Source organism: Mycolicibacterium diernhoferi (genome assembly GCF_019456655.1).
Lineage (GTDB): Bacteria > Actinomycetota > Actinomycetes > Mycobacteriales > Mycobacteriaceae > Mycobacterium > Mycobacterium diernhoferi.
Map to the genome: position 1 here is coordinate 2,403,123 of NZ_CP080332.1, position 225,346 is coordinate 2,628,468.

Annotated in this window: 240 protein-coding genes (2 of these 240 only partly in view); 149 read left to right on the forward strand and 91 right to left on the reverse strand. The window is 68.7% G+C overall.

Annotated elements, in window-relative coordinates; all coding sequences use genetic code 11:
- The 4 genes in view from K0O62_RS11285 to K0O62_RS11300 are tightly spaced (at most 22 nt apart) and all read left to right on the forward strand, a layout consistent with a single transcriptional unit that may run on beyond the window.
- A protein-coding gene (locus K0O62_RS11285) for a mycofactocin-coupled SDR family oxidoreductase (RefSeq protein ID WP_073856073.1) crosses the window boundary here: on the forward strand, positions 1-32 show its end. 823 nt of this gene lie to the left of the window's left edge; 32 of the gene's 855 nt are visible here — the last part of the coding sequence; the start codon falls outside the window, past its left edge; the stop codon is at positions 30-32.
- Between the two features lie 7 nt (positions 33-39).
- Positions 40-1,044 (forward strand): LLM class flavin-dependent oxidoreductase, encoded by a 1,005-nt coding sequence (locus tag K0O62_RS11290; protein ID WP_073856074.1) that lies wholly within the window; start codon positions 40-42, stop codon positions 1,042-1,044.
- Positions 1,041-2,066, forward strand: coding sequence for a spirocyclase AveC family protein (locus K0O62_RS11295; RefSeq protein WP_165636973.1), 1,026 nt, complete (start codon positions 1,041-1,043; stop codon positions 2,064-2,066). The genes K0O62_RS11290 and K0O62_RS11295 overlap by 4 nt, the downstream gene beginning before the upstream one ends.
- 22 nt (positions 2,067-2,088) lie before the next feature.
- Positions 2,089-3,279 carry a M23 family metallopeptidase gene (locus K0O62_RS11300; protein ID WP_079244729.1) on the forward strand — a complete coding sequence of 397 codons (1,191 nt, stop codon included), beginning with the start codon at positions 2,089-2,091 and terminating at the stop codon, positions 3,277-3,279.
- A 35-nt stretch (positions 3,280-3,314) separates the two neighbouring features.
- Here K0O62_RS11300 and K0O62_RS11305 read toward each other — a convergent pair whose 3' ends face one another.
- The 6 genes from K0O62_RS11305 to K0O62_RS11330 all read right to left on the reverse strand — a co-directional run bounded on the left by K0O62_RS11305 (position 3,315) and on the right by K0O62_RS11330 (position 8,821).
- Positions 3,315-4,370 (reverse strand): ABC transporter ATP-binding protein, encoded by a 1,056-nt coding sequence (locus K0O62_RS11305; RefSeq protein ID WP_073856076.1) that lies wholly within the window; start codon positions 4,368-4,370, stop codon positions 3,315-3,317.
- Entirely contained in the window at positions 4,367-5,932 is a 1,566-nt protein-coding gene (locus K0O62_RS11310; protein ID WP_073856077.1) for an ABC transporter permease, read from the reverse strand. The genes K0O62_RS11305 and K0O62_RS11310 overlap by 4 nt, the downstream gene beginning before the upstream one ends.
- Positions 5,933-6,946: an iron ABC transporter substrate-binding protein gene (locus K0O62_RS11315; protein WP_073856078.1), complete on the reverse strand. Its 1,014-nt coding sequence runs from the start codon at positions 6,944-6,946 to the stop codon at positions 5,933-5,935. It lies immediately after the preceding gene.
- A gap of 51 nt (positions 6,947-6,997) precedes the next feature.
- Positions 6,998-7,588, reverse strand: coding sequence for a hypothetical protein (locus K0O62_RS11320; RefSeq protein WP_073856079.1), 591 nt, complete (start codon positions 7,586-7,588; stop codon positions 6,998-7,000).
- 148 nt (positions 7,589-7,736) lie between these two features.
- On the reverse strand, positions 7,737-8,336 hold the full coding sequence (locus K0O62_RS11325) for a TetR/AcrR family transcriptional regulator (protein WP_073856215.1): 600 nt from the start codon (positions 8,334-8,336) through the stop codon (positions 7,737-7,739).
- An 8-nt stretch (positions 8,337-8,344) separates the two neighbouring features.
- On the reverse strand, positions 8,345-8,821 hold the full coding sequence (locus tag K0O62_RS11330) for a hypothetical protein (protein WP_131817392.1): 477 nt from the start codon (positions 8,819-8,821) through the stop codon (positions 8,345-8,347).
- A gap of 203 nt (positions 8,822-9,024) precedes the next feature.
- Here K0O62_RS11330 and K0O62_RS11335 point away from each other — a divergent pair, with 203 nt between their 5' ends.
- Genes K0O62_RS11335 through K0O62_RS11355 form a run of 5 tightly spaced genes read left to right on the forward strand, consistent with a single transcriptional unit; the run spans position 9,025 to position 13,115 of the window.
- The gene (locus K0O62_RS11335) at positions 9,025-10,395 is read left to right on the forward strand and encodes an aromatic ring-hydroxylating oxygenase subunit alpha (protein WP_372512830.1); all 1,371 of its coding nucleotides are present in this window, start codon (positions 9,025-9,027) and stop codon (positions 10,393-10,395) included.
- A complete protein-coding gene (locus K0O62_RS11340; protein WP_073856082.1) occupies positions 10,392-10,856 on the forward strand; it encodes a hypothetical protein in 465 nt (154 codons plus the stop codon). The genes K0O62_RS11335 and K0O62_RS11340 overlap by 4 nt, the downstream gene beginning before the upstream one ends.
- A complete protein-coding gene (locus K0O62_RS11345; protein WP_073856083.1) occupies positions 10,853-12,142 on the forward strand; it encodes a cytochrome P450 in 1,290 nt (429 codons plus the stop codon). The genes K0O62_RS11340 and K0O62_RS11345 overlap by 4 nt, the downstream gene beginning before the upstream one ends.
- A gap of 8 nt (positions 12,143-12,150) precedes the next feature.
- Entirely contained in the window at positions 12,151-12,336 is a 186-nt protein-coding gene (locus K0O62_RS11350; RefSeq protein ID WP_308214416.1) for an SDR family oxidoreductase, read from the forward strand.
- Entirely contained in the window at positions 12,333-13,115 is a 783-nt protein-coding gene (locus K0O62_RS11355) for an SDR family NAD(P)-dependent oxidoreductase (RefSeq protein WP_079244583.1), read from the forward strand. Before K0O62_RS11350 ends, K0O62_RS11355 begins: the two co-directional genes overlap by 4 nt.
- A 3-nt stretch (positions 13,116-13,118) precedes the next feature.
- Here K0O62_RS11355 and K0O62_RS11360 read toward each other — a convergent pair whose 3' ends face one another.
- Positions 13,119-13,937, reverse strand: a complete 819-nt coding sequence (locus K0O62_RS11360) for a DUF1206 domain-containing protein (protein WP_073856084.1) — start codon at positions 13,935-13,937, stop codon at positions 13,119-13,121.
- 116 nt (positions 13,938-14,053) lie between these two features.
- On the opposite strand from K0O62_RS11360, the gene K0O62_RS11365 reads away from it, so the two are divergent.
- From K0O62_RS11365 to K0O62_RS11415, 11 genes are all read left to right on the forward strand, one after another.
- The gene (locus tag K0O62_RS11365; protein WP_073856085.1) at positions 14,054-14,548 is read left to right on the forward strand and encodes a GAF domain-containing protein; all 495 of its coding nucleotides are present in this window, start codon (positions 14,054-14,056) and stop codon (positions 14,546-14,548) included.
- A 93-nt stretch (positions 14,549-14,641) separates the two neighbouring features.
- Positions 14,642-15,022, forward strand: coding sequence for a YraN family protein (locus K0O62_RS11370; protein ID WP_073856086.1), 381 nt, complete (start codon positions 14,642-14,644; stop codon positions 15,020-15,022).
- Entirely contained in the window at positions 15,022-16,533 is a 1,512-nt protein-coding gene (locus K0O62_RS11375) for a YifB family Mg chelatase-like AAA ATPase (protein ID WP_073856087.1), read from the forward strand. Before K0O62_RS11370 ends, K0O62_RS11375 begins: the two co-directional genes overlap by 1 nt.
- Positions 16,530-17,660, forward strand: coding sequence for a DNA-processing protein DprA (gene dprA / locus K0O62_RS11380; protein WP_073856088.1), 1,131 nt, complete (start codon positions 16,530-16,532; stop codon positions 17,658-17,660). Before K0O62_RS11375 ends, dprA begins: the two co-directional genes overlap by 4 nt.
- A gap of 86 nt (positions 17,661-17,746) precedes the next feature.
- Complete coding sequence (locus K0O62_RS11385) at positions 17,747-18,598, forward strand: siderophore-interacting protein (protein ID WP_073856089.1); 852 nt, start codon at positions 17,747-17,749, stop codon at positions 18,596-18,598.
- 4 nt (positions 18,599-18,602) lie between these two features.
- Entirely contained in the window at positions 18,603-19,763 is a 1,161-nt protein-coding gene (locus K0O62_RS11390; protein ID WP_073856090.1) for a lactate 2-monooxygenase, read from the forward strand.
- A gap of 31 nt (positions 19,764-19,794) precedes the next feature.
- Positions 19,795-20,682 (forward strand): tyrosine recombinase XerC, encoded by an 888-nt coding sequence (locus K0O62_RS11395; RefSeq protein ID WP_073856091.1) that lies wholly within the window; start codon positions 19,795-19,797, stop codon positions 20,680-20,682.
- 1 nt (position 20,683) lies between these two features.
- On the forward strand, positions 20,684-21,583 hold the full coding sequence (locus K0O62_RS11400) for an alpha/beta fold hydrolase (protein WP_073856092.1): 900 nt from the start codon (positions 20,684-20,686) through the stop codon (positions 21,581-21,583).
- A 96-nt stretch (positions 21,584-21,679) separates the two neighbouring features.
- Entirely contained in the window at positions 21,680-22,609 is a 930-nt protein-coding gene (locus K0O62_RS11405; RefSeq protein ID WP_073856093.1) for a metal ABC transporter substrate-binding protein, read from the forward strand.
- The gene (locus K0O62_RS11410; RefSeq protein ID WP_073856094.1) at positions 22,606-23,352 is read left to right on the forward strand and encodes a metal ABC transporter ATP-binding protein; all 747 of its coding nucleotides are present in this window, start codon (positions 22,606-22,608) and stop codon (positions 23,350-23,352) included. Before K0O62_RS11405 ends, K0O62_RS11410 begins: the two co-directional genes overlap by 4 nt.
- Entirely contained in the window at positions 23,349-24,230 is an 882-nt protein-coding gene (locus K0O62_RS11415; protein WP_073856095.1) for a metal ABC transporter permease, read from the forward strand. The genes K0O62_RS11410 and K0O62_RS11415 overlap by 4 nt, the downstream gene beginning before the upstream one ends.
- On the opposite strand, the gene K0O62_RS11420 is transcribed toward K0O62_RS11415, so the two are convergent.
- Complete coding sequence (locus tag K0O62_RS11420) at positions 24,190-24,702, reverse strand: M23 family metallopeptidase (protein ID WP_073856096.1); 513 nt, start codon at positions 24,700-24,702, stop codon at positions 24,190-24,192. The two genes, K0O62_RS11415 and K0O62_RS11420, sit on opposite strands and share 41 nt — an antisense overlap.
- A gap of 302 nt (positions 24,703-25,004) precedes the next feature.
- Between K0O62_RS11420 and rpsB the strand changes: the two genes are divergently transcribed.
- From rpsB to K0O62_RS11435, 3 genes are all read left to right on the forward strand, one after another.
- Complete coding sequence (rpsB, locus tag K0O62_RS11425) at positions 25,005-25,826, forward strand: 30S ribosomal protein S2 (protein ID WP_073856217.1); 822 nt, start codon at positions 25,005-25,007, stop codon at positions 25,824-25,826.
- Between the two features lie 19 nt (positions 25,827-25,845).
- Positions 25,846-26,661, forward strand: coding sequence for a translation elongation factor Ts (tsf, locus tag K0O62_RS11430; protein ID WP_073856097.1), 816 nt, complete (start codon positions 25,846-25,848; stop codon positions 26,659-26,661).
- Between the two features lie 90 nt (positions 26,662-26,751).
- Positions 26,752-28,146 carry an amidase gene (locus K0O62_RS11435; protein ID WP_073856098.1) on the forward strand — a complete coding sequence of 465 codons (1,395 nt, stop codon included), beginning with the start codon at positions 26,752-26,754 and terminating at the stop codon, positions 28,144-28,146.
- On the opposite strand, the gene K0O62_RS11440 is transcribed toward K0O62_RS11435, so the two are convergent.
- On the reverse strand, positions 28,143-29,666 hold the full coding sequence (locus K0O62_RS11440; protein WP_079244138.1) for an alpha/beta fold hydrolase: 1,524 nt from the start codon (positions 29,664-29,666) through the stop codon (positions 28,143-28,145). The two genes, K0O62_RS11435 and K0O62_RS11440, sit on opposite strands and share 4 nt — an antisense overlap.
- Before the next feature lie 170 nt (positions 29,667-29,836).
- Between K0O62_RS11440 and K0O62_RS11445 the strand changes: the two genes are divergently transcribed.
- The 8 genes from K0O62_RS11445 to K0O62_RS11480 all read left to right on the forward strand — a co-directional run bounded on the left by K0O62_RS11445 (position 29,837) and on the right by K0O62_RS11480 (position 38,176).
- Entirely contained in the window at positions 29,837-31,000 is a 1,164-nt protein-coding gene (locus K0O62_RS11445; RefSeq protein ID WP_073856099.1) for an FtsX-like permease family protein, read from the forward strand.
- Between the two features lie 28 nt (positions 31,001-31,028).
- Positions 31,029-31,595, forward strand: coding sequence for an ABC transporter permease (locus K0O62_RS11450; RefSeq protein ID WP_073856219.1), 567 nt, complete (start codon positions 31,029-31,031; stop codon positions 31,593-31,595).
- A 2-nt stretch (positions 31,596-31,597) separates the two neighbouring features.
- Positions 31,598-32,317: an ABC transporter ATP-binding protein gene (locus K0O62_RS11455; RefSeq protein WP_073856100.1), complete on the forward strand. Its 720-nt coding sequence runs from the start codon at positions 31,598-31,600 to the stop codon at positions 32,315-32,317.
- Positions 32,314-33,834 carry an APC family permease gene (locus K0O62_RS11460; protein ID WP_073856101.1) on the forward strand — a complete coding sequence of 507 codons (1,521 nt, stop codon included), beginning with the start codon at positions 32,314-32,316 and terminating at the stop codon, positions 33,832-33,834. Before K0O62_RS11455 ends, K0O62_RS11460 begins: the two co-directional genes overlap by 4 nt.
- Complete coding sequence (locus K0O62_RS11465; RefSeq protein ID WP_073856102.1) at positions 33,831-35,807, forward strand: primary-amine oxidase; 1,977 nt, start codon at positions 33,831-33,833, stop codon at positions 35,805-35,807. Before K0O62_RS11460 ends, K0O62_RS11465 begins: the two co-directional genes overlap by 4 nt.
- 173 nt (positions 35,808-35,980) lie before the next feature.
- The gene (gene pyrH, locus K0O62_RS11470) at positions 35,981-36,724 is read left to right on the forward strand and encodes a UMP kinase (RefSeq protein ID WP_073856103.1); all 744 of its coding nucleotides are present in this window, start codon (positions 35,981-35,983) and stop codon (positions 36,722-36,724) included.
- 25 nt (positions 36,725-36,749) lie between these two features.
- Positions 36,750-37,307, forward strand: coding sequence for a ribosome recycling factor (frr, locus tag K0O62_RS11475; protein ID WP_073856104.1), 558 nt, complete (start codon positions 36,750-36,752; stop codon positions 37,305-37,307).
- On the forward strand, positions 37,307-38,176 hold the full coding sequence (locus K0O62_RS11480; RefSeq protein WP_073856105.1) for a phosphatidate cytidylyltransferase: 870 nt from the start codon (positions 37,307-37,309) through the stop codon (positions 38,174-38,176). The genes frr and K0O62_RS11480 overlap by 1 nt, the downstream gene beginning before the upstream one ends.
- A gap of 27 nt (positions 38,177-38,203) precedes the next feature.
- On the opposite strand, the gene K0O62_RS11485 is transcribed toward K0O62_RS11480, so the two are convergent.
- Complete coding sequence (locus tag K0O62_RS11485; protein WP_073856106.1) at positions 38,204-38,914, reverse strand: SDR family oxidoreductase; 711 nt, start codon at positions 38,912-38,914, stop codon at positions 38,204-38,206.
- A gap of 147 nt (positions 38,915-39,061) precedes the next feature.
- On the opposite strand from K0O62_RS11485, the gene rlmN reads away from it, so the two are divergent.
- Positions 39,062-40,153, forward strand: coding sequence for a dual-specificity RNA methyltransferase RlmN (gene rlmN, locus K0O62_RS11490; RefSeq protein WP_073856107.1), 1,092 nt, complete (start codon positions 39,062-39,064; stop codon positions 40,151-40,153).
- A gap of 4 nt (positions 40,154-40,157) precedes the next feature.
- Here the strand turns inward: rlmN and K0O62_RS11495 are convergent, their stop codons facing one another.
- The 5 genes from K0O62_RS11495 to K0O62_RS11515 form a co-directional block, all read right to left on the reverse strand.
- A complete protein-coding gene (locus tag K0O62_RS11495) occupies positions 40,158-40,571 on the reverse strand; it encodes a nuclear transport factor 2 family protein (RefSeq protein ID WP_073856108.1) in 414 nt (137 codons plus the stop codon).
- The gene (locus K0O62_RS11500; protein WP_109789061.1) at positions 40,568-40,819 is read right to left on the reverse strand and encodes a nuclear transport factor 2 family protein; all 252 of its coding nucleotides are present in this window, start codon (positions 40,817-40,819) and stop codon (positions 40,568-40,570) included. The genes K0O62_RS11495 and K0O62_RS11500 overlap by 4 nt, the downstream gene beginning before the upstream one ends.
- 25 nt (positions 40,820-40,844) lie before the next feature.
- Positions 40,845-42,329, reverse strand: a complete 1,485-nt coding sequence (locus tag K0O62_RS11505) for an aldehyde dehydrogenase family protein (protein ID WP_073856110.1) — start codon at positions 42,327-42,329, stop codon at positions 40,845-40,847.
- A 67-nt stretch (positions 42,330-42,396) separates the two neighbouring features.
- A complete protein-coding gene (locus tag K0O62_RS11510) occupies positions 42,397-44,538 on the reverse strand; it encodes a hydantoinase B/oxoprolinase family protein (RefSeq protein ID WP_073856111.1) in 2,142 nt (713 codons plus the stop codon).
- Positions 44,539-44,541: 3 nt separating this feature from the next.
- Entirely contained in the window at positions 44,542-46,662 is a 2,121-nt protein-coding gene (locus K0O62_RS11515) for a hydantoinase/oxoprolinase family protein (RefSeq protein ID WP_073856112.1), read from the reverse strand.
- Between the two features lie 140 nt (positions 46,663-46,802).
- On the opposite strand from K0O62_RS11515, the gene K0O62_RS11520 reads away from it, so the two are divergent.
- On the forward strand, positions 46,803-47,393 hold the full coding sequence (locus K0O62_RS11520) for a TetR/AcrR family transcriptional regulator (RefSeq protein ID WP_073856113.1): 591 nt from the start codon (positions 46,803-46,805) through the stop codon (positions 47,391-47,393).
- On the opposite strand, the gene K0O62_RS11525 is transcribed toward K0O62_RS11520, so the two are convergent.
- Positions 47,376-48,623 (reverse strand): multidrug effflux MFS transporter, encoded by a 1,248-nt coding sequence (locus tag K0O62_RS11525; RefSeq protein WP_073856114.1) that lies wholly within the window; start codon positions 48,621-48,623, stop codon positions 47,376-47,378. The two genes, K0O62_RS11520 and K0O62_RS11525, sit on opposite strands and share 18 nt — an antisense overlap.
- 108 nt (positions 48,624-48,731) lie before the next feature.
- On the opposite strand from K0O62_RS11525, the gene K0O62_RS11530 reads away from it, so the two are divergent.
- Positions 48,732-49,190 carry a MarR family winged helix-turn-helix transcriptional regulator gene (locus K0O62_RS11530; protein WP_165636974.1) on the forward strand — a complete coding sequence of 153 codons (459 nt, stop codon included), beginning with the start codon at positions 48,732-48,734 and terminating at the stop codon, positions 49,188-49,190.
- Here the strand turns inward: K0O62_RS11530 and K0O62_RS11535 are convergent.
- Together K0O62_RS11535 and K0O62_RS11540 are read right to left on the reverse strand one after the other, a co-directional pair.
- Entirely contained in the window at positions 49,187-49,732 is a 546-nt protein-coding gene (locus K0O62_RS11535) for a TetR/AcrR family transcriptional regulator (RefSeq protein ID WP_073856116.1), read from the reverse strand. The two genes, K0O62_RS11530 and K0O62_RS11535, sit on opposite strands and share 4 nt — an antisense overlap.
- 25 nt (positions 49,733-49,757) lie before the next feature.
- Complete coding sequence (locus K0O62_RS11540; protein ID WP_073856117.1) at positions 49,758-50,882, reverse strand: phosphotransferase; 1,125 nt, start codon at positions 50,880-50,882, stop codon at positions 49,758-49,760.
- Between the two features lie 54 nt (positions 50,883-50,936).
- Between K0O62_RS11540 and K0O62_RS11545 the strand changes: the two genes are divergently transcribed.
- Complete coding sequence (locus tag K0O62_RS11545) at positions 50,937-52,112, forward strand: CaiB/BaiF CoA transferase family protein (RefSeq protein ID WP_073856220.1); 1,176 nt, start codon at positions 50,937-50,939, stop codon at positions 52,110-52,112.
- Here the strand turns inward: K0O62_RS11545 and K0O62_RS11550 are convergent.
- Positions 52,100-54,313 (reverse strand): glycoside hydrolase family 3 C-terminal domain-containing protein, encoded by a 2,214-nt coding sequence (locus K0O62_RS11550; protein ID WP_073856118.1) that lies wholly within the window; start codon positions 54,311-54,313, stop codon positions 52,100-52,102. The two genes, K0O62_RS11545 and K0O62_RS11550, sit on opposite strands and share 13 nt — an antisense overlap.
- Positions 54,297-54,839 (reverse strand): TetR/AcrR family transcriptional regulator, encoded by a 543-nt coding sequence (locus K0O62_RS11555; protein ID WP_097933412.1) that lies wholly within the window; start codon positions 54,837-54,839, stop codon positions 54,297-54,299. Before K0O62_RS11555 ends, K0O62_RS11550 begins: the two co-directional genes overlap by 17 nt.
- Positions 54,840-54,923: 84 nt before the next feature.
- On the opposite strand from K0O62_RS11555, the gene K0O62_RS11560 reads away from it, so the two are divergent.
- Complete coding sequence (locus tag K0O62_RS11560; RefSeq protein WP_073856120.1) at positions 54,924-56,180, forward strand: cytochrome P450; 1,257 nt, start codon at positions 54,924-54,926, stop codon at positions 56,178-56,180.
- Positions 56,181-56,184: 4 nt separating this feature from the next.
- Here the strand turns inward: K0O62_RS11560 and K0O62_RS11565 are convergent, their stop codons facing one another.
- Positions 56,185-56,793 (reverse strand): TetR/AcrR family transcriptional regulator, encoded by a 609-nt coding sequence (locus tag K0O62_RS11565; RefSeq protein WP_073856121.1) that lies wholly within the window; start codon positions 56,791-56,793, stop codon positions 56,185-56,187.
- 86 nt (positions 56,794-56,879) lie between these two features.
- Between K0O62_RS11565 and K0O62_RS11570 the strand changes: the two genes are divergently transcribed.
- A complete protein-coding gene (locus tag K0O62_RS11570; protein ID WP_073856122.1) occupies positions 56,880-58,811 on the forward strand; it encodes a flavin-containing monooxygenase in 1,932 nt (643 codons plus the stop codon).
- Positions 58,812-59,021: 210 nt separating this feature from the next.
- Positions 59,022-60,323 (forward strand): HNH endonuclease, encoded by a 1,302-nt coding sequence (locus K0O62_RS11575; protein ID WP_073856123.1) that lies wholly within the window; start codon positions 59,022-59,024, stop codon positions 60,321-60,323.
- Positions 60,324-60,384: 61 nt separating this feature from the next.
- On the opposite strand, the gene K0O62_RS11580 is transcribed toward K0O62_RS11575, so the two are convergent.
- The gene (locus K0O62_RS11580) at positions 60,385-61,200 is read right to left on the reverse strand and encodes a thioesterase family protein (RefSeq protein WP_073856124.1); all 816 of its coding nucleotides are present in this window, start codon (positions 61,198-61,200) and stop codon (positions 60,385-60,387) included.
- A gap of 11 nt (positions 61,201-61,211) precedes the next feature.
- The gene (locus K0O62_RS11585; RefSeq protein WP_073856125.1) at positions 61,212-62,027 is read right to left on the reverse strand and encodes an SMP-30/gluconolactonase/LRE family protein; all 816 of its coding nucleotides are present in this window, start codon (positions 62,025-62,027) and stop codon (positions 61,212-61,214) included.
- 67 nt (positions 62,028-62,094) lie between these two features.
- Here K0O62_RS11585 and K0O62_RS11590 point away from each other — a divergent pair, with 67 nt between their 5' ends.
- From K0O62_RS11590 to K0O62_RS11615, 6 genes are read left to right on the forward strand one after another with little or no spacing between them, the layout of a single operon-like run.
- Positions 62,095-62,799: an NIPSNAP family protein gene (locus tag K0O62_RS11590; protein ID WP_073856126.1), complete on the forward strand. Its 705-nt coding sequence runs from the start codon at positions 62,095-62,097 to the stop codon at positions 62,797-62,799.
- A 5-nt stretch (positions 62,800-62,804) separates the two neighbouring features.
- Positions 62,805-64,034 carry a cytochrome P450 gene (locus K0O62_RS11595; protein WP_073856127.1) on the forward strand — a complete coding sequence of 410 codons (1,230 nt, stop codon included), beginning with the start codon at positions 62,805-62,807 and terminating at the stop codon, positions 64,032-64,034.
- A gap of 1 nt (position 64,035) precedes the next feature.
- Positions 64,036-65,007 (forward strand): zinc-binding dehydrogenase, encoded by a 972-nt coding sequence (locus K0O62_RS11600; protein ID WP_073856128.1) that lies wholly within the window; start codon positions 64,036-64,038, stop codon positions 65,005-65,007.
- The gene (locus K0O62_RS11605) at positions 65,004-65,786 is read left to right on the forward strand and encodes an HpcH/HpaI aldolase family protein (RefSeq protein ID WP_073856129.1); all 783 of its coding nucleotides are present in this window, start codon (positions 65,004-65,006) and stop codon (positions 65,784-65,786) included. Before K0O62_RS11600 ends, K0O62_RS11605 begins: the two co-directional genes overlap by 4 nt.
- On the forward strand, positions 65,783-66,511 hold the full coding sequence (locus K0O62_RS11610) for an SDR family NAD(P)-dependent oxidoreductase (RefSeq protein WP_073856130.1): 729 nt from the start codon (positions 65,783-65,785) through the stop codon (positions 66,509-66,511). The genes K0O62_RS11605 and K0O62_RS11610 overlap by 4 nt, the downstream gene beginning before the upstream one ends.
- A 5-nt stretch (positions 66,512-66,516) precedes the next feature.
- Complete coding sequence (locus K0O62_RS11615; RefSeq protein ID WP_073856131.1) at positions 66,517-67,434, forward strand: alpha/beta hydrolase; 918 nt, start codon at positions 66,517-66,519, stop codon at positions 67,432-67,434.
- Here K0O62_RS11615 and K0O62_RS11620 read toward each other — a convergent pair.
- Both K0O62_RS11620 and K0O62_RS11625 read right to left on the reverse strand, forming a co-directional pair.
- Positions 67,427-67,903, reverse strand: a complete 477-nt coding sequence (locus K0O62_RS11620; RefSeq protein WP_073856221.1) for a polyketide cyclase — start codon at positions 67,901-67,903, stop codon at positions 67,427-67,429. The genes K0O62_RS11615 and K0O62_RS11620 overlap by 8 nt on opposite strands.
- 29 nt (positions 67,904-67,932) lie before the next feature.
- Complete coding sequence (locus tag K0O62_RS11625; RefSeq protein ID WP_073856132.1) at positions 67,933-68,631, reverse strand: DUF427 domain-containing protein; 699 nt, start codon at positions 68,629-68,631, stop codon at positions 67,933-67,935.
- 92 nt (positions 68,632-68,723) lie between these two features.
- Between K0O62_RS11625 and K0O62_RS11630 the strand changes: the two genes are divergently transcribed.
- The gene (locus K0O62_RS11630) at positions 68,724-69,308 is read left to right on the forward strand and encodes a hypothetical protein (RefSeq protein ID WP_131817393.1); all 585 of its coding nucleotides are present in this window, start codon (positions 68,724-68,726) and stop codon (positions 69,306-69,308) included.
- A 69-nt stretch (positions 69,309-69,377) separates the two neighbouring features.
- Here the strand turns inward: K0O62_RS11630 and K0O62_RS11635 are convergent, their stop codons facing one another.
- On the reverse strand, positions 69,378-69,632 hold the full coding sequence (locus tag K0O62_RS11635; RefSeq protein ID WP_073856133.1) for a DUF2631 domain-containing protein: 255 nt from the start codon (positions 69,630-69,632) through the stop codon (positions 69,378-69,380).
- A 96-nt stretch (positions 69,633-69,728) separates the two neighbouring features.
- Between K0O62_RS11635 and K0O62_RS11640 the strand changes: the two genes are divergently transcribed.
- Entirely contained in the window at positions 69,729-71,216 is a 1,488-nt protein-coding gene (locus tag K0O62_RS11640) for an amino acid permease (RefSeq protein ID WP_097933416.1), read from the forward strand.
- Positions 71,217-72,062 carry a TIGR03619 family F420-dependent LLM class oxidoreductase gene (locus K0O62_RS11645; RefSeq protein ID WP_073856135.1) on the forward strand — a complete coding sequence of 282 codons (846 nt, stop codon included), beginning with the start codon at positions 71,217-71,219 and terminating at the stop codon, positions 72,060-72,062.
- Positions 72,063-72,075: 13 nt separating this feature from the next.
- On the opposite strand, the gene K0O62_RS11650 is transcribed toward K0O62_RS11645, so the two are convergent.
- Together K0O62_RS11650 and K0O62_RS11655 are read right to left on the reverse strand one after the other, a co-directional pair.
- Positions 72,076-72,669, reverse strand: a complete 594-nt coding sequence (locus K0O62_RS11650; RefSeq protein WP_234800055.1) for a fasciclin domain-containing protein — start codon at positions 72,667-72,669, stop codon at positions 72,076-72,078.
- Between the two features lie 127 nt (positions 72,670-72,796).
- Entirely contained in the window at positions 72,797-73,474 is a 678-nt protein-coding gene (locus K0O62_RS11655; RefSeq protein ID WP_073856136.1) for a fasciclin domain-containing protein, read from the reverse strand.
- 81 nt (positions 73,475-73,555) lie between these two features.
- Between K0O62_RS11655 and dxr the strand changes: the two genes are divergently transcribed.
- The 6 genes from dxr (at position 73,556) to K0O62_RS11685 (ending at position 80,696) form a co-directional block, all read left to right on the forward strand.
- Positions 73,556-74,755 carry a 1-deoxy-D-xylulose-5-phosphate reductoisomerase gene (gene dxr, locus K0O62_RS11660; protein ID WP_073856137.1) on the forward strand — a complete coding sequence of 400 codons (1,200 nt, stop codon included), beginning with the start codon at positions 73,556-73,558 and terminating at the stop codon, positions 74,753-74,755.
- Positions 74,755-75,990 (forward strand): M50 family metallopeptidase, encoded by a 1,236-nt coding sequence (locus tag K0O62_RS11665; protein WP_073856138.1) that lies wholly within the window; start codon positions 74,755-74,757, stop codon positions 75,988-75,990. The genes dxr and K0O62_RS11665 overlap by 1 nt, the downstream gene beginning before the upstream one ends.
- A 10-nt stretch (positions 75,991-76,000) precedes the next feature.
- On the forward strand, positions 76,001-77,170 hold the full coding sequence (gene ispG, locus K0O62_RS11670) for a flavodoxin-dependent (E)-4-hydroxy-3-methylbut-2-enyl-diphosphate synthase (RefSeq protein WP_073856139.1): 1,170 nt from the start codon (positions 76,001-76,003) through the stop codon (positions 77,168-77,170).
- Positions 77,171-77,224: 54 nt separating this feature from the next.
- Positions 77,225-78,079: a GNAT family N-acetyltransferase gene (locus tag K0O62_RS11675; RefSeq protein WP_073856140.1), complete on the forward strand. Its 855-nt coding sequence runs from the start codon at positions 77,225-77,227 to the stop codon at positions 78,077-78,079.
- Positions 78,080-78,165: 86 nt separating this feature from the next.
- Complete coding sequence (locus tag K0O62_RS11680) at positions 78,166-80,010, forward strand: penicillin-binding transpeptidase domain-containing protein (protein WP_073856141.1); 1,845 nt, start codon at positions 78,166-78,168, stop codon at positions 80,008-80,010.
- Between the two features lie 125 nt (positions 80,011-80,135).
- Positions 80,136-80,696: a DUF1707 SHOCT-like domain-containing protein gene (locus tag K0O62_RS11685; RefSeq protein WP_073856224.1), complete on the forward strand. Its 561-nt coding sequence runs from the start codon at positions 80,136-80,138 to the stop codon at positions 80,694-80,696.
- 9 nt (positions 80,697-80,705) lie between these two features.
- Here the strand turns inward: K0O62_RS11685 and K0O62_RS11690 are convergent, their stop codons facing one another.
- Complete coding sequence (locus K0O62_RS11690; RefSeq protein ID WP_073856142.1) at positions 80,706-81,083, reverse strand: PaaI family thioesterase; 378 nt, start codon at positions 81,081-81,083, stop codon at positions 80,706-80,708.
- A gap of 79 nt (positions 81,084-81,162) precedes the next feature.
- Between K0O62_RS11690 and map the strand changes: the two genes are divergently transcribed.
- From map to K0O62_RS11765, 15 genes are all read left to right on the forward strand, one after another.
- A complete protein-coding gene (map, locus tag K0O62_RS11695) occupies positions 81,163-82,020 on the forward strand; it encodes a type I methionyl aminopeptidase (RefSeq protein ID WP_073856143.1) in 858 nt (285 codons plus the stop codon).
- A complete protein-coding gene (locus K0O62_RS11700) occupies positions 82,017-83,507 on the forward strand; it encodes a cobyric acid synthase (RefSeq protein ID WP_264002234.1) in 1,491 nt (496 codons plus the stop codon). Before map ends, K0O62_RS11700 begins: the two co-directional genes overlap by 4 nt.
- Entirely contained in the window at positions 83,504-84,163 is a 660-nt protein-coding gene (locus K0O62_RS11705; RefSeq protein ID WP_073856144.1) for a hypothetical protein, read from the forward strand. The genes K0O62_RS11700 and K0O62_RS11705 overlap by 4 nt, the downstream gene beginning before the upstream one ends.
- 63 nt (positions 84,164-84,226) lie before the next feature.
- Positions 84,227-84,790, forward strand: coding sequence for an alpha/beta fold hydrolase (locus K0O62_RS11710; protein WP_073856226.1), 564 nt, complete (start codon positions 84,227-84,229; stop codon positions 84,788-84,790).
- Positions 84,791-84,872: 82 nt separating this feature from the next.
- Entirely contained in the window at positions 84,873-86,237 is a 1,365-nt protein-coding gene (locus K0O62_RS11715) for a glutamine synthetase family protein (RefSeq protein ID WP_073856145.1), read from the forward strand.
- A complete protein-coding gene (locus K0O62_RS11720) occupies positions 86,224-86,994 on the forward strand; it encodes a gamma-glutamyl-gamma-aminobutyrate hydrolase family protein (protein WP_073856146.1) in 771 nt (256 codons plus the stop codon). The genes K0O62_RS11715 and K0O62_RS11720 overlap by 14 nt, the downstream gene beginning before the upstream one ends.
- Complete coding sequence (locus K0O62_RS11725; protein WP_073856147.1) at positions 86,991-88,358, forward strand: aldehyde dehydrogenase family protein; 1,368 nt, start codon at positions 86,991-86,993, stop codon at positions 88,356-88,358. The genes K0O62_RS11720 and K0O62_RS11725 overlap by 4 nt, the downstream gene beginning before the upstream one ends.
- Before the next feature lie 26 nt (positions 88,359-88,384).
- Positions 88,385-89,158: a 3-oxoacyl-ACP reductase gene (locus K0O62_RS11730; protein WP_073856148.1), complete on the forward strand. Its 774-nt coding sequence runs from the start codon at positions 88,385-88,387 to the stop codon at positions 89,156-89,158.
- Positions 89,159-89,165: 7 nt separating this feature from the next.
- The gene (locus tag K0O62_RS11735; RefSeq protein WP_073856149.1) at positions 89,166-89,888 is read left to right on the forward strand and encodes a FadR/GntR family transcriptional regulator; all 723 of its coding nucleotides are present in this window, start codon (positions 89,166-89,168) and stop codon (positions 89,886-89,888) included.
- Positions 89,889-89,904: 16 nt separating this feature from the next.
- Entirely contained in the window at positions 89,905-90,225 is a 321-nt protein-coding gene (locus tag K0O62_RS11740) for an ArsR/SmtB family transcription factor (RefSeq protein ID WP_073856150.1), read from the forward strand.
- A 56-nt stretch (positions 90,226-90,281) separates the two neighbouring features.
- Positions 90,282-91,115, forward strand: coding sequence for a class I SAM-dependent methyltransferase (locus tag K0O62_RS11745; protein ID WP_073856151.1), 834 nt, complete (start codon positions 90,282-90,284; stop codon positions 91,113-91,115).
- A 52-nt stretch (positions 91,116-91,167) separates the two neighbouring features.
- Positions 91,168-91,842, forward strand: a complete 675-nt coding sequence (locus tag K0O62_RS11750; RefSeq protein WP_073856152.1) for an energy-coupling factor ABC transporter permease — start codon at positions 91,168-91,170, stop codon at positions 91,840-91,842.
- Positions 91,839-92,165 carry a PDGLE domain-containing protein gene (locus tag K0O62_RS11755; RefSeq protein ID WP_073856153.1) on the forward strand — a complete coding sequence of 109 codons (327 nt, stop codon included), beginning with the start codon at positions 91,839-91,841 and terminating at the stop codon, positions 92,163-92,165. The genes K0O62_RS11750 and K0O62_RS11755 overlap by 4 nt, the downstream gene beginning before the upstream one ends.
- A 12-nt stretch (positions 92,166-92,177) precedes the next feature.
- Complete coding sequence (cbiQ, locus tag K0O62_RS11760) at positions 92,178-92,948, forward strand: cobalt ECF transporter T component CbiQ (protein ID WP_073856154.1); 771 nt, start codon at positions 92,178-92,180, stop codon at positions 92,946-92,948.
- A complete protein-coding gene (locus K0O62_RS11765) occupies positions 92,945-93,682 on the forward strand; it encodes an energy-coupling factor ABC transporter ATP-binding protein (protein ID WP_073856155.1) in 738 nt (245 codons plus the stop codon). The genes cbiQ and K0O62_RS11765 overlap by 4 nt, the downstream gene beginning before the upstream one ends.
- On the opposite strand, the gene mtr is transcribed toward K0O62_RS11765, so the two are convergent.
- Positions 93,666-95,066 carry a mycothione reductase gene (mtr, locus tag K0O62_RS11770; protein WP_073856156.1) on the reverse strand — a complete coding sequence of 467 codons (1,401 nt, stop codon included), beginning with the start codon at positions 95,064-95,066 and terminating at the stop codon, positions 93,666-93,668. The genes K0O62_RS11765 and mtr overlap by 17 nt on opposite strands.
- A gap of 11 nt (positions 95,067-95,077) precedes the next feature.
- Complete coding sequence (locus K0O62_RS11775) at positions 95,078-96,088, reverse strand: alpha/beta hydrolase (protein WP_073856227.1); 1,011 nt, start codon at positions 96,086-96,088, stop codon at positions 95,078-95,080.
- A 121-nt stretch (positions 96,089-96,209) separates the two neighbouring features.
- On the opposite strand from K0O62_RS11775, the gene mqo reads away from it, so the two are divergent.
- From mqo to K0O62_RS11815, 8 genes are all read left to right on the forward strand, one after another.
- Positions 96,210-97,649, forward strand: a complete 1,440-nt coding sequence (mqo, locus tag K0O62_RS11780; protein ID WP_234800072.1) for a malate dehydrogenase (quinone) — start codon at positions 96,210-96,212, stop codon at positions 97,647-97,649.
- A 13-nt stretch (positions 97,650-97,662) separates the two neighbouring features.
- Entirely contained in the window at positions 97,663-98,124 is a 462-nt protein-coding gene (locus K0O62_RS11785) for a GNAT family N-acetyltransferase (protein ID WP_073856158.1), read from the forward strand.
- On the forward strand, positions 98,121-99,977 hold the full coding sequence (locus tag K0O62_RS11790; protein WP_073856159.1) for a magnesium chelatase subunit D family protein: 1,857 nt from the start codon (positions 98,121-98,123) through the stop codon (positions 99,975-99,977). The genes K0O62_RS11785 and K0O62_RS11790 overlap by 4 nt, the downstream gene beginning before the upstream one ends.
- 9 nt (positions 99,978-99,986) lie before the next feature.
- Positions 99,987-100,601, forward strand: a complete 615-nt coding sequence (cobO, locus tag K0O62_RS11795) for a cob(I)yrinic acid a,c-diamide adenosyltransferase (protein ID WP_073856160.1) — start codon at positions 99,987-99,989, stop codon at positions 100,599-100,601.
- Positions 100,595-101,962, forward strand: a complete 1,368-nt coding sequence (locus K0O62_RS11800) for a cobyrinic acid a,c-diamide synthase CobB (protein WP_073856161.1) — start codon at positions 100,595-100,597, stop codon at positions 101,960-101,962. Before cobO ends, K0O62_RS11800 begins: the two co-directional genes overlap by 7 nt.
- Positions 101,959-103,161, forward strand: coding sequence for a uroporphyrinogen-III C-methyltransferase (gene cobA, locus K0O62_RS11805; RefSeq protein ID WP_073856162.1), 1,203 nt, complete (start codon positions 101,959-101,961; stop codon positions 103,159-103,161). Before K0O62_RS11800 ends, cobA begins: the two co-directional genes overlap by 4 nt.
- Positions 103,162-103,290: 129 nt before the next feature.
- Entirely contained in the window at positions 103,291-104,781 is a 1,491-nt protein-coding gene (locus K0O62_RS11810; protein ID WP_234800057.1) for an MFS transporter, read from the forward strand.
- Between the two features lie 260 nt (positions 104,782-105,041).
- On the forward strand, positions 105,042-106,799 hold the full coding sequence (locus tag K0O62_RS11815; RefSeq protein ID WP_073856164.1) for a proline--tRNA ligase: 1,758 nt from the start codon (positions 105,042-105,044) through the stop codon (positions 106,797-106,799).
- Here the strand turns inward: K0O62_RS11815 and K0O62_RS11820 are convergent.
- Both K0O62_RS11820 and K0O62_RS11825 read right to left on the reverse strand, forming a co-directional pair.
- Positions 106,796-107,278 (reverse strand): ferritin-like domain-containing protein, encoded by a 483-nt coding sequence (locus tag K0O62_RS11820; protein WP_073856165.1) that lies wholly within the window; start codon positions 107,276-107,278, stop codon positions 106,796-106,798. The genes K0O62_RS11815 and K0O62_RS11820 overlap by 4 nt on opposite strands.
- A complete protein-coding gene (locus K0O62_RS11825) occupies positions 107,275-107,808 on the reverse strand; it encodes a hypothetical protein (protein ID WP_205870718.1) in 534 nt (177 codons plus the stop codon). The genes K0O62_RS11820 and K0O62_RS11825 overlap by 4 nt, the downstream gene beginning before the upstream one ends.
- 155 nt (positions 107,809-107,963) lie before the next feature.
- On the opposite strand from K0O62_RS11825, the gene rimP reads away from it, so the two are divergent.
- From rimP to K0O62_RS11860, 7 genes are all read left to right on the forward strand, one after another.
- Positions 107,964-108,506, forward strand: a complete 543-nt coding sequence (rimP, locus tag K0O62_RS11830) for a ribosome maturation factor RimP (protein ID WP_073856229.1) — start codon at positions 107,964-107,966, stop codon at positions 108,504-108,506.
- The gene (nusA, locus tag K0O62_RS11835; protein WP_073856166.1) at positions 108,503-109,507 is read left to right on the forward strand and encodes a transcription termination factor NusA; all 1,005 of its coding nucleotides are present in this window, start codon (positions 108,503-108,505) and stop codon (positions 109,505-109,507) included. The genes rimP and nusA overlap by 4 nt, the downstream gene beginning before the upstream one ends.
- 166 nt (positions 109,508-109,673) lie before the next feature.
- Positions 109,674-109,937, forward strand: a complete 264-nt coding sequence (locus tag K0O62_RS11840) for a YlxR family protein (protein ID WP_308214417.1) — start codon at positions 109,674-109,676, stop codon at positions 109,935-109,937.
- A 78-nt stretch (positions 109,938-110,015) separates the two neighbouring features.
- Complete coding sequence (gene infB, locus K0O62_RS11845; RefSeq protein WP_220045502.1) at positions 110,016-112,838, forward strand: translation initiation factor IF-2; 2,823 nt, start codon at positions 110,016-110,018, stop codon at positions 112,836-112,838.
- 2 nt (positions 112,839-112,840) lie between these two features.
- Entirely contained in the window at positions 112,841-113,326 is a 486-nt protein-coding gene (rbfA, locus tag K0O62_RS11850) for a 30S ribosome-binding factor RbfA (protein ID WP_073857390.1), read from the forward strand.
- A 192-nt stretch (positions 113,327-113,518) separates the two neighbouring features.
- Positions 113,519-114,517 (forward strand): DHH family phosphoesterase, encoded by a 999-nt coding sequence (locus K0O62_RS11855; protein WP_073857391.1) that lies wholly within the window; start codon positions 113,519-113,521, stop codon positions 114,515-114,517.
- Positions 114,480-115,823: an MATE family efflux transporter gene (locus K0O62_RS11860; protein WP_073857392.1), complete on the forward strand. Its 1,344-nt coding sequence runs from the start codon at positions 114,480-114,482 to the stop codon at positions 115,821-115,823. The genes K0O62_RS11855 and K0O62_RS11860 overlap by 38 nt, the downstream gene beginning before the upstream one ends.
- On the opposite strand, the gene K0O62_RS11865 is transcribed toward K0O62_RS11860, so the two are convergent.
- The gene (locus K0O62_RS11865; protein WP_073857393.1) at positions 115,820-116,779 is read right to left on the reverse strand and encodes an alpha/beta hydrolase; all 960 of its coding nucleotides are present in this window, start codon (positions 116,777-116,779) and stop codon (positions 115,820-115,822) included. The genes K0O62_RS11860 and K0O62_RS11865 overlap by 4 nt on opposite strands.
- A gap of 203 nt (positions 116,780-116,982) precedes the next feature.
- A complete protein-coding gene (locus K0O62_RS11870) occupies positions 116,983-117,735 on the reverse strand; it encodes an enoyl-CoA hydratase (RefSeq protein WP_073857394.1) in 753 nt (250 codons plus the stop codon).
- A 45-nt stretch (positions 117,736-117,780) separates the two neighbouring features.
- Between K0O62_RS11870 and K0O62_RS11875 the strand changes: the two genes are divergently transcribed.
- Together K0O62_RS11875 and K0O62_RS11880 are read left to right on the forward strand one after the other, a co-directional pair.
- On the forward strand, positions 117,781-118,044 hold the full coding sequence (locus K0O62_RS11875) for a DUF2277 domain-containing protein (RefSeq protein WP_073857395.1): 264 nt from the start codon (positions 117,781-117,783) through the stop codon (positions 118,042-118,044).
- Positions 118,041-118,598, forward strand: coding sequence for a DUF1802 family protein (locus tag K0O62_RS11880; RefSeq protein WP_073857396.1), 558 nt, complete (start codon positions 118,041-118,043; stop codon positions 118,596-118,598). The genes K0O62_RS11875 and K0O62_RS11880 overlap by 4 nt, the downstream gene beginning before the upstream one ends.
- Here K0O62_RS11880 and K0O62_RS11885 read toward each other — a convergent pair.
- Both K0O62_RS11885 and K0O62_RS11890 read right to left on the reverse strand, forming a co-directional pair.
- Positions 118,587-120,221: a CocE/NonD family hydrolase gene (locus tag K0O62_RS11885; protein ID WP_073857397.1), complete on the reverse strand. Its 1,635-nt coding sequence runs from the start codon at positions 120,219-120,221 to the stop codon at positions 118,587-118,589. The genes K0O62_RS11880 and K0O62_RS11885 overlap by 12 nt on opposite strands.
- Positions 120,222-120,230: 9 nt before the next feature.
- Complete coding sequence (locus K0O62_RS11890; RefSeq protein WP_073857398.1) at positions 120,231-120,803, reverse strand: DUF3558 domain-containing protein; 573 nt, start codon at positions 120,801-120,803, stop codon at positions 120,231-120,233.
- 123 nt (positions 120,804-120,926) lie between these two features.
- On the opposite strand from K0O62_RS11890, the gene pptH reads away from it, so the two are divergent.
- The 4 genes from pptH to K0O62_RS11910 all read left to right on the forward strand — a co-directional run bounded on the left by pptH (position 120,927) and on the right by K0O62_RS11910 (position 124,239).
- Positions 120,927-121,892, forward strand: a complete 966-nt coding sequence (gene pptH / locus K0O62_RS11895; protein WP_097934134.1) for an ACP phosphodiesterase PptH — start codon at positions 120,927-120,929, stop codon at positions 121,890-121,892.
- The gene (pptT, locus tag K0O62_RS11900) at positions 121,892-122,557 is read left to right on the forward strand and encodes a 4'-phosphopantetheinyl transferase PptT (protein WP_073857399.1); all 666 of its coding nucleotides are present in this window, start codon (positions 121,892-121,894) and stop codon (positions 122,555-122,557) included. The genes pptH and pptT overlap by 1 nt, the downstream gene beginning before the upstream one ends.
- A gap of 5 nt (positions 122,558-122,562) precedes the next feature.
- A complete protein-coding gene (gene truB, locus K0O62_RS11905; RefSeq protein WP_165637007.1) occupies positions 122,563-123,459 on the forward strand; it encodes a tRNA pseudouridine(55) synthase TruB in 897 nt (298 codons plus the stop codon).
- A gap of 153 nt (positions 123,460-123,612) precedes the next feature.
- Positions 123,613-124,239: an SRPBCC family protein gene (locus K0O62_RS11910; RefSeq protein ID WP_073857401.1), complete on the forward strand. Its 627-nt coding sequence runs from the start codon at positions 123,613-123,615 to the stop codon at positions 124,237-124,239.
- Here the strand turns inward: K0O62_RS11910 and mntR are convergent.
- Positions 124,236-124,940 carry a manganese-binding transcriptional regulator MntR gene (gene mntR / locus K0O62_RS11915; RefSeq protein WP_073857402.1) on the reverse strand — a complete coding sequence of 235 codons (705 nt, stop codon included), beginning with the start codon at positions 124,938-124,940 and terminating at the stop codon, positions 124,236-124,238. The genes K0O62_RS11910 and mntR overlap by 4 nt on opposite strands.
- Positions 124,941-125,021: 81 nt before the next feature.
- Between mntR and K0O62_RS11920 the strand changes: the two genes are divergently transcribed.
- The 8 genes from K0O62_RS11920 (at position 125,022) to K0O62_RS11955 (ending at position 134,278) form a co-directional block, all read left to right on the forward strand.
- Positions 125,022-125,993, forward strand: a complete 972-nt coding sequence (locus K0O62_RS11920) for a bifunctional riboflavin kinase/FAD synthetase (RefSeq protein WP_073857403.1) — start codon at positions 125,022-125,024, stop codon at positions 125,991-125,993.
- A 100-nt stretch (positions 125,994-126,093) separates the two neighbouring features.
- Entirely contained in the window at positions 126,094-126,363 is a 270-nt protein-coding gene (rpsO, locus tag K0O62_RS11925) for a 30S ribosomal protein S15 (protein WP_073857404.1), read from the forward strand.
- The gene (lppU, locus tag K0O62_RS11930; RefSeq protein WP_276035535.1) at positions 126,360-126,851 is read left to right on the forward strand and encodes an LppU family putative lipoprotein; all 492 of its coding nucleotides are present in this window, start codon (positions 126,360-126,362) and stop codon (positions 126,849-126,851) included. The genes rpsO and lppU overlap by 4 nt, the downstream gene beginning before the upstream one ends.
- 247 nt (positions 126,852-127,098) lie before the next feature.
- Positions 127,099-129,342, forward strand: coding sequence for a polyribonucleotide nucleotidyltransferase (locus K0O62_RS11935; RefSeq protein WP_073857406.1), 2,244 nt, complete (start codon positions 127,099-127,101; stop codon positions 129,340-129,342).
- Positions 129,343-129,495: 153 nt separating this feature from the next.
- Complete coding sequence (locus tag K0O62_RS11940) at positions 129,496-131,136, forward strand: glutamate synthase-related protein (RefSeq protein WP_073857407.1); 1,641 nt, start codon at positions 129,496-129,498, stop codon at positions 131,134-131,136.
- A gap of 49 nt (positions 131,137-131,185) precedes the next feature.
- Positions 131,186-132,499 (forward strand): M16 family metallopeptidase, encoded by a 1,314-nt coding sequence (locus tag K0O62_RS11945; RefSeq protein WP_207550994.1) that lies wholly within the window; start codon positions 131,186-131,188, stop codon positions 132,497-132,499.
- 18 nt (positions 132,500-132,517) lie between these two features.
- Positions 132,518-133,417: a class A beta-lactamase gene (gene bla, locus K0O62_RS11950; RefSeq protein WP_073857409.1), complete on the forward strand. Its 900-nt coding sequence runs from the start codon at positions 132,518-132,520 to the stop codon at positions 133,415-133,417.
- 60 nt (positions 133,418-133,477) lie between these two features.
- A complete protein-coding gene (locus K0O62_RS11955; RefSeq protein ID WP_073857410.1) occupies positions 133,478-134,278 on the forward strand; it encodes a VOC family protein in 801 nt (266 codons plus the stop codon).
- A gap of 12 nt (positions 134,279-134,290) precedes the next feature.
- Here the strand turns inward: K0O62_RS11955 and ald are convergent, their stop codons facing one another.
- Positions 134,291-135,418, reverse strand: coding sequence for an alanine dehydrogenase (gene ald / locus K0O62_RS11960; protein WP_073857411.1), 1,128 nt, complete (start codon positions 135,416-135,418; stop codon positions 134,291-134,293).
- A 92-nt stretch (positions 135,419-135,510) separates the two neighbouring features.
- Here ald and aldR point away from each other — a divergent pair, with 92 nt between their 5' ends.
- Both aldR and K0O62_RS11970 read left to right on the forward strand, forming a co-directional pair.
- Entirely contained in the window at positions 135,511-136,026 is a 516-nt protein-coding gene (aldR, locus tag K0O62_RS11965; protein ID WP_073857412.1) for an HTH-type transcriptional regulator AldR, read from the forward strand.
- Positions 136,023-136,877, forward strand: a complete 855-nt coding sequence (locus K0O62_RS11970; protein WP_073857413.1) for a hypothetical protein — start codon at positions 136,023-136,025, stop codon at positions 136,875-136,877. The genes aldR and K0O62_RS11970 overlap by 4 nt, the downstream gene beginning before the upstream one ends.
- On the opposite strand, the gene K0O62_RS11975 is transcribed toward K0O62_RS11970, so the two are convergent.
- Positions 136,874-137,632, reverse strand: coding sequence for an META domain-containing protein (locus K0O62_RS11975; RefSeq protein WP_073857414.1), 759 nt, complete (start codon positions 137,630-137,632; stop codon positions 136,874-136,876). The two genes, K0O62_RS11970 and K0O62_RS11975, sit on opposite strands and share 4 nt — an antisense overlap.
- A 33-nt stretch (positions 137,633-137,665) precedes the next feature.
- Between K0O62_RS11975 and dapB the strand changes: the two genes are divergently transcribed.
- The 4 genes from dapB to K0O62_RS11995 are packed head-to-tail and all read left to right on the forward strand — an operon-like array spanning position 137,666 to position 139,780.
- Positions 137,666-138,403: a 4-hydroxy-tetrahydrodipicolinate reductase gene (gene dapB / locus K0O62_RS11980; RefSeq protein WP_073857415.1), complete on the forward strand. Its 738-nt coding sequence runs from the start codon at positions 137,666-137,668 to the stop codon at positions 138,401-138,403.
- Entirely contained in the window at positions 138,400-138,870 is a 471-nt protein-coding gene (locus K0O62_RS11985) for a hypothetical protein (protein WP_073857416.1), read from the forward strand. The genes dapB and K0O62_RS11985 overlap by 4 nt, the downstream gene beginning before the upstream one ends.
- Complete coding sequence (locus tag K0O62_RS11990; protein WP_073857417.1) at positions 138,867-139,316, forward strand: flavodoxin family protein; 450 nt, start codon at positions 138,867-138,869, stop codon at positions 139,314-139,316. Before K0O62_RS11985 ends, K0O62_RS11990 begins: the two co-directional genes overlap by 4 nt.
- Positions 139,317-139,324: 8 nt before the next feature.
- Positions 139,325-139,780 carry a hypothetical protein gene (locus tag K0O62_RS11995; protein ID WP_073857418.1) on the forward strand — a complete coding sequence of 152 codons (456 nt, stop codon included), beginning with the start codon at positions 139,325-139,327 and terminating at the stop codon, positions 139,778-139,780.
- Between the two features lies 1 nt (position 139,781).
- On the opposite strand, the gene K0O62_RS12000 is transcribed toward K0O62_RS11995, so the two are convergent.
- Positions 139,782-140,519, reverse strand: a complete 738-nt coding sequence (locus K0O62_RS12000; protein ID WP_073857419.1) for a dienelactone hydrolase family protein — start codon at positions 140,517-140,519, stop codon at positions 139,782-139,784.
- Positions 140,520-140,561: 42 nt separating this feature from the next.
- Between K0O62_RS12000 and K0O62_RS12005 the strand changes: the two genes are divergently transcribed.
- Genes K0O62_RS12005 through K0O62_RS12015 form a run of 3 tightly spaced genes read left to right on the forward strand, consistent with a single transcriptional unit; the run spans position 140,562 to position 143,057 of the window.
- Positions 140,562-141,362 carry a thymidylate synthase gene (locus K0O62_RS12005; RefSeq protein WP_073857420.1) on the forward strand — a complete coding sequence of 267 codons (801 nt, stop codon included), beginning with the start codon at positions 140,562-140,564 and terminating at the stop codon, positions 141,360-141,362.
- Between the two features lie 2 nt (positions 141,363-141,364).
- Positions 141,365-141,832, forward strand: coding sequence for a dihydrofolate reductase (locus K0O62_RS12010; RefSeq protein ID WP_079244495.1), 468 nt, complete (start codon positions 141,365-141,367; stop codon positions 141,830-141,832).
- Positions 141,833-141,839: 7 nt separating this feature from the next.
- On the forward strand, positions 141,840-143,057 hold the full coding sequence (locus K0O62_RS12015; RefSeq protein WP_073857422.1) for a winged helix-turn-helix domain-containing protein: 1,218 nt from the start codon (positions 141,840-141,842) through the stop codon (positions 143,055-143,057).
- A 3-nt stretch (positions 143,058-143,060) separates the two neighbouring features.
- Here the strand turns inward: K0O62_RS12015 and K0O62_RS28875 are convergent, their stop codons facing one another.
- Entirely contained in the window at positions 143,061-143,183 is a 123-nt protein-coding gene (locus K0O62_RS28875; protein ID WP_264002193.1) for a hypothetical protein, read from the reverse strand.
- A 150-nt stretch (positions 143,184-143,333) separates the two neighbouring features.
- Here K0O62_RS28875 and K0O62_RS12020 point away from each other — a divergent pair, with 150 nt between their 5' ends.
- Positions 143,334-144,434, forward strand: a complete 1,101-nt coding sequence (locus tag K0O62_RS12020) for a GGDEF domain-containing protein (protein ID WP_073857569.1) — start codon at positions 143,334-143,336, stop codon at positions 144,432-144,434.
- A gap of 69 nt (positions 144,435-144,503) precedes the next feature.
- The gene (locus tag K0O62_RS12025; RefSeq protein ID WP_073857423.1) at positions 144,504-145,226 is read left to right on the forward strand and encodes an SDR family oxidoreductase; all 723 of its coding nucleotides are present in this window, start codon (positions 144,504-144,506) and stop codon (positions 145,224-145,226) included.
- Here the strand turns inward: K0O62_RS12025 and K0O62_RS12030 are convergent.
- Positions 145,167-146,465, reverse strand: coding sequence for an MFS transporter (locus K0O62_RS12030; RefSeq protein ID WP_073857424.1), 1,299 nt, complete (start codon positions 146,463-146,465; stop codon positions 145,167-145,169). The genes K0O62_RS12025 and K0O62_RS12030 overlap by 60 nt on opposite strands.
- A gap of 242 nt (positions 146,466-146,707) precedes the next feature.
- Between K0O62_RS12030 and dapA the strand changes: the two genes are divergently transcribed.
- Positions 146,708-147,610 carry a 4-hydroxy-tetrahydrodipicolinate synthase gene (dapA, locus tag K0O62_RS12035; RefSeq protein WP_073857425.1) on the forward strand — a complete coding sequence of 301 codons (903 nt, stop codon included), beginning with the start codon at positions 146,708-146,710 and terminating at the stop codon, positions 147,608-147,610.
- A 56-nt stretch (positions 147,611-147,666) separates the two neighbouring features.
- Entirely contained in the window at positions 147,667-149,343 is a 1,677-nt protein-coding gene (locus K0O62_RS12040) for a ribonuclease J (RefSeq protein ID WP_073857426.1), read from the forward strand.
- A gap of 6 nt (positions 149,344-149,349) precedes the next feature.
- Here K0O62_RS12040 and K0O62_RS12045 read toward each other — a convergent pair whose 3' ends face one another.
- The 3 genes from K0O62_RS12045 to K0O62_RS12055 are packed head-to-tail and all read right to left on the reverse strand — an operon-like array spanning position 149,350 to position 150,914.
- A complete protein-coding gene (locus K0O62_RS12045; RefSeq protein ID WP_073857427.1) occupies positions 149,350-150,168 on the reverse strand; it encodes a mycofactocin-coupled SDR family oxidoreductase in 819 nt (272 codons plus the stop codon).
- Between the two features lie 8 nt (positions 150,169-150,176).
- Positions 150,177-150,491, reverse strand: coding sequence for a putative quinol monooxygenase (locus tag K0O62_RS12050; protein ID WP_073857428.1), 315 nt, complete (start codon positions 150,489-150,491; stop codon positions 150,177-150,179).
- A gap of 60 nt (positions 150,492-150,551) precedes the next feature.
- Positions 150,552-150,914, reverse strand: coding sequence for a DUF2834 domain-containing protein (locus tag K0O62_RS12055; protein WP_079244941.1), 363 nt, complete (start codon positions 150,912-150,914; stop codon positions 150,552-150,554).
- 95 nt (positions 150,915-151,009) lie between these two features.
- Between K0O62_RS12055 and K0O62_RS12060 the strand changes: the two genes are divergently transcribed.
- Positions 151,010-153,607, forward strand: coding sequence for an FtsK/SpoIIIE family DNA translocase (locus K0O62_RS12060; RefSeq protein WP_207550995.1), 2,598 nt, complete (start codon positions 151,010-151,012; stop codon positions 153,605-153,607).
- Here the strand turns inward: K0O62_RS12060 and K0O62_RS12065 are convergent.
- Complete coding sequence (locus K0O62_RS12065; RefSeq protein WP_234800170.1) at positions 153,604-154,113, reverse strand: amino-acid N-acetyltransferase; 510 nt, start codon at positions 154,111-154,113, stop codon at positions 153,604-153,606. The two genes, K0O62_RS12060 and K0O62_RS12065, sit on opposite strands and share 4 nt — an antisense overlap.
- Before the next feature lie 42 nt (positions 154,114-154,155).
- Between K0O62_RS12065 and pgsA the strand changes: the two genes are divergently transcribed.
- The 4 genes from pgsA to pspM all read left to right on the forward strand — a co-directional run bounded on the left by pgsA (position 154,156) and on the right by pspM (position 156,838).
- Positions 154,156-154,758, forward strand: a complete 603-nt coding sequence (pgsA, locus tag K0O62_RS12070; protein WP_073857431.1) for a CDP-diacylglycerol--glycerol-3-phosphate 3-phosphatidyltransferase — start codon at positions 154,156-154,158, stop codon at positions 154,756-154,758.
- A 43-nt stretch (positions 154,759-154,801) separates the two neighbouring features.
- Positions 154,802-155,110 (forward strand): transcriptional regulator ClgR, encoded by a 309-nt coding sequence (gene clgR, locus K0O62_RS12075; RefSeq protein ID WP_073857432.1) that lies wholly within the window; start codon positions 154,802-154,804, stop codon positions 155,108-155,110.
- A gap of 82 nt (positions 155,111-155,192) precedes the next feature.
- Positions 155,193-156,002, forward strand: coding sequence for a phage shock protein PspA (gene pspA / locus K0O62_RS12080; protein WP_073857433.1), 810 nt, complete (start codon positions 155,193-155,195; stop codon positions 156,000-156,002).
- 11 nt (positions 156,003-156,013) lie between these two features.
- A complete protein-coding gene (gene pspM / locus K0O62_RS12085) occupies positions 156,014-156,838 on the forward strand; it encodes a phage shock envelope stress response protein PspM (RefSeq protein WP_073857434.1) in 825 nt (274 codons plus the stop codon).
- Positions 156,839-156,873: 35 nt separating this feature from the next.
- Here pspM and K0O62_RS12090 read toward each other — a convergent pair whose 3' ends face one another.
- Both K0O62_RS12090 and K0O62_RS12095 read right to left on the reverse strand, forming a co-directional pair.
- Positions 156,874-157,284, reverse strand: coding sequence for a DUF5313 domain-containing protein (locus K0O62_RS12090; protein WP_073857435.1), 411 nt, complete (start codon positions 157,282-157,284; stop codon positions 156,874-156,876).
- A 5-nt stretch (positions 157,285-157,289) separates the two neighbouring features.
- Positions 157,290-157,733, reverse strand: a complete 444-nt coding sequence (locus K0O62_RS12095) for a limonene-1,2-epoxide hydrolase family protein (protein WP_073857436.1) — start codon at positions 157,731-157,733, stop codon at positions 157,290-157,292.
- Between the two features lie 42 nt (positions 157,734-157,775).
- On the opposite strand from K0O62_RS12095, the gene K0O62_RS12100 reads away from it, so the two are divergent.
- The 3 genes from K0O62_RS12100 to K0O62_RS12110 are packed head-to-tail and all read left to right on the forward strand — an operon-like array spanning position 157,776 to position 159,401.
- On the forward strand, positions 157,776-158,948 hold the full coding sequence (locus K0O62_RS12100; protein WP_073857437.1) for a glycosyltransferase: 1,173 nt from the start codon (positions 157,776-157,778) through the stop codon (positions 158,946-158,948).
- 9 nt (positions 158,949-158,957) lie between these two features.
- Positions 158,958-159,152, forward strand: a complete 195-nt coding sequence (locus K0O62_RS12105; protein ID WP_073857438.1) for a DUF3046 domain-containing protein — start codon at positions 158,958-158,960, stop codon at positions 159,150-159,152.
- Between the two features lie 45 nt (positions 159,153-159,197).
- Positions 159,198-159,401 carry a hypothetical protein gene (locus K0O62_RS12110; RefSeq protein WP_073857439.1) on the forward strand — a complete coding sequence of 68 codons (204 nt, stop codon included), beginning with the start codon at positions 159,198-159,200 and terminating at the stop codon, positions 159,399-159,401.
- On the opposite strand, the gene K0O62_RS12115 is transcribed toward K0O62_RS12110, so the two are convergent.
- The 16 genes from K0O62_RS12115 to K0O62_RS12185 form a co-directional block, all read right to left on the reverse strand.
- A complete protein-coding gene (locus tag K0O62_RS12115) occupies positions 159,355-160,107 on the reverse strand; it encodes a DUF6390 family protein (RefSeq protein ID WP_073857440.1) in 753 nt (250 codons plus the stop codon). The genes K0O62_RS12110 and K0O62_RS12115 overlap by 47 nt on opposite strands.
- Positions 160,108-161,172, reverse strand: a complete 1,065-nt coding sequence (gene hypE / locus K0O62_RS12120) for a hydrogenase expression/formation protein HypE (RefSeq protein WP_073857441.1) — start codon at positions 161,170-161,172, stop codon at positions 160,108-160,110.
- Positions 161,165-162,265 carry a hydrogenase formation protein HypD gene (hypD, locus tag K0O62_RS12125; RefSeq protein WP_073857442.1) on the reverse strand — a complete coding sequence of 367 codons (1,101 nt, stop codon included), beginning with the start codon at positions 162,263-162,265 and terminating at the stop codon, positions 161,165-161,167. Before hypD ends, hypE begins: the two co-directional genes overlap by 8 nt.
- On the reverse strand, positions 162,262-162,528 hold the full coding sequence (locus K0O62_RS12130) for a HypC/HybG/HupF family hydrogenase formation chaperone (RefSeq protein WP_073857443.1): 267 nt from the start codon (positions 162,526-162,528) through the stop codon (positions 162,262-162,264). Before K0O62_RS12130 ends, hypD begins: the two co-directional genes overlap by 4 nt.
- A gap of 16 nt (positions 162,529-162,544) precedes the next feature.
- Complete coding sequence (gene hypF / locus K0O62_RS12135) at positions 162,545-164,827, reverse strand: carbamoyltransferase HypF (protein WP_234800171.1); 2,283 nt, start codon at positions 164,825-164,827, stop codon at positions 162,545-162,547.
- Positions 164,824-165,060, reverse strand: coding sequence for a HypC/HybG/HupF family hydrogenase formation chaperone (locus K0O62_RS12140; RefSeq protein WP_073857444.1), 237 nt, complete (start codon positions 165,058-165,060; stop codon positions 164,824-164,826). Before K0O62_RS12140 ends, hypF begins: the two co-directional genes overlap by 4 nt.
- A gap of 4 nt (positions 165,061-165,064) precedes the next feature.
- Entirely contained in the window at positions 165,065-165,547 is a 483-nt protein-coding gene (locus tag K0O62_RS12145) for a hydrogenase maturation protease (RefSeq protein WP_073857445.1), read from the reverse strand.
- Between the two features lie 15 nt (positions 165,548-165,562).
- Entirely contained in the window at positions 165,563-165,682 is a 120-nt protein-coding gene (locus K0O62_RS29090; RefSeq protein ID WP_097934227.1) for a DUF6893 family small protein, read from the reverse strand.
- Positions 165,673-167,001, reverse strand: coding sequence for a hypothetical protein (locus tag K0O62_RS12150; RefSeq protein ID WP_073857446.1), 1,329 nt, complete (start codon positions 166,999-167,001; stop codon positions 165,673-165,675). Before K0O62_RS12150 ends, K0O62_RS29090 begins: the two co-directional genes overlap by 10 nt.
- The gene (locus tag K0O62_RS12155; protein WP_073857447.1) at positions 166,998-167,636 is read right to left on the reverse strand and encodes a DUF6084 family protein; all 639 of its coding nucleotides are present in this window, start codon (positions 167,634-167,636) and stop codon (positions 166,998-167,000) included. Before K0O62_RS12155 ends, K0O62_RS12150 begins: the two co-directional genes overlap by 4 nt.
- On the reverse strand, positions 167,633-168,265 hold the full coding sequence (locus K0O62_RS12160; protein ID WP_073857448.1) for a DUF5947 family protein: 633 nt from the start codon (positions 168,263-168,265) through the stop codon (positions 167,633-167,635). Before K0O62_RS12160 ends, K0O62_RS12155 begins: the two co-directional genes overlap by 4 nt.
- Positions 168,265-169,152: a NifU-related iron-sulfur-binding protein gene (locus tag K0O62_RS12165; protein ID WP_073857449.1), complete on the reverse strand. Its 888-nt coding sequence runs from the start codon at positions 169,150-169,152 to the stop codon at positions 168,265-168,267. Before K0O62_RS12165 ends, K0O62_RS12160 begins: the two co-directional genes overlap by 1 nt.
- Positions 169,153-169,155: 3 nt before the next feature.
- Positions 169,156-170,952, reverse strand: a complete 1,797-nt coding sequence (locus K0O62_RS12170) for a nickel-dependent hydrogenase large subunit (protein ID WP_073857450.1) — start codon at positions 170,950-170,952, stop codon at positions 169,156-169,158.
- Between the two features lie 84 nt (positions 170,953-171,036).
- Positions 171,037-172,092, reverse strand: coding sequence for an NADH-quinone oxidoreductase subunit B family protein (locus K0O62_RS12175; protein ID WP_073857451.1), 1,056 nt, complete (start codon positions 172,090-172,092; stop codon positions 171,037-171,039).
- 166 nt (positions 172,093-172,258) lie between these two features.
- A complete protein-coding gene (gene hypB / locus K0O62_RS12180) occupies positions 172,259-173,026 on the reverse strand; it encodes a hydrogenase nickel incorporation protein HypB (RefSeq protein WP_073857452.1) in 768 nt (255 codons plus the stop codon).
- 1 nt (position 173,027) lies between these two features.
- Entirely contained in the window at positions 173,028-173,357 is a 330-nt protein-coding gene (locus K0O62_RS12185) for a hydrogenase maturation nickel metallochaperone HypA/HybF (protein WP_073857453.1), read from the reverse strand.
- Between the two features lie 199 nt (positions 173,358-173,556).
- Between K0O62_RS12185 and recA the strand changes: the two genes are divergently transcribed.
- Positions 173,557-174,600: a recombinase RecA gene (gene recA, locus K0O62_RS12190; RefSeq protein ID WP_073857454.1), complete on the forward strand. Its 1,044-nt coding sequence runs from the start codon at positions 173,557-173,559 to the stop codon at positions 174,598-174,600.
- Complete coding sequence (gene recX / locus K0O62_RS12195; RefSeq protein ID WP_073857455.1) at positions 174,569-175,087, forward strand: recombination regulator RecX; 519 nt, start codon at positions 174,569-174,571, stop codon at positions 175,085-175,087. The genes recA and recX overlap by 32 nt, the downstream gene beginning before the upstream one ends.
- A gap of 2 nt (positions 175,088-175,089) precedes the next feature.
- On the opposite strand, the gene K0O62_RS12200 is transcribed toward recX, so the two are convergent.
- The 5 genes from K0O62_RS12200 to K0O62_RS12220 all read right to left on the reverse strand — a co-directional run bounded on the left by K0O62_RS12200 (position 175,090) and on the right by K0O62_RS12220 (position 179,129).
- Entirely contained in the window at positions 175,090-175,848 is a 759-nt protein-coding gene (locus tag K0O62_RS12200; RefSeq protein WP_073857456.1) for a 3-oxoacyl-ACP reductase family protein, read from the reverse strand.
- A 68-nt stretch (positions 175,849-175,916) separates the two neighbouring features.
- On the reverse strand, positions 175,917-176,783 hold the full coding sequence (locus tag K0O62_RS12205; protein WP_073857457.1) for an amino acid ABC transporter permease: 867 nt from the start codon (positions 176,781-176,783) through the stop codon (positions 175,917-175,919).
- Positions 176,784-176,878: 95 nt separating this feature from the next.
- The gene (locus K0O62_RS12210; RefSeq protein ID WP_073857458.1) at positions 176,879-177,559 is read right to left on the reverse strand and encodes an amino acid ABC transporter permease; all 681 of its coding nucleotides are present in this window, start codon (positions 177,557-177,559) and stop codon (positions 176,879-176,881) included.
- A 15-nt stretch (positions 177,560-177,574) separates the two neighbouring features.
- Positions 177,575-178,384, reverse strand: coding sequence for a glutamate ABC transporter substrate-binding protein (locus K0O62_RS12215; RefSeq protein ID WP_073857459.1), 810 nt, complete (start codon positions 178,382-178,384; stop codon positions 177,575-177,577).
- Positions 178,385-178,400: 16 nt separating this feature from the next.
- Positions 178,401-179,129 carry an amino acid ABC transporter ATP-binding protein gene (locus tag K0O62_RS12220; protein WP_073857572.1) on the reverse strand — a complete coding sequence of 243 codons (729 nt, stop codon included), beginning with the start codon at positions 179,127-179,129 and terminating at the stop codon, positions 178,401-178,403.
- A gap of 81 nt (positions 179,130-179,210) precedes the next feature.
- Here K0O62_RS12220 and miaB point away from each other — a divergent pair, with 81 nt between their 5' ends.
- Together miaB and K0O62_RS12230 are read left to right on the forward strand one after the other, a co-directional pair.
- Positions 179,211-180,755 (forward strand): tRNA (N6-isopentenyl adenosine(37)-C2)-methylthiotransferase MiaB, encoded by a 1,545-nt coding sequence (gene miaB / locus K0O62_RS12225; protein ID WP_079244277.1) that lies wholly within the window; start codon positions 179,211-179,213, stop codon positions 180,753-180,755.
- Positions 180,743-181,348, forward strand: coding sequence for an Rv2732c family membrane protein (locus K0O62_RS12230; RefSeq protein ID WP_205870636.1), 606 nt, complete (start codon positions 180,743-180,745; stop codon positions 181,346-181,348). Before miaB ends, K0O62_RS12230 begins: the two co-directional genes overlap by 13 nt.
- Here K0O62_RS12230 and K0O62_RS12235 read toward each other — a convergent pair.
- Positions 181,345-182,721 carry a DUF349 domain-containing protein gene (locus K0O62_RS12235; RefSeq protein ID WP_073857461.1) on the reverse strand — a complete coding sequence of 459 codons (1,377 nt, stop codon included), beginning with the start codon at positions 182,719-182,721 and terminating at the stop codon, positions 181,345-181,347. The genes K0O62_RS12230 and K0O62_RS12235 overlap by 4 nt on opposite strands.
- A gap of 205 nt (positions 182,722-182,926) precedes the next feature.
- Between K0O62_RS12235 and K0O62_RS12240 the strand changes: the two genes are divergently transcribed.
- Genes K0O62_RS12240 through hflX form a run of 5 tightly spaced genes read left to right on the forward strand, consistent with a single transcriptional unit; the run spans position 182,927 to position 187,725 of the window.
- A complete protein-coding gene (locus K0O62_RS12240) occupies positions 182,927-183,814 on the forward strand; it encodes a DMT family transporter (RefSeq protein ID WP_073857574.1) in 888 nt (295 codons plus the stop codon).
- Positions 183,815-183,818: 4 nt separating this feature from the next.
- On the forward strand, positions 183,819-184,499 hold the full coding sequence (locus K0O62_RS12245) for a class III extradiol ring-cleavage dioxygenase family protein (protein WP_073857462.1): 681 nt from the start codon (positions 183,819-183,821) through the stop codon (positions 184,497-184,499).
- 8 nt (positions 184,500-184,507) lie between these two features.
- A complete protein-coding gene (gene miaA, locus K0O62_RS12250; protein WP_073857576.1) occupies positions 184,508-185,413 on the forward strand; it encodes a tRNA (adenosine(37)-N6)-dimethylallyltransferase MiaA in 906 nt (301 codons plus the stop codon).
- Positions 185,414-185,421: 8 nt separating this feature from the next.
- The gene (gene dapF, locus K0O62_RS12255; protein ID WP_073857578.1) at positions 185,422-186,291 is read left to right on the forward strand and encodes a diaminopimelate epimerase; all 870 of its coding nucleotides are present in this window, start codon (positions 185,422-185,424) and stop codon (positions 186,289-186,291) included.
- A 33-nt stretch (positions 186,292-186,324) separates the two neighbouring features.
- Positions 186,325-187,725 carry a GTPase HflX gene (hflX, locus tag K0O62_RS12260; RefSeq protein WP_073857463.1) on the forward strand — a complete coding sequence of 467 codons (1,401 nt, stop codon included), beginning with the start codon at positions 186,325-186,327 and terminating at the stop codon, positions 187,723-187,725.
- A 70-nt stretch (positions 187,726-187,795) separates the two neighbouring features.
- On the opposite strand, the gene K0O62_RS12265 is transcribed toward hflX, so the two are convergent.
- On the reverse strand, positions 187,796-189,301 hold the full coding sequence (locus tag K0O62_RS12265; protein WP_073857464.1) for a PE-PPE domain-containing protein: 1,506 nt from the start codon (positions 189,299-189,301) through the stop codon (positions 187,796-187,798).
- Between the two features lie 145 nt (positions 189,302-189,446).
- On the opposite strand from K0O62_RS12265, the gene K0O62_RS12270 reads away from it, so the two are divergent.
- Genes K0O62_RS12270 through K0O62_RS12285 form a run of 4 tightly spaced genes read left to right on the forward strand, consistent with a single transcriptional unit; the run spans position 189,447 to position 193,862 of the window.
- Positions 189,447-190,652, forward strand: coding sequence for a thiolase family protein (locus K0O62_RS12270; protein ID WP_073857465.1), 1,206 nt, complete (start codon positions 189,447-189,449; stop codon positions 190,650-190,652).
- Positions 190,652-191,050 carry a Zn-ribbon domain-containing OB-fold protein gene (locus K0O62_RS12275; protein ID WP_073857466.1) on the forward strand — a complete coding sequence of 133 codons (399 nt, stop codon included), beginning with the start codon at positions 190,652-190,654 and terminating at the stop codon, positions 191,048-191,050. Before K0O62_RS12270 ends, K0O62_RS12275 begins: the two co-directional genes overlap by 1 nt.
- Positions 191,051-191,062: 12 nt before the next feature.
- Complete coding sequence (locus tag K0O62_RS12280; protein ID WP_073857467.1) at positions 191,063-193,276, forward strand: acyl-CoA dehydrogenase family protein; 2,214 nt, start codon at positions 191,063-191,065, stop codon at positions 193,274-193,276.
- Positions 193,277-193,283: 7 nt separating this feature from the next.
- Positions 193,284-193,862, forward strand: a complete 579-nt coding sequence (locus K0O62_RS12285) for a TetR family transcriptional regulator (RefSeq protein ID WP_073857468.1) — start codon at positions 193,284-193,286, stop codon at positions 193,860-193,862.
- On the opposite strand, the gene K0O62_RS12290 is transcribed toward K0O62_RS12285, so the two are convergent.
- Positions 193,859-196,135 carry a molybdopterin guanine dinucleotide-containing S/N-oxide reductase gene (locus K0O62_RS12290; RefSeq protein ID WP_073857469.1) on the reverse strand — a complete coding sequence of 759 codons (2,277 nt, stop codon included), beginning with the start codon at positions 196,133-196,135 and terminating at the stop codon, positions 193,859-193,861. The two genes, K0O62_RS12285 and K0O62_RS12290, sit on opposite strands and share 4 nt — an antisense overlap.
- A 175-nt stretch (positions 196,136-196,310) precedes the next feature.
- On the opposite strand from K0O62_RS12290, the gene K0O62_RS12295 reads away from it, so the two are divergent.
- Entirely contained in the window at positions 196,311-198,329 is a 2,019-nt protein-coding gene (locus tag K0O62_RS12295) for a sunset domain-containing protein (RefSeq protein WP_073857470.1), read from the forward strand.
- 19 nt (positions 198,330-198,348) lie between these two features.
- On the opposite strand, the gene lexA is transcribed toward K0O62_RS12295, so the two are convergent.
- Together lexA and K0O62_RS12305 are read right to left on the reverse strand one after the other, a co-directional pair.
- Positions 198,349-199,038, reverse strand: a complete 690-nt coding sequence (lexA, locus tag K0O62_RS12300) for a transcriptional repressor LexA (RefSeq protein WP_073857471.1) — start codon at positions 199,036-199,038, stop codon at positions 198,349-198,351.
- Positions 199,039-199,070: 32 nt separating this feature from the next.
- Complete coding sequence (locus K0O62_RS12305; protein WP_073857472.1) at positions 199,071-200,027, reverse strand: oxygenase MpaB family protein; 957 nt, start codon at positions 200,025-200,027, stop codon at positions 199,071-199,073.
- A 144-nt stretch (positions 200,028-200,171) separates the two neighbouring features.
- Here K0O62_RS12305 and K0O62_RS12310 point away from each other — a divergent pair, with 144 nt between their 5' ends.
- The 3 genes from K0O62_RS12310 (at position 200,172) to nrdR (ending at position 201,898) form a co-directional block, all read left to right on the forward strand.
- On the forward strand, positions 200,172-200,738 hold the full coding sequence (locus K0O62_RS12310) for a TetR/AcrR family transcriptional regulator (RefSeq protein ID WP_073857473.1): 567 nt from the start codon (positions 200,172-200,174) through the stop codon (positions 200,736-200,738).
- A gap of 150 nt (positions 200,739-200,888) precedes the next feature.
- Positions 200,889-201,374, forward strand: a complete 486-nt coding sequence (locus K0O62_RS12315) for a LysM peptidoglycan-binding domain-containing protein (protein WP_073857474.1) — start codon at positions 200,889-200,891, stop codon at positions 201,372-201,374.
- A gap of 62 nt (positions 201,375-201,436) precedes the next feature.
- A complete protein-coding gene (gene nrdR / locus K0O62_RS12320) occupies positions 201,437-201,898 on the forward strand; it encodes a transcriptional regulator NrdR (RefSeq protein WP_073857475.1) in 462 nt (153 codons plus the stop codon).
- Here the strand turns inward: nrdR and K0O62_RS12325 are convergent.
- Genes K0O62_RS12325 through K0O62_RS12335 form a run of 3 tightly spaced genes read right to left on the reverse strand, consistent with a single transcriptional unit; the run spans position 201,895 to position 204,676 of the window.
- The gene (locus K0O62_RS12325) at positions 201,895-202,593 is read right to left on the reverse strand and encodes a PhzF family protein (RefSeq protein WP_073857476.1); all 699 of its coding nucleotides are present in this window, start codon (positions 202,591-202,593) and stop codon (positions 201,895-201,897) included. The two genes, nrdR and K0O62_RS12325, sit on opposite strands and share 4 nt — an antisense overlap.
- Before the next feature lie 25 nt (positions 202,594-202,618).
- The gene (locus K0O62_RS12330) at positions 202,619-203,641 is read right to left on the reverse strand and encodes an alpha/beta fold hydrolase (RefSeq protein WP_073857477.1); all 1,023 of its coding nucleotides are present in this window, start codon (positions 203,639-203,641) and stop codon (positions 202,619-202,621) included.
- Between the two features lie 42 nt (positions 203,642-203,683).
- On the reverse strand, positions 203,684-204,676 hold the full coding sequence (locus K0O62_RS12335; protein ID WP_073857478.1) for a proteasome assembly chaperone family protein: 993 nt from the start codon (positions 204,674-204,676) through the stop codon (positions 203,684-203,686).
- Between the two features lie 233 nt (positions 204,677-204,909).
- On the opposite strand from K0O62_RS12335, the gene K0O62_RS12340 reads away from it, so the two are divergent.
- Entirely contained in the window at positions 204,910-205,962 is a 1,053-nt protein-coding gene (locus tag K0O62_RS12340) for a DUF4192 domain-containing protein (protein ID WP_073857580.1), read from the forward strand.
- Between the two features lie 4 nt (positions 205,963-205,966).
- On the opposite strand, the gene K0O62_RS12345 is transcribed toward K0O62_RS12340, so the two are convergent.
- From K0O62_RS12345 to K0O62_RS12355, 3 genes are all read right to left on the reverse strand, one after another.
- The gene (locus tag K0O62_RS12345; protein ID WP_073857479.1) at positions 205,967-206,671 is read right to left on the reverse strand and encodes an iron-dependent transcriptional repressor DtxR; all 705 of its coding nucleotides are present in this window, start codon (positions 206,669-206,671) and stop codon (positions 205,967-205,969) included.
- Between the two features lie 145 nt (positions 206,672-206,816).
- Entirely contained in the window at positions 206,817-207,776 is a 960-nt protein-coding gene (locus K0O62_RS12350) for a sigma-70 family RNA polymerase sigma factor (RefSeq protein ID WP_073857480.1), read from the reverse strand.
- A 147-nt stretch (positions 207,777-207,923) separates the two neighbouring features.
- The gene (locus tag K0O62_RS12355; RefSeq protein ID WP_234800172.1) at positions 207,924-208,322 is read right to left on the reverse strand and encodes a DUF3099 domain-containing protein; all 399 of its coding nucleotides are present in this window, start codon (positions 208,320-208,322) and stop codon (positions 207,924-207,926) included.
- Positions 208,323-208,397: 75 nt separating this feature from the next.
- Here K0O62_RS12355 and K0O62_RS12360 point away from each other — a divergent pair, with 75 nt between their 5' ends.
- Entirely contained in the window at positions 208,398-208,634 is a 237-nt protein-coding gene (locus K0O62_RS12360; protein ID WP_073857481.1) for a DUF3039 domain-containing protein, read from the forward strand.
- On the opposite strand, the gene K0O62_RS12365 is transcribed toward K0O62_RS12360, so the two are convergent.
- Together K0O62_RS12365 and K0O62_RS12370 are read right to left on the reverse strand one after the other, a co-directional pair.
- Entirely contained in the window at positions 208,624-209,562 is a 939-nt protein-coding gene (locus K0O62_RS12365; RefSeq protein ID WP_073857482.1) for a YihY/virulence factor BrkB family protein, read from the reverse strand. The genes K0O62_RS12360 and K0O62_RS12365 overlap by 11 nt on opposite strands.
- A 61-nt stretch (positions 209,563-209,623) precedes the next feature.
- Positions 209,624-209,815 (reverse strand): DUF7455 domain-containing protein, encoded by a 192-nt coding sequence (locus K0O62_RS12370; RefSeq protein WP_073857483.1) that lies wholly within the window; start codon positions 209,813-209,815, stop codon positions 209,624-209,626.
- 135 nt (positions 209,816-209,950) lie between these two features.
- On the opposite strand from K0O62_RS12370, the gene K0O62_RS12375 reads away from it, so the two are divergent.
- The 4 genes from K0O62_RS12375 to K0O62_RS12390 all read left to right on the forward strand — a co-directional run bounded on the left by K0O62_RS12375 (position 209,951) and on the right by K0O62_RS12390 (position 212,602).
- The gene (locus tag K0O62_RS12375) at positions 209,951-210,355 is read left to right on the forward strand and encodes a DUF952 domain-containing protein (RefSeq protein WP_073857484.1); all 405 of its coding nucleotides are present in this window, start codon (positions 209,951-209,953) and stop codon (positions 210,353-210,355) included.
- Between the two features lie 28 nt (positions 210,356-210,383).
- Positions 210,384-211,232, forward strand: coding sequence for an SDR family NAD(P)-dependent oxidoreductase (locus K0O62_RS12380; RefSeq protein ID WP_372512892.1), 849 nt, complete (start codon positions 210,384-210,386; stop codon positions 211,230-211,232).
- A 59-nt stretch (positions 211,233-211,291) separates the two neighbouring features.
- Entirely contained in the window at positions 211,292-212,086 is a 795-nt protein-coding gene (locus K0O62_RS12385; protein ID WP_073857486.1) for a hypothetical protein, read from the forward strand.
- A 123-nt stretch (positions 212,087-212,209) separates the two neighbouring features.
- Entirely contained in the window at positions 212,210-212,602 is a 393-nt protein-coding gene (locus K0O62_RS12390; RefSeq protein ID WP_073857487.1) for a nuclear transport factor 2 family protein, read from the forward strand.
- Between the two features lie 64 nt (positions 212,603-212,666).
- On the opposite strand, the gene K0O62_RS12395 is transcribed toward K0O62_RS12390, so the two are convergent.
- Together K0O62_RS12395 and ppgK are read right to left on the reverse strand one after the other, a co-directional pair.
- On the reverse strand, positions 212,667-214,085 hold the full coding sequence (locus K0O62_RS12395; protein ID WP_073857488.1) for an RNA polymerase sigma factor: 1,419 nt from the start codon (positions 214,083-214,085) through the stop codon (positions 212,667-212,669).
- 137 nt (positions 214,086-214,222) lie between these two features.
- A complete protein-coding gene (gene ppgK / locus K0O62_RS12400; RefSeq protein WP_073857489.1) occupies positions 214,223-214,984 on the reverse strand; it encodes a polyphosphate--glucose phosphotransferase in 762 nt (253 codons plus the stop codon).
- Between the two features lie 72 nt (positions 214,985-215,056).
- Between ppgK and K0O62_RS12405 the strand changes: the two genes are divergently transcribed.
- Positions 215,057-215,878, forward strand: a complete 822-nt coding sequence (locus K0O62_RS12405; RefSeq protein ID WP_073857490.1) for an inositol monophosphatase family protein — start codon at positions 215,057-215,059, stop codon at positions 215,876-215,878.
- Between the two features lies 1 nt (position 215,879).
- On the opposite strand, the gene cei is transcribed toward K0O62_RS12405, so the two are convergent.
- A complete protein-coding gene (cei, locus tag K0O62_RS12410) occupies positions 215,880-216,539 on the reverse strand; it encodes an envelope integrity protein Cei (protein WP_073857491.1) in 660 nt (219 codons plus the stop codon).
- A gap of 174 nt (positions 216,540-216,713) precedes the next feature.
- Between cei and K0O62_RS12415 the strand changes: the two genes are divergently transcribed.
- On the forward strand, positions 216,714-217,016 hold the full coding sequence (locus K0O62_RS12415) for a DUF4193 domain-containing protein (RefSeq protein ID WP_073857492.1): 303 nt from the start codon (positions 216,714-216,716) through the stop codon (positions 217,014-217,016).
- A gap of 9 nt (positions 217,017-217,025) precedes the next feature.
- Here the strand turns inward: K0O62_RS12415 and K0O62_RS12420 are convergent, their stop codons facing one another.
- Positions 217,026-217,520 carry a DUF3093 domain-containing protein gene (locus K0O62_RS12420; RefSeq protein ID WP_073857493.1) on the reverse strand — a complete coding sequence of 165 codons (495 nt, stop codon included), beginning with the start codon at positions 217,518-217,520 and terminating at the stop codon, positions 217,026-217,028.
- A gap of 25 nt (positions 217,521-217,545) precedes the next feature.
- On the opposite strand from K0O62_RS12420, the gene dut reads away from it, so the two are divergent.
- Positions 217,546-218,010, forward strand: coding sequence for a dUTP diphosphatase (gene dut / locus K0O62_RS12425; protein ID WP_073857494.1), 465 nt, complete (start codon positions 217,546-217,548; stop codon positions 218,008-218,010).
- A 15-nt stretch (positions 218,011-218,025) separates the two neighbouring features.
- A complete protein-coding gene (locus K0O62_RS12430) occupies positions 218,026-218,730 on the forward strand; it encodes a DUF3710 domain-containing protein (RefSeq protein WP_308214479.1) in 705 nt (234 codons plus the stop codon).
- Here K0O62_RS12430 and K0O62_RS12435 read toward each other — a convergent pair.
- Complete coding sequence (locus K0O62_RS12435) at positions 218,727-219,428, reverse strand: hypothetical protein (protein WP_073857496.1); 702 nt, start codon at positions 219,426-219,428, stop codon at positions 218,727-218,729. The genes K0O62_RS12430 and K0O62_RS12435 overlap by 4 nt on opposite strands.
- Positions 219,429-219,548: 120 nt before the next feature.
- Here K0O62_RS12435 and K0O62_RS12440 point away from each other — a divergent pair, with 120 nt between their 5' ends.
- Both K0O62_RS12440 and K0O62_RS12445 read left to right on the forward strand, forming a co-directional pair.
- Positions 219,549-219,920: an OB-fold nucleic acid binding domain-containing protein gene (locus tag K0O62_RS12440; RefSeq protein WP_073857497.1), complete on the forward strand. Its 372-nt coding sequence runs from the start codon at positions 219,549-219,551 to the stop codon at positions 219,918-219,920.
- Positions 219,917-220,573: a DUF3159 domain-containing protein gene (locus K0O62_RS12445; protein ID WP_073857498.1), complete on the forward strand. Its 657-nt coding sequence runs from the start codon at positions 219,917-219,919 to the stop codon at positions 220,571-220,573. Before K0O62_RS12440 ends, K0O62_RS12445 begins: the two co-directional genes overlap by 4 nt.
- On the opposite strand, the gene K0O62_RS12450 is transcribed toward K0O62_RS12445, so the two are convergent.
- Both K0O62_RS12450 and K0O62_RS12455 read right to left on the reverse strand, forming a co-directional pair.
- Entirely contained in the window at positions 220,570-221,235 is a 666-nt protein-coding gene (locus K0O62_RS12450; RefSeq protein WP_073857499.1) for a potassium channel family protein, read from the reverse strand. The genes K0O62_RS12445 and K0O62_RS12450 overlap by 4 nt on opposite strands.
- Complete coding sequence (locus K0O62_RS12455; protein ID WP_097933653.1) at positions 221,235-221,906, reverse strand: potassium channel family protein; 672 nt, start codon at positions 221,904-221,906, stop codon at positions 221,235-221,237. The genes K0O62_RS12450 and K0O62_RS12455 overlap by 1 nt, the downstream gene beginning before the upstream one ends.
- Positions 221,907-222,006: 100 nt before the next feature.
- On the opposite strand from K0O62_RS12455, the gene K0O62_RS12460 reads away from it, so the two are divergent.
- The gene (locus K0O62_RS12460; RefSeq protein WP_207550998.1) at positions 222,007-224,016 is read left to right on the forward strand and encodes an APC family permease; all 2,010 of its coding nucleotides are present in this window, start codon (positions 222,007-222,009) and stop codon (positions 224,014-224,016) included.
- Positions 224,013-225,197, forward strand: coding sequence for a class I SAM-dependent RNA methyltransferase (locus K0O62_RS12465; RefSeq protein ID WP_073857501.1), 1,185 nt, complete (start codon positions 224,013-224,015; stop codon positions 225,195-225,197). Before K0O62_RS12460 ends, K0O62_RS12465 begins: the two co-directional genes overlap by 4 nt.
- On the opposite strand, the gene K0O62_RS12470 is transcribed toward K0O62_RS12465, so the two are convergent.
- Positions 225,198-225,346: the 3' portion of an HNH endonuclease gene (locus K0O62_RS12470; RefSeq protein ID WP_073857502.1), read on the reverse strand. The gene runs 1,114 nt beyond the window's last position; 149 of the gene's 1,263 nt are visible here — the last part of the coding sequence; its start codon lies beyond the right edge, outside the window; the stop codon is at positions 225,198-225,200. It lies immediately after the preceding gene.

Here is a 225,346-nt window from a genome sequence, read left to right on the forward strand (position 1 = left end):
AGGTCGATGCCGGCGCGAGCCTGAAGTTTTGAGCCGCCCGTGAAGTGGGGAATGCCCTGGCCGGGAGCCGAACTCGCGCAGCGCTGCGAGCAGGCCGGCGCGCAGGCGTTCTGCGCCGGTGAGTTCGCCGACGCCAGTGCCTATGTCACGGCGACCGAGATGGCGCAGGGCACCGAGCGGGCCGTCACCGGGCCCGGCATCGCCTACGCCTTCGCCCGGTCCCCCTTCATCCACGCGGCCGCGGTGCGGCACCTGAACAAGATCGCCCCGGGGCGGATCTTCCTCGGGCTGGGGGCCGGTACCGGTCGGATGAACCGGGACTGGTTCGGGGTGGACTCCTCGCACCCGGCCCCGCGGATGGCCGAACTGGTCGGCTGCATCCGGGCCTTCCTGCAGGCCGAGAACGATCAGAAGATCACCTTCGCCGGGGACTACTACTCGATCGACACGCACATCCGGGCGCCCGTGATGGGTCCGATCGAGGTGCCGATCCTGTTGGGCGCATTCAACGTCCACATGTTGCGCACCGCCGGACGGGTGGCCGACGGGGTGCTCGGGCACGGCCTGTTCACCGACCGGTGGTGGTCCGAGGTGGTCGATCCGCAGTTGCGGGCCGGCGCCGATCGGGCCGGCCGCGACGCCGGCGGATTGCTCAGGTGGGGGTGGGTGATCACCGCGATCGACGACGAAGACCCGGCGCGCGCCGTCGAGGATGCCCGCCGGCAGATCGCGTTCTACCTGACCGTGAAGACCTACGACTCCCTGGTGGCCCTGCACGGATGGCAGGACGAGGTCGCCGCCATCCGAGCCGAATTCGCCGGGGGAGACCCACGCAAGATCGGCAGCCACGTCACCGAGGACATGTTGTGGTCGATGGCCGTCTGCGGTGACACCGCCCAGGCCACCGAGATGCTGGCCGGTCGCAAGAACCTGCCCGATCTCGGATTCCTCGCCCCGCCCGGGTTTCTGGTGAGCCCGCGGCGCCGCAAGCACTACGGCAACAGCACGGTCGAGAGTTTCCATCAGATTGGAGTGTCACAGTGACCGCAGATCCGACCACCAGGCCGGAATCGGCGAACTTCGACCGGCTCTGGACCGGGGCGAAGGACTCGCCACCGATCATCTGGTTGGCTCGACTGGGCGCGGTGTTCGTCGTCTTCCAGACCTACGTGTACCTGCGCTGGATCTTCTCCGACAGCTTCGCGCCCTCGCCCAACGGGCCCGACGAGATCCCGGGCGCCACGATGGCCTGGATTCGGTTCTGGGAGATCGGCTGCCTCGTGCTCGGGGTGGGACTGTTCTGGTTCATCATCGCCAAGATGCGCCGGGAACGGCAGTTCCCCACGCTCGGGGTGTTCGTCCTGGCCTGGCTGCTGGCGGCCTGGCAGGACGTCGGCGTCAATGCGGTGCGGCCGGTGTTCGGCTACAACGGCGGCTTCGTCAACATGGGCACCTGGGGCGAGTTCATACCCGGCTGGGTGGAGAAGGGCGCGGAGAACCCACAGCCGATCATCTACTTCCTGGCCAGCTACATCGTGCTGACCCCGCTGGCCATCATGGGCATCGACAAGCTCATCGAGACGGTCCGCAAGCGGTTCCCGCGGATCAACCGGGCGGGTGTGATCGTGTTCATGATCGCGCTGTTCACCTTCCTGTGCATCACGCTGGAGCAGTTCTTCCACCGCATCGGCGCCTGGCACTACCTGCGGGTCAACGGGGACTGGTCGATCTTTCCCGGCACCCTGCACCAATTCCCGCTGTATGAGGGCATCTTCTTCGGTGGGGTGGTGACCGTGCTGTCCATCGGCATCTACTGCTTCCGGGACAACGACGGCCTGATGATCACCGACCGGGGCATCGAGCAGTTGCGCCCCACCAAATGGGTGCCGGTGATCCGGATCCTGGCGCTGACGGCCGTGTTCAACCTGATCATGATGGTGTTCATGCTGGCCTTCAATTTCGTCAACATGCACGCCGACGTCCAACCCGCCGAACCGGTGCCCAGCTACGTGCACCACGGCATGTGCGGCATCGATCCGAATCCGCCGTGCCCACCCCTGCCCTGAGAAAAGCTGGTTGGATCACCGCATGAGGATGCTGCGTTCGGTGATCTTGGCGTGCGCGGTGGCCCTCACCGGATGTGGCGGGCCGGCGGCCGGTGGGCAGTCGGCCCCGGTGACGGACCCGACCACGACGCTGACCACCACGCCGCTGATGGTGTCCGCGGTGAACGCCCCGAGGCGGCTGTCCGGTAGCGACGGCAAGGTGCACCTCGATTACGACCTGATATTCCAGAGCGTGTTCGACGCGCCGGTGACGATCACCTCCATCGAGGTACTCGATCCGGACGGGAATGCGCTGCTGGCCCTGCGCGGCGATGGGGTCGCCGAGGCCACGATGCCGGTGTTCCCGGGGCCGAGCACCGCGGTGGTGCCGCCGGGCGGGGCGCTGGGCACGGTACTCGACGTCGTGCTGCCCTCCGAGGAGGTACCGGCTCGACTCGGTCACCGGATCCGGTACACCACCGGGGATTCCCCGGCCCGCTCGGCGATGGGCGGTTCGGAGATCCTGGGGCCGGAACTCGACGTCGACCCCACCGCGCCGGCGGTGATCAAACCACCGGTGCGCGGCGCGGACTGGGTGAACGGCAACGCCTGCTGCGCCCCCGAGGCGCCGCATCGGCACACCCGGTTCGCGGTGGGCGGCACCACCGTGAAGAACGTCGAAGAGTTCGCGGTGGATCTGATGCGGATGCCCGGCGGTCGTGCACTCGACGGTGCGGGCACCCGGGTCGAGGACTTCCGCACCTACGGCGCCGAAGTCCTCGCGGTGGCCGACGGCGAGGTCACCGCCGTCGTCGACGACATGCCCGACCAGCGTCCGGACGGGCCGCGAGTGGGTATCGAGACGCCGGCGGACTACGCCGGAAACCGGGTATCGCTGCAGATTTCGCCGGGGGTATGGGCGATCTACGGACATCTGCAGCCGGGCAGTGTCACCGTCGAACCCGGCGACCAGGTTCGTGCGGGGCAGGTGATCGGCCGACTGGGCAACAGCGGCAACTCTTCTGCGCCGCACCTGCACTTCCAGCTCTCCGACGGTCCGGACATCATGAACTCCAACAGCCTGCCGTTCTCGCTGGACTCCTACCGGCTCGTCGGGTCCATCGATCCCGCGCAGTTGAACGGCGATGTCCCGGTGATCACGATCAGCGGGCCCGGCGGCGAGCAGACGAACAGCTATCCGCTCGCCTACACGGTGTCGGATTTCGGGCAATAGCGGAAGGTTCACTTCCGCTGCGCCGGGCAGCGCGGTCACCGCAGCACCAGGCCGCCGCCGAGCACCGAGATATCGACCTTGGTGTGCACGTCGGGCGGGTCGATGCTGTGCTGGCGCACCGTGATCGGCGCGGTATCGCCACCGATGTCGATGGTGAGCAGCACGTCGTGGCCGAGGAACTCGGTGCCCAGCACGGTCCCGATGCCCGGTTCGGGTCCGCTCGCCGCGTCGGTGCTCTCGGTGGCGACCAGCTGCTCGGGGCGCAGCATCAGCGTGCCGGGTCCGTCCGCGGCGGGGGCGGTCAGCCCGATCCGGCCGAGAGCGGTCTCGGCGGTCCCGGATTGCACGGTGCACGCCAAGAACACGCAGTCGCCGAGGAATTCGGCGGTGAACCGGTCCGCGGGCCGGCGGTACACCTGATGCGGGGTGCCCACACAGGTGAACCGGCCGGCGCGCATGACGGCGACCTGATCGGCGACCGACAACGCCTCGCCCTGATCATGGGTCACCAGCAGCGTCGTCACCCCGGCGTCGGTGAGCACCTTGGTCACCGCCTTGCGGGTGGCCGCCCGCAGCCCGGTGTCGAGCGCGGAGAAGGGCTCATCGAGCAACATCAGTGTGGGTTGGCGGGCCATCGCCCGGGCCAGCGCGACCCGCTGCTGCTGTCCACCGGACAGTTCGTGCGGGCGGCGGTCCGCGAAAGACGGTTCCAGGGAAACGGTTTCGAGCAGTTCGGCGACCCGGGACCGGACCGCGGCGCTGCGCGCCCGGCCGGGCAACCCATAGGCGATGTTGGCGCCGACACTCAGGTGCGGGAACAGCGCACCGTCCTGGGCGACATACCCGACGGAGCGGCGGTGCGGGGCCACACAGGTGTCGGCGGAGGCCACCCGGCGGCCGTCGATGTCGACGGTGCCGGAATCCGGGGCCTCGAAACCGGCGACCAGCCGCAGCAGGGTGGTCTTGCCGCATCCGGAGGCGCCGACCACGGCGGTGATGCTGCCGGGTGCCAGGGCCAGGTCCACCCCGTCGAGCACCGGGTGGTCGGTGAAGGTCTTGGTCAGCCCGCGGACCGTGAGGGTGTCGGTCACGACGCGCCCCCTCGGGTCACTTCGCGGAACAGCGCCAACGTCACCGGGATCGACAGCGCGACCAGCATCAGTGCGTACGGCGCCGCGGCGGCGTAATCCAGTTCGCTCGACAGCGACCAGAACCGCATCGCCAGCGTCCGGGTGCCGGTCGGAGCGAGCAGCAGGGTCGCGGTCAGTTCGGTGGCCACCGCGACGAACACCAGGGCCGCGCCGGCACCGGCGGCGGGGGCGGTCAACCGCAGAGTCACCCGCACGAAGCTACGCGCCGGGGACAGACCCAGTGACCGGGAGGCCTCTTCCAGACCGGGGGGCACCTGGGCCAGCCCCGCGCGCAGGCTGACCAGCGCGCGGGGCAGAAACATCAGCACGTAGGCGCACAGCACCAGGGCCGCGGTCTGATACAGCGGGGGGACGAACCGGATCGCGAAGGTGACCAGGGCCAGCGCGGTCACGATGCCGGGCATGGAACTGGTGACGAAGTTGACGCCCTCGACGGTGCGGGCGAAGGCACCGCTGTAGCGGACCGCCAACCAGGCGAACGGGAACGCGGCCACGGTGGTGAGGGCGGCGGCCCCCGCGGCCAGTACCGCGGTCTGCCCGATCGCCTCACCGAGGTCGGCGAACTCCCAGACCTGCCCGCCGCCGATCCACAGCCAACGCAGCAGGGTCCACACCGGGACACCGAGGGCGAGCACGGTGAGCGCGGCGAGACCGGCCGCGGCCGGAAAGTTCGCGGCGCGCAGCCGAATCGGGGTGGCCGCCCGCGGCGCACCGGACCCGATCCGGGCGAACCGGGCGTTGCCGCGCAGCAGCGCCTCGCCCAGCAACAGCACCAGGCACAGCAGCACCAGCACTGCGGCCAGGGTGGCGCCCGCAGCCCCGTCGAAGGTGGCCTGGAACTGTTCGAAGATCGCGGTGGTGAAGGTGGAGAACCGCAGCATCGCGAACGCGCCGTACTCGGCGAGCAGATGCACGCCGATGAGCAGCCCGCCGCCCAGGACGGCCAGCCGCAGCTGCGGCAACACCACCCGGAAGAAGACGCCGGCGGTGCCCGAGCCGAGCGCGCGCGCCGATTCCTCGATGGCCGGGTCGAGCCGGCGCAAGGTGGCCGCGGCGGGCAGGAACACGAACGGGAAGTACGACAGTGTGGTGACCAGCACGCCGGCCCAGAAGCCGTGCAGGGTCGGCCACACGCTGACCCAGGCGTAACTGTTGATGAAGGCGGGCACGGCCAGCGGGGCGACCAGCAACGGGCGCCACACCGTGGCACCGAGCACGTCGGTGCGTTCCACCAGCCAGGCGGCGCCGACGCCGAGGGCCACGCACAACGGCACGGTCACCACCACCAGACCGACGGTGTTGAGCAGCAGTTCGCCGACCCGCGGACGTACCACCAGGTCGTAGATGCGGGCCGGTCCGGTACTGACGACGGCCCACGCCACGTAGCCGAGCGGCACGAAGGTCAGCGCGAGCAACAGGCCGATGCCCGTGCTGAGCAGCGGACCGGGCCGGGCGGGCGGTCGCGGTCCGGTGGTGGGTCGGTCGGTCTGGGTGGAGACCACCTAGAGCAGGCCGGCCTTGGTCATCAGGTCGGTGACCTTGCCGGCGTCGAGGGTGGATGGATCCACCTTCGGTGCCTGCAAGGTGTCCAGCGGGGGCAGGGCCGGGTTGGCGGGCACCCCACTGGCGACCGGGTATTCGAACGAGCTGCCCTTCTCGAGCACCTCCTGGCCGGTCTTGCCGGTGATGAACTTCAGGAACTGCTGTGCCTGATCCTTCTTCTTGCTGGACTCCAGCACGCCGCCACCGGAGATGCTGATGAAGGCACCCGGATCCTGGTTACGGAAGTAGTGCAGCGCGGTGTTGGCGCTGATCTCCTTGGTCTTCGCCTGATCGCGGAACCAGTAGTAGTGGTAGATGATCCCGCCGTCGATCTCGCCGTCGTTGACCGCGCGCAGCGTGGCGATGTTGTCCTGCAGCAGGGTGGCGTTGGTCTTCATGCCGGTCAGCCACGCCTCGGTGGCCTGTTCACCGGTCAGCTGCAGGATCGCCGCGACGATGGCCTGGAAATCGGCCTTCGCCGGGGGTGCGCCCCAGCGGCCCTTCCATTCGGGCTTCTCCAGATCCATGATCGACCGCGGCAGTTCGCCGAGTTGCAGCTTGTCGGTGTTGTAGACGAACACCGTGGTCCGCGCGGCGACACCGGTCCACTTGTTGGTCGACGGGCGGTACTCGGCGGGCACCTGCCCGACGGTGGCGGCGTCCACGTCGGCGAACAGCCCGGCGTCCTCGACCGCCGCCATGGCCGGCGAGTTCTCGGTCAGGAACACATCGGCGGGCGATGAACCGCCCTCCGCGATGAGCTGGTTACCCAGTTCGGTGTCCCCGCCCTGCCGGTAGCTGACCTTGATACCCGTCTCCTGGGTGAAGGCGTCGATCCACTCCTTGGTCAGGGATTCATGCTGGGCGTTGTAGATCAGCAGTTCGTCGGATTCGCCGGACGAACATGCCGTGGCCGAAGCGGTCACCGTGGCGACGGCCAGCACCGCGGCGAGACGGCTCCACCGGATTCTCATTCGGCAATCCTGTCACCCTCAAGGTAGGTAAGGGTTGCCTTTGCAGGATATTCACAGGCAGCGCAGGACGGGACGTTGGTCGTCGACCTCGGTGCCGTGCAGGAAGTAGCGTCCGGTCCCGTCGGACCATTCGACGGCCGGTCGGCCGTCGTCGCAGTGCAGGATCTGGGTGCGGTTGTCGGCGTAGCGGGTGACCGGCATCGGTACCAGCAGCACCTGCCGCTGCACCGGCAGGATCCAGCCCAGGCCGAGCTGCTGTGCCGCTGCCATTGCGGGGGAGAACCGCGCCCAGCGGCTCACCGAAACCACCGTGTTCGGCGGCAACCAGTCCGCGTCGGGCAGGCCGGCGACGAAGCGGTTGTACAGCTTGTCGCGTTCGTCGGCGAGCAGGATCGTCTCCGGTAGACCGTCGACCTCGTTGTTGCCCGACCAGCGGGCCATCCGCCGCCAGCGGCGGTCCGGGCCGATCGTGGCAGTGATGCGCAGCGCCCTGTCCAGTTGCGGCACCACCGAATACGAGGTGTGCCGGCCGACGTCGTGGGCGGCACAGAATTCGGAGACCAGCGCGATGGCCTCCTCGTCGTCAAAAGTCCCGGTGGGAGCCGGGAAATCGATGCGGCCGGCGAGCGTGGGAATCGACATGGCATGAGGGTAAGGACGGGCACCGACAAGTTCCGGTGTCATTCACCGAACGACGAGATCATGCGGGGGTGGCGGGGTTTCCCTCAGGATCGGGGGATGAACCGATTGCCGGCCGCGCTCATCGACACGCTGAGCTGATCACCGCCGCTCACTGCGGCGGCGTGATGCTGGAGATGACCAGCTGCATGTAGGGGCGGTAGAGATTCTGGCCGTCGATGTGACTGTCCAGGGTGATGCCGTTGTTGGCGGCCAGGATCACCCGGGCCAGGGTCTCGGCCTCGATGGTGAGCGTCCCGCCGATGCGCGCGACGTTCTTGCTGATGAATTCGCCGAGCGCACGGACCGTTTCGGCTCGTTGGGTGGCCACGCGTTCGCGCGCTTCGGGATTGCGCAACAGGAACAGGGTGAGCTCGCAGCCCAGCGCGGCCCGGTCGGTGCCACTGCTGAGCTGGTCCCATCGATCGGCGAGTTCATCGAGGTTGACGTCGTCGAGGCGGTGGAAGGACTTCATCACCTCGGCGAAACCGTCCAGGAACCTGTCGCGTTGCCGGTCCACCACGGCGAGGAACAGCGTCTCTTTCGCACCGAACTGTGAGTAGATGGCGCCGCGGGTGAAACCGGCGGCCTCGGCGATCTCCTCCAGGGCGGCGCCGCTCAATCCCTTCCGGGCGAAGACCTCCTCGGCGGCGTCGAGCAACACCTCGCGGATGTGCTCGGCTCGGCGCTCCTTGGTCCAACGTTCAGCCACGACGGCCATCATCTCACCACGGTGGTCGACAGGTGGCACCCCGCGAAGGGGTAGCCGCCGTCCGGGATGGCGTCCGTCCAGAAGGTCTCGCACCCGTCGACGTCCGGGGTCCGCCCGACACAGAGCAGTGCCTGTGCCTTGAACGTCTGCGCCGCGGCGGACAGCCGGAACTCCACAGGGTGCCCCGCGGCGGTCGCTTCCGTTGTGGCCCAATGCAGATACAGCTCGTGCGGTGCAGCCGGTGTGGCTCCCCGGATCGGCAGGGCCGAGGTCCGCAGCACCCGATCCGGGGCCGGCGGGGCCGGGTCACTGGATTCGGGAGCGAGGGGACAGGTCCCCAGAATTCGTAGCGCCCGATCATGCTCCGCGTCGTCGGTCAGCACCCGGACGCGCCACCCCGCACGTCCGAGGTCGAACATCAGGCCGCCGACGTGGGCGATCGCGTCCGCGACGTCGTCGGTCACAACGTCCAACAGATAACTCATGACCGGCTCCCTTGCCTCGTTCACCTGGCATTGTCGCAATTCCGATTCACCCTTGTATCGGCGATACGCCAGTGTATCGTGAGTTCCGTCACGCCCGGGGTCGATATGTCGGCCCGGTTACACATTGGTGGCACGGGCAGCCCGCGAACCCACCCGGTTCGAGAACCCGGCCCCGCGATCGTCGACGAGGAGAACCGAAGGTGATATCAACGCCGCGGCCCGGAGAGTGGGCCGAACTGGATTCCGGGACGGGGCTGGGCCTCGAGGATGTCGCGCCGGGAACGTTCAACATGACGATCCAGACCGACCGCTACACCTGCAGGGAGTACGCGCAGCGCGAGCGGGAGGCCATCTGGATGCGGGTGTGGCAGGTCGTCGGCCGCGCCGAGGATCTGCCGAATACCGGCGACTGGAAGAAACACGACATCGGGGACCAGTCGTTCATCATCGTCCGCGGCAAGGACGGTGTGCTGCGAGGCTTCGTCAACGCGTGCCGGCATCGCGGAAATGCGCTGTGTATCACCGAAACCGGCAACGCCAAACGTGGCTTCCTGTGCCAGTACCACCTGTGGTCCTACAACCTGGAGGGCAAGCTGCGCGGCGTGCTCCGCGAGGAACTGGCCGGGCAGATCGACAAGGCCGACAACTCACTGCTCGAAGTGCCCGTCGACACCTTCGCCGGGTTCATCTTCCTCAACCCCGACCCGCAGGCCGTGCCGCTGCGTGAGTACCTGGGCGAGGAGGTCTACCGCCTGCTCGAGCCGTACAACATCGACCAGTTCACCACGGTGATGGACGTCAAGGAGGCCATCGACTGCAACTGGAAGGTGGTCATGGACGCCTTCGAGGAGGGCTACCACATCAACGGTATCCACCCTCAACTGCTGGCGGTGCTGAACATCAATCCGAAGACGGCGCGCTACCAGTTCTTCGAGAACCACAGTGTCGCCGTGGCCCCCTTCGAGGTTCAGGGTGCCGGTCCGCAGAAGCAGGTCGAAGGAATCCTGGCGCTGCCGGAGACCTTCCCCGGCACCGTGGCGGTGATCCCGCGTTTCCAGGAGTTGATCGCCCCCTATCAGGCCGAGAACGGGGACGTCGACTTCCCGGACGGTGTCACCGCGCGGGCGTTGCTGCAGGAGGCCACCCGCGATGTCTTGACCGGGATGGGCCTGGACGTGAGCGGATTGACCGACAACCAGATGAGCGACAACCAGGGCTGGGTGCTGTTTCCCAACTACTTCATGACGGTGCGCGCCGGCGAGTGCCACGTCGTGATGTCCGCACCACACCCCGACGGCGATCCCCACCACTGCATCTGGCACGTGGCCAGCTACATGTACCTGCCCGAGGAGTTCCGCGACGCCGTGCGCGCCGAACCGATCGTCGTGGAAGAGCCCGGTAGTTACAAGTATTTCGAAGCGCTGCACCAGGATTACGTCCAGATGCCGCGTCAGCAGAAGGGGCTGCGCAACGACCGCCTCGACCATATGTCGCTGGTCAAGGAGGAGGTCGTCATCGCGCACTTCCACTCTGTGATCGACCGCTACATGAACAAGGCCCAGGTGAACCTATGACCACGCTCGACGACGTCCTGACAACCGCCACCGGTAGGCGGCGAGCCGTGCTGGAGTACAGCCGGATCACCAAGAACCTGGTGGATGCCGCCAAGGCACCCGGATTCACCGCGGACAGCTGGGCACCACTGGCCGAGTTGGTCGCCGGCGACGGGTTCGTGCGCATCGGACCGTTCAAGGAGGTGATGAACTGGGAGCAGTATGCCGAGTTCCTGACCAACTGGGCGATGTCCTCGGAGTGGGACTGCACGTTCCAACGATTGACCGAGGCCGGTGACGTGGCGTTCCTGGAGTTGGAGGAACGCAGCCGGATCGGCGATTTCAGCAGTGTGGTGAACACCGTGTCGGTTTATGAGTTCAACGCCGAGAACAAGATTCGCCGTATCTCGGTGTACCTGCAGATGGAATACCCGGCAGCGACCTCGATCCCCGACTACACCGAGGGCGGAGCAGCCGAGTGACGCACGCGCGTTTCAGCGGGGACATCGACGATGTCGACTTCTTCAGCGATAAGGCGGTGCTGCGCGATCCGTACCCCTATCTGACGGCGCTGCGGGACGAGAGCCCGCTGCGCCGGGAGAAGCACCACGACGTCGTTATGGTGACCGGGTACGACGAGGGCGTGTCGATCTACAACGACACCAAGCGGTTCTCGTCGTGCATCTCGGTCACCGGTCCGTTCCCCGGATTCCCGGTCTCCTTGCAGGGCAGGGGATCCGAGGACATCACCGAGCTGATCGCCGAGCACCGCGACGATGTGCCGTTCAGTGACCAGCTGCCGACGTTCGACCCTCCGATACACACGGCGCATCGTGCGCTGCTGTCGCGGATGATCACGCCCAAGCGCCTGCAGGAGAACGAGGACTTCATGTGGCGGCTGGCCGACCGGCAGTTCGACGAGGCGCTGGCCGGTGACCGGTGCGAGTTCATCGCCGACTTCGCCTCGCCGTTCGCGATGCTCGTCATCGCCGATCTGCTCGGTGTTCCGGAGTCCGACCACGACGAGTTCCGGGACGCCCTGCTGTCCGAGGCCGGGACCATCGGCAGCAGCGATGGTGAGCAGATGCACCATTCGCCGCTGGAGTACCTCTACGGCAAGTTCAGCCGCTACATCGAGGACCGGCGGGCGCAGCCCCGGGCCGATGTCCTCAACGGGATCGCGGCCGCCACCTTCCCGGATGGCAGCGTTCCGGAGGTCATCGACGCCGTGCGGGTGGCGGCCAATCTGTTCGCCGCCGGTCAGGAGACCACGGTCCGGCTGCTCAGTGCCGCGGTCATGCTGATCGCCGAAGATGCTGAGCTGCAAGCGAAGTTGCGTGCCGACCGCGGCCTGATCCCCAACTTCATCGAGGAGGCGCTGCGCTTCGAAAGTCCGGTCCGCGGGGATTTCCGGCTGGCCAAGTGCCCGGTCACCGTCGGCGGTGTGGACTTGCCCGCGGGCACCACCGTGATGTTGCTCAACGCCGGGATCAACCGGGACCCGCGCCGGTTCCCGGACCCGGACACCTTCGACATCTCCCGCAGCAATGCCCGCAATCATGTGGCGTTCGGGCGCGGGCCGCACGCCTGCCCGGGCGCCCCGTTGGCCCGCGCCGAGGCGCGGATCAGCCTGGAGCGACTGTTCGACCGCACCACCGACATCCGCATCGACGCGGAGAAGCACGGGCCGCCCGGGGACCGGCGGTACTCGTATCTGCCGACCTTCATCCTGCGTGGGCTCACCCGCCTGCACATCGAGTTCTGCTGAGGACGCCGATGCTGGAAAAGGCGATCGAGGAAGGCCGGTTCACCGCGTCGTTGGAGCACTTCGCCAAGATCACCCCGGTGCGCCGGGCCGGCCGGCCCGAAGACATCGCCAACGCGGCGATCTTCCTGTGCCAGGACGAATCCTCCTACATCACCGGCCAGGTCATCCCGGTCAACGGTGGGCGGCGGACGTGACGACCGGGGCACACGGCATCGACGGCCTGTTCGGCCTGGACGGGAAAGTGGCGGTGGTGACGGGGGCGGCCGGAGGAATCGGCCTGGGCATCGCGCAGGTGCTCGCGCTGGCCGGTGCCACCGTGGTCTTTGCAGACCGCAATCATGCTGAGGCGCAACGCCGGGCCGATGCGCTGGCTACGGATGGGCGCCATGTCATCTGCGTGCCCGTCGATCTCGCCGAGGAGGCATCGATCGTGCAGGCGGTCGGTCAGATCGTGGAAACCGTCGGCACACCCTGGCTTCTGGTGAACAACGCGGCCGTCCAGGACCGCGAGCCGTTGCTGGAGGCCACGGCCTCGGAGTGGGACCGCATCCATGAGGTCAATGCACGCGGGGCTTTCCTGATGACTCGCGAGGTCGCCAGGGCGATGGTGGCCAATCAGCAGGGCGGCCGGATCGTGAACGTCGCGTCCAATGCACTGCGTGGCGGATTGATCACCGGGCTGGCGTCGTACGCGTCGTCGAAAGGTGCTCTCGCCGCGCTGAGCTCGGCCTCCGCCTTCGAACTGGCCGAACACGGGATCACGGTGAACACCGTGCTGCCGGCGGCGGTCATCACACCCGGGGCCAGGAATGCGGCCGGGCCGAGCAGCAAAGGCCCGGCGACCCGGGCGGTGCCCTTCGGGCTCCAGCAGCCCGAGGAGATCGGCGCCGCGGTGCTGTTCTTCGCGTCCCCGGCGGCGCGTCCGATCACCAATCAGATCCTGGCGGTGGACGGCGGCTTCTCGATCAGCTGACGCTCACAAGCGGCCGTAGCGGCTGCGCACGAAGCTGTAGGCGCCGAACGCGGCGATGCCCAGGCCGGCGAGCACCAGCAGGAACTTGCCGAACGGCGCCTCGCCGAGCGTCTTGACCGCGGCGTCCAGTCCGGACGCCTTGGCCGGGTCGGCCTGCAGGGTGGCCACCACGACGAGGATGCCCGCGCCGGCGAGCACCAGGCCCTTGGCGGTGTAACCGGCGACACCGACCACGGTGACGGCGGTGCCGCCGGAGACCCGGAGGTCCTTGAAGAACCGCTTCGAGACGCCCTTGTACACGTGGTAGCCGCCGACGCCGAGGACGGCGAGCCCGATGACGATGAGCAGCGCCTTGCCCCAGCCCGACTGCATCAGTTGGGCCGACAGTCCCGCGTTCTGCTGGCCGCTGGACTGGCCGGATCCCGTCGCAAACCGCAACGCGGAGAACGCGATCGCGATATTGGCGATCGCCAGACCGATGGACTTGGCGCGCTTCCAGGCCGGGGAGTCGTCGTTGCCGGAGCGCTCACTGGGCTTGGAGCCGAGGATGGCTTCGGCCACGTGCCACAGCCCGAGGGCGAACAACCCCAGCGCGGCGACCCACAACATGATCTGGCCGCCGGTCTGCGCGGCCAGGGCGGCCAGGGCCCCGGACTGGTCGGCGTTGCCACCGGTGCCGAAGGCGAGCCGCACGACGATGTAACCCAACAGAAGGTGGAGTACGCCGCTGGCGGCGAACCCGGCGCGGGCGGCGTACTGGAAGGCATCACTGTCGGTCGCGCGGTCGACGGCACCGTGGACGGGGCTGGCGCTCTTGCTCATCTCATCTCCTCGACACGCGGACAGATGGCTGCGGGTACCCGGTTTTTGACGCGGGTGAAACATCGGGCTGCGGGTAAAGCTTGTGCACCCCGGTTCGGGTGGTGATAATCCCGGCCATGACCCCAGCTGAGCCCTTCGCCACCGATTCCACGCCCGCCCTGTCGGCACTGACCCCGCAACTCGAGGACCTGGCCGCCCGGCTGGGCGTCAAGTCGGTGCTGGTGATGCGCTCGGACCCGGACGCGATGGTGGTGGCCGCCACCGCGGGTGAGGCGACCCGGCACTACACCGTCGGTGCGGCGGGGGAGAAGGCCGGCGACAGTGACCGGATCCCGCTCTACTGCGAACGGGTGGTCAACACCGACGCACCTCTCTACGTGCAGGATTCGCGGGTGGACGGAACCTTCGCCGGCAACGAGGACGAGACGGAATTCGGCTTGTTCAACTACCTGGGCGTGGCCGTGCACGACGAGTCGGGTCGGGCAGTGGGGACCGTCTGCGTGCTGGATGACTCCGCGCGGGAGTACTCCGAACAGGAGCGCGCCGAACTGGACCGGGTGCGCGCTGAGGTGGAGAAGATCGTCGCCGAGGACCCCGACGCCCTGGGCTGACATGGTTGTGGATGAATCCGTGACTGTGGATGACTGACTCTCCGCGGGCTCGGCGACCCGGGCCGTGTCGGGGTGCCGCGCCACGGTGGGTGCATGGAAGCCCACAAGGAAACCTGGAGCCGAGCCGAGATCGGTGCGCTCGGTGAGCAGTTGGCGGTGCAGCATCTGGAATCGCTGGGTTTGACGGTGCTGGAACGTAATTGGCGGTGCCGCTACGGCGAGCTCGATGTGATCGCTTGGGACCCGGCCGGGCGCACCGTGGTGTTCGTCGAGGTGAAGGCGCGCACCACCGACCGGTTCGGCGGTGTCGCGTATGCGGTGACTCCGGACAAGGTGCGCCGGTTGCGCCGGCTGGCCGGGCTGTGGCTGGCCGCGCACGCGGGCAGCTGGTCGGCGGTACGTCTCGATGTCATCGGGGTGCGGTTCGGTCGCACGAAGACCCCGGAGCTGAGCCATGTGCAGGCGGTCGGCTGATGGCGCTCGGGCGGGCGTACGCGGTGGCGATCCGCGGGCTGGACGGCATCACGGTGGAGATCGAGGCCGACATCACCGGGGGGCTGCCCGGGGTGCACCTGGTCGGTCTCCCCGATACCGCGCTGCAGGAATCCCGGAACCGGGTGCGCGCGGCGATCACCAACTGCGGCAACAGTTGGCCGGACACCCGGCTCACCTTGGCGCTGTCTCCGGCGACGCTGCCCAAGGTCGGTTCGATGTACGACGTCGCTCTGGCTTCGGCGGTGCTCTCGGCGCATCTGAAGAAGGCGTGGCCGCGGCTGGAGAAGACGGTGCTGCTCGGGGAACTGGCCCTCGACGGCCGGGTGCGGCCGGTCAACGGGGTGCTGCCCGCGGTGCTGGCAGCCAAACGGGACGGCTGGCCGACGGTCGTGGTGCCGTGCGGGAATCTGGCCGAGGCCAGCCTCGTCGACGGGATCGAGGTGTGGGGTGTGCAGAGCCTGGACCAGTTACAGCGCTGGTTCACCGGCCAGGCGCGGTTGGCCGCGCGTATCGAGGACGCCGGTGCCGGCGCTGCCCCGCACTGCCTGGACTTGGCCGACCTGATCGGGCAGACCGAAGCGCGGGTGGCGGTCGAGATCGCCGCCGCGGGAGCGCATCACCTGCTGTTGACCGGGCCGCCGGGCATCGGGAAGACCATGCTGGCGCAACGGTTACCCGGCCTGCTCCCGGAGCTGACCGAGGAAGAGGCCATCGAGGTCACCGCCATCCATTCCATCGCAGGCACCCTGGCCCCCGAGACCCCGCTGATCACCCGGCCGACCTTCATCGCCCCGCATCACTCCTCGACGGTGGCCGCGATGGTGGGCGGCGGTACCGGGATGGCCCGCCCGGGTGCGGTCAGCCGGGCCCATCGTGGGGTGCTGTTCCTCGACGAATGCGCCGAGATCGGTACCCATGTGCTGGAGGCGCTGCGAACCCCGTTGGAGGACGGCGAGATCCGGCTCGCCCGCCGCGACGGGGTGGCCCGGTATCCGGCCAGGTTCCAGTTGGTGATGGCGGCGAACCCGTGCCCGTGCGCGCCCACCGACCCGAAGGACTGTCTGTGCAACGCCGGGGCCAAGCGGCGCTACCAGGGCAAGCTGTCGGGCCCGCTGATGGATCGCGTCGATCTCAAGGTCGAGATGCATCCCATCCGGGCCGGTGCGTTCACCCATGAGGTAGGGGAGCCGACGGCCGCGGTGCGAGCCCGAGTTGCCGCGGCCCGCGAGGCCGCCGCTACGAGGTGGCGAGGGTTGGGGGTGCGGACGAACGCCGAGGTGCCGGGCCCCGCGCTGCGTCACGAGTTCCGGCCCGGCGAGGCCACCATGGCGTTGCTGCGCACCGCGGTCGACCGCGGAAAGCTCAACCTGCGCGGCGCCGACCGCACGCTGCGAATCGCGTGGTCGATTGCCGATCTGGCCGGGGCGAACTCGCCGACCCCGGATCATGTTGCCACCGCGCTGAGCTTCCGGCAGGGCGGTGCACGATGAGTGACGAACTGCGACGGCGGGCGTGGGCATATCTGTCCCGGGTGGCGGAATCGCCGAGCCCGGAACTTGCGGCCTTCGTGGCGAAGTACGGCCCGGTCGAGGCGGCGTGCAGGATCAAGGGTGGGCTGGCGCCGCCCGAGCTGAAGGGGCGAGTGGAAGCACGTCATGAAGTCGACACCGCCGCGGACGATCTCGACCTGCTGGACCGCCGTGGCGGGCGGCTGATCACCCCCGACGATGCGGAGTGGCCGCAGCTGGCGTTCACAGTGTTCGGCTCGGCGAAGGTACAGGAGAAGGAATCCGGGCGGGCACCGCTGGTGCTCTGGGCGATCGGTCCGGCCCGGCTGGACCGGGTCGCCGCACGCGCGGCGGCGATCGTCGGGACCCGCGCGGCCACCGCCTACGGCGAACACGTCGCCGCGGATCTGGCAGCCGGCCTGGCCGAGCGGAATGTGGCGGTGGTGTCCGGAGCCGCCTACGGCATCGATGGTGCCGCGCACCGGGCAGCCCTCGGTGTGGACGGGGTCACCGTCGCGGTGCTGGCCTGTGGCATCGATGTTCCTTATCCCGCAGGGCATTCCGCGCTGCTACACCGGATCGGCGGCAGCGGGGTGGTGGTCACCGAGTATCCGCCCGGGGTGCGGCCGGCGCGGCACCGCTTCCTGACCCGCAACCGGTTGGTGGCCGCACTGAGCGGGGCGACGGTGGTGGTGGAGGCGGGACTGCGCAGCGGCGCCGCGAACACCGCGGCCTGGGCCGAGGTGATGGGCCGGGTGGTGTGCGCGGTGCCCGGCCCGGTGACCTCGGCGGCCTCTGCCGGTTGTCACGCTCTGCTGCGCCGCGACGACGTGCACCTGATCAGCCGCCCCGAGGAGGTGGTCGAGATCGTCGGGCGCATCGGTGAGCTGGCCGAGGACCCCGAGCATCCGCAGACCCCGCTGGACGGGCTGTCCCGAGAGGAAGCGCTGGTGTACGAGGCGCTGCCCGGGCGCGGCACCCGCAGCGTCGAGGAGATCGCCGTGGCCGCCGGCATACCGGCTGAACAGGTGCTCGGCCCGTTGGCGTTACTGGAGATCGCCGGGCGGGTACAGCGACGAGAGGGTCGGTGGCGCATCGCGCGGGGATGAACGGTGCCCGCCGCGTAGCCGACCACCCGGGTACACCGGCTCGTAGAGTGGTCCGGGAGATGCTGAAACGATTGCGAAGGAAGATTGTGGCGGGACGTCCGATTCACACATTCGAGGTGATCAGCACCGAGCAGCTGGCACCGCACATGATCCGGCTGGTTCTCGGCGGGGTCGGGTTCGACACCTTCACTCCGGGTAAGTTCACCGACTCCTACGTCAAGATCGTCATCGTCGAACCGGATGTCGACGTGGTCGCGCTGCCGCACCCGCTCACCCTGGACAGCTTCAACGACCTTCCGGAGCACAAGCGGCCCACCGTGCGCACCTACACCGTGCGTTCGGTCGACGACTCACTGCGCCAGATCGCCATCGACTTCGTCGTGCACGGCGAGCTGGGCGTAGCCGGGCCGTGGGCCGCGGCGGCCAAGCCCGGCGACCCCGTCTATCTGATGGGCCCGAACGGCGCCTACGCCCCCAACCCGGACGCGGACTGGTACCTGTTCGCCGGTGACGAGGCCGGCCTGCCCGCCATCAGCGCGAGCCTGGAGGCGTTGCCGCCCAACGCGATCGGCAAGGCCTTCATCGAGGTGAGCGGCCCGGACGACGTGATCCCGCTCAAGGCGCCCGACGGCGTCGATGTGCACTGGATCTACCGCGGTGGGCGCGCGGATCTGGTCAGCGACAGCGTCGCCGGGGACAACGCACCGTTGATCGCCGCGGTCAAGGAGACACAGTGGCTGCCCGGGCAGGTGCAGGTGTTCGTGCACGGCGAAGCCCAGGCCGTGATGCACAATCTGCGGCCCTATCTGCGCAAGGAACGTGGGGTGGACGCCAAGTGGGCGTCCATCTCCGGCTATTGGCGACGCGGCCGCACCGAGGAGACGTTCCGGCAATGGAAGGCGGAACTGGCCAAGGCGGAGGCCGGCCAGCAAGACTGACCCCATGGCATTCGGCGACTATCAGCTCGAGATCTATCTGCAGGGCCTGGCCGGGGTGGTGCCATCGCTGCCGATGGCCTTCGCCGAACTGGAGGCCCGGGCCCAGGCGGCGATGTCGCCGTCGGTGTGGTCCTATGTCGCCGGCGGGGCCGGTGACGAACGGACCCAGCAGGTCAATGTCAGCGCCTTCGAGAACTGGGGGCTGATGCCGCGGATGGGGGTCGGCGCCACCGAACGCGACCTGACCGTCGATCTGTTCGGGATGACGCTGCCCTCCCCGGTATTCATGGCGCCGATCGGCGTCACCGGGATCTGCAGCCGCGACGGGCACGGCGACCTGGCCGTCGCCCGCGCCGCCGCCCGCACCGGGGTGCCGATGACCGTGTCCACCCTGACCGCCGACCCGCTCGAAGACGTGGCGGCCGAATTCGGTGATACCCCAGGGCTTTTCCAGCTCTACACGCCCAAGGATCGCGACCTGGCGGCCAGCTTCGTCGCGCGCGCGGAGGCCGCCGGCTACCAGGCGATCGTGGTCACCCTGGACACCTGGGTGCCCGGCTGGCGTCCCCGCGACCTGAGCACCTCGAACTTCCCGCAGCTGCGCGGGCACTGCCTGTCCAACTACACCAGCGACCCGGTGTTCCGGGCCGCGCTGGCCCAGCCGCCCGAACAGAACCCGCAGGGCGCGGTGCTGCAGTGGGTGTCCACCTTCGGCCAGCCGGTCACCTGGGACGACCTGGCCTGGCTGCGCACCTTGACGAAGCTGCCGCTGCTGGCCAAGGGCATCTGTCATCCCGACGATGTGCGCCGGGCCCGCGACGCCGGCGTCGACGGCATCTACTGCTCCAACCACGGCGGCCGCCAGGCCAACGGGGGCATCCCGGCCATCGACTGCCTGCCCGACGTGGTGGCCGCCGCCGACGGCATGCCGGTGCTCTTCGACTCCGGGGTGCGCAGCGGCGCCGACATCGTCAAGGCGCTGGCACTGGGCGCCACCGCGGTCGGCGTCGGGCGACCCTACGTCTACGGGCTGGCCCTGGGCGGCACCGACGGCGTGGTGCACGTGCTGCGCTCGCTGCTGGCCGAGACCGATCTGATCATGGCCATCGACGGCTACCCGGCCCTGTCGGATCTCACCCCGGACACGCTGCGGCGCGTCCACTAGACAGTCCGCTGAGTTCTGCGACGGTAGGGGAGTGCAAGCCCTTCTCGAGGAGTTCGACGAGTACCTGGCGTTGCAGCGTGACCGCTCGGCGCACACCCGGCGGGCCTACCTCGGTGACCTGCGCTCGTTGTTCGAGTTCACCGGCGGCGGGCTGGAGACGCTGACACTGCCGCGGCTGCGGTCCTGGCTGGCCGCCCAGGCCGGGGCGGGCGCGGCGCGCACCACGCTGGCCCGGCGCACCTCGGCGATCAAGACGTTCACCGCCTGGGCGCTGCACCGCGGGCTGCTCACCTCCGATCCGGCGGCCCGGCTGCAGACCCCCAAGGCGCATCGCACGCTGCCCTCGGTGCTGCGCCAGGACCAGGCCCTCGACGCGATGGACGCCCTCAATTCCGGTGCGCAGCAAGGGGACCCGATCGCGCTGCGGGACCGGCTGATCGTGGAACTGTTGTACGCCACCGGGATCCGGGTCAGCGAGCTCTGTGGTCTGGACATCGACGACGTGGACCGCTCCCGGCGGGTGTTACAGGTGCTGGGTAAGGGCAACAAGCAGCGCACCGTCCCGTACGGCGAGCCCGCCGAGGACGCGTTGACGGCCTGGCTGGACATCGGCCGGCCCGCGCTGGCCATCCCGGCGTCGGGACCGGCGCTGCTGCTGGGCGCCCGCGGCGCCCGGCTCGATCAGCGCCAAGCACGCACCGTGGTGCACCAGACCATGTCCGCCGTCGACGGCGCCCCCGACATCGGCCCGCACGGCCTGCGGCACAGTGCGGCCACCCACCTGCTGGAGGGTGGCGCGGACCTGCGCGTGGTCCAGGAGCTGCTCGGGCATTCGACGCTGGCGACCACCCAGCTCTACACCCATGTCACGGTGGCCCGGTTGCGCGCCGTGCACGACCAGGCGCACCCGCGCGCCTGACATGGTCGACGCCGGCCGCGCCACCATCGATCTCCAGACGGGGCCCGTCTCCTATCTGACCTGGGCCCCCGCCCGGCCGGTCCCCGCGTCGACGGTGCTGTTGCTGCACGGCGGCGGGGTGGACAGCGCCTCGTTGTCGTGGGGGTCGATCGGCCCGCGGCTCGCCGATGCGGGGTACCGCGTCCTCGCGCCGGATCACCCCGGCTACGGGCACAGCCCACCCGCGCCCCAGCCGGTGACCCAGGAGCGACTGGTCGGCTACGTCGGGGAACTCACCGATGCGCTCGGCCTCGGCCGCTATGCGATCGGCGGGTTGTCGCTCGGTGGCGGCATGACCATCGGGCACCTGCTGGACCGTCCGGACCGGGTGACCGGCGCGATGCTGCTGGGCTGCTACGGCATCATGCCCCGGCTGTCCGACGGCCCGCTGTCGCTGCCCCGGCAGACCCTGACCTGGGCGATGCTGCGCACCGGCCTGCTGGGCGCGATGACCCGGTCGGTCGGCACGAACCGGGCTGCGATGGTCGCGAGCCTGCGCCAGTTGATCAGGAACCCGGCCCAGCTGTCCGACGACCTGATCGACGAGGTCCTGGCCGCCGCCGCCCGTCCGGGCGGGTTCACCGCGTTCTCACAGTGGCAGCGCGATCAGGTCCGGTGGAACCGGTTGCGCACCGACTACACACCGCAACTGCCGTCGATCACGGTGCCGGTGCTGTTCGTGCACGGAGACCGGGACACCGGTGTGCCGATCGCCCGTGCCAGGGCCGCGGCGCGGGCGATGCCGGGTGCCCGGCTCACGGCCGTCCCCGGCGCCGGGCACTGGGTGCAGCGCGACGCCCCCGACGTGGTGCTCGACGCGATGGTCGCCTTCCTGGGCGGGCCCGCTCACCCGACGGCCTGACCTGACCCGCCACCTTGATGTCACCCGCGGCGCGGCTCTATAGTTTCGGGCACCCGAAACTTTGAGATCGAATTAGCGAAATATCGAGGAGGAGTCGTGCGCCGACACGGCCGCAGGCTGGCGGCACGAGCGACGGCCCTGGCAGGCTTGGTCGCGCTGGTGGCCGGTTGCGCACCCGGAGGAACCGAGGCGGCCGCGGATCGTCCGGTGGTGCTCACCACATTCACGGTGCTGGCCGATATCGCCGCCCATGTGGCCGGCGACCATCTCACGGTCGAGTCGATCACCAAGCCCGGGGCCGAGATTCACGGCTACGAGCCGACTCCCGGGGATATCAGGAAAGCCGTCGGTGCCGACCTGATCCTCGACAACGGACTGAACCTCGAGGCCTGGTTCGGTCGATTCGTGGCGGGTGTCGACGTCCCCCACGTGGTGGTGAGCGACGGTGTCCAGGTCATCGACATCGCCGAGGACGCTTACACCGGACAGTCCAATCCGCACGCCTGGATGTCACCGCTGAACGTGCAGATCTACGTCGACAACATGGCCGCGGCCTTTGCGGAACTCGACCCGGAACACGCCGCGGATTACCGCGCCAACGCCGAGAACTACCGCACGCAACTCCAGCAGGTGCACGACGACCTCGTCGAGCGGCTCGACGTACTGCCGGTCAACCAGCGTGCACTGGTCACCTGCGAAGGAGCGTTCTCCTATCTGGCCCGCGACGCCGGGCTGACCGAGAAGTACATCTGGGCGGTCAATGCCGAACAGCAGGCGACCCCACAACAAATCGCCTCGACGATCGACTTCGTGAACACGTTTGAGGTCCCGGCGGTGTTCTGCGAGTCGACCGTCTCCGATGCGCCCATGCAGCGGGTGGTCGAAGCCACCGGTGCCGATTTCGGTGGGGTGCTGTACGTGGACTCGCTGTCCGGGCCCGATGGTCCCGTACCCACGTATCTGGACCTGATCCGTCACGACGTGAAGACCATTGCCGCGGCACTCACCGCAGACCGGGTCTCGTGACAACCCCTGCGCTGGAAACCGATTCGGTCACCGTTCGTTACGGGACGGTGACGGCCCTGAAGGACGTCACGTTGGCTGTCCAACCCGGCCGGGTCTGCGGTCTGATCGGGCTGAACGGCTCGGGTAAATCCACGCTGTTCAAGACGATCATGGGATTGGTCCGACCCGAGACCGGCACGGTGCGCATCCATGGCTGCGGCCCGGCGCAGGCACGCAAGGCTGGCCTGGTGGGGTACATGCCGCAGAGCGAGGACATCGACTGGTCTTTCCCGCTCTCGGTGCGCGACGTCGTGCTGACCGGGCGGTACGGGTTCATGGGCCCGTCGCGCCGGGCCCGGCCCGCCGATCATTCCGCGGTGGACGAGGCGTTGCAGCGGGTGGACCTCACCGAGTACCGACACCGTCAGATCGGGCAATTGTCCGGGGGCCAACGTAAGCGGGCGTTCCTCGCCCGCTGCATCGCCCAGGGCGGCGCGTTACTGCTCCTCGATGAACCGTTCGCGGGCGTCGACAAACGCAGCGAAGCCACCATCAGCGCCCTGCTCCGCGAACTCGCCCAGAACGGAACGACGATCGTGGTGTCCACCCATGACCTGCATGCGTTGCCCGGGCTCGCCGATGAAGCAATCCTGCTGATGCGCACGGTACTTGCGCATGACCTGCCCAGCGTGGTGCTGCAGCCCGAACACCTGGCCCGCGCCTTCGGTCTCGACGTCCTCGACGAGGATCGGGGCGACCGGTGACCATCCTCGACTTCCTCATCGACCCGCTGCGGCTGGAGTTCATGGTCCGCGCCACCGCCACCACGCTGATCGCCTCGGTCGTTTGTGCGACCTTGTCGTGCTGGCTGGTGCTGATCGGCTGGTCGCTGATGGGCGATGCGGTCTCACATGCCGTACTGCCCGGCGTCGTCCTCGCCTACATCGTCGGGGCGCCGTTCGCGTTGGGCGCCATCGTGTTCGGCTTCATCGCGGTGGCCCTCATCGGCCTGGTCCGCGACACCAGCCGGACCAAGGAGGACGCGGCCATCGGCGTGGTGTTCACCACCCTGTTCGCCCTCGGCCTGGTCCTCGTCTCGGTCACCCCCAGCCAGGTCGACCTCAACCACATCATCTTCGGCAACCTGCTCGGGGTGTCACGCGCAGACCTGGTGCAGGTCGCGGTCCTCGGTGCCATCGTGCTCGTCGTGCTGCTCTACAAGCGCCGCGACCTCACCCTCTATGCGTTCGACCCGAGCTACGCACACGCCATCGGTCTGCGTCCCCGCCTGCTCGGCGCCACACTGCTCGGTCTGCTCGCCCTGACCGCAGTGGTGGCGCTGCAGGCTGTCGGGGTGGTGCTCGTCGTCGCTCTGCTCATCACCCCCGGCGCGACCGCTTACCTGCTCACCGACCGATTCGGCCGCATGCTGATCATCGCGCCGGCCCTGGCCGCGTGCTGTGCCCTGATCGGCCTCTACGCCAGCTACTACCTGGACACCACCTCCGGTCCGATGGTCGTGCTGGCGAACGGGGTGGCCTTCGCGTTGGCCTACCTGGGCAGTCCGCGGCACGGACTGCTCACGGCCCGGCGCCGCAGGCTCAACCCGGAAGGCCATGACCACTCCCACCCAGCGGTTTGAGCACCATCGGTATCTCGGCCAGCAGGCCCAGCGGATCCACATAGTCCGCCCGCGCGGCCGGGCCCCACATCGCGCCCCAGTGCAGGCACGCCTCGACCGGGCAGCCGGCATGCCCGGCCAGCAGCGCTCCGAGCGCGGATCCGGCGCGCACCGCCTGCCCGGGCCGCACCGCCGCGCGCACCGGTTCATAGCTGGTGCGCAGCCCGCTCGGATGCTGCACCGAGACCAGCGGCCGACCGGCCAGCTCGCCGGCGAACACCACCGTGCCGGCCGCACCCGCGTATACCGGCTGACCTGCGACGCCGGCGAGATCCACGCCGCGATGCCCGCGCGTCCAGTCCGGCCGGGGTGCGTCGAACGCCCGGGTCACCGCGGGATCGGGCTGCAGCGGCCAGTGCAGCCGTCCGGCCTCGGCCACCGCCGGGGCGGCAACGGCCAGCATCGCCGCCGCGAGCGCCGCGATAAGCTTCATCAGCCCAGTTCAGCGCATCCCCGCCGACGTGGGTACCCACCGCGGCCCGCGCTGTGGACAAACCGGGGACTGTGTACCTCTCGGGTGGCAAAAGCACAGGTTCCGACGGTGTAAACTTTTCCCCGCAGCTCACATCCGTGGGCTGACTTCGCGCGTCTGCAGGCAATCGCGTTTTACGGGTTGCCACCAGCATGCCGGGCGGTCCTGACCGGTTCACCGGGCAGGTCCGGCAGCAGCAGGCGCCAGGGTTCGACACCACCCCGGTGCCGAACGACAACCGACAACAAGAGGACAAGGCACCCATGCCTGTTGTAACAATGCGGCAGCTGCTCGACAGCGGCGCTCATTTCGGACACCAGACCCGACGCTGGAACCCCAAGATGAAGCGGTTCATCTTCACCGACCGCAACGGCATCTACATCATCGACCTGCAGCAGACGCTGACCTACATCGACTCGGCCTACGAGTTCGTCAAGGAAACCGTCGCGCACGGCGGCAGCATCATGTTCGTCGGCACCAAGAAGCAGGCGCAGGAATCGATCGCCGAAGAGGCGACCCGCGTCGGCATGCCGTACGTGAACCAGCGCTGGCTCGGCGGCATGCTCACCAACTTCCAGACCGTGCACAAGCGCCTTCAGCGGATGAAGGAGCTGGAGGCCATGGAGCAGACCGGTGGCTTCGAGGGTCGCACCAAGAAGGAAATCCTCATGCTCACGCGTGAGAAGAACAAGCTGGAGCGGTCGCTCGGCGGTATCCGGGACATGGCCAAGGTTCCTTCGGCCGTCTGGGTCGTCGACACCAACAAGGAGCACCTCGCGGTTGCCGAGGCTCGCAAGCTGAACATCCCGGTCATCGCGATCCTGGACACCAACTGCGATCCCGACGTCGTCGACTACCCGATCCCGGGCAACGACGACGCGATCCGTTCGGCTGCACTGCTGACCAAGGTGATCGCCTCCGCGGTTGCCGAGGGCCTGCAGGCACGTTCGGGTGGCAAGGCCGAGGCCGGCCAGGATGCCCCGGCCGAGCCGCTCGCCGAGTGGGAGCAGGAGCTGCTGGCCGGTGCGACCACCAGCCCCGCCGAAGGCGCTGCTGCCGCCGAAACCCCCACCGACGCTTCTTAATCTCCAGGAGAGAGCTGTTATGGCGAACTACACCGCAGCCGACGTCAAGCGACTTCGGGAGCTGACCGGCGCAGGAATGATGGACTGCAAGAACGCGCTGGCCGAGAGCGACGGCGATTACGACAAGGCCGTCGAGGTGCTGCGCATCAAGGGTGCCAAGGACGTCGGCAAGCGCGCTGAGCGTGCGACCGCCGAGGGCCTGGTGGCAGCCAAGGACGGCGCACTCATCGAGCTGAACTCGGAGACCGACTTCGTCGCGAAGAACGCCGAGTTCCAGGCGCTGGCCGAGAAGGTCGTCACCGCCGCCGCGGCCGCCAAGGCCGCCGACGTGGACGCCCTCAAGGCCGTCGAGGTCGACGGCACCACGGTCGAGCAGCTGATCGCCGACCTGTCGGCCAAGATCGGCGAGAAGCTCGAGCTGCGCCGGGTGGCGTACTTCGACGGCCAGGTCGAGACCTACCTGCACAAGCGCGCGGCCGACCTGCCGCCCGCCGTGGGTGTGCTCGTCGAGTTCACCGGCGATTCGCAGGACGCCGCGCACGCGGTCGCCCTGCAGATCGCCGCGCTGAAGGCCAAGTACCTCACCCGTGAGGACGTGCCCGAGGACATCGTCGCCAACGAGCGTCGTATCGCCGAGGAGACCGCCAAGGAGGAGGGCAAGCCCGAGCAGGCTCTGCCCAAGATCGTGGAAGGTCGCGTGACCGGCTTCTACAAGGACGTCGTGCTGCTGGACCAGCCGTCGGTGTCCGACAACAAGAAGTCCGTCAAGGCGCTGCTCGACGAGGCCGGCGTGACCGTGTCGCGGTTCGTCCGCTTCGAGGTCGGCCAGGCCTGATCCAGCCCAGAAGAACCCCGCGTCACCTCGGTGGCGCGGGGTTCTCTGCATTTGCGGCCACCGTCTGGTACGTGCTGGTACCGTCGGGTCATGGTTCGCATCCACGCAGTCGGCGATGACGCTCTCGGCGATCTGGACGCGGTGGGGCTGGTCGCCGCCCTGCGCGACGGCTCGGTGTCCCGGGAAGAACTGATCGACGCCGCCATCGCCCGCGCCGAGGCCGTCAACCCGGCGCTCAACGGGCTGGCCTACCGGGCGTTCGATTCCGCGCGCGCGGCCGCCCCGCACGGCGGCTTCCTGTCCGGGGTGCCGACCTTCGTCAAGGACAACGCCGATGTGGCGGGCATGCCGACCATGGAGGGCACCGACGCCTGGACGCCGCGACCGGCCGCCACGGACGGCGACTGGGCCCGCACCTACCTGGGTACCGGACTGGTGCCACTGGGCAAGACGCAGCTGTCGGAATTCGGTTTCAGCGCCTCGGCCGAGCATCCCCGCCTCGGCGCCGTCCGCAACCCGTGGAACACCGACTACACCGCCGGGGCGTCCTCGTCGGGGTCCGGGGCCTTCGTCGCCGCCGGGGTGGTGCCCATCGCGCACGCCAACGACGGCGGCGGGTCGATCCGGATCCCGGCGGCCTGCAACGGGCTGGTGGGCCTCAAACCCTCCCGCGGACGGCTGCCGCTGGACAAGCAGATGCGCCAGATGCCGATCCGCATCGTCGCCAACGGCGTGCTGACCCGCTCGGTGCGCGACACCGCGGCCTTCTACCGGGAGGCCGAACTGCTCTGGCGCAATCCGAAGCTCCCGCCGATCGGCGATGTGACCGCCCCCGGACGGCAACGGCTGAACATTGCCGTGTGCACGGAATCGATTGTGCGCCAAGCTGGCCCGGAGGTCCGTGAGATCGCCGAGAAGACCGCGGCACTGTTGGAAGGGCTCGGGCACCGGGTGACCCAGATCGGCAACCCGGCGCCGGTCAGCTTCAAGGAGGACTTCCTGCTCTACTGGGCGCTGCTGTCCTACGCGCTGGTGCGCGGCGGCAAGCGGACGTTCGGACCGAGTTTCGACCGCACCCGACTCGACAATCTCACCCTCGGGCTGGAGGATCACGCGGCCCGCAATCTGCGCAAGCTGCCGCTGACGATGGCCCGCCTGGCCCGGACCCGGCGGGCCACCGCCCGGGTCACCGGACGATACGACGTGGTGCTCACCCCGACGCTGGCCGATGTGACGCCGCGGATCGGGCATCTGGACCCCACCGCCGACTACCACCAGATCATCGACCGGCTCGTGGACTGGGTGGCGTTCACGCCGCTGCAGAACGTCACCGGCGAGCCGGCGATCTCGCTGCCGCTCGGGCGGTCCGAGTCCGGGCTGCCGGTCGGGATGATGTTCGGCGCCCCGCTGGGCCAGGACCGGCGGCTGCTGGAACTGGCCTACGAGATCGAGGAAGCCGCCCCGTTCCGATCCATCCAGGACTAGTCGAACGCGGGCACCTGCACTGCCGCAGCGCATCCCGCATCGTAATCGGTTGGCGCATCGAGGAAGTCGATGGTGATCTGCTGCGCGCACGGCGATTGGCTCAGCACGTCGTGGCCCGATCCCGGGATGCGAACCACCCGCCCGTTGGGCAGCCCCTCGGCAGCGAGTTCGGCCTGACTCGGAGGCGTGACCGCGTCCAGGGTGCCGGTCAGCAACAGGGTGGGGATGTCGCTGCGAACCGGGGCGAGGACGGCGGGATCGGCGCGGCCGACATTCCAGACGCCGCATTCCTCGATGATCCGGGGTATCTGCGGCACCAGCGACAGGACCTCGGCGGGTAGGCCGGGAAGCGCGGGCTGCGCCAGCGCCAGGACGGTCGGCGTATCGGTCGAAGCCGCGCCTTCACGGCAGAACACCCCGTAGGTCAGGCCGGCGCCGACCAGGCTCGCACCGGTGGCGACGGGGGCGAGCATACCGTCGAGCAGGGTGGGCACATCGTTGGTGGCGAACGCGTGAATGGCCTTGGGCAGACCGGGAATCGCGCTGGTGTTCAGCGTCGCGGAGATCACCATGTTGGCCAACTGGTAGCCGTCGACGATGACGCGCCTGGGCGGGATGTCCCCGGCGCCGGGCACGTTGACGACCATCGGCTCGGCGGCCAGCCGCCGCACGGTGGCGCTGAACTGGCCGGCGAGATCGGGATAGGCGCGATCGCAGGACGGTTGGGCCGCGCACGCGTCGAACAGCGCTGCCAGCCCCTCCGCCGCGCTGGGCCACATCTGCTCGACCAGATTGACCTGCGGGGGCACCAGAGAATCGAGCACCACGCTGCGGATCCCGTCGGGGCGGTCCCGCACCAACTGCAACGCGATATCGCTGCCGTAGGACACGCCGTAGACGTTCCACTCCGCGATGCCGAGCGCGGTGCGTAGATCGGCGATGTCGGCGACGTTCTCGGGGGTGTTGAACGCCGACAGGTCGATGCCGTCGCCGGTCAGCCGGTCGTGGCAGGCCCGCAGGGCGTTCAGACCTCGTTCGCCGGTGGCCGGATCCTGGGTCGACATGCTCAGCGCGGCGGCGTTGAACTCGTCCAACTCCGGGCAGAACAGCGCGGGTTCGGCGTGCAGGGTGCCGCGCTGGTCGACGAGGATGAGATCGCGGTCCCGGTTGAGGCCCATGCCGACCAGGCTGTTGCCGAGCGCCAGTCCGGAGCCGCCGGGCCCGCCGGTGAGGTAGACCAGCGGATCGGGTCTGGGCTGCGGTGATTGCGCGGCGGCGCGGGCCACCGCGACCTTGATGGTGCGTCCGTCGGGGATGCTGCGGTTCTCCGGGACGGTCAGGAAGCCGCAGGAGAATTCGGGCCCGAGGTCGGCCGCGGGGACACCGGGCACGTTGGGTTGGGGGCACGGCGCCGCCTCGAATATCGCGGAGGTCGGGGTGGATTCGGAGCCGGACGGTCCCGCGCATCCGCCGGTGAGCACGGCGAGGAGCATGACGAGCACAGCGCCGTGGTTTCGCACACGACGACTCTAGGCCGGATCGGACCGCATCCGACGCCGATTCGTCGCAGCCGGACAACGAAATCCGTTGCGCCTGCGGATACGCGCCCGTAATCGTGACCCGATGCCGTTAACGAGACGGACACCGCAGGGCTCGGTCGACGAAACACGACGCGCTCACCATCTGATCCGTGGAGCCCTTCGCACCCACAATCGTTCGGTCACCGGAGATCGCCACCGCATCGGGAAACACCTTCGGGTGTCTGGTCCGATTCGCGGTCGCGAACATCCGGCGGCGCCCGGAACGCTTTGTGCTCGCTGTCCTCGGCATCGCCCTGGCGATCGCCTGCGTCACCGTCGTGCGCACCATCTCGGCGAGTTTCGCCATGACCGGTGCCGATTCGGTCGCCGATGTGCTTGGTGCAGAGCAGCTTTGGGTGGTTCCGGCCGGCGGGGTGCACTACGACGTGAGCGCCCAGGCGCTGATCGCCGACGGAGCCGCGCCGGCCCTCGTCACCGTGCCCGGCTGGGCCGCGACCCGCACGCTGTCGGGCACCACCACCGTCGACGGCGCCACCGTGTCCCTGCGTGGGTCCGATTCGGTTGCCGGCGGGCAGGCATGGGTGGGTGCGGGCCTGGCAGACAGGCTCGGCGTCGCACCCGGAGCCACCGTGCCGATCGCCGGGAAGCCCGTGATCGTCGAGGTTGTCGGGACCGGCCAATCCATCACCGTGTCAACAGAGCTGGCCCGCAGCGTCGTCGGGGAGAACGGTTGGTGGACGGTCGCCGCACCGGCAGGGGAGGAACACCGCCGCGATCTGGCCAAGGTGTTCGGCGCCGCCACCGGGCTGCCGTCGACGGCCGATCCGTCGGTGCGTCCCGAACCCGGCGGGCCCGGCCTGATCTACGACGCCGTGGGGGGTTCGGGGCCGTTGACCTTCGAGCAGAAGTTCTCCGCCCTGTTCTCCGGCAAGGTCACCAGTTCCACCCTCGGGGTCATCTCCACGATCGGCCTGGTCCTGGGCTTCGTCATCGCGGTGTCCTCCTTCCTGGCTGCAGTGTCCGAGCGCAAGCGCGAGTTCGGCATCATGTCCAGCATCGGGCTCGCAGACGAGGTGCTGTACTTCTTCCTGGTCGAATCCGGCATCGTCTTCCTGACCGCCTACCTGGTCGGCGTCGTGGGCGCCGGAGTCGCTGTCGCCCTGGTCATCCCGCAGATCACGACGCTGGCCGCATGGGCCCAGGCCGCGGGCATGGTGGCGGCCTTCATCCCGGCCATGGCCATTGTCGGCGCGCTGGTTCCCGTGCACCGGCTGCTGCAGCAGCGGCCCGTCGATCTCCTGGGGGATCGCTGATGAGCGCTTGCGCGAAGAGGAGACGGCGCTGATGAGACACGGGCTGAGCTACGGCTGGCTGTCGGCGCGGCGACGGCTGCGCGAGATGATCCTGCCCGCGGTCACCACCGCGACCGGCGCGTTCCTGGTCGTCATCGTGTTCGGGATGTCGGCAGGTATCAGTGCTCAAGCGGCCTCGCTCGGCAACGCCGATGAGATCGCCGCGGCGGTGGTGCTGATCGCGGTCACCGTGTTGCTCGTCGGCGTCGTGGAGGTCGCGGTGGCGACCACCCGCACCGTGGCCAACCGCACCCGCGAACTCGGTGTGCTCGGGGCCAACGGGATCCGGCGGCTGCCGGTCGTGACGGCGCTGCTGGTCGAGCCGGTGCTGGCGGCGGTGGCGGGGGCCGCCGGCGGTGCGGCCCTGGCCGCGATCACCGGAATCGTGCTGGCGCTCAGCGGGTTCGCACCCGGTGGCGTCGAGGCCACCGGTCTGGCCCTGGGGGCGGGGATTGCGGTGGCCCTCAGCGTCGTCGCGGCCCTGGCCACCAGCGTCGTCCCCACCTGGAATGCCGCGTCGCGGCCACCGATCCGATCACTGAGCAGCGGAGGGTAGACATGACCGCCATCGATGAGACCGCCGTGCAGGTGGTCGCCGATACCGAGCCCACCCCGGTGGTCGACGTCACCGATGTCTGGAAACTCCACAAGCTCGGCGATGAGGTGGTCAAGGCCCTCATCGCCGTTGAACTCAAAGTCATGCCAGGTGAATTCGTCTGCCTGATGGGACCGAGCGGCAGCGGAAAATCCACCCTGCTGAACATCATCGGTGGCCTGGACCGGCCCACCAAGGGCACGGTGTCGATCACCGGCCGCGACACCGCGACGCTGACCGAGAGCCAGTTCGCCGCGCTGCGGCACGACACCGTCGGGTTCATCTTCCAGAGCTATAACCTGATCCCGTTCCTCTCCGCGGTCGAAAACGTGGAACTGCCACTGATGTTCCAGCCGTATGACCGCAAGGCCCTGCGCAAGCGTGCCGTCGAGTTGCTGGAGATCGTCGGGCTCGGGCACCGCATACATCACCAGCCGACCAAGATGTCCGGCGGCGAACAGCAGCGGACCGCCATCGCGCGGTCGCTGATCAGCAATCCCACCCTCGTGTTGGCCGACGAACCGACGGCCAACCTGGACCACCGTACGGGGGAGACGGTGGTCCGCATGCTGCGCGACCTGTGCTCGACGCTGGGCGTCACGGTCGTCGCCAGCACCCATGACCCCACGGTGGCCGACGAAGCGAGCCGTGTCGTACGGATGAAGGACGGACAGATCGTATGACAGCAGAACTCGACGCGGCGCCGACCGGCCCCGCCGACCGGGACAAGCTCATGACCACCGAGCTTGTCCCCGAACAGATCCTGCCCAAGGTGATGACCACGTTCGGCCTGACCGCCGCCTACGTGTTCATCATCTGCTGGATCACCGGGTCCTCGGTGATGGCCGGTGGCGGCTGGACCGCGATCCCGATGTGGGTGCTCGGCATCCTGACCTTCCTGGTGCCGGCCGGCATGGCCGTCGTCGAACTCGGCAACCTGTGGCCGGGCCAAGGCGGCGTGTACATCTGGGCCACCCGCACCATGGGGGAGACCTGGGGCTTCATCGGCGGGTACCTGTCCTGGGTGCCGGTGATCCTCAACGCCGCGTCCTCGCCGGCGATCGTGCTGCAACTGCTGCTGCTGGCCTTCCACGCCGAAATCGGGCTCACCGCAAGCATCATCCTGCAGCTGGTCATCCTGTGGACCGTGATCGGGCTGGCGCTGGCCAAACTCGCTGCCAACCAGAAGATCATGAACATCGTGTTCGTCGTCTACGGCGTGCTCACTCTCACCATCTTCGTCTCCGGGCTGCTGTTCGCGGTCAACAACGGTTCGGCGACACCGTTCAGCTGGGCCGAGGCCACCATCCCGAACTTCGCGGTGGCCGGATTCCTGTACGGCACCGTGCTGCTGTACCTGCTCGGGGTGGAGACGCCATACAACATGGGTGCGGAGTTCCTGTCGGTGCGCAAGAGCGGGCCGAAGATGATCCTGTGGGGTTCGGCCGCGCTGGTGGCGATCTATCTGCTGACCACCCTCGGCACCATGATGGCGCTGCCGGGCGATCAGATCGACCCGGTGACCGGGGTGATCAGCATGCTCGACGTCGCGGGCTTCCCGGGCCTGATGGAGATCGGCGCCGTGGTGCTGGCCTTCATCGTGATCGTGGCCCTGATGACCTATCAGGTGGCCTACTCGCGGCTGATCTTCGTCTCCGGCCTGGAGCGGCATCTGCCGCGCATCTTCACCCACCTGAATCCACGCACCCGTAACCCGGTGAGCGCCATCCTGATCCAGGGAGTCATCTCCTCGCTGATCCTGGTCGGGCTCTACTCGCAGAGCAGCATGGCCAATGTCACCGTGTACCTGCAGGGCGGCTTGAGTACGGTGTGGCTGCTGTCCGGGTTCTTCTTCCTCGTTCCGGTCATCGTGGCGCGCAAGCGGTATGCGGACCGCTACGCCAACGAGGAGTTCTGGCGGATTCCCGGCGGCATGGCCGGAGTGTGGATCACCGTCATCGTCGGTTCGCTGGCCACCGTTGCCGGCATCTACTACTCGTTCGTCACACCGTGGATCGATGTCCCGCAGGCGACCTGGATGACCTGGGTGGGCTGCATCAGCCTCGGCATGTTCGCGCTCGGCCTCACTGTGTACGTCTTCGGCCGCCGGTCGGCGCGCAAGGTGTCCCAGGACGACGCGCTGGCCCATCTGGCCGTATTCGACCTCACCAAAACAGAAGCGGAGGAACCAACCACATGACGATGGACAGCACCGTGCTGGGCACCGAACTCACCGAGGGTGCCACCCGGTACCCGCTCGACCCGCTGACGGGGGCCGAGATCGAGGCGGCCGCCGCCGTCATCACCGGGTCGGACTACGCCACCCCGACGCTGAAGTTCGTGATGATCCAGCTGGCCGAGCCGGCAAAGACCGCTGACCTGACGTTCAAGGGGTGCCAGGATGTTCCGCGGCAGGCGTTCGTGACGATGTACGACGCGGCGGCCAAGCTGATCTACGAGGCCATCGTCGACATCGAGGCCCGGGTCATCGACTCCTGGACGCCGATTCCGGGACGGTTCCCGTCCTACCTCGTCGAGCACATGACCGGCGTGGAGGAGAAGGTGCGTGAGGACCCGCGCTGGCAGGAGGCGGTGCGCAAGCGGGGCGTCACCGACTTCAGCCTGGCCATGATCGATCCCTGGCCCGCCGGGTATTACGGCGCCCAGGACGACCATGACAACTCGCCGCTGATCTGCCGCCCGCTGACCTTCATCCGGGCCGCAGCATCGGAGAACGGGTACGCCCGCCCGGTCGAGGGACTGATCGTCACCTTCGATCTGGACACGATGACCGTGCTCGACATCGAGGATCACGGCGTGGTGGCACTACCGGGCAAGGGCGGCAACTACACCGAGCAGTTCATGTTCAGCCCCGACAACCGTCCGGCATTCAGCGGATTCCGCGAGGATGTGAAGACCATCGAGATCACCCAGCCCGACGGGCCCAGCTTCACCGTCGACGGCTGGAACGTCAAGTGGCAGAAGTGGTCCCTGCGGGTCGGCTTCAACCCGCGGGAGGGCTTGGTGCTGCACGAGATCACCTACGACGACCGCGGCACCGTGCGGCCCATCATGTACCGGGCCGCGTTGTCGGAGATGGTGGTGCCCTATGGGGATTCCTCGCCGACGCATTGGAACAAGAACGTCTTCGACATGGGCGAGGTGGGCATGGGCTTCTCGGCCAACCCGCTCACCCTGGGCTGCGACTGTCTGGGCGAGATCTTCTACTTCGACGGCACCGTCAACGACTCCGACGGCAACGCCGTCACCATCCCCAACGCCATCTGCATGCACGAGGAGGACTACGGGATCTCCTGGAAGCACACCGATTTCCGCACCGGCGAGGTCGAGGTGCGGCGCTCCCGGCGACTGGTGATCTCGATGATCTGCACCGTCGGCAACTACGAGTACGGCTTCTTCTGGTACCTGTACAACGACGCCTCCATCGAGATGGAGGTCAAGCTGACCGGCGTGCTGACCACCGGTGCGGTGCCCGAGGGGGAGACGCCGCGCTGGGGCAAGATGGTGGCCCCGGGGATGTACGGCCCGAATCATCAGCACTTCTTCAACTTCCGGATGGACATGAGCGTCGATGGTCCGGGAAACAGTGTCTACGAGGTCGATTCGATCCCGGAGCCGGATCCGGCGCTCAACCCGCACCACAATGCGTGGATCACCCGGGACACCTTGGTGGGCTCGGAGGCCGAGGGCGCCCGCGATTGGGACCACGCCACCGGGCGCTACTGGAAGGTGGTCAACCCGTCCAAGCTCAACGAGTTCGGCGCACCGGTGGGCTACAAACTGATGCCCAAGGACATCGTGCCGGTGATGGTGCAGGAGGGCTCGGTGATCTATGACCGGGCGCGGTTCGTGCAGCACAACCTCTGGGTGACGAAGTACGACCCCAAAGAGCTCTACGCCGCCGGGGACTACATGTACCAGTGTGCCGAGGCGCAGGGCCTGCCCCAGTTCGTGGCCGACGACGCGCCGCTGGAGGACACCGATGTGGTGCTCTGGTACACCGTCGGCGCGCACCACGTCGTCTGCCCCGAAGACTGGCCGGTGATGCCGTGCCACTACACCGGATTCAAACTCAAGCCGGTGGGGTTCTTCGACGGCAATCCGGCGCTGGACCTGCCGCCGTCACCCCCGAAGGCCTGTCACGCCAAGTAGGCGTTCGCCGAGGGCGGCCATAGCCGGCACCTGACCCTTACCAACCACCCATTCGGCGCGTCCCGGCCACCCCGACGTGGCCGGGACGCCGTCATGAGGCAGGATTGCAAGAGCCGTCCGCGCGGGAATCGCCCTGGATGGCGATTCGGTGTGTCGGGACAGCTAGGAGTCTGATGACGGAACCAGACAACGCCGGCCCGGGAGTCATCCGGCCTGCGTACAGACGGGTATTGCTGAAGCTCGGTGGCGAGATGTTCGGCGGCGGTCAGGTCGGCCTGGATCCCGACGTGGTGGCCCTGGTCGCCCGTCAGATCGCCGACGTCGTCCGCGCCGGCGCGCAGGTCGCCGTGGTCATCGGTGGTGGCAACTTCTTCCGCGGCGCCCAGCTGCAACAGCGCGGCATGGAACGCACCCGCAGCGATTACATGGGCATGCTCGGCACCGTGATGAACAGCCTTGCCTTGCAGGACTTCCTGCAGAAGGAAGGCATCGACACCCGCGTGCAGACTGCCATCACCATGGGGCAGGTCGCCGAACCGTACATCCCGCTGCGGGCGCGGCGGCACCTGGAGAAGGGGCGCGTCGTCATCTTCGGCGCCGGTATGGGCCTGCCGTACTTCTCCACCGACACCACCGCCGCGCAGCGCGCCCTGGAGATCGGCGCCGAGGTGGTGCTGATGGCCAAGGCCGTCGACGGTGTCTTCACCGACGACCCGCGTAAGAACCCGGACGCCGAACTGCTGACCACCATCACCCACCGTGAGGTCATCGACCGCGGATTGCAGGTGGCCGATTCCACCGCCTTCAGTCTCTGCATGGACAACGGCATGCCGATCCTGGTGTTCAATCTCCTCACCGACGGAAATATCGCGCGAGCGGTCGCAGGTGAGAAGATCGGAACACTGGTCACCACCTGAGCAGCTGCGCACCTAAGGAGAACCCGTGATCGACGAGACCCTCTTCGACGCCGAAGAGAAGATGGAGAAAGCCGTAGCGGTGGCCCGCGACGATCTGGCGTCGATCCGCACCGGCCGCGCCAACCCCGGCATGTTCTCCCGGCTGAACATCGACTACTACGGTTCTCCGACCCCGGTCACGCAGCTGTCCAGCATCAACGTGCCCGAGGCGCGCCTCGTGGTCATCAAGCCCTACGAGGCCAGCCAGCTCAAGCCCATCGAGGACGCCATCCGCAACTCGGACCTGGGCGTCAACCCGTCCAACGACGGCAACGTCATCCGCATCTCGATCCCGCAGCTCACCGAGGAACGGCGCCGCGAACTGGTCAAGCAGGCGAAGGCCAAGGGTGAGGACGCCAAGGTGTCGGTGCGCAACATCCGCCGCAAGGCCATGGACGAGCTGGCCCGGATCAAGAAGGACGGCGAGGCCGGGGAGGACGAGGTGGGTCGCGCCGAGAAGGATCTGGACAAGACCACCGGGACCTACGTCGCGCAGATCGATGAGCTGGTGAAACACAAAGAAGGCGAGCTGTTGGAGGTCTGATGACCTTTCAGCAGGGCATGCCCGTGGTAGACGCCGAACCACCCAAGAAAACATCGCGCGCAGGTCGTGACCTGCCGGCCGCCATCGCCGTCGGCGCCGTCCTCGGCGCCATGGCGATCGGCACGCTGCTGTTCGCGCCGCTGTGGTGGCTGCCGTTGCTGGCCGTGGCCATCGCGATCGCCACCCACGAAGTCATCCGCCGGCTGCGGGAGCACGGGTACGCGCTGCCCACCGTGGCGCTGCTGCTCGGCGGACAGGCGATGATCTGGCTGACCTGGCCGTTCGGTGCCGCCGGCCTGCTCGGCGCCTACGGCGGCACCATCGTCGTCTGCATGGTGTGGCGCCTCATAGGTCAGGGTCTGCACCAGCAGCCGGTCAACTACCTGCGGGACATCGCGGCCACCGTGCTGCTGGCCACCTGGGTGCCGATGTTCGCCGCGTTCACCGCGCTGATGATCTTCGCCGAGGACGGCGGCGCGCGGGTGTTCACCGTGATCGCGACCGTCGTGTTCGCGGACATCGGCGGTTACGTCGCCGGCGTGTTGTTCGGCAAGCACCTGATGGCGCCGGCGATCAGCCCGAAGAAGTCCTGGGAGGGCCTGGGCGGATCGGTGGTGTTCGGCACCGCCGCCGCCGTGCTGTCGGTGACCTTCCTGATGGACAAGCCGGCCTGGGTCGGTGTGCCGCTCGGCGTGCTGCTGGTCATCACCGGTGTGCTCGGGGACCTGGTCGAATCCCAGGTCAAGCGCGATCTGGCGATCAAGGACATGGGCACGCTGCTGCCCGGCCACGGCGGGATCATGGACCGCATCGACGCCATGCTGCCCTCGGCGGTCGTCGGCTGGATCGTGCTGACGCTGTTGGTGTAGCCGCCCTGGGCCGCCGAGCGGTCCGGATCAGGCCGCCACGCTGCCGCCGCCGTCGGCCCGGATGACCTGGCCGGTGATGTACCCGGCGTCCGCGTCGAGCAGCGCACAGATCGCATGCGCGATCTCGCGTGGCGTCCCGACCCGGCCCAACGGGATGTCGGCCAACAGGCGTGCTTCGCGTTCCGATCCGATCGGGCTGCGCTGCCGGTACAACTCGGTTTCGGTGGGGCCGGGCGCGACCGCGTTGACCGTGATGCCGGTCGACGCCAGCTCCTTGGCCCAGATCCGGGTACAGGCCTCCAACGCCGCCTTCGCTGCCGCGTAGGGGGTGCGTTCGGGGGTTCCCAGCGCGGTCAGACTGGTGACGTTGACGATCCGGCCGGACCCGGCCGCCAGCATGCCCGGCAGCGCCGCCTGCACCACCTGCACCGCGGTCCGCACGTTCAGGTCGTAGGCCTGCACCAGCGAATCCAGCTCGATCGACCCGATCCGCGCGAAGTGGGCGAACCCGAAGTTGTTGACCACCGCGTCGACGGTCCCACCGGCGACGACGCGCCCCAGCACCGCGGCGGTGGCCTCCCGGTCGGCGAAGTCGACCTCGTGGAACTCGCCCGGGAAGTCCGGCGGCGTGGTCCGCGCCAGACCGATCGGCAGATCGCCCGCGGCGGCCACCTTCTCGGCGACGGCCCGGCCGATGCCTTTCGAGGCACCGGTGATGAGCACCCGTTGTGCGGACATGACGCCTCCTGCGTGTGTCGAGGTTCGTTCGTCGTCGAGCGTTGTCGTTGAGCGCCGTCGATCACGACGTCGATCACAACGCAGCGGCGGTCACCGATCATCCGCCGACTAGGTCTATCAATGCCGAGCGTTGATACTGGAAGGGTCATGAAACAAGAACTGATCTTCGAAGCGCCGCGCCGTGGGATGCCGCCGCGGCATCTGGCCGACCTCGATGAGGCGGGGCGCGCCGAAGCCGTGGCCGAACTCGGGCTACCGAAATTCCGCGCCAAACAGCTGGCCAACCAGTATTACGGGCGCCTGATAGCCGACCCGCACCAGATGACCGACCTGCCCGCCGCGGTGCGCGACCAGGTGTCCGAGGCGCTGTTCCCGGCGCTGATCAAACCGGCCCGCCAGATCCAGTGCGACGCGGGGGAGACCCGAAAAACGTTGTGGCGCGCGGTCGACGGCACCACCTTCGAGTCGGTGCTGATGCGCTATCCGCAGCGCAACACCGTGTGTATCTCGTCACAGGCCGGCTGCGGGATGGCCTGCCCGTTCTGCGCGACCGGGCAGGGCGGGTTGCAGCGCAACCTGTCCACCGCCGAGATCCTGGAACAGGTGCGCGCCGCATCCTCGGCGATGCGCGATGAGCATGACGGCCGGCTGTCCAACATCGTGTTCATGGGCATGGGGGAGCCGCTGGCCAACTACAACCGGGTGGTTTCCGCCGTCAAGCGCATCATCGCCCCACCGCCGGAAGGGTTCGGTATCAGCGCCCGCTCGGTGACGGTGTCCACCGTCGGCCTGGCGCCCGCCATCCGCAAGCTGGCCGACGAGAAGCTCGGGGTGACCCTGGCGCTGTCGCTGCACACCCCCGACGATGAGCTGCGCGACACCCTGGTGCCGGTGAACAACCGGTGGAAGGTCGACGAGGTGCTCGACGCCGCGCGCTACTACGCCGATGTGACCGGGCGCCGGGTCTCGGTGGAGTACGCGCTGATCCGGGACGTGAACGATCAGCCCTGGCGCGCGGACCTGCTCGGGAAGAAGCTGCACAGCAAGTTGGGGCCGTTGGTGCACGTCAACCTCATCCCGCTGAACCCGACCCCGGGCAGCGAGTGGGACGCCAGTCCCAAGCCCGTGGAGCGCGAGTTCGTGAAGCGCGTCCTGGCCAAGGGTGTTTCCTGCACGGTGCGCGACACCCGCGGCCGCGAGATCGCCGCGGCCTGCGGGCAGCTCGCCGCCGAGGGCTGAGCCCTCACCCGGGTGGGTTGCTGAACCAGACGTTCTCCTCGCGCAGGCTGCGGCTGCGCCAGCCGTCGCCGGTGCGCACCAACTCGTGGTGGTAGTAGCCGCCGCACGCGCTCTGGGTGTCCATGCCCGGTAGCAGCATCGGGTTGTAGAACATCGCCCGCACAGTGGCGGTATCGCCGTCGATGTCCGCCTCGACGTTGGTGATGTAGTGCATGCTCCACGGGATCACCCCGAAATTGGCGGCGAACCAGTCGACGACTTCGTCGCGGCCGCCGACGATGGCGCCGGCCGAGGAGTAGTCGATGTGGGCGTCCTCGGTGAACACCGAACGGTAGGTCTCCCAGTCCTTGGTGTCCACGCCGCGCGCATACCGGGCCAACAGCGCCCGGATCTCCAGCTGATCCTCGACCTCGCTCAACCCAGCACCTCCAATGTCAGATTGCGGATGCGCCAGCCGGTTTCGGTGCGCACCAGATCGTCGTGCCAGCGGCCGAAGAAGAACCGGACGTCCTCGGAGCCCACCCGCGCATCGTCGGTGAGCATCGAGCGGTAGGTCGGCCGGTCCCTGGCGTCCACGGCCCGGCAGTACCGGGTGAGCAGGTTCTCGATCGCCAGGGCGTCCGCCGCCGAGATTGACGTTCTGGCGGATTCTTCTCGCACTTTCACGCCCGTTTGTTCGTTTGGGCGGTAATCAGTCGGGCATGCCGATGGTCTTGGCGTCCAGGTACTCCTTGTAACCTTCTTCGCCGTTGCGGTAGCCCAGGCCGCTCTGCTTGGTGCCGCCGAACGGGCTGTTGATGCCGAAGTGGCTCTTGCCGTTGATGGTGACGTTCCCGGTGCGCATCCGGGTGGCCACCGCGAAGGCCCGGTCGACGTCGGCGCTGCTGACCTCACCGGACAGGCCGTAGATGGAGTTGTTGGCGATGGCGACCGCCTCGTCGTCGGTGTCATACGGGGTGACGGTCAGCACCGGGCCGAAGATCTCCTCCTGGGCCACCTGCGAGTCGGGATCCACATCGGCGAGCAGGGTGGGCTGGGTGTAGTAGCCGACCGGGAGGTTCTCCGGGATGCCGCCGCCGGTGATCAGGCGGGCCCCGGAATCGATGCCGCTGCGGATCAGGCCGAGCACCTTGTCGCGCTGGCCGGCGCTGATCTGCGGGCCCTGCATGTTGCCCGGGGTCCACGGGTCTCCGACCGGGAAGCCCTCCATCATGGTTTTGAGGATCTCCAGGCCCTCGTCATAGCGGCTGCGGGGCAACAGGATCCGGGACGGCAGGATGCAGGACTGCCCGCTCATCACGCACGCCATCATGGCGGCCAGCGGCAACGACGAGGACAGATCGGCGTCGTCGAGCACGATGTGTGCCGACTTGCCGCCGAGTTCGAGCAGCGTCTTCTTCACGGTCGGGGCGCCGGCGGCCAGGATCGCCCGCCCGGTCGCCGTCGAACCGGTGAAGGTGATCATGTCCACCCGCGGGTCCGCGGACAAGGCGGCGCCGACCTCGTTGGCGTTGGACGCCACCACGTTGAACACCCCGGCCGGGATGTCGGTCTCCTCGGCGACGATGCGGCCGTACTCGGTCCCCGACCAGGGCGTGAGCTGGGCCGGCTTGAGCACGACGGTGTTACCGGCCATCAGGGCCGGCACGGTCTCGGCGATGTTGAGGTAGAACGGCACGTTCCAGGGGGTGATCGCGCCGACCACCCCGACCGCCTCGTAGTGGATCTTGCGCCGCGCCGGGCCCAACGGCGTCTCGTGCACACCGTTGTCGACCAGATACTGGAAGTTCTTGCCGTGCTCGGCCCAGTGCCTGACCTCTTCGATGGGGCTCTCGATCTGGCTGCCGCTGACGGTGACCGGGCAGCCCACCTCGGTGATCAGGATCCGGCGCAGCCGCTCCTTGTTGCGTTCGAGTGCCTCGTGCAACTGGATCATGCAGTGGTAGCGGAAATCGAGGTCGCGGCTCCAGTCGGTCTCGTCGAAGGCGCGCCGGGCCGCGCCGACGGCGCGCCCCATATCCTCGACGGTCCCGTCGGTGGCCTGGCCGGCGACCTGCTCGCTGGCGGGGTGGACGACGTCGAAGCTCGCCCCGCTGCCGGTGAACTGCAGCTCCCCGTCGATCAGCATCCGTTGTTCGCCGGCCAGCACGCCGCTTTCAGTCTGCACCTCGGTCATGCCCCACAGCTTTACAAATCTCAGCCGAAATGTCAGCAGGATGGCAACAATTCCCGACCCCGATTCTCTACGCCCGTAGAGTGCAGTCCCGCGGCGTGACGAGCTCGAGGTCGCGCAACGGCTGTTCGTCCTCGGCGCGCACCTCGACCGCGAGCAGCGTGCCGCAGCCCGGGCAGGCGTAACCGTCGGCGCGCAGCCCGGGGTGTAGCCGGATCTTGCGGCCGAGGTCCTCGGCCGCCAACCGGGCGTGCGCCGCGTAGCCCTTCCAGTTCTCCTCGGCGGGGGCCAGCACGTGCCCGCAATCGCAGGCGTACACCGGTGAGCCCTCGTCCCGCGCGATGACCAGGTGGTCGCCGATCCTGCGCACACCGTCGGCCGGGTCGACCCGCCGCGCACCGTGCGACTTGTCCTGTTTCCACAGTCGCCGCTGCGCCCGCGCCCGGTCGCGCTTGGCCGCGGTCGCCGCGACGTCCACCGCACCGTCGACCAACACCACCGCGTAACTTCGCTCGGCGCTCTCCGTGGAGATCCGCCCGGCCGAGACGTCGTGGGCCACCGCCTCCGGGTCGGCGTCCAGCGCATCGCCCCAGCCGCCGCCGCCGTGGAAGCTCCAGTCCACGACATCGCCTGCCGTCAGGTGTAATTCGCCCGGGGAGCCGGTGTAGACGACGGGCTCACCACCGCGCAGGATCGTGACCTGGTGCGTGGATCCGGGCATGCCGCCGTGAATGCCCTGGGAGTTGGGCATCGACATGCTGTGCCCGGCCATCACGCCGTGCATGAAGCCGGTGTCGTGCAGGGTGAACGACGAACTGACCGACACCCCGCCGTGGTTACGGCCTGCGCCGCCGCCGTCGGTGTTCGCCGACCGGTACAGGTAGAGAAGCGGGAAGACAGACTCCTCGCCCTCGACATTGTTGAACTGCCCGGTGAGGATCTCGTTGGGTCCGCGGTAGTCCACGCCGTTGCCGGCGACCGTAGCGCCGGCGCCGCCGGCCAGCACCTCGGTCATCGCCCCGCCGAACGGTTCACCGTACTGGTTACGGCCGGCGATGTGGAAGATCATCAACCCGCCGGTGGTGACCGCCTTTGCCTCCCCGCGCAATTCGTCGTGGGCGCTGACCAGCGTGGAGATCGCGGTGCTCGCGGTGCTCTGCACGACGCTGGCCGCGCCGGTGGTGGCCGCACCGCACGGTGCGGGATGGCGGGCGTTGACGATGCTGCCCTCCGGCGCGGTGACCTCGATGGCGCGCATGACGCCGCTGTTCCACGGGATGTCGTGGGCGATCACCGGCAGGATGGCGGCGAACACGCCGCCGCGCAGCCCGGACATGGTGCAGTTGAAGAAGCCGGGCAGCTGCTCGGCGGTGTTGCCGTAGTCGAATACCAGCCGGTCGCCGTCCTTGCGCAGCTCCACCTCGACCCGGGCCAGCGTCGCCTCGTGCCCGTTGTGGTCGAAATAGGTTCGGGCCCGGCTGATTCCGTCCGGCAGGGTGAGCAATCGCTCGCGCACCTGCTGCTCGGAACGGTCGAGCATGGTGGACATGACGGTGGTGACCACATCGGCGCCGTAGCGCTCGACGAGGCGCAGCAGGCCCTCCTTGGCGTGGTTGTTCGCCGCGATCATCGCCTTGAGGTCCAGGCCCAGATTGGCGGGCAACCGGGAGGCGGCCAGGATCAGGTTCCACACGTCCCGGCGGATCCGGCCGCCCTCGATGAGCTTGGTGGGCGGCAGGATCAGGCCCTCCTGGTACACCTCGCGGGCATCCGGGGACCAGCTCGACGGGGTCATGCCACCGATATCGAGCACGTGGGCGCAGCTGCCCACCCAACCGATGCGCACACCGTCGTGAAAGACCGGCTCGATCATCGTGACGTCGGGCATGTGCAGCGCGCCCTTGTACGGGTCGTTGGTGATGAACACATCACCCGCCCGGGCGCCCTCGACGATTCCGTCGGTGTCGGTGCAGTCGGCGATGATGTGGTTCACCACCGTCTCCATCGATCCGGAGTGAAAGAGGTTGTGCGGCCCCATCGCAACCACCTCACCGCTCGCGAGATACACGCCGGTGTTGCAGTCGTTGGCCTCGGTGACCAGCGGTGATCCGGAGACGTTCTTGAGCACCGCGGATTGCTGGGCGACGATGGCGGTGAGTCGGTTCCGGACGACCTCGTAGGTGATGACGTCGACGTCGGTGCGGGTTGTCATGGGTCAGGCGTCCTTCTGGCTGGTGCGGATGACCGTGTTCTCGAGTTCGTCGATGACGGCGGTCTGGTCGGGCCCCACGAAGATGGTGGTGCCGGGGTGTTCGATCACGGCGGGTCCCTGGATGCGGTCACCGGGGCGCAGGTCGGTACCCCGCGCGACGTCCGCGGTCACGAACCCGTAGGTGGGCCCCAGGTATACCGGCCGCGAGGTCGGCATGTGGCATGCACCGGCATCGGCGCTGACGACGTGCTGGACCCGCGGTTTGTCCAGCTTGCCCTTGGCCTGCACACGCAGCGACACGATCTCGACGCCGGCGCCGAGGAACAGTGCCTCGCTGCCGTACAGCTCGACGAACTGATTCGCGAAGGTGTCCATGATGCGGATGATCGACGCGGTGTCCAGCGCGCCGGCCTCGACCGGAATCGACAGGCTCTTGCTCTGCATCCGGAACCGGACATCGGCGAAGCGCTGCAGGGTGATTCGCTCGGTGAGTGCGCCGCCTTCCAGGAGTTCCTCGGTGGCCTCGGCTTCCAGCGATGCGAAATTGCGGGTCAGCCGGGCGGGGTCGAATGCATCCAAGGCGGCGTCCCAGGTGGCCGAATGCATGGGATCGGACAGCTCGGCGGTGATGTGCAGGTCACTCATCGCCGCACCGAACGCCGAGTGCACGGTCGCGGTGGCCGGGACCAGGATGGACTGGGCGCCGAGTTCCGCGCCGAACTGGTGGCAGTGCGCGCCGCCGGCACCACCGTAGGCGTACACCACGAAGTCACGCGGGTCGTGCCCGTGACCCACGGTGAGGGTGTCGAGCAGATCCGCCATCCGGTGGTCGGCGATGGACTTGATGCCGTGGGCGGCCTCGGACACCGTCATCCCGAGCGGTTTGGCGATCATGTCGTGCATGGCGCGCTCGGCGCCTTCCCTGTCCAGCGCGAAGCTGCCGCCCAGGAAGTAGGACGGATCGATGATGCCCAGCACCACGTCGGCGTCGGTGACGGTGGGTTGGGTGCCGCCGCGTCCGTAGCAGACCGGGCCGGGAACCGAACCCGCGCTGGTGGGACCGACGACGAGTTGTCCACCGACCACCCGCGCGATCGAACCGCCGCCGGCGCCGATCGCGGTGATCTGAACCGCCGGCTTGAGCACGCGGTACCCGTTGACCTGCTGCACCGGCGTGACGACGGGCTGATAGTCGGTGATCATGCCGACGTCGAAGGACGTACCACCCATATCGGTGGTCAGTACGTTCGGCGTGCCGAGGCGCCGGGCGAGCTGGGCGCTGGCGAGCACTCCGCCGGCCGGACCCGAAGTCAGGATGGAAACGGCTGTCTCGCCGCACCTTTCGGGTGTGATGACGCCGCCCCCGGAGTCCAGGATGCGCAGCGAGCCCTTGAGGCCGCGGTCCCGCAGCGACCCGTTGAGGTTGGTCATGTAGCCGCGCACGGCCGGGCCCAGGTAGGCGTTCAGTGCGGTGGTCGCGGTGCGCTCGTACTCGCCGAGTACCGGCGCCAGATCGCTGGACACGCTCAGGTACACGTCGGGGGCCATCTCCCGGATGATCGCCGCGACCCGCTGCTCGTGGCAGGGCTCGCGGAAGGACCACAGCAGGCAGACCGCGATGGCCTCGACGCCGTCATCCAGCAGTGCCTGAACCTGGGTGCGCACCTCGGCTTCGTCCAGGGGCGTGACGATGGCGCCCTTGTAGTCGATGCGCTCGGTGACCTCGCGGATCAGCGGCCGGCCGACGACCGGCTCGGCCTGTCGGCGTGCGGAGTCGCGCATGACCTCATGCAGTTCGCGGCCGGCCCAGTGCCCGGTGGCCCGCTGCATCAGGATGGCGTCGCGGAAGCCCTTGGTGGTGATGATCCCGGTCTTGACGCCCTTGCGTTCGATCAGCGCGTTGGTGGCGACGGTGGTGCCCAGGCCGAAGTAGTCGACGTCCTTGAGGATCGCCCCGGCTTCCAGGCCGAGTTCCTGCTCGGCGAGTGCCAGTGCGTTGTTCACGCCCTCGGACGGGTCATTCAGCGTGGTCGGCGTCTTGAGTAGGCGCGCGGTGCCGGACTCGTCGAGCAGCACGGTGTCGGTGAAGGTGCCACCGATGTCGATGCCTACGGAATATGCCATGGAACGCCTCTTCCCGATTCGCGCACAATTTGTCGATCTGTAATGTCACTTTACGTGCTGTAAAGCGAAAATTTCTAACGCATGGGGTCGTGCGTTGGCTCACATCCCGGTCGGCGCGGGCGGCCCGCTAGTCTGGCCCGATGGCCACCCTGCGCGACGTCCAGAAGCGGCAGACCCACGCGTTGTTGCTGGCCAAGGGGTTGGAGCTGTTCGGGTCGAAGGGTTATGCGGCCACGACCATCGACGACATCGCCGCCGCCGCCGGCGCCACCCGGCCGACCTTCTACGCCCACTTCGGATCCAAGGCCGCGCTGATGATGGAACTCATCGCCGAGGTCGACGGGATCCTGACCACCGCCGACGATCCACCCCTGACGACGGTGGTCGAACTCGGCCGGCAGGAGTTGATCCGTGCATGGCTGGACCGCAAGTTCGATCAGTGGCCGGTGATCCGGCCCTACATGCTGGTCGCGCACCAGGCCGAACCGAGTGAGCCGGAGGTGGCCGCGACGCTGGACCGTTGGCACGACGGGACGATCGAGTGGATGTGCGCGGGCCTGGACAAGGCCGACCGGTTCGATCCGGCGAGCCGTCGGGCTCGGTGTGTGCTGGCCTTCGGAGAGTTCGAATACCTGTCGCGGCAATGGTTTCGGCGTGGCTGGCTGATCGATCGCCCGACCTGCCTGCAGACCCTGACCGACTCCTGGTGCGCGCTACTGGGTGGCGAGTGACCCGGCCAGAGCCTCCTCGGCTTCGTCGGCGGGCACGTGCCCACGGGTGAGCAGCAACAGTGCCACCGCCGCGGCCAGCGCGGCGCCGAACATCGTCAGCCCCATCGGCACGGCACTGTGCTGACCGGCCAGGCCGACCAGTGGAGCGGCCAGCGCGCCGGTGCCGTACTGCAGGAAGCCCAGCACCGCGGATCCGGTGCCGGCGGCGTGCCGAACCTCGGTCGTCGCGAGCATCGCCGCGTTGGAGTAGATGAAGCCCATGCAGCCCATGAAGCAGGCCATCAGCGCGACCGTGGGCCAGTGTGGGACACCGCCGATGGTGACGGTCACCAGCAGCAGCGCGCTGACCACGACCATGGCGGCGACGCCGGCCATCAGCACCCGGCGCGGCGAGTGGGACTTCACCAGTCGGGCCGCCACCGCGGTGCCCGCCCCGACGGTCAGCGAACAGGCGCCGAAGGTCAGCGAATAGTGGCCGGGGGACAGGCCCATGATGTTCTGCAGCACGAACGGTGAGGCGGAGATGTAGCCGAACATCGCCGCCGAGGTGAAGGCCATGGTCAACGTGTAACCGATATAGAAACGGTTGGTCAGCACGCTGTGGGTGCTCGACGCCAGCGCCTTGAGGCCGCCCGGCCGGCGGAGTTCGACCGGTAGGGACTCCTTGACCACGAACAGCACGCCCAGCAGCATCAGCAGGCACAACAGCGCCAGTGCGCCGAAGACCGCGCGCCAGCCCAGGCTCGTCACGATGGCGCCGCCGATGATGGGCGCGGTGAGCGGGGCGAGCACGCCGATCAACATCATCACCGCGAACAGTCGGGCGGCCTGCGATCCGCGGGCGCGATCGGCGATGACGGCGCGGGCGATGACGACCCCCGCCGCCCCGCCGACACCCTGGATGAAGCGCAGGCCGACGAGGATCTCGATCGTCGGGGCAAAGGCGCACAGGATGCTCGCGGCCAGGCAGGCGATGGTGCCGATGATCAGCGGTTTCCGGCGCCCGTACCGGTCCGAGAGTGACCCGATCACCAGTTGCCCGGTGGCCAGGCCGGCCAGGAACGTGGTCAGCGTCAACTGGATGGAGGTGGCGGGGGTGCCGAGGTCGGTGGCCATCTGCGGAAAGGCCGACAGGTACATGTCGATCGCGAACGGGGTGACCGCGTTGAGCAGTGCCAGGACCGCGATCAGGGCCATCGAGGGCGCGCTGGACTCCTTGGCAGAACTCATGAACACCTTCCGGTCATCGATCCCCGGCTCGGACGGCGCCCAGCCAGATACATATATAAGAATATGTATTTCTAGAAACGTATGTCAAAATAGGTTATGGCCGAAGTGATGGACGACACCACGCGCATCCGGGACCTGGCGGTGACGCTGCACGATCTGTCCTGGCGGATCTCACGATTCGCGCCGGCCCAGGTCGGGCTCGACCCGCTGCCGGCCTCAGAACTGCTGGTCTTACGTGCGGTGATGGACGATCCGGGCCGCAGCGTGTCGGAAGTGGCGACCGCGGTGGCGATGCAGCCGAGCAACGTCAGCGCCGCGGTCCGCGGACTGTGCGGCCGAGGGCTGCTGGAGAAACGCGTGGATCCCGCCGACCGGCGGGTGTCGTTGCTGCACCCCACCGCGCGGGCGTCCGGTGACCGCACTGCGATCGAGGACGTCGTGGTCCAGACCGTGACCGCCGCATTGGCCGAGTTGCCCCGCGAGGCGATCGAGTTGCTGCTGACCGCGACCCCGACGCTGCGGGAGCTGGCTGTCCAGGTGGCCGCGACCCGGGTCTCGGCGATCTAGCTCTGCTTGAGCCCCACCGCGTGCCGCAGCTGAGCCAGGAACTGGCCCTCGTCGTCGCTACGGACGATGTAGTGCGACACCGCAACCCGGATCGCGGTGGACGCCTTCACCTGTGCATTGGAACCGCTCAGGAGTTTGAGCAGGCGGGCCCGCATCACCGGTAACACGTGACTCAGCTGGGCGATGACCACCTCGGGCTCGATGTCGATGATCCGCACCCCGGAATAGGACTGCTGGTACTCGACGATGAATCGCAATGCCGCATCGAGCTTTTCGGTGCCACGCAGACCTGCGGTCGCGGTGCTGATGCCGGTGTCGAACATCTCGCGCTCGTAGTCGCCGAAGGCCCCCAGCAGTTCCTCCTTGGAGGCGAACCACCGGTACAGCGTCGGCCGGGACACGCCGGCCTGCAACGCCACCTCCGACAGGCTCAACTTGGTCTGCCCGTTGCGTCCGAGCACCTCGGCCGTCGCGGCAAGAATCCGGCGTCGCGTCGAGGTGTCCTCGGCAACGTCGGAGTGCGCGGACGGCGGCTTGTTCACGGTACCGATGGTAAAGGGTGCGCCATCACATCGAAGCCTTCAGTGCATAAACCGTGTCGAGATCTTCCAGCGCGGCCACCGACCGGGCGAGCCCCTCCAACGCGATGTTCTCGTCCTGCATGCCGCCCATCCCGGCGGTGATCAGAGCCGCGATGTAGGCGTACAGCGCCCCCTGGCGGAACCGTTGCCAGAGCTGCTCCCGGTCGATCGCGGGACCCCCGGCGGCCCGCAGCTCGGCGCGGTAGAGGTCGAGCAGATCGTGTTGGGTCTGCACCCGCTCGGCGGTGGTCATGCCGGTGATCAGTGTGTAGGACAGCTCGCGGGACGGGTGGCCTCGGCGCACCGCCTGCCAGTCCAGCAGTCCCGCTCTTCCGTTGCGGAAGTACACATTTCCCGGATGTGCGTCACCGTGCATGACGGTGTGCGCGCCGCGGTCGATCACGGCGGCGACCGCGCGGTAGTTGTCGATGATGAACTGGCCCGCGCGCACCGGAATATCGGTTCTGCCCTCCAGCCGGCGGGCCGCGGCGTTGGCCAGCGCGCCGGTCAACAGCGAGGTCGCGTCCGCGGACGCGGAGTACACCCAGGGGTAGGGGTCCAGTCGCTGCCAGAAGGTCGCGTGCACCCGGGCCAGCAGCTCCACGATCAGCGCCGCGCGGTCGGCGTCGAGCGGATGCAGAGTGTCGGGGAATTCACATGAGCCCCCGGCCGCCAGGTCTTCGAGCACGAGCACGAACCGTCCCGTCACCGGATCGAAGGTGGCACCGTGGCAGGCCGGCACATCACCCAACTGGCCGGACAGTTCCCGGTAGAACCGCACCTCGGTGTCGGCCAGGCGGCCCAGTTCCCCCATCAGCCGGGTGGCCACCGTCTCGGCCGGCATCTTGACGAACACCGATGCGGGCACGTCGTCTCCGGTCAGAGCCATGCGGGCGCGTGTGGAGGTGCCGGCGTCCCCGTCGAGCAACGTGACCGAGGTGACCGTGCGCCCGAGCAGGCCGGACAGATACTCCGGGTCCAGATCGGCGATGTGGCGGGGGACGGCGCGGGTCCGCCCGAAGATGGCGTCGGTTGCGATACGTTGCAAACCGCGCCCGAGATGCGCGGCCAGACCGAACACCGGGGCGACGCTGCTGACCTGCGGAGGCATCGTGCAAGCTTACAAATCAAAACGAACTTGTAAAGCGCTGTGATGGGATTTCCGATGACTGGTCCGATGGACGGCTTCCGAGTGGTCGAACTCGGGGTCTGGGTGGCGGCGCCGGCGGCGGGGGCGATCCTGGCCGACTGGGGCGCCGACGTCGTCAAGATCGAACCACCCGGTGGTGACCCGGCCCGCTCCTTCGGCCGGATGATGGGCCTCGACGCGGACCTCGGCAGCGCCTCGAACCCGCCGTTCCAGATGGACAACCGGTCCAAGCGCAGTATCGTGCTCGATCTGGCCGGCCCGGAGGGGCGGGCGACCGCCGTCGAATTGATCGCCGGCGCAGACGTTTTCCTGACCAACGTCCGCCCGCCCGCGCTGGCCCGGCTGGAGCTGGATTTCGAGACGGTGGCCACCCGCAACCCGCGATTGGTGTACGGGCTGATCACCGGATACGGCACGGACGGCCCGGACGCCGGGCGCGCCGCCTACGACGTGGCCGCGTTCTGGGCCCGCGCCGGCATCGCCGACCTGCTGACCCGGCCCGGTGACACCCCGCCGTTTCAACGCGGCGGGATGGGCGACCACTCTGCCGGGATGACGCTGGCGGCCGCGGTGTGCGCGGCGCTGCTCGCCCGGACCCGCACCGGCGCAGGGCAATTGGTCACCACCTCGCTCTACCGCCAGGGCGCCTACACGGTGAGCTTCGACCTCAATACGCTGCTGATGTCCGGTCAGCAGGTGGCCATCGGGCAACGCGAAACCATGGCGAATCCGTGCATGAACAACTACACCGCGGCCGACGGTAAGAGGTTCTGGATCGTCGGGCTCGATGTCGCGCGGCACTGGCCGCCGCTGTGCCGGGCGGTGGGTCGCACCGAGTGGCTGACCCGCTACCCGATGCCACGAGACCGGTTCACCCATGCCCGGGAGATCATCGCCGAACTCGACACCGTCTTCGCCACCAGGACGCTGGACGAATGGGAACAGGTGTTCGCCGGCGAACCGGACTTCTTCTGGTCGCCAATCAACTCTCTCGATGACGTGGTGGCCGATGAACAGTTCCACGCCGCCGGTGGCATCGTCTATGTGCCGGAAGGGGATTCGAGCACACCGATGGTTGCCAGCCCCGCCGACTTCTCGGCCACACCGTGGCAACCGCGCGGCCCGGCCCCGGAACTCGGCGAGCACACCGAACAGATCCTCGCCGAACTGAACGGAACTCAGGAGCGCTGACGGTTCACGGTCTCCAGCATTCCGGCGAGCTGCTCCCGGCTGAACGCGCCGCCGCTGAAGGACACCAGCCGGCCGATCGGAATCGAGCCGAGCAGCCGCATCATGTCGGCGCCCGCCGCAGTTGAAAGGCCGGCAGTGGGCGCCTGCTGACCGGCCGCGGCCAGCATGTCGGCCACGATCGGCCCGGCCACCGGGTCCCCGAGCAATTCGGCCAGGGTGGAGTCCGGGGTGAACGCGAGCACCGGGACAGCGTCGCCGTCCACCGCGACGACGGTGTGCAGCCGAAGATCCCGGCTCGACGCCCCGACCGTCACGCTGTAGTCACCCGACTCGACCAGTCGCCGCCCGGACCGCACATCCCAGTAGCCGAGCTCCTCGCGTGCGACGGGGATCTGCACTTCCCGCAGTTCCCCGGGATCCAGCGTCACACCGGTGAATCCGGCCAGCCAGCGGGGCGGGCGAGCCACCCGGGACACCGGCAACCCGGCGTACACCTGCACCACCTCGCGGCCGGCCCGGGCGCCGGTGTTGACCACCGACACCCGCACGGTGAGCCCGTCGGCGTGCACGTCCACCGACAGATCGGTGTATTCGAAGGTGGTGTAGGACAGCCCGTGCCCGAAGGGGAACGTCACCGCCGCATCGCGGGCGTCGTACCACCGGTATCCCACGAATACCCTTTCCCCGTACAGGATGTGGCCGTCCTCGGCGGGAAAGTTGATGTACGCCGGCGAATCCTGCAGTCGCACCGGCACCGTCTCGGCGAGCCGTCCGGACGGGTTGACGGCCCCGAACAGCACATCGGCGATGCCGCTGCCGCCACCCTGACCCAGCAGTGCACCGTCCAGGATCGCCGGAGCCAGGTCGGCCACCTCGTCGAGTCGCAGCACCCCACCGTGGGACAGCACCACGACCGTACGCGGTTGCACCTGCACCACCGCGGACAACAGGTGCAGTTGCTCGACGGGCAGATCGATGTGGGTGCGGTCGAAACCCTCGGATTCCTCCTCGGCGGCCAGGCCCAGGAACACCACCGCGGTATCCGCATCGGCCGCGGTGGCCAGCGTTTGAGCGGTCAGCTCCTCGGCGTAACTCACCGGGTACTCGCCGGCGCGGTGGCGAATCTCATCCAGCGGCACATCCACCCGGGTCGGATTCACGTGCGAACTGCCGCCACCCTGGAACCGCGGTGACACCGCGAACCCACCGATGACCGCGATCGACGACGGGGTCAGCGGCAGCAGGTCATCGTCGTTCTTCAACAACACGATCGACCGTGCGGCGGCTTCGCGGGCCAGCTGATGATGGCCCTCGTCGTCGAACGTGGCTGTGCCGGAGATATTTTCGGTGACCCGGGCGGCCAGGGCGGCGACCCGGCCGGCGGACCGGGCCACCGCGGCGGCATCGAGAACCCCCGATTCGACGGCGGCGACGACATCGGCGTCGGTGACACCGTTGCTGGACGGCATCTCCAGGTCCAGCCCGGCGGCCACCGCGGCCACCCGGTCGCGGACCGCGCCCCAGTCGCTGATCACCGCGCCGTCGAAACCCCACTCGTCGCGCAGCACATCGGTCAGCAACCAGCGGTTCTCGGCGGCGTACACCCCGTTGATCCGGTTGTAGGAGCACATCACCGTGGCGGGCCGGGCCTGTTTGACGACGTGTTCGAAGGCCCGCAGATACAGTTCGCGCAGCGTGCGCTCGTCGACATCCGAACTGACGCGCATCCGGTCGTCCTCGGCATTGTTGACCGCGAAATGCTTCAGCGATGCGCCCACGCCGTGCCCCTGCACCCCGCGCACCCATGCCGCGCCGAGCACACCGGCCAGCAGCGGATCTTCGGAGAAGTACTCGAAGTTGCGCCCGCAGCGCGGGTCCCGCTTGATGTTGATCCCGGGCCCGAGCAGCACCTGGACACCCAGGGCCCGGCTCTCGGCACCCAGGGCGGCGCCGACCCGTTCCACGAGCTCGGGATCCCAGGTCTGGCTCAGGCCGACGGCGGGCGGGAAGCAGGTCGCCGGTTCGCTGCGGGCCAGGCCGAGGTGGTCGGTGGCGCTGCCGGCCTGCCTGCGCACCCCGTGCGGACCGTCGGTCAGCAGGATCGCCGGGACATCGCCGACCTCCTTGGTGGTCCAGAACGTCGCGCCACTGCCCAGGGCGGCCTGCTCGGCGAGAGTGAGGTGCTCAGTCACCGTTCCTATTCTTCACCCTCGCGGCGTGCCGCAACTGCTCCAAGAACTCGTCACCGTCATCGCTGCGGACCAGATAGTGCGAGATGGCCACCCGGATGGCGGTGGCCGCGGCCACCGCGGCGTCATCGCCGGGGGTGAGACGCTCCAGCCGTTCCCGCATCATCGGGATGAACTGGGCCAGCCGGGCGATGACGTGCGCGGGTTCGATGTCGACCATCCGCAGCCCGGGGTAGGAGCGCTGGTAGTCCACGATGATCTGCAGGGTGGCGTCGAGGCGTTCATCGGGGCGCAGCTCGGCGGGTACCCGGGCCACCGCGCGGTCGTAGTGTTTGCGCTCCCAGACCACGAAGGCGTCGAGCAACTCGTCCTTGGAAGCGAACCAGCGGTAGAGCGTCGGGCGGGACACCCCGGCCTGGGCGGCGACCTCGGACAGGCTGAGTTTGGTCATCCCGTGGTTGCCCAGCACCTGTGCGGTGGCGGCCAGAATCCGCTCGCTGGTGCTGTTCTCCGCATCCGCGGGGGTGGCTTCCGGCATCGCTATACCTTTACAAATATTCGCCGTACTGTCACGCTAATTGCTCGCAACGCCGTCGTTGCACGCCCGTAGGAGGGAACCGCCGTGACAGTTGCCAGCGCACCGCAGGCACGCGACTACAGCCCGTTCGACATCACGTCCCACGACTTCTGGAGCCGGCCGTTCGACGTCCGCGACCAGACCTTCGCGCAGCTGCGGGCGCAGGAGGGGGTCAGTTGGCACCGGCCGCTGCCGACCCTGTTCGACATCGAGGAACCCGGTTTCTGGGCGCTCACCCGCCGCGCGGACATCCAGTTCGCCAGCCAGAATCCCGGGCTGTTCACCTCCACCCTCGGTGTGGCGCTGGATCCGATGCCTGCCGAGGTGCAGAAGTTCGCGACCTTCTTCCTGGGCATGGACCCGCCCGAGCACACCACCTACCGGCGACTAATCAGCTCGGCGTTCACCCCGCGCAATGTGCGCCGCATCGAGGAACAGATCCACGCCAACGCCGTCGCCATCGTCGACGATCTGATCGGCGCCGGTGACATCGATTTCGTCGAGGCCTGTTCGGCGCAGCTGCCGATGCGAACCATCTCGGACATGCTCGGTGTGCCTCCCGCCGATCAGCCCGCGCTGGCCAAGGCGGCCGAGAAGCTGTTCAGCATGAGCGATGACGAGTACTCCTCGCTGGAAGAGCGGGCGATGGACACCATCAACGAGATCATGCTGATCTCGGGTACCGGGGTGGAGCTGGCCAAGTTCCGCCGGGCCAACCCGGGCGATGACCTGATGACCGCCATCGTCAACGCCGAGGTGGACGGGCACCGGCTCACCGACGAGGAGATCGGTGCCTTTCTGATCCTGCTGGCCTCGGCGGGCAACGACACCACCAAGCAGACGACCACGCATGCGATGCTGGCGCTGGCCGCCAATCCGGACCAAAGGGATTGGCTGATGGAGGATTTCGAGGGCCGGATCGGGATGGCCACCGAGGAGTTCGTGCGCTGGTCCACCCCGGTACTGCAGTTCGCCCGGTTCGCCACCCAGGACGTCGAGGTCGCCGGGCAGCAGATCAGCGCCGGGGACAAGGTGGGCCTGTTCTACTGTTCGGCAAACCGGGACGAGAGTGTGTTCAGCGACCCGCAGCGGTTCGACCTGACCCGTTCACCGAACCCACAGGTCGGTTTCGGCGGGGGAGGCCCGCACTTCTGTCTGGGCAATCAGCTGGCCAAGAGCGAACTGCGGAACATCTTCCGCGAGTTGCTGACCCGGCTCAAGACCATCGAGCTCGGCGAGCCGGATCTGTTGTACAGCAGCTTCGTGCACGGCATCAAGAGGCTGCCCGCATACGTGCAGTGACCGCTCAGGCCGTCAGTTCGGCGGCCAGTGCCGCGCTGATCGCACGGTAGGCGAGATCGGCTGCGGCCTGCCAGTCATGAGCGGCGTCGACGACCAAGGCCGCGGTGAAATGTGGGCTCAGATGCGCCGCCACGGTGGTTACCAGGGCGACCGGTGGTGGACCGACACCACCCGCGGTGCGCCACACGGTGGCCGCGATGTCGGCCATTGCGCCCCGGAAGTCACTGCGGCGCCGACGTTCTGCGGAAGCGAGATCGGCGGGCAGGTTCCGCCGCGATGCGAGCTCGAAGAAGCCCGGGCCGATGGTGGAGTTCATCCGGTGCGCGGTGTCGCAGGTGTTCCGCAGCCAGTCGTCGGGATCGCCGGCCGTATAGGTGGGCAGCCCGCGCAGGTAGCCGGTCATGCCCGCCTCGAATGCGGCGCCGAGGAGTTTCTCGCGGGTTTCGAAGAGCCGGAACAGCGTCCGCCGGCTCACCCCGGTGACCTCGGCCAGCTGATCCATGGTGAGGTCCAGGCCGTTCTGCAGCACCGATCGCCGGGCCAGCGTCAGAATGTGGTCGACCGTGGCCTGGCGCTTGGCGCCGGCCACCGTGCCGGAGGCGGTCTTGGACACACCTCGGAGTCTAACCCGGCCCGCCGCACCGTTGACACTCATGAGTGCCATAAGTGACACTTGATCGTGCCGATACGGAGGTTCTCATGACCGCGCGTCACCTGGCCACGCACTCCATCGTCGACGTCGACGACGCCACCATCGCCTCGGCACTCGAACAGCTGTCGGTGTCCGCGTTGATCGCCTCGGTCGTCCAGATCACCGGGGATCCCACGTTCATCCGCGGCTCGATCCGCCCGGTTCAGTTCGTGCAGAACGAATTTCAGGGCATGCTCGACGAGGACAGCAAGGCTCGGTTACGACGTCTGGCGCTCCGTGAGATCTGTGCCTGGCGCGACGCCGGGTGCCCGGACACTCCGCCGCTGAGCACCGAGCTCATCCGGGAAGTGATGGACTGGATCGCCTGCGAACCGGTGCCCGACGACAACGCCGCGCTCTACCTGGAGGAGATGGACCTCCACGGCCACAATCCGCGCGCCGTCGCCGGACCGGAAGGACTCGATCCGCCGCCGGGGTTCTCGGTGCTCATCATCGGTCTCGGTGCGTCGGGTCTGCTCGCTGCGATCCGGCTCAAGGAGGCCGGCATCCCGTTCGAGGTCGTCGAGAAGAACCCCGATGTCGGCGGCACCTGGTTCGAGAACAGCTATCCGGGTTGCCGGGTCGACGTGGCCAGCCACTTCTACTCGTACTCGTTCGAGCACGTCGGCGACTTCAGCGCCTACTACACCCGCCAGCCCGAACTCTACGACTACTTCCGTTCGGTCATGACCCACCATGACATCGGCGCCCACGTGAGCTGGGGCCGCGAGGCGGTGCGTGCGCAGTGGGACGACGAGGCGGGGCGGTGGTCGGTGACGCTGCGCCGCACCGACGGCGGCGCCGAACACCGGACCGCCTCGGCCGTCATCTCTGGCGTCGGTTTCCTGAATCGGCCGATGATCCCGGATCTGCCCGGGCTGCAACGGTTTCAGGGTCCTGCCTTCCATTCGGCCCGGTGGGACCACGCGGTGGACCTGCAGGGTAAGCGGGTCGCCCTGATCGGCGCCGGCGCCAGCGGCTTCCAGATCGGTCCCGCCATCGTCGACGAGGTCGAGGAATTGGTGGTGTTCCAGCGCACGCCGCAGTGGATGGCGCCCAACCCGCGCTACCACGCCGGCGTCACCGACGGTGAACGCTGGGCGATGCGGCACCTGCCCGGCTACTCCCGCTGGTACCGCTTCATGCTGATGTGGCAGTCCAGCGACAAGATGCTGGAACTGGTTCGCGCGGACCCGGATTGGCACGACTTCCCGCGCACCGCGAACGAGGCCAGCGCCGCGCGGCGCGAGATCTTCGCCAACTGGATCAACGATCAGGTCGGCGACATCCCGGAACTCGCCGAGAAGGTCACCCCGCAGTATCCGCCGATGGCCAAGCGGATGCTGCAGGACAACGGCAGCTGGCTGCGCTGCCTGCGACGTGAACACGTGCGCTACGTCAACGAACCGATCACCGGTATCGACGAGTCGTCCATCAGCACCGCCGCCGATGAGTTCGAGGTCGACGTCATCGTGCTGGCCACCGGTTTCCGTGCCTCCGAGGTGCTCTGCCCGATGGAGGTGATCGGGCGCGGCGGAGTCCCGATATCGCAGGTATGGGACGGCAAACCCGAAGCCTTCAACGGCATCTCGGTACCCGGCTTCCCGAACTTCTTCATGATGGCGGGCCCGGGCACCGCGCTGGCCCACGCCGGCAGTGTGATCTTCATGCTGGAATGCCAGATGCGCTACATCGGTGCGGCGCTGCGGACCGTGATCGAAAAAGGCGGGCGCAGCATCGAACCCACCGCCGAGGCGTATGCGCGCTACAACCGGGAACTGCAGGACGAGGTTGCCACCCTGATGTGGGGGCACCCGTCCATCGAGCACTCCTGGTACAAGTCACCCGACGGTGGCGTCTACGTGCTCAGCCCGTTCGGGTCGGTGGAGTACTGGAAACGCACCCGTGCCCTGGCCGACGAGGACCACGTACTGGGCTAGTGGGACTGCCCTGGGAAATCGCCCTTGCGGAGGGCTCTGGGCGCCGGTATTGTCGAACATAAGTTCGAATGCGACGTTGCTCCCATCGCTCCACGGTGAGCTTCAGACCGCGACTCCGGTCGCCGAGAGGTTCTTCAGTCCCGCGGGACTGGTCGAACCGCCTTGCCTGATCGTGCCTTTGTGCACCTTCTGTGAAAGTCGGTATCCGTCATGGACGCCACCCATCTCGACACGTTCGTCGCTGCGTTGATCGATGATCTCGTTGAGGTTCCGACCTCGGACGACGATGCTGAGCGAACGCTGTTCCATCTACTCGACAGTCCCCGGCGGATCGTCGATGAAGCACCGCTGCTCGCGGTGCTGGTGGCTGCCGTGAACGCCCGTAACCTGCTCGACCACGTGATCGCGTCGGCGTCCGCGGCCGCGGAGCGGCTCGGGATCCCGGCGCGGCGTCACCTGCGCTCGGGGGCCGATCTGCTCACGAGCATCGGGGTGGCCCCGGGTGCGGCGCTGCGGGCTGCGCGGGTGGGCCGGGCGGCGCCCACGTTGGCGGCCTTGACCCGGCAGCAGCGTCTCGGTGGGATCGGTATCGAGTTCGCCGACGCGGTCGGAAGAGGAGTCGCCCACATCAACGCCCGGGTTGAGTTGACCGAGGACGACCGGGCCGGGGTCGTGACGAAACTGATGATCCAGACCACCCCCGCCGAGGTGGGCAAGAAAGCCCGCGAGATCGCCATCGACAAAGCCGCCACACAACCGGAGGCAGCGGGGACGGTGCCGGTCGCCGAGAACACTGACCTCAACGAGATGACCCTGGTGCAGACCGACGAAGGCCGGGTCGCCGCCACCCTGGATCTCGATGTGCTCACCGGAGAGGAACTGTTCGCGGCGTTGGATCCGTTGTGTCGGCCCGTTCCACTCCCTGACGGGACGCCGGACCCGCGGCCGGCTGGGCGGCGTCGGGCGGACGCGTTCGGTCAGCTGCTGCGCACCTACCTGTCGAACTCGCAGCGCCCGACCTCCGGTGGGGTGCTCCCGCACGTCACCCTGATCCGGCCGGAATCCGTGGACACTCTCGGGTTCGGCGGGCCGATCAGCGCCGTCACCGCCGACCTGATCTCCTGTGACAGCACCCTGACTTCGGTGATCGTCGACCACACCGGTGTACCACTGGATATCGGGCGCAGCGAACGGCTGTTTCCGCCCGCGCTGCGAAAAGCTTTGGGGGTGCGTGACGGTGGGTGCGCGTTCCCCGGTTGCGGAAGACCGGTGTCCTGGTGCGACGCCCACCACATCCAGCCCTGGAGCGAAGGGGGCGCAACGAGTCTGGACAACGGGGTGCTGTTCTGCCGATGCCACCACACCCTGGTCCACCACGGTGGCTGGCAGGTCTACCTCGGCCCCGACCGGCACCCCTGGTTCATCCCGCCCCACGACCCGGCCGGCCCCGAACCCGCACACCTACGCTCCCACGCACGACGCACCATGACCGATCTGCCGGCCGCTGCATAACCCAGACCTCAAGCGCACCTTGACAACTACACAGTGAACCGGGGACTGCGGAGCCGGACCGCTAACGCTTCTCTCGCCGGCGCACCAGCACCGACTGCTGGATTGCGCCGACCGGGCCCTGCTCGTCGAACAGGGTGCCCAGCGTGGTGCCGATCCCGTCGGGGCCGTAGTTGGTCTCGGCGCGGATGCCGATCCACTCGCCCTCGGGCACCCGGTGGATGTGCACGACCAGGTCGGTGTTCATGAACGTCCACTGCCGGATATCCAGCTTGGTGCCGATCCCATTGGCGTCATCGGCGACCGCGAACAACCGTTGCAGTGGTGTCATCGACTCGCCCTTGACCACGTCCACGGTCGGGCTGAGCCAGGATTCACCCGGACCGTCTGCCAATGGTGTTGTCAACCAACGCCAGTCGATGCTGTGCACATAGTTGCGGTCCCAATCCTTGGCCATGTCACGGCTGCGGGCCTGGGCCAGTGGGGGCAACGGCGCCGCGGCGGCGTGCAGCACCGCGCTGGTGTCCTGCTGCTGCAACCGCCAGCCGCTGGCCCGGGCCACCGGCCGCGGGGTGCCGTCCGGGCCGGGGGCCAGCATCTCGGCGGTCACCAACTCGATCTGCTTGCCGGAGCGTTCCCGCCGCGCCCGCACCCACAGATCGCCCTCGGCCGGTACCGGACCCAGAAGGTCGATCAGTACCCGGCTGAGCCGGGTGTCCTCGCGCTGCTCGCAGCGTTCCAGGGCGCGGGCCAGCAGCGCCGACACCGGTGCGCCGTGCTGGATGGACGCCGACCAGGTGCTGCGCACCAGATCGGTGGCTGCGAACTTCTCGCCGACCGGGTCGTCGGCATCGACGAGTTCGTAATAGGAATCCGACATGGGGGCTTCTTTCAGGGTGCGGGAACGTCGACGCTGACCGCGTCGAGGGTGGACAACCTGGTGCCGATCAACCGCTCGGGGTAGGCGTCCGTGCTGGACAGCAGGAACAGGGTGCGGCCCTCGGGGCCGCCCAGTGCGCACGCGATCGCGGTACGCCCGGCCATGTCGATCCGGTCCGTGACGAGGGCTGTCGTCCCCCCGCCGGTGATGCGTTCGAACTGGTGGGCCAGGGTCATCGCCGCCCACACCCCGCCCTCGGCGTCCACCGCCAGCCCGTCCGGCGGGCCGTCCAGGCCGTCGGCGAACACCCGCCGGTCGTGCAGGGCGCCGGAGTCGGCGACGGTGAACGCGGTCAGCCGTCGTGCGGTGGACTCGGCGACGATGAACGTGCCGTCGGGGGAGATGACCATGCCGTTGGGAAAGCTGAGGTCTTCGGCCATCACCGTCGCCCGGCCGTCCGGATCGAGCGCGACGATCACCCCACCCTCGCGCGCCTGCGAACCGATGTAGGCACGCCCATGCGCGTCGACGACCATATCGCCGAGGTCGGCCGGCACCAGATCGGTGAGATCGGCCAGTGCCGAGACGGTTTCACCGTCATAGGCCAGGATCTGGCGCGTCTTGGTGGAGGCGATCAACAGAGTGCCGTCGGGTCGGAAACCCAGGCCCGACGGTGCGTGGCCGGGTAGCGCCAGGGTGGACATCTCACCCTGCAGCGTGACGGTGTGCACCGCTTCGCCGAGCATGTCGGAGAACCACACCAGCCCCTCGAACCAGCGCGCGCCCTCGCCGAAGCAGAACCCGTTGGCCAGCGGCTGGACTGTCATGCGGCCACGATAACCGACACGGTGCCCATACCTTTACAAAACACGCCTCGAATGTCACGCTCCCTGGGTGCGTAAATATCACCGCCACACGTTGTTGTATCTGCACGAGACGATCGAACTGGGTCGCGGCAACAGCGATGAGTTCACCGAGCGGTTCGACGGGATCTACCACCCCATGATGGAGCAGCTCGGGGCCCGGTTGTTCGCGCTCTGGGAGAGCACGCCCTACAACGGAAACTGGCCGCAGGTCACCGTCATCTGGGAGATCGACGCATTCGCCGACTACGCCCGGATCGGCAAGGCCCAGGCTCGCGGCGGTAGCCATGCGACCGCGGCGGCGCAGTGGGCGGCCTACCTGTCCGGTATCGGCGCTCACGGTGAGGGCCGGATCATGTACGCCGCCCCGCAGAACCGGAACCTGGAGCAACTGCGGGACGAAGGATTCAAGGCCGAGCTGGTGATCCAGGAGATCATGCAGACCAAACCGGGCAAGCAGGACGACTACATCCGCGAACTGGAGCGGCTCTATGTGCCGTGGTCGGAGAGCACCGGTAAGCGTTGGCTCGGGTCCTTCACCACCACCTTCCGGTTCAATGAGGTCATCCACTACTGGGCGCTCGACGGCGGCTGGGATTGCTTCGAGAACCACTACCCGTCCTGGAAGGACTCGCCCCCCGCCGAGATTGTCACCTGGATGTCGGTCGCTCCCGCGCTGCGCGACGGCTGGGAGGACTCCATCCTCGCCGCGTTGCCGCCGTCCCCGCTGCAGTAGGCATCATGGAAAAGACAGTCGCGCAGGACTTCTCATACGACCCATTCGATCCGGCGGTGATGGCCGACCCGCTGCCGTTCTACCGGGTGCTGCGTGATGAGCATCCGGTGTACTACCTGCCGAAGTGGGACACCTACGCACTGTCCCGGTTCGCCGACATCTGGGAGGCGCTGCGCCTGACCGACGGCACCTTCGTGGCATCCGAGGGCACCCTGCCGTCCGCGGCGGTGCTGGAACACCACAACAGCGGGCCGGTCGCCGATCCGCCGCTGCACCCCATGCCGTTTCACGCCAACTTCGACTCACCGATCTATGAGAACGTGCGCCGCTGCACCTCGGCGCAGTTCCGGCCGCGTTCGGCGGCCACCCTGGCCGACCGCATCCGCACGGTGGCCAACGAACGCCTCGACGAGCTGCTGCCGCGCGGCACCTTCGATCTGACCCAGGACTACGGCGGACACGTCGCGGCCACCATGGTGTGCGAATTCGTGGGCCTGCCGGTCGAACTGGCGCCCGAGGTGCTGGCGACGGTCAACGCCGGCAGCCTCGCACAGCCCGGGGAGGGCGTCGAGGTCGCCAATTCGCGGCCCGGCTTCCTGTCGTACCTGACCCCGATCATCGAACGCCGCCGCGCCGAAGGGGCGGACGGCAGTGTGCCGATCGCCGACAGTCTGATCAACTTCGTGTTGCCCGACGGGTCCGGCTTCAGCGATACCGAGGCCGCCACCCAGATGCTCGGGGTGTTCATCGGCGGTACCGAGACCGTCCCGAAGATCACCGCGGCCGGGCTGTGGCAACTCGCCGAACACCCCGATCAGCTCGCCGCGGTGCGCGCCGACCCGGACGCCAATGTGCCGATCGCGCGCGAGGAGATCCTGCGCTACACCGCACCGGCCCAGTGGTTCGCCCGAACGGTGCGCCGCCCGTACACGATCCACGGCACCACCATCAACCCGGGCCAGCGCATCATCACCCTGCTGGCCTCGGCGGCCCGCGACGAACGCGAGTACCCGGACCCGGACGCCTTCATCTGGAACCGCCCCATCGAGCGGTTGCTGTCCTTCGGGCACGGCCAGCACTTCTGCCTGGGCGTGCACGTCGCCCGCCTGGAGGTGACCATCATGATGCAGGAGTGGTTCAAGCGGGTGGGCGACTACCGGATCATCACCGAGGCCGCCGCCCGGCCCCCGTCGAGTTTCCAGTGGGGCTGGAACAACGTCCCGGTGGAGGTCTGACATGTGGGGATACCGACTGATCGCGCCGTTCACCTTCGAACGCACCGACCGCCCCGTTCCCGATCCGGACACCCTGGCCCCGGGCCAGGTGCTGCTGGGATTCCTGGCCGCCGGCATCTGCGGTAGCGACCTGCCCGGCTTCCGCGGCACCCAGGGCCGGCTGCCCGGCGACACCGGCTGCTGCGCCGCCGAGATGGACGGATTCCCGATCCACGAGATCGCCGGGGAAGTCCTGGCCAGCGCCCACGCCGACCATGCGGTGGGGGACCGGGTGGTCGGCTGGGCATCCGGTTTCGACGGACTGCAGGCCCAGGTGGTCGCCGACGGTGACGGATTGCTCTGTTATGCACCGGATCTGAGCCCGGCCCACGCCATCGGTCTGCAACCGCTGGCCTGTGTGCTCTACGCCGTGGAACAACTCGGTGACGTGACCGGCAAACGCGTCGCGGTGATCGGACAGGGCTCCATCGGCCTGTTGTTCACCTATGTGCTCAAGGCCGCCGGCGCCGCCCACGTCACCGGGGTGGATCCCGTCGACCGGGCCGCCCTGGGGCCGGTCTTCGGGGTCGACGAGGTGGTGCGCGCGACCAGCGACCGGTGGGTGCGGCACCTGACAGAAACGTTCGACATCGTGGTGGAGACCGTCGGACATCAGGTGGCCACCTTGAACCACGCGCTGGAGGCCGCCGCCTTCGGGGCCACGGTGTTCTACTTCGGGGTCCCCGACGACGACAGCTACCCGATCAGCATGCGCACCATGCTGCGTAACAATCTGACCCTGAAATCCGGTGTGACGCTGGAACGCCGGCGGGTGCTGGCCGCCGCCGACGCGTTCGCCCACGCGCATCCCGACCTGCTTCCCGCCTACCTCACCCACACCTTCGGAGCCGATCAGGCGCAGTCGGCGTTCGAACAGGCCTGTACGCCCGACCCGACCCGCGTCAAGATAGCGATCGTGGGGGACCCCGCATGAGCCGCCTGCAGGACGCCCTGGCCGCCAGCGACCAGATCTGGGGCGGCTGGGTGGTCGGACCCACCATCATCGGCCCCGAGGAATTCGCCCAGGCCGGTTACGACTACGTCGGATTCGACGTCCAACACGGCTATCTCGACGACGCCGATGTCGCGCTGCTGCTGCGTCGCCTCGAGCACGTACCGATCGCCACCGCGGTGCGACTGCCCTCGGCCGATCCCGCCCCGATCGGCCGGGTACTCGACGCCGGCGCCGACGCCGTCATCATCGCCATGGTGGAATCCGCGGAGCAGGCCGCCGCCGCGGTCGCCGCCACCCGCTACGCCCCGGCCGGGGTACGCAGCTTCGGACCGCTGCGGGCGTCGCTGGGCCACGACACCGTGGCGCTGGAGGCCGAGGCCAGCGTCTACGTGATGATCGAAACCGCCCGTGGGCTGGCCGCGCTCGATGAGATCTGTGCCGTACCCGGCCTCACCGGCATCTATCTCGGGCCCGCCGACCTGGCGATCTCGATGGGACATCGGCTCTCCGATGCCTGGACCCACCCCGACGTCCGCGCGGCGATGGCCGAGATCCAGGACACCGCCGCCGCCGCCGGACTGGTCACCGGAATCCATGCCGGGACCGGACAGATCGGAAAGACCTTGGCCGACATGGGGTTCCGGATGATCACCCTGGCGTCGGAATCCCAGGCGCTGCGCCGCGGGGCCGCGGCGCACCTGAGCGAGGCAACCGCCGGCACCACCGACCCGGCCGGACAGGACGGATACCTGCAGTGACGACACAACCGGTGGCGCTGGTGACCGGCGCGGCGCGCGGACAGGGTGCGGCGATCGTCGCGCGACTGCACACCGACGGCTTCCGGGTCGCGGCCTGCGACCTGCTCCTCGATGAATTACACGACAGCACAGCCGGATACGGCGACGACGTCCTCGCCCTCGAACTCGACGTCACCTCCGAGGCGCAGTGGCACGCCGCGGTCGCCGCGACCGTCGAGCGGTTCGGGTCCCTGCGCACCCTGGTGAACAACGCCGGCGTGCTGCACCGGGCCGGGATCGCCGACGAGACCGCGGCCGGATTCGAGGGCAGCTGGCGGGTGAACTGTCTGGGCCCGTTCCTGGGCATCCAGGCGGCGCTGGAGCACCTGAAGGCCGCCGAGGGCGCCTCGGTCGTGAACACCTGCAGCACCAGCGCCATCCGGCCATTCCCGAACCACTCGGCCTACGGCTCGTCCAAATGGGCGCTGCGCGGCCTCACCCAGGCCGTCGCCGCGGAACTGGCCCCGACCGGCATCCGGGTCAACGCGGTCTTCCCGGGCCCGATCGCCACCCCGATGCTCGACGAACGCACCCAGACCCGGCTGGCGCAGACCTCCACCGCCGGGCGGCTGGGCAGCCCGGTCGAGGTGGCCGACGCGGTGGCCTTCCTGGTGTCGGCCAACGCCTCCTTCATCACCGGTTCGGAACTGGTGGTCGACGGCGGCCAGATGCTGCAGATCGGATAGCGCGCATGAGTGAGGAGATCGCCGACCGGCTCGATCCCGCCCTGCGTCACCTGGCGGCGGCACGCACCGACCTGAGCGCCGAGGCGCTGCCGGCGGTGCGCGCATTTCTGGACCAGCGCCGCGCCGACGGGGCGACCCGCATCGACACCACCGGTGTCACCGTGGAGGACGCGGTGGCCGGCGGGGACGTCCCGGTCCGCATCTACCGGGGCGGCACCGCGGGCGCCGTCCTGTACTGCCACAGCGGGGCGTTCGTGCTGGGCAACCTGGACACCGATCACCTGCAGTGCGTCGAACTGGCCCGCCGGGCCGGCGTCATCGTGGTGTCGGTGGACTACCGACTGGCCCCGGAACACGCCTACCCGGCCGGTCTCGACGATGCCCTGGCCGTCCTGCACTGGACGGCGCAGCACGCGGGAACGTGGGGGATCGCAGCGGACCGGCTGGCGGTCGCGGGCAGCAGCGCCGGTGGCGCACTGGCGGCCCGGCTGGCCCAGTGCGCCGCCGACGGGGCCGCGCCGCAGATCCGATTCCAGCTCCTGCATCAGCCGGTGCTCGACGACGGGCTCACCCCGTCCAAGCAGGAATTCCACGACACCCCCGGATTCGACGGTCCCGCAGCGGAACTGATGTGGCGCCACTACCTGGCCGGCGCCGAGCCGGCGGCGGGCGCGGTGCCCGCCCGGGCCGCCGACCTGAGCGGTCTGGCGCCGGCGTTCATCAGCTGCTCGGAACTCGACCCGCTGCGCGACGAGGCCGTCGACTACGCGCTGCGGCTCATGTGGGCGGGTGTGCCGACCGATCTGCACGTGTTCGCCGGCACCTGCCACGGGTTCGATTCGCTGGTGCCGGACTGGGAGATCAGCACGCAGCTGTTCGAACTGCAGGGCACGGCGGTGCGCCGAGCCCTGGCGCTCAGCTGAGCGCGTCGAGTTCGCGGGCGACCGCGGCGTGATAGGCGTCGATGTGGGATGGGTTGACGATCCGGAAGAACCCGTCACCCATCGGCGCGTCCCGGTAGGCCTCGATGGTCATGGTGCGCTTGAACAGCGTGACACCGGGATCGGGCCGGCTGAAGTGGTATTCGATGGTCATCCGGCCCTCGAAGCCGCCGTTGCCCTCATAGTCGGTGCCGAGGCGGCCGACCGAACTGAACACCCACATGCGCGGTCGGGTGGCGATCGCCAGCTGCCAGGTGAACACCCGGTCCTCGGTGGGATGGGCCTCCTGCCAGGTGTCACCCACCCGCAGCGGCAGGGTGTCCCGCACGCCGGTGATCCGCGGCCCGCCCGGATAGGTCTTGGCCCAGTTGACCGGATTGGTGACGAAATCGTAGATTTTCTCCGCGGTTTGGGTGAACGCGGTCTCGGAGCTGGTGGTGACGATGCCCAACGGGGTGCCTTCCTGCACAGGGGTGGATGTCAGCAACCGCAGTCGCCGGTGCCGCCGCCGGGCAGCTCGGCGATCATATCCACGCGGGTGTCATCAAAACTCAGGAATCCTTTGATGGCAGCAGATTCCGGAAGCGTATCGGCGTAACTCCACGCCACATCGGCCACCACCGCGCCGTCGATCACTGCCGACCAGTACGTCGCATGGCCCTTGTAATTGCAGTAGCTGGTGGTCTCGCTGCGGCGCAGCAGATCGGTGCGCACCGCCGCCGGGTCGACGTACAGCCTTGGCGCCAAGGAGGTCTCGTAGACGATCACGGTGTCGACGGTGTCCACCAGCACGGTGTCGCCGATACCGACCCGCAACCCCCGGCTGGTCGGCAGACAGTCCACCCGGTGATACGGATTCGGCGGATAGTGGACCAGCAGGCGTCCCTCCTCGAACCAACTGTCGACCGCGTCCCACGGCACCCGCACATAGCCGGGCTTCTGTGGGACGGGCTCGCTGGGCAGGCCGCCGACCTCGGCGACGGGGAACGCGTAGCTCAGCGGGTGATCGCGCCGGTGCACCATCAACGCAGATTCGGTGTCGATCACGTTGCGGCCGTTGCGGACCGCCCGGATGCGCCGCGGGTGGGGTTCGATGAACACCAGGTCATCGGGGACGGCCGGGAAGAACTCGCCGGCCGGATCCCGGCTCAGCGGGCCGCGTCCGGCATACAGAGTCATGCGGAGAGCTTTACAGATTGTCGAATAAATGTCACGCTGGGGAAGCGGCCATGCCGCCTCCGTCCAGATGGATCGTGAAGGAGACAGCCAGCGTGAAACCCACCCCGATCAGACCCGATGAGCGTCACCCGTTCGGCGAGCGAAGAGGGGTGGGCGTGCGCGCCTCGGCGAGCGCGCTGCTGTCCTATGACCTCACAGTGGTGGCCGCCGATGTCCGGGACGTGGTCGGCGGCGCCGGGGGCTGGCTCTACGACCGGGTTCGTGCCGGATGGAAGGTCACCGTCGTGGTCCCGGCCTCCAGTGACGGGCGACCGTTGGAGATCCTCGGCGTCCGCGCCGTCGCCGCGGGTGCACAGGCCCGGTCGTTGGCGGCCGACCCCGCGGCGCTAGCGGTGCCCGCGAACCTGCTCGGCGCGGATCCGACCGTCCGTCGCCATGTCATCGACGCGCTCAGACGCGGCACCGCGGAGGTGACCATCTGGGGTGACTGCGGGAGCCTGGATGTCGGCTTCTCCGTGGGCCCCGCGCAGTACCGGCTCAGCCCGGCCGCGCGTGTGTTCAAGACCCACGCCCTGGCCGCCGCGGGGCTGGGCAGGGCGGCCGCCCCCGTCGAGCACTTCCACAGCCGCGCCCTCTGGTACCCGGCCGACGGGCCGGATCTGACCGCAATCCGCTGACGCACACACGAAAACGCCCCGGGCCGGCCGTTTCTGGGGATGGCTCCGGGGCGTTGTCGTCGAGTGCGGTTAGCGGTACCAGCCGCGGCTGCGGGCGATCCAGTCGCGCGCGACGATCCCGAGGATCAACACGGCGAAGATGATGAGGAACAGGTCCTCGACATGACCGACGTGGTTGCCGTGGGTCATCAGCAGGAGCAACACCGCCGAGAAGATGCCGATGAAGTGCAGGACGCGCGGGTTCTCTGCCGACCAGCCCCACTTGGCCGACGGCACTTCTACTTCGTCGACGCCGGTGTAGCGCTCGACCTCGGTCTTGCCCACGGATACTCCTCACGCGTATGCCTGGATTACTGCGGCCATTCTGGCATACCACGGGGATATCACCCGATGGGGCATCACTATCGGTACGTTGCGTACGTGACAGAGCGCTGGCGCAGGAAATCGGTCGAGCAGTCCCTCGCCGACACCGACGAACCCGACACCCGGCTCCGTAAGGATCTGACGTGGTGGGACCTCACCGTGTTCGGGGTGTCGGTCGTCGTCGGCGCCGGCATTTTCACGGTGACCGCCTCAACCGCGGCCAACATCACCGGCCCGGCGATTTCGCTGTCCTTCATCCTGGCCGCCGTCACCTGCGGGTTGGCGGCGCTGTGCTACGCGGAGTTCGCCTCCACGGTGCCGGTGGCCGGTAGCGCCTACACGTTCTCCTACGCCACCTTCGGTGAGTTCGTCGCCTGGATCATCGGCTGGGACCTGATCCTGGAGTTCTCCATCGGCGCCGCCGTGGTCGCCAAGGGCTGGTCCAGTTATCTGGGCACGGTGTTCGGATTCTCCGGCGGTGTCGTCGCGATCGGTCCGCTGGACCTCGACTGGGGCGCCCTGCTGATCGTCGGCGTGGTGGCCGTCCTGCTGGCGATGGGCACCAAGTTGTCCTCGCACTTCAGTCTGGTCATCACCGCCATCAAGGTCGCGGTCGTGCTGCTGGTGGTGATCGTCGGCGCCTTCTACATCAAGGTCGCCAACTACGACCCGTTCATCCCGCCCGCCGAGACCGGCGCCGACGCCGGCGGTTCGGGCCTGGACCAGTCGCTGTTCTCCCTGCTGACCGGCGCGGCGAGTAGCCACTACGGCGTCTACGGCCTGCTGGCCGGTGCGTCGATCGTGTTCTTCGCCTTCATCGGCTTCGACGTGGTGGCGACCACCGCCGAGGAGACCAAGAACCCGCAGCGCGATGTCGCCAAGGGCATCCTGGCGTCACTGGCCATCGTCACCGTGCTCTACGTGGCGGTCGCGGTGGTGCTGGCGGGCATGGCGCCCTATCTGGAACTCAGGGAGGCCGGCGCGGGTCACCCGAACCTGGCCACCGCATTCGAACTCAACGGGGTGGGCTGGGCCGCGAAGGTGATTTCCATCGGCGCGCTGGCCGGGCTGACCACCGTGGTGATGGTGTTGATGCTGGGGCTCTCGCGGGTGCTGTTCGCGATGTCGCGGGACGGTCTGCTGCCGCGGTCGATGGCGCGCACCGGGTCGCACGGCACCCCGGTGCGTATCACCGTGCTGGTCGCGGTGCTGATCGCCATCGCGGCGTCGCTGTTCCCGGTGGGCAAGCTCGAAGAGATGGTCAACGTCGGCACCCTGTTCGCGTTCATCCTCGTCTCGGCCGGCGTCATCGTGCTGCGCCGTACCCGCCCGGACCTCAAGCGCGGCTTCCGGGTGCCCCTGGTGCCGTGGCTGCCGATCGCCTCGATCATCGCCTGCCTGTGGCTGATGCTGAACCTGACCGGGCTGACCTGGGTCCGGTTCGCCGTCTGGATGGCCATCGGTGTGGCGGTCTACCTGCTCTACGGACGGCGGCATTCGCTGCTGGGCAAGCGTCAGGCCGGGCTGGCCCCGGAGGTCCACTGAATGCAGTTCTGGAGCGGGACGCCGTTCATGCCCACCAGAGCGGCGCTGGAGATCGCCCAGATCCTCGACGAGGCCGGGTTCGACGGTGTCATCTGCGCCGACCACATGATCTACCCGAAGGAACTGCGGTCGCGGTATCCCTCGGAGAGCGGGAAACCGGGTTGGGCGCCGGACACGGCCTGGCCGGACTCCTGGGTGATGATCGGCGCGATGGCGGCGCTGACCACCAACCTGCGGTTCTCCAATGCGGTGTACGTCGCCCCGTCCCGGCCGCTGCTGGAGGTCGCCAAGATGGTGGCCACGGCCGCCGAGGTCTCCGAGGGACGGGTGTCACTCGGCGTCGGCGTGGGCTGGATGCGCGAGGAATACGAGCTGATGGGCCAGGACTTCGCGACCCGCGGGAAACGGCTCGACGAGATGATCCCCGCGCTGCGCGCGCTGTGGCAGGGCGGCTGGGTGTCCTGGAGCGGGGAGTACTACGAGGTGCCCGAACTCATGCTCGAGCCGCACCCGCCGGCACCGGTACCGATCCTGTGCGGCGGTGAGTCCGAGGTGGCGTTGCGCCGGGCCGCCCGGCTGTGCGACGGCTGGGTCGGCACCGCCTATGTGCTCGAGGAGGCGGTGCGCTACGTGGACCGGCTGCGAGAACTGCGCCGCGAATACGGCCGGGCCGACGAGCCGTTCGAGGTGCTGCTCGCGCTGCTGGACCGGCCCTCGGTCGAGCTGTATCAGCGGGCCGAGGAGGCCGGGATCACCGCGGTGCTCTGCGCCCCGTGGGCGGTGGCCGAGGATCAGCGCGGCGCGACCTTGCGGTTCGCGGAGAAGATCATCAGCCGGTTCCGGTGATCCCGGCCCACCATCACATCGGCGGCATCAGCACCGAATCGATCAGGTAGACGGTCGCATTCGCGGTCTGCACGCCTCCACACACCACGTTCGCGTCGTTGACCTTGAGCTCACCGGGCGCACCCGAAGTCACGGTCACATCCCCGCCCTGCAGCGTGGTGTGGGTGCCCGCGACCTGCGCGGGCCCGGCCTGTCCCTGGACCACGTGATAGGTCAGGATGCTGGTCAGCAGCGCCGAATCGGTCTTCAACCGCTCGATGGTCGCCGGGTCGATCTTTGCGAACGCCTCATCGGTGGGCGCGAAGACCGTCAGCGCGGGTGCGCTGTCGAGCGTCTCGACGAGGTTGACCTGTGGGTTCAACTTGCCGGACAGCGCGGAGGTGAGCGTGGTCAGCAACGGGTTGTTCGACGCCGCGACGGCGACCGGATCGTGCGCCATCCCGGAGACCGATGCCGGGCCCTCCGGGTGCTGCGCGGCGTAGGCGGCGCAGCCGGGACCGACCAGTTCGGCGTTCGCCACGCCGGTCGAGGTGAGCAGGAGGCCGGCCGCCGCCGCCGCGGCACACGCGGCACCGGTGATCTTCTGGCTGTTCATCGAGAGCTTCATGAGTATTCCTTCGTTGTGGCGTCTGGTTGCGGATGTCGTCTGGTTGTGGATGAGGTGTGCGAAGTCGGGGCGAGGCAGCCCGCTCGGGGGGAAAGACTGCCTCGCCGGTCTCAATGGGCGCGCCGAGCTAGTTGGCCGGCGGCATCAACACGGTGTCGATCATGTAGACGGTGGCGTTGGCGGTCTTCACCCCGCCGCACACCAAGCCGGCGTCGTTGATCAACAGGTCGTCGCCGGAACCGGTCACGGTGACCGTTTCGCCCTGCACTGTGGTGTGGTCCCCGGCCACCTGATCGGGGGAAACCTGGCCGGGCACAACGTGATACGTCAGGATCGAGGTGAGCAGGTCGGAATCCGTCTTGAGTGTCTCCAGGGTGGCGGGGTCGATCTTGGCGAAGGCGTCGTCGGTGGGAGCGAAGACGGTGAACTCACCGCCGTCGAGGGTGGCGACGAGGTTCACGTCCGGGTTCAGCTGCCCCGACAGGGCCTGCGTCAGCGTCGTGAGCATCGGGTTGTGCGATGCGGCCACGGTGACCGGGTCCGCGGCCATGCCCTCGACCGAACCGGGTCCGGTCGGCACCTGCTCGGCGTACGCGGCGCAACCCTTGCCGACCAGCGCGCCCGCCGGCGCCGCCATCGTGGTCGAAGGCTCCGGTGCCATCGAGGAGGTCATCGACTCCGTCATGGAGGACACCGAAGAACTGGCGTCACTGCTGTCGGTGGACGACCCCGAACATGCAGACAACCCCAGCGCCGCCACCGCCGCGACTCCGGCGAATGCGATCCGATGGTGAGTGAGTTTCATCAGGCTCAACTTCCTTGTTGGCGGGCCGGCCGGTGCCGCACCCGTGTGCACCTACATCCGCTATTCGGTACCGCGTGCCGGATGGATGGGTTCGGATCGAAGTCGGGGCACAATGGGTGCGTGACGACTCCCGCCTCCCGCTGCCGCGTCCTGATCCTGGGCAGCACCGGATCGATCGGTACCCAGGCGCTGGAGGTCATCGCCGCCAACCCGGACCGTTTCGAACTGGTCGGGCTGGCCGCCGGCGGCGGCAACCCGGACCTGCTGGCCGCTCAGGCCGCCGAGACCGGGGTGACCAATGTCGCGGTCGCCGATCCGGACGCCGGCGTCGAGGCCCGTTACCGCGGCCCGGACGCGGCCACCCGCATCGTCGAGGAGACCGGGGCCGACGTGGTGCTCAACGCCCTCGTCGGGGCGCTCGGTCTCAAACCGACCCTGGCCGCCCTGCACAGCGGCGCCCGGCTCGCGCTGGCCAACAAGGAATCCCTGGTGGCCGGCGGTCCGCTGGTCCTCAAGGCGGCCGCGCCCGGCCAGATCGTGCCGGTGGACTCCGAGCATTCGGCGCTGGCGCAGTGCCTGCGCTCGGGCAGCCCCGACGAGGTGGCCCGGCTGGTGCTGACCGCCTCCGGCGGCCCGTTCCGCGGCTGGGCGGCCGCCGACCTGGAGTCGGTCACCCCGGAGCAGGCCGGCGCCCATCCCACCTGGTCGATGGGGCCGATGAACACCCTGAACTCGGCATCCCTGGTGAACAAGGGCCTGGAGCTCATCGAGACGCATCTGCTGTTCGGCATCGACTACGACCGCATCGACGTGGTGGTGCACCCGCAGTCCATCGTGCATTCGATGGTGACCTTCACCGATGGTTCCACCATCGCCCAGGCCAGCCCGCCCGATATGAAGCTGCCGATCGCACTGGCGCTGGGGTGGCCGGCGCGGGTGCCCGGGGCCGCGGCGGCGTGCGACTGGACGACGGCGTCGACCTGGACGTTCGAACCGCTCGACGATGCGGTCTTCCCGGCGGTGCAGCTGGCCCGGGCGGCCGGGCAGCGCGGGGGCAGCCTGACCGCGGTGTACAACGCCGCCAACGAGGAGGCCGCGGAGGCGTTCCTGCAGGGACGGATCCCCTTCCCTGCGATCGTGCGGACGGTGGCCGATGTGCTGCACGCCGCAGATCAGTGGGCCGCCGAACCCGCTAACGTGGAAGAGATACTCGAAGCGCAGGACTGGGCCCGTGACCGGGCCCGCAGCGCAGTCAGCCAGGAGGTAGCAGCAAGCCGATGATGTTGTACGTATTGGGCATCGCGGCGATGGCGCTGGGCATCCTGCTGTCGGTGGCGTGGCATGAGTGCGGTCACATGTGGGTGGCCCGCGCCACCGGTATGAAAGTGCGCCGTTACTTCGTGGGCTTCGGGCCCACGTTGTGGTCGACCAAGAAGGCCAACAAACTCGGGTACACCGAGTACGGCGTCAAGGCCATCCCGTTGGGCGGCTTCTGCGATATCGCGGGCATGACCACCCACGACGAGATCGCCCCCGAGGACGAGAAGTACGCGATGTACCGGCAGAAGGTGTGGAAGCGCGTCGCCGTGCTGTTCGCCGGGCCCGGGATGAACTTCGTGCTCGGGCTGGTCATCATCTACGGCATCGCCAACATCTGGGGCCTGCCCGATCTGAACCCCCCGACCACCGCGATCGTCGGTGAAACCTCTTGTGTCGCACCGCAGGTCGCCAAGAGCGGGGAGAACCCCTACGGCCCCTGCCCGCAGCCGGGTCCGGGTCCGGCCGCGTTGGCCGGAATCCAGAGCGGGGACACCATCGTCAAGGTCGGCGACACCGACGTGGCGACGTTCGCCGATATGGCCGCCGCCATCCGGGCGCTCGACGGCCCGGTCCAGGTGGTCTACGAACGCGACGGGCAGCGGCTGTCCACGGTGGTCGACGTCGCGCAGACCCAGCGCTTCACCTCCAAGGACGCCGAGACCCCCGAGACCGTCGGGGCGATCGGCGTCAGCGCCGCACTGCCGCCCGGCCCGACGCAGTACAACCCGCTGTCGGCGGTCCCGGCCACCGTCGCCTTCACCGGCGAGCTCTCGGTCAAGCTGGGGGAGGCGCTGCTCAAGATCCCGACCAAGGTCGGTGCGCTGGTGGAGTCGATCAGCGGCGGTGAACGCGATCCGGAGACGCCCATGAGCGTCGTCGGTGCGAGCCGGTTGGGCGGCGAGGCGATCGAGAACGACCTCTGGGTGCTGTTCTGGTTCCTGCTGGCGCAGTTGAACTTCGTGCTCGGCGCGATCAACCTGCTGCCCCTGCTGCCGTTCGACGGTGGGCACATCGCGGTCGCCACCTACGAGAAGCTCCGCAACATGTTCCGCAAGGCACGTGGGCTGCTGCCCGGTGCCCCGGTGGACTACATGAAGTTGATGCCCGCCACCTACGTCGTTCTCGCCGTGGTCGGCGTCTATATGTTGTTGACCGTCACCGCCGACGTGGTCAACCCCATCAGCCTTTTCCAATAGGAGACAAGCAATGACGAACATCGGGTTGGGCATTCCGGCACCGCCGCCGCCGGTCCTCGCGCCGCGCCGCAAGACCCGTCAGCTCAAGGTCGGCAATGTCGGGGTGGGCAGCGAATCGCCGATCTCGGTGCAATCGATGTGCACCACCAAGACGCACGACATCAATGCGACGCTGCAGCAGATCGCCGAGCTGACCGCGTCGGGCTGCGACATCGTGCGGGTGGCCTGCCCGCGCCAGGAGGACGCCGACGCGCTGCCGATCATCGCCAAGAAGGCCAATATCCCGGTCATCGCCGACATCCACTTCCAGCCCAAGTACATCTTCGCCGCCATCGATGCCGGTTGCGCGGCCGTGCGGGTGAACCCGGGCAACATCAAGGAGTTCGACGGCCGGGTCGAGGAGGTCGCGAAAGCGGCTGCGGCGGCGAACATCCCCATCCGGATCGGGGTCAACGCCGGCTCGCTGGACAAGCGGATGCTGGAGAAGTACGGCAAGGCCACCCCGGAGGCGCTGGTCGAGTCGGCGCTGTGGGAGGCCTCGCTGTTCGAGGAACACGGCTTCGGCGACATCAAGATCAGCGTGAAGCACAACGACCCGGTGGTGATGGTCGAGGCCTACGAGCAGCTGGCCGCGCAGTGCGATTACCCCCTGCACCTCGGCGTCACCGAGGCAGGGCCGGCCTTCCAGGGCACCATCAAGTCGGCGGTGGCGTTCGGCGCGCTGCTGAGCCGCGGCATCGGCGACACCATCCGGGTGTCGCTGTCCGCCCCGCCGGCCGAGGAGATCAAGGTCGGCAACCAGATCCTGGAATCGCTGAACCTGCGCCCGCGCGGCCTGGAGATCGTGTCCTGCCCGTCCTGCGGGCGCGCCCAGGTCGACGTGTACACGCTGGCCAACGAGGTGTCCGCAGGCCTGGAAGGGATGGACATCCCGTTGCGCGTGGCGGTGATGGGCTGCGTGGTGAACGGGCCCGGCGAGGCACGTGAGGCCGACCTGGGTGTGGCATCCGGTAACGGCAAGGGGCAGATCTTCGTCAAGGGCGAGGTCGTCAAGACGGTGCCCGAGGCGATGATCGTCGAGACGCTGATCGAGGAAGCGATGCGCATCGCGGCCGAATCCGAGGGCGCCGCCGGCGCCGGTGGAACTCCCTCCGGTCCGCCGGTTGTCACCGTAAGCTGAAACCTGGCCCTGTGAGCGGGCTCACCAGATCAGGTTTGCCAGAAAGAGTCCCGAATGTCGGCTCCACCACTGTCACGTGTCACCGGCGACCGACAGGTCTCGGTGGTCCGTGACCTCGGTCAGGTGCGGGCCGTCCTGGAAGCGGATGCGGTCGCGTCCTGCATGGTGGCCTGCCGGGTGCTGGAGTTCGGGGTCGACCCGAGCGCCATCGGCGGCGAGTTGTGGACACGGGGGACACCGGCGGACTCGCTGTGTTACGCCGGGGCCAATCTGATCCCCTTGCGCGGCACCGACGCCGACCTGATGGCGTTCGCCGACAAGGCGCTGCGCGCGCCGCGGCGGTGTTCCTCCCTGGTCGGCCGCGCCGAACTGGTGTTGCCGCTGTGGCAGCGGCTGGAATCGGGTTGGGGTGTGGCCCGTGACGTGCGGGCCGATCAGCCGTTGATGGCGTTGCACGCCCCCTCGCTCTGTACGGCCGACCCCGCGGTCCGGCCGGTGCGGATGGAGGAGCTCGACGCCTACCTGGTGGCGGCGATCGACATGTTCATCGGCGAGGTGGGCATCGACCCCCGGCTCGGCGACGGCGGCCGCAGCTACCGGCGCCGGGTGGCCGGTCTGATCGCGGCGGGCCGGGCGTGGGCGCGGTTCGAGCGCGGCGAGGTGGTCTTCAAGGCCGAGGTCGGATCGCAGTCGCCGACGGTCGGCCAGATCCAGGGCGTGTGGGTGCACCCGGCCTGGCGGGGCCGCGGCCTCGGGGCGGCCGGCACCGCCACGGTGTCGAATGCCGTGCTGCGCGGGGGCCGTATCGCCAGCCTCTATGTCAACGGATTCAACGAGGTGGCCCGCGCCACCTACACGAAGATCGGCTTCACCCAGGTGGGCACGTTTGCCACCGTCCTGTTGGACTGAGCCACTTCGCCATCTCGGCGGGATCACGGTTGCGTCTCGGTGCGCCTCCGACGCAACCCGCCGTCACACTCTTAACATCAGCCACAATGACATCGCTGGCATCGTTAACCTCAACAGCATCACGGACGTCGCGCACGCTGAGCGCGGCCGCGGTCTTCGCTGTCGTCGTGACCGTCGGTTCCCTCACCGCCTGTACCCCCAAGCCGGACGGGCCCGAACCCGTTGCCGCGCAGTTCTTCGAAGCGCTGGTGGACGGCGACACCGCCGCCGCCGCGCAGCTGTCCGACAAACCGGCCGAGGCGCAGGCGGCGCTCAACGAGGCCTGGGCCGGACTGCAGGCCGAACGGCTGGACACCCAGATCACCGGCTCCAAGTACACGCTGGACACCGGCACCGTGAAGTTCCGCTACACCTGGCACCTCCCGAAGGCCCGCACCTGGGCGTATGACGGCGAGCTGAACATGGTGCGCAACGAAGGCCAGTGGCAGGTGCGCTGGAGTGCCACCGGACTGCACCCGGGCCTGGGCACGAACCAGACCCTGGCCCTGCGCGCCGATCCGCCGGGGCGGGCCTCGGTCAACGAGCGCGGTGGCAGCAATGTGCTGGTGCCCGGCTACCGGTACCACTTCGCGCTGGACGCCAAGGCCGCCGGCGCGGAGCTGATGCCGACGGCGCGCGCGGTCGTCGACGCGCTGCGGCCCTTCGACGACACCCTCGATCCCCAGCGCCTGGCCGAGGAAACCAGCTCGCGGACCGGGCCGCGGAGCCTGATCACCCTGCGTAAGTCCGACTACGACAAGGTCTTTCCGGCGATCGGCACCCGGCCGGGCGTGGTGATCACCCCGCAGCCCGACATGCTGCCCACCGACGAGAAGTTCGCGCCGGCGATCGTGGCCGAGGTCAAGAAGACCGTCACCGAGGACCTGGTCGGCGAGCCCGGCTGGCGCATCGTCAGCGTCAACCAGAACGGCGTCGACGTCGCCGTGCTGAACGAAGAGCCGGGTACCCCCGCGCCCTCGGTGACCATCAGCCTGGACCGCGCCGTGCAGAACGCCGCGCAGGACGCGGTCGACATGGTCGGCAAGAAGGCGATGATCGTGGCGATCAAACCGTCGACCGGCGAGATCCTGGCCGTCGCGCAGAACGCCGCCGCCGACGCCGACGGGCCGACCGCCACCATGGGCCTCTACCCGCCGGGGTCGACGTTCAAGATCGTCACCGCCGCCGCGGCCCTGGAACGCGATCTGGCCACCCCCAACACGCTGCTGGGCTGCCCGGGCACGCTGGATATCGGGCACCGGACGGTGACCAACTACAACGCGTTCGACCTCGGCACGGTGCCGCTGTCGCGGGCCTTCGCGAACTCCTGCAACACCACTTTCGCCCAACTCGCGTCCACCATGCCGCCCCGCGGGTTGACCACCGCGGCGGCCCGCTACGGCCTCGGCCCGGACTTCATGGTCGACGGGATCCCGACGGTGACCGGCTCGGTGCCCCCCACGGTGGATCTGACCGAGCGCATCGAGGACGGTTTCGGTCAGGGCAAGGTGCTGGCCAGCCCGTTCGGGATGGCGCTGGTGGCCGCGACGGTGGCCGCCGGTAGGACCCCGGTGCCGCATCTGATCGAGGGCCGCCAGACCGAGGTGGACGGTGAGACCGGTGAGCCGCTGAGCCCGGAGATCATCGACGGCCTGCGTCCGATGATGCGGCTGGTGGTCACCAACGGCACCGCCAAGGAGCTCAACGGTCTCGGCGACGTCCGTGGGAAGACCGGCGAGGCCGAGTTCAACGGCGGTTCGCACGCCTGGTTCACCGGCTACCGCGGCGACATGGCCTTTGCGGCGCTCATCGTCGGCGGTGGCAGTTCGGAGTACGCGGTGCGGATGTGCCGCGACATGCTCAACGGGCTGCCCCCGGACTATCTGGCCTGACGGCCTGGTCCGATGGTGTGCCGTGCCACCTCGTAGCCTTATCGGTGGGAGGGCGACACATGAACGAGGATCCGGGAACCTGGCGTCTCGCCGATTCGGCGATTCCGCGCATCCCCGAGACGGGGATGCGGGTCTCCGACGCCGACCGCAACGGCACCCTGCGCCGGCTGCACAACGCGGTGGCCATGGGGCTGATCGACATCGGCGAGTTCGAGGAGCGCTCCGCCCTGGTGGGACAGGCGCGCCTGCATTCGGATCTCAACGCACTCGTCGACGATCTGCCCGGGCCGGGCGCGATCGTCACCTCGGCCGCCGACCGGGTCGAGCTGCGCGGTGTGCTGGGCTCGCTCAGACGTCAGGGGGAGTGGCTGGTGCCCACCCGGCTGGCCCTGACCCGGCGGATGGGGTCGGTGGATCTGGACCTGACCCGCGCCCGGTTCGCGGGTTCGATGGTGGTGGTGGAACTCGACCTGAAGTTCGGCGGCCTGGAACTGCGCCTGCCCGCCGGGGCGAGCGCGTCCATCGACGATGTCGAAGTGGTGGTCGGCAGTGCCCGTGACCATCGCGGCGATGCGCCCGCCGAGGGCAACCCGCACATCATCCTCACCGGCAAGGTGGTGTGCGGATCGGTGGATATCCGTGGGCCGCGCCGCAACTGGAAGCCGACGCTGCGCCGGTCGTCGTAGTTCGCGGGCTCAGCGCGGCTCGAGCACCGCGAAGGTGAGCGTCGACTTGGCGGCGAGCCGTCCGCGATCCACATCGAAGACGTCGACCTCGGTGACGATGAGCCGTTTGCCGGCCCGCACGACGGACGCCTCGGCGCGGGCCTTGCCCATGATCGGCGCCAGGAAGTGGATGTTCAGGTCGGCGGTGGTGACGTCATACCCGGCGCCGGTCGCCCGGCCGGCCAGCATCCCGGCCGCGATGTCGATCAGCGTGGCGACCAGGCCGCCCTGCAGCGCACCGCGGACGTTGGCGAGATCGGGCCGGTTCTCCATCTCCAGCACCAGCCGGTCGTCGGCCGACTCGACCTCCCGGTAGTCCAGCCGCGTCAGGATGTGCGTTTCACTCACCGCCGTACGGTAACACCATTACCGCATGTGGAGAGTTTCACTCTCGGACCGTCTCGACGTGACGATTAGGCTGTCCGGTATGCCTGTTCGCGCCCCACTTCGTTCCGGTGAGCTGTCCCCGACGCTGCCGGTGCCCAAGTCCATCCCGCGCCCGGAATACGCGTGGAAGCCGACCGCGGTCGAAGGCCACGAACCGTGGGTGCAGACCCCCGAGGTGATCGAGAAGATGCGGGTCGCGGGGCGGATCGCCGCCGGCGCGCTCGCCGAGGCCGGCAAGGCGGTCGCCCCCGGCGTGACCACCGACCACCTGGACCGGGTTGCCCACGAGTACATGCTCGACCACGGCGCCTACCCGTCCACCCTGGGCTACAAGGGCTTTCCCAAGTCCTGCTGCACCTCGCTGAACGAGGTGATCTGCCACGGTATCCCGGACTCCACGGTCATCGAGGACGGTGACATCGTCAACATCGACGTCACCGCCTACAAGGACGGTGTGCACGGCGACACCAATGCCACCTTCCTGGCCGGCGACGTCTCCGAGGAGCACCGGCTGCTGGTGGAGCGCACCCATGAGGCCACCATGCGGGCGATCAAGGCCGTCAAGCCCGGTCGGCAGCTCTCGATCGTGGGCCGGGTCATCGAGGCGTACGCGAACCGCTTCGGCTACAACGTGGTCCGGGATTTCACCGGCCACGGCATCGGCGAGACCTTCCACAACGGCCTGGTGGTGCTGCACTACGACCAGCCGGCGGTGCAGACCGTGCTGGAGCCGGGCATGACGTTCACCATCGAGCCGATGATCAACCTCGGTTCGCTGGACTACGAGATCTGGGACGACGGCTGGACGGTGGCCACCAAGGACCTCAAATGGACCGCCCAGTTCGAGCACACCCTGGTGGTGACCGAGGACGGTGCCGACATTCTGACGCTGGTGTGAGCGCACTGCTGATCGCCGGCACCACCTCCGATGCCGGCAAGTCCATGGTGGTCGCGGGGCTGTGCCGGCTCTTGGCGCGCAAGGGGATTCGGGTCGCGCCGTTCAAGGCGCAGAACATGAGCAACAACTCCGCGGTCACCGTCGAGGGCGGCGAGATCGGCCGGGCCCAGGCCATGCAGGCCCGGGCCGCCGGGCTGGCGCCCAGCGTGCGTTTCAACCCGGTGCTGCTCAAACCGGGCAGCGACCGGACCTCGCAACTCGTGGTGCGCGGGCAGGTCGCCGGCACCATGGCCGCCGGGGACTACCTGACCCGGCGTCGCCGGCTCGCCGAGGTCGTCAACGCCGACCTGGAGTCTCTGCGTGCCGAGTTCGACGTCGTCATCTGCGAGGGCGCCGGCTCGCCCGCGGAGATCAATCTGCGGGCCACCGACCTGGCCAATATGGGGCTGGCCCGCGCCGGTGGCCTGCCGGTCGTGGTCGTCGGTGACATCGACCGCGGCGGACTGCTGGCCCACCTGTTCGGGACCGTCGCCGTGCTCGAGCCGCAGGACCAGAAACTCATCAGCGGATTCCTGGTCAACAAGTTCCGCGGGGACCCGGCGCTGCTGGAGCCCGGACTGCGCCAACTGCAGGAGCTGTCCGGCCGGCCCACCTACGGCGTCATCCCGTACCTGGACGGTCTGTGGCTGGACACCGAGGACTCGCTGTCGGTGCAGGCCGGGCAGGCACTGGGGCGGCCGATCGAACCGCGCGGGGCGGATTGGCTGACGGTCGCCGCGGTGCGGTTGCCCCGCATCTCGAACTCCACCGACGTGGAGGCGCTGGCCTGCGAACCCGGGGTGGCGGTGCGCTGGGTCGCCGACGCGGCCGAGATCGCCGAGGCCGACGTGGTGGTGGTGCCCGGCAGCAAGGCGACGGTGTCCGACCTGGGCTGGCTGCGTGAACGCGGGCTGGCCGACGTGGTGCGCGCGCATGCCGCGGCGGGCCGGCCGGTGCTGGGCGTGTGCGGCGGATTCCAGATGCTGTGCCGGTCCATCGAGGACGTCGTCGAGTCGGGCTCCGGCCGGGTCGAGGGGCTCGGCCTGCTCGACGCCGACATCGTCTTCGAGCGGGAGAAGACGTTGCGGCACTGGGATACTCCGCTGCACGGCTATGAGATCCACCACGGTCAGGTGACCCGCAGCGCCGAGACCGACTGGCTCGGCGTGGGCCTCCGCCGGGGTGCGGTCTACGGCACGCACTGGCACGGTCTGCTCGACAACGACGAGGTCCGCCGCGGTTGGCTCACCGAGGCGGCCGCGGCGGCCGGCCGGTCCGGCTTCGAGGTGGCCGGCGACATCAGCGTCACCGCCCGCCGGGACGGCCAACTTGACCTGATGGCCGATGCGCTCACCGACCATGTCGACCTCGACGCGCTGCTCGGCCTGCTCGACGGGGTTCCGGCCCGCCCGGTGATCGGCACCTCGCTGGGTAGCGTGGGGACATGATGCGGACTCTGCCGGTGCTGCTCACCGCGCTGGTGGCGCTGACCGGCTGCACGAGTGTGGTCGAGGGCGCCGCGACCTGGCCGGGAGAACGCCTGGAGCGGGTCCTGCTGACCGCGGCGGACTTCCCGGCCGGGGTGCAGTTCGACCGCATCGTCGAGAATCCCGGCCGGCCCGACGGCGACGGCGCGCCGCCGGCCATGCTCTCCGACCCGCCGGGTTGCAGTGAGGGATTCACCAAGGTGATCACCGCGACGGCGGAGCGCGGACCGGGCAGTGCCGCCAAGTACACCGTCGGCTACGACGGTGCCCGGATGCTGATCACCGTGCTGAGCTGGCCGCTGGACACCGAGGCGCTGGAAGCCACCGCCCAGCGCTGCGCAAGCTTCTCGACCTTCTTCGATCGCGGTTCACCGGCCATCCCGATGACCACCACCCGACTGGACACCGAGCGCCCCGGCGCCCTGGTCTTCGAGCAGACCATGGAGCTGTCCGGCTCCCGCAGCAGCGTCTACTTCTCCTTCGAGAATGTGAACTCGATGGCGGTGTTCGCCGTCGCCTTTCCCACCCCGAACCCGGCGATCGGTGTCAAAGCCACGCTGCCGCAGACGTTTCTGGAGGCGACCGGTAAACAGGCGCAGCGTCTGGAGGCACCGTGACGACCGGTGCGCAAGACCGGGAAACGGCTGCGCCGAACCCGAGGATGTCCTAGCGTGACCCAGATGCCAGCCACCACCGTCACCGTGGACGGTTCCCCCTTCGCGGTCGAGGTCGCAGGCCCGGAGAACGCCGGCGTGGTGGTGCTGCTCGGCTCGGTCAAACAGGCACCCGCCGCCTACGACGCGGTGTGTCACCGACTGCACACCGCGACGCTGCGCACCATCGTCATCCCGCCGTCGCCAGAACTGGCGGCGCGTTCGGTGATCGGCATCATGGACGCCCTCGGCGTGCGCTGGGGAACCCTGGTCGGTGACCGGGTCGGGGCCGAACTCGCCTGGGAACTCGCGGCCAGCAGGCTGGACCGGTTCACCGGGCTGGTGGTGGTCGACCGCGGGCATCCGCGGGTCCCCGATGAGGCCGGGGCCATCCGCAATGAGACCTGCCCGCCGGTGGAGGTGGCCACCACCGCGCTGGTGAGCACCGCCTCGGCGGCGAAAGTCGTTCGCGCCAGCCAGCAATACGTCTTCGGAGACTTCCGGGTCGTGGAGTTGCTCGGCCGGCGCAACCCCGGTGAGTCCACGGCGCAGCTGGCCGCCGAGATCGTGATGCGCACCAGCACCTGGTGACTCCATTGGTCTGATGGCCTACCTTTAGAGGTGGCGCCGGTCACCGTCGACCCGCGTCGAGCCGACGAGGGGAACACGCCCGATGGTTGCAACCGGAATGCTGTCGCAGGCCACTCTGGAACAGCTCGTCGCGGCCCACGAGGTCGACACCGTCATCGTCGCGTTCCCCGACATGCAGGGCCGGCTCACCGGGAAGCGGGTCTCGGCGCGGCTGTTCGTCGAGGAGGTGGCCGCGCACGGCGCCGAATGCTGCAACTACCTGCTGGCCGTCGACGTCGACATGAACACCGTCGACGGCTACGCCATGTCGAGCTGGGAGACCGGCTATGGCGACATGGTGATGACCCCGGACTTCGGTACGCTGCGCCGGTTGCCGTGGCTGCCGGGTACCGCGCTGGTGATGGCCGACCTGTCCTTCACCGACGGCCGACCGGTGGCCGTCGCCCCGCGCAGCATCCTGCGCGCCCAGCTGGACCGGCTGGCGCAGCGCGGACTGACGGCGTTCGTCGGCACCGAGCTGGAATTCATGGTGTTCGACGACACCTACCGCGACGCGTGGCACGCCGGATACCGGGACCTGACACCGGCCAGCGATTACAACATCGACTACGCAATGCTGGCCTCCACCCGGATGGAGCCGCTGCTGCGCGACATCCGCCTCGGGATGGAAGGCGCCGGGATGTACTGCGAGGGCGTGAAGGGGGAATGCAACCTCGGGCAGCAGGAGATCGCGTTCCGCTACGACGAGGCCCTGACCACCTGCGACAACCACACCATCTACAAGAACGGCGCCAAGGAGATCGCCGATCAGCACGGCAAGTCGATCACCTTCATGGCGAAATTCGACGAGCACGAGGGCAACAGCTGCCACATCCACATATCGCTCCGTCATACGGACGGTTCGGCTGTCTTTGCCGATGACTCCGGCCCCGACGGCATGTCGGCGATGTTCCGCAGCTTCGTGGCGGGGCAACTCGCCACCCTGCGCGAGATGACGCTGTTCTACGCGCCGAACATCAACTCCTACAAGCGCTTCGCCGACGGGAGCTTCGCGCCGACCGCGGTGGCCTGGGGGATGGACAACCGGACCTGCGCGCTGCGGGTGGTCGGTCACGGCCACGGGATGCGGATGGAGTGCCGAGCGCCCGGCGGTGACGTGAACCAGTACCTGGCCGTCTCGGCGCTGATCGCCGGCGGGCTGCACGGCATCGACGCGGGCTTGGCGCTGGAGGACGCGTGCACCGGCAACGCGTACGCCGGCGGCGCGCAACGGTTACCGAACACCCTGGCCGATGCGGCCGCACTGTTCGAGGGCTCCGAGGTCGCCCGCGCCGCCTTCGGCGAGGAGATCGTCGCGCACTACCTGAACAATGCGCGGGTCGAACTGACCGCGTTCAACGCCGCGGTCACCGACTGGGAGAGGGTGCGCGGCTTTGAACGCCTCTGAGCCGGGAGACAGCCCGCCGGTCCTGGGGCTGACCACCTACCTGCAGCGCGCCCAGAGCGGCGTCTGGGATGTCGACGCCTCCTTCCTGCCCGCCATCTACATCGAGGGCGTCAACCGCGGCGGAGCCGTCGCCACGCTGTTGCCCCCGCAGCCCGGCGGCACCGAAGTGGCCGAGCGCGTGCTGGACGGAATCGACGGCCTGATCATCACCGGTGGACGCGACGTCAATCCGGAAAGCTATGGCCGGCTTCGACACCCGACCACCGACGAGCCGATGGGTGAACGAGACGCCTGGGAGTTCGCACTCCTGCGCGCCGCGCTGCGGCGCAGCATGCCGGTGCTGGGCATCTGCCGGGGAGCGCAGGTGCTCAACGTCGCCCTCGGCGGCACCCTGCACCAGCACCTGCCCGATGTGCTCGGCCACACCCGGCATCAGCGGGGCAACGCGGTCTTCTCCACCTCGTCGGTGCGCACCGTGGCGGGCACCCGGCTGGCCGCGCTGATCGGCGACTCCTCGGACGCACAGTGCTACCACCATCAGGCTATCGACCGGCTCGGCGACGGACTGATCGTCAGCGCCCGCGACACCGTCGACGGGGTCATCGAAGCGGTCGAACTCGGAGCTGCCGGACCGGGGCGTGCGCCCTTCGTGCTCGCCGTCCAGTGGCATCCCGAGGAACGGCTCGACGATGTGCGGCTGTTCACCGCGGTCGCCGAGGCCGCCGCCGACTACGCGAAAGGCAAGGTCGCCACATGAGCACCTGCACGGTGATCAACCCGGCCACCGAGGAAGCGCTGTGCGAGGTCGACCTGCTCGACGTCGCCGCGGTCGACGACGCGGTGGCGCGCGCCAAATCCGCTCAGCGCCGCTGGGCGCGGCTGGCGCCGGCGGACCGGGCCGGCGCGCTGCGGGCCTTCGCGGCCGTCGTGGACGCCCACATCGACGAGCTCGCAGCCCTGGAAGTGGCGAACTCCGGACACCCGATCGGGCAGGCAGAAGGGGAGGCCGGGCACGTCCGCGACGTGCTGAACTACTACGCCGCGAGCCCTGAACGCCTTGTCGGCCAGCAGATCCCGGTGGCCGGGGGGCTCGATGTCACCTTCAACGAACCGCTCGGCGTGGTCGGGGTGATCACCCCGTGGAACTTCCCGATGACCATCGCCTCGTGGGGTTTCGCCCCGGCGCTGGCCGCCGGGAACGCGGTCGTGCTCAAACCCGCCGAGTGGACTCCGCTGACCACCATGCGGCTGGCGGAACTGGCGGTGGCCTCGGGGCTGGACCCGGACCTGTTCCAGGTGCTGCCCGGCGCCGGGACGGTGGTCGGTGAACGCTTCGTCACCCACCCGGATGTGCGCAAGATCGTGTTCACCGGATCGACCGCGGTCGGTACCCGGGTGATGGCCGGCGCCGCCGCACAGGTCAAGCGGGTCACCCTCGAACTCGGCGGCAAGAGCGCCAACATCGTGTTCGACGACTGCGACCTGGAACGCGCGGCCGCCACCGCACCCTACGGTGTCTTCGACAACGCCGGACAGGACTGCTGCGCGCGCAGCCGGATCCTGGTGCAGCGCACCGTATACGACCGCTTCATGGAACTGCTCGAGCCGGCCGTCGCCGGGGTGGTGGTCGGCGACCCGGCCTCCCGGGACACCGAGATGGGGCCGCTGGTATCGCGGCCGCACTGGGAGTCGGTGCGCGGCTACGTCCCCGACGACGCGCCGGTGGCGTTCCGGGGCTCCGCCCCGGAAGGGCCAGGATTCTGGTTCCCGCCAACGGTATTGACCCCGCAGCGCAGCGATCCAACCGTCACCGAGGAGATCTTCGGCCCGGTGGTGACGGTGCTGGCGTTCGACGACGAGGCCGACGCGGTGACACTGGCCAACGACACCAGATACGGGCTGTCCGGGTCGATCTGGACCGACAACGTATCGCGCGCACTGCGGGTCAGCCGGGCCGTCGAGGCCGGCAACCTGAGCGTCAACTCGCACTCCTCGGTGCGGTACGCCACCCCGTTCGGTGGCTTCAAGCAGTCGGGTCTGGGCCGGGAACTGGGACCGCAGGCCCCGTTGTCGTTCACCGAGACCAAGAACGTCTTCATCGCCATCGCCGATGAGCAGTAGACGACGAGCAGTAAGGAGTCACCACCATGGATCTGACCCAGCGACTCAAGGACAAGGTCGCCGTCATCACCGGCGGCGCCAGCGGCATCGGCCTGGCGGCCGCCAAACGGATGCAGGCCGAAGGCGCGGTCGTCGTCCTCGGTGATCTCGACGAGACCGCCGGGCGTTCGGTCGCCAATGACCTGAACGTCACCTTCGTGCCCGTCGACGTCTCCGATCAGGCGGCGGTGGACAACCTGTTCGACACGGCCTTCGACGTCCACGGGGGCGTGGACATCGCGTTCAACAACGCCGGTATCAGCCCGCCCGAGGACGATCTGATCGAGAACACCGGCATCGACGCGTGGCAGCGGGTGCAGGACATCAACCTCAAATCGGTGTTCTTCTGCTGCAAGGCGGCGCTGCGGCACATGGTTCCGGCGCAGAAGGGGTCGATCGTCAACACCGCATCGTTCGTCGCGGTGATGGGGTCGGCGACCTCGCAGATCTCCTACACCGCCTCCAAGGGCGGCGTGCTGGCCATGTCGCGCGAGCTCGGTGTCCAGTACGCGCGCCAGGGCATCCGGGTCAACGCGCTGTGCCCGGGGCCGGTGAACACCCCGCTGCTGCAGGAACTGTTCGCCAAGGATCCCGAGCGGGCGGCGCGCCGGCTGGTGCACGTCCCGGTCGGCCGGTTCGCCGAACCCGAGGAACTGGCCGCCGCCGTTGCGTTCCTGGCCAGCGACGACGCCTCCTTCATCACCGCCTCCAGTTTTCTCGTCGACGGTGGCATCAGCGGCCACTACGTCACGCCGCTGTGAGCCGATGATGGATTCTGAACCCGACCCCGCACCGACCGCCGAGACCCTGCTGCGTCCGGTCCGGCTGGGCAACGCCTTCGAGGACACCGTGGCCCGGCTGCTGGAGACGATTCGGCTGGGCGTGCTGGCCCCGGGGGAGTCGTTGCCGCCGGAACGCGAACTGGCGGTCCGGCTGGGGGTCAGCCGCGACACGGTGCGCGAGGCGATCAAATCGCTGGCCGACGCCGGTTATCTGCAGTCCCGCCGCGGGCGCTACGGCGGCACCTTCCTGGCCGAGCAGCTACCCACGCCGCGCGCCGCCGGGGTCCGGCTCGATCGCGCCGACATCGACGATGCGCTGCGGCTGCGGGAGATCCTGGAGGTCGGTGCCGCGCGGATGGCCGCCGGCCGCAGCCTCGGCGAGGTCGAGGCCGCGACGCTGCGCAACCGGCTCGCCGACGTCCGCGCGGCCACATCCGAGGATTACCGCCGGCTGGACTCGCGGCTGCACCTGGCGATCGCCGAGGCGGCCGGGTCGCCGTCGCTGGTGCCGCTGGTGGCCGAGAACCGGATGCGGGTCAACGCCCTGCTGGATCAGATCCCGTTGCTGCAGCGCAATATCGCGCACTCCGATGAGCAGCATCAGGCCATCGTGGAGGCGATCCTGGCCGGCGATGAGCAGGCCGCCGCCGACGCGATGTGCGCCCACCTGGCGGGTTCGGCGGCGCTGCTGCACGGATTCCTGGACTGAGGTTAGATTTGCAGCCATGACCGATCCCTCGGTGGTGGCGCGGGCCTCGTCCGCGCTGGCCGACGTCGATACCGCCGGCTGGGCGCAGCGGTTCGACCTGCTCTCCGATCCGCACCGCCTCGAGATCCTGCTCAGCCTGCACCGGGCACCGGGCATCTGCGTCGGCGACCTGGCGGCGGCGCTGGGCCGGTCCGAGAACGCGGTGTCCCAGGCCCTGCGCATCCTGCGTCAGCAGGGCTGGGTGAGCAGTGTCCGGGTCGGCCGCTCGGTCAGCTATCGACTCGAGGACGAGATCGTGCATGACCTGCTGCACTGGATCGGCGCCGGGCACAGCTGAGGCGGCAATTCGGTCAATCCGGCATGTGCGCCGCCGGTGGGGATCACCATCGATGCATGGGCGCCGAAGTCGATCCGAACCCCGCCGATGCCGATCGCGCGGTGAAGGCCAAACACCGCGCGCTCTGGGCCTCCGGCGACTACGCCGCGGTGGCAGGCGAACTCATCCCCGAACTCGGGCCCGAACTGGTGCGCGCATGCCGTGTCCGGCCCGGTGACCGGGTGCTCGACGTCGCGGCGGGGGCGGGCAACGCCGCGATTCCGGCGGCACTGGCCGGAGCATCGGTCACCGCGGGCGATCTCACCCCGGAACTGTTCGAGGCGGGCCGCGCACATGCGGCGCAGCACGGTGTGGAGTTGGAGTGGGTGGAGGCCGATGCCGAGGCGATGCCGTTCGCGGACAACGCCTTCGACATCGTCATGTCGTGTGTCGGGGTGATGTTCGCGCCGCGGCATCAGGCGGCCGCCGACGAACTGCTGCGGGTCTGCCGGCCCGGCGGCACCATCGGCCTGATCAACTGGACACCAACGGGTTTCATCGGTCGACTGTTCGCCACCATGAAGCCCTACGCGCCGCCACCCCCGCCCGGGGCCGGCCCGGCGCCGCTGTGGGGCGACGAGGCCCATGTGCGCGAGTTGTTCGGCGATCGCCTCACCGATGTCACCTTCCGGCACCAGACCGTGGCATTCGATCACTGCACCGACCCGCTGGAATTCCGCGAGTACTGGAAGCGCAATTACGGGCCCACCATCGCGGTGTACACGTTCAATGCCGGCCGGCCCGAACGGGTCGCGGCACTGGACGAGGCCTTCCTGGACTTCCTGACCGAGACGCAGCGCGACGGCCACTGGGACGCCGAGTACCTGCTGGTGACCGGGACGGCCGCATAGCTGATCGTCTGTTCATCTGGACAGATATCGGCACGGGTCTTAGGCTCGATGAATGACTCAGCAGCTCGTCGCCATGCATATGAGCGACGGCATCATCAACGCGCCTGTCTCGCTGATGTTCGCAGCCATTGCCGTTGCCGCCCTTGGCTTCTGCGGCTGGCGTGCGCAACGCGAACTCGATGAGCGCACCGTCCCGCTGGCCGGCCTGGTCGCCGCTTTCATCTTCGCCGTGCAGATGGTGAACTTCCCGATCCTGCCGGGGGTCAGCGGTCACCTGCTCGGTGGGGCGCTGGCGGCCATCCTGGTCGGCCCCTACACCGGCGCGCTGTGTGTGGCCATCGTCCTGGTGGTGCAGAGCCTGCTGTTCGCGGACGGCGGCGTCAGTGCGCTGGGCACCAACATCGCCAACATGTCGCTCATCGGCGTCGCGGCGGGCTACGGCACCGCGGTGCTGGCCTACCGGCTCACCAAACAGCTGGGGCCCTCGGCGTTCATCGCGGCCGTCGTCGGAACTGTCTGCGCGTCAATGGGTTTCGTCGCCGAGTATGCGATCGGCGGTGCCGCCACGGCCTCGCTGACCACGGTCGCCGGCTATATGTTCGGCACCCACCTGCTGATCGGGATCGGTGAGGGCGTGATCACCGCGCTGACGGTGGTGGCCGTGGCCCGTGCGCGCCCCGATCTGGTGTACCTGCTGCGCCGCACCCGCCAGCAGGTACCGGCATGAGGTTCTGGGCCGGAGCACTGATCCTCACCCTGCTGATCGCCGGTGGGGTGTCCTATCTGGCCAGCGCCAGCCCGGACGGGCTGGACTCGGCGACGCTGCGCGGCTGCGAGGTCGTCGAGGTCGACGGGGCCGAAGAACTCACCGGAGACTGCATCGCCCAGCACGCCGACGAGCATGCCCTGGGCGGTTCGCCGCTGGCCGATTACGCGGTGGCCGGACAGGAACACACCGGCGGCGTGGCCGGGGTGATCGGTGCGCTGGTCACCCTCGCGGTCGCCGGTGGGCTGTTCTGGATCATCGCTCGCCGTCGATCGGCCGGCTGAGCGAGTCGGGGGATGGGCACCGGGCACTCGCACCCGTTGTACCGGGACGGGAACTCCTCGCTGCACCGGGCTCCCGCCGAGGTGAAGATCGTCTGCCTGGTGCTGGTGGTGCTCGCCGTGGTCGCCACGCCGCGGGACATGTTCTGGCCGTACGCGATCTACGCGGTGGCGATCCTGGCGCTCTGGCGGTGGGCGCGCATCCCGCTGCGCTGGGTTCTGCCGCGGATGCTGATCGAGGCGCCGTTCGTGGTGCTCGCGGTGCTGCTGCCGTTCTCCGAGGGTGGTGAGCGGATCGCCGTCGCCGGAACCCAGCTTTCGGTGAGCGGCCTGTGGGCGGCGTGGGGCATCGTGGTGAAGGGCACCCTGGGTGTGGCGGCATCGCTGACCGTGGCGGCCACCACCTCGGCCCGCGAACTCCCGGTCGCCCTGAGCCGACTCGGGGTGCCCGCGCTGGTGACCTCGATGCTGGTGCTGATGATCCGCTACATCGACGTGCTCAGCGGCGAAGCGCGCCGGATGCGTTCGGCGCGACTGTCCCGCGGTGACTCCCCGCGGACGCTGCACCAGGCCGGCGCCCTCGCACGCAGTATCGGCGTGCTGTTCCTGAGGTCCTACGAGCGCGGCGAACGGGTCTACCTGGCCATGCTGTCGCGGGGATTCGACGGTCGGGTACCCGAACTCGCCATCGGCACGGGCCGGGCACGCGCCCTCGACTGGTCGGTGGCCCTGCTGCCCGCCGGGTTCGCCCTCGCGGTGTCCGCGTCGGCCTGGGTGCTGCGATGACCCGGCCGGCGGTCCGGGTGAGCGGGCTGGGGCACGTCTACCCCGACGGGCACCGGGCGCTGGACGGCGTGGATCTCGAGGTGTCCGAGGGGGAGCGGGTCGCCATCCTCGGACCGAACGGGGCCGGTAAGACCACGCTCATGCTCTCGCTCAACGGTGTCCTGACCCCGACCCGGGGCAGCGTGACGATCGGCGAGACCATCTTGTCGCGCAAGACCGTCCGGGAGATCCGCCGGCGGGTGGGTCTGGTCTTCCAGGACCCCGACGACCAGTTGTTCATGCCGACTGTCGGCCAAGATGTCGCGTTCGGGCCGGCCAATTTCGGGGTGGGCGGTGCGGAGTTGACCCGCCGGGTCGCCGAGGCACTGGCCGCGGTCTCGATGACCGAGCACGCCGACCGTAGTCCCGCGCACCTGTCACTCGGTCAGCGTCGCCGGGCCGCCCTGGCCACCGTGCTGGCCTGCCACCCCGACATCCTGGTGCTCGACGAACCGTCGGCCAATCTGGACCCGCAGGCCCGGCGTGAGCTCGCCGAGACACTGTCCGGGTTGACGGCCACCATGCTCGTGGTCACCCACGATCTGCCGTACGCCGCCCAATTGTGCACCCGCGCAGTGATCCTGGACGGCGGTCGGGTGGTCGCGGACGGCGCGATGGCCGACGTGCTGGGTGACGCCGGGTTGCTGGCCGCGCACCGACTCGAACTGCCCTGGGGCTTCAGCGTGTGTCGGTGAGACCCAGCAACGCGTTCTCGACCACCTCCGGCAACGCCGGGTGGATCCAATACTGGCCGGTGGCAACCTCTCTGGCGGTCTGGCCGAAGCTGATCGCCTGGATCAGCGGCTGGATGATCGACGAGGCCTGATGTCCCATGATGTGCGCCCCGAGCAGCTTGCCGGTGGCGCGGTCGCCGATCAGCTTGGCGATCCCGGTTTCGTCTTCCATCGCCCACCCGTAGGCGGTGGAGCTGTAGTCCTGCACCTTCACCACGACGTCGTAACCGGCCTCGCGGGCCTGCGCCTCGGTGAGCCCGACGGTCGCCAGCTGCGGGTCGGTGAACACCGCCGAGGGCACGAACCGGTGATCGCTGGCCACCATCGCCGCGGTGTCGTCCCAGTCGCGCAGCAGGTTGTGCCGGACCACCCGCATCTCGTGATTGGCCACATGCTTGAGCTGGTAGGGCGAGGACACATCGCCCAGCGCGTACACCCCGCGCGCGGTGGTGCGTTGGTACTCGTCGACCACCACCCGGCCGTTCTCGACCCGCACGCCGGCCCGCTCGGCGTCCAGCAGATCGCCGTTGGGCCGGCGCCCGGTGGCCACCAGCAGGGTGTCGGCGGTCAACTCGGTGCCGTCATCGAGCTCGAGCACCACCCCGTCACCCTGATGAGGCCGTGACCCGACCACGTTGACGTGGGTGCGCAGATCCCATTTGGCCGCGGCCAGATCGGTGTACCGGTGGCAGAGCGTCTCGTCGCAGTGGGTCAGCATGCCGGGTCCGCGCACCACGATGGTGACCCGGACACCGAGCGCGGAGAACACGTGCGCGAACTCCGCGGCCACGAATCCGCCACCGACGATCACCATGTGTTCGGGTAACTCGCCGATCCGCATGATGTCGTCGCTGGTGTAGTACCGCACACCGCATTCGGCGATGGCCGGTGGCACCACCGCGCGGGCGCCGGCGGCGAGCACCACCTGATCGGTACTGAACTCCGCGCCGTCCTCGGTGCGCAGCGTGTAGCGACCGTCGGCGGTGCCGGTGAACCGGGTGTGGCTGCGGTAGACGTCGATATTGGCCAGGCTGCGTTTGTACGCCTCGCCGCCCGCGGCGATCGGGTCGATCCGGCCGAACACCCGGGCGACGATGTCGGGCCAGCGGACCTTGTCGATGTGGGCATCGATGCCGTAGCGGGCGCTCTCCCGCACCGTCTGGGCCACCTCGGCTGCGTAGACGAACATCTTCGTCGGAATGCAGCCGACGTTCAGGCAGGTACCACCGAAGGTGCCCTGCTCGCAGATCGCGATCCGCATGTCCCGGTAGCGGGGGTCGAAATCCGGGTCCGGGATGCTGTTGCCCGAACCGGTTCCGATGATCGTCAGGTCGTAATGCTCCACGCGGGCCGTCCTTATCCGGTTTGTGGTGAGGTCTGTTGTGGTGAGGTCGTCGTGGGCCCGGTCCGGAGATATCCGTCCAACCAGGTGTCGAGTTCGCGGTAGGCCACCGACCGGGGCTGGGCCAGCGACAGGAAGACGTCGTGTTTGGCATCGGGGATCGGCACCACGGTGAGCCGGTTGCCGACACACCCGGCCCAGCGGGCGATCTGGGTGACGTCGAGCACCGCGTCGCCGCGCTGGATGAGATCGGGGTCACCGGCCTCGGTGACACTGTGATCCGAACGCAGGATCAGGCTGGGCACCCCGACGTCCAGGCCGCGGTGCAGCCGCTTCTGGGCGCGCCGGACCGCGTTGATCCAGCCGAAGGTGACCGGGAATCCGCCGACCGGCTTCCATTCCAGGTTGTACTCGAACTCCCCGTGGTAGTCGCGGTGCAGGCTGGTGCCGTACCCGCCCGGGGTCGGCTTGCGCACCACCTGGGTGCGCCGGAACCTGGCCAATGCCATCAGCGCGGCCGAGGTCGGCGGCGTGCGCAGGATGGCCGGCCCGTGCAGATCGAAGAAGGGGCTGTTGAGCACCAGGCCGCTGATCGGGCCGGTGGCGTTGCGCCGGCGCAGCCGGTCCAGCCACAGCGTCACGATCAGCCCGCCGGCGGAATGCCCGTACACCAGCGTGTCGGTGGAGCCGATCACGTCCAGCGCCGCCCGCAGCGCGGTGTCGTAGTGCGCCAGGTCGGAGGTGAAGTGCGGGGTCTGGCCCTCGCGCCGGGACCGACCGCATTTGGGCAGGTCCAGCGCGTAGACGGTGAAGCCCCGGCCGGCCAGGTGATCCGCCAGCTCGGTATGGAAGAAGTAGTCGGTGTAGCCGTGCACCAGGAGCACGGCGCGCTCGCCGCCCCGGTGTGGCGGTTCGCCCCGGCACACCAGGGTGGCGACCAGCTCGCCCTCCCCGTCGGGGTCGGCGCCCAGGGCCAGCGGCCGCTGGCGATAGCCAGGTAAGACGTCGGGCTCCCAGCCGGTCACGTCAGCCACTCTAGTGACCCGCACAGCCCGGGCGCCTGCCACGTCGGCGGCGGGATAACCTTAGTGCGTGTCTGACACGAAAGTAGCTAAGACAGACGTGGTGCTCGTCGGCGCGGGAATCATGAGCGCCACTCTCGGCGCCCTGCTGCGTCTGGTGGAACCCGACTGGTCGATCACGTTGATCGAACGCCTCGACGGCGCCGCCGCCGAGAGCAGCGATCCGTGGAACAACGCCGGTACCGGGCACTCCGCGCTGTGCGAGCTGAACTACACGCCGCAGAAGTCCGACGGCTCGATCGACACCGCCAAGGCGATCACGGTCAACGAGCAGTTCCAGGTCTCCCGCCAGTTCTGGGCCTACGCCGTCGAGAACGGTGTGCTGCCCGACGTGCGTAACTTCCTCAACCCGATTCCGCACGTGAGCTTCGTGCAGGGGGCATCCAACGTCGAGTACCTGCGGGCCCGCTACGACGCGCTGGTGAGCAACCCGCTGTTCTCGACGATGGAGTTCATCGACGACCGCGACGAGTTCACCCGCCGGCTGCCGTTCATGGCGGCCAAGCGCGACTTCAGTGAGCCGGTCGCGCTGAACTGGACCCAGGCCGGCACCGACGTGGACTTCGGATCGCTGTCGCGCCAGCTGCTCGGCTACTCGGCGAGCCAGGGGATGACGACGCTGTTCGGCCACGACGTGCGCGATCTGCGTCAGGGCTCCGACGGCACCTGGACGGTCAAGGTCGTCAACCGGCGCACCCGGGCCAAGAGCACCATCAACGCCAAGTTCGTGTTCGTCGGCGCCGGCGGCGGCGCGCTGCCGCTGCTGCAGAAGGCGGGCATCAAGGAGGCCAAGGGCTTCGGCGGCTTCCCAGTCGGTGGTGCGTTCCTGCGCACCGGCAATCAGGACCTGACCGCCGACCATCAGGCCAAGGTGTACGGCCTGCCGCCGCTGGGCGCCCCGCCGATGTCGGTGCCGCACTTGGACACCCGGGTGATCAACGGGAAGTCCTGGCTGCTGTTCGGCCCGTTCGCCGGCTGGTCGCCGAAGTTCCTCAAGCAGGGCAAGATCACCGACCTGCCGCTGTCGGTCAAGCCCAACAACCTGGCCTCGATGCTGGGCGTGGGTCTGACCGAAACCGGACTGTTGAAGTACCTGATCGGGCAGCTGCTGCTCAGCGAGAGCGACCGGGTCGACACCCTGCGGGAATTCGCCCCCAGCGCAGTCGATTCCGATTGGGAGCTGGACGTGGCCGGGCAGCGGGTGCAGGTCATCCGGCGCAAGGGCGCCGGCGGTGTGCTGGAGTTCGGCACCACCGTGCTCAGCGCCGCCGACGGCAGCATCGCCGGCCTGCTGGGCGCCTCCCCGGGCGCCTCGACCGCGGTGCCGGCCATGCTGGAGGTGATGGAGCGCTGCTTCGCCGACCAGTACCAGGGCTGGCTGCCCAAGCTCAAGGAGATGATCCCGTCGCTGGGCACCAAGTTGTCCGGCGAACCCGCCCTGTTCCGCGAGGTCTGGGACTGGGGTACCAAGGTGCTCAAGCTGGACGAATCCGCGTCCGTGTGACGGGGGCCGCGCCATGACGGTTGCGCTGCGCCGCAGCTGGGCCAAGGACCTGGACGCCGCCACCCTCTACCAGCTGCTCAGGCTGCGGGTCGAGGTGTTCGTGGTGGAGCAGGCCTGCCCGTATCCCGAGCTCGACGGTCGCGACCTGCTGGCCGAAACCCGCCACTTCTGGCTGGAAGGTGATGACGGTCAGGTGATCTCGACGTTGCGGTTGATGGAGGAACACCCTGGCGGGGAGAAGGTTTTCCGGATCGGGCGGGTGTGCACCAAACGCGCCGACCGCGGCCGGGGGCACACCACCCGGTTGATGCAGGCCGCGGTCGCCGAGGTGGGTAATCACCCGTGCCGCATCGACGCGCAGACCTATCTGCAGGACATGTACGGCGCGCTCGGGTTCGTCCGGGACGGTGAGGAATACACCGAAGACGGCATCCCGCATGTGCCGATGATCCGGCCGGGAGCGGTGAACCTATGACCGTGGTGCACTATCCGTTCAGCGCGCTGGTCGGGCATGAGCGGCTGCGGCTGGCGCTGGTGCTGTGCGCGGTCCGCCCCGATATCGGCGGCGTGCTGATCCGCGGGGAGAAGGGGACCGCCAAGTCCACCGCGGTCCGGGCGCTGGCAGCGGTGCTGGCCCAGGTCGACGACGGCGCGCGGCTTGTCGAGTTGCCGATCGGGGCGACCGAGGACCGGGTGGTGGGCTCGCTGGATCTGCAGAAGGTGCTGCGCGACGGCGAGCACGCGTTCTCCCCGGGACTGCTGGCCCGCGCGAACGGCGGGGTGCTCTACGTCGACGAGGTCAACCTGCTGCACGACCATCTGGTCGACGTGCTGCTCGACGCGGCGGCGATGGGCCGGGTGCACATCGAACGCGACGGCGTATCGCATTCCCACGATGCCCGTTTCGTGTTGATCGGCACCATGAACCCCGAAGAGGGCGAGTTGCGTCCGCAGTTGCTGGACCGGTTCGGGCTGACCGTCGACGTGGCCGCCTCCCGCGATGTCGATGTCCGTGTCGAGGTGATCCGCTCGCGGATGGCCTTCGAGGCCGACCCGGCGGGCTTCGCCGCCCGGTACGCCGACAGCGATGCCGAGCTGGCCCGCCGCATCGCCGGGGCCCGTGCGGCCGTCGGCGATGTGGTGTTGGGCGACAACGAGTTACGTCGCATCGCGGCGCTGTGCGCGGCCTTCGACGTGGACGGTATGCGTGCCGACCTGGTGGTGGCGCGCACCGCGGTGGCACATGCGGCCTGGCGGGGGAGTGACGCCGTCGAGGAGCAGGACATCCGGGTGGCGGCCGAACTGGCGCTGCCGCACCGGCGTCGCCGCGACCCGTTCGACGACCCGGGCCTGGATCCCGAGCGCCTCGACGATGCATTGGCCCAGACCGCAGACGGCCCCGAGGATCCCGAACCCGATCCGGAACCGCCCGGCGGCGGATCAGATGCTCCCGGGGAGATGCAGACCGACGGTCGGCCCGGTGAGCCGTCGCAGACCGAGAAACCGGCCGGCACGCCGCAGACCCGCTCCAGCGCACCGCCCTCGGCGGCCTTCCGGACCAAGGCGCTGGTGGTGCCCGGTGTCGGCGAGGGTGCACCGGGGCGGCGCTCCCGGGCGCGCAACCGCACCGGCAGCACCGTCGGTTCCACCGATGTGCCCGGCGAGGGTCATGGCACCCACCTGTTCGCGACCGTGCTGGCGGCGGTCAACAACCAGCGCCACGCGGGCCGGCCGCAGGTGCGGCCCGACGATGTGCGGCGCGCGGTGCGGGAAGGGCGGGAAGGCAACCTGGTCATCTTCGTCGTCGACGCATCCGGGTCGATGGCCGCGCGGGACCGGATGGCCGCGGTCGGCGGCGCCGCGCTCTCGCTGCTGCGCGACGCCTACCAGCGCCGTGACAAGGTCGCGGTGATCACCTTCCGCGGTCAGCGTGCCGATCTGCTGTTGCCGCCGACCTCCTCGGTGTACATCGCCGGGCGGCGGCTGGCACGGTTCGACACCGGCGGCAAAACCCCACTGGCCCAAGGCCTGCTGGCGGCCCGCGATGTGGTGCTGCGGGAGAAGGCGCGCGACCGTGCCCGGCGCCCGCTGGTGGTGGTGCTCACCGACGGCCGGGCCACCGGTGGGCCGGACCCGCTGGGGCGGACCCGTGCCGCGGCCGGGCTGCTCGTCGCCGAGGGTGCCGCGGCCGTCGTGGTGGACTGCGAGACCTCTTTTGTGCGTTTGGGTTTGGCCGACGAGTTGGCCCGGCACCTGCACGCTCCCGCGGTGCGGCTGGCCCAACTGCAGGCCGGCGAGCTGACCTCGCTGGTCAAGACCGCTGCGTAGGAGGCACCCATGCCACAGGGACAACCACTGACCGTGCCGAACGACGGGCTGACCACCAAGGCCCGGCGCAACGCGCCGCTGCTGGCGGTACACACCGGGCCCGGCAAGGGAAAGTCGACCGCCGCGTTCGGGATGGCGTTGCGGGCCTGGAATCAGGGTTTCGACATCGCGGTGTTCCAGTTCGTCAAGAGCGCCAAGTGGAAGGTCGGCGAGGAGAGCGCATTTCGCGAGCTCGGCAAGCTGCACGACGAGCACGGCGTCGGCGGTCCGGTGCAATGGCACAAGATGGGCTCGGGCTGGTCGTGGACCCGTAAGCAGGGGTCCGAGGTGGACCACGCCGAGACCGCGCGCGACGGGTGGGCCGAGATCAGCCGCCGGATCGCCGAAGAGCGCCACGACTTCTACGTGCTCGACGAATTCACCTACCCGCTCAAATGGGGCTGGATCTCCGTGCACGAGGTGGTGGAGGTCCTCGGTAACCGGGGCGGCAACCAGCATGTGGTGATCACCGGCCGCGACGCCCCGCAGGAGTTGATCGAGGCCGCCGATCTGGTGACCGAGATGACCAAGGTCAAGCACCCGATGGACGCCGGTCGCAAGGGCCAGCGCGGCATCGAATGGTGACCACCCCGGCGGTCGTCATCACCGCGCCCGCTTCGGGCAGCGGGAAGACCACGGTGGCAACGGGTTTGATGGGCGCCCTGCGGCGCGCCGGGCACCGGGTCGCGCCGTTCAAGGTCGGTCCCGACTTCATCGATCCCGGGTATCACGCACTGGCGACGGGTCGGCCGGGCCGCAACCTGGACCCGGTGCTGGTCGGCGAACCGCAGATCGGGCCGCTGTACCGGCACGGCGCCGCGGACTCCGACATCGCCGTCGTCGAAGGGGCGATGGGGCTGTTCGACGGCCGGATCTCCCCGGACGGGATCGGCCCGGCACAGGGATCGACCGCGCACGTCGCCGGACTGCTCGGCGCCCCGGTGCTGCTGGTGGTCGACGCGCGTGGTCAAAGTCACAGCGTCGCCGCTCTGCTGCACGGGTTTTCGACGTTCGACACCTCGATCCGGATGGCCGGGGTGATCCTGAACCGGGTCGGGACACCGCGGCACGAGGCGGTGCTGCGCCAAGCCTGCGAACAGGTCGGGGTGCCGGTGCTCGGCGCCATCCCGCGGGCCGCCGAGTTGGAGGTGCCGTCGCGGCATCTGGGTTTGGTGACCGCCGTCGAGTACGGCGCACTGGCCGAACGCGCGGTGGCCGCCATGACCGATCTGGTGGCCGAACACGTGGATGTCGCCGCCGTGGCGGCGGTCGCCACCGCCACGGTGAGTGCGCCCGCCTGGTCCCCGGAGACCGGTACCTCCAGCCCGGCTGTGACCGTCGCACTGGCCGCCGGACGGGCCTTCAGTTTCGGCTACGCCGAACACCGGGAACTGCTGGTCGCGGCCGGGGCCGATGTCGTGGACTTCGACCCGCTGGTCGATCCGCTGCCCGAAGACACCGCCGCGCTGGTCATCCCGGGCGGCTTTCCCGAACAGTTCACCGCCGAATTGTCGGCCAACGAGACGGTGCGCACCCAGATCCGGGCGCTGGCCGCGGCGGGCGCCCCGGTGCACGCCGAGTGCGCCGGGCTCACCTACCTGGTCGACGATCTCGACGGGGTGCCGATGTGCGGCGTGCTGTCCGGCTCGGCGCGGTTCACCGAGCGGCTCACCCTGGGCTACCGGGACGCGGTGGCGGTCACCGACTCGTCACTGCACACCGTGGGAGAGCGGGTCAGCGGGCACGAGTTCCACCGCACCGCGGTGACTTTCGGACAGGACTATCCGAGCGCCTGGGCGTTTCGCTCGGCCGCCGGACGCCACGCCGGCGACGGCGCCGTGCATCGCGGCGTGCACGCCGGCTACCTGCATACACACCCGGCGGCGCACCCACATGCCAGCTCCCGCTTCGTCGCCGCGGGCGCAACCTTTAAGCTCGGCGGGTGACAGAGAACGCCTACCTGGTCGGCCTGCGTCTGGAAGGCCGCAAGGTCGTCGTGGTGGGCGGCGGCACGGTGGCCCAACGACGGTTGCCCCTGCTGATCGCCGCCGGCGCCGACGTCCACGTCATCGCCCGCGAAGCGACCCCCGCGGTGGAAGCCTTCCAGCCGATCACCTTGGCGTTGCGTGATTTCCGTGACGAGGATCTCGACGGTGCCTGGTATGTGCTGGCCGCCACCGACGACCCGGACGTCAACGCGGCGATCGTGGCGGGCGCCGAGAGGCGGCGCATCTTCTGCGTGCGTGCCGATGTGGCCCGGGAGGGCACCGCCGTCACGCCGGCCACCTTCGACTACGAGGGCCTGTCGGTCGGCGTGCTGGCAGGCGGGGAGCACCGTCGCTCGGCCGCCATCCGCTCGGCGATCCGTGACGCCCTGCAGCGCGGCCTGATCACCGACCGCGGCAGTGACGACGATGTGGTGCGCGAGGGGGTGGCGCTCGTCGGCGGGGGACCGGGCGACCCCGAACTGATCACGGTGCGTGGCCGACGGCTGCTGGCCCAGGCCGACGTGGTGGTCGCCGACCGGCTTGCCCCGCCGGAACTGCTCGCCGAGCTTGCGCCGCACGTCGAGGTGATCGACGCGGCGAAGATCCCGTACGGCCGCGCGATGGCGCAGGAGGCGATCAACAACGTCCTGATCGAACGGGCCAAGGAGGGCAAGTTCGTGGTCCGGCTCAAGGGCGGGGACCCGTTCGTGTTCGCCCGTGGCTACGAAGAGGTCATCGCGTGCGCCGAGGCCGGCGTCCCGGTGACCGTCGTCCCGGGTGTGACCAGCGCCATAGCCGTTCCCGCGCTGGCGGGCATTCCGGTCACCCATCGCCATGTGACACACGAGTTCGTGGTGGTCAGCGGGCATGTCGCGCCCGACCATCCCGAATCGTTAGTGAATTGGGATGCGCTGGCCGCGATGTCGGGCACCATCGTGTTGCTGATGGCCGTCGAACGAATCGAGCTCTTCGCCCAGGCACTGCTGGCGGGCGGTAGACCTGCGGATACACCCGTTATGGTGGTGCAGCACGGCACGACGGCCGCGCAACGGACATTGCGCGCGACGCTTTCCGATGTCGGTGAGCGGGTGCGTTCGGAAGGGATTCGACCGCCGGCAATCATCGTGATCGGCGCCGTGGCAGGATTCGGTAACTAAAGGATTTCTAAGATTACTGTAAAGTAGCCCGGTATGACTGCTCTCAACGACGCCGGACGCAAATCCGGCCGCCGGGACGACGCAGACGGCAGCAACCGGGCCTTACCAGTACCTGTAGGCCGGGGGGATATGCGACAAAACAGCAGGTTACCGGCATGGTTGCCGCCCTGGAACTTCATCGCTGCCGTCATCGCCATCGGCGGTATGCAGTTGCTCGCGACGATGGACAGCACGGTCGCGATCGTCGCTCTTCCTAAGATCCAGGATGAGCTGGGTCTTTCCGACGCCGGCCGCAGCTGGGTCATCACCGCCTATGTGCTGACCTTCGGCGGTCTGATGCTGCTGGGCGGTCGCCTCGGCGACACCATCGGCCGCAAGCGCACCTTCATCGTCGGCGTCACGCTGTTCACCATCGCCTCGGTGCTGTGCGGTGTGGCCTGGGACGAGGCCACCCTCGTCATCGCCCGGCTGCTGCAGGGCGTCGGCGCGGCCATCGCCTCGCCGACCGGCCTGGCGTTGATCGCCACCACCTTCCCGAAGGGTCCGGCCCGCAACTCGGCCACCGCCGTGTTCGCCGCCATGACCGGTGTCGGCTCGGTGATGGGTCTGGTCGTCGGCGGCGCGCTGACCGAGGTGTCGTGGCGCTGGGCGTTCCTGGTCAACGTGCCGATCGGCCTGATCATGCTGTACCTGGCCCGCACTCATCTGACCGAGACCACCCGCGCCCGGATGAAGCTCGACGCCGCCGGCGCGATCCTGGCCACCCTGGCCTGCACCGCCGCGGTGTTCGGCTTCTCGATGGGCCCGGAGAAGGGCTGGATCTCCCCGCTGACGCTGGGTTCGCTGGCCGCGGCCGGGATCTTCGGCCTGGCGTTCCTCTACGCCGAGCGCACCGCGGCGAACCCGGTGGTGCCGTTCTCGCTGTTCCGCGACCGCAACCGGGTGGCCACCTTCATGGCGATCTTCCTGGCCGGCGGCGTGATGTTCACCCTGACCGTGCTGATCGGCCTGTACGTACAGGACATCATGGGCTACAGCGCCCTGCGCGCCGGTATCGGGTTCATCCCGTTCGTGATCGCACTGGGCATCGGGCTGGGCGTGTCCTCGCAGCTGGTGTCCCGGTTCGCGCCGCGTTGGCTGGTGATCTCCGGTGGTGTGCTGGTGCTGGCCGCCATGATCTACGGCTCCACACTGCACGGCGACATCCCGTACTTCCCGAACCTGGTGCTGCCCATCACCATCGGCGGCTTCGGCATCGGCATGATCGTGGTGCCGCTGACCGTGTCGGCGATCGCCGGGGTGGGCTTCGACGAGATCGGCCCGGTTTCGGCGATCGCGCTGATGCTGCAGAACCTCGGCGGCCCGGTGGTGCTGGCCATCATTCAGGCCGTCATCACGTCGCGGACGCTGTACCTCGGTGGCACCACCGGCCCGGTCAAGAACATGGACCCCGCCCAGCTGAACGCGCTGGATCAGGGTTACACCTACGGTCTGCTGTGGGTGGCCGCGGTCGCCGTCCTGGTCGGTGCGGTCGCGCTGTTCATCCAGTACACGGCCGAGGAAGTCGCACACGCCCAAGAGGTCAAGGACGCGATCGACGCCGGAGAGCTCGAGCACTGAGGACGTCCGGCCGGGCACCGGTCGAACAAAACCGTGGGAATGCAGGTTTGGATTCCGGCGTTGCAGGGTAATGGCTGGTCATCGGGAAGTAGTTCGCGATTCCGGCCCGGCGCGCGCCCACGACAGTGCGCCCCCGACGGTCATGCCCGAAAAATCACAAGCGTGTAATTTCTCCACACTGTGGATGAATCCTGTGGATGAGCCGAAGGCACCGAGGTGTGCGTCGGCGCCCGGACGGGGCGCGACTAGGCTGATCGCTCGTGATCACCCGTATGTCCGAGCTGTTCCTGCGAACCCTGCGTGACGATCCCGCAGACGCCGAAGTCCCCAGCCACAAGCTGCTGATCCGCGCGGGCTATGTCCGCGCCGTCGGCCCGGGGATCTACAGCTGGTTACCGCTGGGCCTGCGGGTGCTGCGCAAGATCGAGAACATCGTCCGCCAGGAGATGAACGCCATCGGCGGCCAGGAGATCCTGCTGCCCGCGCTGCTGCCGCGCGCGCCGTACGAGACCACCAACCGCTGGACCGAGTACGGCGACACCCTGTTCCGGCTGCAGGACCGGCGCAACAACGACTACCTGCTGGGGCCCACCCACGAGGAACTGTTCACCCTGACCGTCAAGGGCGAGTACTCCTCCTACAAGGATCTGCCGGTGCTGCTGTACCAGATCCAGACCAAGTACCGCGACGAGGCGCGTCCGCGCGCCGGCATCCTGCGCGGCCGCGAGTTCATCATGAAGGACTCCTATTCCTTCGACGTCGACGACGACGGCCTCAAGACCGCCTACAACAACCACCGCGAGGCCTACCAGCGCATCTTCGACCGCCTCGGCGTCGAGTACGTCATCGTGTCGGCGGTGTCCGGGGCGATGGGCGGCAGCGCGTCGGAGGAGTTCCTGGCCGAGAGCGAGATCGGCGAGGACACCTTCGTGCGTTGCCTGGAATCCGGGTATGCCGCCAACGTCGAGGCTGTGATCACCCGGGCGCCGGACGAACTGCCGATCGAGGGTCAGCCGGCCGCCGAGGTGCACGACACCCCGGACACCCCGACCATCGCCACCCTGGTGGACTGGGCCAACTCCGCGGGCCTGGCCCGGTTCGAGGGCCGCCAGGTCACCGCCGCCGACACGCTGAAGAACGTGCTGCTCAAGACCTGCGAGCCCGGCGGTGACTGGGAACTGCTCGGGATCGGTGTGCCCGGCGACCGCGAAGTGGACGAGAAGCGCCTCGGCGCGGCGCTGGAGCCGGCCGAGTTCGCGCTGCTCGACGACGCCGATTTCGCGGCGAACCCGTTCCTGGTCAAGGGCTATGTCGGCCCGAAGGCATTGCAGGACAACGGTGTCCGTTACCTTGTCGACCCGCGGGTGGTATCCGGCACGTCCTGGATCACCGGTGCGGACGCGCCCAACAAGCACGTCGTGGGCCTGGTCGCGGGCCGCGACTTCACCCCGGACGGGACCATCGAGGCGGCCCAGGTGCGCGACGGTGATCCGTCCCCGGACGGCGCCGGCCCGCTCAGCTCGGCGCGCGGTATCGAGATCGGTCACATCTTCCAGCTGGGCCGCAAGTACGCCGACGCGTTCGGCGCCGACGTGCTCGGCGAGAACGGCAAGCCGGTGCGCCTGACCATGGGGTCCTACGGCATCGGGGTGTCCCGGTTGGTGGCCGTCATCGCCGAACAGCAGCACGACGAGATCGGGCTGCGCTGGCCGAGCGCCGTCGCGCCCTTCGACGTGCACGTCGTCATCGCCAACAAGGACGCCGGGGCCCGGGAAGGCGCCACCGAGCTGGCCCACGAGCTGTCCCGGCTCGGGTTCGAGGTCCTGTTCGACGACCGCACCGCCTCGCCGGGGGTGAAGTTCAAGGACGCCGAGCTGCTCGGCATGCCCTGGATCGTGGTGGTCGGGCGCGGCTGGGCCGACGGTGTGGTCGAACTGCGCAACCGGTTCACCGGTGAGGCCCGCGAACTCGCGGTCGACGGCGCAGCCGCCGAGGTGGCCGACAGCCTGCGCAGCTAGCCTGCGGTCTCCGGGCCGCCCGGGAAGGCGACGGTGATCGGGGTGACCCCGAGCACCTGATTCCACCGGGCGGCCAGCACCGCGGCCTGGGTCATCGCGGTCACCGCGAAAGCGCGGTCCTGCTCGTCGGTGGCCTGCTCCAGCACCGCCCGCCAGGCGGTGGCGGTATCGGACTCCATCCGCACCGCCAGTTCGGCGGCATCACCGGGGTCGGTGACCTCCATCGGCAGCTGATAACCGGGCGCCGGCAGCGGCGCGGTCACCGAGCGGTCTGCGAGCAGCACCAACGCCTCCTCACGGCGCACCCGGTGCTGCGCCATCGCCTCGGCGACCAGCGCGTTGTCCTCGGGCGTGGAGTGCGCGGACACCACCCCGTAGCCGTAGATGGCGCCGTGTTCGCCTGCGACCGCATCGAAGAGGGCGGCGTGCGCCGCGTCGGCGGGCCGATTCGGGTCCGGGCTGGGCTCGGCCGAGGTCATGACTTGTTCTCCGGATCGCCGAGGGCCACCTGGTAGGACGCCGTGCAGGACGCGGCGATGGAACCGAGCAACCCGGCCCGGTAGCCGGTCATCTGCGCGGCCAGCCGGGCGGCGTCGTCGGCGGATTCGCGTAGCGCCCGGGCCACCGTGGGGACGGTCGGCTTGGCGGCCGGCGCTGCGGTGGCGCCGGTGCTGGTGGTTGGGGTCGCGCTGGTGGTCGCGGCGTCCTCGCCGGTCAACCTGGCGATCTCGTCGGCCAGTGCGCGGGCGTGCGCGGTCCGTTCCGCGGCGATGGCGGTCAGCGTGGCCACCATGGGGACCCGTGCTGCCAAGGCGGCCTCGCCGGCGAGCAGGCTGTCGGCATTGGCGCGGTCGAACTGTGCGCGCAGATCGTCGAGATCGGCCGGGGGCGGCGGCGGTGCGCACGCCGTGCTGCCGGCGAGCAGTCCCAGGGCCAGGGCCGCCGGGACCGCGGAGATCAACAGGCTGCGCCGGTTCAGGGTGGGTGGGGCGCTCGGCACGTCGAACATCCTGCCATGTTGGCCTGGGTCGATGGTTTGGCTGCGGTCCGTTTGGCCAAAGCACTGTCTCGGCTGGCGTATCGTTTGGTAGTCGATTCCCCGGTCCGGTGGGCCGGGAGAAGTGTCCGCACAACGTCCGCACAACTCAAGATGAGGAGCTCGCCGTGGCATCGGATGACCCGCTGCGGTCTGCACGACTCCCGACCCGGGAGCAGGTGATCGAGCTTCTCGACGGCGAGTTCGCGCGCGTGGGCTACGAAGTCGAAGATGTGACGATCACGCACACTCGGCCTCCCAGGGTCACCGTCATCGCAGATTCCGACGAAGGCCTCGACCTCGATGCGGTCGCGACGTTGTCCCGGTTGGCGTCCACGGCCCTCGATGTCGTCGACACCGACTTCGCGCCCTACGTCCTGGAAGTCACCTCCCGCGGCGTCGACCGCCCGCTGACCTCGGAAAAGCATTTCCGCCGCGCCCGCGGCCGCAAGGTCGAGGTGGCCCTGGCCGACGGTGCGAGCGTGACCGGCCGGCTCGGGCAGACCGCCGACGGGGTGGTGCACCTCGTCGTCCCGGCGGGCAAGGACTTCGAGGTCCGGGGATTGCGGGTCGATGAGATCAGTAAAGCGATTGTGCAAGTTGAATTTTCACCGCCGAACAGGCGTGAGTTGGAACTGTCCGAACAGACTGGAAAGGGGGACGGCGAGTGAACATCGACATGGCGGCATTGCATGCCATCGAGGCGGATAAGGGAATCTCGGTCGATATCGTCGTGGAGACCATCAAATCCGCGTTGCTGACCGCCTACCGGCACACCGAGGGCCACGAGGCCGACGCACGCATCGACGTCGACCGCAAGACCGGTTCGGTCAAGGTGATGGCCCGCGAGACCGATGCCGACGGCAACCTGATCAACGAATGGGATGACACCCCAGAGGGATTCGGCCGTATCGCGGCGACCACGGCGCGGCAGGTGATCCTGCAGCGGCTCCGCGACGCCGAGAACGAGAAGATGTACGGCGAGTTCGCGGCACACGAGGGTGACATCGTCGCCGGCGTCGTGCAGCGTGACGCCCGGGAGAACGCCCGCGGCAACGTGGTGGTCCGGGTGGGCACCGAGGCCAAGGGCTCCGACGGCATGATCCGGCCGGCCGAGCAGGTGCCCGGTGAGGCGTATGAGCACGGCGACCGGCTGCGGTGCTATGTGATCGGGGTCTCCCGTGGGGCGCGTGAGCCCAAGATCGAGCTGTCCCGGACCCACCCGAACCTGGTCCGCAAATTGTTCGCCCTGGAGGTGCCCGAGATCGCCGACGGGTCGGTCGACATCGTCGCGGTGGCGCGCGAGGCCGGTCACCGGTCCAAGATCGCGGTCGTCTCGCGGGTCCCGGGCCTGAACGCCAAGGGTGCCTGCATCGGCCCGATGGGGCAGCGGGTCCGCAACGTGATGAGCGAACTGTCCGGCGAGAAGATCGACATCATCGACTTCGACGAGGATCCGGCCCGGTTCGTCGCCAATGCGCTGTCCCCGGCCAAGGTCGTGTCGGTCACCGTCATCGACGAGAGCACCCGGGCGGCCCGCGTGGTGGTGCCGGACTTCCAGCTGTCGCTGGCGATCGGCAAGGAGGGGCAGAACGCCAGGCTGGCGGCGCGGCTCACCGGCTGGCGCATCGATATCCGCAGTGATTCGGGACCCGATTCCGGCGCCGGGTGACCCGTCCGGACACGCGATTCTGTCTGGCCGAACAGTAACGGTAGACTGAGTCGTGATCCAGCGCGAGACTTCGGTCATCCCGTCTCGTGCGCATCGGAGCCCTGACGGTCCGGTGCGGACGTGCGTGGGGTGCCGGAAGCGAGAACTGGCCGTCGAACTGCTTCGAGTGGCCGCTGTACCCGACAGGCCCGGTAATTGCGCCGTGATTGTCGATTCAGCGGGTAATCTGCCGGGGCGGGGTGCATGGTTGCATCCCGTTCAGCAGTGTCTGGAAGCAGCACTTCGTCGGCGAGCATTCGTCCGAGCGTTGCGCATCACCGGTTCACCGGACACATCCGCGGTGGTCGAGTACGTCAACGCCAGTCATGGCGCTGAGGAATCCGGCCCACCGGTTAGAGAACAGGTAGCGAAGAACATGAGCACACCGTGAAGTCCCGATGACCATGCGTCATAGCTAAACCCGAGGCGCGGCCCCACCACCGCTGACGCCTCCAGATGAGGAGAAGTAGTGGCAGGTAAGGCCCGTGTGCACGAGTTGGCTAAAGAACTCGGTGTCACCAGTAAGGAAGTTCTCGCCCGACTGAGCGATCAGGGCGAATTCGTGAAATCCGCGTCATCGACGGTGGAGGCCCCAGTGGCCCGCCGTCTGCGCGAGTCGTTCGGTGGCGGCAAGTCCGCCGCACCCGCCGATGCGCCCGCCGCGAAGGCGCCCGGCAAGCCCGCCGCATCCGGCGGCCCCAAGCCCGGCCCGAAGCCGGCACCTCAAGCGCCTCCGGCACCCCCGGCCCCGGCTCCGGCCCCGGCTGCAGCGGCGCCCGCGCCGGCGGCTCCGGCCGCTCCCGCGGCACCGGCGGCTCCGGCCGCACAGACCCCGGAGCCCAAGCCTGCGACCCCGGGCCCGGCACCCGCCACCCCCGGTCCCGCTCCGGCGGCTCCCGCCGCGTCGGCCGGTACCCAGACCCCCGGTCCGCGCCCCGGCCCGACCCCGGGTCCCAAGCCCGCCCCGCGCGCCCCGCGGGTCGGCAACAACCCGTTCTCCTCGCAGCAGCCGGCTGAACGCCCGGCGCCGCGTCCGGCGGCCGGCCCCGGCGGTCCCCGCCCCGGAGCCCCACGCCCCGGCGGCGGTCCGCGCCCCGGCCCGACGCCCGGCAACATGCCGCCGCGTCCGCCCGGCGCCCGTCCCGGTGCGGTCGGCCGTCCCGGTGGCCCGCGTCCCGGTCCGGGCGGACGCCCGGCACCCGGTGGTCGTCCCGGCGGCGCCGGTGGCGGCGGTGGCGGCGGCGGTGGTTACCGCGGTGGCGGCGCAGGCGGCGGCGGTGGTGCCGGTGCAGGTGCCGGTGCCGGTGGCGCGGCTGCCGGTGGTTTCCGCGGACGCCCCGGTGGCGGCGGTGGCCGTCCCGGTCAGCGCGGTGGCGCCGCAGGTGCCTTCGGTCGTCCCGGCGGCGCGGTCCGTCGTGGCCGCAAGTCGAAGCGGGCGAAACGCGCCGAATACGAGAGCATGCAGGCCCCGGTCGTCGGTGGCGTGCGGTTGCCGCACGGCAACGGCGAGGTCATCCGGCTGGCCCGTGGCGCGTCGCTGAGCGACTTCGCCGACAAGATCAACGCCAACCCGGCCGCGCTGGTGCAGGCGTTGTTCAACCTCGGTGAGATGGTCACCGCGACCCAGTCCGTGGGTGACGAGACCCTGGAGCTGCTCGGCAGCGAGATGAACTATGTCGTGCAGGTCGTGTCCCCGGAGGACGAGGACCGCGAGCTGCTGGAGTCGTTCGACCTCACCTACGGCGAGGACGAGGGTGGCGAAGAGGACCTGGAGTCCCGCCCGCCGGTCGTCACCGTCATGGGTCACGTCGACCACGGCAAGACCCGACTGCTGGACACCATCCGCAAGGCCAACGTCCGCGAGGGCGAGGCCGGTGGCATCACCCAGCACATCGGTGCCTACCAGGTCGCCGTCGAGCATGAGGGCCACGAGCGTCTCATCACCTTCATCGACACCCCCGGTCACGAGGCGTTCACCGCCATGCGTGCCCGTGGTGCCAAGGCCACCGATATCGCGATCCTGGTGGTCGCCGCCGACGACGGTGTGATGCCGCAGACGGTGGAGGCCATCAACCACGCCCAGGCGGCCGATGTGCCGATCGTGGTGGCGGTCAACAAGATCGACAAGGAAGGCGCGGATCCGCAGAAGATCCGGGCGCAGCTCACCGAGTACAACCTGGTGGCCGAGGAGTACGGCGGCGACACCATGTTCGTCGACATCTCGGCGAAGAACGGTGTCAACATCCAGGCGCTCGAGGAGGCGGTCCTGCTGACCGCGGACGCCTCGCTGGACCTGCGGGCCAACCCTGATATGGAAGCCCAGGGTGTGGCGATCGAGGCCCATCTGGACCGTGGCCGTGGCCCGGTGGCGACCGTGCTCATCCAGCGCGGCACGCTGCGGGTCGGCGACTCGATCGTGGCCGGCGACGCCTACGGACGTGTCCGCCGCATGGTCGACGAGCACGGCGAGGACGTCGAGGAGGCATTGCCTTCGCGTCCGGTTCAGGTCATCGGCTTCACGTCGGTGCCCGGCGCCGGCGACAACCTGCTGGTGGTCGACGAGGATCGCATCGCCCGTCAGATCGCAGACCGGCGCAGCGCGCGCAAGCGCAATGCGCTGGCCGCACGCAGCCGCAAGCGGATCAGCCTGGACGATCTCGATGCAGCGCTGAAGGAAACCAGCCAGCTGAACCTGATCCTCAAGGGCGACAACTCCGGCACCGTCGAGGCGCTGGAAGAGGCCTTGATGAACATCGATATCGGCGACGAAGTGCAGCTGCGCGTCATCGACCGCGGTGTCGGTGGCGTCACCGAGACGAACGTCAACCTGGCGTCGGCCTCGAATGCGATCATCATCGGCTTCAACGTCCGTGCCGAGGGCAAGGCGACCGAGCTGGCGAACCGCGAGGGTGTCGACATCCGGTACTACTCGGTGATCTACCAGGCCATCGACGAGATCGAGAGTGCGCTCAAGGGCATGCTCAAGCCGGTGTACGAGGAGAAGGAGCTCGGCCGCGCCGAGATCCGGGCCATCTTCCGGTCGTCGAAGGTCGGCAATATCGCCGGTTGCCTCGTCACGTCGGGCATCATGCGCCGCAATGCCAAGGCACGGTTGCTGCGCGACAACATCGTGGTGGCAGAGACCGTCACCATCTCGTCGCTCAAGCGGGAGAAGGACGATGCCACCGAGGTGCGCGAAGGCTACGAATGTGGTCTGACGCTGACCTACAACGACATCAAGGAAGGCGATGTCATCGAGGCCTATGAACTGGTCGAGAAGGCACGGACCTAATCGTGGCTGATCCAGCACGCGCACGCCGGCTGGCCAAGCGGATTGGCACCGTCGTCGCTACAGCGATCGAGTTCGAGATCAAGGATCCCCCGTTGGCCTTCGTGACCGTCACGGACACGAAGGTGACGGGAGACCTGCACGACGCCACCGTGTTCTACACGGTGCGCGGGGCGACGTTGCAGGACGAGCCGGACTTCGACGGGGCGGCGGCAGCGCTGGACCGGGCGCGGGGCATTCTCCGCAGCAAGGTCGGCGCCGCCACCGGCGTGCGCTTCACTCCGACGCTGTCCTTCGTGCTCGACAAGGTGCCCGAGGTATCGGCGCACATGGAGGCACTACTGGCCCGGGCCCGCGCGGCTGATGCCGATCTGGCCCGGATCCGCGAGGGTGCGGAACCGGCGGGTGACGCCGACCCGTACCGGGTGCCGTCCGACAACGATGCCGAACCGGACGGATCCGAGGACACCGGCGACGACCGCCGGAACTGATTTCTGATCGGCACAGTGGCCGATCCGTGACGTGCATGTCGCGGGTCGGCCGCTGTGCTGTGTGCATCCCGCCGTGCGGTGCCAGACCTTTCATGAGTAGGGTGCCGGTGCCATCCGGTGGCATCGACCCGTACCGTGGTCCCCGAGGTGGGGGTAGCGGGGACCGAAAGCAGACCGACTCCGAGGACAACGATGACGGCGCTCGATCCGATGACTGATACGGCCTCAGTGGGCTCCCGCGTCGACGCGGGCGGGGCCGCTGAACTGCTGAGCCGTGCTCGCACCATCGTCATCATCGCGCACGTCTACCCGGACGCCGACACCATCGGCGCGGGACTGGCGTTGGCCCAGGTGGCGACGGCTGCCGGTAAGGACGTGCAGGTCAGCTTCGCTACCCCGGCGGAACTCCCGGAGTCCTTGCGCACCCTGCCCGGCGGGCACCTGCTGGTGTCCCCGGACCGCTGCCGCCGCGACGCCGACCTGGTGGTCACGGTGGACATCCCGACGGTGAACCGGTTGGGCGATCTGGCCGAGCTGACCGCCGGCGGGCGTGAGGTCCTGGTCATCGACCACCACGCCTCCAACAGCCTGTTCGGTACCGCCAATTTTGTGGATCCCGGCGCCGACTCGACGACCATGCTGGTGGCGGATCTGCTGGACGTCTGGGACAAGCCCATCGACCTGCCGGTGGCGCACTGCCTGTACGCGGGACTGACCACCGACACCGGCTCCTTCCGGTGGGCCAGCGCCCGCGCGCATCGACTCGCCGCGCGACTGCTGGACATCGGGGTCGACAATGCCGGGATCAGCCGCACCCTGATGGACACCCACCCGTTCGCGTGGCTGCCGATGCTGTCCCGTGTGCTGGGTTCGGCCGGGCTCATCGATGCCGCGGCGGACGGCCGTGGACTGGTGTACGCCGTTGTTCCACACGAGGAATGGGCGAAGGCGCGAGCGGAGGAAGTCGAGAGCATCGTCGATATCGTGCGGACCACGGCGCAGGCCGAGGTCGCGGCGGTCTTCAAGGAGATCGCACCGCAACGCTGGTCGGTGTCCATGCGATCGAAGTCGCTGGACATCTCGGCTGTGGCCGCCCGGTTCGGCGGCGGCGGACACCGCAAGGCCGCCGGCTATACGACGACCGGTTCGGCTGATGAGGTGGTCGCGGCCCTGCAGGACGCTCTTGGCTGACGAGGCCGTCACCGCCCGACGCATCGCGGCGCTGGCGTTCCCCGCGCTGGGCGTGCTCGCCGCCGAACCGCTCTACCTGCTCTTCGATCTCGCGGTGGTGGGGCGACTCGGTGCGCTGAGCCTGGCCGGACTGGCAATCGGCGGTCTGGTGCTGACGCTGGTCAGCTCGCAGCTGACCTTCCTGTCCTACGGCACGACCGCCCGCTCGGCGCGATTCTTCGGCGCCGGCGACCGGCGCGCGGCCGTCGCCGAAGGGGTGCAGGCCAGCTGGCTGGCGCTGGGCCTGGGCATCGCGGTGGTGCTGGCGGTGCAGGCGGCCGCGGTACCGCTGCTCAATGCCATCGCCGGCGGTGGTGAGATCGCCGCCGCGGCGCTGCCCTGGCTACGCGTCGCCATCCTCGGGGCGCCGGCGATCATGATCTCGATGGCCGGCAACGGCTGGATGCGCGGCGTACAGGACACCGTCCGCCCGCTGCGCTACGTCCTGGTCGGCTTCGGTGTCTCGGCCGTCCTGTGTCCCACGTTGGTGTTCGGCTGGCTGGGCGCACCGGAGCTGGGGTTGACCGGTTCCGCGGTCGCCAACGTCATCGGTCAGTGGCTGGCGGCACTGCTGTTCGGCCGGGCGCTGCTGGCCGAACAGGTGGGGATGCGGGTGCAGCCCGCGGTGCTGCGTGCCCAGCTGGTGATGGGGCGCGACCTCGCCCTGCGGACACTGGCCTTCCAGGCCTGCTTCGTGTCGGCGGGGGCGGTCGCGGCCCGATTCGGCGCCGCCGCCGTTGCCGCCCATCAGGTGGTGCTGCAGCTCTGGAACTTCCTGGCCCTGGTGCTGGACTCGCTGGCCATCGCCGCGCAATCGCTGGTGGGGGCGGCGCTGGGCGCGGGGCAGTTCCGGCACGCCAAATCGGTGGCCTGGCGGGTCACCATCTTCTCCACCGCGGCGGCCGCGGTGTTCGCGCTGCTGTTCGCGCTCGGCGCGCCGGTGCTGCCGGGCCTGTTCACCTCCGACGCCGCGGTGCTCGACGAGATCGCGGTGCCGTGGTGGTTCCTGGTCGGGCAGTTGACGGTGGCCGGCATCGTCTTCGCGCTCGACGGGGTGCTGCTCGGGGCCGGTGACGCCACCTTCATGCGCAACGCCACCCTGGTCAGCGCCCTGGTCGGGTTCCTGCCGCTGATCTGGCTGTCGCTGGCCTACGGCTGGGGACTGATCGGCATCTGGTCCGGCCTGTCCCTGTTCATGGTGCTGCGCCTGGTGTTCGTCGGCTGGCGTGCCTTCTCCGGGCGCTGGCTGGTGGCGGGTACCGGCTAGGCGCCCAGCGTGGCCTGGATGTCGCCCTTCATGGCGTTGAGCTGACCGCCCCAGTAACCCCAGCCGTGGGTGCCGTTGGGCGGGAAATTGAACGTGCCGTTGGTGCCGCCGGCGTTCTGGTACTGCCGCGCGAAGTTCTTGTTGCTGTCCAGGGTGATGGTCTCCAGCACCTGACCGGCCACGTCACCGCCGCCGCCCAGCTCGCCCGGGCGGCCGGTGCCGCAGTACACCCAGATCCGGGTGCCGTTGGCGACCAGCTTGCCGACGTTCAGGGTGGGATCGTTGCGCCGCCAGGCCGGGCCACCGCCCAGACCCCACATGGCCACCGAGTTGAACCCGCCGGCGTCACCCATCGCGATGGTGACCAGCAGCGGCCAGACGCCCTGGGAGAGGTTCAGGTAGCCCGACAGCGAGGCCGCGTAGCGGAACTGGCCGGGATGGTAGGCGGCCAGCGTCAGCGCCGCACTGCCTGACATCGACAATCCGACCACGGCGTTCCCGGTGGGGGAGATGCCCCTGTTGGCGGCCAGATAGTTCGGCAGCTCGGAGGTCAGGAAGGTCTCCCACTTGTAGTTGTAGGTCTGGCCGTTGCCGACGGCCGGGCCTTGCCAGTCGGTGTAGAAGCTCGACATGCCGCCCACCGGCATCACCACCGACACGCCGGATTCGAAGAACGTCTCGAATGCCGCGGTCTCGATGTCCCAGCCGTTGTTGTCGTCGCGGGCCCGCATCCCGTCCAGCAGGTACACCGCGTGCGGTCCGCCGCCCTGGAAACGCACCGGGATGTCGCGGCCCATCGCGGCCGAGGGCACCATCAGGGTCTCGACCGGCAGACCGGGTCGCGAGTACGCCGCCGCGGTCGCCGACTGACCGGCGACGGTGATCATCCCGGGCAGCAGCAGGGCTGCGAGCATGCCGGCCAGCAGCCGACGTTTGAGGTCGTGCAGAAATGTCATCAGGTAACCGCCGTCCTGTCGGGCGAGCCCCCCGAGGCGCGCTCATCTTTCTCTCACGATACGTCGGTGTGGGCCCGGGTCTCGTTACGGCAGAGATGATTCCGAGTCGGCCTCGCGCCGTGCCGGTACCGTCCACAGCGAATCCTGCTGGTCGGTTTCGACGGCGGTCAAGCCTGCCGCCCGGCACAGTTCAGCGAACGACCTCAGCGCACCTGCGCTCGGCCCCGTTCGATGACCGAGGACCGGCTCGCAGCGATATCGTCGCCGGACGTATCGGCCATCCAGGCCCGCGCCGCCTCGGCCTCGATCCACAACCCGGCCTGGGTCTGCTCGGCGTCGATGCGGTGGTAGGAGTCCAGCAGGGCGCCGACGGCCTTCTGGTTGTTGCCGACGATCGAGGCGGCGATCCGGCGAGCGGCCGGTAGCAGCTCCTCATGCGGGACGACCTCGGTGACCAGCCCGGTGCGCAGTGCATCGGCGGCCGACAGGTAATCCCCGGTGAGGCTCATCCGCCGGGCCATCCCGACCCCGACCTTCTGCGGCAGCCGCACCGACAGCCCCCAGGTCGGCAGCAGCCCGACCCGGGCGTGCGTGTCGGCGAACCGGGCCTGCTCGGAGGCGATCAGCACATCGCAGTACAGCGCGATCTCCAGCCCGCCGGTCACCGCGGCCCCGTTGATCGCGCCGATCACCGGCTTGCGCATGGCCGGCCACTTCGGCGAGATGTCGGGCAGTTCGGTGGTGCCACCGAGCTCCTTGAGGTCCAGTCCCGCGCAGAACACCGGGTCGGCCCCGGTCAGGATGACCACGTCCACGTCCGCGTCGGCCTCGGCGGCGCGCAGGGCGGCGAACAGTTCGGTGCGCAACTGCGCGGACAACGCGTTGCGGGACTGCGGACGGTTCAGCGTCAGGGTACGAACCCGGTCGGTGGTCTCGACGATCAGAACGGATGTCATTGGCTCACCGTATCCGCCATCCCGATCAGGCCTATCGTGGGTTCCATGTGCCGGAACATCACCGAACTGCGGGGTCTGGAACCCGCGGCCACGCCCGAGGAGATCGAGGCCGCCGCGCGCCAGTACATCCGCAAGATCAGCGGCGTCACCCGACCCACCGCGGCCAACGAGGACGCCTTCGAAACCGCCGTCGCCGAGGTCACCGAGACCACCCGGCGACTGCTGGCCCAACTGCCGCCGCGCCGGCAGCCCCCGAAGACGGTGCCGCCGTTGCGCCGCCCAGAGGTCCGGGCCCGGCTCGGCCTGTGACCGCGCCCGCACTCAAGGAGTGGAGTGCCGCGGTCGGGGCCCTGCTCGACGGCCGCCAGACGGTGCTGCTGCGCAAGGGCGGTATCCACGAGAAGCGGTTCTCGGTGGATCCGGCACGGGGGGCGCCTTTCCTGCTGTTCCCGACGGTCGCACACAGCCACGCCGAACGGCTGCGCCCCGAACACCGGGATCTGCTCAAACACGCCGCCGACAGCACCGAGGACGCGGTGGTGCTGCGCGCCGGCGCGACCGTGATCGACGCGATCGAGGTCACTCGCCCCGAACACATCGACGCGATCGCCGATCTGCACATCTGGACCGCGGAATCGGTGCGCGCGGACCGGCTGGACTTCCGCCCGAAGCACCGGTTGACCGTGCTGGTGGTGCAGGCCCGGCCGCTGGTCGAACCGCGGCGGCTGCCGCGCCGGCCCGAGTACGCCGGGTGCAACAGTTGGGTGCAGCTGGTGGTTCCCGAAAGGCGTTACGGCGCACCGGTATACAGCGCCGACGAGCTCGCCGGCGTGGCCCGGCGTGTGCGCGACTCAGTGGGCTGACGGCGGCCCGTCGGCGGCCGGCAGGATCAGCCGGGACCCCTCGTCGTGGGTGACGGTATGGGTGGCGCTGCGCAGCGTCTGCCCGGACAGCGCGGGCTCGCCGGTGCCGAGATTGCGGGCGTAGCGCGGGTGCGAACCGCCGGCCACCAGCACCCGGATCCGCGACCCCGCCGCGAACCGGTGGGCGACCGCGTCGAGCTCGACGCGCACCGGGCCGGAGCCGTCCGGGTACCGGCGGTAACCGTCGGTCACATTGTGCGAGCGACCCTGCGCGTCCACCTCGCTGATCCGGACGAACACGTCGTGGTGCGGATTGTCGGCGCGGTGGGTCAGCTCGAGGACCGGTGTGCCGACGGTGTAGACGTCGGCGGCCAGCGGTTCGCCGGTGAAGGCCAGCACATCGGCGCGCCGGGCCAGCGCCGAATCCTCGCGGTACCCACCCTTGCTGGACAGCAGCCGGCCGCCGATGGTCGGGGTCGGGTGCGCGGGGTCGTAGGTGAAGCTGGAGGCGGTCGCGTCACCCGCGGTCTCGCCGAGACGCCCGCCGGGCAGCAGGTACAGGTCCCGGTGCGCGCCACCGGTCGGCAGATCCGGTAGCTCGACCCAGCCGTCGTTGTGGATGTGCAGGCGCACCGGATTGCGCCGGGTGTCGGGCCGGCCGGACAGGTGGGTGCCGAGCCAGTCCAGCGTCTCCCGGACTACGGTCGGACCGCCCTTGGTCATCATCTGGGTGTGCGTCCAGGACCCGACGGTCAGCGCGGTCGGGACACCGCGGGCGCGCAGATGCCGGTACTGGGTCAGCGTCTGATCCAGGAACAGGTCCTGCCAGCCGGACAGCAGTAGCACCGGGACCTCGACGCGATCCAGCGCCTCGACGGCGCCGAGGCGGCGCCAGTGCTCGGGATCGTCCTGCGGTGGCCGCAGCCAGGATTCGTACCACTGCGCGCCGTCCCCGAGCAGGGCGCGCCCACCCTCGGCGAGTGGGAGATCCAGCGCCGCGGTCTGCACCCGCCGCCCGGCCAGGGCCTGCCGCATGACCGCCTGCGCCAGGCCGGGGTCCTCCTGGTGGGAGACCATATCGCTCCAGCCCAGGAAGTCGTTGAGCGAGAAAGCCCCGGTGCCCCAGGAGGATTGGGCGAAATCGTGCGGCCCGACGGTGATCACCGCGGCCGCCAGCTCGGGCGGCGGATCGGTGAGCAGCGCCCACTGGGTGAAGCCCAGATAGGACAGCCCGATGGTCGCGAACGTGCCGGTGAACCACGGCTGTTCGCGCAGCCAGACGACGGTGTCGGCGCCGTCGTCGACCTCGTTGACCATCGGGGTGAACTCGCCCCCGGAGCCGAAAGTGCCGCGCACACTCTGGAACACGACGTGGTAGCCGCGGGTCGCGTAGATGCTGCCGAACAGCACGGTGAACGGGAACCGCCGGCCGTACGGGGCGCGGACCAGGATGGTGCCGGCCGGGTGCGCGGTCCGTGGCTCGTAGTGGTCGGCGAGCAACTCGACACCGTCGCGCATCGGGATCCGCACCCGCCGGTGCACCACGTAGTCGTTGGTCGGTGTGGGCAACTGCAGTGCCCGGCTCAGCGCGTGCCGGCCGAGATACGAGGGTCGTGGGCTCACCCCGCCACCCTAGAACTTGTAGTACGGCACCAGTTCGTGCGCGCGCTGCAGGTTGGTCTGCAGGCAGTCGGGGCGGTCCGGGGAGTGGATCGGGGAGTAGAACAGCGACTGCTGCAGCACGCCGTAATCGGTCTTGAAGGCGATCATGCAGGTGACCCACCACCGGTCGTTCCAGTCGGTGGGCTTCATGATCCAGAACTGGGCGGCACGGTGCCCGGCGATGTCGAGTTCGACCGCGTCGGCGGGCAGGCTGGCCTCGTAGGTGCGCCACACGAACGCCTCCACCGCCATCTGGTAGTTGCCGGCGTCGTACTTGCAGCGCAGCCCGTCTTCCGGCGTCGGCGGTGTGAACGCCAGCCCGATGCGCTGCACGACGTCGAGCGGGATTTCCTCGCACGGCACGAACGGGCGCGGATCGGTGGTCGCGATGACCGGCCATTTGATCGTCGTCGACACATTGGTCATCGGCAGGTCGCTGGCCCGGACCTGGGTCGGAGCCCCGGTCGGATTGCTCTGCCACACCACGATCACCGCGGCGACGAGCGCACACAGCGCTGACAGCAGCCGCAGTTTGGCAGCCATCACACCCCCATCACATGTCGACGAGCTCTTAGAGCCTTGCCGGGAGTGTACAAGCACCAAACAGGAACAGGTTCTAGTTGCTCGGATCAACTCGTCCCGGCCGCGCCAGTAGGCTGATCTGTTGTGTCCCTGCCGCCACGAGATCAACGACGTCCGGTGCTGTGGGCGATCAGCGACCTGCACACCGGTCATACCGGCAACAAGCCGGTCACCGAATCGCTGTACCCGTCGAGCCCCGACGACTGGTTGATCGTCGCCGGGGATGTCGGGGAGCGCACCGACGAGATCCGCTGGGCGCTGGATTTGCTGCGTAAACGCTTCGCCAAGGTGATCTGGGTGCCGGGCAACCACGAGCTGTGGACGACCAACAAGGACCCGATGCAGATCTTCGGGCGCTCGCGCTACGACTACCTGGTCGACATGTGCGATCAGATGGGCGTCGTCACGCCCGAGCACCCCTTCCCGGTCTGGAACGAGGAGGGCGGCCCGGCCACCATCGTGCCGATGTTCCTGCTCTACGACTATTCGTTCCTGCCGGCCGGCACCGCCACCAAGGCCGAGGGGCTGGCCCTGGCCAAGGAACGCAACATCGTCGGCACCGACGAGTACCTGCTGTCGGCCGAGCCGTACGCCACCCGTGACGCCTGGTGCCGGGACCGGGTGGCCCAGACCCGAAAGCGGCTCGAAGACCTGGACTGGATGACGCCGACGGTGCTGGTCAACCACTTCCCGCTGGTGCGCGAACCCTGCGACGCGATGTTCTACCCGGAGTTCGCGCTCTGGTGCGGGACGACGGCAACCGCGGACTGGCACACCCGCTACAACGCCGTCTGCTCGGTGTACGGCCACCTGCACATTCCGCGCACCACCTGGTACGACGGGGTGCGGTTCGAGGAGGTGTCGGTCGGCTATCCGCGCGAATGGCGGCGCCGTAAGCCGTATCGCTGGCTGCGCCAGATCCTGCCCGACCCGAAGTACGCGCCGGGCTATCTCAACGATTTCGGTGGTCATTTCGAGATCACCGAGGAGATGCGGGAGAACGCGCAGAAGATGCAGGACCGCATCAACTCCCGGCGAGGGGCACCGTAGTGCTACTCCCATCCGTGGTCCCCGATCTCGTGGTCACCGCCGAGCTCTACGAGGACCCGCCGGGGTTGGCGCCGCTCCCGGAAGAGGAGCCGCTGGTGGCGAGGTCGGTGGCCAAACGTCGCAACGAGTTCGTCACCGTCCGTCATTGCGCCCGGATCGCGCTCGGCGAGATCGGGGTGGAGCCGGTGCCGATCCTCAAGGGCGACAAGGGCGAACCCTGCTGGCCCGAGGGGGTGGTCGGCAGCCTCACCCACTGTGAAGGGTTCCGCGGCGCCGCCATCGGGCGGCAACGCGAGATCCGGTCGCTGGGGATCGACGCCGAACCGCACGATGTACTGCCCAAGGGTGTGCTGGATGCGATCAGCCTGCCGGTCGAACGCGCCCAGCTCGCCGAGTTGTCCCAGCTGCCGGCCGACCTGCACTGGGATCGGATCCTGTTCTGCGCCAAAGAAGCAACGTATAAGGCATGGTTCCCGTTGACGCACCGCTGGCTCGGTTTCGAGGACGCGCACATCACCTTCACCCTCGACGATTCCGGTAGCGCGGGCACCTTCCGGTCGCGCATCCTGATCGACCCCGCCGCCGAACACGGGCCGCCGCTGACCGCGCTGGACGGTCGCTGGTCGGTGGCCGGCGGCATCGCCCTGACGGCGATCACGCTGTGAGCGCCGTGCACAAGGCAGCGGTCGAGCCCGGTCTGGTCATCGTGGACAAACCGGCCGGGATGACCAGTCATGACGTGGTCGGAAAGTGCCGGCGGCTGTTCGGGACCCGCAAGGTCGGCCACGCCGGCACCCTGGATCCGATGGCCACCGGAGTGCTGGTGATCGGTATCGAACGTGCCACCAAGATCCTCGGGCTCATCACCGGTACCGACAAGTCGTACGCGGCCACCATCCGGCTCGGCCGGACGACCACCACCGAAGACGCCGAAGGTGAAGAGCTGCAGACCGTCCCGGCCGAACATGTGACCGACGATCAGATCGAACAGGCGGTCGCCGGGCTGCGTGGGGACATCGACCAGGTGCCCTCGGCGGTCAGCGCGATCAAGGTGGCCGGCGAGCGGTCCTACAAGCTGGCCCGGGAGGGCCGGGCGGTGGAGCTGGCGGCCCGGCCGGTGCACATCGCACGGTTCGAGGTGCTCGCGACACGCAGGTCCGGCGGGTTCACCGATGTCGATGTCGAGGTCGACTGTTCGTCCGGCACCTACATCCGGGCGCTGGCCCGCGACGTCGGCGCCGCCCTCGGGGTGGGCGGGCATCTCACCGCCCTGCGGCGCACCGCGGTCGGACGGTACGGGCTGGCCGAGGCGCGCACCCTCGACGATCTCGCCGATGCGGCCCGGCTGTCCTACAGCCTGGACGAGGCCTGCCTGCTCGGATTCGGACGCCGGGACCTCACCGCGGCCGAGGCGGTGGACACCAGCCACGGGCGGGCGCTGGAGCCCGCGGGCATCGAGGGTATCTACGCCGCCGTCGGCCCGGACGGCCGGGTGATCGCCCTGCTGCAGGACGGTCCGTCGCGGACCAAATCGGTGGTCGTCATCCGGCCCGCGACATTGTCGTGAGGTTCACGCAAAACCGGACGCATGTCCCATATGCCCGCCGGATGCGCGAATCAGCCCCCTTTATCAGGTAAACGTCAGATACGTGGCGTTTTTATTAGCCAAATCCCAGGCTTTCGGCGAACTTTTCGCCCACCCGGGTTCGTTGTAACAAGCATGAGCGAACATGCACCGGTCTGCGACCACCCGCTGTTCAACTACCAGCCCGCATGGGCCAGTAGCCGGGCCGCGGCCGTCGGGCACGTGACCCGGCACGCCAATCTGGCCCTGGCCCCGGCCGCGCTGTGGTCGGTTCTGGCCGATCCGCGCACCTGGAGCGACTGGCTGACGGTGCACCGGCGCTGGGCGGTCGAACCGCGGGCGCAGTTCGTCCCGGGCGCGCGGATGACCGCCGAGACGGTGATGCTCGGCGTCACCAACACCGTCGAATGGACCGTCGAGGCCGCGATCGGCCCCGGCACTCTGGTGCTCATCGGGGCGGGCGAGTCCGGCATGCGCACCCGGCTCACCTTCTGGATCGGCCCGGCCGAACAGGGATCCCGGCTGACGGTTACCTGTGAGGTCGCCGGCGACCGCCTCAACGACGTCATCATCGGGGCGATCGAACAGGACGGCGCCGAACAGCTCGACCGCAGCATCGCGCTGCTGGAGGAACTCGCCGCGCGGGCACCCGAGGAGTCCGCCCGTCCGGCGCTGCGGCTGGTGCATTCGGCCCCGGCGACGCCCGAGCGCACACCCCGCTGGAGTGGCGACGCGCACGCGCACCTGAAGATGGTGCGCTAGACCACCCAGATCGCTTCGGCGGCAGGGCTTCCCAAGTCGACCGTGGTGACCGAACCGTCATCGCCGGCGTCGGCAGGTCCCTGGACGGCGACCGAGATCATGCCGGCGAAATCGCGACGCGCGACCACCCGCAGGTGCGAATCCAAGGCGATCCCGACGCTGTCGAAATAGCGCAGCATCTCGGGGTCGGCATCGGAGATGCGGGCCACCGTGCCGTCCTCCCCGTCGGTGCAGACCGACAGCTGCCGGGCCGGCGGTGTCGGCACCCGGCCGTCGGGCGCCGGTATCGGGTCGCCGTGCGGATCACGGGTCGGGAAGCCGAGTTTCGCGTCGATCCGGTCGAGCATCCGATCCGACACCGCGTGCTCGAGGATCTCGGCCTCGTCGTGCACCTCGTCCCAGCCGTAGCCGAGCTCGCGCACCAGGAACGTCTCCATCAGGCGGTGCCGACGCACCATCGCCAACGCGGCCTGACGGCCGGCCTCGGTGAGGGTCACCGCGCCGTACTTGGCGTGGTCCACCAAGCCCTGATCGGCCAGCTTGCGGATGGATTCCGAGGCGGTGCTCGCCGAAACCCCGATGCGTTCGGCCAGGAGTTTGGTGCTGACCTTGTCCGGCGACCATTCCTGGGCCGTCCAGATCACCTTCAGGTAGTCCTGTGCAACCGTCGTCAAGTCCTGCGGGTTGCTGTTGGAATCCACGACTACCGAGTTTAGGCAATCATTGCCTGATCCGGGTATCCAAGGCAGACGGCCGCGAGTCCGCGCCGTACTCTTGCCGGTGTGCAACGGTGGCGGGGCCGGGAGGACATCCCCACAGACTGGGGACGATGTGTCTTGACGATCGGCGTGTTCGACGGTGTACACCGTGGGCACGCCGAGTTGATCAGTCATGCGGTGAAATCGGGTCGATCGCGCGGGGTGCCCACCGTGCTGATGACGTTCGACCCACATCCCATGGAAGTGGTGTTCCCGGGTAATCACCCGGCGCAGCTGACGACGCTGACGCGGCGCGCCGAACTCGTCGAGGAAACCGGTATCGACGTGTTCCTGGTGATGCCGTTCACCGCTGACTTCATGAAACTCACCCCCGAGCGCTACATCCACGAACTGCTGGTCGAGAGCCTGCACGTGGTGGAGGTCGTGGTGGGGGAGAACTTCACCTTCGGGAAGAAGGCCGCCGGCAACGTGGATCTGCTGCGCAAGGCCGGTGAGAAATTCGGGTTCGCTGTGGAAGGCATGTCACTGGTGACCGAGCACCATCGGGACGAGACGGTCACCTTCTCGTCCACCTACATCCGGTCCTGTGTGGACGCGGGCGACGTGGTGACCGCGGCCGAGGCGCTGGGCCGCCCGCACCGCGTCGAGGGGGTGGTGGTGCGCGGTGACGGCCGGGGCCGTGGCCTCGGGTTCCCGACCGCCAACGTCGCCCCGCCGATGCATTCGGCGATCCCGGCCGACGGCGTCTACGCGGCCTGGTTCACCGTGCTCGGTCAGGGTCCGGTGGTCGGCACCGTCACTCCCGGTGAGCGGTACCAGGCCGCCGTCTCGGTGGGCACCAACCCGACGTTCTCCGGGCGCACCCGCACCGTGGAGGCCTTCGTGCTGGACGCCGAGGCCGACCTGTACGGCCAGCACGTGGCCGTGGACTTCGTGGCGCGGATCCGCGGCCAGGAGAAGTTCGACTCCGTCGACGATCTGGTGGTGGCGATGCACCGCGATACCGAGAAGGCCCGCACGATTCTGTCCTCGTAGGGCAGCGCTGCTACACTTCCCGGCGACCCAGCACGTGCTGCAGTTCGCGGCGGCCGTGCCGAAAGTTTTCCTTCGCGGACCTATTTGATGGAGTTGTTTCGTGGCGCTCACTGCCGAACAGAAAAAAGAAATCCTCGGCCAGTACGGCCTGCATGACACCGACACCGGTTCGCCGGAGGCTCAGGTGGCTCTGCTGACCAAGCGGATCGTCGATCTGACCGAACACCTCAAGCAGCACAAGCACGATCACCACTCGCGGCGGGGGTTGCTGCTGCTGGTCGGTCGCCGGCGCCGGTTGCTCAAGTACGTCGCCGCGGTCGACGTCGCGCGCTACCGGTCGCTGATCGAGCGCCTCGGTCTGCGTCGCTGACCCACCGATCCGCGGCGTTTTTCGCCGCGATCGTTCTCACGGGGGGACTCACCGGTTGTTCGTCGGCCGCTGCCGCCGCCTTTCAGGTCGGAGACTGCCTGAAGGTGGTCGGCACGGTGGACCGGCCGGACGCCGTCAAGGCGGCCTGCGGCAGCCCTGACTCGACGTTCAAGGTCGTCGCGACGGTCGCCGACAGTGGCGAATGCCCGTCCGACGTGGACTCCTACTACGCCACGCACAACGCGTTCAGCGACACCAGCACCACCGTGTGCATGGATGTCGACTGGGTGTTGGGGCAGTGCATGAGTGTCGATCCCGACAACGGCCGGGATCCGGTGCGCGTCGACTGCCGGGACGACGCGCAGCCGAATCGGCAGCGGGCGACCCAGATTCTGCAAGGCATCACCGATGCCGACCAGTGCCGCAGTGGGATGGGCTACCCCTACGACGAACGCGGGTTCACCGTGTGCGTCGACGGCGTCGATTGAGGGTCGCCTACCTGCTCCGGTGTAACATGAAGATGTTTTGGGCCACATGGCCGAAACAAAGGGTGCGGTTCGCGCAGTACCGCGCGCACCGTTCCCGCGCGTCACAGCAGTACCCGCCTGATCGGGCGGTCTTCGGTAGTGGCTGCCGGGGTTTGACCCCGGCCGCTTCGATCGACGGCCGTAGCCGAATTCAGGGAACCGCTGACGCGTGACGACGCAAAACAGCTGAATACCCAGAAAGGCTGCTATGTCTGCAGTTGAAACCGACGAGGGCGTGTTCGAATCCACCGCCGTCATCGACAACGGGAGCTTCGGCACCCGCACCATCCGTTTCGAGACCGGCCGGCTGGCTCAGCAGGCCGCCGGCGCCGTCGTCGCCTACCTCGATGACGAAACCATGCTGCTGAGCGCGACCACCGCCAGCAAGAGCCCGAAGGATCACTTCGACTTCTTCCCGCTCACCATCGACGTCGAGGAGCGGATGTACGCCGCGGGCCGCATCCCCGGCTCGTTCTTCCGTCGTGAGGGCCGCCCCTCCACCGACGCGATCCTGACCTGCCGCCTGATCGACCGCCCGCTGCGCCCGACCTTCGTGTCCGGCCTGCGCAACGAGATCCAGGTCGTGGTCACCGTGCTGAGCCTGGATCCCAAGGATCTCTACGACGTGCTGGCGATCAACGCCGCGTCGGCTTCCACCCAGATCTCCGGCCTGCCGTTCTCCGGCCCGGTCGGTGGCGTGCGCGTCGCCCTGATCAACGGCCAGTGGGTCGCGTTCCCCACCGTCGAGCAGCTCGAAGACGCCGTGTTCGACATGGTGGTCGCCGGCCGCAAGGTCGGCCAGGGCGACTCCGCCGACGTCGCGATCATGATGGTCGAGGCCGAGGCGACCGAGAAGGTCATCGAACTGGTCGCCGGCGGCGCGGGTGCGCCGACCGAGGCCGTGGTGGCCGAGGGTCTGGAGGCGGCCAAGCCGTTCATCGCCACCCTGTGCACCGCGCAGGAGGAGCTGCACGCCGCCGCCGGTAAGGCGACCGTGGAGTACCCGCTGTTCCCCGAGTACCAGGACGACGTGTACGCCCAGGTCGCCGCGGTGGCCACCGATGCGCTGTCGCAGGCGCTGACCATCGCCGGCAAGGCCGAGCGCGACGCTCGCACCGACGAGATCAAGGGCGAGGTGCTCGAGCGCCTGGCCGGCCAGTTCGAGGGCCGCGAGAAGGAGATCGGCGCCGCGTACCGGTCGCTGACCAAAAAGCTTGTGCGTCAGCGCATCCTGACCGACCACTTCCGCATCGACGGCCGTGGCGTCACCGATATCCGGGCGTTGTCCGCCGAGGTCGCGATCATTCCGCGGGCGCACGGCAGCGCGCTGTTCGAGCGCGGCGAGACCCAGATCATGGGTGTCACCACTCTCGACATGGTCAAGATGGCCCAGCAGATCGACTCGCTCGGGCCCGAGACCTCCAAGCGCTACATGCACCACTACAACTTCCCGCCGTTCTCCACCGGTGAGACCGGCCGGGTCGGTTCGCCCAAGCGCCGCGAGATCGGCCACGGCGCACTCGCCGAGCGCGCGCTGGTGCCGGTGCTGCCCAGCGTCGAGGAGTTCCCGTACGCGATCCGCCAGGTGTCGGAAGCGCTGAGCTCCAACGGTTCCACCTCGATGGGCTCGGTGTGTGCCTCCACCCTGTCGCTGCTGAACGCCGGTGTGCCGCTGAAGGCGCCGGTCGCCGGTATCGCCATGGGCCTGGTGTCCGATGAGGTGGACGGCGAAACCCGTTACGTCACCCTCACCGACATCCTCGGTGCCGAGGATGCGTTCGGCGACATGGACTTCAAGTGCGCGGGCACCAAGGATTTCGTCACCGCCCTGCAGTTGGACACCAAGCTCGACGGCATCCCGTCCAAGGTGCTGGCCGGTGCTCTGGCCCAGGCCAAGGACGCCCGGATCACCATCCTCGAGGTGATGGCCGAGGCCATCGACGAGCCGGATGAGATGAGCCCGTACGCACCGCGGATCACCACCATCAAGGTGCCGGTCGACAAGATCGGCGAGGTGATCGGGCCCAAGGGCAAGATGATCAACTCGATCACCGAGGAGACCGGCGCGTCGATCTCCATCGAGGACGACGGCACCGTGTTCGTCGGCGCCAGCAATGGCGAGGCCGCCCAGGCCGCGATCGACAAGATCAATGCGATCGCCAATCCGCAGCTGCCCAAGGTCGGCGAGCGGTTCCTCGGAACCGTGGTCAAGACCACCGATTTCGGCGCATTCGTGTCGCTGCTGCCCGGCCGTGACGGCCTGGTGCACATCTCGAAGTTGGGCCGCGGCAAGCGGGTCAACAAGGTCGAGGATGTGGCAAAGGTGGGCGATAAGCTGCGCGTCGAGATCGCCGATATCGACAACCGCGGCAAGATCTCACTGGTCCTCGTCGAAGAAGAGGCCGTCGAGGCACCGGCGGCCGATGCCGCACCGGCAGGCGCCGAAGCGTAGTCATCTCCAGAAAAATGCCCGGCACCGTCAGGTGCCGGGCATTTTTCGTATTTGCCGGCGAACCGGATCGTCGGCGGCGTCTTTCCGTAGGGTGTGTGCTGTGGAGCCCCGCCGGGCGGGTTCGCTCGGTGCACAGCAACCAGGAGTAGCCCCTTGCCGTCTGTCAGCGTTGTCGACGAAGACGAGAACACCGTCCATCTCCAGGATCTCGAACTCGACGTCCCCTATCCGCTGACGATCGCCGGGGTCGACCTGGTTCTCATCCGACGCCCCGACGGCAGTGTCTCGGCGCTCTACGGACGATGTGCCCACCGCGGTGTGCCGCTCGCCGATGGCCACGTCGAGGGCAACACGCTGGTATGTGGTGTGCACGGCTGGCGCTACGACGTTGCGACCGGCATCGCGCCCGTGAACAACTCCGTGGCTCTGGCCACCTTTCCCACGGAGATCCGCGACGGGCGGGTCCATGTCGACCGGACCGCCGTCTCGGAGTACGCGGCCCGGCACCCGCGGGCCGTGCCGGCGGGGGACTACCAGGCGCAGTTCTCGGATGTGGGTGCGACACCGGAGGAACCGTTCGTCGCCGACATCCGTGAACTGGCCGGGCACGGGCTGACCAGGCTGGGGATGCACGGTAAGACCGGGGCGATGGGTGTGCCGCGGGCAGAGTTGCCCTCGTGGAACAGCATCCAGTTCGTGACAGCACAGTTGGCGCGACCGCCGCTGCTCGACGACGAACCGGTCGACACCAGGGTCGTGGTCGGACCGACCGCCGCCAGACCGCTGACCCTCGACATCCCGCTGATGGTCACGGACATGAGTTTCGGTGCGCTGTCCCAGGAGGCCAAGGTCGCCCTGGCGGCGGGGGCCGAGCTTGCCGGTACCGGGATCTGTTCCGGCGAGGGCGGAATGCTGCCCGAGGAACAGCAGGCCAACTCGAAGTACTTCTACGAGCTGGCCTCCGGTCGATTCGGGTGGAGCTTCGACCGTCTGGACGTTGTGCAGGCGTTCCACTTCAAGGGCGGCCAGGCCGCCAAAACCGGTACCGGCGGCCATCTTTCGGGGAAGAAGGTGGTGGGCAAGATCGCCGAGGTGCGCGGGTTGGCGCCCGGCACCGATGCGATCTCACCCGCCAGGTTCCCGGACTGGACCTCAGTCGATCAGTATGTCGATTTCGCGGCTCAGGTTCGGGAGCGCTCGGGCGGAATCCCGATCGGATACAAGATGAGCGCACAACGCATCGAGGAGGACATCGATGCTGCGCTCACCATCGGAGTCGACTACATCATCATCGACGGTCGCGGAGGAGGTACCGGTGCGGCGCCGCTGATCTTCAGGGAGAACATCTCGGTCCCGACCATTCCGGCGGTGGCCCGGGCACGTCGGCACCTGGACCGCTGCGGCAAATCGGGAGAAGTGACGCTGATCGCCACCGGCGGCATCCGGACGGCCGCGGACATGGCCAAGGCGATGGCGCTCGGCGCCGACGCCATCGCGCTGGCGAACTCGGCGCTGCAGGCCATCGGTTGCGTCGGTATGCGGGCCTGCGGCACCAACAACTGTCCGGTCGGTATCGCGACCCAGCAGCAACACCTGCGCGATCGGTTGCCCGTGCAGCAGGCCGCGCAGCGGCTGGCCCGATTCCTGGAGTCGACGGTCGATCTGATGGCCGTCCTCGCCCGTGCCTGCGGGCACCGGAGGTTGGCCGACTTCGACCTGAAGGACCTGGTGACCTTCGAACGTGACATGGCCTACCTCAGCGGCGTTCCGTACGCCGGCGTGGTGCCCCTGTAGGGCCGGTCCGGGTGGGCCGCGTGCTGCCGGCATCCGGGGATACGGCAACATGGGTCGCCGCAGAGAAGGAGTACCCATGCCGACGGCAGTGCGCCGAACGAACCTGCCCGGAGGGCTTCGGGTGGTCACCGAGTACCTGCCCTCTGTGCATTCGGCCTCGGTCGGTGTCTGGGTGGGCGTGGGATCGCGCGACGAGGGAACCTCGGTCGCCGGTGCCGCGCATTTCCTTGAGCATCTGTTGTTCAAGTCGACGCCGACCCGCAGTGCGGTCGAGATCGCGCAGGCCGTCGACGCCGTCGGTGGTGAGCTCAACGCCTTCACCGCTCGCGAACACACCTGCTACTACGCCCACGTGCTGGATTCCGACCTGGAACTGGCCGTGGATCTGGTGGCCGATGTGGTGTTGAACGGGCGCTGCGCGCAGGACGACGTCGAAATCGAGCGCGATGTGGTGCTCGAGGAGATCGCGATGCGCGACGACGACCCCGAGGACACTCTCGGGGATGTCTTCCTGTCCGCGATGTTCGGATCGCATCCGGTCGGGCGACCGGTCATCGGCTCCGTGGAGTCGATCTCGGCGATGACCCGTGCCCAATTGCACTCGTTCCACGTCCGGCGCTACACCCCGGAGCGGATGATCCTCGCGGTGGCCGGCAATGTCGACCACAAGCAGGTCGTGGCGCTGGCCCGGGAGTACTTCGGCCCGCATCTGGTGCGGGGGCGCACCGCGGTGCCGCACCGCAAGGGCACCGGGCGTGTGGTGGGCAAGCCGGGCCTGGAATTCATCAACCGGGACTCCGAACAGAGCCACCTGCTGGCCGGGGTCCGCACGCCGGGCCGCTACTGGGAACACCGCTGGGCGCTGTCGGTGCTCAACTCCGCACTCGGCGGCGGATTGAGTTCGCGGCTGTTCCAACAGATCCGGGAAACCCGCGGTCTGGCCTACTCGGTGTACTCCAGTGTGGACACCTTCTCCGATTCCGGCGCGTTCTCGGTGTACGCGGCGTGCCTGCCGGAGCGATTCGACGAAGTGGTCCGGGTGGCGACCGACGTGCTGGCCGATGTGGCGCGCGACGGCATCACCGAATCCGAATGCCGGATCGCCAAGGGGTCGCTGCGCGGCGGGCTGGTGCTCGGCCTGGAGGATTCCGGGTCGCGGATGCACCGGATCGGACGCAGCGAACTCAACTACGGGGCGCACAAGACCATCGCGCAAACCCTGAAGCAGATCGACGCGGTGACGCTGGAGGAGGTCAACAGCGTGGCCAAACGTCTGCTGGCAAAACCGATGGGCGCTGCGGTGCTGGGCCCGCACAAGTCGAAAAGGTCATTGCCGCAGAGGCTTCGGGCGCTCGCCGGCTGAGTCGGTACAGTCGGGGTCATGTTCCTGTCTCGACGAAGAGTTCTGTTCGGCGGCCTGACACTGGTGACAGCGGGGGGGGTGATCAGCTGTGCGGACGAGTCCGCGCTGGCGTCTCCGGCTCTGACCTTCGAGGAGCAGGTCCGCGAACTCGAAGCGCGGTACAACGCCTTCATCGGTCTGTACGCGGTGAATCTGGAATCCGGCGCCACCGTGGCGAGCCGGGCCGACGAGGCCTTCGCGTTGTGCTCAACCTTCAAGACCTATGCCGCTGCCGCGGTGCTGCAGCGGGTCGCTGCGGGCGAATTGTCGCTGGAACAGCGGCTTTTCGTGGACCCCGCGGCGTTGCTACCCAATTCGCCGGTGACCGGGGAGAACGCCGGTCACGAGATGACGTTGGCCGAGTTGTCCCAGGCTGCGTTGCAACGCAGCGACAACCTGGCGGCCAACCTGCTGCTGGAGACACTCGGCGGGCCGTCGGCCATCACCGCATTCGCCCGAAGCATCGGTGACGACCGGACCCGACTGGACCGCTGGGAGATCGAGCTGAACTCGGCGATCCCGGGGGACCCGCGCGACACCAGCACACCCCGGGCGTTGGCAACCGGATACCGCAACCTGTTGGCGGGTGAGGCTTTACCGGCTGCCCAGCGGGAACTGCTGGACGGCTGGATGCGGGCGAATCAGACCTCGAGCATGCGAGCCGGTCTGCCGCCGGGTTGGACCACCGCGGACAAGACCGGCAGCGGTGACTACGGCACCACCAACGATTCCGGGGTTGCCTACGGGCCCGACGGCACCCGGCTGCTGCTGACCATCATGACCAGAACACAGTCGGCCGATCCGGAGGCCGAGGGGCTGCGTCCGCTGATCGGGGAGCTCGCCGCACTGGCGCTGCCGCACCTGGTCGGCCCGCGATGAGATTCGGGTCTCGGCGATGTCTGCACCCCTGAGACCCGTTGTTTCTGCGAGAGGATGCCGATGACCGAGTATGCCGCCCCGGTGGGGGCGCCGATCTGGTTCGACCTGATGAGCAGCGATCCCGCCGAGGCCGCCGAGTTCTATCGCGCGATCTTCGGTTGGGAGCTGGAGCGGCCGGCCCAACCGGGGTTCGGCGGCTACCGGAACTTCACCCGCAACGGGAAGCGAGTGGCCGGGCTGATGCCGCACATGGGCGAGGCCGACGAGCCGTCCAACATCTGGTCGGTCTACCTGCACACCGAGGATTCCGCCGCGACCGTCGCCGCCGTCGAGGCGGCCGGCGGTTCGGTGATGGTGCCGCCGATGCCGGTCGGGGATCTGGGCTCGATGATGGTGGCCACCGACACCGCGGGAGCCGTCATCGGATTCTGGCAGCCCGGCACCCACGCGGGTTTCACCGCATGGGGTGAGCACGGCGCGCCGTACTGGTTCGAGTGCCAGAGCAAGGACTACGAGAAATCGCTGGCGTTCTACCCGGAGGTCGTCGGAGCCCGGTTGGCGGAGATCGGTACCGGGGGCGATCCGGAGGCCGTCGGCCCCGACCGGTATGCGCAGGTGTTCATCGGGGAGTCCGCGTACTCGGGAATCATGGATTCCGCGACGCTGTTCCCGGCCGAGGTGCCCTCGTTCTGGCAGGTGTACATCATGGTCGACGACGTCGCGACGACCGTCGAGGCGGCCCGGTCGTTGGGTGCCCAGATCCTGATGCCCGGTGAGGACACCCCGTACGGCACGCTGGCGGCCATCAAGGATCCGCTCGGCGCGCTCATCTGCCTGGGCCACCCGCCGGCCGGCATGTGACCGGCCGGCCGGTCAGGCCAGCAGGCCCGCTGGATCGGTGAACGGCAGGTCCAGGTCGGCGGCCACCTGCTCGGACAGCAGCGCACCCTGATGGGTGGACAGGCCCTTCGCGAGAGCGCCGTCCATCCGGCACGCCTGCTGCCAACCATGGTCGGCGAGCTTGAGCACGTAGGGCATGGTGGCGTTGGTCAACGCGAAGGTGGAGGTGCGCGGCACCGCACCCGGCATGTTCGCGACACAGTAGAAGACCGTGTCGTGTACGGCGTAGGTCGGGTCGTCGTGGGTGGTCGGCCGGGAGTCCTCGAAGCAGCCACCCTGGTCGATGGCGATGTCCACCAGGACAGCGCCCGGCTTCATGTGCGCGACAAGGGCGTTGCTGATCAGCTTGGGGGCCTTGGCTCCGGGCACCAGCACCGCCCCGATCACCAGGTCGGCCGACTTGGCCGCCTCTTCGAGGTCCAGGATGGACGAGTACCGGGTCTCGATGCCGCCGCCGAACTCGCCGTCGATCCTGCGCAACGTGTTGATGTTGACGTCGAACACCGTGACACGGGCACCCATGCCCTTGGCGACCCGGGCGGCGTTGTAACCGGCCACACCACCGCCGATGACGACGACCTCGGCCGGTGCCACGCCCGGGACGCCGCCCATCAGCACACCGCGGCCGCCATGGGCCTTCATCAGGTGGTAGGAGCCGACCTGCGCGGACAACCGGCCGGCGACCTCGCTCATCGGGGCGAGGAGGGGAAGCGCCACCGACCCGTCCGGTCCAGTGGTCTGCACGGTCTCATACGCGATCGAGGTGGTGCCGGAGGCCAGCAGCGCATCCGTGCACGGCTTGGAGGCGGCCAGATGCAGATAGGTGAACAGGGTCTGGCCCGCGCGCATCCGTGCGTACTCGGATTCGATCGGTTCCTTCACCTTGAGCAGCAGCTCGGCCTCGGTCCACACCTGTTCGGCGGTCGCGACCATCTCCGCGCCGGCGGCCTTGAAGTCGTTGTCCGAGATGGCCGATCCGTCACCGGCGCCGGCCTGGATGATGACGTCGTGTCCGCGGCGGGTGAGTTCGGCAACGCCGGCCGGGGTGATGGCGACACGGAATTCGTTGTTCTTGATCTCGGTCGGGATGCCGACGAGCATGATCGCTCCTTGTTGTCGTGTGAGTTCCTCAAGTGTGAAGAACCTTCGGCAAGCTGACAATGTTTATGTCAAAACTTCGTTAGGGTGTGACTATGGGTGAACAATCCTCGACATCAAAGCCTCGTGGGACGGTTGCCCCGAAGGATGTTCGGCCCTCGGATCTCGACGACATCGACCGGCGGATGCTGCTCGCGCTGCACGCGGATGCCCGCATCTCCAACAGCGCGCTGGCCGAGGCGGTCGGCATCGCGCCGTCGACCTGTCACGGGCGACTACGGCGGTTACAGGAACTCGGGGTGATCCGCGGTTTCTACACCGATATCGATCCGGCGGCGGTCGGCCTGACGCTGCAGGCGATGATCTCGGTGAGCCTGAACTCCAACGCGCGTGGCCGGATCCGCGACTTCATCCAGCAGATCCGCCGGCGGCCACAGGTGATGGATGTGTACTTCCTGGCCGGTGGGGACGACTTCATCCTGCACGTCGCGGCCCGGGACACCGAGGACCTGCGGGCCTTCGTGGTGGAGAACCTCAATGCCGACGCCGATGTGGCCGGCACCCAGACCTCGCTGATCTTCGAGCATCTGCGCGGGGCGTCCCCGTTGTGAGCGTCGAGGACGATCTGGTCACCCTGTACGGCGTCGCGCCGGAGGAGTTCACCGCGCTGCGCAAGGAATTGGTGGCCGCGGCCAAGAAGCGCGGTGACGAGGACGCGGCGCGCACCATCGCCGCGTCGCGCCGCCCGACGACGGCCGCCTGGGTGCTCAACCGCCTGGTACGCACCGACGACAGCGTGCGCGCGCGGCTGGGCGGGCTCACCGCGGAGCTCCGCGCGGCGCACGCCGCGATGGACGGGCCGCGGATCCGCGAGCTGACCCGCACCCAGCGCACGCTGATCGCCGAACTGGTGCGGGCCGCGTTCGAGGCGGCCGAGCTGTCCAACCCGTCCGCCGCGCTGCGCGAGGATGTCACCGGCACCTTGCAGGCCGCGATCGCCGACCCCGAGGTGGCCGGCCGGCTCGGCAGGTTGGAGAAGGCCGAGCAGTTCTCCGGGTTCGGCGAGTTCGGGGCGGTCACCGCCACGGCGCCGGCGCGCGCGGCCCGGACCGCGGCACCGGCCAGGCCGAAGGCGCCGGCCCAGCCGACGGTCCCGGCGAAAGAGCTACGTGCCGCCCGTGCCCGCCGCGATGCCGCCGCCAAGGCGGACGCGGCAGCGCGCAAGGCCGCCGAGAGCGCCGCCGCCGAGGCCGAAGAACTGCGCACCCGGGCGTCGACGGCGCTGCGGCGCTACCAGAAGATCCTGGACACCCTCAGCGCCGCCGAAGAGGAAATGAACACCGCGACAGCAGAACTCCACGCTGCGGAGCGTGCCGCGGCGAAGGCCGACGAGGCCGCGGCCAAGGCGGCCGCCGATCTTTCGGAGGCCGAGGACGCGCTGGCCGACCTCGACGCCGGCTAAACGGCGCTCAGCACCAGCCCGTTGCCGCCGGCTCCGGTCAGGGTCAGCCGGTCGGCGTCGATGGAGGTCTCGACGGGACCATCGAGCACCCGCACGATCGCGCGCTCGATATCGCCGACCTCACCCGGGCACGCCGGGCCGCTGGTGTTCACCGGTGCGAACGTCACGGTCTGCTCGTCGACCTCGGCGCGGCCGTAGAAGGTATTGCATCCGGTCCATCCGGTGACGGTCTGTTCGGCGGTGATGGTCAGCGTCGGGCGGGCCTGCTCCAGCGCCACCGACGTCATCGCGGACTGCTCGGAGACCAACGTGTCCACCCGCCAGGTGGTGCCGACCAGCGGCCGGTCCGGGTCGACGACCAACTTGTCGCGCAGCGTGACCGTGGTGGTGTCGGTGCTCAAGGTGAGGTCGTCACCGGCCAGCGTCCAGGCCGGCCCGGCCGCCAGGAACCGGGACAGCCATCCGTCCGCCTCACCCCGCGGTGGCGGGCAGGCCATCATCGTCATGGCGAGTTCACCCGCACGCAGCCGCCCATCGGCCAGGTCCACGGCGCCGGACCCGCGGTTGCACCCGGCGAACGCCGAGATCTGCCCGTCGGCGAACCCCAGCGTCATCGGCCCGCCGCCGGGGATCGGCTCCCCGGTGACGTCGACCGAGACGAACTCCCGGCCGTCCGGGGTGGGGTTCTCGGCCGAGGCGGTCCCGACGCAGCCGATCGTCATCAGCCCGGTCAGGGCGAGTAGGAGCAGGCGCACGCACCCAAGGTACGCCGCAGTAGGCTGCCAGCCATGCGAGTTGCAGTACTGGGTGCCCGGGGCAAGGTCGGCGCGACGATGGTCGACGCCGTGCAGAACGCCGCCGACCTCGAACTGTCGGCGCAGGTCGACGCGGGTGATCCGCTGACGCTGCTGACCGACGGCGCTACCGAGGTCGTCATCGACTTCACCCATCCCGATGTGGTGATGGACAATCTGAAGTTCCTGATCGACAACGGCATTCATGCGGTGGTCGGGACCACCGGGTTCACCGATGAGCGCATCGCCCAGGTGCGGCAGTGGCTGGCCGCCAAGCCGGAGGTGGCGGTGCTGATCGCCCCCAACTTCGCGATCGGGGCGGTGCTGAGCATGCACTTCGCCAAACAGGCGGCCCGGCACTTCGAGTCCGTCGAGGTGATCGAACTGCATCACCCGCACAAGGCCGATGCACCGTCGGGTACCGCCACCCGCACCGCCAAACTGATCGCCGAGGCGCGAAAAGGCTTGCCGCCCAACCCCGACGCCACCAGCACCGGACTCGAGGGTGCCCGCGGCGCCGACGTCGACGGGATCCCGGTGCATTCGATCCGGTTGGCCGGGCTCGTCGCGCACCAGGAGGTGCTGTTCGGCACGCAGGGCGAGACACTGACCATCCGGCACGACAGCCTGGACCGCACCTCGTTCGTCCCGGGGGTGCTGCTCGGCGTGCGCAAGGTGGCCCAGCGGCCCGGTCTGACCATCGGGATTGAGCCTCTGCTCGACCTGTCATGAACGAGGGCGGGCGCACACTGCGTATCCAGCTGCTGATCGGTTTCATGTGCGTCGCGCTGTTGGCGTACTTCGTGATGCTGGGCCAGCGGGCGGTGGCCTTCATCGAGTCCGGTGAACCCGCCGCGATCGGCCTGGGGGTGGCACTGCTGGCGCTGCCGATCATCGGGCTGTGGGCGATGTTGGCGACCCTGCGGGCCGGGCTGGCCCATCAACGGCTGGTTCGGCTGGCCCGCGAGGCGGGGATGGACCTCGACGTCAGCGACCTGCCGCGGCGGGCGTCCGGCCGGATCGAACGCGACGCGGCCGACGCGCTGTTCGAGCGGACCAGAGACGAGCTGGAGGCCGACCGGGACAACTGGGTGCGCTGGTACCGGCTGGCCCGGGCCTACGACTACGCCGGTGACCGCAGCCGGGCCCGCGAGACCATGCGCACCGCCGTCCACATGGAGCGCGCGGGACGCACATGAGGCTGCTGCTGATCCACCACACGCCGTCCCCGCACTGCCAGGAGATGTTCGAGGCGGTGCTGGCCGGGGCGAGCGATCCCGAGATCGAGGGCGTGGAGGTGGTGCGCCGGCCCGCGCTGACCTGTTCGGCAGCCGACATGCTGGACGCCGACGGCTACCTGCTCGGCAGCCCGGCCAACCTGGGCTACATCTCCGGGGCGCTCAAGCACGCCTTCGACGGGGCCTATTACCAGATCCTCGACTCCACGCGGGGCAGACCGTTCGGCCTCTACCTGCACGGCAACGAGGGCACCGAGGGCGCCGAGCGGGCGGTCGAGGGCATCACCACCGGACTCGGATGGGTGAAAGCCGCTGAAACCGTGGTGGTATCGGGTAGACCTGGCAAGCACGATCTCGAAGCGTGCTGGAATCTCGGCGCGTCGGTAGCTGCACAGTTGATGGAATGAGGTAGGAAATGCCCGGTTTCGCCGAATTCGCGCTCGCGGGAGCCCCGGTCGCAGGTGGGGCCCTGCTGGGCCTCGCGGCGGGCAACTTCAAGGGGCCCGACGTCCGCGGATCCATCAAAGCGGACATGGAACTGCTGGCCGCCCTGCCGCCAGAACAGGTGGAACGCCGGGCCGCGCTGCAGCGATCCATCGACATGCGCATCGACGACATCGTCGCCGCCGTCGAGAAGAACCGCGAGATCCGCCAACTCGCGGCCTCCTACAGCGGTAACTGGCGCGATGTCGTGGTGTTCGTCTGCGCGGTGCTGTTCACCATCGTGTGGTGGAACGTCAGCCACGACCGCACCAACTGGACGGTCGTGTTCATCGTGCTGATCGCGCTGTCGGTGATGGTCGGCATCTACGCGGCGCGCGGCATCTTCCGCGCCCTGGCCACCTTCCGGCACGGCCGGCGCCGGAGGTAGCTCAGCCCAGCCTGTCGCCGAACACCCGCGCCATCGCCTCCCAGTGCCGCTCGGCGGCGGCCTCGTCGTAGGGCGCGTTGTCCGGGACGGCGAAACCGTGCCCGGCGGGATAGATCTCGACGGTGTGCTCGACACCGGCGGCGGTGAGCGCCTTGTCCAGCGTCTGCGCGTTCTCCGCGGTGAACGAGGCATCCGCCTCGGCCCCGGCCACGTACACCGCGGCCTGGATCTTGTCGGCCAGCAGGTGCGGGCTGCCCGGATCGTCGGTGACCAGACCGCCGCCGTGGAAGGACATCGCCGCCGCCACCCGGTCGGGTACGCGTCCGGCGACGATCAGCGAGGTGCGCCCACCCATGCAGTAGCCGGTGGTGCCGAACCGGGTGCCACTGACGTCCGGGCGCGATTGCAGGTAATCGAAGAAGGCTGCGCCGTCGACGGCCATGATCTCCGGGGTGACGGTGCCGATCATCCCGAACAGCCGGGCGCGCTCCTCGGCGTCACCGAACACATTGGCCATGTCGAACGGGGCCCAACCCGGGCTGCGGTAGTACACGTCGGGAACCAGCACGACGTAACCGTGCCCGGCCAGCCGGGTGGCCATCTGGTCGAAGGTGTCCCGGGCGCCGCCGGCGTCGGGGTACATCACCACCGCGGGCCAGGGCCCGTCTCCATCGGGTATCGCAACGCTGACCCGGCAGGTGCCGTCGGCGGTGGTGATGGTGTCGGTGGTGATCGGCATGGCTTCCGTTCTACCCGACACCGGGGGCCGTAAGCTGGCGACGTGCCCATCGCGACCCCGTACGAGGATCTGCTGCGCCTGGTGATGGAGCAGGGAACGCCGAAGTCAGACCGGACCGGCACCGGCACCCGCAGCGTGTTCGGTCATCAGCTGCGCTACGACCTGACGGCCGGGTTCCCGCTGATCACCACCAAGAAGGTGCACACCAAATCGGTGATCTACGAGTTGCTGTGGTTCCTGCGCGGCGACTCGAACGTGCGCTGGCTGCAAGAGCACGGCGTCACCATCTGGGACGAATGGGCCTCGGACACAGGAGATCTGGGACCGGTCTACGGCGTGCAGTGGCGGTCCTGGCCGACTCCGTCGGGTGAGCACATCGACCAGATCAGCAATGCGCTGGAACTACTGAAGAGCGACCCGGACTCGCGCCGCAACATCGTCTCGGCCTGGAACGTCGGCGAGATCCCGCAGATGGCCCTGCCGCCGTGCCACGCGTTCTTCCAGTTCTACGTCGCCGACGGCAAGCTGTCCTGCCAGCTGTACCAGCGCAGCGCGGACCTGTTCCTCGGGGTGCCGTTCAACATCGCCAGCTACGCGCTGCTGACCCACATGATGGCCGCGCAGGCCGGCCTGGGCGTCGGGGAGTTCATCTGGACCGGCGGGGACTGCCACATCTACGACAACCACGTCGAGCAGGTGGCCTTGCAGTTGTCCCGGGAGCCGCGGCCCTATCCGGAACTCGTTTTGGCACAGCGTGATTCGATCTTCGATTACACCTACGAGGACATCAGCGTGCGCAACTACGACCCGCATCCGGGCATCAAGGCCCCGGTGGCGGTGTGAGTATCGAACTGGTCTGGGCCCAATCGCTGTCCGGTGTGATCGGGCGCGACAACGCCATCCCGTGGCGGGTGCCCGAGGACATGGCCCGCTTCAAGGAGCTGACCATGGGGCACACCGTGCTGATGGGGCGGCTCACCTGGGAATCGCTGCCGGCGAAGTTCCGCCCGCTGCCGGGGCGCCGCAATGTGGTCCTCAGCCGCGACCCGGGCTATGTGGCCGAGGGCGCCGAGGTCATCACCGCGCTGCCCGACGACTTCGACGGCTGGGTGATCGGGGGTGCCCAGCTCTACGCGCTGGCGCTGCCGCTGGCCGACCGGTGCGAGGTCACCGAGATCGACATCGATCTGCGCCGCGACGACCACGATGCGGTCGCGCCGCTGCTCGACGAATCCTGGGCCGGCACCGAGGGGGAGTGGCTGACCAGCAGTTCGGGCCTGCGGTACCGCTTCAACAGTTATGTGAGGACCTGAGCGCGGCGTGCCCACTCTGACCGCTGCGCAGGCCCGTCGGGTCGCCGTCGCCGCACAAGGATTTCACGAGCCGAAGCCGGCGGGCGCCCCCACCCGCGCCCACCTGAAGCGGTTGATCTCCAGAATCCAGGTGCTGCAGCTGGATTCGGTGTCGGTCGCGGTGCGGGCCCACTACGCGCCGGTGTTCAGCCGGCTCGGCCCGTATGAGCGCGACGTGCTGGACCGGGCGGCCTGGGCGCACAGCGCCCGCTCGCCCCGGCTGCTGGTCGAGTACTGGGCGCACGAGGCGGCGCTGATGTCGGTGCAGGACTGGCCGCTGCTGCGCTGGCGGATGGCCGAATACCGGCACGGCCGCTGGGGCACCGAGATCGTCAAGAAGAACGCCGCGCTCGCCGAGAAGATCGTGGCGGCGGTCGCCGAACTGGGTCCGTGCACCGCCGGGCAGATCGAGGCGCACCTGGAGACCGAACCGCGCGGCCGGAAAGGTCCCTGGTGGGATCGCTCCGACACCAAGTGGGTGGCCGAGGCGCTGTGGTCGGCCGGGGTGCTGACCACCGCGACCCGCGTCGGGTTCGCGCGGCACTACGACCTCACCGAACGCGTGCTGCCGCCGGACGTGCTGGCCCGTGAGGTCTCCGACGAAGAGGCGGTCCGGGAGCTGATCCTGCGGTCGGCCGGCGCGCTGGGGGTGGCCACCGAACCGGACCTTCGTGACTATTTCCGGCTCAACCCCAAGCAGAGCAAGCCGGCGGTGGCCGCGCTGGTGGCCGCGGGCGAGCTGGAAGCGGTCGAGGTCGACGGCTGGAACGCGCCGGCCTATCTGCGGGCCGGACAGAAGGTGCCCCGTCGCGACCGCGGTACCGCGCTGTTGTGCCCGTTCGACCCGCTGATCTTCTTCCGTCCGCGGATGGAGCGGTTGTTCGATTTCCACTACCGCATCGAGATCTACACCCCCGCGGACAAGCGCCGGTTCGGCTACTACGTGTGGCCGTTCCTGCTCGACGGGGAACTCGTGGGCCGGGTCGACCTCAAGGCCGATCGCGCCGCCGGCGCCCTGCAGGTCCTCGGTGCCTTCACCGAGGACGGCCGGGACCGCTCGCGGGTGGCCGCCGCGATGGCGGGTGAGTTGCGGTCGATGGCCGGCTGGCTGGGACTCGACGATGTCGCGGTCGGCGAGCGCGGGGACCTGATCCGCCCGTTGCGGGCGGCGCTCGTCACGCGCTGATCCTCAGCTGTCCGGTTCGCCGGTGTCGGCCTCGGATTCGACGGCCGCGAGGCGGCGGACGACGATCGCGACGGTGCCGAGTCCGGCCGCGATGACCACGGCGAACGCGCCGATTGCCCAGAGCATGGGTCTTTCCTCTCATGTGGGTGGGCGAGCAGCGGCGAGGTGTTGTCACGGCCCGGTTCCGGGGAACTGGTCAGTAAAGACCACGGGTCCGACAAACTCGCCCACACCGAAGAGGTGACGGATGCGTAAATAAGGTGCACACTGTTGCAGATGTCTGGGGGGTGGGTGCGCCGATCACTGCGCAACGTCGACCAGTTTCACTGGTTCAGCGCCTACCTGCACGACCGCCACCTCGATCAGCCCTGGCGGTTGGCCACCTTCGGATTCACCGCCTTCTTCACCGGGATTCCGCTGCTGATGCTGGCGAGCCACTACGGACCGACCAGCGCGTCGACCCGCGTGGTGGCCATCGGGGCGGCGGTGTGCGGCATGGCGGCCGGCTCGATCTGGTTGATGAGCTGGCCCACCCGCACGCAGTCACTGCTGTTCTATTCGGTGTGTTCGGCCTCCATCGCGGCGAGTTGCCTGGTGATATCGACGTCCTACGGCGCCCTGATGGGCTGCACGATGTTCGCCGCCGTGGGCGGCCTGCTCGCCTTTTTCCACAACCTGGTGCATGTGCTGACCAACTTCTCGGTGGGCCTGTTCTGTGCGTTGGTCGCCTCGTTCCGGCTCTACGCCGACACCGGGGACCACGCCTTGGTGCTGGCCTCGCTGCTGTTGGTGATCGGTCTGAACATCGGCGTCCCGCTGGGCGTGCACGCGTTGGTGTACTCGCTGCGACGCGAGTTGCGGTTCTCGGACCGCGATCCGCTCACCGGGTTGCGCAACCGCCGGTCGTTCTACAGTTCGGTGCACGAGATGATGCTGGAGCGCCGCGGGGGACGGGCCGTCGTCAACGTGACGATGATCGACGTCGACGACTTCAAGAAGCTGAACGACACGCGCGGGCATGCCGCCGGAGATGAGGCGCTGGTCCGGATCGCCGCGGTGCTGCGCCACAACTGCGGGCCGGGTGTCATTGCGGCGCGCCTCGGCGGGGAGGAGTTCGTCATCGCCGACATCGCCAGCCCCGAGCGGCATGCGCAGATCGTCGAACGGATCCGGGTGGGAATCGCCGAACTCCCGGTGCAGATCACCGCGAGTCTGGGCACCTGCGCCGCCGAGATCGACGGGGATGTCGAGGCCGAGCATCCGCAGTTCCTCGACCAGTTGATCGGGGCGGCGGACGCGGCCATGTACCGGTCCAAGCGGGCCGGCGGTAACCGGGTCCAGCACCGCACGCTGGACCCGACCTCAACCTCACCGTGACCTTAAATATCTCTTAATTTTCTTAAACTGGGTGTAGCGTGAGCCGGGTACGTGGCGAAAGGACCCGACATGCAAGAACCACAGATCGCCCTGGTGACCAGTGCTTCCCGCGGCATCGGTGCGGAAGTCGCCCATCAGCTCGCACACCCCGGAACCCACGTGATCGTGAACTACCGGGAAAAGGCCGGTCGCGCGCACGCCGTCGCCGATGCCATCCGGGATGCCGGCGGGCACGCGTCGGCCGTCGCCGCCGACATCTCCGACGAGTCCGCGGCCGAGACCATGATCGCCGGTATCCGGCAGCGGTTCGGCCGGCTGGACACCTTGGTGCTCAATGCCTCCGGCGGGCTGGAGAGCGGCGCCGAGCCCTCCTACGCGATGCGGCTGAACCGTGACGCGCAGCGCCGGTTGGTCACGCTGGCGCTACCGCTGATGCCCGCCGGTTCGCGCGTCGTGTTCATCACCAGCCACCAGGCCCACTTCTACCCGCACAAGGCGGTGCCGCTGGGATACGCGCCGATCGCGGCGAGCATGCGGGCCGGGGAAACCGCGATGTACGGCTTGCGCTACGAGTTCCACAGGCGGGGAATTCATTTCACCGTGGTCTCGGGCGACATGATCGACGGCACCGACGTTCTCACCCGTCTGCACGGCCCGGCGCTGGAGCCGCGCCGGCACGCGCCGCTGCCGTCGGCCGATCAATTCGCCGCGGCCATCGCCGGCGCGGCGCAGTCACAGTTCCACCCCGGCATCGTCTACGTCGGCGGGTCGGAGTACCTGCGCACCGCCTGACGGCTGCGGCCACACGGGTGCCGGCCGCAGGCCGGCCAACGCGGCGCTGCTGATCCCCATCAGCACCATCGTCAGCACCAGGAACTCGGAGTATCCGCCGAACCGGTCGAAACTGAGTCCGGCGGCCAGCGGGCCGAACGCCGTGCCCAGTGACAGGGCGGCGACCAGCCCGCCGAACAGGCCACCGAAGTTGCGCAGACCGAAATAGCGTGCCGCGAGGTAGGCGATGACATCCACCTCCGCGCCCAAGGTCAACCCGAACAGCGCGGCGGCGATCGTCTGGCTCACCGGGTTGGTCCCGTCGAGCAGTAGCAGCGCCGCGCCCACGATCGGGACCAGATAGGCGCAGGCGCCGACGACACGGCCCGAGAAACGGTCCAGCAGCAGGCCCACGCCCAGTCGGCCGACGATCGAGAACACCCCGACCAGGGCGGCGGTACCGGCGGCGGCCAGCGGTTCGGTGCCGGCATCCCGCAGGATCGGCACCAGGTGCACCACCACTCCCAGCGTGGTGAACGCGAACAGTCCGGCGGCCAGCAGTAGTCGGTAGAACGTCACCGACCGCAGGCCTTCCCGCAGGGTCACACCCGCCAGCTCGACCGGGGCCGGATCGGCGGCGACCGCGGCCGGCGCGGACTTCCGGTCCTGCGCGCCCCGGAAGAACAGGGCGACGGCCAGCACCACGAGGGCACCCCAGGCCGCGCCCAGGCCAGCGAACGCCCCGCGCCAGCCCCACTCGCCGATGAACGCGGTCGCCAGCGCGGGAAACAGCGCGGCGCCCAGCGAACCACCCGACAAGGTCACCGCGAACGCCAGGCCGCGAGAGGTCTCGAACCGGCTGGCGACGGCGCTGGTCCACACCGTGGTCTGCACCCAGAAACTGGCGAATGCCAGCACCGACCACAACAGAATCCAGTTGGCCATCGTCCCGGAGGCCGTGCTGAACAGCCCGAACGCGGTGGCCATCAGCACGGTCCCGATCAGCCCCACCCGGCGCGGGCCCATCCGGTCGACCATCAGCCCGATCGGCAGGGCGGCCACGGCCGCCGCGCCGCCGACGATGGTCAACCCCACCGACGCCTGCGCCCGGCTCCAGCCGAACTCCTCCTGCAGCGGCGCCATGAACACGCCCAATGAATAGACGTGGATCACACCGAGCGAATAGCCGAGTGCGGCGGCGACCGGAACGGTGCCGTAGCGCCGCCATTCCGTGAGAGCGGAGCGCTCGGTTGCGGGCATTCCGGAAGATTACAAGAAGAACACGATCTGTAACCGTTGCTCAGTGCAATGGTGTTGTCGCACTTGGGCTCCTGCCCACTGGCCGATGTCATCGCGCCCTGCTCGTGCCCTGCTCGTGCCCGCGGCGCGGTCCGCGTCCGGCGGCCATCTGCCAGGGCCTCGACCCGGTGCGTCGGCGGTGGCCCGGCGGTAACCCCACGGCGATGCATAAATCGCTAGTGGCAACGGGTAATCTGACCCGCGTGAGCACCAGTGGAATCGATGTCGGCGCACGTTTGGGCACCGTGCTGACTGCGATGGTGACGCCGTTCGGCCCGGACGGCTCGCTTGATCTGGCTGCCGCCAAGAAGGTAGCGACCCACCTCGTCGACTCGGGGTGCGACGGCCTGGTGGTCTCCGGGACCACCGGTGAGTCGCCGACCACCACCGACGGCGAGAAGATCGCGCTGCTGGAGACGGTGCTCGAGGCCGTCGGCGACCGCGCCCGCATCATCGCCGGCGCCGGCAGCTACGACACCGCGCACAGCGTGCACCTGGCCAAGGCCAGCGCGGCCGCCGGTGCGCACGGTCTGCTGGTCGTCACCCCCTATTACTCGCGCCCCTCGCAGCGTGGCCTGGTCGCGCACTTCACCGCCGTCGCCGACGCGACCGACCTGCCGGTGGTGCTCTACGACATCCCGCCGCGCTCGGTGGTGCCGATCGACTGGGACACCCTGCGCACGCTGGCGGCGCATCCCAACATCGTCGCGGTCAAGGACGCCAAGGGCGACCTGCACGGCGCCGGCCAGCTCATGGCCGAGACCGGCATTGCGTACTACTCCGGAGATGACGCGCTGAACCTGCCCTGGCTGGCGATGGGCGCCATCGGGTTCATCAGCGTCTGGGGACATGTCGCGGCAGGCGAACTGCGAGAGATGCTGTCGGCGTTCAACTCCGGTGACATCGCCACCGCACGCAAGATCAGCATCGGGCTGGGACCGCTGTTCTACGCGCAGTGCCGACTGGGCGGTGTAACGATGTCCAAGGAGGGGCTGCGACTGCTCGGCGTCGATGCCGGTGAACCCCGGTTGCCGCAGCTGCCCGCGACCCCGCCGGAAATCGAAGACCTCGCAGCCGACATGCGGTCGGCCGGCGTTCTGCGATGAGCAGGGGTGCCGGCGGACCGGCTGCAGCGGGCAAGGGTGCCGGTGAGCCGGCTGACGTGAGCACCGATCTGGCGCCTCCCGGGCCGCTGGCCCCGGGCGGCCTGCGCGTGACGGCGCTCGGCGGTATCAGCGAAATCGGCCGCAACATGACCGTTTTCGAGCATCTGGGCCGGCTGCTCATCATCGACTGCGGCGTACTGTTCCCCGGTCACGACGAGCCCGGCGTCGACCTGATCCTGCCGGACCTGCGCCACATCGAGAACCGCCTCGACGACATCGAGGCGCTGGTGCTCACCCACGCGCACGAGGACCACATCGGCGCCATCCCGCATCTGCTCAAGCTGCGCGCCGACATCCCGGTGGTCGGGTCCCGCTTCACGCTGGCGCTGGTGGCCGAGAAATGCCGCGAGCACCGCATCAAACCCAAGCTCACCATCGTCGCCGAGGGGGAGCGCAGCACCCACGGGGTGTTCGAATGCCAGTACTTCGCGGTGAACCACTCGATTCCCGATGCGCTGGCGATCGCCGTGCACACCGGTGCCGGCACGGTGCTGCACACCGGTGACATCAAGCTCGATCAGCTGCCGCCGGACGGCCGTCCCACCGACCTGCCGGGGATGTCGCGCCTCGGTGATGCCGGCGTGGACCTGTTCCTGTGCGATTCGACCAACGCCGAACATCCCGGGGTGAGCCCGTCCGAGAGTGAGGTCGGCCCGACCCTGCACCGGTTGATCCGGGGCGCCGACGGCCGGGTGATCGTCGCCTGCTTCGCCTCCAATGTCGATCGGGTGCAACAGATCATCGACGCCGCGGTCGCGCTCGGGCGGAAGGTGTCCTTCGTCGGGCGCTCGATGGTCCGCAACATGGGCATCGCGCGTGAACTCGGCTTCCTGACGGTGGCCGACGAGGACGTCCTCGACATCGCCGCCGCGGAGATGATGCCGGCCGACCGGGTCGTGCTGATCACCACCGGCACCCAGGGCGAGCCGATGGCTGCGCTGTCGCGGATGTCGCGTGGCGAGCACCGCAGCATCACACTGACCGCCGGCGATCTGATCATCCTGTCCTCCTCGCTCATCCCCGGCAACGAGGAGGCCGTCTTCGGCGTCATCGACGCGCTGTCCAAGGTCGGCGCCCGGGTGGTCACCAATGCGCAGGCGCGTGTGCACGTTTCGGGGCACGCGTACGCCGGTGAGCTGTTGTTCCTCTACAACGGGGTGCGTCCGCGCAACGTGATGCCGGTGCACGGGACCTGGCGGCATCTGCGCGCCAACGCGGCGCTGGCGGTGCGCACCGGTGTACCGCCGGAGAACGTGGTGCTGGCCGAGAACGGTGTCAGCGTCGACCTGGTGAACGGGGTGGCGTCGATCGCAGGGGCGGTGCCGGTCGGCAAGATGTTCGTCGACGGGTTGGTCACCGGTGATGTCGGTGAGTCGACGCTCGGTGAAAGGCTCACGCTGTCATCGGGTTTCGTCGCCATCACGGTCGTGGTGCACCGTGGTACCGGCCGCGCGGCGGGCCCGGCGCATCTGCACTCGCGGGGCTTCTCCGAGGACCCCAAGGCACTCGAGCCGGTGGCGGCCAAGGTGGCCGCCGAGCTCGAGCGCCTCGCCGGGGACCAGGTGGTCGACCCCGGGCGTATCGCGCAGGCGGTGCGGCGCACGGTCGGCAAGTGGGTGGGGGAGACCTACCGCCGCCAACCGATGATCGTGCCGACGGTCATCGAGATCTGAGCCGGCTCAGCGTTTGTTGACGTAGCCGGCATCCAGCGGCAGCGTGACCCCGGTGACGTAACGGGCCGCATCGGAGACCAGCCAGAGCACCGCATTGGCGATGTCGTCGACGTCCAGCGTCTGCACCGGCAGGGCGTTGGACATGTCCGGCCCGTTCTGCGACTCCTGGGCGAGCCCGGCCAGCCAGCTGCGGGTGAAGTCGTTGTCGATCATCGGGGTGTCGACGCCGGCCGGGTGGATGGAGTTCACCCGGATGCTGAACTGGGCCAGCACATTTGCGTACACCCGCATCAGGCCGACGATGCCGTGCTTGGCGGCCGCATAGCCGACCGAGCCGGCGATCGGGGAACCCAACCCGACCAGCCCGGCCACCGAGCTGGTCAGCACGATCGAGCCGCCGTTGCCGAACTTGACCATCGGCTTCATCGCCACGTCGACGGTGTTGTAGACGCCGGTGAGGTTCACGTCGATGACGTCCTGCCAGGCATCGTCGCCGGCCATCGGGGCGATCCCGGCGTTGGCGATGACGATGTCCAGGCGCTCCCCGAGTGCCTCGGTGCCTGCGCGCAGCGCCGACTTCAGCGAATCACGGTCGCGGACATCGGCTTGCGCGGCGAAGATCCGGGCACCGGTTCCCTCGACCAGTTTCACCGTGGCGGCCAGATCATCCGGTGTGGCCAGCGGGTAGGGCACCGACGCGATCTGCTCGCACAGATCGACGGCGATGATGTCGGCGCCCTCGGCAGCCAGCTTCACCGCGTGCGCGCGACCCTGGCCGCGCGCCGCACCGGTGATGAACGCGACCTTCCCGGACAGCGAGCCCATCTCAGCTCCTAGCCGCGCAGCTGACCCTTGGCGGGGTCCCCGGCCACCACCGGGGTCAGCATCTTGATGTCGGGTGCGCCGTCGAGGTGCTCACCGACCGCACCGAACAGCTTGCCGATCGCGGGTGCGGTGCTGTGCGTCTTGAGAGCGTCGGCGTCGGCCCACTGCTCGACGAACACGAAGGTGCCCTCGGCCTCATGCAGCGAGTAGAGCTCACAACCGGGCTCGGCGTGCACCTCGGCGATGGCCGCGGTGCAGGCCGCGCGGACGATGTCCACCGACTCGGGCTTGGCGGTCATGGTGGCGACGACGACAACGGGCATGCAACGCTCCTCGATGAGAGTGACAAGAGATGAGAATGACCGGACAGGTGTCCAGCTTACTCAGGCGATCGCGGAAGGCCGGGCGGGACACGTCCGGCCCATCCGCACCTCCCGGGCGATGAGGAACAGCGGAAAGGTCACGCTGATCGCGATGAGCATCCCGCCGATGATGTAGGCCCACACGTAGCGGACACCGTGCTTATGCGCCTCCACCAGCATCAACACCACCACGGCCGCGGTGAGCAGGAGCAGATCGAAGGTGAACGACCGGGTGGCCGCGTTCACCATCAGATCGCTGAGGAAATCGGGCATGAACGACACGCCCGAGCCCAGGTAGGCGATGTTCTGCGTCCAGGTGGCGATCAGTGCGACGACGGCGATGACGGCGTAGAGGGCGCAGCGGACCTTGCTCGAAGTGGTCATGCCGGAACGGTAGGGCGGTTCCGGCATTTCGATACCAGTTTGTGACAGGTGTGGCAGATGGTGAAAATGGGACGGAAGCGACTAGGCTGGCTGGCATGGCCAACAAGACCGCCGCCCGGTCCGGAGCCCGTTCGAGCAGTTCAAAGGGCAGTTCCAGCTCACGGACCGGATCGAAACCGGCGCGCCCGGCTGCCCCGCGCAAGCCCGCCCCCCGTAAGCCTGCGGCCCGTAAGCCGGCCGCCCGCAAGCCGGCCCCCCGGCGCGGTCCGTCCCGCTTCGCCGCCGCCGGCGCCGCCGTCGGTCGCGGCACCCGGGCCGGCTGGCTGGTGATGGCCAAGGGCGCCGGGTCCACCGCCCGCTCGGTGGGCCGGGCCCGCGACCTGGAGCCCGGCCACCGCCGCGACGGCATCGCACTCGGACTGCTCGGCGTCGCCGTCGTCGTGGCCGCCAGCTCCTGGTTCGATGCGGCACGGCCGGTCGGCGGCTGGATCGACACCGTGGTGCGCAGCGTCATCGGCGGCGCGGTGGTGCTGGTGCCGATCGTCCTGGCCGTGATCGCCGTCGTCCTGATGCGCACCGAACCGGACCCCGACGCCCGGCCCCGGCTGATCCTCGGCTCCTCGATGATCGCGCTGCCGGTGCTGGGGCTGTGGCACATCTGGGCGGGCGCCCCGCTGGACCCGGTGGACCGTCGCGAGGCCGCCGGCTTCATCGGCTTCGTGCTGGGCGGTCCGCTCTCGGACGGGCTCACCGTCTGGATCGCCACGCCGCTGCTCGTCATCGGGGTGCTGTTCGGCCTGCTGCTGCTGACCGGGACCACCATCCGGGAACTGCCCGACACGCTGCGCTCGATGTTCGGCACCCGCGAATTCGACGAGTATGACGACGACTACTACGACGAGGACGCCGAATACGACGACGTCGAGGACGACGCCGTCACCGAGGACTTCTCCGACGGCTACTACGACGACGATTACGGCGACGCGCAGAGCTGGCCGACCCCGGCCCCGCCCGCAGCCCTGCCGGCCGGGTCGCCGATGGACAACTACCCGCTGCCCGAAGAGGTGGCCGAGGCCGAACCGCCGACGGCGCCGGAACCTGTTGTGGCCAAACCCCGTAAGCCCAAGGCCGAGCCGAAGAAGCCGAAGCCCGAAGAGACCCTGGTGATGGACCGGGTGGTCGAGGGCCCCTACAACCTGCCGTCGTTGGACCTGCTGATCGCCGGTGACCCGCCCAAGCTGCGCACCGCGGCCAACGATCAGATGGAAGCCGCCATCACCTCGGTGCTGCAGCAGTTCAAGGTCGACGCCGCGGTCACCGGGTGCACCCGGGGGCCGACCGTCACCCGCTACGAGGTCGAACTCGGCCCCGGCGTGAAGGTCGAGAAGATCACCGCGCTGCACCGCAACATCGCGTATGCGGTGGCCACCGAGAGCGTCCGCATGCTCGCGCCCATCCCGGGCAAGTCCGCCGTCGGCATCGAGGTGCCCAACACCGACCGCGAGATGGTCCGGTTGGCGGACGTGCTGACCGCGCCCAGCACGCGGCGCGATCACCACCCGCTGGTGATCGGCCTGGGCAAGGACATCGAGGGCGACTTCGTCTCGGCGAACCTGGCCAAGATGCCGCACCTGCTGGTCGCCGGTTCCACCGGATCGGGTAAGTCCAGCTTCGTCAACTCGATGCTGGTCTCGCTGCTGGCGCGGGCCACCCCGGAGGAGGTCAGGATGATCCTGATCGACCCGAAGATGGTGGAACTCACGCCGTATGAAGGCATTCCGCACCTGATCACGCCGATCATCACCGAACCCAAGAAGGCCGCCGCCGCGCTGGCCTGGCTGGTCGAGGAGATGGAACAGCGCTACCAGGACATGAAGGCCTCCCGGGTGCGTCACATCGACGTGTTCAACGAAAAAGTGAGATCGGGCGAAATTTCCACGCCGCTGGGCAGCGAACGGGTCTACAAGCCCTACCCCTACATCCTGGCCATCGTCGACGAGCTCGCCGACCTGATGATGACCGCACCGCGTGACGTCGAAGAGGCGATCGTGCGCATCACGCAGAAGGCCCGCGCCGCCGGTATCCACCTGGTACTGGCCACCCAGCGGCCGTCGGTGGATGTCGTGACCGGTCTGATCAAGACCAACGTGCCGTCCCGGCTCGCGTTCGCCACCTCGTCGCTGACCGACAGCCGCGTCATCCTGGACCAGCCGGGTGCGGAGAAGCTGATCGGTATGGGCGACGGCCTGTTCCTGCCGATGGGCGCCAACAAGCCGCTGCGCATGCAGGGTGCGTTCATCACCGACGAGGAGATCCACGCCGTCGTCGAGGCCTCCAAGGAGCAGGCCGAACCGGAGTTCGTCGAGGGCGTCACCGCGGTCAAAGCGGGCGAGCGCAAGGACGTCGACCCCGACATCGGCGACGACATGGACGTCTTCCTGCAGGCGGTCGAACTGGTGGTGTCCTCGCAGTTCGGGTCCACCTCGATGCTGCAGCGCAAGCTGCGGGTCGGGTTCGCCAAGGCCGGCCGCCTGATGGACCTGATGGAGAACCGCGGCATCGTCGGCCCGTCGGAGGGCTCCAAGGCGCGCGAGGTGCTGGTCAAGCCCGACGAGCTGGCCGGCACCCTGATGCTGATCCGCGGCGGTTCGGACGCCAACGGCGCCGACACCGACGACGAGGACGAGTTCTAGAGGGTCAGCAGCATCCGGGTGTTGCCGAGGGTGTTGGGCTTGACGTAGGACAGGTCCAGGAACTCGGCAACACCGGTGTCGTAGGACCGGCACATCTCCTCGTAGACCTCGGCGGTGACCGGGGTGCCCTCGATCTCGGTGAAACCGTGCCTGCTGAAGAACTCGGTCTCGAAGGTCAGCACGAAGATGCGCTGCAGGTGCAGATTGCGCGCGACGTCCAGCAGTTGGGCGACCATCCGGTGGCCGACGCCGCGGCCGCGGACCTTGGGGTGCACGGCGACGGTGCGCACCTCGCCGAGATCGGCCCACAGCACGTGCAGCGCGCCGCAGGCGACGACCTCACCGGCCAGCTCGGCGACCCAGAACTCCTGCACCGCCTCGTACAGCGTGACCAGGTTCTTCTCCAGCAGGATCCGGCCGGCGTAGATGTCGATGAGCGCCTTGATGGCGGGTACATCGGACGTGTTGGCCCGGCGCACGGTCAGTTCATCGACGTCCTCGCTCACAGCAGGGAGAGTATCGGTTTGTGCAACCGATATTCTGTTGCGGTGCCGGGGCAATCAGACATCGATCCAGTTGTGCCCCGTGCATCCGTGGCGAACGTCGCCAACCTGCTCACGGGGCTGCGGCTGGTCCTGGTCCCGGTGTTCCTGGCGGCGCTGTTCGTCGGCGACGGCCATGAGACGTTCTGGCGAACAGTCGCATTCGCGATCTTCGCGGTGGCGGTCATCACAGACCACTTCGACGGGGCGCTGGCCCGCGCCTACGGCATGGTCACCGAATTCGGGAAACTGCTCGACCCGATCGCGGACAAGCTGCTGATCGGCTCGGCGCTGATCGGGCTGTCGATGCTCGGTGACCTGCCCTGGTGGATCACCATCGTCATCATGGCCCGCGAGATCGGGGTCACCCTGCTGCGATTCGCGGTGCTGCGGCACGGGGTGATCCCGGCCAGCCGCGGTGGAAAGCTGAAAACCCTGGTCCAGGCGGTGGCGATCGGCCTGTTCATCCTGCCGATCGCGGTCTGGCCGCCGATCTGGTTGACGTTGGCGACCGGGCTGATGTGGCTGGCGGTGCTGCTCACCGTGCTGACCGGTTTCGATTACGTGCTCTCCGCGGTCCGCGATTCCCGGACCCGTCCGGCTACCTGAGCGCTCCGGGAACCAGCGGCCGCCCGGTGTCGTTGACCTTTGTATGACGGTACTGATGCGCGAAGTGATCGGCGACGTACTGCGCGAGGCCCGGACCGGGCAGGGACGCACCCTTCGTGAGGTGTCCGACGCCGCGCGGGTCAGCCTGGGCTATCTCTCGGAAGTGGAACGCGGCCGCAAAGAGGCCTCCAGTGAGCTGCTGAACGCGATCTGCGAGGCCCTCGACATCCCGATGTCGCGGGTGCTGTTCAGCGCGGGGGAGCAGATGGCCCGCAACGAAGGGGTCGTCACCGGGATCGACGCCGCGACCAAGGTCGTCATCCCGCAGGTTGTGTCCATGGCGGTGGCCTGACCCGGTGCCGAACCGATAGGTTGGCACCCAAGAAATTGCACACTGCAGTTGCGCACACTCGACCACACGAAGGCGGAATGAAATGGCCAACCCGTTCGTCAAGGCGTGGAAGTACCTCATGGCGCTGTTCAGCTCGAAGGTCGACGAGTACGCCGATCCGAAGGTGCAGATCCAGCAGGCCATCGAGGACGCCCAGCGTCAGCACCAGGCGCTGACCCAGCAGGCCGCCCAGGTCATCGGTAACCAGCGCCAGCTGGAGATGCGGCTGAACCGCCAGCTCGCCGACATCGAGAAGCTCCAGGCCAATGTGCGCCAGGCGCTCACCCTGGCCGATCAGGCCGCGGCCAACGGTGACGCGGCGAAGGCCACCGAATACACCAACGCCGCCGAGGCTTTCGCCGCCCAGCTGGTGACCGCCGAGCAGAGCGTCGAGGACCTCAAGGCCCTGCACGACCAGTCGCTGCAGGCCGCCGGCCAGGCCAAGAAGGCCGTCGAGCAGAACTCGATGATGCTGCAGCAGAAGATCGCCGAGCGCACCAAGCTGCTGTCCCAGCTCGAGCAGGCCAAGATGCAGGAGCAGGTCAGCAAGTCGCTGCGGTCGATGAGTGAGATCTCCGCGCCGGGCACCACCCCCAACCTCGACGAGGTCCGGGAGAAGATCGAGCGCCGCTACGCGAACGCGATGGGCGCCACCGAGCTCGCGCAGAACTCGGTGCAGGGCCGCATGATGGAGGTCCAGCAGGCCAGCGTGCAGATGGCCGGGCACTCCCGCCTCGAGCAGATCCGCGCCTCGATGCGTGGTGAAGCACTGCCGTCCGGCGGCGCCACCGCCCCGGCCACCCCCGCCGCCAACCCGCCCGCGGCGACCCCGGAAAACCCACTGCCCCAATAGGATTGATTGATATGGCGAGCGGATACAAGACGACGCAGCAACGCGGCTGGCGGGCGCTTCTCGCCCGCGGGGTGCAGGGCGGCATCGACACCGCTGCCGAGTACTCCGGTTTGCTGGCCGAAAAGCTCGCCATGATGTCCGATCCGCGGGCCAAGCTGCTGCGCAAGCGGCGCTGGGCGCTGCGACTGGCGGTGTTCTTCGGCGTCAGCAGCCTGTTCTGGGTGCTGGTGACCGCCGTCCTGGCGTCCTGGAGCACCCCGGTGTGGGCACTGATCGTGACCGGCGTGATCGCCTCCGGTGCGGCGTTCCCGGCCACGTGGGCGTTCCTGCGCTACCGGTGGCTGCGCGCCGAACCGCTGCCCGCCGGCCCGGCCGCCCGCCGGATGCCGCCCTACGGGTCCGCTGCGCGTAAGCCGATGGCGGCGCTGGCGTCCTCCGAGCGGGGGCTCTACTCACTGCTGGGTGTGCTGCAGCGGGGCAGGATGCTGCCTGCCGAGGACCTCAAGGACATCGCCGACGCGGCCGGGCAGACCGCGGCCACCATGGCGGCCACCGCCAACGAGGTGGTGGCCATGGAGCGCGCCGGGGCGTCCTCACCGCGGTCGCGGGCACACCTGGCGGCGACCATCGGCGCTTACACGGCCCAGCTGCACCACGGCGCCCGCCAGTACGACGAGATGGTGACCGCGGCGGCTCAATTGGTGTCCTCGCTGAACGCCGGTCCGCACGCGGTGCCCGGGGCGCGGCGCTACCGTGACGAGCTGGTCGAGGCCACCGACCGGCTCCAGGGCTGGGCACAGGCCTACAACGAACTGGGGCAGTTGCGCGGGGCCTGATTCGGCGGGTGGGAGCGACAGCGACTCGGGGCAACTCAGATGTCGTGGGTGCCCAGTTCCGCCGATTCCGGTCGGGCCCCGTAGCGGTCGATATAGGACTGGTGCTTGGCGGCGTCGCGCTTGCGGGCCAGGGCATCGACCAGCGACGGGTCCAGCCCGTGCGCCCGCAACATGTGCCGGCGCCAGATCTTGTTCAGCGCATGCGAGAAGTAGACGAACGGGATGAGGATCGGCACCGTCATCGACAGGTGCACGTACAAGGTCGTCGGGATCAGCCAGAACGGCGCCAGGACCAGCACAGCGGGCACCAGGACCCGCAGCATCACCCGGCGGGTGGCACCCGGGCCGGCCAGGTCGTTTCGCACCCAGTCGAGCATGGCGGGCGGCAGCGGCTTACCGAGGCAGTACCTGATCAGCTGGAACAGATTGGGCTTGCTTGTGCTCATCGAGCTCAGAGTCTAGGGCGCAACCCGGGAATCACCGCGCCGATCACCCCGCGGACCAGCGCCTTGGCCATGTCGAACTGGTCGAAGTAATCCCGCCACAGGGTGATGCGGCCGTCGTGCACCTCGAACACCCCGCACACCCAGAACTTCAGGACGACGGGACCGATCCGGATCACGTCGGTGCGTTCGTTGAGCACGCTGACCCCGTCGGCGGCGCTGCGGTGGATCTTGACGTCGAAGCCCAGGTTGCGCCCCTCCATACCCTTGAACAGCTTCAGGGTGCGGGCGCGGCCGTGGATGGTCGGCAGGCCGACGTTCTGGTAGACGAGGTTCTCGTCGAGCAGGTCGGCCGCGGTGTCCAGGTCGGGTCCGCGCAACGAGAACAAGAAGCGATCCACCGTCGCGATGTTGTCGGTACCTGTGCCGGTCGGTGCCACCGGGTCGGTCATGCCTCTCAGGGTAGAGCGTCTCGGCTGTGACAGGGTGATGTTGTGAAGGTAGCCGTGGTCGCCGGACCCGATCCCGGTCATGCATTCCCGGCCATTGCGCTGTGCCTGCGCTTCCTGGCCGCGGGAGATTCCCCGACGCTGTTCACCGGGGAGCAGTGGCTCGACACCGCCCGCGCGGCGGGCGTCGACGCCGAGCTGCTGGCGGGTCTGGATCCCGACGACGGTGACGACGATCAGGACGCCGGGGCCAAGATCCACCACCGGGCGGCCCGGATGGCGGTGCTCAACGCGCCCGCCATGGGCACGCTGGCACCGGATCTGGTGTGCTCGGACGTGATCACCGCGTGCGGCGGGATGGCCGCCGAACTGCTCGGCCTGCCGTGGGTCGAAGTCGACCCGCACCCGCTCTATCTGCCGTCCAAGGGGTTGCCCCCGGTGGGCAGTGGTCTGGCCCCCGGCGTCGGTCTGCGTGGCCGGGTCCGCGACACGGTGTTGCGGACACTGACCGCACGTTCGATCCGGGCCGGGAACCGGGACCGGGCGGCGGCCCGGGCGGGTATCGGTCTGCCCGCGCGCGATCCGGGTCCGATGCGGCGTCTGATCGCGACGCTGCCGGCGTTGGAGGTCGAGCGCCCGGACTGGCCGGAGGAGGCCGTCCTGGTCGGACCGCTGCATTTCGAGCCGACCGAGGCGGTGCTGACGCCGCCGCCGGGGCGGGGCCCGCTGGTGATGGTCGCGCCGTCGACGGCGACCACCGGCACCACCGGCCTCGCCGAACTCGCGTTGAGCGCATTGGCGCCCGGGCGCGGGCTGCCGGCGGGCCTGCGGGTGGCGGTATCGCGGTTGGGCGGTGACGCATTGGCGGTGCCGGACTGGGCGGTGGTCGGCCTCGGACGCCAGGACGAACTGCTCGCCCACGCCGATGTGCTGGTGTGCGGGGGAGGCCACGGCATCGTGGCCAAATCGCTGCTGCACGGCGTGCCACTGGTTACCGTGCCCGGTGGCGGGGACCAGTGGGAGATCGCCAATCGTGTTGTCCGGCAAGGTAGCGGCCGGCTGATCCGGCCGCTGACGGCCGAGGCGTTGACCGCCGCCGTCGGCGAGGTCCTCGCCGACCCGACGTACCGGGCCGCCGCCGAACGGGCCCGGGCCGGGGCGGACGCGGTGGCCGATCCGGTACGGGTGTGCCATGACGCGCTCGGAGCGACTCGGTAGGTTGGCCGGGTGCGTCTCACCGAGTTCAACGAACGTGTCACCGGTCTGTTCGGTGGCGCCTACGGGGCGTCGGTGCTCGTCGACCACGTGTTGAGCGCGTTGGGCGGGCGCACCGCGGCCCAGGCCATCGAGGCCGGGGTGGATCCGCGCACCGTGTGGCGGGCGCTGTGCGCCGACTTCGATGTGCCGCGCGATCAGTGGTGAGAGCGGCATCTGTCGCTGCCGGCGTTTTCGGCGTATACCGGAGCTATGGGTCTGGGTGATCATCCGATGCGGACACCGTTCTACGGGGTGCTGTTGGTGATCGCCGCGCTGGCGCTGTGCTGGCTGGCGGCATCCGTCCTGACCGGATGGCCGGTGGGGCTGGGATATGCCGCCGCCGTCGTCGTGGGCGTGATCGGGTTCGTCATGACGCTGCGGGATCTCGACAACTTCCCGAACTGGCGTCGTTGAGCCGAGCGCGAGCCGAGTTCACCAGCGCCAGCGTGGCCGTCGTCGCCGCCGCCAGCCCGGCGCATTCCGCCGCGGTCAGGGTCCCGCACGCCCAGTCCCAGTGCGCGGACACCGTGTCCCCGGGCCGCGGCATCGCTGCCAACGAGGCCCCGTCGCGGCTCCACCGCACCCGGTCTACTGTCGGCGCCCCGAGTGCGAGCAGACCGTCCGCGTAGACCAACGGTCGCGATGTGATCACCGCGTGCTCGTCGGTGACCGATTCCACGACACCGGAGCGGATGCGGCAGTTCTGCATGATCCGCACCGGGGTCACCGGGTCGCGATCCAGGAACCGCACCCACGGGTAGACCACGAAGACATGGAAGCTGTGGTGCGCCAGCACACCTTCCGGCCCGGTCAGCTCCGCCAGCAGACCGGTGGCCTGGCCGCCGAACGCGGTGCGTAACCGGTGCAGTAGCCCGTCGGGGTCGACCCGGTCCAGCAGATCGCCGCCGATCCAGTACGAGCGCACCACGGCGTCATCGAGCGGGTCGGCTCCGCCGACGGCATCGGCCAGCGCCTGGAGATACGGCCAGGCGCCGTCGAATTCCCGCGCGTGAGCGCTGAGGGTGCCGGCCTGCAACAACTCCGCCGGATCCGGCGGCCCGCAGTAGCCGAGTTCGTTCGGCGGGTAGGCATACCGGGCGAACAGCGCGTCTCCGGTCATTCAGCAGATCCGCGGGAGCTGTTCACCGAGGGGGAGATCGACCACCCGGGTACCGCCCAGCGCGGTGCGGGCCACCACCATCCCCGGATGCTCGGCGACGCAGCGGCCGATCACCGCGGCCCGCACCCCGAGCGGATGGTCCAGCATGGCGGCCAGCACCCGTTTGGCGTCCCCGGGCGGCACGAACGCCAGCAGCTTGCCCTCGTTGGCGACCTGCAGCGGGTCCAGCCCGAGCAACCCGCACGCGTCACGCACCTCGGCCGGGATCGGGAGGGTGCGCTCATCGAGGGTCACACCCACCTGCGCGGCCCGCGCGATCTCGTTCAGCGTCGCGGCCACCCCGCCACGCGTCGGATCACGCAGCGCATGCACGTCCGCTCCGGTATCGATCATGGCGGCCACCAGCCCGTGCAGCGGTGCGGTGTCGCTGGCGACGGTGGTCCCGAACTCCAGCCCCTCGCGGCAGCTCATCACCGCCACCCCGTGCACACCGATATCGCCGCTGACGATGACCACGTCACCGGGCGCCGCCCGCTGTGGCCGGATGTCGGCGCGCGGGTCGACGACGCCGATCCCGGTGGTGTTGATGAACACGCCGTCCCCGTGCCCGGTGTCGACGACCTTGGTGTCGCCGGTGACGAGTTTCACGCCCGCCGCCAGTGCGGCCGTGCCGACCGCCTGCGCGACATGCGCGATGTCCTGCAGAGCGGTGCCCTCCTCCAGGATGAACGCCGTCGACAGCACCAGCGGGCGCGCGCCGGCCATCGCGAGATCGTTCACGGTGCCGTTCACCGCCAGATCGCCGATGGTGCCGCCGGGAAACGTCAACGGCTTCACCACGAACGAGTCGGTGGAGAACGCCAGCCGGGCATCGCCGACCGTGATCACCGCCGCGTCGCCCAGCCCGGCCTCGGCGGCCGGGCCGAACGCCGGCAGAAAGAGGTGTTCGATCAGTTCGGCCGACATCGCCCCACCGCCGCCGTGTCCCATCACGATGTTCGGGGCGTCGCGCAACGGTGCCGGGCACACCCACGACTCGATGTCGATGGCGGGGGTCTCAGGCATGGCTCACCTCCAGCCGTCGATAGAGGTAGTAGGCGGCGCACGCGCCCTCCGAGGAGACCATCGTCGCGCCCAGCGGGTGGCGCGGGGTGCACTCGTGGCCGAAGGCGGCGCACTCGTGCGGCTTGATCAGGCCTTGCAGTACCTCGCCGGAACGGCAGATCGCCGACTCGGGGGTGCGGATCCCGGTGACCGAAAAGCGTTGTTCGGCATCGTATTCCCGGTAACCGGCCGACAGGCGCCAGCCGCTGCGCGGGATCATGCCGATGCCGCGCCAGGTGCGGTCGGTCACCTCGAAGACGTCGGCCAGCATGGCCTGGGCGGCGACGTTGCCCTGCGCCTGCACCGCGCGCGGATAGGCGTTCTCCAGATCGTGGCGTCCCGATTCCAGCTGGATCACCGTGCGCCGGATCCCTTCCAGGATGTCGAGCGGTTCGAATCCGGTGACCACGATCGGGATCCGGTATTTCTCGGTGAGCGGCGGATATTCACCGGTGCCCATCACACAGCAGACGTGTCCGGCCGCGAGGAACGCCTGCACCCGGCAGGTCGGCGACTCCATGATGGCCGCGATCGCCGGCGGAACCAGCACGTGCGAGACCAGCAGCGAGAAGTTCTCGATTCCGTGAAGTCTGGCCTGGTACACCGTCATCGCGTTGGCGGGAGCGGTCGTCTCGAATCCGATCCCGAAGAACACCACCTGCCGGTGCGGGTTCTCCCGGGCGATGGTCAGCGCGTCCAGCGGCGAATAGACCACCCGGACGTCACCGCCCTCGCTCTTGACCTGGAGCAGATCCTTCGCACTGCCCGGAACCCGCAGCATGTCGCCGAACGAGCAGAAGATCACCTCGGGTGAGGCGGCGATCTCCAGGGCCTTGTCGATCATCTCCAGCGGCGTCACGCACACCGGGCAGCCGGGGCCGTGGATCATCTCGATCTGATCGGGCAGGAGCTGGTCGATACCGTGACGGATGATCGAATGCGTCTGCCCGCCACAGACTTCCATGATCGACCAGCGCCGGCTGGTGGCCGCCTTGATCTGGTCGACCAACCTGCCCGCCAGCTCGGGATCGCTGAACTCGTCCAAGTACTTCATGGCCTCACCCCGGTTGTCGTGTCACCGAATTCCTGCTCGAGTACGCCGAGATGCGCGAACTCGGCCAGCGTGCGCAGCGCCGATTCCTCGTCGAGGCGCTGGATGGCGAACCCCACATGCACGATCACGTAGTCACCGACGGCCGCATCGGGGATGTACTGCAGGCAGACGTCCTTCTGGATGCCACCGAAGTCGACGAGCGACATCAGGGTGCCGTCCCGCTCGGCCAGACTCAGGATCTTTCCTGGAACAGCCAGACACATCGGAGTTCTCCTTCTCTCACATCGAGTTGCCCACCAGCAATTGGCCGAGTGCCACACCGCCGTCGTTGGGCGGAACCCGGCGGTGCGTGATGACCTGGAAATCCCGGGCGCCCAGCGCGTCGAGGGCAAGCCGCAGCAGCAGCGCGTTCTGGAAAACCCCACCCGACAACGCGATGGTGGGTGCGCCCTGATCGGTGGCCTCGGCCAGCCCGAGGATCAGGTCGGCGACCGCCCGGTGGAACCGGGCGCCGATCAACCCCGCCCCGGCGCCGGCCCGCGCATCGGAGACGACGGCGGCCAGCACGGGGCCGGCATCGATGACGGCCGGGTCCCCGGAGTCGATGTGGAAGGTGTACCTGGTGTCACCGCAGTCGACACCACGCGAGTACCCCTCCAATTCGATCGCGGCCTGCGCCTCGTAGGCCACCGTCTGGCGCACCCCGGCCAGGGCGGACACCGCGTCGAACAGCCGCCCCATGCTGGAGGTGCGGACACATCCGAGCCCGGACCGGAGCTGATGAGCCAGCACGCCGCGCTCCTCCTCGGGGCAGGCCCGCACCGGCGCCAGATCGTCATCCCAGGGCAGGCCCGCGGACCACAGGTGGGCGAGTGCCATCCGGTACGGGCGCAGCACGCTGACGTCGCCTCCGGCCAGCGGCACGTATTTGAGCTGGGCCACCCGTCGATAGCCCTTGTAGTCGGCGAGCAGGACCTCGCCGCCCCAGATCGCGCCGTCGGGCCCGTAACCGGTGCCGTCGAAGGCGAAGCCCAGCACCGGCGCGGTGCCGTCGAGGCCGTGCTCGGCCATCACCGCCGCGATGTGCGCGTGGTGGTGCTGCACGGAGCGCAGGGGCCGCCCCGCGGCGTGCCGGCGGGCCCATGCGGTGGACCGGTACCCGGGGTGCGCGTCGGCGACCAGCGTCTCGGGCTGCACACCGGTCAGCGCCCGGAGGTGGCGCTGCGCCGCGTCGAAGGCGGACAACGTGGCCAGATCGTCCATATCGCCGATGTGCTGGCTCAGCCAGGCATACTTCCCGTCGCCGACGGCCAGGGTGTTCTTCAGGTCTGCCCCGACCGCCAGGGTGGGTGGGACGGGGCAGGGCAGCGCGACCGGAAGCGGGGCGTATCCGCGGGAACGGCGGATCGGGATGTGGTCCACACCGAAGGCCCGGACCACCGAGTCGTCGCAGGGGACCAGGATGGCCCGGTCGTGTGTCAGCCAGCCGTCGGCAAGACCGGCGAGTCGCCCGAGGGCGTCGGCATCGGTGAAGCAGATCGGCTCGCCACCCAGATTGCCCGAGGTCATCACCAGCACGGCCGGGCCGGGTTCGTCCCCGGGCAGCCCGAACAACATGGTGTGCAGCGGGGTGTAGGCCAGCATCACCCCGAGGTCGGGTAGGTGCGGTGCCACCGCGTCGGTCACCGCGGCCCCGGCCCGGCGGCCCAGCAGCACGATCGGGCGTTGCGGCCCGGTCAGCAACCGTTCGGACGCGGTGTCCAGCTCGACGATCGAGCGGGCGGCCGCCACATCGGTGACCATCACCGCGAACGGCTTGTCCCCGCGCCGTTTCCGGGTGCGTAGCGCACGCACCGCCGCCTCGTTCGTGCCGTCGCAGGCCAGGTGGTATCCGCCGACACCCTTGACGGCGAGGATTCCGCCGTCGCGCAGGAGGTTTCGCGCGCGCCCCAGTGCCTGCTCGCCGTCGGCGCGGTCACCGGCCGAATCCCGGTAACTCAGCGTCGGCCCGCAGTCGGGGCAGCACACCGGTTGGGCGTGGAAGCGGCGGTCGGCCGGGTCGGCATACTCGCGTGCACACGCGGCGCACATGGGGAACGCCGCCATGGTGGTCGAGGCGCGGTCATAGGGCAGCGCCGCGATGATGGTGAAGCGCGGACCGCAGTTGGTGCAGTTGACGAACGCGTGGCGATACCGGCGGTCGGTGGGATCGCGCTGTTCGGCGGCGCAGTCGGCGCACATCGCGACGTCGGGGGAGGCCAGGGTGCGGCCCCCGTCCGAGCGGGAGGTGTCGGCGATGACGAATCCGGTGCCACCGTGGAGTGGAATCACCTGTGTCTGAATGGTTTCGATGACCGCGAGCGGGGGCGGCCGGTCGCGCAGCCGGGCCAGGAAGTCCGCGATGGCAGCCGGATCGCCTTCGATCTCGATGACCGCGCCGGCGCTGTCGTTGCGCACCGATCCGGACAGACCCAGGGCGGCCGCGCATGCGTAGGCGAACGGCCGGAAGCCGACGCCCTGGACCACCCCGTGCACGCAGATCCGCAGCCGGTGGCGGGTCACGGACCGCTGCCCATCATCTTCAGGCCTTCCCAGGCCGCGTCGGCCCCGGCGGCGTCGGTCTTCTCGACGGCGAAACCCATGTGGATGAGCACCCAGTCGCCGGGGCCGAAGGTCTCCTCGGGCAGCATGCCGACGTTCACCTTGCGCGCCTCACCGGCCACGTCGACGAGCGCAAGCTGGTCGCCGTACCCGTCGAGCATCCGGATGACCTGCCCCGGGATTCCCAGACACATGGGCTCAGCCCTCCCGGCTCGGGACTCGGGTCAGCAGGTCGGCGATGACGCGTTCGACGGCCCCGACCGCGCCCGGGACGGCGGCGGCCACCGGTGCGGACAATCCGATACCGTCCGCGGTGCTGCCCACCTCACACCCGACGACGACGGTGTGCGGAGCGGCACCGCCGAGCGCGGTCAGACTGGCGAACACCGTGCCGGGATCCATCGCATGGGCGTCCAATCCCGCCGTGGCCGAAAGTGATTCGTGCTCGGCTTCGAAGGTGTGCACGGTGCCGGGCGCACCCCGGTCGGGCAGCGCATCGACGAGCACCAGCGCATCCCAGCCGTCGAGCAGGTCGTAGGCCAGGTGCATGCCCCTGATGCCGTAGTCGACCGCGCGCACCTCCGGTCGGTCCGGGTGGACATGGCGCATCACCTCGGGGCCGAAGCCGTCGTCTCCGAGGAATATGTTGCCGATCCCGGCAATCAGTATCCGGGGCGTGATGAGTTCTCCCTCAGCTCACATGCGGCGTATCTTCAGGTAACGCTCGACGTCGGGGATGGACTTCACCCCGATCACCGCGACGGCGAGGACCACGACGGCCATCACCGCCACCGAGATCCGACCGACTACTTCCATGGCGAACTCCTTCCGGTGAGCGGTTCCACCTCATCAGGGGCGAAGTACAGGTAGCGGCCGTACCAGTCGTGCAGATCGGCCGCCGGATCGTCGTCGAGGACGACACCGATGTGGGTGCCGCCGTCGACATCGGCGTGCACCGAGGTCACCCGCGCGGTTCGGTCGGCGTAGAAGAGATCCTGGGCGTCGGCGCGGCGCGACGGGTGCAGACGGACCCGGCTGCCCCGGGCCACCCGGGTGCCGCCGACCTCGACTGCGTCCAACTCGGGGCGAACGGCGTTGTCGGCCTCGGGATCCCACCAGTTCGTGCCGGTCGGGATGTCCGGGATCGGCGAGGGTGGCACGGCGTGCGGATCGCGCAGCACGCCGTGCAGGTCGAGCATGGCCTCGGGCGACATCGAGTCGCAGCGGTCGATGATCCGGGCCGCCAGCGGGTCGGTGGCCCGGGCCTGCGCCTTCTCCTGGTCGGTCATGGTCATCACCCGCAGGGTCAGGATCTCGTCGATCTCGCAGGAATCGTAGAGGTCGCCGCGGCTCTGCTCGGCGATCTCGGGATGGTCATAGAGAATGATCGGCGACACCAGCACCACGGAGGTGTCACCGGGGGGTCCTGCCAGTACCGGAAAACAGCGGTGCCGACGGCATCGCCGGACCGCGTCGACGGCCGTTGCGGGCGGTTCCAGAAGCGATACGAAACTGCCACCGGATGCGAGTGCGATGAGGTGGGTGCCGATCGGCGAGGTGGCGAGGGCTTGCCGGGCATCGGCCGGCGGGGCGCCGAGGTTGCGGACCGATGTCCAGATTCGCCGCAGCCCGTCCTCGGCTTCGACCTGCACCGTCAGTTCGGCGTGCAGGTCGGCGCGGCGGCGGATCAGCCTGCCGCCGTCGACCTGTTCGATCTCACTGCCACCGGCGACGGTGAGCGGATAGGTGTGTGTCCCGGGCCGGACGTCCAACGGTCCGAAGGAAAGCTCACATTCCACGGCCTCATCCCAGGTGAGGTAGGTCGATTCGGCCACCCTCAGTTCGCCGACGGGTTCGAACGTGTCGCCCACCCGACGCTGCACGGCGCGGTGTTGCAGGTGCAGGAACCGCACCACGATGTGCAGCGCGGCATCGGGTCCCGCGTGCAGCAGCAGGTCGGCACCGAGCGTGTCGTCCTCACCGAGTCCGCGTTCGGCTGCCCCGGACGGGCCCAGTACACCGAACTGCCAGCGGGACTGGTTCTTCCCGGACGTGGCGCGGTACGGGTAGAGCAGGTAACCCTCGTAGAGCACCGCGTCGGCGACGGCGCGGGCATGATCCCATCCGGGTTTCATCGCAGTTCCCTGGCCTCGCACAGCAGCTCGGTGATCGCATCGTCGAAGCCGAGCAGCCCGCGCGCCGACCGGAAGGTCGCCAGCGCGTCCAAGGTGTCGCGGGTCAGGCGCAGCCAACCGGCCGCCGGATAGTGCAGCCGGACGAGATCGCGCCACACCGCCACCGGCATGTCGAAGTCGGCGTCCCGGTCCCAGGGCACCTGCTGGACACTGAAGCCGGCCGCGCCCTGGGTGAAAACGGTGCCGCTGAACAGAAATTGGAGCGGCACCGTGCCGGCGTCGAGGGCCAGCAGATACTTCGCAGCCTTGACCTCGAAATCGTAGGTGCACACCAGCGGTAGTTCGACGACGGTGTCCCCGGTGAATCCGGGCACCACAGTCGACGTGTGCTGCCACAGGAAGGTGTGCTGACTGGTCGACCATCGTTCCCGCCGGCCGAACAGGTCGACCAGGCCGGCGCCCTCATCGTCGGTATAGCTGCGCCGCAACGGATCGATCCGGACCTGAGCGCGCAGGGCGACGGCGTGGATCGGTTCGGGGCCGTCGGCGCTGATCCCGATACGCGCCATGAGGACCGGGGTGGCGGCGTAGGGCTCCGGGGCGATGCCTTCGACGGTGAAACCGAGTTCGGTCATGGGCGGCGCACCGACCGGGAGCGTGTGTCGAGGACATCGAAGAAGCCGTCGACGAAGTCGTGGGCCTCGCGCCCGCCGTCGAACCCCCGCCACAGCATGCGCAGTTGTCCGACGAACTCGTAGCAGGCGTCGATCGGCACCAGATAGCCCCGCGGCGCGGCGTCGGCCAGGCGCACCAACAGCGCCTCGGTGTCGGCGGCCGGTAGGTCCACCCGGGGCTCGGCGGCGCGAATGTCGTTCCAGGCCTGCAGGTCCAGGTCCGATTCGGTGGCGCCGGCGGGCCCGGGATAGAACGCGACGGTGCGGTCGAGAGCGGAATTGTGGAAGAAGAAGGCCAGGCCCACCGGGATCTGCAGGCGCTCCCACGCGCGCCGGTCCATCGCCAGGTCGGGGAAGGCCAGATACCGGTCCGGGACGGCGCGGTAGCGCAGCGTCGCGTCCACATCGGTGAACAGCAGATAGCAGCCGCGGCAGACGCACATCAGTTGTCTGCCTTCGACATCGACCACATGCTGATGGGCTTCTGGGAACGGCACCGCGCACATCTCGCACCGGCGGCCCGCCGACTGGGGTGCGACGCGGTCGGCCCGGATCCGCGACAGCACGTCGGCGATGCTGCCGCCGGGCATCACGCCACCTCCGCGGACGGGGGCACGGCCAGGGACAGCACCCCGTCGCGTTCGAGCACGGGCAGTGGATCCAGATGGTCCTCGCCGCCGACGCCGCGCCCGGCGTGGACCACGTCGAACCCGGCTGCGCAGCCGGGGCAGTCCAGTACCGCACCGGTCAGCCGGGCGCCGGCCATGGACCCGGCGCAGGTGCCGCACCGGTCCCGGTAGGCGAACACGGCCCCGTCGACCCGGCAGGCCAGTGCCGTCATCCCCGCGACGCGGAAGCCGCCCACCTCGCCCTCGCGCAGGTCGGCCATCTGCGGCACCGGCAGCCAGGTGGCCTGCCCGCCGGTGGCGCGGACCCGGCTCAGCAGCGACTCCGCCGGGATCACCCCTGACTCCGGCGCCGATCCGGTGACCACCTCGATGACCGAGATCTCCGGTGCGGCCCCCCGGACCGCGTCCTCGACCGCCAGTTCCAGCGTCACCGCCGAGGACGGGCAGGTCTTGCAGCTGCCCAGCAACTGCAGTCGCGCGACGTCGTCGGTCACCGCCAGCAGCGACACGTCGCCGCCGTGCGACCCGAGGTAGGGCCGGACCTTGTCCAGCGCGTCGCGAACCCGTCGCTCGGTGCTGTGCGGATGCAACCCGTGCACCAGCAACAGGCCGGCGACGAGGTCGTCGGCGGCGAACGTCTGCACCAGTTCGGGCTGCGCGGCCCCGGCCGCGGCCGTCATCCGCTCCAGCGCCGCCCCGTAGAGATCGGTCACCTCGCGGACCAGTTGCTCGGCGCGTTCGCGGGCGACCGGCCCGGCGGCGGCGAGCGCATCGAGCAGCGTCTGGATCCGATCGCCGGCCCCGTGCCACTGTGCGTCGTCGGGACTCGGCGGCGTCGGCGGGGCCATCGGCTATTCCCCGGTCACCGACTGGGTGGGGGAGTGCAGCAGATCCAGTTGGGCGCCCTTACCCAGGTACATGTGCACCCCGCAGGGCAGGCACGGATCGAAACTGCGCACCGTGCGCATGATGTCGATGCCCTTGAAATGCTCGCGGTCGTTCTCCTCGAAGATCGGCAGGCCCTGCACCGCATCCTCATAGGGGCCCGGCGTGCCGTAGCTGTCGCGAGGACTGGCGTTCCACGGTGTCGGGGGATACGGGTGGTAGTTGGCGATCTTGCCGTTGCGGATCACCATGTGGTGCGAGAGCACACCGCGCACCGCCTCGGTGAACCCGCAGCTGATCGCCTCATCGGGCACCTCGAACCGCTCCCAGGTCTTGGTGCGCCCGGCCCGGATCTCCACCAGCGCCTTCTCGCAGAAGTACAGTGCCGCCGCCGCGGCATAGGCCTGGAAGTAGGACCGCGCCCGATTGCGTTCCAGGGTGTTGCTGCCGTGCACCGGTATCTTCCACTCCAGTTCGACAGGCCCCTTCAGCGCGGTCTTGGGCAGGTTGATCTGCACGCTGGTGCCGGTGGACTTGACGTAGCCGATGTCGACCATGCCCGCCAGCGCAGTCGACCACATCCGGGCCAGTGCACCGCCGCCGGTGTCCAGTGCCAGATGGTCGGTGCCGTCGAACCAGCGCGGCGACATCACCCAGCTGTACTTGTCGTCCATATCGCGTTTCTGCGGCTGCGGGTTGGTGTGCTGGTTCCATGGGTGGCGGCGATCCACCGGATTGCCCAGCGGGTCGTTGGTGACGAACATCTCCTGGTCGGTCCAGTCTTCATAGAAGCTGTGGCCCAACAGGATCCGGATACCCAGATTGATGTCGACGAGCGAGTGGGTGACCAGCTTCCCGTCCACCACCACGCCGGGGGTCACGAACATCGCGTCACCCCAGCGTTCCATGTCCCGGTAGGCGAAATTGCACACCTCGGGGTTCTGGAACGAGCCCCAGCAGCCGAGCAGGGTGCGGCGCAGGCCCACCCGTTCGTATCCGGGCAGGGCCTCGTAGAAGAAGTCGAACAGATCGTCGTGCATCGGCACGACCTTCTTCATGAACTCGATGTAGCGCATGAGTCGCGTCATGTAGTCGGTCATCAACTGGACGGTCGCCACCGTGCCGACTCCGCCCGGGTACAGCGTCGACGGGTGGACGTGGCGACCTTCCATGAGGCAGAACATCTCTCGGGTCAGCCTGCTGACCTGCAGTGCTTCCCGGTAGAACTCCCCGGTGAACGGGTTGAGCGCACGCATGATGTCGGCGACCGTGCGGTGGCCGTGCATGTCGGCGCGCGGGGCGGCGGTCTTCTCGGCTCTGGCCAGCACACTGGGATTGGTCTCGCCGACCATCTTCTCGCAGTAGTCGACCGCGACCAGGTTCTCCTGGAAGATGTTGTGGTCGAACATGTATTCCGCGGCTTCGCCCAGATTGATCAGCCATTCGCCCAGGTGTGGGGGCTGTACGCCGTAGGCCATGTTCTGCGCGTAGCACGAACAGGTCGCGTGGTTGTCGCCGCAGATGCCGCAGATGCGGCTGGTGATGAAGTGCGCGTCGCGGGGGTCCTTGCCCTTCATGAAGACCGAATAACCCCGGAAGATCGACGACGTGCTGTGGCACTCCGCCACCTCGCGGTTGTCGAAGTCGATCTTGGTGTAGATGCCGAGGCTACCGACGATCCGGGTGATCGGATCCCAGGCCATATCCACGAGTTTGGCGGGTTCACCCGGTACGCGGGTCTGGCCGGGGGCGGTCGCTGTCATCGGCTTCTTCTCTCTGTGATGCTGCGCTGCAACATGTTCGACCAAGGTCGGACGTAGCCGTTCAGGTGTGCCGAGAATCCGGCACTACCAGGTGCGGGCCGCTGCGGAATCCAGTTGTGTGGTGGGTCGACGCCATTGGGGTTCGTGGTCGAGTGTGCGTCCGGTGATGTGGCGCAGGGTGCGGATCACCGAGCCATAGATCTCGGACCCCGTGGAGGACAGCTTTCCGCCGGGGGGTTCGTCCATGAACGGCATGAACTTGTCCGGAAAGCCCGGCATGGTGCAGCCGATGCAGATGCCGCCGACATTCGGGCACCCGCCGACACCGTCCATCCAACCCCGTTTGGGCACATTGCATTTCACCACCGGGCCCCAGCACCCCAGTTTCACGATGCACTTCGGCGATCCGTACTCGGTGGCGAAGTCACCCTGCTCGTAGTAGCCGCCACGGTCGCAGCCCTCGTGGACCGTCGCCCCGAACAGCCATGTCGGCCGTAACGCGTCGTCGAGCGGGATCATCGGCGCCTGGTCGGTGGCCATGTAGAGCAGGTAGGTCAACGTCTCCGACAGATTGTCGGGCTGGACCGGACACCCCGGCACACACACGATCGGGACGCCGGCCTTGGATTTCCAGTTCCAGCCGAGGTAGTCGGGTACGCCCATCGCGCCGGTCGGGTTACCCGCCATCGCGTGGATGCCGCCGTAGGTGGCGCACGTCCCGGCCGCCACCACGATGGTGGCCTTCGGGGTGAGCCGGTCCAGCCATTCGCTGGTGGTGATCGGCTGGCCGGTGGCGGGGTCGGTGCCGAACCCGCACCAGTAGCCTTCGTCCTTGTTCTTCTCGTCGGGGATGGACCCCTCGACGACCAGTACGAACGGCTCCAATTCGCCTCGGTCGGCTTTGAAGAACCATTCGAGGAAGTCGTCGGCCCCACCGTTGGGTCCGCATTCGAAGTCGATCAAGGGCCAGTGGAAGGCGATCCTGGGCAGGCCGGGAAGCGCGCCGAGGGCGATCTCCTCGACGCTCGGGAGGGTGGCGGCAGTCAACGCCACGGAATCGCCGTCACAACTCAGGCCGGCGTTGATCCAGAGCACGTGGATCAACGTGTCTTCTGCTTTGACTGCTGCCGATGTGGGCATAGCGCAGTTCTTTCCGGGACGGGCTGGGTCCCTGCATGGAACTATTCAGGACGATCTGTTCGGGGCGATCTACCCGCGGGCGAGCTGAATCCCCTCCGTCGCAGGAGTCGACGTGCGGCTCGAAATGCGGCGCTGATACTGGGTCTACTCCCGGTGATCTGACTTGTCAACGGCTGGCCGCGGAGACCGGCGAACGGTCGGTGATCCAGGCGTGCCACGCCGCGGTGCCCGCTCCGGTGGTGGCCGACAGCGGCAGGATCTCGGCGCCGTGGTTCACCGAGCGCAGGGCCCGCCGAAAGGCGTCGAGATCGAAGTCCACATAGGGCAGCAGATCCACCTTGTTGACCACCACCAGATCCGCCGCGGCGAACATGTGCGGATACTTCAGCGGCTTGTCGGCGCCCTCGGTGACCGAGATGACCACCACCATGGCGTGCTCACCGAGGTCGAACAGCGCCGGGCAGACCAGATTGCCGACGTTCTCGATGAACAACAACGAATCGGGCTCCGGTTCCAGGGTGTGCAGCGCCTCGTGGACCATCCGGGCGTCGAGATGACAGCCAGTTCCGGTGTTGATCTGCACCGCACGGGCGCCGGTGGCCCGGATTCGCTCGGCGTCGAGCAGCGTCTCCTGATCACCCTCGATGACCGTGACGGCGTGGCCGCCGATCAGCGCGCCGATGGTGTGCTCCAGCAGGGTGGTCTTGCCGGCGCCCGGCGAACTGGCGACGTTGAGCGCGACGATGTGACGTTCGGCCAGCCAGGCCCGGTTCAACTCGGCCTGCTGGTCGTTTCTGGCCAGGACCTTCTGTTCGAGTGAGACGGTCTCGGTGTGGGGGTGGGCATGCTCGTGGGGATGCACGTGGCCGGGGGCATGATCGTGAAGGGTGATGGTGGCCGCGTTCTCGTCGCCGCAGCCGCAGGTAGCGCACATGTCAACTCACTTCCATCGACAGGATCTTGAGTTCGCGCCCGGTCAGCACCTCGACATCGGCGCTGCCGCAGCGACACAGCAGGATGGGGTCGGCCACCGCGAAGTGCAGTCCACAATCGCGGCATCGGGCGGCGCCCGGAGGGATGTCCAGATCGAGGCGGGCGCCGGCGGCGAGGGTGCCCTCGGTGGCCAGGTCGAAACAGAACCGCACCGAGTCGGGTACCACCGCGCACAGCGCCCCGATCTCGATCCGGACGCTGAGCACCCGGCGCCCGGCGGCGTGCTCGCATACCGCCTCGACGACACTCTGGGTGATGGCCATCTCGTGCATATCGTCCCGCTTCGGACCGGTGACCTCACGATATGTCCATATCTGCCGGTGCACAACGGCGTGTCTTTCTTGCCTTCGAACACCTGTTCGCTAATCTGGTGAATGTTCGACCGAAGTTACTTGTCGGTGGTGGCACCTATGGTCACAGCCAACCGACCGGAACCCCGGTCAACCGCACGACTACCGGAGAGGTACTCCCATGGCGCCACAGGCTCCCGATCGCGATAAAGCACTCGAACTGGCGATGGCTCAGATCGAGAAGAACTACGGCAAGGGTTCGGTGATGCGCCTCGGTGAAGAGGTCCGCCAACCCATCTCGGTGATCCCGACGGGATCGATCTCACTCGATGTGGCGCTGGGCATCGGCGGTCTGCCGCGTGGCCGCGTCGTCGAGATCTACGGCCCGGAATCCTCGGGTAAGACCACCGTTGCGCTGCACGCGGTGGCCAATGCGCAGGCGGCCGGCGGTATCGCGGCGTTCATCGACGCCGAGCACGCGCTGGATCCCGAGTACGCCAAGAAGCTCGGTGTGGACACCGACGCGCTGCTGGTGTCCCAGCCCGACACCGGTGAGCAGGCCCTGGAGATCGCCGACATGCTGGTGCGCTCCGGTGCGCTGGACATCCTGGTCATCGACTCGGTGGCCGCCCTGGTGCCGCGCGCCGAGATCGAGGGCGAGATGGGCGACAGCCACGTCGGTCTGCAGGCCCGCCTGATGAGCCAGGCGCTGCGCAAGATGACCGGCGCCCTGAGCAACTCGGGCACCACCGCGATCTTCATCAACCAGCTCCGCGAGAAGATCGGCGTGATGTTCGGTTCGCCGGAGACCACCACGGGCGGTAAGGCGCTGAAGTTCTACGCCTCCGTGCGTCTGGACGTCCGGCGCATCGAAACCCTCAAGGACGGCACCGATGCGGTCGGTAACCGCACCCGGGTCAAGGTCGTCAAGAATAAGGTTTCGCCGCCGTTCAAGCAGGCCGAGTTCGACATCCTGTACGGCCACGGCATCAGCCGCGAAGGCTCGCTCATCGACATGGGTGTCGAGCACGGCTTCATCCGCAAGTCGGGATCCTGGTTCACCTATGAGGGCGAGCAGCTGGGTCAGGGCAAGGAGAACGCCCGAAAGTACCTGTTGGAGAACGTCGATGTCGCCAACGAGATCGAGAAGAAGATCAAGGAGAAGCTCGGCATCGGTGCCGTGCTGACCGACGATGACGTCCTTCCCGCCCCCGTCGACTTCTGAGCCTGTCAAGCGCGAGGAGCAGGCGCGGGACTTGTGTCTGCGCCTGCTCACCGTGCGTGCCCGCACCCGGGCCGAGCTCGAAACCCGGCTGACCGACCGCGGCTTCCCCGACGAGGTCAGCACCCGGGTGCTCGACCGGCTGGTCGAGGTGGGCCTGCTCGATGACGCCGCCTTCGCGCAGGAGTGGGTCCGTACCCGACGGGTCAACGCCGGAAAAGGCAAGCGCGCGTTGGCCGTCGAGCTGCGCAAAAAGGGCGTCGACGCCGATGTGATCGCCGAGACGCTGGACAGCGTGGACGCGGGGGAGTGGCGGGTTCGGGCCGAGGAACTGGTGGCCGGCAAGCTGCGCCGGGAGAACCTCGACGACGAAGTGAAGGTGACCAGGAGGTTGGTGGGCCTGCTCGCGCGGCGGGGCTACAACCAGGGGATGGCCTTCGACGTGGTCAAGACGCAACTGGCCCAGGAGCGCGAACGGCGCTCCGTCTAGACCTAGACCAGGAATCCGCCGTCGACATTGAGTGCGGTGCCGGTGATGTAGCCGGCCTCCGGTGAGGCCAGATAGGCCACGGCACTGGCGATGTCGCGGGTGTGGCCGTAGCGGCCCAGCGCCAGCAGGCTGGTCATCTGTTCGGCGAACGGCCCCTCGGCGGGATTCATGTCGGTGGCGATCGGCCCCGGCTGGATGTTGTTCACCGTGATGCCGCGCGGTCCGAGTTCCTGGGCCAGGCCCCGAGTGAACCCGGCGACCGCGGCCTTCGACAGGGCGTACACCGAAAACCCCGGCACCGGAACACGTTCGGCGTTCACGCTGCCGATGTTGATGATCCGTCCGCCCTCACCCAGATGCGGCACGGCGGCCTGCGTGGTGGCGTAGACGCCGCGCACATTGATGTTCACCAGTCGATCGAACTCCTCCAGGGAGAACTCCTCGATCGGGGCGCTGGACGCGACACCGGCATTGTTGACCAGGATGTCCAGACCGCCCAGGGTATTCACCGCCTGCTCGACGGCCGCGGTTGTGGCGGCGGCGTCTGCGCTGTCGGCCTGAATGGCCACCACCTGCGCGCCGGACGCGGATACCTCGGCGGCCAACTTCTCCGCCGGTTCCGGAGACGAGTTGTAGGTGAACGCCACGGCGGCGCCGTCGGCGGCCAGGCGGCGTACGATTTCGGCGCCGATGCCCCGGGAGGCTCCGGTGACCAGGGCGCGGCGTCCGGCCAGGGGGGTGGTGTGCGAGTTCTCGGTCATGGCAGGTAGAACAGCCGCCGCAGAACTTCGTTCCCCGCTATGACGTACATCACAGGAGCGGTCCCGGATCAGACGACCGGGGTGTCCTGAACGGCGGACTTCGGCACCGGCGCCGGGCCCTTCTTGGACCGCCGCAGCCGGGCCTCCAGACGGGTGGCGAAGGCCGAGAGCGCGAAGTTCAGCGCGATCATCAGCGCCGCGATGACGAGCAGCGCGGGGATGTAGTTGCCGTAGGCCGACCCGATGCTCTGACCCTGGCGCACCATCTCCACGAACGTGATCTGGTAGCCGATGGCGGTGTCCTTGAGCACCACGACCATCTGCGAGATCAGCACCGGCAGCATCGAGGTGATGGCCTGCGGCAGCTGGATCGAGCGCATGGACTGGCCCCAGGTCAGGCCCAGCGCCGAGGCGGCCTCGGCCTGACCCCGCGGCAGCGCGTGCACCCCGGTGCGCACGATCTCGGCGATCACCGCCGAGTTGTACAGCGTCAGCCCGGTGATGACACCGGCCAGCGCCAGGTACTGCGAGGCGAACACGTTGTACTGCGCGAACAACGCATAGGAGAACAGCATCATGATCAGCACCGGGACGGCGCGGAAGAACTCCACGAACACCGCGCACGCCCAGCTGACCGCCCGCACCGGCGAGAGCCTGCCGATGCCCAGGGCGCAGCCCAGCACCAACGCCAACACGATGGACACCGCGGCCGCGGTCAGCGTGCCCTCGATACCGGGCAGCACGTAGGTCGTCCACAGATTGGCGGTGAGGAAGGGTTCCCACTTGGCCGGCTCGAACTGATCGGCGGCGGCGAACTTCCAGACGACCCAGCCGAGGATCGCGGCGAACACCAGCGCCGTCACGACGGCGAGGATCGCGTTGCGGCGCCGCCCCCGGGGCCCGGGCGCGTCGAATAGGACGGAAGCTCCGGTCACCTGTGCCCTCTGTTCTTCGCGCAAGCGCTCATCTGTGCCGTCTGTTCTTCGCGCAAGCGCTCATCTGTGCCGTCTGTTCTTCGCGCAAGCGCTCATCACCGCAACACCGCCAACCGCTTGCCCAGCCATCCGAACAGCAGCCCCATCGGCAGCGTCAGGATCACGAAGCCGACCGCGAAGATGCTGCCGACCACCAGCAGCGCCGAGGTGTTCTCCACCATCTCCTTCATCAGCAGCGCCGCCTCGGCCACCCCGATCGCCGAGGCGATGGTGGTGTTCTTGGTCAACGCGATCAATACCGAACCCAGCGGGATGATCACCGCGCGAAAGGCCTGCGGCAACAGGATGATCCGCAGATTCTGGGAGAAGCTCAGACCCAGCGACCGGGCCGCCTCGGCCTGCCCGATCGGCACCGTGTTGACCCCGGAACGGATCGCCTCACACACGAATGCCGCCGTGTAGACCGCCAATCCGAGCACGGCCAAGCGGAAGTTGCTGTCCACGATGGACGTCGGTGACTTCGGGTCGGTCAGCGTGATGTGCAGCGTGTTGGCCAGACCCAGCGAGCAGAACACCAGAATCAGGGTCAGCGGGGTGTTGCGCACCACGTTGACATACGTGGTGCCCAACCACCGCATCACCGGTACCGGCGACAACCGCATCGCCGCCAGCACGGTGCCCAGCAGGAGTGCGCCGATCGCGGCGTACACCGTCAGCTGGATGGTGATCCAGAACGCGGCATAGATCCGGTCCTGGTACTCACTGAAGATCTCCACGCCACCGCCTGCCGACTACTGGTCGACGGTGGGGGGCTCGGGCGCGGTGATGCCCGCCGGCCCGAGGTTCTTGTCGAAGGCTTCCTTCCAGGCGCCCTCGGACACCATCTTGGTGATCGCGTCGTTGATCTTGGTGCGCAGTTCGGTGTCGTCCTTCTTCAGGCCGATGCCGTAGCGCTCCTCGGAGAACGGCTCACCGACGATCTTGAAGGTGCCCGGCGACTGCGCGGCGTAGCCGGCCAGGATGACCTCATCGGTGGTCACCGCGTCGATCGCGCCGGTCTTGAGCGCCTCCACACACGCCGAGTAGGTGTCGTACTGCTGCAGCTGCACGCCCGGGTACTTGTCCTTGATCCGCTGGGCTGGCGTGGAACCGGTCACCGAGCACAGCTTCTTGTTGTTCTCCAGCGACTCGGCGCCGGTGATGTCGGTGTTGTCGGAGCGCACCAGCAGGCTCTGCCCGGTGATCAGATACGGGCCGGCGAAGTCCACCTTCTCCTTGCGTGCGTCGGTGATGGAGTAGGTGGCGACGATGTAGTCCACCTGACCGTTCTGGATCAGCGTCTCGCGCTGCCCGGACGGGGACTCCTTCCACTCGATCTGCTCGGGCGTGTAGCCGAGCTGCTCGGCGACATAGGTCGCCACGTCGACGTCGAATCCGCTCATGGTGCCGTCCGGGTTCTTCAGTCCCAGACCCGGCTGGTCGAACTTGGTGCCGATGGTCACCTTGTCGCTGTCGTCGCCACCACCGCCGCAGGCGGCGAGGGACAGCGGCAGGGCCGCAGCCAGAATGGCGGCAGCGGCCACCCGAACGCGAAATGACATCACGTGCTCCTTCGATTCAGTGATTGAGAATCTTGCCGAGGAAATCCTTGGCACGGTCGGACTTGGGATTGGTGAAGAACTCTTCGGGTTCGGTGTCCTCGACGATCGCCCCGTCGGACATGAACACCACCCGGTGCGAGGCGCGGCGGGCGAAGCCCATCTCGTGGGTCACGACCAGCATGGTCATGCCCTCGCTGGCCAGATCGGTCATCACCGCCAGGACTTCCTTGATCATCTCCGGATCCAGGGCGCTGGTCGGTTCGTCGAAGAGCATCACCTTGGGGTTCATCGCCAGCGACCGGGCGATCGCGACCCGCTGCTGCTGCCCGCCGGACAACTGCGCCGGGTACTTTTCGGCCTGATTGGCCACCCCGACCCGCTCCAGCAGGGTCATCGCCTCGGTACGGGCCTTGTCCTTGGACAGCTTGCGCACCTTGATTGGGGCGAGCATCACATTTTCGACGATTGTCTTGTGCGCGAACAGATTGAACGACTGGAACACCATGCCCACATCGGAGCGCAGCTGCGCGAGTTTGCGGCCCTCCTCGGGGAGGAGGTCACCGTCGATGGCGATGGTGCCGGCATCGATCGGCTCGAGCCGATTGATGGTGCGGCACAACGTTGATTTGCCCGAACCCGACGGGCCGAGCACCACGACGACCTGACCGCGCGGGACCTCAAGATCGATATCCCGGAGCACGTGCAGATCACCGAAGTGCTTGTTGACAGCCTGTAGCGAGATCATCGGGACCGAAGCCGCGGTGGTCATGGGGAATGACCCTACCCACGGAACGCACGAGATGGGGCGTATCCACCTCCCCGTAACATGGACGTCGTGACTTCGATAGTGGCCGACGGTGCGTTGGGGGCCGAGCAGGGGACCCCTGGCCAGCCGCAACGCACCTATCAGGTCCGCACTTACGGCTGCCAGATGAACGTGCACGACTCCGAGCGGCTGTCCGGCCTGCTGGATGCGGCCGGCTACCGGCGCGCCCCCGAGGGCGCCGACGCCGACATCGTGGTGTTCAACACCTGCGCCGTCCGGGAGAACGCGGACAACAAGCTCTACGGCAATCTGAGCCATCTGGCTCCCCGCAAGAGCGCCGACCCGAACATGCAGATCGCGGTCGGCGGGTGCCTGGCGCAGAAGGACCGCGAGACGGTGCTCAAGAAGGCGCCCTGGGTCGACGTGGTGTTCGGTACCCACAACATCGGTTCGCTGCCGGTGCTGCTGGAACGGGCTCGCCACCGACGCGAGGCCCAGGTCGAGATCGCCGAGGCGCTGCAGGAGTTTCCGTCCGCGCTCCCGGCCTCACGCGAATCTGCTTACGCAGCTTGGGTTTCCATTTCTGTCGGCTGCAACAACACCTGCACGTTCTGCATCGTGCCCGCGCTGCGGGGTAAAGAGGTGGACCGCCGGCCCGGCGACATCCTGGCCGAGGTGGCGACCCTGGTGGACCAGGGTGTGCTCGAAGTCACGCTGCTGGGCCAGAACGTGAACGCCTACGGGGTGTCCTTCGTCGACCCCGAGATCCCGCGCAACCGGGGTGCATTCGCCGATCTGCTGCGGGCCTGCGGGACCATCGACGGCCTGGAGCGGGTCCGCTTCACCTCACCGCATCCCGCCGAGTTCACCGACGACGTCATCGAAGCCATGGCGCAGACCCCGAATGTGTGCCCGACGCTGCACATGCCGCTGCAGTCCGGCTCCGACCGCATCCTCAAGGCGATGCGCCGCTCCTACCGGGCCGAGAAGTTCCTCGGCATCATCGACCGGGTCCGCGCCGCGATCCCGCAGGCCGCCATCACCACCGACATCATCGTCGGCTTCCCGGGCGAGACCGAGGAGGATTTCCAGGCCACCTTGGATGTGGTCCGCTCCGCCCGGTTTTCGACTGCCTTCACCTTCCAGTACTCCAAACGTCCCGGTACCCCGGCGGCGGTGCTGGCCGACCAGCTGCCCAAAGAGGTCGTCACCGAGCGTTATCAGCGACTCATCGAACTACAGGAGCAGATCTCGTTGCAGGAGAACCAAGCTCAAGTCGGACGGCAGGTCGAACTGCTGGTGGCCGCGGGGGAGGGCCGCAAGGACGCCGCCACGGCGCGGATGTCCGGGCGGGCCCGTGACGGCCGGCTGGTGCACTTCACCGCCGGCGGCGCCGACATCCGCCCCGGCGACATCGTCACCACCACGGTGACCCGGGCGGCCCCGCACTTCCTGGTCGCCGACGGTCCGGTGGGTTCGCACCGCCGCACCCGCGCCGGGGACGCGCACGCCGCCGGGCTTCGTCCGGTCACCGGAGTGGGTCTGGGCATGCCGGGCATCGGCGCACCGCCGGTCGCCCCCGTCACTTCGGAGTGTGGACTGTGAGCGGCAACTCCTCGAACGGCTTCGACGATTACAAGGACGACATCGAGGCCGCCGAACGCCGCGTCGCCTCCGAGATCGACCCCGGCGCACGGGCGCTCGTGGTGGCGATCCTGGTGTTCGTCGTGCTGCTGTCATTCCTGCTGCCGCACACCGGATCCACCCGCGGGTTCGACGTGCTGGTCGGCGGTGACGCCGCCGCCGCCGACGGGATCTCGCTGCCGTCACGGGTGTTCGTCTGGCTGGCGCTGGTGTTCAGCATCGGGTTCTCGATCCTGGCGCTGTTGACGCGACGCTGGACGCTGGCCTGGATCGCGTTGGCCGGAACCACGGTGGCCTGCCCGGCCGGCATGCTCGCGGTGTGGTCGCGCCAGACCGCCGGCGAAGGCATGCCCGGCCCGGGGATCGGGCTGATCATCGGCTGGATCGGTGTGCTGCTGCTGGCGTTCCACTGGGCCCGGGTGGTGTGGTCGCGCACCGCGCTGCAACTGGCCGCCGAGGCGCAGCGGCGTCAGGCCATCGCCGAGCGGCAGAACCACACGCTGCTCGACGACACGTTCCCCGACGACCGGGGCGACGAGCCGAAGCGCGACTAGCGCTTCTTGGTGACCGCTTCTGCGGCGGTCTCCGCCCATTCCCGCCACTGCGCGGCGCTGGCCCGGGCCGCCTCGGCGTCCTTGGTCTTACCGGCCGCCTCGGCCTTCTCGGCCTGACGTTCGAACTGCTCGGCCCGCTCCCGGAACTGGTCGGCCCGGGCCTGCGCCTCGGCGTCGGGCTGGTTCGCGGTCCCGGCGTCGCGCACCTTCTTCTCCACCGCACGCAGCCGGCGCTCCAGATCGGCGGACCGCTCACGCGGCACCTTGCCGATCGCGTCCCACTTGTCGCCGATCGTCCGCAGTGCCGCCTGCGCGGCCTTCGGATCGGCGATGTCGATGCGCTCGGCCTCGGCCAGCAACTTCTCCTTGGCCGCGGCGTTGGCCTCGAACTCGGCGTCGCGCTCCGCGTTGATGGCGTTACGCGCCTCGAAGAAGGTGTCCTGTGCCGCCTTGAACCGCGCCCACAGCGCATCGTCGACATCCTTGGCGGCCCGTCCGGCGGCCTTCCACTGCGCCAACAGATCCCGGAAGGTGGCCGCGGTACCCGACCAGTCGGTGGAATCGCTGAGGTGCTCGGCCTTCTCGCACAGGGCCTCCTTGGCCTGCCGGGCCCCGACCCGTTCGCGATCCAGTTCGGCGAAATGCGACCCACGGCGCCGGTTGAACGTCTCCCGGGCGGCCGAATACCGCTTCCACAGCGCGTCGTCGGTCTTGCGGTCCAGGCCGGTGATGGTGCGCCACTCGTCGAGGATCGCGCGCAGCCGGTCGCCGGCGGCCTTCCACTGGCCGGTGACCTGGGCGATCTCCTCGGCCTCGGCGGCCAGCGCCTCCTTGCGGGCGGTCTGGGCGGCACGGTGCTCGTCGCGCCGCGCCCGGTCCTCGGCGGCCGCGCCGTCGGCGTGCTCGACGATCGAGGTGAGCCGCTGCTCGACGGCGTCGACATCGCCGAGCACGGCGGCGGTCGGCAGCGTCTCCAGCAGCGCCGACGCGGCGGACTTGATCTTGCGGGCGTCGCCGCTGCCCGAGGCCAGCCGGGTCTCCAGCAGCGCCACCTCGGTGGCCAGGTCGTCGTAGCGGCGGCCGAAGTGGGCGTACGCGGCTTCGGCGTCGCCGGCCTGCCAGGACCCGATGACCCGCTCACCGGCCGCGGTGATCAGCACGACGGTGCCGTTCTCTTCGACGCGGCCGAACCGGTGCGGATCCACCGAGGGCGGAGCCACGACAGCCGGGGCGGCGGCCGCCGCCGGGCGGGGATGGGGTGCGGGACGCGGGCCCGGCCGGGGTGCCGGTTTGGGGGTGGGCTTGGGTGCCGCCGGGGCCTGCTGTGCCGACTCCCCGGTGGTCTCGCCGGAACCCGATTCGCTGCTGGTCATATTCGTTCCTCACCCCTCCGCGCGGGCTGACCCACGCACCTGCCGCGCGACGCGGCGCCCAATAGCTTCCGTCGCTATTCAAGCAGGTCGCCTCGCGCCGTGCGCACAGCTTCGCGATGCGTGGTGTGCCGCGGTTGCGATTGGGGCCCGTTTACCGGCACCCTCAGGGCCCGGACCAGTTACAAGGCCTTTGGAGGAGAGCGGTTTGGACAAGGCGGATATCGCCGCGCTGTTGGCGCTCGGCGCTGCGCTGTTCGTCGCCATGGGCGACGTCATCCATCAGCGCACCGCGCATGAGGTGACCGCCGAGCCGGTCGGGCACCTGCAGCTGTTCGCGCACCTGCTGCGCGACCGCATGTGGTGGATCGGCAGCCTGGTGTCGGCGGTCGGATTCGGCCTGCAGGCCGCGGCGCTGGGGCTGGGATCGGTGCTGCTGGTGCAGGCCCTGCTGGTCACCTCGCTGCTGTTCGCGCTGCCGCTCAACGCCCGGGCCAACCACCATCGGGTGAGCCGATTCGAGTGGACCTGGGCGGTGCTGTTGGCGACATCGGTGGTGGTCATCGTGACCGTCGGCAACCCCACCGCCGGGCAGGCGCGGGCCGGCTCGGAGGTCTGGCTGGCGGTGGCCGCGGTGCTCGGGCCGGTGCTGGTGGGGTGCGTCATCGGCGCGCGGATCCTCAGCGGCAGCAAGGCGAGCGCGATCCTGCTGGCCTGCGTCTCGGGGGCGCTGTGGGGCCTGTTCGCGATCCTGACCAAAGGGGTGGTCGACCGGCTGGGCAATGGGCTGTGGGCGGTGCTCAGCGCCCCGGAGCTCTATGCGTGGGCGGTGGTGGCGGTGGTCGGCACGGCTTATCAGCAGGCAGCGTTCCGGGCCGGCTCGATGACCGCCTCCCTGCCGACGATGACGGTCGTCGAGCCGGTGGTGGCCTCGGTGCTCGGTGTGGTGGTGCTCGGCGAGACGCTGCGGCCGGGCGAGTCCGGCTGGATCACCCTGGCGGTGGCGTTCACGGTGATGGTGGTCGCCACGCTGGCGCTGGCCCGCGGCGAGGCGGGCTGGGCCGCGAAGCCCGATGTCGGCAAGGCGATAGCGTGATGGCGTGTTGGCTGCCATTGCACTGATTCCCTCGGCGCCGGTGCTGGTGCCCGAACTCGCCGGTGCGGCGGCGGCCGAGGTGGCGGATCTGCGCGCGGCCGTGCTCGCCGCGGCGGCGGTGTTGCCGGCGCGCTGGATCGCCGTCGGTGCGGGGCCGGAGGACGCCAACATCGGGGCGCACTCGGTCGGGACCTTCGCCGGCTACGGCGTCGACGTCCCGGTCCGGTTGGCACCCGAGGCCACCGGACCGGTCACCGAGCTACCGCTGTGTGCGCTGATGGCGGGCTGGGTGCGCGCGCAGGTGGCACCGGAGGCCGTCGTCGACGTCTGCGCCTACCGGGCCGAGCACGGCGCGGACACCGCCCTGGCCTGCGGACGCGCGTTGCGCGCGGAGATCGACGCGAGCGACCAGCCGGTCGGGGTGCTGGTGGTCGCCGACGGCTGCAACACGCTGACCGCTTCGGCGCCCGGCGGGTTCGACCCCGCCGCCGCGGCCGTGCAGGACGCCCTCGACGATGCGCTGGCCGCCGGTGACGCGGCGGCGCTGGCCGATCTGCCGGCTCAGGTGGTGGGCCGGGTGGCCTATCAGGTGCTGGCCGGGCTGTGTGCCCCGGCGGCGGCCGACCAGCTCTACCGCGGTGCGCCCTACGGCGTCGGGTACTTCGCGGGTACCTGGCGCCCGTGACCGCGCCGCTGCGTCCCGTCGCCGTCATCGGCCCGACGGGAACCGGAAAGTCGGCATTGGCGCTGACCCTGGCCGAGCGCCTGGGCGGGGAGATCGTCAACGCCGACGCCATGCAGTTCTACCGGGGCATGGACATCGGGACCGCCAAACTGGCGCCCGACCAGCGCCGCGGCATCGCCCACCATCAGCTCGACGTGCTCGAGGTCACCGAGAACGCCTCGGTCGCGCGGTACCAGGAGAGCGCGGCCGCCGACATCGAGGCGATCATGGCCCGCGGTGCGGTCCCGCTGATCGTCGGCGGATCCATGCTCTACATCCAGTCGCTGCTGGACCAGTGGTCGTTCCCGGCCACCGATCCGGCGGTGCGGGCCCGCTGGGAGGCCCGCCTCGCCGAGGTCGGGGTCGGCGCCCTGCACGCCGAGCTGACCCGGGTCGACCCCGCCGCCGGTGCCGCGATCCTGGACACCGACGGCCGCCGCATCGTGCGGGCGTTGGAGGTCGTGGAGATCACCGGTCAACCGTTCGCCGCCTCGGCACCGCGTATCGGTACTCCGCGCTGGAACACCGTGATCATTGGATTGGACTGGGACACAGCGGTTCTCGACGAACGGCTGGCTCAGCGCACCGACTCCATGTTCGAGGACGGCCTGGTCGAGGAGGTGACCGGGCTGATCGGGCGCGGCCTGCGCGACGGGGTGACGGCCTCGCGGGCCCTGGGTTACGCCCAGGTGCTGGCGGCCCTCGACGCCGGGGACGACCCGGACAACGCGGCGGCCCGGACCGCGACGTTCATCGGCACCCGCCGCTACGTGCGGCGGCAGCGGTCCTGGTTCCGTCGCGATCACCGGGTGCACTGGCTCGACGGTTCGGCGCCGGACCTGGCCGACGCCGCGCTGCGTATCCTGGACAGGTGAAACCCGCCATTGCATTCGCGAAGGGGCACGGCACCCAGAACGACTTCGTCGTGCTGCCCGACCCCGATGCCGCGCTCGCGCTGACCCCCGACTGGGTGGCCGCGCTGTGCGACCGGCGCCGTGGCCTGGGCGCCGACGGTGTGCTGCGGGTGACGACGGCCGGCGCGGCCGCCGCGGCGGGCGTGTTCGCCGCGCTGCCCGAGGGGGTGGTCGCCTCGGATTGGTACATGGACTACCGCAACGCCGACGGATCCATCGCGCAGATGTGCGGGAACGGTGTCCGGGTGTTCGCCCATTACCTGCGGGCATCCGGGTTGGAGAGCCGAGACGAATTCGTGGTCGGCTCATTGGCCGGTCCGCGGCCGGTGGTGGTGCACGGCTTCAACCCCGAGGATCCCACGCACGCCGAGGTCACCGTGGACATGGGCAAGGCCAACCGGCTGGGCGCCGGTTCGGCGGTGGTCGGCGGGCGGACCTTCACCGGACTCGGTGTCGACGTCGGCAACCCGCACCTGGCGTGCGTCACCGACCTGAGTGCGGCGGAGTTGGCGGCCCTGGACGTCGCCGCGCCGGTCTCCTTCGACTCCGCCCAGTTCCCGGAGGGCGTCAACGTGGAGATCGTGGCGGTGTCGGCTGCTGACGCGGTGGACATGCGCGTGCACGAACGTGGTGTCGGTGAAACCCGCTCCTGCGGTACCGGAACCGTGGCCGCCGCGCTGGCGGTGCTGGCGCACGCGGGGCAGGACACCGGATCGCTGCGGGTGCGGATCCCCGGGGGCGAGGTCACCGTCACGATCACCGAAGCGACCAGTTACCTGCGCGGACCGTCGGTCCTCGTCGCGCATGGTGAACTGGCAGGAAATTATTCGGGTGCATGACCGCGGGTCGGCATGCCACCATCGAAAGAACTTATGACTGAACCTGACTACATTCCAAGCACCGGCGAACTGGCTCTCGAGGACCGCGCGGCACTGCGCCGGGTGGCCGGGCTGTCCACCGAACTCACCGACATCTCCGAAGTCGAATACCGCCAGCTCCGCCTGGAGCGGGTGGTGCTCGTCGGAGTGTGGACCGAGGGCACCGCGGCCGACGTCGACGCGAGCATGGCCGAACTCGCGGCGCTGGCCGAGACCGCGGGCTCGGAGGTCCTCGAGGGCCTCGTGCAGCGCCGCGACAAACCCGACGCCTCGACCTACATCGGCTCCGGCAAGGCCATCGAACTGCGCGACATCGTCACCGCCACCGGCGCGGACACCGTCATCTGCGACGGTGAGCTCAGCCCCGCCCAGCTCAACTCGCTGGAGAAGGTGGTCAAGGTCAAGGTCATCGACCGGACCGCGCTGATCCTGGACATCTTCGCCCAGCACGCGACCTCGGCCGAGGGTAAGGCCCAGGTGGCCTACGCGCAGATGGAGTACATGCTGCCCCGGCTGCGCGGCTGGGGTGAATCGATGTCGCGGCAGGGCGGTGGCGCCGGCGGTAGCAGCGGCGGGGTCGGTACCCGCGGCCCCGGTGAGACCAAGATCGAGACCGATCGCCGCCGGATCCGCGAGCGGATGTCCAAGCTGCGCCGCGAGATCAAGGAGATGAAGAAGATCCGCGACACCCAGCGGGGGAGCCGGCGGCGCAGCGACGTCGCCGCGCTGGCCATCGTCGGGTACACCAACGCGGGCAAGTCGAGTCTGCTCAACGCGCTGACCGGCGCGGGTGTCCTGGTGGAGAACGCGTTGTTCGCCACGCTGGAACCCACTACGCGCCGTGGGCAATTCGAGGACGGGCGACCGTTCGTGCTCACCGACACGGTGGGATTCGTGCGGCATCTGCCCACCCAGCTGGTGGAGGCGTTCCGCTCGACGCTGGAAGAGGTGGCCGACGCGGAACTGCTCATCCACGTGGTGGACGGATCCGATGTGAACCCGCTGGCCCAGATCACCGCGGTTCGCCACGTCGTCAACGACGTCGTCGCCGAGTACGGGATCGCCCCGCCGCCGGAACTGTTGGTGGTCAACAAGATCGACGCGGCCGGCGATCTGGCGCTGGCGCAGTTGCGCCGGGCCCTGCCGGATGCGGTCTTCGTGTCCGCGCGCACCGGTGAGGGGCTCGACCAGCTGCGCACCCGGTTGACCGAACTGGTGGAACCCAGCGATGCCTTCGTGGACGTGACCCTGCCGTATGACCGCGGTGACCTCGTGGCCCGGGTGCATGCCGAGGGCCGGATCGACACCACCGAGCACACCGAACAGGGCACCAAGATCACGGCGAGGGTGCCGGCTGCGCTGGCCGCCGGCCTGCGCGAGTTCAGTAACTGGTAGTTGCACGGGCAGGCGCGCCGTCTCGGCGAATCCCCCGGATTTCAAGGGGCGGCGCGCCTGCCCGCGCCGGTCAGGCGGCCTGATCCGCGCTGTCGGCCGACGGGGAATCCGGCGCCTCGGAGGAATCCTCGCCGGACTCCGTCTCGGCCTCGGACTCAGGCTCGGACTCAGGCTCGGCCTCGGTCTCGGGCGCGGTCTCGATTTCCGTCAGCTCCTCGACCTCCGCCAGCTCCTCAGGCGCCGACGCGGATCGGGTGCCGGTCCGCGCGCTCAGCACGCTGCGCGGTGCCGTCCGGGCCTCGGCGAGCGCGGCGCGCTTCTCGGCGCGGGTCGGTTCGGCGGGGGCGGCCGCATCGAGGTCGGCGGCGGGGGCAGTCTCATCGACGTCGGTGTTCACCGCCGCAACTCTCCCGCCATCGGGGGACTCCGAGCGACGGTCCTGCGGTTCCTGCTGCACCGCCGGGCGCTTACCGAACGCGTCGCGGAATCCCTGGCCCAGCGCCTCGATGACGTCGCGGGTCAGGGTGATCGGATTGATCCGGGGGATGAGCCGGAATGGTGCGGGCACACCGTAGCTCAGTGTCCGGTCGTAGCCGGTCTCGATCAGTACCTCCAGTACCGGGCTGAGCAGCGTGACGATCGGGTTGATCAGGAAACCGGTTCCGGTGGCCTTCGCGAACTGCAGGAACGGGCGCACGATCGGCAACGTCTTGGTCGGGATGGTGATGTAGCGGGTGTCGCCGTAGTCCTGCCAGTTGTCCTCGTCGGCGAGTTGTTCGGCCAGTTCCTCCGGGGTGTAGCCGTCGGGCAGCTCGCCGGGATAGCTCTTCGCGTTGGGGGCCAGGTAGGTGCCGTGTACGTACACGAACCCGGCGATCGCGTTGAGCACCGCCAGCGCGTTGAGCGGGTATATCGGGAAGTCGGAGACACCGCCGTAGCGGAAGGAGATGTCGGTGGCGCAGATGTGATCGCAGGTGTCCGTCGGCGCCGGCAATCCGAAGGTGACGTCCAGGATCGGCACGTGCCCCAGGAACGCCAGCCGCTCGAACAGGCCGCCGTTGGGGCGATTGGGGTTTCCGATCATCACGAAGGACAGGTAGGTCTGGTCCTTGGGCAGATAGGACAGGTTGCGTTTCTGCCGGCTGACGATGTTGCCGCCCTGCGAATAGCCGAACAGCACGACCGGCTCACCGGGCTTCTGCACCAAGGTGTTCACCAGCGTCGAGTTCAGATTGGCCAACCCCTCACCGGTGGACACGTCCCATTTGGCGCCGCGCAGTCCGCCCCAGCCGGGCAGCGGGAAGGGCCAGAACTGGGCGGGATAGTCGATGCCCTGCAGCGCGCAGTCGTTCTCCGCGGTGCAGGCCGGGTTGAACGGCGAGATGTAGTAATCGCGGGCGTTCTCCAGATAGCCGCCGACGATGTTGGCGTTCGGTGTGCCGGTGCCCGGCACGATCAGTGCGGTGGCGGCCAGCGCCACGGCCAACGACAGCGTCGAGGCGACGGTGACGATGACGGCGGCCAACAGCGCCAGCGCGGTTGTGATCGATGTGCGTGCGATCTGGGCGATACGCATCTGCCACCCCCGGGTCGGTGAGTGCGTCTCAGGTTTCCCACGGATCGTCGCACCACACGAGTTGAGGGGCGGGTAAACCGCCGAATTGAAAGTAGAATCTCATTCTAATAACGTCCGTCGGAGATCCGGATGGAGGGAGCGTCACATGGGCTTACGGGGTGAAGCCGCGATCGTCGGCTTTCACGAGCTGCCCGCCACGCGTAAGCCGACGGGGACACCCGAGTTCATCATCGAACAGTGGGCCCGGCTGGCCGCCGCCGCGGTGGCCGACGCGGGCCTATCGGTGGACCAGGTCGACGGGCTGGTCACCACCGGTGTCTTCGAATCCGAGCTCTTCGTCCCGTCCACCGTGGTGGAGTACCTCGGTCTGGCCGTCAACTTCGCCGAGTACGTGGACCTCGGCGGCGCCAGCGGTGCGGCCATGGTGTGGCGCGCGGCGGCCGCCATCGAACTGGGTATCTGCCAGGCCGTGCTGTGCGCGATCCCGGCCAACTACCTCACACCCATGCACGAGCAGCGCCCGCCGAACATGGGTGACGCCGTGTACTTCGGTGCCTCCAGCAACCGCTTCGGCTCACCGCAGGCGGAGTTCGAGATTCCCTACGGCTATCTCGGGCAGAACGGGCCCTACGCGCAGGTCGCCCAGATGTACGCCGCCGCATACGGATACGACGAAACCGCGATGGCCAAGATCGTCGTCGACCAACGGGTCAACGCCAACCACACCCCGGGCGCGGTGTTCGGCGACAAGCCACTGACCATCGCCGACGTGCTGGACAGCCCGATCATCGCCTCGCCGCTGCACATGCTGGAGATCGTGATGCCGTGCATGGGCGGTTCTGCGGTGCTCGTCACCAATGCCGACCTGGCCCGTAAGAGCCGCAACAGGCCGGTGTGGATCAGGGGATTCGGCGAGCGGGTGCCCTACAAGTCGCCGGTGTACGCCGCCGACCCGTTGCAGACCCCGATGGTCAAGGTCGCCGACTCGGCCTTCACGATGGCCGGCACCCGACCCGCCGAGATGGACATGGTCTCGATCTATGACTGCTACACCATCACCGCGCTGCTCACCCTCGAGGACGCCGGGTTCTGCGAGAAGGGCAAGGGCATGCAGTTCGTCACCGATCACGACCTGACGTTCCGCGGGGACTTCCCGATGAACACCGCGGGTGGCCAACTCGGGTACGGCCAGCCCGGCAACGCCGGTGGCATGCACCACGTCTGCGACGCCACCCGACAGCTGATGGGCCGCGCCGGGGCGACCCAGGTCGCCGACTGCAACCGGGCCTTCGTCTCCGGCAACGGCGGCGTGCTGAGCGAACAAGAAGCACTTGTGCTGGAGGGGGACTGATGACCCGCCCAATTCCTCTGCCGACCCCGACCTCGGCGCCGTACTGGGACGGCCTGCGCCGCCACGAGGTGTGGTGCCAGTTCTCCCCGTCCCTGGACGCCTACGTGTTCTATCCGCGGGTGCTGGCGCCGGGCACGCTGGCCGACGATCTGCAGTGGCGCCGGATTTCCGGAGCCGCCACCCTGGTCAGCTTCGCCGTCGCGCAGCGGCCGGTGGCCCCGCAGTTCGCCGATACGGTGCCCCACCTGCTCGGCGTCGTGCAGTGGCCGGAGGGCCCGCGACTGGCCACCGAACTCGTCGACGTCGACCCGGAGGAGCTGCGGATCGGCATGGCACTCACCCCGGTGTTCGTCGACCACCCCGACATCACCCTGCTGCACTACACCGCGGCCCGATAGGAGACCGGCACCGTGGTTGTCGCACTCACCGACGAACAGCTCCAGCTCACCGACTCGATGGCCGGCTTCGCGAAACGCCACGGCGGCCTCGACCTGACCCGCACCCGTTTCGACGCGATCGCCGCCGGACACCGGCCCGACTTCTGGGACGCGCTGGTCGGCCAGGGGCTGCACGCGGTGCACCTGCCCGAACACCTCGGCGGCCAGGGCGGCACCCTGGCCGAGGCCGCCTGTGTCCTCGACGCGGCCGGTCACGGCCTGCTGCCCGGCCCACTGCTGCCCACCGTCATCGCCGGCGCGGTGCTCGCGACCGCAATCGGAGAGCCCGCGGCGGCGCTGCTGGAGGCCATCGTGGCCGGGGGGACCGCGGCACTCGTGCTCCCGGCGGACGGCGAGATCCGGGCCACCACCGCCGACGGGGGATGGCGGCTCGACGGGTCCGCCGGTCCGCACCTCGGGCTGTGCGCCGCGGACATCATCGTGCTCGGGGCCAGAACCGAGGCAGGCGAGCCGCTGTGGTTCGCGCTGCACACCGATACGCCCGGCCTCACCGTGCAGGCGCAGACATCCACCGACCTGACCCGCGACGTCGGCACCCTGGACTGCCGCGGCGTGCACACCGCCGACGCGCTCGCCGGAGTCGACGAGGCCACCGCCGTCGGCATCACGGTCGGGATGATGGCGGCCGAGGCGGCCGGGATCGCGCGCTGGTGCGTCGACAACGTGGTCGCCTACCTGAAGGTGCGCGAACAGTTCGGCCGCCCGATCGGCTCGTTCCAGGCGCTGCAGCACAAGGCCGCGATGCTGTACATCACCAGCGAGCTGGCCGCGGCGTCGGCCTGGGACGCGGTCCGCGGTGGGGACCGTTCACCGGTGCAGCAGCACATCGCGGCCGCCGGCGCGGCGGTCACCGCGATCGGCCGGCTACCGGAACTGGTGGTCGACGCGCTGACCATGTTCGGTGCGATCGGATACACCTGGGAACACGACCTGCACCTGTACTGGAAACGGGCCATCAGCCTGGCCGCCGCGGCCGGGACGGCGACGAAATGGGCACGGGCACTGGGGGATCCGGATCTACCCGGCCGGGACTTCACCATCGAACTGACTGAGGTCGAACCGGACTTCCGGGCCGAGATCGCCGCAGCCCTCGACGCCGCCGCCCAATTGCGCAACGACACCCCGGGCCGGCAGAACCCGGAGTACGCCGAGTACTGGACGGGGCCCCGGCGCACCGCGCTCGCCGACGCCGGGCTGGTCGCACCGCACCTGCCCGCCCCGTGGGGGCTGGCGGCGACACCGGCCCAGCAGCTGATCATCGACGAGGAGTTCGACAAGCGGCCCTATCTGGTCCGGCCGTCGTTGGGCATCGCGGAATGGATCCTGCCCACGGTGCTGGGCGCGGGTTCCGACGAGCAGCGCGATCGGTTCGCGGTGCCCACGATGCGCGGCGAGATCGGTTGGTGCCAGCTGTTTTCCGAACCCGGTGCCGGGTCGGATCTGGCCGGGCTGGCGACCCGGGCGACGAAGGTCGACGGCGGCTGGCGGATCAACGGCCAGAAGGTCTGGACCTCCTCGGCCCAACGTGCCGACTGGGGTGCCCTGCTGGCGCGTACCGATCCGGACGCCAAGAAACACAAGGGGATCGGATACTTCCTGGTCGACATGACCTCGCCGGGCATCACGGTGTCCCCGTTGCGCACCGCGGGCGGCGAGGCGCATTTCAACGAGGTCTTCTTCGACGATGTGCTCGTACCCGACGCCATGCTGGTGGGTGAACCCACCGCCGGCTGGTCCCACGCGCTGGCCACCATGGCCAACGAGCGGGTGGCGATCGGCGCCTACGTCAAGCAGGACAAGGAGAGTGAACTGCGGGCCCTCGCGCGGCGGGCGCCGCAGGACACCCAGGTCCGGGTCGCGCTCGGCGAGGTGCGGGCGGCCACCAACGCCATCGGCGCGCTGGCGGTGCGCGACACCCTCGGCCGGCTCGCCGGGCACGGCCCCGGGCCGGCCTCCAGCATCGGCAAGGTCGGGACCGCGCTGCTGGTGCGCCGGGTCACCGCCGACGCGCTGGCCTTCAGCGGGCGCGCGGCGATGGTGGGCGGCGGTGAGCAGCCCGCGGTGGCGCGCAGCCTGATGATGCCGGCCGAGGTCATCGGTGGCGGCACCGTCGAGATCCAGCTGAACATCATCGCGACGATGATCCTCGGCCTGCCGAGGGGGTGACCCGGCCATGACCGAGTTGCCCGGCTACAAACAGGCCCGCCGGTCGCAGATCGTGGCCGCCGCGCAGGCCCTGCTCAAGGCCCAGGACTACGACCAGATCCAGATGCGCGACGTCGCCGACGCGGCCGACGTCGCACTGGGCACGCTGTACCGCTACTTCACCTCCAAGGAACACGTCTACGCCGCGGTGCTGATGGATTGGGCCCAGCCCGCCTTCGCGTCGGACACCGCCGACACCGCCACCGCCGATACCCGGCCGGCCGAACTCCGGGTCCGCGAGAAGGTCCGCGGCATCATCGCCAGCTTCGAACGCCGTCCGGCCTTCTTCAAGGTGTGCATGCTGTTGCAGAACTCCACCGACGCCAACGCCGAGGCATTGATGGAGCAGTTCGCCGCCGTCGCCCAGCGCACGCTGGCCGCGGACTTCGCCGCGCTGGGGGCCCAGGAATCCGTGGACACCGCGATGATGGCCTGGGGCATCATCAGCACCATGCTCTCCGGGGCGATCCTGCACGGTCACCCGATCGCCGACGCCTATCGGGTGGTGGACGCCTTCGTCGACCTGGTGGCGCCGCGGCTGGCCTAGTGGATCACCGGCGGTTCGTGGGCCCGCACCGGCGGCACCGGCCCGCTGAACTTCTCCACCTGGACCAGCACGTGCGCCCCGGTGCAGCCACGCGCCAGCGCCGAGGTGCCCACATCGGCGGTCAGCACGTTCGGATTGCCGTGCACGCACATCGAATCCGGGTCGGCGGGATCCAGCGGATCGAACCAGGCGCCGGTGGACAGCTGCACCACCTGCGGGCGCAGCCGGTCGTCGGTCACCACCCCGGCCAGGCAGGCCCCGCGGTCGTTGAACACCCGCACCACATCGCCGTCGGCCAACCCCCGCTGCGCCGCATCGGCGGGGTGGATCCGGATCGGTTCGCGCCCGGCCACCTTGGACGCCATGCTGACCGCCCCGCCGTCGAGTTGACCGTGCAGCCTGCCGGCCGGCTGATTGGCGATCAGGTGCAGCGGATAGGTCTGCGCGCGCGCACCACCGAGCCATTCGGTGGGTTCGAACCAGGCGGGGTGGCCCAGGCAGTCGTCGTAGCCGAACCCGTCGATGTCGGCGGAGAAGATCTCGATGCGCCCGCTCGGGGTGTTCAGTCGGTGCGTGTACGGGTCGGCGCGGAAATCGGCCAGCAGCGTCAACCCGGGTTCGGTGGGTAACCGCAGTCCGCCGTCGGCCCAGAACTGGTCGAACGGCGGCGCCGCGAAGTCCACTCCGGCCGCCCACTTCTCGTACATGTGCACCAGCCACTGCCGGGCGGTACGGCCCTCGGTGAACGGCGCACCCACGCCGAGGCGCTCGGCCAGGGCGGCGAAGGTGGTGTAGTCGTCGCGGGACTGGGCGTACGGCGGTGCCAGCGCCGGCATGGCCGTCAGCATCGGATCGTTGCGCGACCCGGAGTAGTCGTCGCGTTCGTAGGCGGTGGTGGAGGGCACCACGATGTCGGCGTGCTTGGCCATCGCCGTCCAGTACGGATCGTGCACGACGACGGTGTCCGGCCGGGCCAGCGCGCGGCGAAGCCGGGGGAGGTTCTGGTGATGGTGGAAGGGATTGCCGCCGGCCCAGTACACCAGCCGGATGTCGGGGAAGGTGAGCCGCAGACCGTTGTAGTCGTACTCCCGGCCGGGGTGCAGCAGCATGTCGGACACCGCGGCCACCGGGATGAACGTCGAGACCGGGTTGGGGCCCTGCGGCAGCACCGGCAGCCGGTGCCGCAGCGGTGCCAGCCCGGGCTCGTTCATCGACCCGTACCCGTGCCCGAAACCCCCGCCGGGCAGCCCGATCTGGCCGAGCATGGCGGCCAGCGTCAGGCCCATCCACGGGGCCTGCTCGCCGTGCCGGGTGCGCTGCAGTGACCAGCTGATGGTGACCAGGGTGCGCCCGGCCGCCATCCGGCGGGCCAGGGCGGTGATGTCCTCGGCCGCGATCCCGCTGATGGCGGCCGCCCACCGTGCCGACTTCGGCACACCGTCGTCGGTGCCGAGCAGGTAGCGCTCGAACCGGTGGTAGCCGATGCAGTAGATGTCCAGGAACTCCCGGTCGGCCAGCCCCTCGGTGGCCAGCACATGGGCCAGCCCGAGCATGATCGCCACATCGGTGCCGGGGACGGGCGCGTGCCATTCGCACTCGCCGTCCACGTCGTCGCGCAGCGGGGAGAAGGACACGATGGTGCCGCCGCGCTCCCGCAGCCGGTTCAATGCGGCGCGGGCCGGATGGGCGGTGGTGCCGCCGTGGTTGATCCCGGTGTTCTTCAGCGCGATGCCGCCGAAGGCGACGAACAGGTCGGTGTGCTCGACGATGACGTCCCACGCGGTGGAGCGCTTGAACAGATCGTCGTGGGTGCCGACCACCCGGGGCATGATCGCCCCGGTGGCGCCCAGGCTGTAGGAGTGCCGGGACGAGGTATAGCCGCCGAGCAGCTTGAGGAACCGGTGCACCTGGCTCTGGGCGTGGTGGAACCGCCCGGCGCTGGCCCAGCCGTAGGAGCCGCCGTAGATGGCCTCGTTGCCGTGGGTGTCGATCACCCGGCGCAGTTCACCGGCCAGCAGCTCGGTGAGCTCGTCCCAGGACACCGCCACGAACTCGTCGGCGCCGCGTCGGTCGCTGGGTCCGGGCCCGTCCTGCAGCCAGCCCCGGCGCACCGCGGGCCCGGCGATCCGGGAGCGATGCCGCAGGGAACCGGGCAGGTTGCCGAGCAGCGGAGAGGGGTCGGCGTCGCCGGCGGCCGGGGTCACCGAGGCGATCTCGCCGTCGCGCACCTCGGCGCTGAAGGCACCCCAATGGGCGAGGCTGCGGCGGGACACCCACCGAATCCTAGGGTGCTCCCACGACGGCCCGGCGGCTACGGTTACCCGCGGGAATTTCGTCCGACACGCTTAACCGCAGGTGGCGGATATCCCACGAGTTCGAGGTCAACTGAAGCAGAGTTGACGAACACGCTACTTTCGTGTGGTTTTGTCCGACTTCGGGAGGGACCGAATGACCAGGCAGCGAACCCGGCTGAGCAGGATCGCCGGGCGGGCAGCAACAGGGCTGGTGAGCGCTGGGCTCATCGCGGCTATGGTGCTGCTCGCACCATCCGCTGCGGCGACTCCGGAAGCCGACGCCGACGCCGCGATCACGGCGGCGTGGGAGACCGGTGGCGGCGAAGGCGGGCCCCTGGGGCCGCGCGACGGTGGCGTCTATCCCGCCGGTGAGGGCTTCGGCCAGAAGTTCGCGGGTGGCCAGATCTTCTTCACCCCGGAGACCGGGGCACACATCGTCACCGGTGCCATCCTGGAGAAGTACGAGGCGCTCGGCGGCCCCGCCGACAGCGACCTGGGCTTCCCGACCATCGACGAGGGACCCGGCCGCGCGGCCAACAGCCGCAACTCCACGTTCAGCGCCCCGGACAACCCGGTGATCTTCTGGACGCCGGACACCGGCGCCCGGGTGGTGCGCGGGGCGATCAACTCGGCGTGGGACGCGCTCGGCGGCTCGGCCGGCGTGCTCGGAGTGCCCAGCGAGGACGAGATGACCAACGGTGACGTCCTCACCCAGAAGTTCACCGGGGGTGAGATCTCCTGGAACCGCAAGACCCGGGCCTTCACCACCGTGCCGCCGGAGCTCGCCGATCAGCTCGGCGCCATCGACGTTCCCTCCGACGCCACCTCGGCGATCAACGCCGCCCGCCGGGCCGCCGGCGGCGCGCTCGGACCCCTGGGCGCCGAAGAGGGGGCCCAGTACGCGATCGGCGCCGACGGCGTCGGCCAGAACTACGCGGGCGGCAAGATCTTCTACAGCCCCGAAACCGGCGCGAATGTGGTCACCGGACAGGTGCTGGCCAAGTACGAGAGCGTGGGCGGACCCACCGGGGATCTCGGGTTCCCGACCGCCAGTGAGGCCGACGGCGGTCTGGCACCGCAGAGCCGGGTGGTTCCGTTCGCCGCGGAGGATGATCCGGTCATCTTCTGGACGCCGGACTTCGGCGCGGTGATCGTGCGCGGCGCGATGAACGCCGCGTGGCAGAAACTCGGCGGTGCGACCGGTGAGCTGGGCGCCCCCAAGGGCGACCAGACCGACCACGGCAACGTCGTCACTCAGCAGTTCAACGGCGGATCGATCTCGTGGGACAGGACCAGCGGCAAGTTCAGCACCGAGCCGGCCGGCCTGCAGTCGCAGCTCGTCGGGCTGCAGGTGCCCGGTGCCGACTCCCCGGCCGCTCCGGCGCCGGGCTCGGCGGCCACCGCGGACGCCGACAGCGGCGACAAGTGGTACTCGTGGCGCTGGTGGTGGTTGCTCGGCTTGATCCCGCTGATCGGTGTGATCGCCCTGATCGCCGTCGCGGTGCTGCGAAACCGGCGGTCCCACGAGGACGACGGTTTCGGGGATGACTATGCCGACGACCGCTACGACCGGGGGTATGACGAGCCCGAGTACAAGCAGCCCGAGTACGGCGATCGCGAGCCGGACGCCCCCCAGAGCCTGTGGGCCTCGGCACCGGCGGTCAGCGAGGTGCCCGCGTTCGGCACCATCTCGGCGGGCCCGGATCCCGAGCATCGCGACGAGTCCGGCGATTACGACACCGATGAGGACACCGGCGACTACGACTCCGATGAGGGCGACGAGCTCGAGGAACTGCACGCGCCGGCCGAGGATCTGAGTTTCGATTCCGACCCGGACGCGGTGGACACCGCGCCCACCCGGATCGAATCACTGTCCGAGGCGCCGGCTTTCGACCCGCCCACCACCGCGGTCTGGTCCGGGTACGAGCCCGATTTCCCCAGTGGCCGGCACGCCGCGATCCAGGACGACGAGCCGGAGGATCCGGGTTGGACCTCGATGCGGCTGGCCGACGGCGACCGGTACCGGGCGCCCGAGGGCTATCCGATCAAGGCGGACACCAAGTCGGGCCTGTACTGGGCTCCCGGCAGCCCGGGCTATCGGGACACCGAGGCCGAGATCTGGTTCGCCAGTGAGGAGTTCGCCCGGACGAACGGGTTCGTCCGGGCCGACTGAGCCTCCCCGGGCGAACCCGTCAGACCTTGCGGATGACGGTGACGACCTTGCCGAGCACCTGGGCGTCGTTACCGTCGATCGGCTCGAACGCCGGGTTGTGCGGCATCAGCCACACCTGCCCCTTGGTGCGCTTGAAGGTCTTCACGGTGGCTTCGCCGTCGATCATGGCCGCCACGATGTCGCCATTCTCGGCGACGTTCTGCTGCCGGATGACCACCCAGTCGCCGTCGCAGATCGCCGCGTCGATCATCGATTCGCCGACCACCTTCAGCAGGAACAGCGAGCCCTCGCCGACCAGTTCTCGGGGGAGCGGGAAGACCTCTTCGACGGCCTGTTCGGCCAGGATCGGCCCACCGGCGGCGATCCGGCCCAGGACCGGGACGAACGTCGGCTCCGGCAGCGCGTCGGAACCCGCGACCTCGGTTGCCACGATCGGGGTCACGTTCTTCGGCGTCACGTTGTCGTCCGCGCCGCGGACGTCCACGGCACGCGGACGGTTCGGGTCCCTGCGCAGATAGCCCTTGCGTTCCAGGGTGCGCAGCTGGTGGGCCACCGACGAGGTCGAGGTGAGACCGACGGCGTCGCCGATCTCCCGGATGCTCGGCGGGTAGCCGCGTTCGGTCACGGAGGCGCGGATGACCTCCAGGATGGTGCGCTGACGCTCGGTCAGACTGGAGCGTGCCTCAGGGTGTTCGGTGCTCTCGCTCATATGGCCGAATGTAGTCGCAGGCGAAGACATAATCAAACATGTGTTCGAGGCGTGTCGGGCAGGTTGTACGCGAACGACTTCTTTTGGCGTTCTTCCATCTTCTTCAGGCACTCATGGTGCTTACGCGCGTGATAGGCCAGCGGGAAGTAGGTGAGTCGGTCCGGCAGCACCCGGTACGCCGCCCGGATCGCGGCGTAGATGACCTGCAGTTGGATCTGCTCCTGCCGGCTCCAGCTCACCCCGAGCTTGGCGCGCAGCCGGGGATCGAGCAGGCCGACGATGGACAGGTAGTTGAGCCGGAGCGCCGGCCGCAAGGCCGTCCGGAGCAGTGGTTCGAGCGCCTTGGGCATCGACGTCGAGAGCTCCAGCTTGCCGGCCTTCAAGTCCGCGATCAGCTGCAGCGCCTGCGGGGTGCCCTGCAGGGTGTCGATCATGTTCTCGTAGTACTCGGTCATCTCCGCGAGCGTCTGCGGGTAACCGCGCATCGGCACGTGCAGCAGCTCGGCCAGTCGACGGTTGTCGCGCAGGAGCTCGGTTTTCTCCGAATCGGTGAAATCCCGCCCGATCAGCAAGCGCCCGCCGCCTTGGGCGTTGACGAGGTAGCCGGTGGCGATCACCCACTGGTAGGCCTCGGTGTTCAGTGCGCTGATCCGCTTCCCGGTCAGTTCGCTCGTCATGGTGAGCGGCTTGTGCAGTGCGCGGACCCGATCGCCCTCCGCGAGGGCCGCGGTGCCGCCGTAGGTCCAGCGCAGCACCGAGTCGACCGAGCGGATCGCACGACCGCCGGCATCACCGCGGAACCCCGCGGAATAGCGGCCGGTCACCTCGGCGATCACCGGGTGCATGGCCTGCATCATGAAGGCCGCGCCCTCGACGATGAGAAATGTCCACCGGCCGGTGTGCTCGGCGGTCAGTGAATCCAATGGGACGAGCTCGGGAGCTCCGGTGTGTTCGGCGTTCTGGGCCGGCAGATCCGTTGTGGCAGTCATGGCTGCTCGCACCTCCTCGTGCTGAGGACCCCGACGCTAATATGACCCAGAGGTCGCAAACAAGTCGTGTAAGGGAACAGCATGGTTGCAGAAAACCGCAGTTCAGGACGTAGAAAAGTGCCGAAACAAGAACGCTCTAGATATATGGTCGCAAAAATCGTGACCACGGCAGCGGACCTGTTGCGCACCACCGAACCGGACCGGCTGACCACGAACGCGATCGCCGAGAAGGCCGGTGTCAGCAAGGGCTCGATTTACCAGTACTTCTCGAACAAGGAGGAGATCATCGATGCGGCCATCGAGCGGCTGGCGGCCGACCAGGCGCCGGCGATCGAGGACATGCTGCGGTCGGTGACCATGCACGAGCCGGAAGAGGCCATGCAGGCCTCCATCGACATCCTCATCGAGTTCACGCTCGCCAATCGGACCCTGATCCGCTATCTGGCTCAGCGGCCCGAGCGCGTCCGTGCCTTCGACATCGTCTCCGGGCTGAGTGCGACCCTGCTGGCGATGACGACCCTGCACATGGGTCACTACCGCGACCAGTACCGCAATGAGCTCAGTCCGCGCGCCCTGGCCTGGCTGTTCTTCAACATGGCCGTCGCCACGACCCTGCGTTACGTCGAGAGTGACGACCCGATCAGCCTCGAAGAACTGCGCAGCGGGCTGAAGTTCGCCTCCAGTGGGCTGCTGGCGGGGCGCACCGGCTGATTCGGCGCGCGGGCTACTTGTCGGTGGTCCGGTTTATCGTTTGGCAACAGTTCGATCACGTGTTCTATTCATCGAACACATGATCGACTAGCATTCGAACACAGAAGCGAAAGCCGCCAGGCGAGACCCCTACCGAGAGGCAGCAGTCCGATGACCATTCTCGAAGCTCGTACCAGTGCCCCGCAGTTCGACGCGCGTCCCCGGCAGACGGCGATGGCGCCCGAGGTGTGGCCGCTGCCACGCGACGTGGTGGTGCGCCGCCGGCGCGTGCAGTCCCGCCGCCCGGGAGGGGCGCCGCTGGGTTACCGCAACACCGGGGTGCTGATGTCCCGTGCCTCGCACCGTCGTCGGCCCATCACGCCGGTCGCCACCGTGCTGTTGGCCCTGCTGGCCGGCGGGTTCACCCTGTGGCTGGGGCTGGTCGCCCAACTCGGCGGACCCACCGAGGAGCCGGTGCAGATGCCCACCCGGTTGTCCGTGGTGTACGTGGAAGCCGGTGAGACGCTGCAGCACATCGCGGCGCGGGTGGCGCCCGATGTGCCGGCGGGCTCGGTGGTGGAACGTATCCGTGAACTCAACAAGCTCGAAACCAGCACCGTGCAGGCCGGCCAGACCCTCATTGCCCCCATCGGGTGATCGCCCAGGTAGGCTCGATGACAATCGAGTTGGTAGACCAGCGGTGGGGCAAAGGAGCGGTGATGCACTGTCCGTTCTGCCGCCATCCCGACTCGCGTGTCGTCGATTCCCGTGAGGCCGACGAAGGTCAGGCCATCCGACGTCGCCGATCTTGCCCCGAATGCGGGCGTAGGTTCACCACCGTGGAAACCGCGGTACTCGCGGTCGTCAAGCGCAGCGGTGTCACCGAACCGTTCAGCAGAGAGAAAGTCATCCGGGGTGTGCGGCGCGCATGCCAGGGCCGCCAGGTCGATGACGATGCACTGAACCTCCTTGCCCAGCAGGTCGAGGACACGGTGCGCGCCGCCGGATCTCCGGAGATCCCCAGCAATGAAGTGGGTCTGGCGATTCTCGGCCCACTGCGCGACCTCGACGAGGTCGCGTACCTGAGGTTCGCCTCGGTGTATCGGTCCTTCACCTCGGCCGACGATTTCGAGCGCGAGATCGAGGCGCTGCGCGCCCACCGCGTGTCATCGTCGGGCTAGCCGAGCCGGACGCCGGCGTTCTCGACGACGCGGCCCCCGACCTTCACCCACCCCGTCGGATCCCACCAGGTGCGGATCTCGGATCCCTTGCCCTGCGTGATGTGTAGGTCGCGGCTCAGATGGTCGGTCATCCGCACCGCCGCCGAGCCGGTGGCCTCGTCCTCGATGATCCCGAACTGCGGTGCGAACGTCCGCGAACGCAACGCCCCGCGGTCACGGTCGATCCAGGCCCACAGGTAGTGCTCGGCGTCGTCGGCGTACTCGGCCGGATCCGCGGCGAGCACCTCGTCGGGCGACTTGAGGTCGTGGATGACCAGTTCCGGGGCCCAGTCCGAACGCGCGCTGATCGCGGTCAACTCACCCTCGGCCTCGGACAGGTAGCTCACCTGCACCAGTCCGGCCGGGACCTGCAGTGTCCGCACCGGCGTGCCGCGCTGCTTGAGCCACCACGCGGTGCCGACCGTCGGGTGCCCGGCGAACGCAATCTCGGTGACCGGGGTGAAGATGCGGACATGTGCACTCGCCGCACCCGGCTCCGGGAGATCGACGAATACGGTTTCGCTGTAACCCAATTCGGCGGCGATGCGCTGCCGGTCGGATGGCTCGACGGTCGCGGCGTCGATCACGCCGAGTGGATTGCCGAACTCCCCGTGAGCATCGGCGAACACCCGCAGAACGGTCACATCGACGGCCATACCTCGATGGTAGGTCCGCGGTGCCTCAGGTGGCGCTGCGTTCGTCGGCTTCCATCGCGTCGAGCACGGCGACCCGGGCGTTCAGCGAGCCGGTGATGGCCTGTTCGGTGATGCCGGTGCGCAGCAGGCCGCGCAGCAGTTCGTGGTCGTACTCGGCCGGGATCGTGGTGTCGATGAAGTGCTGCACCACCGCGACGAACCGATCGGGATCGTCATGGAACGGGAAATGCCCGGAACCTTCGAAGATTTCGAGCTCCGAGCCCGGCATGGCGGAATGCGCGAGCCAGGCGTGGCTGACCGGGATCACCGAGTCGTGGGTGCCCCAGACCAACTGAACGGGAACGGATTCGGTCAAATAACATCGGTCCAGCATGGTGACCACCTGCCCACGCCAGTCCACCACCGCGCGTAACGTCCGGGCGAACGCCGAGGACGCGGTGGGTTCGGGGAGATCGGAGAGCACGCGCAGCACGTCGGGCAGGTCGCGGCCCAGGCCGGTCGACCCGAACACCGCCCCGCCGATGCGGCCGACGGCCTGCAGCGCGGGCAGCACCAGCGGTAGCCGCAGCAGTGCGAGCGCCTCGGTGGCCATCGGCAGCGCGGCGATCCGCAGCGCCACGTTGACGTCTTTGGTGACACCGCCGGCGCCGACCAGGACCAGCCGGTCGACCAGTTGTGGGAACTGGTAGGCGAACTGCATCGCCACCCCGCCGCCCAGGGAATGCCCGACGACGGTGACCCGGTCGACATCCAGCACGCTGAGCAGATCCCGCATGCCGTTGGCATAGGCGGCCACCGAGTAGTCCGCGCGCGGCTTGTCGGACTGGCCGTGCCCCAACAGGTCCGGCGCGATCACGGTGAACCGCCGAGCCAGCATGGTCTGCACCGTGTGCCAGGTCGTCGAGTTGTCGCCGATTCCGTGGATCAACAGGATCGCCGGACCCGAACCCGCGATGCGGTAGGCGCGCCGGTACCCGTGGATGGTGCGGAACTGCAGCGTGGGAGATACCTCCGGCACGCTGCGCAGATTGGCCTTGCGCTCGGTCATGTCCGCCCATCCTCGCAATCAGTCGGCGGACATCACCGTAGATCAGGTGGTTTCTTCGCCGTCGGAGAAACCCTCGCTGAAGCCCTCGCCGAACTTGCCGTCCGCCTGCTGGGCGAGGAAACGCTCGAACTCCGCGCCCAGTTCATCGCCGCTGGGCAACTCCTCGTCCCGGGCGAGCAACGAGCGATTCTCCTGAGCGGCGACGAACGCATCGTACTGACGCTCCAGCGCGGTCACCACCTGAGCGACCTCGGCGCTGGCCTCGACCTGCTCGTTGATCTTGGTCTGCACCTCGGCGGCCGCCTCACCCAGCGCGGTCAGCGGGATCTGCAGGGCACCGGCCCGGGCCGCCTCCGCCAGCAGCGTCTCCGCGGCGTGCGGATAGGCGGTCTGGGCCAGATAGTGCGGTACGTGCACGGTGAACCCGATGGCGTCGTGGCCGTGCTGGCTCATCCGGAACTCCAGCAGGCTCGACACACTGGCCGGCACCTGGATCTCGCCGACCCAGGGGGTGTACTCGGCGATCAGCTCCGAGTTGGCCGAGTGTGCGGTCAAGGTGACCGGCCGGGTGTGCGGCACCGCCATCGGGATGGTGCCCAGGCCGATCACCTGGCGCACCCCGAGCCGTTCGGCCAGCAGCCGCACCGCGGTCACGAAACGCTCCCAGCGCAGATCGGGCTCCAATCCGGCCAACAGCAGGAACGGGGTGCCGACACTGTCGTGCAGCGCGTACAGATTCAGCTCGGGCTGGTCATAGCTGCTGAAGTGGTCGGTCTTGAACGTCATCATCGGACGGCGGGACCGGTAGTCGAGCAGTTCGTCGACGGCGAAGGACGCCACCAACTCGGTGTCGAGGGTGTCCTTCAGGTGCTGGACGGCCAGCCGGATCGCGTGACCGGCGTCCGAGAATCCCTCCAGCGCATGGATCAGGACTGGTCCACGCCCATCCGTCGCGGACAGCTGCGGTGCGGGGAACTCCAGCTCGTACATGCCGTTCTGCTCGGGCTGGTAATGCTGCTCCTGGTGATCGGCCATGTAATTCACCTCCTGTTCACTAGTGTCTCGCACTTCGGCGGACGCGCGTTGCCTGCCCCCGACATTCGTGCAACACCGGCGAGGTGACCGGCAATCCCGCACCCCCGGTAGCCGGCGCCACCGGCGGCCGGCCGGCCGGCTGAGTATCCACAGTCGCCGATCCATCCACACCGCGGCGGACCAGCGGCGCCGACGGGGCAGCGGTGACGGTGCCGACTGTCACCGTCGGACGCATGACAACACAACCTCGCGGCCTCGACATCGGTCGACCCGCCTCCCTGATCGCCGCGTTGCCCGCCGTGCTCGGCTTCGTCCCGGAGCATTCGCTGGCGGTGGTGACCGTCGACAACGCCGGACCCGGGGCCGAGTTGGGTGCCGTGATGCGCGTCGACCTGTCCGCGGGCCTGGCCGAGAACACCGATCACCTGGCCGAGGTGGTCGGGGCCGGCGGGCCCGAGGGCGCGATCGCGGTGATCATCGACGAGTTCGGCTCCGAGTGCGAGGCCTGCGGTACCGACCATCTCGAGTTGGCCGATGCGCTGGCCCGATCGCTGGCCGAGGAAGGGGTGGATCTGTTCGCGGTGCTGGTGGTGGACCGGGTCGCTGCGGGCGGGCGCTGGTTCTGCGCGGACGGCTGCGGGGCCAACGGCGTGGTCGACGATCCGGAGGCCTCCCCATTGGCTGCGGCCGCGGTGCTCGACGGCCGTCGGCTCTATCGGCGGCGGGCCGATCTGCAGGAGATCATCGCGGTCACCGACTCCGACCGCAGCGAGCGGCTCGCGCAGACCATCGCCGGACACGCCCGGTTCGAGCCGACCGCCGCGCAGGTGCGCGAGACGGCCCACCTGGCGATGGTGGTCGCCGCCCGACTGGCTGACGGCACCGAGCCGGCCGACGCCGAACTGGTGAGGCTGGCACGCGGTCTGAGCGACCCGCGGGTCCGCGATATCCTCTACGCCCTGGCGGTCGGCGCCGCGGCCGCCGATGCCGAGGCGCTGTGGGCGATGATGGCCCGGGTGCTGCCGGAACCGGCGCGCCCGGATGTGCTGGTGTTGCTGGCGTTTTCGGCCTATGCCCGCGGCGACGGTCCGCTCGCGGGTATCGCGCTGGAGGCGGCGCTGCAGCTCGATCCGCGACATCGGATGGCCGCGATGCTGGACAGCGCCCTGCAGTCGGGGATGCGTCCGGAACAGATCCGTGGGATGGCGCTGTCGGGCTACCGGACCGCGGAAAGGCTCGGGGTCCGGTTACCGCCGCGGCTCGCGTTCGGCCAGCGTGCCGGTTGAGGGTCTAGACCTTCTCGACCTTGACCGCGTGTGCCATGTGATGCGGCAGTTCGACGTCCTGGTGGCCCGGCATCAGGATCAGCACGCCGCCCTGGTCGCCGTGGTCATCGCTGACCTGCACGGTGACGCGCGCGTTGGGCACCACGCCGGCTTCCTTGAGCCGGCCGATCAGCTCGACGTCGCCCTGTACGTGCTCGGTGAGCTGGCGCACCACCACCGCGACCGGGGAGCCGGCGGGCAGTTCGGTGAGCCGCACCAGGTTGGCGTCCTCACCGTGGCCGGTGCCGCCGAAGCCGAGTTCGGACAGCCCCGGGATCGGGTTGCCGAACGGGGAGGTGGTCGGGTTGTCCAGCACCTGCACCAGGCGGCGCTCGACGTCCTCGCTCATGACGTGCTCCCAGCGGCAGGCCTCGGCGTGGACTTCCTCCCAGGGCAGGCCGATCACGTCGACCAGCAGTCGTTCCGCGAGGCGGTGTTTGCGCATCACCGAGACCGCCAGATAGCGGCCCTTCTCGGTGAGTTCGAGATGGCGGTCACCCGCGACGTGCAGCAGGCCGTCCCGCTCCATCCGGGACACGGTCTGGCTCACCGTCGGACCGCTCTGCTCTAGCCGTTCGGCGATCCGTGCACGCAGCGGCACCACTCCCTCTTCCTCGAGGTCGTAGATGGTCCGCAGGTACATCTCGGTGGTGTCGATGAGATCGTTCATGCCCTACCTTCCAGGCCCTGCTGTCAGTCTCCGAGTCTAGCTGTCCGGCACCCTGAACAGGGGCTCAACATCCCCGCGACGCTGTGATGCCCGCCGCTGGGCGCGACGGGCAATCACCGGTTATGTGAGTTTTGGCTGGTACGGGCTAGCTGGCGTAGGAGCGCAGCCGCTCGGCGCGGTCTCCGTTACGGAGCTTGGACATCACTTCGCGCTCGATCTGGCGGACCCGCTCGCGGGACAGCCCGAACAGCTTGCCGATCTGATCGAGGGTGCGCGGCTGACCGTCGTCCAGCCCGAACCGCAGCCGGATCACCTGCTGCTCACGCTCGTCGAGGGTGGCCAGCACGTACCGGATGTCGGTGTGCAGCAACTCGGAGATGACCGCGTTCTCTGCCGACATCGCCTCGGAGTCTTCGATGAAGTCACCCAGCGGTGCCTCTTCGTCGCTGCCGACCGGCATGTCCAGGCTCACCGGGTCACGGCTGTGCTCCAGCAGGTCGGCGATCTTCTCGGCGGGGATACCCGACTCTTCGGCGAGCTCCTCGTCGGTGGCCTCGCGACCCAGGTTCTGATGCATCTCACGCTTGATCCGGGCCAGCTTGTTGACCTGCTCGACCAGGTGCACGGGCAGCCGGATGGTGCGGCTCTGATCGGCCATGCCACGGGTGATGGCCTGCCGGATCCACCAGGTTGCGTAGGTCGAGAACTTGAATCCCTTGGCGTAGTCGAACTTCTCCATCGCGCGGATGAGTCCGAGGTTGCCCTCCTGGATCAGGTCCAGCAGCGGCATACCGCGACCGGTGTAGCGCTTGGCCAGCGACACGACCAGGCGCAGATTGGCCTCCAACAGGTGCCGGCGGGCGGCATCCCCGTCGCGCACAACGGCGGCCAGGTCGCGCTTGCGGGCCTCCCCGAGACGTTTCTTGGTGTTCAGCAGATGCTGGGCGTACAAGCCGGCCTCGATGCGCTTGGCGAGTTCGACTTCGTCGGCGGCCGTCAGCAGCGCGGTCTTACCGATGCCGTTGAGGTACACACGGACGAGGTCGGCAGCTGGGCTCTGGGCGTCCAGATCGGAATCGAAGCGGCTTGCGGTGGCGATCGCCATTTACGGCCTCCTGCTCGGTTGCACTGTCATGACGTACAACGCCGAGGGGTGCCTCAGAGTTCCCGTCACGTCCCAGTGGCATACCACCTGACCTGCAGTTTCAAACCGTCGACCTGAGAATGTGCTGAGAAGTCCCGAACAGCGAGCTCAGTGGGGAACGTCGGGTTCGCCACCGGGGCGAGGGGTCGGGCGCACCGGCGGCTGCAGCGCCGGACGTTCGGCGGTGGGGAACAGCGGCGTGCGTCGCGCCGAGCCACCTTGGTACCGGCGGGGCTCGGTGGCGCTGCGGGGCGGGCGGTCGTTGGCGATGAGCACCGCGATCCAGGGCAGCGGGATGGAGACCACGATGATCGCCAGCGAGATCAGGCCGTTCTCCCACACCCCGTAGGCCACGGCGGCCAGGATGAGCGCCGGAATTCGGAACGCCATCAGTGTCAGGTACTTGCGTACCCGTTCGCGATGCTGCTCGTCCTGGGGGAGAGCAGCACGTGTGATGAGGACCGGCCGACCTTCGTCGTCGAAACTCAGCTCGGGGCCGTGTTTCATACCTCCACTGTTCCACATCTTGGCCCCGGTGTGGCGGCCGGTCTCGGCTGAATCGATGTCGGGCACAATGGAGCAATGCAGACCCAGACCATCGAGCGGCCCGACACCGACGAACGCGTCGACAACGGGACCGATGACGACGCCCCCAAGGTCTTTCACTACGTCAAGAAGGAAAAGATCGCCGAGAGCGCGGTCATGGGAAACCATGTGGTCGCGCTGTGCGGTGAGGTCTTCCCGGTGACCAAGGCGGCCAAGCCCGGCTCGCCGGTGTGCCCGGACTGCAAGCGGATCTACGAGTCGCTCAAGAAGTAGGGGTTCGGCGCGCGCTGTCGGACTTCCCGGCGATCCACGCGCGCACCCGACGGGCGTGGGTGTCCGGCGCCGGCCATTCCTCTTGTATCGCGGCGTTGAGTTCGGCGCCGATCATCACCGCGAAGCCGGCCAGGAACGCGAAGAGCAGGAACGCGATCGGCGTCGCCAACGCTCCGTAGGTGTAGCCGGTCGCGGTGATCCAGGACAGGTAGAAGCGCAGGCTGAACGTCGCGATCAAGAACACCGCGGTCGCCAGCACGGCACCGACCACCAGTCGATGGGTGGGCAAGGGTTCGGGTAGCGACACCCGGTAGAGCACGGTCACCACCAGGATCAGCGCGATCACCAGCACCGGGTAGTAGCCGTTCTGCAGCACATGGAACCAGCTGTCCGGGATGTACTCGGCGATCTTGCGCGGGCCCAGTGCGATGAACGGCGCCGTCACCACCGCGCACACCAGCATGATCACGTAGAGCCCCAGCGCGAAGAACCGCTGCCGCACCGGGTGCCGTAGCGGAGTCTGATCGTGGGCCTCGACGACCGAGTCCACGAATGCCGAGACGGCCGAGGATCCGGCCCACAGGGAGATCACGAAGCCCAGCGACACCACCTCGCCGCGGGCGGCGCGCACGATGTCGTAGATGGTCGGCGCGATGATCTCGTTGACGACGTTCTGCGAGAAGAACCGCTCCGAGGTGCTGATGAGCTGGTTCTCGATCGTCGGCAACGTGTCCGGGCCGAACAGCGGTGCCAGGTAGGCCAGGCTGCCGAGCATGCCCAGCAGCAGCGGGGGCAACGACAAAGCACACCAGAATGCAGCTTGGGCCGACTCCGAGAAGATGGAGTCGTCCCAAGCCTTAGCGAGAGTGCGCTTGGTGATCGGCCACACGTGGTGGCGTGATGGCTTCGCCGGAGTCTGGTCGGTCATCACCCGTCCAGCATTCCCGACGACCGACGCCGCCGCCCGTAATCACCGGGCGGGCGGGTCGTTATGCGTCGGCTGCGCTGACCTCGATCACAGCCGCCAGCTCGACGAGCTTGGCTTCGTGTTCGTTGGCGTGGTGCTGGCAGAACAACAGTTCCGCGCCCGACGGTAGCTTCGCGCGTACACGCGCGGCAGCACCACAGCGGTCGCAGCGATCGGCCCGGGTCAGTTCCGGACTGGTCAGAGTTGCGTTCACGGCACATCCTCCGTTCAGCTTTGGTGCGTATGTCCACTCTGTCAGACGTTTTGGGATCTGGCCTTGTTCCCCTGGGGTTCACCGGTGTGTCGTGTCTCACTGCGTCGCCGTTACCGAGCGGGCAGCCTGGACAGCATGAGTACCCCATCCGAGGTCCTGGTGCACCTGTGCGCCGCTCACGAATGGCAACACGCGTCGACCGCCGCCGAGTACCGGCCGCCCTCGCTGGCCGAGGTCGGGTTCGTTCATCTTTCGTCCCCTGAGCAGGTTCATCTGCCGGCCAACCGGCTGTACGCGGGACGCACCGATCTCGTTCTGCTCAGCATCGACCCGGCGCGGCTCGTCGATCCCGTTCGCTGGGAGCCGGGCGTGCCGTCCGATCCGGAGTCGATGCTGTTCCCACATCTGTACGGCCCGTTGCCGACTGAGGCTGTGACAAGTGTCACGCGCTATCTGCCCGCCGCCGACGGCTCATTCGCTGAGTTGCCGCCGTCGGGCGAATGGTCAACGGCCGCCTCGAATTCCACGCCGCCATCGTAGACGGGTGGCCGGGACGTAAGTTGGGGGAGTGAGAGCAACTGATCGCGTGGCCGTCCCGAAGGTGGCCGTGGTGACCGGCGCGAGCCGCGGCGCCGGACGTGGCATCGCCACGGCGCTGGGCGCGCACGGGTGGCGGGTGTATGTGACCGGCCGGTCCATCGCCGAGTCCGGTACCGCCGATCTGGTCGGTGCGGCCGGCGGTGAGGGCATCGCGGTACCCGTCGACCACGCCGACGACCGGGCCGTCGCCGAACTCTTCGCCCGGGTCGGTGCGGACGGTTCCGGACTGGATCTGCTGGTGAACAACGCCGCGGTGATCCACGACGAACTGATCGGCGCCAAACCGTTCTGGCAGAAGCCTCTCGGGTTGGCCGACGTGCTCGACGTCGGACTGCGGTCGGCGTACGTGGCGTCCTGGCATGCGGCGCCGCTGCTGACGGCCCGCGGCGGCGGACTGATCGCGTTCACCTCTTCGCCGGGTTCGGTCTGCTACATGCACGGGCCCGCCTACGGCGCGCAGAAGGCCGGCATCGACAAGATGGCCGCCGACATGGCCGTGGATTTCGCCGGGACCGGGGTGGCGTGCGTGTCCATCTGGATGGGCATCCTGCTGACCGAACGGCTGCGCGGAGCGTTCGAGGGCAACCCGGATGCGCTTGCGGCGACGGCCGCGCACGCCGAGACCCCGGAGTTCACCGGCCATCTGATCGACGCGCTGTTCGACGACCCCCGGCGCGATGAGCTCAGCGGCCACAGCGTGATCGGTGCCGAACTGGCCACCCGCTACGGCCTCACCGACGAGGACGGGCGCCGGCCGCCGTCGCACCGCGAAATGCTTGGATCGCCAAGGGAACCCAGCACCGTGGTGCTGCGCTGAGCATCGGCGACCCGCAAAGGGGCGTGACAAATGCCGCGCGTTTCGTAAACTGACTGACCATGTCGATACTGTCCGGCTTCGCGCCGTGGATCGTGTACTGGGTGCTGGTCGGGAATGTTCCCTTCAGCGTCGCCGTGCTGGTGGCACTGGCCGTCGCGGTGGCCACGTACACGATCGGGCGGGCCCGGGGCGGCGCCGGCCGCACGCTGGAGATCGGCGCCATCGCCACCTTCGCGGCGCTCGCGGTCCTGACGTTCACCCTCGACCAGGAATTCATGGAGCGCTGGATCCAGCCGCTGAGCGGCCTGGGGATCTTCCTGGTCGCGCTGATCGGCGTGCTCGCCGGCCGGCCGTTCGTGCGGGAGTTCGCCGAGGCCGACCAGTCACCAGAGGTGATCAAGAGCGAACTGTTCGGCCGCATCACCACGCAGGTCACCTGGATCTGGGTGGCCGCCTTCGCCGGGATGACGGTGTCCGCGGCGATCCCGCCGATCGTGCAGGGGGACGCCTCCATCCTGGACACCCGGACCCCGCTGTCGTTCATCTGCTACTGGGTGGTGCCCTTCGTGCTGCTCGGTGCCGCGGTGCTGGCTGGGCGGGTGCTCACCGAGCGGATGGTCGCCGAGGCCACCAGCCCGCACACCGTCCGCCGGTCGACGTTCGTCGCGTTCAAGGAGCTGGAGATCGACCAGCTCTACTACCTGGCCCGCGAGCGCGCCGAGCGGGAGGCCGGCCCTGATCTTGAGGTGTATGACGTCAAGCTAGGTAGCCAGGGGGTGCCGCTGACCGGTGACGAGTCACGCGAATCCTGGCCGATGAACTACAAGCTCCGAGAGCGCCGAGTCAAGCATTAGCCAGAAATCCGGCATTGCTTTCCTCGGCAAGCGTCGGGTGCATCGTGCCTGTACAGGGCCTATTTCGCGGGCGTAGATTCCGATCTGGGGTGGGGGTCGGATCGTTCGGAGGGAGCGGGGGAGATGTCAGAGCAGCAGGACAACATGGAATTGGTCAGGAAGGGTTACGAGGCGTTCTCCAGTGGGGATATCGAGACCGTCATGGCGTTGTTCGACGACGACGTGGAGTGGGTGCAGCCGGGGAACAGCACCATCAGTGGCACCTATCACGGCAAGGGCGAGGTGGCCCAGTACCTGGCCAACCTGGGCGCGAAGAGCCCGACGGTGACACTGAGTCGGCTGCTGGCCGACGGGGACACCGTGGTGGCGCTCACCGACGTCGCCGTCGGTGAGGAGAAGGGCAGCAACGCCGACGTGTTCACCATTCGCAACGGCAAGACGACGAGGGTCGAGATACACACCGACACCGCGTTGATGGAGCGGATCTACGGCACCAAGCAGCACGCGGCCCACTAGACCGAGAAAGACGAACGGTCGCTGCCGACAATGCCGGCAGCGACCGTTCGTCGTTTCCTGCGATCTAGTCGAGGTAGTCGCGCAGCACCTGCGAACGGCTCGGGTGGCGCAGCTTGCTCATGGTCTTCGACTCGATCTGGCGGATGCGCTCACGGGTGACCCCGTAAACCTGGCCGATCTCGTCGAGGGTGCGGGGCTGCCCGTCGGTCAGGCCGAAGCGCAGTCGCACGACGCCGGCTTCACGCTCGGACAGCGTCTCCAGCACCGACTGCAACTGGTCCTGCAGCAGCGTGAAGGAGACGGCATCCACGGCCACCACGGCCTCGGAGTCCTCGATGAAGTCACCGAGTTGGCTGTCACCCTCGTCACCGATGGTCTGGTCCAGGGAGATCGGTTCACGCGCGTACTGCTGGATCTCCAGCACCTTCTCCGGCGTGATGTCCATTTCCTTGGCCAGCTCTTCGGGCGTGGGCTCGCGGCCCAGGTCCTGCAGCAGCTCGCGCTGGATCCGGCCCAGCTTGTTGATCACCTCGACCATGTGCACCGGGATACGGATGGTGCGGGCCTGGTCGGCCATGGCGCGGGTGATGGCCTGCCGGATCCACCAGGTGGCGTAGGTGGAGAACTTGTAGCCCTTGGTGTAGTCGAACTTCTCCACCGCGCGGATCAGACCGAGGTTGCCCTCCTGGATCAGGTCCAGGAACGCCATGCCGCGGCCGGTGTAGCGCTTGGCCAGCGACACCACCAGGCGCAGGTTGGCCTCGAGCAGATGGTTCTTGGCGCGGTCGCCGTCCCGGCAGATCCACTGCATGTCGCGGCGCTGGGCGGCGGGCAGCTTCTCGCCCTTCTCGGCCATCTCGGACATCAGCTGGGTGGCGTACAGCCCGGCCTCGATGCGCTTGGCGAGTTCGACTTCTTCTTCGGCGTTGAGCAGTGCGACCTTGCCGATCTGCTTCAGGTACGCACGCACCGAGTCCGCCGACGCGGTGAGCTCGGCATCCTTGCGGGCCTGCCGCAGGGCCTCGGATTCCTCTTCGTCCCAGACGAAGTCTCCGGAGGCCTTGTCCTTCTCGGACGGTTCGGCGATCTCCTCGTCGGCCTTGGCGGGCTTGGCCTTGGCCTCGCCGGCTTCCTCGGTCTCGGCCTCTTCCTCGGCGTCTTCGGGCTCGTCGTCGGCGTCGAGGTCGTCGATCTCGACCTCTTCGAGGTCGTCGGGCTCTACCTCAAGGTCCTCGGTTTCGACATCCTCGCCGAGGGTGACGTCCTCGGCGGACTCGTCCTTCTTCGCGCGGGAGCCGGCGGCCTTCTTCGCGGGGGCCTTCTTCGCGGCACGCTTCACGGGCGCCTTGGTGGCGGCCTTGGCCGGCGCCTTCTTGGCAGGCGTCTTGGTGGCGGCGGTGGGCTTGGTCAGCTCTTCGGTTGCCGGGCTTTTTGTCGCTGCCACGTACACCCTCTCGGTCTTGCGGTTCGGTGACGCGCGCAGGCGCCATCGAAAAGTTGTCGGCTGTCTCGAATAATGGCGTTTGATCTCTGCTGGGATATCCGCCGGTTATGTCGGTAGGCGGCCGCCATCGACCATTGTAACGACACTGTGGGGGTGCGCCGCGCCGAGTAGGGAATTCACTGGACGTGGACGCCCTGCGAGGCCATCGCCGCGCCGACGATACCGGCGCTGTTGAGCAGGGCGGCGGGCACCACCGGGGTGCGGTTGCGCAGCATCGGTATCCACCGGTCGGCCTTGCGGCTGATGCCGCCGCCCGCGATGAACAGGTCGGGCCAGATCGCGTTCTCGATGACGACCAGCACCTTGGTGACCTCCTCGGTCCAGCGCTGGTAGCTCCATTCCTTGCGTTCCTTGACCGAGGACGCGGCACGGTGCTCGGCCTCCTTGCCGCCGACCTCCAGGTGACCGAACTCGGTGTTGGGCAGCAGCACGCCGTTGTGGATGACGGCCGACCCGATGCCGGTGCCGAAGGTCAGCAGCACGATCAGCCCGGTGTTGTCCTTGCCGGCGCCGTAGTGCTCCTCGGCCAGGCCGGCGGCGTCGGCGTCGTTGAGCACCGTCACGGGCTGTCCGTCGAGTTCGGCACTGATCACCTGGGCCGCGTCGGTGCCGATCCAGCCCTTGTCGACGTTGGCCGCGGTCCGCACGATCCCGTCGGTCACCACGCCGGGATAGGTCACGCCCAGCTTGCCGGTCCAACCGAACTCGCGCACCACGGCGGCGACGGTCTTTGCGACCGCGGGCGGGGTGGCCGGCTGCGGGGTGGCCAGTTTGAAGCGGTCACCGATGAGCTCGCCGGTGTCCAGATCGACGAGGCCGCCCTTGATGCCGCTGCCGCCGACGTCGACGCCGAATCCGGTGTTGGTCGATGCGGTCACGGGAACGCTCCTAGCAGGCGGGGAGACAACAGAATTCGTCACCACAGTAATGGGTTGTGGTGCGATGTACCCATGAACGATCCAGTAGCCCTGCGGGCGGTGGCCGTCCGGCTGGCCGAGCAGGCCGCAACCTTCGTGCGCACCAGGCGGGCCGAGGTGTTCGGCGCCGGCGCGCAACAGGCCGACGCGATCCGCACCAAGAGCACCCCCACCGATCCGGTGACCGTGGTGGACACCGAGACCGAGCGGTTGCTGCGCGAACTGCTGGCCGAACACCGTCCCGGCGATCAGGTGCTGGGGGAGGAGGAGGGCGGCTCCGCGCAGGCCGCGCCGGGTGTCCCGGTCTGGGTGATCGACCCGATCGACGGAACGGTGAACTTCGTCTACGGCATCGAGGCCTACGCGGTGTCGGTGGGTGTGCAGATCGACGCTGTCGCGGTGGCCGGGGCGGTGGCCAATGCCGCAACCGGTGAGATCTACTCGGCCGCGCTCGGTCACGGTGCGACGGTGACCCGTGACGGGGTATCAACCACATTGCGCGTCAACGACATCGACGACCTGACGATGGCTCTGGTGGGTACCGGGTTCTCCTACGAGGCCGAGCAGCGCAGCCGGCAGGCCGCGGTGCTGGCAGGGCTGCTGCCGACGGTGCGCGATGTGCGGCGGATCGGGTCCTGCGCCCTGGATCTGTGCATGGTCGCGTCCGGGCGTCTCGACGCCTATTTCGAGGACGACGTGCACGTATGGGACTGGGCGGCCGGTGCGCTCATCGCGGCGGAGGCCGGCGCGGTGGTGCGATTGCCCGCGGGCGGGGGCAGTGCCGGCGATGCCCTGGTGGCCGCCGCGCCCGGGATTGCCGCCGCGCTGGACGCGGCCCTGCGACAGACCCGTTGACTCAGCAGGTGGCGCTGTGGATCTTGGTCAGCAGCGCCGCGTCGGCCGGCTGGGTGGCGTCCGGCCGCAGACCTGCCAGCATCGCGTCGATGTCGTCGCTGCGGCTGAACTCGGCGAACTCGGTGCCGACGGCGAGGTCCACCGAGTCGTCGGGCCGGCCGTCGAGGAACAGCTCGGTGCAGGGTGCGACCAGCCATACCGCCGCCGCGGCGGCCTTACCGGATTCCCCGAACCGGATCTGGCCCTGGCATTCCAGCCGGCCGTTGGCGTACACGGCGTCGTTGGCCGCGGTGGGCTGAGCGAAGCCGAGGTCGCGCAGCGCCCCGGAGACCTCCGCGGCCTGGCCGCCCTGACCGCTGGCGTTGAGGACCTGCACCTTGGTGTCGGCGAGGCGGGCCGGCATCACGTCGGCCATCTCGGCGGGGGGCACCTGCCGGCCGAGCGACACCGGGGCGGCGGTGCTGTCGGAGGCGGGCGGAGGGGGCGGGTTGCAGGCCACAGCTTCCTGCATCTCGGTCGACTGGTTGAGCGCGACGACCCACACCACGCCGGTCACCAAGGCAAGGACCACGAACAGGCACAGCACGGGGACATGGTTGCGGCGGCGGAACGGACGACCGTGTTTGTCGAACGCCGTGCCCTCGGTGATGGAAGCGACCACCCATGCACCTTAAGGGCTCGCGGCCGCGCCAAATGCCACGAGCAGCCTGGTGCTGTGATATAAATCACAGTCAATCTGGGTCGAATCCGGGCACGAATCATTTGGTGTAGGCGTTCGACGCTGGTACAAAGCACTGCTGCAAGGGTGCTGCACCGGTACCGGAGGGGATGAAAAATGGCTACCGACTACGACGCTCCACGGCGGACCGAGACCGACGATGTGTCCGAGGATTCGCTGGAAGAGCTCAAAGCGCGACGTAACGAGGCCCAGTCGGCCGTCGTTGACGTCGATGAATCAGAGTCCGCGGAATCGTTCGAACTCCCCGGCGCCGATCTTTCCGGCGAGGAACTCACGGTCCGGGTCGTCCCGAAACAGGCCGACGAGTTCACCTGCTCGAGCTGCTTTTTGGTTCACCACCGCAGCCGGCTGGCCAGCGAGAAGAACGGCCAGCCGATCTGCACCGACTGCGCGGCGTGACGCGCGGGGTCAGCTGCGCAGCGCGGCCAGCACCCGGTCGGGGTGTCGGCAGCTGACCAACCAGTACGGGGTGGGATCGTCGGGATCATCGAGCACGATCAGGACCATCGGTCCCACCCAGGCCTTGTGCAGGACGAAGGCGGCCGGGTCGAGTTGTCGGCCCAAGGCCGCCGACTTCGCCGATCTCGGCACCTCCGCCGACCGGGCGATGACGCTCACCGGCAGGTGGGCCTGTCCGGCCCACAGCTCCACCGCCGGTTTGGCATCGCCGGTGGTCTCATCTGCGACCACGCGGATCTCCGCCCGCCCGGCCCACATCAGGACGGCCGCGGCGGCGGGCAGCAGCACCGCGAACGGCAGCCATTCGGGCATGCCCTCCACGCCCATGTTCACTTCGGTGGCGATGAGGGCGGCAAGGCCCAATCCGGGCAGCCAGAACCACAGCGGCAGCCGCAGTCGCTCGCGGTAGCGCACGGTTTGGGTGGTAGCACGCGTGTCAGACACGTGCCCAAGAGTAATCTCATCCGTCGTGCCTACTTCTCTGGCGGTTGTGAGATTGGATCGCGAACTCCCGATGCCCAGCCGCGCCCACGACGGTGATGCCGGCGTCGACCTGTTCAGCGCCATCGACGTGGAACTGGCCCCCGGCCACCGCAGCCTGGTTCCGACCGGGATCGCCGTGGCGATTCCGCACGGGATGGTCGGGCTGATTCACCCGCGGTCGGGATTGGCCACCCGCGTTGGGCTTTCGATCGTCAACACGCCGGGCACCGTCGATGCCGGTTACCGTGGTGAGATCAAGGTGACTTTGATCAACCTAGACCCGAAGGAGCCGATCGTGGTGCGGCGCGGTGACCGCATCGCACAGCTGCTGGTACAGCGCGTCGAGCTCCCGGAGCTGGTCGAGGTGTCATCATTCGATGAGGCCGGACTGGCCGACACCTCCCGTGGCGCAGGTGGTCACGGTTCATCTGGCGGACACTCGAGTTTGTGAAAGAGGACGATCAACGTGACTGACGAAGCCGAAGACTTCGACGGACCGTTCGACATCGAGGACTTCGATGACCCGGAGTCGGCCAAGCAGGCCCGGCTCGATCTCGGATCGGTCCTGGTTCCGATGCCCGCAGCCGGTCAGGTGCAGGTCGAACTGACCGACCAGGGCGTGCCCAGTTCGGTGTGGATCGTCACACCCAACGGGCGGTTCACCATCGCGGCCTACGCGGCCCCGAAGACGGCCGGGCTGTGGCGTGAGGTGGCCGCCGAGTTGGCCGATTCGCTGCGCAAGGACGGCGCCAAGGTCCGGATCGAGGACGGTCAGTGGGGCCGCGAGGTGATCGGCGCGAGCACGACCGCCCCGCAGGGGCAGCAGCCAGGTGTGGTCCGGTTCATCGGCGTGGACGGGTACCGGTGGATGATCCGTTGCGTGGTCAACGGGCTGCCGGACAAGGTCGACGCGCTCGCGGCCGAGGCCCGGGAAGCGTTGAAGGACACGGTGGTTCGCCGCGGTGACACCCCGCTGCCGGTGCGCACGCCGCTGACCGTGCAACTGCCCGAGGCGATGGCGGCCCAGCTGCGTGCAGCCGCCGAACAGGCTCAGGCGCAGGCATTGGCGCAAGCGCAGGCCCAGGGGCAGCTGCCGCCGGAACCCGCGGCGCGTCGCAGCGCCGAGGGCTCCGCGATGCAGCAGATGCGCAGCACCATCACCGGAGGCTAGGTCTCCAGCAGGGCGGCGACACACTGCGCGCCCAGCCGGGACGGGTCGGCCCCCATCTCGTCGAGTGTCACGGTGCGCAGCGCCGCGTACGGTGCGGCGGCGACCCATTCGACCGCGACGTCCACCGGGTGCACCGGGTCGCCGACGGCGGCCACCACACCCATCGGCGTCATCAGCGTCGTCAGCTGCGCCACGGTGGGCGCGACGTAGGCGGCGGCCTCGTCCATCGCGTCGGGCAGCCCCGGCCACTGCGCCAGCCAGGACCGGGTCAACTCGGCGGCCAGCCATGCCGGGGTGGACGTCTGCATCGCCGAGACGGTGGCCGACAATCCGTTCTCGCGGAGTTGATGGGCCGAGTGCCGTGCGGTCAGCGCCGCCGGGGCGTCTCCCGGCTCGCCGGACCAGGCGGGCAGCGCGACCAACAGGGCGGCGGCCCGACTGGGATGCGCCAACGCCCAGGACACCGCCACCGCGGCCCCGATGGACACCCCGCCGGCCACGATCGGCCCGGCGCCGCGTGCGGCCTCGTCGAGCGCCGCGAGGTACCCGGCGACCAGTCTGCTCGGATCCGGCGGGGGCGTGATCACCGTCGCACCGACATCGTGCAGGGCGCCGGAGAACGCCCGGTAGACGTAGTCGTCATCGGATCCGGTACCGGCGAGCAGAACCGTTGTCGCGCCGCGTAAGTTGACCGCCATCACACGATGGTGACACCTCGGGTGCGACACCCGCGCGTGACGTGGCGAATAGCAACCAACAGGTCTACGGTGGCGTTGGTCAGGTAGTGCATCCACCAGGGATTCACGGCAGGGAGAGGTATGGCTACGGCCGAAGGGTATCTGCGCCGGCTCACTCGTCGGCTGACGGAAGATCCCGAAAAACTCGACGTCGAGGAACTCAGCGACGAGGCCGCCGCCACCGGCGCGCAGCGGGCGATCGACTGCCGGCGCGGCCAGGAAGTCGTCATGGTCGGCACCCTGCGCAGCGTCGAGTGCAACGGTAAGGGCTGCGCGGGTGGTGTGCGCGCCGAGCTGTTCGACGGCACCGATGCGGTCACCCTGGTGTGGCTGGGCCAGCGACGGATCCCGGGCATCGAATCCGGACGCACGCTGCGCGTGCGCGGACGGATCGGCAAGCTGGACAGCGGTGCGAAGGCCATCTACAACCCCCTCTACGAGATCCAGAAGTGACGGAACCAGATACCGCGTCCTCGACCGAACAAGATCCGCCCAAGAAGGGTGCCCAGGCCGTACTGGAGCAGATGGGCGGCGTCAGCGGCCTGATCTACTCCTCGCTACCGGTGCTGGTGTTCGTGCCGGTGTCCACCAACGTGGGCCTGATGCCCGCCATCTACGCCGCGCTCGGCACCGCCGCGCTGGTCCTGGTGTGGCGCCTTATCCGCCGGGAGTCACTGCAGCCCGCGGTGTCGGGGTTCATGGGCGTCGGCATCAGCGCGCTGATCGCCTATCTGGTCGGCGAATCCAAGGGCTATTTCCTGCTGGGCATCTGGTCGTCGCTGGTCTGGGCGTCGGTGTTCGCGCTCTCGGTGCTGATCCGCCGGCCCGTGGTCGGCTACATCTGGGGCTGGGTCAACAACCATGACCGGGGCTGGCGGCAGGTGCGCCGCGCCGTGCTGGCCTTCGACATCGCCACCCTGACCTGGGTGGCGGTGTTCGCGTCACGTTTCGTGGTGCAGCACCACCTGTATGACGCCGACGAGACCGGTCTGCTCGGGGTCGCCCGGATCGCCATGGGCTGGCCGCTGACCGGTGTGGCCGCGGTCATCACCTATTTCGCCATCCGCACCGCGCAGAAGGCGCTGCGCGCGCACAGCCAGGTCTAGCGGGGCTGCGGGCGCAGCAGCAGTTCGCGCAGCTCGTCCTCGGACTCGACGGTGGCCACGAAGACCAGCTCGTCGCCGCCCTCCAGCGGTTCGTCGCCCTCGGGGACGATCACCCGTTGTCCGCGCAGGATGGTCACCAGTGAGGCGTCCCTGGGCAGATTGAGCCGTTTGACCGCCTTGCCGCCCCACGGGGTGTCATCCGGCAGGGTGATCTCGACCAGGTTGGCCTGGCCCTTGCGGAAGCTCAGCAGCCGCACCAGATCGCCGACCGCGACGGCCTCCTCGACCAGGGAGGCCAGCATCCGCGGGGTGGACACCGCGACGTCGACACCCCAGTTCTCGTCGAACAACCACTCGTTGCGCGGGTCGTTCACCCGGGCCACCACCCGGGGCACCGCGAACTCGGTCTTGGCCAGCAGGCTGAGCACCACGTTGGCCTTGTCATCGCCGGTCGCGGCGATCACCACGTCGAACTCCTCGAGCTTCACCGACTCCAACAGGGAGAGCTCGCAGGCATCGCCGAGGCGCCAGTGCGCCGCGGGAATGGCGTCCACGTCGATATGTTCGGGATCCCGTTCGAGCAGGGTGACTTCGTGACTCGACACGAGCTCACGGGCGATGGAACGGCCCACGGCGCCCGCTCCGGCGATGGCGACTTTCATCAGCGGTCGTTGTCCTCGCTCGGGGGCAGGGCGGAGATGGCCAGGGCTTCGGCGATATGCCCGGAGATGGCGGCGACGAAAACCTGGTCGCCGGCCTGGATGATGGTCTTGGTGTCCGGCAGCAGTCCGGAGCCCAGCCGCAGCATGAACGCCACCCGGCCGCCGGTGGCGGCCTCCAGCTCGGTCACCGGATGTCCGGCCCAGGCTTCGTGCAGCGGCAGCTCCGCGACGCCGACGTTGCCGGACGGGTCGCGCCACTTGGTGGTCTCGGATTCCCGGGTGAGCACGTTGAGCAGCCGGTCGGTTGTCCACGGCACGGTGGCGACGGTCGGGATGCCGAGGCGTTCGTAGACGGCGGCGCGTTTGGCGTCGTAGATGCGCGCGACCACCCGCTCGACGCCGAAGTTCTCCCGTGCCACCCGGGCCGAGATGATGTTCGAGTTGTCGCCCGAGGACACCGCGGCGAACGCCCCGGCTTCTTGGATCCCGGCGCGCAGCAGCACATCTCGGTCGAAACCCATGCCGAGGACCCGTTCACCGGGGAACTCGGGGGAGAGCCGGTTGAACGCGGTGGACTCCCTGTCTATGACGGCCACCTCATGGCCGATTCTGGCCAATCCGTCGGCCAGCGACGCGCCGACGCGGCCGCACCCCATCACCACTACCCGCACTCTCGGTCCCCTCTGGTCTGTCCAGGAATACCGTTGCATCGAACACGCCGTTGCACCAGCGCACCCGGAACGCTACAGCCAAACCGCTTCGGGCCTAGTGTTGGCACTCGTGTCCAAGCTTTCGACCGCCGCACGGCGGTTGGTCCTGGGGAGACCGTTTCGCAGCGACAGGCTGTCGCACACGCTGCTGCCGAAGCGGATCGCCTTGCCGGTGTTCGCATCCGACGCCCTGTCCTCGGTCGCCTATGCGCCCGAGGAGATCTTCCTGGTCCTGTCGGTAGCCGGTTTGGCGTCCTACTCGTTCGCGCCGTGGATCGGCCTGGCGGTGGCCGCGGTCATGATGATCGTGATCGCCAGTTACCGGCAGAACGTGCACGCCTACCCGTCCGGTGGTGGGGACTACGAGGTGGTCACCACCAACCTGGGCGGCACCGCCGGGCTGACGGTGGCCAGCGCGCTGCTGGTCGACTACGTGCTGACGGTCGCGGTGTCCATGTCCTCGGCGATGGCGAACATCGGCTCGGCCGTGCCGTTCATCAACCAGCACAAGGTGCTGTTCGCGGTGATCGCGATCCTGCTGCTGGCATCGCTGAACCTGCGCGGCATCCGGGAATCGGGCACTGCATTCGCCATCCCGACCTATCTGTTCATGTTCGGCGTGATCATCATGCTGGGCTGGGGTCTGTTCCAGATCCATGTGCTCGGGGTTCCGCTGCAGGCCGAGTCCGCGGGGTTCGAGATGCACGCGGAGAACGAGCACGAGGACGTGGCGGCGATCGCCATGATCTTCCTGGTGGCGCGGGCGTTCTCCTCCGGGTGCGCGGCGCTGACCGGTGTGGAGGCGATCAGCAACGGGGTGCCGGCCTTCAAGAAGCCGAAGTCCCGCAACGCGGCGACCACCCTGCTGATGCTCGGTGTGATCTCCACCACGTTGTTCATCGGAATCGTCATGCTGGCCAAGGAAACCGGCGTGCAGATCGCCGAGCGTCCGCACGAGCAACTGGTGGGCGCGCCGGCGGACTACCACCAGAAGACCCTGATCGCCCAGTTGGCCGACGCGGTGTTCCACGGGTTCCCGCTGGGCCTCTACATCATCGCCACGGTCACCGCGCTGATCCTGGTGCTGGCCGCCAACACCGCGTTCAACGGCTTCCCGGTGCTGGGATCGATTCTGGCCCAGGACCGGTTCCTGCCGCGTCAGTTGCACACCCGTGGCGACCGGCTGGCGTTCTCCAACGGCATCCTGTTCCTGGCGTTCGCGGCGATCGCGTTCGTGGTCGCCTTCCAGGCCGAGGTCACCCATCTGATCCAGCTCTACATCGTCGGCGTCTTCGTGTCGTTCACGCTGAGCCAGATCGGCATGGTCCGGCATTGGACCCGGTTCCTGCGGATCGAGACCGATCCCATCGCGCGGCGCAACATGCACCGGTCCCGGGTGATCAACGCCGTCGGCGGTGTGTGCACCGGCACCGTGCTGCTGGTGGTGGTGGTCACCAAGTTCGTGGCGGGGGCGTGGATCGCGATCCTGGCGATGGCCGCGCTGTTCGTGATCATGAAATTGATCCGCAGGCACTACGACACGGTGGCGCGCGAACTCGAGGAGCAGGAAGCCGACCTGGAGGACATCATGCTGCCCAGCCGCAACCATGCGGTGGTACTGGTGTCCAAGCTGCACCTGCCGACCCGCCGCGCGCTGGCGTACGCACGGGCCACCCGGCCGGACGTGCTGGAGGCGATCACGGTCAGCGTCGACGATGCCGAGACCCGTGAGCTGGTGCACACCTGGCAGGAGAGTGATGTCAGCACACCGCTGAAGGTCATCGCCTCGCCGTACCGCGAGATCACCCGGCCGGTACTGGATTACGTCAAACGGGTCACCAAGGAATCCCCGCGCACGGTGGTCACCGTGTTCATCCCGGAGTATGTGGTCGGGCACTGGTGGGAGCAGGTGCTGCACAATCAGAGTGCCCTGCGGCTGAAGGGCAGGCTGCTCTTCGAGCCGAACGTGATGGTTACTTCGGTACCCTGGCAGCTCAACTCGTCGGAGCGGCTCAAGACACTGCAGCCGCAGTCCGCGCCCGGCGACGCACGAAGAGGATTCTTGGATTGACCGGATCGGACCTGATTCTCACCGCTGGGCCGGCCGCCAACGGCGGTAGTTGCGTGGCGCGCCACGACGGGCGGGTGGTATTCGTCCGCTATGCGCTGCCCGGTGAGGTGGTGCGGGTGCAGGTGGTATCCGAGCGCGGATCGTACTGGCACGCAGATGTTGTCGAGGTGATCGAGCCGTCCCCGGACCGGATCGACTCGTTGTGCCGCATCGCCGGACGCGACGGGGCGGGGTGTTGCGATCTGGCGTTCGCGGAGCCCGCCTCGGCCCGCCGGATCAAGGGCGAGGTGGTGGCCAACCAGCTGAGCCGGCTCGGGGGTTACGAGTGGTCGGGCGTGGCCGAGGAAGTCGGCGGGGGCGGCCCGACGGGCTGGCGCACCCGGGTGCGCCTGGACGTGTCCGACGCCGGGCGTGCGGGCTTTCACCGCTATCACAGTGCGGAGCTGGCCGAGGACCTGAACTGCGCGCAGCTTCCGGCGGGGATGCTCGACGGTCTGGATGGATCCCGCTGGCCGCCAGGGTCGCAGCTGTATGTGGCTCTGGACGACGACGGGCGCCGCCACGTGGTGCAGTCCGGTCCGCGCAACGGACGCAAGAAGGCCACGACGCAGGTCGCCGAGGGTGAGTACGAGGCGGTACAGCGCATCGGCGGTCGGCAGTGGCAGATCCCGGTGACCGCCTTCTGGCAGGCGCACCGTGACGCACCGCGGGTGTACAGCGAACTGGTGGCCGAGGCCGCGGGATTGCAGCCGGGCATGACGGCGTGGGATCTCTACGGCGGGGCGGGGGTTTTCGCGGCCGTGCTGGCCGAGGGCGTCGGCGAGTCGGGGAGTGTGCTCACCGTGGACACCTCCCGCGGGGCGGCGCGTGCCGCCCGGACCGCGCTGGCGGACCTGCCGCAGGTGTCGGTGGTGACCGAGTCGGTGCGCCGCGCCATCTCGGGCCGGTCGGACCGCCCGGACGTCGCGGTGCTGGACCCGCCGCGGGCCGGTGCGGGCCGGGAGATCATCGATCAGCTGGCCGGTATCCCGCGCATCATCCATATCGGTTGTGAGGCGGCCTCATTCGCACGCGATGTGGGGGAGTACCTGCGGCACGGCTATACCGTGGAGCAACTACGGGTCTTCGATTCGTTCCCGCTCACCCATCACGTCGAATGCGTGGCGGTGCTCACGCGGTAATCAGGCCGCGCGGTGGATCGTGACCACGTGGACGTCACGGGTCAGGATGCGCAGCCCACCGGCGATTGGTGGTGCGATGGAGCGGTACGTCGCCCCGGTGGGCGTGGTGTGTTCGGCGACGTGACGTCCGCCGGGATCGAATACGGTGC

Bases quoted from the DNA above. Each gene is read 5' to 3' on its own strand.
- K0O62_RS11300 (WP_079244729.1), top strand. From the start codon at position 2,089: ATGAGGATGCTGCGTTCGGTGATCTTGGCGTGCGCGGTGGCCCTCACC.
- K0O62_RS11315 (WP_073856078.1), bottom strand. From the start codon at position 6,946: ATGAGAATCCGGTGGAGCCGTCTCGCCGCGGTGCTGGCCGTCGCCACG.
- K0O62_RS11320 (WP_073856079.1), bottom strand. From the start codon at position 7,588: ATGTCGATTCCCACGCTCGCCGGCCGCATCGATTTCCCGGCTCCCACC.
- K0O62_RS11330 (WP_131817392.1), bottom strand. From the start codon at position 8,821: ATGAGTTATCTGTTGGACGTTGTGACCGACGACGTCGCGGACGCGATC.
- K0O62_RS11340 (WP_073856082.1), top strand. From the start codon at position 10,392: ATGACCACGCTCGACGACGTCCTGACAACCGCCACCGGTAGGCGGCGA.
- K0O62_RS11350 (WP_308214416.1), top strand. From the start codon at position 12,151: ATGCTGGAAAAGGCGATCGAGGAAGGCCGGTTCACCGCGTCGTTGGAG.
- K0O62_RS11360 (WP_073856084.1), bottom strand. From the start codon at position 13,937: ATGAGCAAGAGCGCCAGCCCCGTCCACGGTGCCGTCGACCGCGCGACC.
- K0O62_RS11365 (WP_073856085.1), top strand. From the start codon at position 14,054: ATGACCCCAGCTGAGCCCTTCGCCACCGATTCCACGCCCGCCCTGTCG.
- K0O62_RS11370 (WP_073856086.1), top strand. From the start codon at position 14,642: ATGGAAGCCCACAAGGAAACCTGGAGCCGAGCCGAGATCGGTGCGCTC.
- K0O62_RS11375 (WP_073856087.1), top strand. From the start codon at position 15,022: ATGGCGCTCGGGCGGGCGTACGCGGTGGCGATCCGCGGGCTGGACGGC.
- dprA (WP_073856088.1), top strand. From the start codon at position 16,530: ATGAGTGACGAACTGCGACGGCGGGCGTGGGCATATCTGTCCCGGGTG.
- K0O62_RS11390 (WP_073856090.1), top strand. From the start codon at position 18,603: ATGGCATTCGGCGACTATCAGCTCGAGATCTATCTGCAGGGCCTGGCC.
- K0O62_RS11400 (WP_073856092.1), top strand. From the start codon at position 20,684: ATGGTCGACGCCGGCCGCGCCACCATCGATCTCCAGACGGGGCCCGTC.
- K0O62_RS11420 (WP_073856096.1), bottom strand. From the start codon at position 24,702: ATGAAGCTTATCGCGGCGCTCGCGGCGGCGATGCTGGCCGTTGCCGCC.
- rpsB (WP_073856217.1), top strand. From the start codon at position 25,005: ATGCCTGTTGTAACAATGCGGCAGCTGCTCGACAGCGGCGCTCATTTC.
- tsf (WP_073856097.1), top strand. From the start codon at position 25,846: ATGGCGAACTACACCGCAGCCGACGTCAAGCGACTTCGGGAGCTGACC.
- K0O62_RS11435 (WP_073856098.1), top strand. From the start codon at position 26,752: ATGGTTCGCATCCACGCAGTCGGCGATGACGCTCTCGGCGATCTGGAC.
- K0O62_RS11455 (WP_073856100.1), top strand. From the start codon at position 31,598: ATGACCGCCATCGATGAGACCGCCGTGCAGGTGGTCGCCGATACCGAG.
- K0O62_RS11460 (WP_073856101.1), top strand. From the start codon at position 32,314: ATGACAGCAGAACTCGACGCGGCGCCGACCGGCCCCGCCGACCGGGAC.
- K0O62_RS11465 (WP_073856102.1), top strand. From the start codon at position 33,831: ATGACGATGGACAGCACCGTGCTGGGCACCGAACTCACCGAGGGTGCC.
- pyrH (WP_073856103.1), top strand. From the start codon at position 35,981: ATGACGGAACCAGACAACGCCGGCCCGGGAGTCATCCGGCCTGCGTAC.
- K0O62_RS11480 (WP_073856105.1), top strand. From the start codon at position 37,307: ATGACCTTTCAGCAGGGCATGCCCGTGGTAGACGCCGAACCACCCAAG.
- K0O62_RS11485 (WP_073856106.1), bottom strand. From the start codon at position 38,914: ATGTCCGCACAACGGGTGCTCATCACCGGTGCCTCGAAAGGCATCGGC.
- rlmN (WP_073856107.1), top strand. From the start codon at position 39,062: ATGAAACAAGAACTGATCTTCGAAGCGCCGCGCCGTGGGATGCCGCCG.
- K0O62_RS11505 (WP_073856110.1), bottom strand. From the start codon at position 42,329: ATGACCGAGGTGCAGACTGAAAGCGGCGTGCTGGCCGGCGAACAACGG.
- K0O62_RS11510 (WP_073856111.1), bottom strand. From the start codon at position 44,538: ATGACAACCCGCACCGACGTCGACGTCATCACCTACGAGGTCGTCCGG.
- K0O62_RS11515 (WP_073856112.1), bottom strand. From the start codon at position 46,662: ATGGCATATTCCGTAGGCATCGACATCGGTGGCACCTTCACCGACACC.
- K0O62_RS11520 (WP_073856113.1), top strand. From the start codon at position 46,803: ATGGCCACCCTGCGCGACGTCCAGAAGCGGCAGACCCACGCGTTGTTG.
- K0O62_RS11525 (WP_073856114.1), bottom strand. From the start codon at position 48,623: ATGAGTTCTGCCAAGGAGTCCAGCGCGCCCTCGATGGCCCTGATCGCG.
- K0O62_RS11530 (WP_165636974.1), top strand. From the start codon at position 48,732: ATGGACGACACCACGCGCATCCGGGACCTGGCGGTGACGCTGCACGAT.
- K0O62_RS11540 (WP_073856117.1), bottom strand. From the start codon at position 50,882: ATGCCTCCGCAGGTCAGCAGCGTCGCCCCGGTGTTCGGTCTGGCCGCG.
- K0O62_RS11545 (WP_073856220.1), top strand. From the start codon at position 50,937: ATGACTGGTCCGATGGACGGCTTCCGAGTGGTCGAACTCGGGGTCTGG.
- K0O62_RS11555 (WP_097933412.1), bottom strand. From the start codon at position 54,839: ATGCCGGAAGCCACCCCCGCGGATGCGGAGAACAGCACCAGCGAGCGG.
- K0O62_RS11570 (WP_073856122.1), top strand. From the start codon at position 56,880: ATGACCGCGCGTCACCTGGCCACGCACTCCATCGTCGACGTCGACGAC.
- K0O62_RS11575 (WP_073856123.1), top strand. From the start codon at position 59,022: ATGGACGCCACCCATCTCGACACGTTCGTCGCTGCGTTGATCGATGAT.
- K0O62_RS11580 (WP_073856124.1), bottom strand. From the start codon at position 61,200: ATGTCGGATTCCTATTACGAACTCGTCGATGCCGACGACCCGGTCGGC.
- K0O62_RS11585 (WP_073856125.1), bottom strand. From the start codon at position 62,027: ATGACAGTCCAGCCGCTGGCCAACGGGTTCTGCTTCGGCGAGGGCGCG.
- K0O62_RS11595 (WP_073856127.1), top strand. From the start codon at position 62,805: ATGGAAAAGACAGTCGCGCAGGACTTCTCATACGACCCATTCGATCCG.
- K0O62_RS11600 (WP_073856128.1), top strand. From the start codon at position 64,036: ATGTGGGGATACCGACTGATCGCGCCGTTCACCTTCGAACGCACCGAC.
- K0O62_RS11605 (WP_073856129.1), top strand. From the start codon at position 65,004: ATGAGCCGCCTGCAGGACGCCCTGGCCGCCAGCGACCAGATCTGGGGC.
- K0O62_RS11615 (WP_073856131.1), top strand. From the start codon at position 66,517: ATGAGTGAGGAGATCGCCGACCGGCTCGATCCCGCCCTGCGTCACCTG.
- K0O62_RS11625 (WP_073856132.1), bottom strand. From the start codon at position 68,631: ATGACTCTGTATGCCGGACGCGGCCCGCTGAGCCGGGATCCGGCCGGC.
- K0O62_RS11645 (WP_073856135.1), top strand. From the start codon at position 71,217: ATGCAGTTCTGGAGCGGGACGCCGTTCATGCCCACCAGAGCGGCGCTG.
- K0O62_RS11650 (WP_234800055.1), bottom strand. From the start codon at position 72,669: ATGAAGCTCTCGATGAACAGCCAGAAGATCACCGGTGCCGCGTGTGCC.
- K0O62_RS11655 (WP_073856136.1), bottom strand. From the start codon at position 73,474: ATGAAACTCACTCACCATCGGATCGCATTCGCCGGAGTCGCGGCGGTG.
- dxr (WP_073856137.1), top strand. From the start codon at position 73,556: ATGGATGGGTTCGGATCGAAGTCGGGGCACAATGGGTGCGTGACGACT.
- K0O62_RS11665 (WP_073856138.1), top strand. From the start codon at position 74,755: ATGTTGTACGTATTGGGCATCGCGGCGATGGCGCTGGGCATCCTGCTG.
- ispG (WP_073856139.1), top strand. From the start codon at position 76,001: ATGACGAACATCGGGTTGGGCATTCCGGCACCGCCGCCGCCGGTCCTC.
- K0O62_RS11675 (WP_073856140.1), top strand. From the start codon at position 77,225: ATGTCGGCTCCACCACTGTCACGTGTCACCGGCGACCGACAGGTCTCG.
- K0O62_RS11680 (WP_073856141.1), top strand. From the start codon at position 78,166: ATGACATCGCTGGCATCGTTAACCTCAACAGCATCACGGACGTCGCGC.
- K0O62_RS11685 (WP_073856224.1), top strand. From the start codon at position 80,136: ATGCGGGTCTCCGACGCCGACCGCAACGGCACCCTGCGCCGGCTGCAC.
- map (WP_073856143.1), top strand. From the start codon at position 81,163: ATGCCTGTTCGCGCCCCACTTCGTTCCGGTGAGCTGTCCCCGACGCTG.
- K0O62_RS11705 (WP_073856144.1), top strand. From the start codon at position 83,504: ATGATGCGGACTCTGCCGGTGCTGCTCACCGCGCTGGTGGCGCTGACC.
- K0O62_RS11710 (WP_073856226.1), top strand. From the start codon at position 84,227: ATGCCAGCCACCACCGTCACCGTGGACGGTTCCCCCTTCGCGGTCGAG.
- K0O62_RS11715 (WP_073856145.1), top strand. From the start codon at position 84,873: ATGGTTGCAACCGGAATGCTGTCGCAGGCCACTCTGGAACAGCTCGTC.
- K0O62_RS11725 (WP_073856147.1), top strand. From the start codon at position 86,991: ATGAGCACCTGCACGGTGATCAACCCGGCCACCGAGGAAGCGCTGTGC.
- K0O62_RS11730 (WP_073856148.1), top strand. From the start codon at position 88,385: ATGGATCTGACCCAGCGACTCAAGGACAAGGTCGCCGTCATCACCGGC.
- K0O62_RS11735 (WP_073856149.1), top strand. From the start codon at position 89,166: ATGGATTCTGAACCCGACCCCGCACCGACCGCCGAGACCCTGCTGCGT.
- K0O62_RS11740 (WP_073856150.1), top strand. From the start codon at position 89,905: ATGACCGATCCCTCGGTGGTGGCGCGGGCCTCGTCCGCGCTGGCCGAC.
- K0O62_RS11745 (WP_073856151.1), top strand. From the start codon at position 90,282: ATGGGCGCCGAAGTCGATCCGAACCCCGCCGATGCCGATCGCGCGGTG.
- K0O62_RS11750 (WP_073856152.1), top strand. From the start codon at position 91,168: ATGACTCAGCAGCTCGTCGCCATGCATATGAGCGACGGCATCATCAAC.
- K0O62_RS11755 (WP_073856153.1), top strand. From the start codon at position 91,839: ATGAGGTTCTGGGCCGGAGCACTGATCCTCACCCTGCTGATCGCCGGT.
- cbiQ (WP_073856154.1), top strand. From the start codon at position 92,178: ATGGGCACCGGGCACTCGCACCCGTTGTACCGGGACGGGAACTCCTCG.
- K0O62_RS11765 (WP_073856155.1), top strand. From the start codon at position 92,945: ATGACCCGGCCGGCGGTCCGGGTGAGCGGGCTGGGGCACGTCTACCCC.
- mqo (WP_234800072.1), top strand. From the start codon at position 96,210: ATGAGCGCCACTCTCGGCGCCCTGCTGCGTCTGGTGGAACCCGACTGG.
- K0O62_RS11785 (WP_073856158.1), top strand. From the start codon at position 97,663: ATGACGGTTGCGCTGCGCCGCAGCTGGGCCAAGGACCTGGACGCCGCC.
- K0O62_RS11790 (WP_073856159.1), top strand. From the start codon at position 98,121: ATGACCGTGGTGCACTATCCGTTCAGCGCGCTGGTCGGGCATGAGCGG.
- cobO (WP_073856160.1), top strand. From the start codon at position 99,987: ATGCCACAGGGACAACCACTGACCGTGCCGAACGACGGGCTGACCACC.
- K0O62_RS11800 (WP_073856161.1), top strand. From the start codon at position 100,595: ATGGTGACCACCCCGGCGGTCGTCATCACCGCGCCCGCTTCGGGCAGC.
- K0O62_RS11810 (WP_234800057.1), top strand. From the start codon at position 103,291: ATGCGACAAAACAGCAGGTTACCGGCATGGTTGCCGCCCTGGAACTTC.
- K0O62_RS11820 (WP_073856165.1), bottom strand. From the start codon at position 107,278: ATGACCTCGGCCGAGCCCAGCCCGGACCCGAATCGGCCCGCCGACGCG.
- K0O62_RS11825 (WP_205870718.1), bottom strand. From the start codon at position 107,808: ATGTTCGACGTGCCGAGCGCCCCACCCACCCTGAACCGGCGCAGCCTG.
- K0O62_RS11855 (WP_073857391.1), top strand. From the start codon at position 113,519: ATGACGGCGCTCGATCCGATGACTGATACGGCCTCAGTGGGCTCCCGC.
- K0O62_RS11860 (WP_073857392.1), top strand. From the start codon at position 114,480: ATGAGGTGGTCGCGGCCCTGCAGGACGCTCTTGGCTGACGAGGCCGTC.
- K0O62_RS11865 (WP_073857393.1), bottom strand. From the start codon at position 116,779: ATGACATTTCTGCACGACCTCAAACGTCGGCTGCTGGCCGGCATGCTC.
- K0O62_RS11870 (WP_073857394.1), bottom strand. From the start codon at position 117,735: ATGACATCCGTTCTGATCGTCGAGACCACCGACCGGGTTCGTACCCTG.
- K0O62_RS11875 (WP_073857395.1), top strand. From the start codon at position 117,781: ATGTGCCGGAACATCACCGAACTGCGGGGTCTGGAACCCGCGGCCACG.
- K0O62_RS11890 (WP_073857398.1), bottom strand. From the start codon at position 120,803: ATGGCTGCCAAACTGCGGCTGCTGTCAGCGCTGTGTGCGCTCGTCGCC.
- K0O62_RS11910 (WP_073857401.1), top strand. From the start codon at position 123,613: ATGAGCGAACATGCACCGGTCTGCGACCACCCGCTGTTCAACTACCAG.
- K0O62_RS11935 (WP_073857406.1), top strand. From the start codon at position 127,099: ATGTCTGCAGTTGAAACCGACGAGGGCGTGTTCGAATCCACCGCCGTC.
- K0O62_RS11945 (WP_207550994.1), top strand. From the start codon at position 131,186: ATGGGTCGCCGCAGAGAAGGAGTACCCATGCCGACGGCAGTGCGCCGA.
- bla (WP_073857409.1), top strand. From the start codon at position 132,518: ATGTTCCTGTCTCGACGAAGAGTTCTGTTCGGCGGCCTGACACTGGTG.
- K0O62_RS11955 (WP_073857410.1), top strand. From the start codon at position 133,478: ATGACCGAGTATGCCGCCCCGGTGGGGGCGCCGATCTGGTTCGACCTG.
- ald (WP_073857411.1), bottom strand. From the start codon at position 135,418: ATGCTCGTCGGCATCCCGACCGAGATCAAGAACAACGAATTCCGTGTC.
- aldR (WP_073857412.1), top strand. From the start codon at position 135,511: ATGGGTGAACAATCCTCGACATCAAAGCCTCGTGGGACGGTTGCCCCG.
- dapB (WP_073857415.1), top strand. From the start codon at position 137,666: ATGCGAGTTGCAGTACTGGGTGCCCGGGGCAAGGTCGGCGCGACGATG.
- K0O62_RS11985 (WP_073857416.1), top strand. From the start codon at position 138,400: ATGAACGAGGGCGGGCGCACACTGCGTATCCAGCTGCTGATCGGTTTC.
- K0O62_RS11990 (WP_073857417.1), top strand. From the start codon at position 138,867: ATGAGGCTGCTGCTGATCCACCACACGCCGTCCCCGCACTGCCAGGAG.
- K0O62_RS11995 (WP_073857418.1), top strand. From the start codon at position 139,325: ATGCCCGGTTTCGCCGAATTCGCGCTCGCGGGAGCCCCGGTCGCAGGT.
- K0O62_RS12000 (WP_073857419.1), bottom strand. From the start codon at position 140,519: ATGCCGATCACCACCGACACCATCACCACCGCCGACGGCACCTGCCGG.
- K0O62_RS28875 (WP_264002193.1), bottom strand. From the start codon at position 143,183: ATGCTCTGGGCAATCGGCGCGTTCGCCGTGGTCATCGCGGCCGGACTC.
- K0O62_RS12020 (WP_073857569.1), top strand. From the start codon at position 143,334: ATGTCTGGGGGGTGGGTGCGCCGATCACTGCGCAACGTCGACCAGTTT.
- K0O62_RS12025 (WP_073857423.1), top strand. From the start codon at position 144,504: ATGCAAGAACCACAGATCGCCCTGGTGACCAGTGCTTCCCGCGGCATC.
- K0O62_RS12030 (WP_073857424.1), bottom strand. From the start codon at position 146,465: ATGCCCGCAACCGAGCGCTCCGCTCTCACGGAATGGCGGCGCTACGGC.
- K0O62_RS12045 (WP_073857427.1), bottom strand. From the start codon at position 150,168: ATGGGCTCGCTGTCCGGGAAGGTCGCGTTCATCACCGGTGCGGCGCGC.
- K0O62_RS12050 (WP_073857428.1), bottom strand. From the start codon at position 150,491: ATGCCCGTTGTCGTCGTCGCCACCATGACCGCCAAGCCCGAGTCGGTG.
- K0O62_RS12055 (WP_079244941.1), bottom strand. From the start codon at position 150,914: ATGACCACTTCGAGCAAGGTCCGCTGCGCCCTCTACGCCGTCATCGCC.
- K0O62_RS12060 (WP_207550995.1), top strand. From the start codon at position 151,010: ATGGCCAACAAGACCGCCGCCCGGTCCGGAGCCCGTTCGAGCAGTTCA.
- clgR (WP_073857432.1), top strand. From the start codon at position 154,802: ATGACGGTACTGATGCGCGAAGTGATCGGCGACGTACTGCGCGAGGCC.
- pspA (WP_073857433.1), top strand. From the start codon at position 155,193: ATGGCCAACCCGTTCGTCAAGGCGTGGAAGTACCTCATGGCGCTGTTC.
- pspM (WP_073857434.1), top strand. From the start codon at position 156,014: ATGGCGAGCGGATACAAGACGACGCAGCAACGCGGCTGGCGGGCGCTT.
- K0O62_RS12090 (WP_073857435.1), bottom strand. From the start codon at position 157,284: ATGAGCACAAGCAAGCCCAATCTGTTCCAGCTGATCAGGTACTGCCTC.
- K0O62_RS12095 (WP_073857436.1), bottom strand. From the start codon at position 157,733: ATGACCGACCCGGTGGCACCGACCGGCACAGGTACCGACAACATCGCG.
- K0O62_RS12110 (WP_073857439.1), top strand. From the start codon at position 159,198: ATGGGTCTGGGTGATCATCCGATGCGGACACCGTTCTACGGGGTGCTG.
- K0O62_RS12115 (WP_073857440.1), bottom strand. From the start codon at position 160,107: ATGACCGGAGACGCGCTGTTCGCCCGGTATGCCTACCCGCCGAACGAA.
- hypE (WP_073857441.1), bottom strand. From the start codon at position 161,172: ATGCCTGAGACCCCCGCCATCGACATCGAGTCGTGGGTGTGCCCGGCA.
- hypD (WP_073857442.1), bottom strand. From the start codon at position 162,265: ATGAAGTACTTGGACGAGTTCAGCGATCCCGAGCTGGCGGGCAGGTTG.
- K0O62_RS12130 (WP_073857443.1), bottom strand. From the start codon at position 162,528: ATGTGTCTGGCTGTTCCAGGAAAGATCCTGAGTCTGGCCGAGCGGGAC.
- K0O62_RS12140 (WP_073857444.1), bottom strand. From the start codon at position 165,060: ATGTGTCTGGGAATCCCGGGGCAGGTCATCCGGATGCTCGACGGGTAC.
- K0O62_RS29090 (WP_097934227.1), bottom strand. From the start codon at position 165,682: ATGGAAGTAGTCGGTCGGATCTCGGTGGCGGTGATGGCCGTCGTGGTC.
- K0O62_RS12150 (WP_073857446.1), bottom strand. From the start codon at position 167,001: ATGAAACCCGGATGGGATCATGCCCGCGCCGTCGCCGACGCGGTGCTC.
- K0O62_RS12155 (WP_073857447.1), bottom strand. From the start codon at position 167,636: ATGACCGAACTCGGTTTCACCGTCGAAGGCATCGCCCCGGAGCCCTAC.
- K0O62_RS12160 (WP_073857448.1), bottom strand. From the start codon at position 168,265: ATGCCCGGCGGCAGCATCGCCGACGTGCTGTCGCGGATCCGGGCCGAC.
- K0O62_RS12165 (WP_073857449.1), bottom strand. From the start codon at position 169,152: ATGGCCCCGCCGACGCCGCCGAGTCCCGACGACGCACAGTGGCACGGG.
- K0O62_RS12170 (WP_073857450.1), bottom strand. From the start codon at position 170,952: ATGACAGCGACCGCCCCCGGCCAGACCCGCGTACCGGGTGAACCCGCC.
- K0O62_RS12175 (WP_073857451.1), bottom strand. From the start codon at position 172,092: ATGCCCACATCGGCAGCAGTCAAAGCAGAAGACACGTTGATCCACGTG.
- hypB (WP_073857452.1), bottom strand. From the start codon at position 173,026: ATGTGCGCTACCTGCGGCTGCGGCGACGAGAACGCGGCCACCATCACC.
- K0O62_RS12185 (WP_073857453.1), bottom strand. From the start codon at position 173,357: ATGCACGAGATGGCCATCACCCAGAGTGTCGTCGAGGCGGTATGCGAG.
- recA (WP_073857454.1), top strand. From the start codon at position 173,557: ATGGCGCCACAGGCTCCCGATCGCGATAAAGCACTCGAACTGGCGATG.
- recX (WP_073857455.1), top strand. From the start codon at position 174,569: ATGACGTCCTTCCCGCCCCCGTCGACTTCTGAGCCTGTCAAGCGCGAG.
- K0O62_RS12200 (WP_073857456.1), bottom strand. From the start codon at position 175,848: ATGACCGAGAACTCGCACACCACCCCCCTGGCCGGACGCCGCGCCCTG.
- K0O62_RS12215 (WP_073857459.1), bottom strand. From the start codon at position 178,384: ATGTCATTTCGCGTTCGGGTGGCCGCTGCCGCCATTCTGGCTGCGGCC.
- K0O62_RS12220 (WP_073857572.1), bottom strand. From the start codon at position 179,129: ATGATCTCGCTACAGGCTGTCAACAAGCACTTCGGTGATCTGCACGTG.
- miaB (WP_079244277.1), top strand. From the start codon at position 179,211: ATGGACGTCGTGACTTCGATAGTGGCCGACGGTGCGTTGGGGGCCGAG.
- K0O62_RS12235 (WP_073857461.1), bottom strand. From the start codon at position 182,721: ATGACCAGCAGCGAATCGGGTTCCGGCGAGACCACCGGGGAGTCGGCA.
- hflX (WP_073857463.1), top strand. From the start codon at position 186,325: ATGACTGAACCTGACTACATTCCAAGCACCGGCGAACTGGCTCTCGAG.
- K0O62_RS12265 (WP_073857464.1), bottom strand. From the start codon at position 189,301: ATGCGTATCGCCCAGATCGCACGCACATCGATCACAACCGCGCTGGCG.
- K0O62_RS12270 (WP_073857465.1), top strand. From the start codon at position 189,447: ATGGGCTTACGGGGTGAAGCCGCGATCGTCGGCTTTCACGAGCTGCCC.
- K0O62_RS12275 (WP_073857466.1), top strand. From the start codon at position 190,652: ATGACCCGCCCAATTCCTCTGCCGACCCCGACCTCGGCGCCGTACTGG.
- K0O62_RS12285 (WP_073857468.1), top strand. From the start codon at position 193,284: ATGACCGAGTTGCCCGGCTACAAACAGGCCCGCCGGTCGCAGATCGTG.
- K0O62_RS12295 (WP_073857470.1), top strand. From the start codon at position 196,311: ATGACCAGGCAGCGAACCCGGCTGAGCAGGATCGCCGGGCGGGCAGCA.
- lexA (WP_073857471.1), bottom strand. From the start codon at position 199,038: ATGAGCGAGAGCACCGAACACCCTGAGGCACGCTCCAGTCTGACCGAG.
- K0O62_RS12305 (WP_073857472.1), bottom strand. From the start codon at position 200,027: ATGACTGCCACAACGGATCTGCCGGCCCAGAACGCCGAACACACCGGA.
- K0O62_RS12310 (WP_073857473.1), top strand. From the start codon at position 200,172: ATGGTCGCAAAAATCGTGACCACGGCAGCGGACCTGTTGCGCACCACC.
- K0O62_RS12315 (WP_073857474.1), top strand. From the start codon at position 200,889: ATGACCATTCTCGAAGCTCGTACCAGTGCCCCGCAGTTCGACGCGCGT.
- nrdR (WP_073857475.1), top strand. From the start codon at position 201,437: ATGCACTGTCCGTTCTGCCGCCATCCCGACTCGCGTGTCGTCGATTCC.
- K0O62_RS12325 (WP_073857476.1), bottom strand. From the start codon at position 202,593: ATGGCCGTCGATGTGACCGTTCTGCGGGTGTTCGCCGATGCTCACGGG.
- K0O62_RS12330 (WP_073857477.1), bottom strand. From the start codon at position 203,641: ATGACCGAGCGCAAGGCCAATCTGCGCAGCGTGCCGGAGGTATCTCCC.
- K0O62_RS12335 (WP_073857478.1), bottom strand. From the start codon at position 204,676: ATGGCCGATCACCAGGAGCAGCATTACCAGCCCGAGCAGAACGGCATG.
- K0O62_RS12340 (WP_073857580.1), top strand. From the start codon at position 204,910: ATGACAACACAACCTCGCGGCCTCGACATCGGTCGACCCGCCTCCCTG.
- K0O62_RS12345 (WP_073857479.1), bottom strand. From the start codon at position 206,671: ATGAACGATCTCATCGACACCACCGAGATGTACCTGCGGACCATCTAC.
- K0O62_RS12350 (WP_073857480.1), bottom strand. From the start codon at position 207,776: ATGGCGATCGCCACCGCAAGCCGCTTCGATTCCGATCTGGACGCCCAG.
- K0O62_RS12355 (WP_234800172.1), bottom strand. From the start codon at position 208,322: ATGAAACACGGCCCCGAGCTGAGTTTCGACGACGAAGGTCGGCCGGTC.
- K0O62_RS12360 (WP_073857481.1), top strand. From the start codon at position 208,398: ATGCAGACCCAGACCATCGAGCGGCCCGACACCGACGAACGCGTCGAC.
- K0O62_RS12365 (WP_073857482.1), bottom strand. From the start codon at position 209,562: ATGACCGACCAGACTCCGGCGAAGCCATCACGCCACCACGTGTGGCCG.
- K0O62_RS12375 (WP_073857484.1), top strand. From the start codon at position 209,951: ATGAGTACCCCATCCGAGGTCCTGGTGCACCTGTGCGCCGCTCACGAA.
- K0O62_RS12385 (WP_073857486.1), top strand. From the start codon at position 211,292: ATGTCGATACTGTCCGGCTTCGCGCCGTGGATCGTGTACTGGGTGCTG.
- K0O62_RS12390 (WP_073857487.1), top strand. From the start codon at position 212,210: ATGTCAGAGCAGCAGGACAACATGGAATTGGTCAGGAAGGGTTACGAG.
- K0O62_RS12405 (WP_073857490.1), top strand. From the start codon at position 215,057: ATGAACGATCCAGTAGCCCTGCGGGCGGTGGCCGTCCGGCTGGCCGAG.
- K0O62_RS12415 (WP_073857492.1), top strand. From the start codon at position 216,714: ATGGCTACCGACTACGACGCTCCACGGCGGACCGAGACCGACGATGTG.
- K0O62_RS12435 (WP_073857496.1), bottom strand. From the start codon at position 219,428: ATGGCGGTCAACTTACGCGGCGCGACAACGGTTCTGCTCGCCGGTACC.
- K0O62_RS12440 (WP_073857497.1), top strand. From the start codon at position 219,549: ATGGCTACGGCCGAAGGGTATCTGCGCCGGCTCACTCGTCGGCTGACG.
- K0O62_RS12450 (WP_073857499.1), bottom strand. From the start codon at position 221,235: ATGAAAGTCGCCATCGCCGGAGCGGGCGCCGTGGGCCGTTCCATCGCC.